The sequence below is a fragment of the Qipengyuania vulgaris genome, from assembly GCF_009827325.1.
In the GTDB taxonomy this organism is placed as follows: Bacteria; Pseudomonadota; Alphaproteobacteria; order Sphingomonadales; family Sphingomonadaceae; genus Qipengyuania; species Qipengyuania vulgaris.
In genome coordinates, this window is the sequence record NZ_WTYC01000001.1 from 280464 (window position 1) to 504142 (window position 223679).

225 protein-coding genes, 1 other RNA gene and 1 pseudogene (1 of these 227 only partly in view) are annotated in these 223679 nt (G+C 61.5%); 98 read left to right on the forward strand and 129 right to left on the reverse strand.

Going from position 1 to position 223679, the window contains the following annotated elements:
• Nucleotides 1-221: 221 nt before the first annotated feature.
• The 3 genes from GRI69_RS01435 to GRI69_RS01445 are packed head-to-tail and all read left to right on the forward strand — an operon-like array spanning nt 222 to nt 2146.
• Entirely contained in the window at nt 222-1175 is a 954-nt protein-coding gene (locus GRI69_RS01435; protein ID WP_160726539.1) for a threonine ammonia-lyase, read from the forward strand.
• Between the two features lie 53 nt (nt 1176-1228).
• Nucleotides 1229-1687: an MAPEG family protein gene (locus GRI69_RS01440; RefSeq protein ID WP_160726540.1), complete on the forward strand. Its 459-nt coding sequence runs from the start codon at nt 1229-1231 to the stop codon at nt 1685-1687.
• A gap of 15 nt (nt 1688-1702) precedes the next feature.
• Nucleotides 1703-2146, forward strand: a complete 444-nt coding sequence (locus GRI69_RS01445) for an MAPEG family protein (RefSeq protein ID WP_160726541.1) — start codon at nt 1703-1705, stop codon at nt 2144-2146.
• A gap of 40 nt (nt 2147-2186) precedes the next feature.
• Here GRI69_RS01445 and trxB read toward each other — a convergent pair whose 3' ends face one another.
• The 10 genes from trxB to GRI69_RS01495 form a co-directional block, all read right to left on the reverse strand.
• A complete protein-coding gene (gene trxB / locus GRI69_RS01450; protein WP_160726542.1) occupies nt 2187-3170 on the reverse strand; it encodes a thioredoxin-disulfide reductase in 984 nt (327 codons plus the stop codon).
• 66 nt (nt 3171-3236) lie between these two features.
• Nucleotides 3237-4016, reverse strand: a complete 780-nt coding sequence (locus GRI69_RS01455) for a tyrosine-protein phosphatase (protein ID WP_160726543.1) — start codon at nt 4014-4016, stop codon at nt 3237-3239.
• Nucleotides 4017-4079: 63 nt separating this feature from the next.
• Complete coding sequence (locus tag GRI69_RS01460; protein ID WP_160726544.1) at nt 4080-5477, reverse strand: alpha,alpha-trehalose-phosphate synthase (UDP-forming); 1398 nt, start codon at nt 5475-5477, stop codon at nt 4080-4082.
• Complete coding sequence (locus tag GRI69_RS01465; RefSeq protein ID WP_160726545.1) at nt 5474-7261, reverse strand: glycoside hydrolase family 15 protein; 1788 nt, start codon at nt 7259-7261, stop codon at nt 5474-5476. The genes GRI69_RS01460 and GRI69_RS01465 overlap by 4 nt, the downstream gene beginning before the upstream one ends.
• Nucleotides 7258-8001: a trehalose-phosphatase gene (gene otsB / locus GRI69_RS01470; RefSeq protein WP_160726546.1), complete on the reverse strand. Its 744-nt coding sequence runs from the start codon at nt 7999-8001 to the stop codon at nt 7258-7260. Before otsB ends, GRI69_RS01465 begins: the two co-directional genes overlap by 4 nt.
• 40 nt (nt 8002-8041) lie before the next feature.
• Entirely contained in the window at nt 8042-8698 is a 657-nt protein-coding gene (locus GRI69_RS01475) for a retropepsin-like aspartic protease family protein (protein WP_160726547.1), read from the reverse strand.
• A 52-nt stretch (nt 8699-8750) separates the two neighbouring features.
• Nucleotides 8751-9749 carry an L-histidine N(alpha)-methyltransferase gene (gene egtD / locus GRI69_RS01480; protein WP_160726548.1) on the reverse strand — a complete coding sequence of 333 codons (999 nt, stop codon included), beginning with the start codon at nt 9747-9749 and terminating at the stop codon, nt 8751-8753.
• Nucleotides 9746-10993: an ergothioneine biosynthesis protein EgtB gene (gene egtB, locus GRI69_RS01485; RefSeq protein WP_160726549.1), complete on the reverse strand. Its 1248-nt coding sequence runs from the start codon at nt 10991-10993 to the stop codon at nt 9746-9748. The genes egtD and egtB overlap by 4 nt, the downstream gene beginning before the upstream one ends.
• Nucleotides 10994-11213: 220 nt before the next feature.
• On the reverse strand, nt 11214-12587 hold the full coding sequence (locus GRI69_RS01490) for a class II 3-deoxy-7-phosphoheptulonate synthase (RefSeq protein WP_160727000.1): 1374 nt from the start codon (nt 12585-12587) through the stop codon (nt 11214-11216).
• Nucleotides 12588-12694: 107 nt separating this feature from the next.
• Nucleotides 12695-15634 (reverse strand): M16 family metallopeptidase, encoded by a 2940-nt coding sequence (locus GRI69_RS01495; RefSeq protein ID WP_160726550.1) that lies wholly within the window; start codon nt 15632-15634, stop codon nt 12695-12697.
• 113 nt (nt 15635-15747) lie between these two features.
• Here GRI69_RS01495 and GRI69_RS01500 point away from each other — a divergent pair, with 113 nt between their 5' ends.
• From GRI69_RS01500 to GRI69_RS01530, 7 genes are all read left to right on the forward strand, one after another.
• Entirely contained in the window at nt 15748-16329 is a 582-nt protein-coding gene (locus GRI69_RS01500; protein WP_160726551.1) for a NifU family protein, read from the forward strand.
• A 32-nt stretch (nt 16330-16361) separates the two neighbouring features.
• Entirely contained in the window at nt 16362-16970 is a 609-nt protein-coding gene (locus GRI69_RS01505) for a malonic semialdehyde reductase (protein ID WP_160726552.1), read from the forward strand.
• A 36-nt stretch (nt 16971-17006) separates the two neighbouring features.
• A complete protein-coding gene (tsaB, locus tag GRI69_RS01510; RefSeq protein WP_160726553.1) occupies nt 17007-17621 on the forward strand; it encodes a tRNA (adenosine(37)-N6)-threonylcarbamoyltransferase complex dimerization subunit type 1 TsaB in 615 nt (204 codons plus the stop codon).
• The gene (locus GRI69_RS01515; RefSeq protein WP_237452882.1) at nt 17618-18070 is read left to right on the forward strand and encodes a GNAT family N-acetyltransferase; all 453 of its coding nucleotides are present in this window, start codon (nt 17618-17620) and stop codon (nt 18068-18070) included. The genes tsaB and GRI69_RS01515 overlap by 4 nt, the downstream gene beginning before the upstream one ends.
• A gap of 118 nt (nt 18071-18188) precedes the next feature.
• Entirely contained in the window at nt 18189-18626 is a 438-nt protein-coding gene (locus tag GRI69_RS01520) for a Ros/MucR family transcriptional regulator (RefSeq protein WP_160726554.1), read from the forward strand.
• A gap of 76 nt (nt 18627-18702) precedes the next feature.
• Nucleotides 18703-19125, forward strand: coding sequence for a Fur family transcriptional regulator (locus GRI69_RS01525; protein ID WP_160726555.1), 423 nt, complete (start codon nt 18703-18705; stop codon nt 19123-19125).
• Nucleotides 19097-19999 carry a lysophospholipid acyltransferase family protein gene (locus GRI69_RS01530; RefSeq protein WP_160726556.1) on the forward strand — a complete coding sequence of 301 codons (903 nt, stop codon included), beginning with the start codon at nt 19097-19099 and terminating at the stop codon, nt 19997-19999. The genes GRI69_RS01525 and GRI69_RS01530 overlap by 29 nt, the downstream gene beginning before the upstream one ends.
• Here the strand turns inward: GRI69_RS01530 and GRI69_RS01535 are convergent.
• From GRI69_RS01535 to GRI69_RS01560, 6 genes are all read right to left on the reverse strand, one after another.
• On the reverse strand, nt 19996-20880 hold the full coding sequence (locus GRI69_RS01535) for a LysR substrate-binding domain-containing protein (protein ID WP_160726557.1): 885 nt from the start codon (nt 20878-20880) through the stop codon (nt 19996-19998). The genes GRI69_RS01530 and GRI69_RS01535 overlap by 4 nt on opposite strands.
• Before the next feature lie 69 nt (nt 20881-20949).
• Entirely contained in the window at nt 20950-21867 is a 918-nt protein-coding gene (locus GRI69_RS01540) for a hemolysin family protein (RefSeq protein ID WP_160726558.1), read from the reverse strand.
• Nucleotides 21868-21905: 38 nt separating this feature from the next.
• The gene (ybeY, locus tag GRI69_RS01545; protein ID WP_160726559.1) at nt 21906-22394 is read right to left on the reverse strand and encodes an rRNA maturation RNase YbeY; all 489 of its coding nucleotides are present in this window, start codon (nt 22392-22394) and stop codon (nt 21906-21908) included.
• Nucleotides 22395-23438 carry a PhoH family protein gene (locus GRI69_RS01550; RefSeq protein ID WP_160726560.1) on the reverse strand — a complete coding sequence of 348 codons (1044 nt, stop codon included), beginning with the start codon at nt 23436-23438 and terminating at the stop codon, nt 22395-22397.
• Nucleotides 23439-23536: 98 nt separating this feature from the next.
• Nucleotides 23537-24880, reverse strand: a complete 1344-nt coding sequence (miaB, locus tag GRI69_RS01555; protein ID WP_160726561.1) for a tRNA (N6-isopentenyl adenosine(37)-C2)-methylthiotransferase MiaB — start codon at nt 24878-24880, stop codon at nt 23537-23539.
• Between the two features lie 92 nt (nt 24881-24972).
• The gene (locus tag GRI69_RS01560; RefSeq protein ID WP_160726562.1) at nt 24973-25434 is read right to left on the reverse strand and encodes a peptidylprolyl isomerase; all 462 of its coding nucleotides are present in this window, start codon (nt 25432-25434) and stop codon (nt 24973-24975) included.
• 103 nt (nt 25435-25537) lie between these two features.
• Here GRI69_RS01560 and mgtE point away from each other — a divergent pair, with 103 nt between their 5' ends.
• Nucleotides 25538-27004 (forward strand): magnesium transporter, encoded by a 1467-nt coding sequence (mgtE, locus tag GRI69_RS01565; protein ID WP_160726563.1) that lies wholly within the window; start codon nt 25538-25540, stop codon nt 27002-27004.
• Between the two features lie 6 nt (nt 27005-27010).
• On the opposite strand, the gene GRI69_RS01570 is transcribed toward mgtE, so the two are convergent.
• Nucleotides 27011-28702 (reverse strand): serine hydrolase, encoded by a 1692-nt coding sequence (locus GRI69_RS01570; protein WP_160726564.1) that lies wholly within the window; start codon nt 28700-28702, stop codon nt 27011-27013.
• A gap of 138 nt (nt 28703-28840) precedes the next feature.
• Here GRI69_RS01570 and GRI69_RS01575 point away from each other — a divergent pair, with 138 nt between their 5' ends.
• Together GRI69_RS01575 and GRI69_RS01580 are read left to right on the forward strand one after the other, a co-directional pair.
• Nucleotides 28841-29233 carry a DUF1489 family protein gene (locus GRI69_RS01575; protein WP_160726565.1) on the forward strand — a complete coding sequence of 131 codons (393 nt, stop codon included), beginning with the start codon at nt 28841-28843 and terminating at the stop codon, nt 29231-29233.
• Nucleotides 29234-29291: 58 nt separating this feature from the next.
• Nucleotides 29292-29537: a hypothetical protein gene (locus GRI69_RS01580; protein WP_160726566.1), complete on the forward strand. Its 246-nt coding sequence runs from the start codon at nt 29292-29294 to the stop codon at nt 29535-29537.
• 16 nt (nt 29538-29553) lie between these two features.
• Here GRI69_RS01580 and GRI69_RS01585 read toward each other — a convergent pair whose 3' ends face one another.
• Genes GRI69_RS01585 through GRI69_RS01595 form a run of 3 tightly spaced genes read right to left on the reverse strand, consistent with a single transcriptional unit; the run spans nt 29554 to nt 32441 of the window.
• Nucleotides 29554-30273, reverse strand: coding sequence for a DsbA family oxidoreductase (locus GRI69_RS01585; protein ID WP_160726567.1), 720 nt, complete (start codon nt 30271-30273; stop codon nt 29554-29556).
• On the reverse strand, nt 30270-31103 hold the full coding sequence (gene nudC, locus GRI69_RS01590; RefSeq protein ID WP_202391822.1) for an NAD(+) diphosphatase: 834 nt from the start codon (nt 31101-31103) through the stop codon (nt 30270-30272). Before nudC ends, GRI69_RS01585 begins: the two co-directional genes overlap by 4 nt.
• A gap of 30 nt (nt 31104-31133) precedes the next feature.
• Nucleotides 31134-32441, reverse strand: coding sequence for a serine hydrolase domain-containing protein (locus GRI69_RS01595; RefSeq protein ID WP_160726568.1), 1308 nt, complete (start codon nt 32439-32441; stop codon nt 31134-31136).
• Nucleotides 32442-32552: 111 nt separating this feature from the next.
• Here GRI69_RS01595 and GRI69_RS01600 point away from each other — a divergent pair, with 111 nt between their 5' ends.
• Complete coding sequence (locus GRI69_RS01600) at nt 32553-32774, forward strand: hypothetical protein (RefSeq protein WP_160726569.1); 222 nt, start codon at nt 32553-32555, stop codon at nt 32772-32774.
• Here the strand turns inward: GRI69_RS01600 and GRI69_RS01605 are convergent.
• Nucleotides 32771-33790 (reverse strand): NUDIX domain-containing protein, encoded by a 1020-nt coding sequence (locus GRI69_RS01605; protein WP_160726570.1) that lies wholly within the window; start codon nt 33788-33790, stop codon nt 32771-32773. The two genes, GRI69_RS01600 and GRI69_RS01605, sit on opposite strands and share 4 nt — an antisense overlap.
• Nucleotides 33791-33819: 29 nt before the next feature.
• Here GRI69_RS01605 and GRI69_RS01610 point away from each other — a divergent pair, with 29 nt between their 5' ends.
• The 4 genes from GRI69_RS01610 to smc all read left to right on the forward strand — a co-directional run bounded on the left by GRI69_RS01610 (nt 33820) and on the right by smc (nt 39397).
• Nucleotides 33820-34368 (forward strand): DUF721 domain-containing protein, encoded by a 549-nt coding sequence (locus GRI69_RS01610; RefSeq protein ID WP_160726571.1) that lies wholly within the window; start codon nt 33820-33822, stop codon nt 34366-34368.
• Between the two features lies 1 nt (nt 34369).
• On the forward strand, nt 34370-35086 hold the full coding sequence (locus GRI69_RS01615; protein ID WP_160726572.1) for a thioredoxin domain-containing protein: 717 nt from the start codon (nt 34370-34372) through the stop codon (nt 35084-35086).
• A gap of 117 nt (nt 35087-35203) precedes the next feature.
• Nucleotides 35204-35950: a thioredoxin domain-containing protein gene (locus GRI69_RS01620; RefSeq protein ID WP_160726573.1), complete on the forward strand. Its 747-nt coding sequence runs from the start codon at nt 35204-35206 to the stop codon at nt 35948-35950.
• Nucleotides 35951-35974: 24 nt separating this feature from the next.
• The gene (gene smc, locus GRI69_RS01625) at nt 35975-39397 is read left to right on the forward strand and encodes a chromosome segregation protein SMC (RefSeq protein WP_160726574.1); all 3423 of its coding nucleotides are present in this window, start codon (nt 35975-35977) and stop codon (nt 39395-39397) included.
• 535 nt (nt 39398-39932) lie between these two features.
• Here smc and GRI69_RS01630 read toward each other — a convergent pair.
• From GRI69_RS01630 to rpmF, 6 genes are all read right to left on the reverse strand, one after another.
• Nucleotides 39933-40688, reverse strand: a complete 756-nt coding sequence (locus GRI69_RS01630; RefSeq protein WP_160726575.1) for a tetratricopeptide repeat protein — start codon at nt 40686-40688, stop codon at nt 39933-39935.
• 45 nt (nt 40689-40733) lie between these two features.
• Nucleotides 40734-41102, reverse strand: a complete 369-nt coding sequence (locus tag GRI69_RS01635) for a MerR family transcriptional regulator (protein ID WP_160726576.1) — start codon at nt 41100-41102, stop codon at nt 40734-40736.
• 19 nt (nt 41103-41121) lie between these two features.
• A complete protein-coding gene (locus GRI69_RS01640) occupies nt 41122-41424 on the reverse strand; it encodes an integration host factor subunit alpha (protein ID WP_202391777.1) in 303 nt (100 codons plus the stop codon).
• Between the two features lie 123 nt (nt 41425-41547).
• Complete coding sequence (locus GRI69_RS01645) at nt 41548-42513, reverse strand: beta-ketoacyl-ACP synthase III (protein ID WP_160726577.1); 966 nt, start codon at nt 42511-42513, stop codon at nt 41548-41550.
• Nucleotides 42510-43547 carry a phosphate acyltransferase PlsX gene (plsX, locus tag GRI69_RS01650; protein ID WP_160726578.1) on the reverse strand — a complete coding sequence of 346 codons (1038 nt, stop codon included), beginning with the start codon at nt 43545-43547 and terminating at the stop codon, nt 42510-42512. The genes GRI69_RS01645 and plsX overlap by 4 nt, the downstream gene beginning before the upstream one ends.
• 26 nt (nt 43548-43573) lie before the next feature.
• Nucleotides 43574-43756, reverse strand: coding sequence for a 50S ribosomal protein L32 (gene rpmF, locus GRI69_RS01655; RefSeq protein ID WP_160726579.1), 183 nt, complete (start codon nt 43754-43756; stop codon nt 43574-43576).
• A 239-nt stretch (nt 43757-43995) separates the two neighbouring features.
• On the opposite strand from rpmF, the gene GRI69_RS01660 reads away from it, so the two are divergent.
• The gene (locus GRI69_RS01660) at nt 43996-44394 is read left to right on the forward strand and encodes an MAPEG family protein (protein ID WP_202391778.1); all 399 of its coding nucleotides are present in this window, start codon (nt 43996-43998) and stop codon (nt 44392-44394) included.
• Nucleotides 44395-44400: 6 nt separating this feature from the next.
• On the opposite strand, the gene GRI69_RS01665 is transcribed toward GRI69_RS01660, so the two are convergent.
• The 3 genes from GRI69_RS01665 to GRI69_RS01675 all read right to left on the reverse strand — a co-directional run bounded on the left by GRI69_RS01665 (nt 44401) and on the right by GRI69_RS01675 (nt 46226).
• Nucleotides 44401-45042: an MBL fold metallo-hydrolase gene (locus tag GRI69_RS01665; RefSeq protein WP_160727005.1), complete on the reverse strand. Its 642-nt coding sequence runs from the start codon at nt 45040-45042 to the stop codon at nt 44401-44403.
• 101 nt (nt 45043-45143) lie between these two features.
• The gene (locus GRI69_RS01670) at nt 45144-45473 is read right to left on the reverse strand and encodes a hypothetical protein (protein WP_160726580.1); all 330 of its coding nucleotides are present in this window, start codon (nt 45471-45473) and stop codon (nt 45144-45146) included.
• 114 nt (nt 45474-45587) lie between these two features.
• The gene (locus GRI69_RS01675; protein WP_160726581.1) at nt 45588-46226 is read right to left on the reverse strand and encodes a S24 family peptidase; all 639 of its coding nucleotides are present in this window, start codon (nt 46224-46226) and stop codon (nt 45588-45590) included.
• A gap of 167 nt (nt 46227-46393) precedes the next feature.
• On the opposite strand from GRI69_RS01675, the gene GRI69_RS01680 reads away from it, so the two are divergent.
• Together GRI69_RS01680 and GRI69_RS01685 are read left to right on the forward strand one after the other, a co-directional pair.
• On the forward strand, nt 46394-46606 hold the full coding sequence (locus tag GRI69_RS01680; RefSeq protein WP_160726582.1) for a hypothetical protein: 213 nt from the start codon (nt 46394-46396) through the stop codon (nt 46604-46606).
• Nucleotides 46596-46949 (forward strand): hypothetical protein, encoded by a 354-nt coding sequence (locus tag GRI69_RS01685; protein ID WP_237452884.1) that lies wholly within the window; start codon nt 46596-46598, stop codon nt 46947-46949. The genes GRI69_RS01680 and GRI69_RS01685 overlap by 11 nt, the downstream gene beginning before the upstream one ends.
• Here the strand turns inward: GRI69_RS01685 and GRI69_RS01690 are convergent, their stop codons facing one another.
• The 9 genes from GRI69_RS01690 to GRI69_RS01730 are packed head-to-tail and all read right to left on the reverse strand — an operon-like array spanning nt 46950 to nt 54805.
• Complete coding sequence (locus GRI69_RS01690; protein ID WP_160726583.1) at nt 46950-47888, reverse strand: D-2-hydroxyacid dehydrogenase; 939 nt, start codon at nt 47886-47888, stop codon at nt 46950-46952.
• A gap of 37 nt (nt 47889-47925) precedes the next feature.
• A complete protein-coding gene (locus tag GRI69_RS01695) occupies nt 47926-48246 on the reverse strand; it encodes a DUF559 domain-containing protein (RefSeq protein ID WP_160726584.1) in 321 nt (106 codons plus the stop codon).
• Entirely contained in the window at nt 48234-49679 is a 1446-nt protein-coding gene (cysS, locus tag GRI69_RS01700) for a cysteine--tRNA ligase (protein ID WP_160726585.1), read from the reverse strand. The genes GRI69_RS01695 and cysS overlap by 13 nt, the downstream gene beginning before the upstream one ends.
• A 26-nt stretch (nt 49680-49705) precedes the next feature.
• Nucleotides 49706-50386: a nitroreductase gene (locus tag GRI69_RS01705; protein WP_337191007.1), complete on the reverse strand. Its 681-nt coding sequence runs from the start codon at nt 50384-50386 to the stop codon at nt 49706-49708.
• Nucleotides 50377-50715, reverse strand: coding sequence for a hypothetical protein (locus GRI69_RS01710; protein WP_160726586.1), 339 nt, complete (start codon nt 50713-50715; stop codon nt 50377-50379). Before GRI69_RS01710 ends, GRI69_RS01705 begins: the two co-directional genes overlap by 10 nt.
• Nucleotides 50715-52541 carry a cobaltochelatase subunit CobT gene (cobT, locus tag GRI69_RS01715; RefSeq protein ID WP_160726587.1) on the reverse strand — a complete coding sequence of 609 codons (1827 nt, stop codon included), beginning with the start codon at nt 52539-52541 and terminating at the stop codon, nt 50715-50717. The genes GRI69_RS01710 and cobT overlap by 1 nt, the downstream gene beginning before the upstream one ends.
• 9 nt (nt 52542-52550) lie before the next feature.
• Entirely contained in the window at nt 52551-53210 is a 660-nt protein-coding gene (gene fsa / locus GRI69_RS01720) for a fructose-6-phosphate aldolase (protein ID WP_160726588.1), read from the reverse strand.
• Entirely contained in the window at nt 53207-54055 is an 849-nt protein-coding gene (locus tag GRI69_RS01725) for a sugar phosphate isomerase/epimerase family protein (RefSeq protein ID WP_160726589.1), read from the reverse strand. The genes fsa and GRI69_RS01725 overlap by 4 nt, the downstream gene beginning before the upstream one ends.
• A 36-nt stretch (nt 54056-54091) precedes the next feature.
• Entirely contained in the window at nt 54092-54805 is a 714-nt protein-coding gene (locus tag GRI69_RS01730; protein ID WP_160726590.1) for a DUF4197 domain-containing protein, read from the reverse strand.
• Nucleotides 54806-54859: 54 nt separating this feature from the next.
• Here GRI69_RS01730 and GRI69_RS01735 point away from each other — a divergent pair, with 54 nt between their 5' ends.
• Both GRI69_RS01735 and GRI69_RS01740 read left to right on the forward strand, forming a co-directional pair.
• Nucleotides 54860-57037: a primosomal protein N' gene (locus GRI69_RS01735; RefSeq protein WP_272916452.1), complete on the forward strand. Its 2178-nt coding sequence runs from the start codon at nt 54860-54862 to the stop codon at nt 57035-57037.
• Between the two features lie 34 nt (nt 57038-57071).
• Nucleotides 57072-58628: a cryptochrome/photolyase family protein gene (locus GRI69_RS01740; protein WP_160726591.1), complete on the forward strand. Its 1557-nt coding sequence runs from the start codon at nt 57072-57074 to the stop codon at nt 58626-58628.
• A gap of 16 nt (nt 58629-58644) precedes the next feature.
• On the opposite strand, the gene ada is transcribed toward GRI69_RS01740, so the two are convergent.
• The gene (ada, locus tag GRI69_RS01745) at nt 58645-59685 is read right to left on the reverse strand and encodes a bifunctional DNA-binding transcriptional regulator/O6-methylguanine-DNA methyltransferase Ada (RefSeq protein WP_160726592.1); all 1041 of its coding nucleotides are present in this window, start codon (nt 59683-59685) and stop codon (nt 58645-58647) included.
• Between the two features lie 38 nt (nt 59686-59723).
• On the opposite strand from ada, the gene GRI69_RS01750 reads away from it, so the two are divergent.
• The 9 genes from GRI69_RS01750 (at nt 59724) to GRI69_RS01790 (ending at nt 70103) form a co-directional block, all read left to right on the forward strand.
• Nucleotides 59724-61373 (forward strand): S1 family peptidase, encoded by a 1650-nt coding sequence (locus GRI69_RS01750; RefSeq protein WP_237452885.1) that lies wholly within the window; start codon nt 59724-59726, stop codon nt 61371-61373.
• Nucleotides 61374-61633: 260 nt separating this feature from the next.
• Entirely contained in the window at nt 61634-62188 is a 555-nt protein-coding gene (locus GRI69_RS01755; RefSeq protein ID WP_160726593.1) for a F0F1 ATP synthase subunit delta, read from the forward strand.
• Nucleotides 62189-62200: 12 nt separating this feature from the next.
• The gene (gene atpA, locus GRI69_RS01760; RefSeq protein WP_160726594.1) at nt 62201-63730 is read left to right on the forward strand and encodes a F0F1 ATP synthase subunit alpha; all 1530 of its coding nucleotides are present in this window, start codon (nt 62201-62203) and stop codon (nt 63728-63730) included.
• 27 nt (nt 63731-63757) lie between these two features.
• Complete coding sequence (locus tag GRI69_RS01765) at nt 63758-64630, forward strand: F0F1 ATP synthase subunit gamma (RefSeq protein WP_160726595.1); 873 nt, start codon at nt 63758-63760, stop codon at nt 64628-64630.
• A 12-nt stretch (nt 64631-64642) separates the two neighbouring features.
• A complete protein-coding gene (locus GRI69_RS01770) occupies nt 64643-65005 on the forward strand; it encodes a hypothetical protein (RefSeq protein ID WP_337191008.1) in 363 nt (120 codons plus the stop codon).
• A gap of 20 nt (nt 65006-65025) precedes the next feature.
• Nucleotides 65026-66483, forward strand: coding sequence for a F0F1 ATP synthase subunit beta (atpD, locus tag GRI69_RS01775; RefSeq protein WP_160726596.1), 1458 nt, complete (start codon nt 65026-65028; stop codon nt 66481-66483).
• Between the two features lie 4 nt (nt 66484-66487).
• Nucleotides 66488-66745 (forward strand): ATP synthase F1 subunit epsilon, encoded by a 258-nt coding sequence (locus tag GRI69_RS01780; protein WP_160726597.1) that lies wholly within the window; start codon nt 66488-66490, stop codon nt 66743-66745.
• 125 nt (nt 66746-66870) lie between these two features.
• The gene (locus GRI69_RS01785) at nt 66871-67869 is read left to right on the forward strand and encodes a phosphatase PAP2 family protein (RefSeq protein WP_160726598.1); all 999 of its coding nucleotides are present in this window, start codon (nt 66871-66873) and stop codon (nt 67867-67869) included.
• 98 nt (nt 67870-67967) lie between these two features.
• Nucleotides 67968-70103: a prolyl oligopeptidase family serine peptidase gene (locus tag GRI69_RS01790; protein WP_160726599.1), complete on the forward strand. Its 2136-nt coding sequence runs from the start codon at nt 67968-67970 to the stop codon at nt 70101-70103.
• Between the two features lie 52 nt (nt 70104-70155).
• Here the strand turns inward: GRI69_RS01790 and GRI69_RS15975 are convergent, their stop codons facing one another.
• Nucleotides 70156-70434 carry an HNH endonuclease gene (locus tag GRI69_RS15975; RefSeq protein ID WP_237452922.1) on the reverse strand — a complete coding sequence of 93 codons (279 nt, stop codon included), beginning with the start codon at nt 70432-70434 and terminating at the stop codon, nt 70156-70158.
• Nucleotides 70431-71798 carry a bifunctional UDP-N-acetylglucosamine diphosphorylase/glucosamine-1-phosphate N-acetyltransferase GlmU gene (gene glmU / locus GRI69_RS01795; RefSeq protein ID WP_160726600.1) on the reverse strand — a complete coding sequence of 456 codons (1368 nt, stop codon included), beginning with the start codon at nt 71796-71798 and terminating at the stop codon, nt 70431-70433. The genes GRI69_RS15975 and glmU overlap by 4 nt, the downstream gene beginning before the upstream one ends.
• Here glmU and GRI69_RS01800 point away from each other — a divergent pair.
• From GRI69_RS01800 to GRI69_RS01815, 4 genes are all read left to right on the forward strand, one after another.
• Nucleotides 71797-72543, forward strand: coding sequence for an HAD-IA family hydrolase (locus GRI69_RS01800; RefSeq protein ID WP_337191009.1), 747 nt, complete (start codon nt 71797-71799; stop codon nt 72541-72543). The genes glmU and GRI69_RS01800 overlap by 2 nt on opposite strands.
• A 121-nt stretch (nt 72544-72664) precedes the next feature.
• On the forward strand, nt 72665-73594 hold the full coding sequence (locus GRI69_RS01805; protein WP_160726602.1) for an SDR family NAD(P)-dependent oxidoreductase: 930 nt from the start codon (nt 72665-72667) through the stop codon (nt 73592-73594).
• 72 nt (nt 73595-73666) lie between these two features.
• Nucleotides 73667-74497: a DUF4328 domain-containing protein gene (locus GRI69_RS01810; protein WP_160726603.1), complete on the forward strand. Its 831-nt coding sequence runs from the start codon at nt 73667-73669 to the stop codon at nt 74495-74497.
• A 74-nt stretch (nt 74498-74571) separates the two neighbouring features.
• The gene (locus GRI69_RS01815; RefSeq protein ID WP_160727011.1) at nt 74572-75636 is read left to right on the forward strand and encodes a hypothetical protein; all 1065 of its coding nucleotides are present in this window, start codon (nt 74572-74574) and stop codon (nt 75634-75636) included.
• 54 nt (nt 75637-75690) lie between these two features.
• Here GRI69_RS01815 and GRI69_RS01820 read toward each other — a convergent pair whose 3' ends face one another.
• The 4 genes from GRI69_RS01820 to GRI69_RS01835 are packed head-to-tail and all read right to left on the reverse strand — an operon-like array spanning nt 75691 to nt 78667.
• Nucleotides 75691-76041 (reverse strand): DUF2794 domain-containing protein, encoded by a 351-nt coding sequence (locus GRI69_RS01820; RefSeq protein WP_160726604.1) that lies wholly within the window; start codon nt 76039-76041, stop codon nt 75691-75693.
• Complete coding sequence (gene epsC / locus GRI69_RS01825) at nt 76041-76736, reverse strand: serine O-acetyltransferase EpsC (protein WP_160726605.1); 696 nt, start codon at nt 76734-76736, stop codon at nt 76041-76043. Before epsC ends, GRI69_RS01820 begins: the two co-directional genes overlap by 1 nt.
• Before the next feature lie 27 nt (nt 76737-76763).
• Entirely contained in the window at nt 76764-77375 is a 612-nt protein-coding gene (locus GRI69_RS01830; protein ID WP_160726606.1) for an HdaA/DnaA family protein, read from the reverse strand.
• A gap of 20 nt (nt 77376-77395) precedes the next feature.
• Nucleotides 77396-78667 (reverse strand): heavy-metal-associated domain-containing protein, encoded by a 1272-nt coding sequence (locus GRI69_RS01835; protein WP_202391779.1) that lies wholly within the window; start codon nt 78665-78667, stop codon nt 77396-77398.
• Between the two features lie 90 nt (nt 78668-78757).
• On the opposite strand from GRI69_RS01835, the gene purM reads away from it, so the two are divergent.
• Genes purM through GRI69_RS01855 form a run of 4 tightly spaced genes read left to right on the forward strand, consistent with a single transcriptional unit; the run spans nt 78758 to nt 82206 of the window.
• Nucleotides 78758-79855 (forward strand): phosphoribosylformylglycinamidine cyclo-ligase, encoded by a 1098-nt coding sequence (gene purM, locus GRI69_RS01840; RefSeq protein WP_160726607.1) that lies wholly within the window; start codon nt 78758-78760, stop codon nt 79853-79855.
• Nucleotides 79848-80813 carry a phosphoribosylglycinamide formyltransferase gene (gene purN, locus GRI69_RS01845; RefSeq protein WP_237452886.1) on the forward strand — a complete coding sequence of 322 codons (966 nt, stop codon included), beginning with the start codon at nt 79848-79850 and terminating at the stop codon, nt 80811-80813. Before purM ends, purN begins: the two co-directional genes overlap by 8 nt.
• Nucleotides 80813-81019: a hypothetical protein gene (locus GRI69_RS01850; RefSeq protein WP_160726609.1), complete on the forward strand. Its 207-nt coding sequence runs from the start codon at nt 80813-80815 to the stop codon at nt 81017-81019. The genes purN and GRI69_RS01850 overlap by 1 nt, the downstream gene beginning before the upstream one ends.
• Nucleotides 81016-82206: a sulfotransferase family protein gene (locus tag GRI69_RS01855; protein WP_237452887.1), complete on the forward strand. Its 1191-nt coding sequence runs from the start codon at nt 81016-81018 to the stop codon at nt 82204-82206. Before GRI69_RS01850 ends, GRI69_RS01855 begins: the two co-directional genes overlap by 4 nt.
• Here the strand turns inward: GRI69_RS01855 and GRI69_RS01860 are convergent.
• The 6 genes from GRI69_RS01860 to GRI69_RS01885 form a co-directional block, all read right to left on the reverse strand.
• Nucleotides 82203-82595, reverse strand: a complete 393-nt coding sequence (locus GRI69_RS01860) for a nuclear transport factor 2 family protein (RefSeq protein WP_160726611.1) — start codon at nt 82593-82595, stop codon at nt 82203-82205. The two genes, GRI69_RS01855 and GRI69_RS01860, sit on opposite strands and share 4 nt — an antisense overlap.
• 93 nt (nt 82596-82688) lie before the next feature.
• Nucleotides 82689-83111 carry a nucleoside-diphosphate kinase gene (gene ndk, locus GRI69_RS01865; protein ID WP_160726612.1) on the reverse strand — a complete coding sequence of 141 codons (423 nt, stop codon included), beginning with the start codon at nt 83109-83111 and terminating at the stop codon, nt 82689-82691.
• A gap of 83 nt (nt 83112-83194) precedes the next feature.
• A complete protein-coding gene (locus GRI69_RS01870) occupies nt 83195-83713 on the reverse strand; it encodes a hypothetical protein (protein WP_160726613.1) in 519 nt (172 codons plus the stop codon).
• Between the two features lie 39 nt (nt 83714-83752).
• Entirely contained in the window at nt 83753-84193 is a 441-nt protein-coding gene (locus GRI69_RS01875; protein WP_160727013.1) for a DNA polymerase III subunit chi, read from the reverse strand.
• A gap of 21 nt (nt 84194-84214) precedes the next feature.
• Nucleotides 84215-84367 carry a DUF2256 domain-containing protein gene (locus GRI69_RS01880; protein ID WP_160726614.1) on the reverse strand — a complete coding sequence of 51 codons (153 nt, stop codon included), beginning with the start codon at nt 84365-84367 and terminating at the stop codon, nt 84215-84217.
• 14 nt (nt 84368-84381) lie between these two features.
• Nucleotides 84382-85839, reverse strand: a complete 1458-nt coding sequence (locus GRI69_RS01885) for a leucyl aminopeptidase (protein WP_160726615.1) — start codon at nt 85837-85839, stop codon at nt 84382-84384.
• Nucleotides 85840-85939: 100 nt separating this feature from the next.
• Between GRI69_RS01885 and GRI69_RS01890 the strand changes: the two genes are divergently transcribed.
• From GRI69_RS01890 to rsmA, 4 genes are all read left to right on the forward strand, one after another.
• Nucleotides 85940-88300, forward strand: coding sequence for an LPS-assembly protein LptD (locus tag GRI69_RS01890; protein WP_160726616.1), 2361 nt, complete (start codon nt 85940-85942; stop codon nt 88298-88300).
• A 126-nt stretch (nt 88301-88426) separates the two neighbouring features.
• The gene (locus GRI69_RS01895; protein WP_160726617.1) at nt 88427-89770 is read left to right on the forward strand and encodes a peptidylprolyl isomerase; all 1344 of its coding nucleotides are present in this window, start codon (nt 88427-88429) and stop codon (nt 89768-89770) included.
• Nucleotides 89767-90780, forward strand: coding sequence for a 4-hydroxythreonine-4-phosphate dehydrogenase PdxA (pdxA, locus tag GRI69_RS01900; protein WP_160726618.1), 1014 nt, complete (start codon nt 89767-89769; stop codon nt 90778-90780). Before GRI69_RS01895 ends, pdxA begins: the two co-directional genes overlap by 4 nt.
• Complete coding sequence (rsmA, locus tag GRI69_RS01905) at nt 90773-91594, forward strand: 16S rRNA (adenine(1518)-N(6)/adenine(1519)-N(6))-dimethyltransferase RsmA (RefSeq protein WP_160726619.1); 822 nt, start codon at nt 90773-90775, stop codon at nt 91592-91594. Before pdxA ends, rsmA begins: the two co-directional genes overlap by 8 nt.
• On the opposite strand, the gene GRI69_RS01910 is transcribed toward rsmA, so the two are convergent.
• Complete coding sequence (locus tag GRI69_RS01910; RefSeq protein WP_160726620.1) at nt 91591-92145, reverse strand: PilZ domain-containing protein; 555 nt, start codon at nt 92143-92145, stop codon at nt 91591-91593. The two genes, rsmA and GRI69_RS01910, sit on opposite strands and share 4 nt — an antisense overlap.
• 73 nt (nt 92146-92218) lie before the next feature.
• Nucleotides 92219-94315 (reverse strand): malate synthase G, encoded by a 2097-nt coding sequence (locus tag GRI69_RS01915; protein ID WP_160726621.1) that lies wholly within the window; start codon nt 94313-94315, stop codon nt 92219-92221.
• A gap of 133 nt (nt 94316-94448) precedes the next feature.
• Between GRI69_RS01915 and GRI69_RS01920 the strand changes: the two genes are divergently transcribed.
• The 6 genes from GRI69_RS01920 (at nt 94449) to GRI69_RS01945 (ending at nt 99854) form a co-directional block, all read left to right on the forward strand.
• On the forward strand, nt 94449-95657 hold the full coding sequence (locus GRI69_RS01920) for a hydrolase (RefSeq protein WP_160726622.1): 1209 nt from the start codon (nt 94449-94451) through the stop codon (nt 95655-95657).
• On the forward strand, nt 95654-96670 hold the full coding sequence (locus tag GRI69_RS01925; RefSeq protein WP_160726623.1) for an arginine N-succinyltransferase: 1017 nt from the start codon (nt 95654-95656) through the stop codon (nt 96668-96670). The genes GRI69_RS01920 and GRI69_RS01925 overlap by 4 nt, the downstream gene beginning before the upstream one ends.
• Nucleotides 96667-97917 carry an N-succinylarginine dihydrolase gene (locus tag GRI69_RS01930; protein ID WP_160726624.1) on the forward strand — a complete coding sequence of 417 codons (1251 nt, stop codon included), beginning with the start codon at nt 96667-96669 and terminating at the stop codon, nt 97915-97917. Before GRI69_RS01925 ends, GRI69_RS01930 begins: the two co-directional genes overlap by 4 nt.
• Before the next feature lie 144 nt (nt 97918-98061).
• Nucleotides 98062-98316, forward strand: coding sequence for a hypothetical protein (locus GRI69_RS01935; RefSeq protein ID WP_160726625.1), 255 nt, complete (start codon nt 98062-98064; stop codon nt 98314-98316).
• 120 nt (nt 98317-98436) lie between these two features.
• The gene (locus GRI69_RS01940; RefSeq protein WP_237452888.1) at nt 98437-99486 is read left to right on the forward strand and encodes a PAS domain-containing protein; all 1050 of its coding nucleotides are present in this window, start codon (nt 98437-98439) and stop codon (nt 99484-99486) included.
• An 8-nt stretch (nt 99487-99494) separates the two neighbouring features.
• Complete coding sequence (locus GRI69_RS01945; RefSeq protein ID WP_160726627.1) at nt 99495-99854, forward strand: response regulator; 360 nt, start codon at nt 99495-99497, stop codon at nt 99852-99854.
• A 42-nt stretch (nt 99855-99896) separates the two neighbouring features.
• On the opposite strand, the gene ssrA is transcribed toward GRI69_RS01945, so the two are convergent.
• Together ssrA and mscL are read right to left on the reverse strand one after the other, a co-directional pair.
• Nucleotides 99897-100241, reverse strand: a transfer-messenger RNA (tmRNA) gene (gene ssrA / locus GRI69_RS01950).
• A gap of 33 nt (nt 100242-100274) precedes the next feature.
• On the reverse strand, nt 100275-100748 hold the full coding sequence (gene mscL, locus GRI69_RS01955) for a large conductance mechanosensitive channel protein MscL (RefSeq protein ID WP_160726628.1): 474 nt from the start codon (nt 100746-100748) through the stop codon (nt 100275-100277).
• Between the two features lie 151 nt (nt 100749-100899).
• Here mscL and GRI69_RS01960 point away from each other — a divergent pair, with 151 nt between their 5' ends.
• The 5 genes from GRI69_RS01960 to GRI69_RS01980 are packed head-to-tail and all read left to right on the forward strand — an operon-like array spanning nt 100900 to nt 104376.
• Complete coding sequence (locus tag GRI69_RS01960; RefSeq protein WP_160726629.1) at nt 100900-101520, forward strand: LemA family protein; 621 nt, start codon at nt 100900-100902, stop codon at nt 101518-101520.
• Nucleotides 101521-101540: 20 nt separating this feature from the next.
• A complete protein-coding gene (locus GRI69_RS01965; RefSeq protein WP_160726630.1) occupies nt 101541-102368 on the forward strand; it encodes a TPM domain-containing protein in 828 nt (275 codons plus the stop codon).
• Nucleotides 102369-103043 carry a TPM domain-containing protein gene (locus GRI69_RS01970; protein ID WP_160726631.1) on the forward strand — a complete coding sequence of 225 codons (675 nt, stop codon included), beginning with the start codon at nt 102369-102371 and terminating at the stop codon, nt 103041-103043.
• A 2-nt stretch (nt 103044-103045) separates the two neighbouring features.
• The gene (locus GRI69_RS01975; protein WP_160726632.1) at nt 103046-103591 is read left to right on the forward strand and encodes an NUDIX domain-containing protein; all 546 of its coding nucleotides are present in this window, start codon (nt 103046-103048) and stop codon (nt 103589-103591) included.
• A gap of 2 nt (nt 103592-103593) precedes the next feature.
• The gene (locus tag GRI69_RS01980; protein ID WP_160726633.1) at nt 103594-104376 is read left to right on the forward strand and encodes an SDR family oxidoreductase; all 783 of its coding nucleotides are present in this window, start codon (nt 103594-103596) and stop codon (nt 104374-104376) included.
• A 34-nt stretch (nt 104377-104410) separates the two neighbouring features.
• On the opposite strand, the gene GRI69_RS01985 is transcribed toward GRI69_RS01980, so the two are convergent.
• The 3 genes from GRI69_RS01985 to GRI69_RS01995 are packed head-to-tail and all read right to left on the reverse strand — an operon-like array spanning nt 104411 to nt 104908.
• On the reverse strand, nt 104411-104632 hold the full coding sequence (locus GRI69_RS01985) for a PspC domain-containing protein (RefSeq protein WP_160726634.1): 222 nt from the start codon (nt 104630-104632) through the stop codon (nt 104411-104413).
• Nucleotides 104629-104748, reverse strand: coding sequence for a recombination protein F (locus tag GRI69_RS01990; protein ID WP_160726635.1), 120 nt, complete (start codon nt 104746-104748; stop codon nt 104629-104631). The genes GRI69_RS01985 and GRI69_RS01990 overlap by 4 nt, the downstream gene beginning before the upstream one ends.
• 40 nt (nt 104749-104788) lie before the next feature.
• Nucleotides 104789-104908 (reverse strand): recombination protein F, encoded by a 120-nt coding sequence (locus GRI69_RS01995; protein WP_160726636.1) that lies wholly within the window; start codon nt 104906-104908, stop codon nt 104789-104791.
• 229 nt (nt 104909-105137) lie between these two features.
• Here GRI69_RS01995 and recF point away from each other — a divergent pair, with 229 nt between their 5' ends.
• The gene (gene recF, locus GRI69_RS02000; RefSeq protein WP_160726637.1) at nt 105138-106223 is read left to right on the forward strand and encodes a DNA replication/repair protein RecF; all 1086 of its coding nucleotides are present in this window, start codon (nt 105138-105140) and stop codon (nt 106221-106223) included.
• Here the strand turns inward: recF and GRI69_RS02005 are convergent.
• Complete coding sequence (locus GRI69_RS02005) at nt 106220-106921, reverse strand: arylesterase (RefSeq protein WP_202391780.1); 702 nt, start codon at nt 106919-106921, stop codon at nt 106220-106222. The genes recF and GRI69_RS02005 overlap by 4 nt on opposite strands.
• 47 nt (nt 106922-106968) lie before the next feature.
• On the opposite strand from GRI69_RS02005, the gene GRI69_RS02010 reads away from it, so the two are divergent.
• Together GRI69_RS02010 and GRI69_RS02015 are read left to right on the forward strand one after the other, a co-directional pair.
• Nucleotides 106969-107658: an ATP-binding cassette domain-containing protein gene (locus GRI69_RS02010; protein ID WP_160726638.1), complete on the forward strand. Its 690-nt coding sequence runs from the start codon at nt 106969-106971 to the stop codon at nt 107656-107658.
• Nucleotides 107655-110162, forward strand: a complete 2508-nt coding sequence (locus GRI69_RS02015) for an ABC transporter permease (protein ID WP_160726639.1) — start codon at nt 107655-107657, stop codon at nt 110160-110162. The genes GRI69_RS02010 and GRI69_RS02015 overlap by 4 nt, the downstream gene beginning before the upstream one ends.
• A 61-nt stretch (nt 110163-110223) precedes the next feature.
• On the opposite strand, the gene GRI69_RS02020 is transcribed toward GRI69_RS02015, so the two are convergent.
• Entirely contained in the window at nt 110224-112926 is a 2703-nt protein-coding gene (locus GRI69_RS02020) for a TonB-dependent receptor (RefSeq protein WP_160726640.1), read from the reverse strand.
• Nucleotides 112927-113183: 257 nt separating this feature from the next.
• Between GRI69_RS02020 and typA the strand changes: the two genes are divergently transcribed.
• Nucleotides 113184-115004: a translational GTPase TypA gene (typA, locus tag GRI69_RS02025; protein WP_160726641.1), complete on the forward strand. Its 1821-nt coding sequence runs from the start codon at nt 113184-113186 to the stop codon at nt 115002-115004.
• A gap of 33 nt (nt 115005-115037) precedes the next feature.
• Here the strand turns inward: typA and GRI69_RS02030 are convergent, their stop codons facing one another.
• The 7 genes from GRI69_RS02030 to GRI69_RS02060 all read right to left on the reverse strand — a co-directional run bounded on the left by GRI69_RS02030 (nt 115038) and on the right by GRI69_RS02060 (nt 122683).
• Complete coding sequence (locus GRI69_RS02030) at nt 115038-115667, reverse strand: TadE/TadG family type IV pilus assembly protein (RefSeq protein ID WP_237452889.1); 630 nt, start codon at nt 115665-115667, stop codon at nt 115038-115040.
• A gap of 2 nt (nt 115668-115669) precedes the next feature.
• On the reverse strand, nt 115670-116293 hold the full coding sequence (locus GRI69_RS02035) for a TadE/TadG family type IV pilus assembly protein (protein ID WP_160726643.1): 624 nt from the start codon (nt 116291-116293) through the stop codon (nt 115670-115672).
• Nucleotides 116290-117267, reverse strand: coding sequence for a vWA domain-containing protein (locus GRI69_RS02040; RefSeq protein WP_160726644.1), 978 nt, complete (start codon nt 117265-117267; stop codon nt 116290-116292). The genes GRI69_RS02035 and GRI69_RS02040 overlap by 4 nt, the downstream gene beginning before the upstream one ends.
• A gap of 29 nt (nt 117268-117296) precedes the next feature.
• Nucleotides 117297-117815: a TadE/TadG family type IV pilus assembly protein gene (locus GRI69_RS02045; RefSeq protein ID WP_160726645.1), complete on the reverse strand. Its 519-nt coding sequence runs from the start codon at nt 117813-117815 to the stop codon at nt 117297-117299.
• A 196-nt stretch (nt 117816-118011) separates the two neighbouring features.
• Nucleotides 118012-118764: a hypothetical protein gene (locus GRI69_RS02050; RefSeq protein WP_160726646.1), complete on the reverse strand. Its 753-nt coding sequence runs from the start codon at nt 118762-118764 to the stop codon at nt 118012-118014.
• A 41-nt stretch (nt 118765-118805) separates the two neighbouring features.
• The gene (locus GRI69_RS02055; protein ID WP_160726647.1) at nt 118806-119849 is read right to left on the reverse strand and encodes a phytase; all 1044 of its coding nucleotides are present in this window, start codon (nt 119847-119849) and stop codon (nt 118806-118808) included.
• Complete coding sequence (locus GRI69_RS02060) at nt 119849-122683, reverse strand: TonB-dependent receptor (RefSeq protein WP_160726648.1); 2835 nt, start codon at nt 122681-122683, stop codon at nt 119849-119851. Before GRI69_RS02060 ends, GRI69_RS02055 begins: the two co-directional genes overlap by 1 nt.
• A 435-nt stretch (nt 122684-123118) precedes the next feature.
• Between GRI69_RS02060 and putP the strand changes: the two are divergent.
• The 3 genes and pseudogenes from putP (at nt 123119) to GRI69_RS02075 (ending at nt 125756) form a co-directional block, all read left to right on the forward strand.
• Nucleotides 123119-124597: pseudogene (putP, locus tag GRI69_RS02065) on the forward strand (sodium/proline symporter PutP).
• A gap of 68 nt (nt 124598-124665) precedes the next feature.
• A complete protein-coding gene (locus tag GRI69_RS02070; protein WP_160726649.1) occupies nt 124666-125037 on the forward strand; it encodes a VOC family protein in 372 nt (123 codons plus the stop codon).
• A 50-nt stretch (nt 125038-125087) separates the two neighbouring features.
• On the forward strand, nt 125088-125756 hold the full coding sequence (locus GRI69_RS02075) for an extensin family protein (RefSeq protein ID WP_160726650.1): 669 nt from the start codon (nt 125088-125090) through the stop codon (nt 125754-125756).
• Nucleotides 125757-125778: 22 nt separating this feature from the next.
• On the opposite strand, the gene GRI69_RS02080 is transcribed toward GRI69_RS02075, so the two are convergent.
• From GRI69_RS02080 to GRI69_RS02110, 7 genes are all read right to left on the reverse strand, one after another.
• A complete protein-coding gene (locus tag GRI69_RS02080) occupies nt 125779-126405 on the reverse strand; it encodes a response regulator transcription factor (RefSeq protein ID WP_160726651.1) in 627 nt (208 codons plus the stop codon).
• Between the two features lie 162 nt (nt 126406-126567).
• On the reverse strand, nt 126568-127317 hold the full coding sequence (locus GRI69_RS02085) for a proteasome-type protease (RefSeq protein ID WP_160726652.1): 750 nt from the start codon (nt 127315-127317) through the stop codon (nt 126568-126570).
• A 12-nt stretch (nt 127318-127329) separates the two neighbouring features.
• A complete protein-coding gene (locus GRI69_RS02090; RefSeq protein WP_160726653.1) occupies nt 127330-128148 on the reverse strand; it encodes a transglutaminase family protein in 819 nt (272 codons plus the stop codon).
• A complete protein-coding gene (locus GRI69_RS02095; protein WP_160726654.1) occupies nt 128148-129092 on the reverse strand; it encodes an alpha-E domain-containing protein in 945 nt (314 codons plus the stop codon). Before GRI69_RS02095 ends, GRI69_RS02090 begins: the two co-directional genes overlap by 1 nt.
• A gap of 1 nt (nt 129093) precedes the next feature.
• Complete coding sequence (locus GRI69_RS02100) at nt 129094-130521, reverse strand: circularly permuted type 2 ATP-grasp protein (RefSeq protein WP_160726655.1); 1428 nt, start codon at nt 130519-130521, stop codon at nt 129094-129096.
• Nucleotides 130522-130585: 64 nt separating this feature from the next.
• Nucleotides 130586-131365: an esterase/lipase family protein gene (locus tag GRI69_RS02105; protein ID WP_237452892.1), complete on the reverse strand. Its 780-nt coding sequence runs from the start codon at nt 131363-131365 to the stop codon at nt 130586-130588.
• 32 nt (nt 131366-131397) lie between these two features.
• Complete coding sequence (locus GRI69_RS02110) at nt 131398-131940, reverse strand: DUF3617 domain-containing protein (RefSeq protein WP_160726657.1); 543 nt, start codon at nt 131938-131940, stop codon at nt 131398-131400.
• Between the two features lie 96 nt (nt 131941-132036).
• Between GRI69_RS02110 and uvrB the strand changes: the two genes are divergently transcribed.
• From uvrB to GRI69_RS02125, 3 genes are all read left to right on the forward strand, one after another.
• Nucleotides 132037-134232, forward strand: coding sequence for an excinuclease ABC subunit UvrB (uvrB, locus tag GRI69_RS02115; protein ID WP_160726658.1), 2196 nt, complete (start codon nt 132037-132039; stop codon nt 134230-134232).
• A 66-nt stretch (nt 134233-134298) separates the two neighbouring features.
• Entirely contained in the window at nt 134299-135807 is a 1509-nt protein-coding gene (locus GRI69_RS02120; protein WP_202391781.1) for a S10 family peptidase, read from the forward strand.
• A 31-nt stretch (nt 135808-135838) separates the two neighbouring features.
• On the forward strand, nt 135839-136381 hold the full coding sequence (locus tag GRI69_RS02125; RefSeq protein WP_160726660.1) for a hypothetical protein: 543 nt from the start codon (nt 135839-135841) through the stop codon (nt 136379-136381).
• Here GRI69_RS02125 and GRI69_RS02130 read toward each other — a convergent pair.
• On the reverse strand, nt 136344-138440 hold the full coding sequence (locus GRI69_RS02130) for a protein-disulfide reductase DsbD family protein (RefSeq protein ID WP_237452893.1): 2097 nt from the start codon (nt 138438-138440) through the stop codon (nt 136344-136346). The genes GRI69_RS02125 and GRI69_RS02130 overlap by 38 nt on opposite strands.
• Here GRI69_RS02130 and GRI69_RS02135 point away from each other — a divergent pair.
• Entirely contained in the window at nt 138439-139653 is a 1215-nt protein-coding gene (locus GRI69_RS02135) for an FAD-dependent monooxygenase (RefSeq protein ID WP_160726661.1), read from the forward strand. The genes GRI69_RS02130 and GRI69_RS02135 overlap by 2 nt on opposite strands.
• An 18-nt stretch (nt 139654-139671) precedes the next feature.
• Here the strand turns inward: GRI69_RS02135 and GRI69_RS02140 are convergent, their stop codons facing one another.
• The 3 genes from GRI69_RS02140 to hemC are packed head-to-tail and all read right to left on the reverse strand — an operon-like array spanning nt 139672 to nt 142226.
• Entirely contained in the window at nt 139672-140556 is an 885-nt protein-coding gene (locus tag GRI69_RS02140; protein ID WP_160727016.1) for an MICOS complex subunit MIC60, read from the reverse strand.
• Between the two features lie 57 nt (nt 140557-140613).
• Complete coding sequence (locus tag GRI69_RS02145) at nt 140614-141297, reverse strand: uroporphyrinogen-III synthase (protein ID WP_160726662.1); 684 nt, start codon at nt 141295-141297, stop codon at nt 140614-140616.
• Complete coding sequence (hemC, locus tag GRI69_RS02150) at nt 141297-142226, reverse strand: hydroxymethylbilane synthase (RefSeq protein ID WP_160726663.1); 930 nt, start codon at nt 142224-142226, stop codon at nt 141297-141299. Before hemC ends, GRI69_RS02145 begins: the two co-directional genes overlap by 1 nt.
• A 47-nt stretch (nt 142227-142273) precedes the next feature.
• Between hemC and tsaD the strand changes: the two genes are divergently transcribed.
• The 12 genes from tsaD to GRI69_RS02205 all read left to right on the forward strand — a co-directional run bounded on the left by tsaD (nt 142274) and on the right by GRI69_RS02205 (nt 151519).
• On the forward strand, nt 142274-143314 hold the full coding sequence (gene tsaD / locus GRI69_RS02155) for a tRNA (adenosine(37)-N6)-threonylcarbamoyltransferase complex transferase subunit TsaD (RefSeq protein WP_160726664.1): 1041 nt from the start codon (nt 142274-142276) through the stop codon (nt 143312-143314).
• Nucleotides 143311-144300 (forward strand): NAD(P)H-dependent glycerol-3-phosphate dehydrogenase, encoded by a 990-nt coding sequence (locus tag GRI69_RS02160; RefSeq protein WP_160726665.1) that lies wholly within the window; start codon nt 143311-143313, stop codon nt 144298-144300. Before tsaD ends, GRI69_RS02160 begins: the two co-directional genes overlap by 4 nt.
• Entirely contained in the window at nt 144297-145814 is a 1518-nt protein-coding gene (locus GRI69_RS02165) for a lipopolysaccharide biosynthesis protein (protein ID WP_160726666.1), read from the forward strand. Before GRI69_RS02160 ends, GRI69_RS02165 begins: the two co-directional genes overlap by 4 nt.
• A gap of 61 nt (nt 145815-145875) precedes the next feature.
• Nucleotides 145876-146613 (forward strand): OmpA family protein, encoded by a 738-nt coding sequence (locus tag GRI69_RS02170; RefSeq protein ID WP_160726667.1) that lies wholly within the window; start codon nt 145876-145878, stop codon nt 146611-146613.
• Nucleotides 146613-146738, forward strand: coding sequence for a hypothetical protein (locus GRI69_RS16230; RefSeq protein WP_272916453.1), 126 nt, complete (start codon nt 146613-146615; stop codon nt 146736-146738). The genes GRI69_RS02170 and GRI69_RS16230 overlap by 1 nt, the downstream gene beginning before the upstream one ends.
• A complete protein-coding gene (locus tag GRI69_RS02175) occupies nt 146735-147220 on the forward strand; it encodes a helix-hairpin-helix domain-containing protein (protein WP_160726668.1) in 486 nt (161 codons plus the stop codon). The genes GRI69_RS16230 and GRI69_RS02175 overlap by 4 nt, the downstream gene beginning before the upstream one ends.
• 66 nt (nt 147221-147286) lie before the next feature.
• Nucleotides 147287-147655 (forward strand): response regulator, encoded by a 369-nt coding sequence (locus tag GRI69_RS02180; protein WP_160726669.1) that lies wholly within the window; start codon nt 147287-147289, stop codon nt 147653-147655.
• Between the two features lie 80 nt (nt 147656-147735).
• The gene (locus GRI69_RS02185; RefSeq protein WP_160726670.1) at nt 147736-148122 is read left to right on the forward strand and encodes a four-helix bundle copper-binding protein; all 387 of its coding nucleotides are present in this window, start codon (nt 147736-147738) and stop codon (nt 148120-148122) included.
• 50 nt (nt 148123-148172) lie between these two features.
• Nucleotides 148173-148610: a lasso peptide biosynthesis B2 protein gene (locus tag GRI69_RS02190; protein WP_160726671.1), complete on the forward strand. Its 438-nt coding sequence runs from the start codon at nt 148173-148175 to the stop codon at nt 148608-148610.
• A 69-nt stretch (nt 148611-148679) separates the two neighbouring features.
• Nucleotides 148680-149855, forward strand: coding sequence for an acyl-CoA dehydrogenase (locus GRI69_RS02195; RefSeq protein WP_160727017.1), 1176 nt, complete (start codon nt 148680-148682; stop codon nt 149853-149855).
• Nucleotides 149855-150496, forward strand: a complete 642-nt coding sequence (gene maiA, locus GRI69_RS02200; RefSeq protein WP_160726672.1) for a maleylacetoacetate isomerase — start codon at nt 149855-149857, stop codon at nt 150494-150496. Before GRI69_RS02195 ends, maiA begins: the two co-directional genes overlap by 1 nt.
• Nucleotides 150497-150508: 12 nt before the next feature.
• Nucleotides 150509-151519 (forward strand): fumarylacetoacetate hydrolase family protein, encoded by a 1011-nt coding sequence (locus tag GRI69_RS02205; protein WP_160726673.1) that lies wholly within the window; start codon nt 150509-150511, stop codon nt 151517-151519.
• A gap of 668 nt (nt 151520-152187) precedes the next feature.
• On the opposite strand, the gene GRI69_RS02210 is transcribed toward GRI69_RS02205, so the two are convergent.
• Nucleotides 152188-152952 carry a hypothetical protein gene (locus tag GRI69_RS02210; protein WP_160726674.1) on the reverse strand — a complete coding sequence of 255 codons (765 nt, stop codon included), beginning with the start codon at nt 152950-152952 and terminating at the stop codon, nt 152188-152190.
• A 287-nt stretch (nt 152953-153239) separates the two neighbouring features.
• On the opposite strand from GRI69_RS02210, the gene GRI69_RS15685 reads away from it, so the two are divergent.
• Nucleotides 153240-153413, forward strand: a complete 174-nt coding sequence (locus GRI69_RS15685) for a hypothetical protein (RefSeq protein WP_202391782.1) — start codon at nt 153240-153242, stop codon at nt 153411-153413.
• Nucleotides 153414-153555: 142 nt separating this feature from the next.
• Here GRI69_RS15685 and GRI69_RS02215 read toward each other — a convergent pair whose 3' ends face one another.
• On the reverse strand, nt 153556-154719 hold the full coding sequence (locus GRI69_RS02215) for an acyl-CoA dehydrogenase family protein (protein WP_160726675.1): 1164 nt from the start codon (nt 154717-154719) through the stop codon (nt 153556-153558).
• Nucleotide 154720: 1 nt separating this feature from the next.
• Complete coding sequence (locus GRI69_RS02220; RefSeq protein ID WP_160726676.1) at nt 154721-155494, reverse strand: crotonase/enoyl-CoA hydratase family protein; 774 nt, start codon at nt 155492-155494, stop codon at nt 154721-154723.
• A gap of 115 nt (nt 155495-155609) precedes the next feature.
• Between GRI69_RS02220 and GRI69_RS02225 the strand changes: the two genes are divergently transcribed.
• Nucleotides 155610-156878: an acetyl-CoA C-acetyltransferase gene (locus GRI69_RS02225; RefSeq protein WP_160726677.1), complete on the forward strand. Its 1269-nt coding sequence runs from the start codon at nt 155610-155612 to the stop codon at nt 156876-156878.
• Between the two features lie 9 nt (nt 156879-156887).
• Here the strand turns inward: GRI69_RS02225 and GRI69_RS02230 are convergent, their stop codons facing one another.
• Nucleotides 156888-157145 carry a DUF2061 domain-containing protein gene (locus tag GRI69_RS02230; protein WP_160726678.1) on the reverse strand — a complete coding sequence of 86 codons (258 nt, stop codon included), beginning with the start codon at nt 157143-157145 and terminating at the stop codon, nt 156888-156890.
• A 236-nt stretch (nt 157146-157381) separates the two neighbouring features.
• Here GRI69_RS02230 and GRI69_RS02235 point away from each other — a divergent pair, with 236 nt between their 5' ends.
• On the forward strand, nt 157382-158119 hold the full coding sequence (locus tag GRI69_RS02235; RefSeq protein ID WP_160726679.1) for a WecB/TagA/CpsF family glycosyltransferase: 738 nt from the start codon (nt 157382-157384) through the stop codon (nt 158117-158119).
• On the opposite strand, the gene GRI69_RS02240 is transcribed toward GRI69_RS02235, so the two are convergent.
• From GRI69_RS02240 to GRI69_RS02370, 28 genes are all read right to left on the reverse strand, one after another.
• Complete coding sequence (locus GRI69_RS02240; RefSeq protein ID WP_160726680.1) at nt 158116-159033, reverse strand: sulfotransferase family protein; 918 nt, start codon at nt 159031-159033, stop codon at nt 158116-158118. The genes GRI69_RS02235 and GRI69_RS02240 overlap by 4 nt on opposite strands.
• Before the next feature lie 33 nt (nt 159034-159066).
• Nucleotides 159067-160986, reverse strand: coding sequence for a sulfate adenylyltransferase subunit CysN (gene cysN / locus GRI69_RS02245; protein ID WP_160726681.1), 1920 nt, complete (start codon nt 160984-160986; stop codon nt 159067-159069).
• The gene (locus GRI69_RS02250; RefSeq protein ID WP_160726682.1) at nt 160983-161687 is read right to left on the reverse strand and encodes a sulfotransferase family protein; all 705 of its coding nucleotides are present in this window, start codon (nt 161685-161687) and stop codon (nt 160983-160985) included. The genes cysN and GRI69_RS02250 overlap by 4 nt, the downstream gene beginning before the upstream one ends.
• Nucleotides 161688-161736: 49 nt before the next feature.
• Nucleotides 161737-162645 carry a sulfate adenylyltransferase subunit CysD gene (gene cysD, locus GRI69_RS02255; protein ID WP_160726683.1) on the reverse strand — a complete coding sequence of 303 codons (909 nt, stop codon included), beginning with the start codon at nt 162643-162645 and terminating at the stop codon, nt 161737-161739.
• A gap of 390 nt (nt 162646-163035) precedes the next feature.
• On the reverse strand, nt 163036-164007 hold the full coding sequence (locus GRI69_RS15690) for a hypothetical protein (RefSeq protein ID WP_202391783.1): 972 nt from the start codon (nt 164005-164007) through the stop codon (nt 163036-163038).
• 170 nt (nt 164008-164177) lie between these two features.
• The gene (locus GRI69_RS02260; RefSeq protein WP_160726684.1) at nt 164178-164960 is read right to left on the reverse strand and encodes a Bax inhibitor-1/YccA family protein; all 783 of its coding nucleotides are present in this window, start codon (nt 164958-164960) and stop codon (nt 164178-164180) included.
• A 124-nt stretch (nt 164961-165084) separates the two neighbouring features.
• Nucleotides 165085-165588, reverse strand: coding sequence for a type III secretion system chaperone family protein (locus GRI69_RS02265; protein WP_160727018.1), 504 nt, complete (start codon nt 165586-165588; stop codon nt 165085-165087).
• A 146-nt stretch (nt 165589-165734) separates the two neighbouring features.
• On the reverse strand, nt 165735-167522 hold the full coding sequence (locus tag GRI69_RS02270; protein ID WP_160726685.1) for an SPOR domain-containing protein: 1788 nt from the start codon (nt 167520-167522) through the stop codon (nt 165735-165737).
• A gap of 43 nt (nt 167523-167565) precedes the next feature.
• Nucleotides 167566-169371, reverse strand: coding sequence for a cell division protein FtsZ (gene ftsZ, locus GRI69_RS02275; RefSeq protein ID WP_160726686.1), 1806 nt, complete (start codon nt 169369-169371; stop codon nt 167566-167568).
• A 138-nt stretch (nt 169372-169509) separates the two neighbouring features.
• Nucleotides 169510-170808, reverse strand: a complete 1299-nt coding sequence (gene ftsA / locus GRI69_RS02280) for a cell division protein FtsA (protein WP_237452894.1) — start codon at nt 170806-170808, stop codon at nt 169510-169512.
• On the reverse strand, nt 170808-171716 hold the full coding sequence (locus GRI69_RS02285) for a cell division protein FtsQ/DivIB (RefSeq protein ID WP_160726687.1): 909 nt from the start codon (nt 171714-171716) through the stop codon (nt 170808-170810). Before GRI69_RS02285 ends, ftsA begins: the two co-directional genes overlap by 1 nt.
• Nucleotides 171709-172677: a D-alanine--D-alanine ligase gene (locus GRI69_RS02290; protein ID WP_160726688.1), complete on the reverse strand. Its 969-nt coding sequence runs from the start codon at nt 172675-172677 to the stop codon at nt 171709-171711. The genes GRI69_RS02285 and GRI69_RS02290 overlap by 8 nt, the downstream gene beginning before the upstream one ends.
• Before the next feature lie 9 nt (nt 172678-172686).
• A complete protein-coding gene (gene murB, locus GRI69_RS02295) occupies nt 172687-173616 on the reverse strand; it encodes a UDP-N-acetylmuramate dehydrogenase (RefSeq protein WP_160727020.1) in 930 nt (309 codons plus the stop codon).
• Nucleotides 173617-173654: 38 nt separating this feature from the next.
• Nucleotides 173655-175064: a UDP-N-acetylmuramate--L-alanine ligase gene (gene murC, locus GRI69_RS02300; RefSeq protein WP_160726689.1), complete on the reverse strand. Its 1410-nt coding sequence runs from the start codon at nt 175062-175064 to the stop codon at nt 173655-173657.
• Nucleotides 175061-176272, reverse strand: coding sequence for an undecaprenyldiphospho-muramoylpentapeptide beta-N-acetylglucosaminyltransferase (murG, locus tag GRI69_RS02305; RefSeq protein WP_160726690.1), 1212 nt, complete (start codon nt 176270-176272; stop codon nt 175061-175063). Before murG ends, murC begins: the two co-directional genes overlap by 4 nt.
• The gene (locus GRI69_RS02310) at nt 176269-177537 is read right to left on the reverse strand and encodes an FtsW/RodA/SpoVE family cell cycle protein (protein WP_160726691.1); all 1269 of its coding nucleotides are present in this window, start codon (nt 177535-177537) and stop codon (nt 176269-176271) included. The genes murG and GRI69_RS02310 overlap by 4 nt, the downstream gene beginning before the upstream one ends.
• Complete coding sequence (gene murD / locus GRI69_RS02315; RefSeq protein WP_160726692.1) at nt 177534-178829, reverse strand: UDP-N-acetylmuramoyl-L-alanine--D-glutamate ligase; 1296 nt, start codon at nt 178827-178829, stop codon at nt 177534-177536. The genes GRI69_RS02310 and murD overlap by 4 nt, the downstream gene beginning before the upstream one ends.
• The gene (gene mraY / locus GRI69_RS02320) at nt 178826-179896 is read right to left on the reverse strand and encodes a phospho-N-acetylmuramoyl-pentapeptide-transferase (RefSeq protein ID WP_160726693.1); all 1071 of its coding nucleotides are present in this window, start codon (nt 179894-179896) and stop codon (nt 178826-178828) included. Before mraY ends, murD begins: the two co-directional genes overlap by 4 nt.
• Nucleotides 179897-179911: 15 nt before the next feature.
• Entirely contained in the window at nt 179912-181384 is a 1473-nt protein-coding gene (locus GRI69_RS02325; protein ID WP_160726694.1) for a UDP-N-acetylmuramoyl-tripeptide--D-alanyl-D-alanine ligase, read from the reverse strand.
• Complete coding sequence (locus GRI69_RS02330) at nt 181381-182871, reverse strand: UDP-N-acetylmuramoyl-L-alanyl-D-glutamate--2,6-diaminopimelate ligase (RefSeq protein WP_160726695.1); 1491 nt, start codon at nt 182869-182871, stop codon at nt 181381-181383. Before GRI69_RS02330 ends, GRI69_RS02325 begins: the two co-directional genes overlap by 4 nt.
• On the reverse strand, nt 182858-184570 hold the full coding sequence (locus GRI69_RS02335) for a peptidoglycan D,D-transpeptidase FtsI family protein (protein WP_160726696.1): 1713 nt from the start codon (nt 184568-184570) through the stop codon (nt 182858-182860). The genes GRI69_RS02330 and GRI69_RS02335 overlap by 14 nt, the downstream gene beginning before the upstream one ends.
• A 41-nt stretch (nt 184571-184611) precedes the next feature.
• The gene (locus GRI69_RS02340; protein WP_237452895.1) at nt 184612-185133 is read right to left on the reverse strand and encodes a hypothetical protein; all 522 of its coding nucleotides are present in this window, start codon (nt 185131-185133) and stop codon (nt 184612-184614) included.
• A complete protein-coding gene (rsmH, locus tag GRI69_RS02345) occupies nt 185130-186068 on the reverse strand; it encodes a 16S rRNA (cytosine(1402)-N(4))-methyltransferase RsmH (RefSeq protein WP_160726698.1) in 939 nt (312 codons plus the stop codon). Before rsmH ends, GRI69_RS02340 begins: the two co-directional genes overlap by 4 nt.
• Nucleotides 186065-186550 (reverse strand): division/cell wall cluster transcriptional repressor MraZ, encoded by a 486-nt coding sequence (locus GRI69_RS02350; protein WP_160726699.1) that lies wholly within the window; start codon nt 186548-186550, stop codon nt 186065-186067. Before GRI69_RS02350 ends, rsmH begins: the two co-directional genes overlap by 4 nt.
• A 363-nt stretch (nt 186551-186913) precedes the next feature.
• A complete protein-coding gene (locus tag GRI69_RS02355) occupies nt 186914-187675 on the reverse strand; it encodes a motility-associated ABC transporter substrate-binding family protein (RefSeq protein WP_160726700.1) in 762 nt (253 codons plus the stop codon).
• Nucleotides 187653-188036: a hypothetical protein gene (locus GRI69_RS02360; protein ID WP_160726701.1), complete on the reverse strand. Its 384-nt coding sequence runs from the start codon at nt 188034-188036 to the stop codon at nt 187653-187655. The genes GRI69_RS02355 and GRI69_RS02360 overlap by 23 nt, the downstream gene beginning before the upstream one ends.
• Nucleotides 188037-188050: 14 nt before the next feature.
• The gene (locus GRI69_RS02365) at nt 188051-189067 is read right to left on the reverse strand and encodes a cysteine synthase A (RefSeq protein ID WP_160726702.1); all 1017 of its coding nucleotides are present in this window, start codon (nt 189065-189067) and stop codon (nt 188051-188053) included.
• A 42-nt stretch (nt 189068-189109) separates the two neighbouring features.
• Entirely contained in the window at nt 189110-189427 is a 318-nt protein-coding gene (locus GRI69_RS02370; protein ID WP_160726703.1) for a 2Fe-2S iron-sulfur cluster-binding protein, read from the reverse strand.
• 90 nt (nt 189428-189517) lie between these two features.
• Here GRI69_RS02370 and GRI69_RS02375 point away from each other — a divergent pair, with 90 nt between their 5' ends.
• Complete coding sequence (locus tag GRI69_RS02375) at nt 189518-190135, forward strand: DNA-3-methyladenine glycosylase family protein (RefSeq protein WP_160726704.1); 618 nt, start codon at nt 189518-189520, stop codon at nt 190133-190135.
• Nucleotides 190136-190150: 15 nt separating this feature from the next.
• Nucleotides 190151-190957: an SDR family oxidoreductase gene (locus tag GRI69_RS02380; RefSeq protein WP_160726705.1), complete on the forward strand. Its 807-nt coding sequence runs from the start codon at nt 190151-190153 to the stop codon at nt 190955-190957.
• A 3-nt stretch (nt 190958-190960) separates the two neighbouring features.
• Here the strand turns inward: GRI69_RS02380 and GRI69_RS02385 are convergent, their stop codons facing one another.
• On the reverse strand, nt 190961-191251 hold the full coding sequence (locus GRI69_RS02385) for a 4a-hydroxytetrahydrobiopterin dehydratase (RefSeq protein WP_160726706.1): 291 nt from the start codon (nt 191249-191251) through the stop codon (nt 190961-190963).
• 57 nt (nt 191252-191308) lie between these two features.
• On the opposite strand from GRI69_RS02385, the gene ccmA reads away from it, so the two are divergent.
• The 3 genes from ccmA to GRI69_RS02400 all read left to right on the forward strand — a co-directional run bounded on the left by ccmA (nt 191309) and on the right by GRI69_RS02400 (nt 193212).
• Nucleotides 191309-191890: a heme ABC exporter ATP-binding protein CcmA gene (gene ccmA / locus GRI69_RS02390; protein WP_160726707.1), complete on the forward strand. Its 582-nt coding sequence runs from the start codon at nt 191309-191311 to the stop codon at nt 191888-191890.
• Nucleotides 191887-192543, forward strand: coding sequence for a heme exporter protein CcmB (locus GRI69_RS02395; protein WP_160726708.1), 657 nt, complete (start codon nt 191887-191889; stop codon nt 192541-192543). The genes ccmA and GRI69_RS02395 overlap by 4 nt, the downstream gene beginning before the upstream one ends.
• 99 nt (nt 192544-192642) lie before the next feature.
• Nucleotides 192643-193212 carry a DnaJ domain-containing protein gene (locus GRI69_RS02400; RefSeq protein WP_160726709.1) on the forward strand — a complete coding sequence of 190 codons (570 nt, stop codon included), beginning with the start codon at nt 192643-192645 and terminating at the stop codon, nt 193210-193212.
• 8 nt (nt 193213-193220) lie between these two features.
• Here the strand turns inward: GRI69_RS02400 and map are convergent, their stop codons facing one another.
• Nucleotides 193221-194048 (reverse strand): type I methionyl aminopeptidase, encoded by an 828-nt coding sequence (gene map / locus GRI69_RS02405; protein ID WP_160726710.1) that lies wholly within the window; start codon nt 194046-194048, stop codon nt 193221-193223.
• Between the two features lie 41 nt (nt 194049-194089).
• Nucleotides 194090-194920 carry a DUF3298 and DUF4163 domain-containing protein gene (locus GRI69_RS02410; protein WP_160726711.1) on the reverse strand — a complete coding sequence of 277 codons (831 nt, stop codon included), beginning with the start codon at nt 194918-194920 and terminating at the stop codon, nt 194090-194092.
• A gap of 43 nt (nt 194921-194963) precedes the next feature.
• Here GRI69_RS02410 and GRI69_RS02415 point away from each other — a divergent pair, with 43 nt between their 5' ends.
• The 6 genes from GRI69_RS02415 to GRI69_RS02440 all read left to right on the forward strand — a co-directional run bounded on the left by GRI69_RS02415 (nt 194964) and on the right by GRI69_RS02440 (nt 200801).
• Nucleotides 194964-196352, forward strand: a complete 1389-nt coding sequence (locus GRI69_RS02415) for a leucyl aminopeptidase family protein (RefSeq protein ID WP_160726712.1) — start codon at nt 194964-194966, stop codon at nt 196350-196352.
• A gap of 59 nt (nt 196353-196411) precedes the next feature.
• Nucleotides 196412-196783 (forward strand): SH3 domain-containing protein, encoded by a 372-nt coding sequence (locus GRI69_RS02420; protein ID WP_202391784.1) that lies wholly within the window; start codon nt 196412-196414, stop codon nt 196781-196783.
• Nucleotides 196773-197714, forward strand: a complete 942-nt coding sequence (gene argC, locus GRI69_RS02425) for an N-acetyl-gamma-glutamyl-phosphate reductase (RefSeq protein WP_160726713.1) — start codon at nt 196773-196775, stop codon at nt 197712-197714. Before GRI69_RS02420 ends, argC begins: the two co-directional genes overlap by 11 nt.
• A 174-nt stretch (nt 197715-197888) precedes the next feature.
• Nucleotides 197889-198227: a P-II family nitrogen regulator gene (locus GRI69_RS02430; protein WP_160726714.1), complete on the forward strand. Its 339-nt coding sequence runs from the start codon at nt 197889-197891 to the stop codon at nt 198225-198227.
• A gap of 58 nt (nt 198228-198285) precedes the next feature.
• Nucleotides 198286-199695 carry a type I glutamate--ammonia ligase gene (gene glnA, locus GRI69_RS02435; protein ID WP_160726715.1) on the forward strand — a complete coding sequence of 470 codons (1410 nt, stop codon included), beginning with the start codon at nt 198286-198288 and terminating at the stop codon, nt 199693-199695.
• Nucleotides 199696-199844: 149 nt separating this feature from the next.
• Complete coding sequence (locus tag GRI69_RS02440) at nt 199845-200801, forward strand: PilZ domain-containing protein (RefSeq protein ID WP_160726716.1); 957 nt, start codon at nt 199845-199847, stop codon at nt 200799-200801.
• Nucleotides 200802-200849: 48 nt separating this feature from the next.
• On the opposite strand, the gene GRI69_RS02445 is transcribed toward GRI69_RS02440, so the two are convergent.
• Complete coding sequence (locus GRI69_RS02445; RefSeq protein WP_160726717.1) at nt 200850-201503, reverse strand: hypothetical protein; 654 nt, start codon at nt 201501-201503, stop codon at nt 200850-200852.
• Nucleotides 201500-201721: a helix-turn-helix transcriptional regulator gene (locus tag GRI69_RS02450; RefSeq protein WP_202391786.1), complete on the reverse strand. Its 222-nt coding sequence runs from the start codon at nt 201719-201721 to the stop codon at nt 201500-201502. Before GRI69_RS02450 ends, GRI69_RS02445 begins: the two co-directional genes overlap by 4 nt.
• A 138-nt stretch (nt 201722-201859) precedes the next feature.
• Between GRI69_RS02450 and GRI69_RS02455 the strand changes: the two genes are divergently transcribed.
• The 3 genes from GRI69_RS02455 to GRI69_RS02460 all read left to right on the forward strand — a co-directional run bounded on the left by GRI69_RS02455 (nt 201860) and on the right by GRI69_RS02460 (nt 204144).
• The gene (locus GRI69_RS02455; protein ID WP_160726719.1) at nt 201860-202459 is read left to right on the forward strand and encodes a lysozyme; all 600 of its coding nucleotides are present in this window, start codon (nt 201860-201862) and stop codon (nt 202457-202459) included.
• A 72-nt stretch (nt 202460-202531) separates the two neighbouring features.
• Nucleotides 202532-203545, forward strand: coding sequence for a hypothetical protein (locus GRI69_RS15695; RefSeq protein WP_202391787.1), 1014 nt, complete (start codon nt 202532-202534; stop codon nt 203543-203545).
• A gap of 14 nt (nt 203546-203559) precedes the next feature.
• Nucleotides 203560-204144 carry a fasciclin domain-containing protein gene (locus tag GRI69_RS02460; protein WP_160726720.1) on the forward strand — a complete coding sequence of 195 codons (585 nt, stop codon included), beginning with the start codon at nt 203560-203562 and terminating at the stop codon, nt 204142-204144.
• An 11-nt stretch (nt 204145-204155) separates the two neighbouring features.
• Here the strand turns inward: GRI69_RS02460 and GRI69_RS02465 are convergent, their stop codons facing one another.
• The 4 genes from GRI69_RS02465 to GRI69_RS02480 form a co-directional block, all read right to left on the reverse strand.
• Nucleotides 204156-208355, reverse strand: a complete 4200-nt coding sequence (locus GRI69_RS02465; protein ID WP_160726721.1) for a translocation/assembly module TamB domain-containing protein — start codon at nt 208353-208355, stop codon at nt 204156-204158.
• On the reverse strand, nt 208355-210544 hold the full coding sequence (locus tag GRI69_RS02470; RefSeq protein WP_237452896.1) for an autotransporter assembly complex protein TamA: 2190 nt from the start codon (nt 210542-210544) through the stop codon (nt 208355-208357). Before GRI69_RS02470 ends, GRI69_RS02465 begins: the two co-directional genes overlap by 1 nt.
• Nucleotides 210486-211328: an arginyltransferase gene (locus GRI69_RS02475; protein ID WP_160726722.1), complete on the reverse strand. Its 843-nt coding sequence runs from the start codon at nt 211326-211328 to the stop codon at nt 210486-210488. Before GRI69_RS02475 ends, GRI69_RS02470 begins: the two co-directional genes overlap by 59 nt.
• Nucleotides 211329-211506: 178 nt before the next feature.
• The gene (locus GRI69_RS02480; RefSeq protein ID WP_160726723.1) at nt 211507-212760 is read right to left on the reverse strand and encodes a threonine ammonia-lyase; all 1254 of its coding nucleotides are present in this window, start codon (nt 212758-212760) and stop codon (nt 211507-211509) included.
• A gap of 108 nt (nt 212761-212868) precedes the next feature.
• Here GRI69_RS02480 and GRI69_RS02485 point away from each other — a divergent pair, with 108 nt between their 5' ends.
• A complete protein-coding gene (locus GRI69_RS02485; protein ID WP_160726724.1) occupies nt 212869-214518 on the forward strand; it encodes an amidohydrolase in 1650 nt (549 codons plus the stop codon).
• Here the strand turns inward: GRI69_RS02485 and tatC are convergent.
• The 9 genes from tatC to GRI69_RS02530 all read right to left on the reverse strand — a co-directional run bounded on the left by tatC (nt 214503) and on the right by GRI69_RS02530 (nt 221721).
• Nucleotides 214503-215312 carry a twin-arginine translocase subunit TatC gene (gene tatC / locus GRI69_RS02490; protein WP_160726725.1) on the reverse strand — a complete coding sequence of 270 codons (810 nt, stop codon included), beginning with the start codon at nt 215310-215312 and terminating at the stop codon, nt 214503-214505. The genes GRI69_RS02485 and tatC overlap by 16 nt on opposite strands.
• 1 nt (nt 215313) lies before the next feature.
• Entirely contained in the window at nt 215314-215763 is a 450-nt protein-coding gene (tatB, locus tag GRI69_RS02495) for a Sec-independent protein translocase protein TatB (RefSeq protein ID WP_160726726.1), read from the reverse strand.
• A 26-nt stretch (nt 215764-215789) separates the two neighbouring features.
• Complete coding sequence (gene tatA / locus GRI69_RS02500) at nt 215790-216020, reverse strand: twin-arginine translocase TatA/TatE family subunit (RefSeq protein WP_160726727.1); 231 nt, start codon at nt 216018-216020, stop codon at nt 215790-215792.
• A gap of 64 nt (nt 216021-216084) precedes the next feature.
• Nucleotides 216085-216687 carry an SMC-Scp complex subunit ScpB gene (scpB, locus tag GRI69_RS02505; RefSeq protein ID WP_160726728.1) on the reverse strand — a complete coding sequence of 201 codons (603 nt, stop codon included), beginning with the start codon at nt 216685-216687 and terminating at the stop codon, nt 216085-216087.
• A complete protein-coding gene (locus GRI69_RS02510) occupies nt 216684-217481 on the reverse strand; it encodes a segregation/condensation protein A (protein ID WP_160726729.1) in 798 nt (265 codons plus the stop codon). The genes scpB and GRI69_RS02510 overlap by 4 nt, the downstream gene beginning before the upstream one ends.
• Nucleotides 217478-218497 carry a beta-N-acetylhexosaminidase gene (gene nagZ / locus GRI69_RS02515; protein ID WP_160727023.1) on the reverse strand — a complete coding sequence of 340 codons (1020 nt, stop codon included), beginning with the start codon at nt 218495-218497 and terminating at the stop codon, nt 217478-217480. The genes GRI69_RS02510 and nagZ overlap by 4 nt, the downstream gene beginning before the upstream one ends.
• A gap of 90 nt (nt 218498-218587) precedes the next feature.
• Nucleotides 218588-219277 (reverse strand): SPOR domain-containing protein, encoded by a 690-nt coding sequence (locus tag GRI69_RS02520; RefSeq protein ID WP_160726730.1) that lies wholly within the window; start codon nt 219275-219277, stop codon nt 218588-218590.
• Between the two features lie 3 nt (nt 219278-219280).
• Nucleotides 219281-221020: an arginine--tRNA ligase gene (gene argS, locus GRI69_RS02525; RefSeq protein ID WP_160726731.1), complete on the reverse strand. Its 1740-nt coding sequence runs from the start codon at nt 221018-221020 to the stop codon at nt 219281-219283.
• Between the two features lie 47 nt (nt 221021-221067).
• Nucleotides 221068-221721 (reverse strand): hypothetical protein, encoded by a 654-nt coding sequence (locus tag GRI69_RS02530; RefSeq protein ID WP_160726732.1) that lies wholly within the window; start codon nt 221719-221721, stop codon nt 221068-221070.
• A 93-nt stretch (nt 221722-221814) separates the two neighbouring features.
• Here GRI69_RS02530 and ispH point away from each other — a divergent pair, with 93 nt between their 5' ends.
• Together ispH and GRI69_RS02540 are read left to right on the forward strand one after the other, a co-directional pair.
• Nucleotides 221815-222801, forward strand: coding sequence for a 4-hydroxy-3-methylbut-2-enyl diphosphate reductase (gene ispH / locus GRI69_RS02535; RefSeq protein WP_160726733.1), 987 nt, complete (start codon nt 221815-221817; stop codon nt 222799-222801).
• A protein-coding gene (locus GRI69_RS02540; RefSeq protein WP_160726734.1) for a homoserine kinase crosses the window boundary here: on the forward strand, nt 222802-223679 show its 5' portion. The gene runs 79 nt beyond the window's last position; the window shows 878 of its 957 coding nt (coding positions 1-878); it begins with the start codon at nt 222802-222804; the stop codon falls past the right edge of the window.

Genomic DNA, 223679 nt, shown 5'->3' on the forward strand with positions numbered 1-223679 from the left:
TGAAAATGCGAATCTAGCGCCCCCTAGCGAAATGCGCAGGCCACGCCAAACGATCCGCTCGCTCCATTTCCTAATGGGCACCGATCAGGCATAGCGCCCGCCATGACCATTGCCCTTCCCACCTCTGCCCTGCATTCGAAACAGGGCTTTGAACCCGCGAATTTTTTTCACCTTGGACTGTGTAACAGGCGGTCCATGTGTTGCCTGAGAGCGATGAACCGATGAGCGGTCTCCGTGTGCCGACTCGCGATGGTGTGCTCGCCGCGGCTCGATCCGTCGCTGAGATTCTTCCTGCCAGCCCCCTGCTTCCGGTCGAGATTGGAGGGGTGCGCTGTCACGTGAAGGCAGAAAGCCTCCAGCCCGTCGGTGCATTCAAGATCCGCGGGGGCTGGTGGCGACTCTCCAACCTTTCCGACAAAGAGAAAGCTCGCGGTGTCGTCGCCGTGTCCTCGGGTAATCATGCCCAAGGCGTCGCCTGGGCAGCGCGGCGACTGGGGATCGACGCTGTCATCGTGATGCCGCGCAATGCGCCGAAGGTGAAGCTGGAAGCGACCCGAGCGCTGGGGGCGGAAATCGTTCTCTACGACCGCCCGGGCGAGGACCGTGACGAGGTCGCCGCGCGCGAAGTGGAAGCGCGCGGCGCTACGCTGGTCCATGCCTTCGGCGATCCATGGGTGATCGAGGGACAAGGTAGTGCCGGTATAGAAATCGAGACGCAACTCGGCCGGGCGCCCTCACGTCTGGTGGTCTGCTGCGGCGGCGGCGGCCTTGCGGCAGGGCTCGCTCTGGCGTGCCCGAAAAGCGCGATCCACATCGTCGAACCTGAAGGATGGGACATGGTCGGACAGGCCCTTGCAGCGGGAGACATCGTGTGGGTAGCCGATAATCCGCCCTCTACCATCTGTGATGCGCTCCAGCCCGATGCGACCAAGCCGATCAATCTGCAAGTCCTGCAGGGCCGCGCCGAACCGGGTATGACCGTCACCGACGAGGAAGTGCGCGAAGCCCAGCGCTTCGCTTTCTCGCGGCTCAACCTCGTCGTCGAACCGGGCGGCGCAGCAGCCCTTGCCGCGGTGCTGGCCGGGCAGGTTCGGGCGGACGAGGATACGGTGATCATGCTGACCGGCGGGAACACCGATGCGGAAAGCTTTGCGGCAATGCTGAACGGGGTTTGACATTGCCAGCCACGCAAAGCACTCCTGCCGCGTAACAGGGAGAGATTTTCAATATGCAGGCTCAAATGCTCGCACCTGCGGCAGTACTGGTGCTGTGGTCGATCGTCATGCTTTTCTGGATGGCCTTCACGCGCTTGCCCGCGATGAAGAAGCTCGGCGGTGGCGCCGGTCTGCGCGAGGCCAAGCCCGGCGGCCGGGGCCAGGATCTGGAAGGCGTCATCGATGCCAAGGTCCAGTGGAAGGCCCATAATTATGCACATCTGATGGAACAGCCGACGATCTTTTACCCGACGGTCGTCATCCTTGCGATCATGGGGGCAGGATCATGGGACGTACTGCTGGCGTGGATTTACGTAGTCGTTCGCATCCTGCATTCGGTCTACCAGGCCACCGTCAACGTCGTGAAAGTGCGGTTCCTGCTTTTCGCCCTGTCGAGCCTGGCGCTTGCCATTCTCGCCGTTCGCGCGGTGATGGCGACCCTGTTCTTCGATCCTTCCCTCGCCCCGGTATGATGAAAGCCTGACGAAATGAATGTGATTACCCAATCCGCGATCCTGCAACCGGTCGTGATCCTCATGGCATGGACCATGGTTATGTGGCTGTGGATGTACGCCACGCGCATTCCGGCGATGAGCAAGGCGAATATCAAGCCCGACGACGTCCGCAAGACCAAGGGGCTGGACGATACCCTGCCCGATCAGGTCCAGTGGAAAGCGCATAATTACAACCACTTGCACGAGCAGCCGACCCTGTTCTACGCGGTCTGCCTGCTGCTGGCGATGGTCGGTTGGGGCGAAGGAATGAACGCGCTGCTGGCGTGGATCTACGTCGGCCTGCGCATCACTCACTCCGTTGTGCAGGTGACCGCAAACAAGGTAATGGTGCGCTTCGTACTGTTCGCCCTGTCGAGCCTCGTGCTGATCGCGCTGATCTTCCACGCCGCGATCTGGGCGTTCGATATTCACGTTTGAGCTGGCAAGGGCTCGCCGCGCGCGAGCCCTTCAGCCGGAGTTACTCGGCAGCCTCTGCGGCATGGGCATGCCCGTCCGCATCGATCTCGAGATTGGCGAGGAAGCGCTCCGCATCGAGCGCGGCCATGCAGCCCATTCCGGCGGCGGTGACCGCCTGACGGTACACATGGTCGGTCACGTCGCCCGCAGCGAAGACTCCCGGGACGTCGGTCTTGGGCGAACCAGCCTCGGTAAGGAGATAGCCGCCATCGTCCATCGGCAGCTTGCCCTTGAACAGTTCGGTCGCGGGCGCATGGCCGATGGCGACGAAGGCTCCGTCGGCTTCGAAGGTGCTGTCTTCTCCGGTCACGGTGTCCCGCAGATTGAGCTGATGCAGCGCCCCGTTCGGGCCTGCTTCGAAGCTCTCCACCGTCTTGTTCCAGATGACCGAAATCTTGGGATGGATGAGCAGGCGCTCCTGCAGGATCTTCTCCGCGCGCAATTCGTCGCGGCGGTGGATCAGCGTCACATCGTCCGAATGGTTGGTGAGGTAAAGCGCCTCCTCAACTGCAGTGTTGCCGCCGCCGATCACCGCGACCTTCTTGCCGCGATAGAAGAAACCGTCACAGGTTGCGCAGGCCGATACGCCCTTGCCGCCCAGTTCCATTTCACCCGGCACGCCCAGCCACTTGGCCTGCGCGCCGGTAGCGATCACCAGCACATCGGCAATGTATTCGTCCCCGCTATCGCCCACTGCCCGGAAAGGCGAGCCGCCCGCGATATCGACATCGACGATGGTGTCCCACATCATCCGGGTTCCGACATGCTCCGCCTGCTTCTGCATCTGCTCCATCAGCCAGGGACCCTGGATGACGTCGGCGAAGCCCGGATAGTTCTCGACATCGGTAGTGATGGTCAGCTGGCCGCCAGGCTGGAGGCCCTGCACCACGATCGGCTCCATCATCGCACGCGCGGCATAAATGGCAGCGGAATAGCCCGCCGGGCCGGAGCCGATGATCAGCATCTTGGTGCGATGGGTAGCCATGTGTCTTGTCTCGTGATCGTGTGGGAAATGTGCGAGGCGGCTATATGGGGATTGCCTTCGCCGGAGTCACGCCACGAAGCGTTCGCGAAGCCGGTCCTTCAACAAGTCGTCCACACCTATGGCATCTTGGACAAAAGCATCGAGCGAGCCATGCTCCTCCTCGACCTCTCGCCAGAAGGTGTGGAGATAGTCCTCATGCACCTCCAGCAGCGCTCTGATCGCGCCCTCGTCCAGCTTTCGGCCAAGCCTTTGTTCGATGCCCGGCACCGATTGAGAAGCGAGCACTTCCATCGTTGGCGCGTCATTGGTGCGCAGGAATTCCGCCATCTGATCGTCCCGGCCGATACCCAGCACGTGGAGCATGAGCATGGCCGCGACACCGGTGCGGTCCTTGCCCGCGAAGCAATGGACGAGGCTGGCCCCGTCCCGCTCTGCCAGCAGCCGGAAATAGCGCGAAAACATGGATATCATCGCCGGGTTGCGCGGCATGCGGGTGTACACCGCGATCATGCGCTGGCGGGCGAACTCTTCGGTCGTGGTGCTTTTGTCCACGTCCATGTGAGGGGGACCGGAACTGGTTTCGCCATCATGGAAAAAGACCTCCCCATCGAAGCCATCCGGTCGGCGGCACGGGTTGCGTTCACGCTCCGAAATGCCGCGCAGGTCGATAACGGTCCTGATGTCGAGCGCCTTCACGGCAAGAAGATCTGCCTCGCTAGCCCCGATATGCTGTCCTGAACGCCACAACAGACCGGTCTTCACCTTGCTCCCGCCCTGTGTCGTCCAGCCGCCGTAATCGCGGAAGTTGTGAATGCCTTCGGTGTCGAGAAATGGATTGCGAATCATGAAGTGAACCGTGGCAGCCACACCTGCGGGGGGCCAGCTACAAAATCGTCGCCAGGACCGAGATTAATGCGGAACGTTGTCGAGGTCGCGCAGGAACGTCTCGGTCCAGTTCTGGACATTGTCGTCCCGCACTGTTCCTATCAGCTTCTCGTAACGCTCTTTGCGCTCTTCAAGCGGCATATCGAGAGCAACCCGGATTGCATGCGCGAGATCGTCAGGGCTGTGCGGATTGACCAATACCGCGTCCTGCAGCTGCGCCGCCGCTCCGGCGAATTGCGATAGGATCAGCACACCTGGATCTTCCGGGTCCTGTGCGGCGATGTACTCCTTGGCGACGAGGTTCATCCCGTCACGCAGGGGTGTGACGAGCCCGATTTTCGCTGCCCGAAAGAACCCGAACAATTCCTCGTGGCTATAGCCGCGATTGACGTAGCGCACGGGCACGACATCGACTTCGCTGCGCGCACCGTTGATCTGGCCGGTCTTCTGCTCAAGCGTGGCCCGAATTACCTGATAGCTTTCGACATCTTCCCTGCTCGGCGGGGCGATCTGGACGAACACGAGATCCCGGACACGCTCCGGATACTTGTCGAAAAATCGCGAAATCCCGTCGAGGCGCTCGGGCAGACCCTTGGAGTAGTCCAGCCGGTCGACACCGATCATAGCGGTGCGCCTTCGGGTCGAGCTCATCAGGCGCTGCTGGGCCTGACGAGCCGTACCGGTTTCGCCCAGCCTGCTGAAATGCTCCCAGTCGATGCCGATAGAATAGGCCCGGGCAATCGTGGTCCGCCCCTCGAGCGTAACGGACCCGCTCTCTTCATCCACCTCGGCGCCAAGCTCCCCGCGGCAATAGTGCAGAAAGCTTTCGAGCCATTCCTGCGTCTGGAAACCTACGAGGTCATAATGCAGCATCGTGCGCACCAACCGCTCGTGATAGGGCAGCGATACGAACAGGCGGGTGGCGGGCCACGGGATGTGCAGAAAAAAACCGATGCGGTTCTTGCACCCGCGGGAACGCAGACGTTCGCCGAGCGGGACAAGGTGATAGTCGTGCACCCACACGATATCGTCTGGCTCGATCAGAGAGGCGACAAGCTCCGCGAAACGTTCATTGACGCGTTCGTAGCCCTTTGCCGTCTCGCGCTCGAACTTGGCCAGATCGAGACGATAATGGAACAGCGGCCAAAGCGTAGAATTTGCATAGCCGTTGTAATATTCCTGGATATCCCGTTCGGAGAGATCGATGGTGGCGGTGGTGACGTCATCGGATGTCTGGGTCGAAATATTGCCGGTCCGGCCGCTTTCGCTTTGCTCGCCCGACCAGCCGAACCAGAGACCCTGGCGGTCCTTGAGTGCCGAATGAAGCGCACCTGCCAGCCCGCCCTGTGCGCCAGCCGCTCCGCGTGCCTTGGGTACGGCGACGCGGTTGGAGATGACAACAAGACGAGCGTCGGTGCTCATCGCACTTCGCTCCAACTCTTCGAAAGGTGACCGGCTGAGTTTATAATACCTACCAGCGAGTAGGTCTGAGGGAAGTTCCCCCAAAGCTCGCCCGTATCGTAATCGAGGTCTTCGCTGAGCAGGCCCGATTGCGTCGTATGCTCGAGCATGGCCTCGAACATCTTTCGCGCTTCTTCGCTTCTGCCGGTGAGATGCAAGGCTTCTATGAGCCAGAAAGTGCAGACATTGAATGCAGTTTCGGGTGCGCCGAAGTCGTCCTCCGCGGCATAGCGCAACATGTGATCGCCGCGTCGCAATTCGCGCTCTACTGCCTCAAATGTCGCCAGAAAGCGCTCGTCATCTGGTTTCAGATAGCGCAGTTCGACCATCTGCAGCAGGCTGGCGTCGAGATAGTTGCTTTCGAAGCTGGCGACGTAGTGTCCGTCTTCCTCGCTCCAGGCCTCGGCATCGATCTTGGCGCGGATTGTTTCTGCACGCTCTTTCCAGAACGCGACGCGGTCCGCCTTGCCGAGCTGTCCGGCCACCTTGGAAAGGCGGTCGCAGGCGGCCCAGCACATGACCGCGGAGTAGGTGTGAACCTCCTGCCGCGTGCGGAATTCCCACAGGCCGGCGTCAGGCTTGTCGTGCTTTGCCCACGCCGCTTCGCCCACTTCTTCCAGATGGGTGAAATCGCGCTCGTCCGCCATGCGCAGGAGACGCGTATCGAAAAACGCCTGCGCTGTCGGCATCACGATCTGGCCGTAACAATCGTACTGGACCTGTGTGTAGGCCGCGTTGCCTATGCGAACCGGGCCATTACCGCGATATCCCGCAAGGTTCTCGGCTTCGAACTCGTGCAGTTCGGCAAGGCCCATCACCGAATAGAGCGGCTGAATCTGTCCGCCTCGTGCCTGGTCGATGATGTTGCGAAGGTACGCGAGGTACTTTTCCAGTACGTCCAGAGCGCCCAGCCGGTTCAGCGCCTGAACGGTGTAGTAACTGTCGCGGATCCAGCAGAACCTGTAATCCCAGTTTCTCTGGCTGCCGGGCGCTTCCGGGATAGAGGTAGTCAACGCAGCCACGATCGCGCCGGTTTCTTCGTGTTGGCACAGCTTCAGCGCAATGGCGGCGCGAATGACCTCTTCCTGCCATTCCAGCGGAATGTGGAGGCCGCGCACCCAGTGCTGCCAATATTTCTTCGTGTTCGCTTCCATCCTGCGGACTTCGCTGCGGATGTTGCCCACGAAAGGCTCGTCCGGACCAAGGAAGAAGTGCTGGTCGCTTTCGACGCGGTAGCTGCAATCTTCGAGGATATAGCCGACAGGCGCATCGGTGGTGAGGCGCATCGTCTGATCGCCGAGCTGATAACGGATGTGGTTGGTTCCACTGGTGGTCTTACTCAACTCCTCCCCGTAATTCCGCATCGGGGCGAGGCGAACACGCAGGCGGGGGGCGCCCGACACCGGCCGTGCGATCCTGATGAATGCCACGGGGCGATACATCCGGCCCGATCGTTCGAAACGCGGCGCGAAATCGTAAATGTCCAGCGCGCTGCCATCTTCCGCTTCGAGACGCGTCACGAGAATTGGTGTGTTTCGGACATAATGCTGGGTGGCGGAAACCTGTCCTTCCAGTTCGAACCGCCAGACACCCTCGTCCTGCCTGTCGCCGTTGAGTAGCGAACAGAACACTGGATCGCCGTCCACGCGGGGGACGCAACCCCACACGAAACCGGCGGCCTCGTCGATCAGGGCGCTGACCTGGCAATTGCCGATGGGGGAAAGTTCGAGGTTCGGTTCGGTCATAGATCCAGCCATTTGTGCACTGCAGCGATATCTTCGAGGTGATAGCGCGCAGCGTCACTATCCCGTTCCCCGACGGCAATACCGAAACCCGAGAATTCGATTGCTGCAGCCATGCCGTCTTCGTCGGTCGTGTCATCGCCGATGAAGATGGGCATGGAGCCGGTGAAAGGCTGCTCTGCCATAAAGGCCCGCACGGCTCCCCCCTTGTCTGCGCCCGGACGAACAAGTTCGGCCACACCTTTGCCGCTGGTCACGCAAAGATCGTGGCGCTCTGCGACTTCGTGCGCAAAATCGAGGGTTGCCCGCGCCTTTTCGGGCCTTGCGCGGAAGTGCAGCGCGCCGCCATGCGATTTCGTTTCGTAAAAGAGATCGTGCATTTCCGCATAGGCGCGAAGCTCGCTCACACAGTCGGCCGACAATGCTTCCGGCTCGTCGCCCAGCCTCGATCCGTCGGGCAACAGCCGCGACGCCCCATGAGAGCCCGCACGGCAAAGCGTTACTTCGCCCAGATGCGAGGCGAGATCGTCGAGCGCCCTTCCTGTTACCAGGGCAAACCGGCCATTCAACCGTTCGTGCAGGCGGTGAAGTGCATCGGCCAAGCTGTCGGGTACGTGGATATCGCCGGGTTCGGGCGCGATCTCGACCAAGGTTCCGTCGAAGTCCAGAAACAGCGCCACGGGACCTGCTGCGAGCAGGTCAGCGAGAGGCGGCGGAGATGGGAGCGAAGAGGGGCTGGCCATCGGCAGTGGCCTTAACGACCTCGTCGTGAAGGTCAAACGATCAGCTTTCCGCTGCGGTCCCCGGATCGAGGATCAAATCGCCATTTTCGACCCGCCAGCCCTCAAGCCGGGAGAGAAAATTCATGCCCAGCACATTGGTATTGCCCAGATTGGGCGCGATCACGGCGTCCAGTCCTTCGGCGGCAATGTTGCCGAAGCTCAGGTTGCCGAGGGTAGTCAGTTCGGCAGTGACCGTTCCATTCGCAGTGCTCAGCATGACCGGCAACCCGCCCGTACGGGGCTCTAGGCCGGCACGCGCGGCGGCTTCTCCGGACAAGGCCGTCAGCGTGGCCCCGGTATCGATCAGGAATCGCGTCGGGACACCGTTTACCTCGGCTACCACCCAGTAATGACCGTCTGCCGCCATGGGAACGAGCGTTTCTTCGCCCACGATGCGCTGTTCGGCCATGCCGATCTGGGTCACGGCGTCCAGCCGCGGATCGAAGCGGGCAAGCTGAAGGAATACGGTGGTGAGGATACCCACCAGTGCCAGCGTACTGACGGTGCGGACTAGCCGCCCCCCGGCAATCTTGTTCCGGAGCATCAATGCGCCGATCCAGCCGAGCAGGAGCGCAGCTATCGTGCCTGCCAACAAGCCGGAACGCGGTATGGCGCGGATCACTTCTGCGATGGCGTCGAAGGCGCTTTGCGGGTCCATCACGCGGATATAGGGAACGGAACTGATCGCGTCGATGAATGGGCCGGAAAAATCAGGGGGCGTCCCGCTTTTCCGTTGCTTCGGCGAGGATCAGCGAAAAGCGGCCCTGCTCGTCGGTCCAGCGCTTTTTTGGTGCCCAGCCACCCGCCAGCAACAGCGTGTTCGCGCTGCGACGCGTGAACTTGTGGCTGTTTTCCGTGTGGATGGTCTCGCCTTCGCTCATGGCGAAGTTCTCGCCTGCGACCGTGAAGGCGATATCGCGCACTGCCTGCAGATGCATCTCGATCCGAGCATAATCGTCGTTCCAGCGCGCAAGGTGGCGTAGCGCATCGACCGGAATGCCCCCGCTGAGCTCGCGATTGATGCGACGCGCGAGATTGAGATTGAACTCGCCGGTTACTCCGCGCGCGTCATCGTAGGCGGCTTCTAGGACCTTCCGGTCCTTCACGAGATCCATGCCGATGAGCAGCAGCGGCATCTCGCCCTCTTCGGCCCCGAGCGTAGCGCGCATCGAGCGCAGCAGGTCCACCGCCGTTCGGGCCACCATGTTCCCGATCGTCGAGCCGGGAAAGAAACCCAGCTTCTTCGTGCCGAGAACTTCGCCCGGTAATTCTACCTGGCGCATGAAATCCGCTTCGACCGGATACACGTTCAAAGCGGGAAACTTCTCCGCCAGTGCAGCTGCCGACATGCGCAGGAAATCGCCCGATATGTCGAGCGGGACATAAGCTGCAGGGTCAATGGCGCGCAGCAGCAGGGGAGTCTTCACCGAACTGCCGGAACCGAATTCGACCACTGCCCTGCCCGTGCCGATCAACTCGGCGAATTCCGTACTGCGAGCTTCGAGAATCTCGGTTTCTGCGCGGGTCGGGTAATATTCCTCCAGCTCCGTGATATCTTCGAAGAGCTGCGAGCCGGCATCATCATACAGCCAGCGCGCGGGGATAGCCTTCTGGCGCTGGCGCAAGCCTGCAAGAACATCTTCACGGAAGGCACGATCCACGCCATCCTCGTCACGGTCGACGAGCGCTATTCCCTGTTCGGTCTTCATAAATCCTTTGCCAATCTCAGCCCGGTGAATTGCCAGCGCTGGTGGGGGTAGAAAAAGTTCCGGTAGCTGGCGCGCGAATGCCCCCGCGACGTGGCACAGCTGGCGCCTTTCAAGACGAACTGGCCGCTCATGAACTTACCGTTATATTCGCCCACCGCGCCTTCTGCCGGCCGGAAGCGAGGATAGGGGAGATAGCCCGAGCGTGTGAACTGCCAGCAATCGCCAAACAGTCCATCGGAACCAATCGGGAGTGGCGGGGATGCATCGTCCAGCTGGTTGCCGCCCGACGGATCATGGGCCGCTAGCTCGCCCTCCTGCCCGCGAGCGATAGCTTCCCACTCGAACTCCGTCGGCAGTCGCCGGCCTGCCCAGGTCGCGAACGCATCTGCTTCGTAATAGGAGATATGGGTGACCGGCGCATCGGGATTGCGGTCCTGCCAGCCGCCATGCGTGAAATGCTGCTGGCCACGCCAATAGGATGGCGCGCCGATCTTTTTTTCCTGCACCCAACCCCAGCCGTCCGACAGCCATAAGGCCGCCGTTTCATAGCCGCCATCGGCGATGAATTCAGCCCATTCGCCGTTGGTGACGAGCCGCGATGAAAGAGCGAAGGGTTCCAGCAAAGCACGATGCGCCGGGCCTTCGTTGTCGAAGGCGAACCCATCCGCCTGATGCCCGATCCGGGCGATACCGCCAGGATGTTCGTACCAATCGTCCGCCTGCTTCCGCGCCGCCGGGGTCGTATCCCACATGGCGGGACCGAGCGGGTTCTGGAAAAGGGCATGCTTGATGTCGGTCAGCAGCAGTTCCTGATGCTGCTGCTCATGCGCAAAGCCCAGTTCGATCAGCGGGCGCAGTTCTTCACGGTCCAGAAGCTGCTGCATGGCCTCGTCCACATGGGCGCGCCAGGAAAGAAGGTCCTGCAGTGTCGGACGCGACAACATCCCGCGGGAAAAGCGCGCGATCCGCTCACCTTCCGCCTCGTAATAGGAATTGAATACGAAGGGCCAGTCATCGTCATAGAGTTGGTAGCCATTACCATGGTCGCGCAGGAGAAAGGTTTCCCAGAACCATGTTACGTGAGCCAGATGCCATTTGGCCGGAGAGGCATCCTCCATCGACTGAAGTGTGGCGTCGGCTTCGGACAAAGGTTCGACCAATGCCTCGCTCAGAGCACGTACCCTGGCGTATTCTTCCTGAAGATCCCCTGCTTCTGCGGGACGGTTGGCCTGAACGCCAGGCATAGTCCTGCCCTCCTTTGCAATTGCCGGAAGCGACAACCGGCAAGCACCATGGCGCATTTAAAACCCGGTTTAAAGGCCGCTATTCAATTCGAAGCGCAGATCGTCCGGATTGACCCAAGCCAACTCAGAAGTTGCTGCAAGCTTTCGAACCAGACGGCCCAAAGACCAAGATGTTCCAAGGGCTTGACACTTTTCAAATGCTGATGCCGCACAGACTAAACTAGGCAGCGTTCGCCTGTTGATGTGCATGCTCTGCGTTGAGCGTCTCCGCTATGAGGAAAGCGAGTTCCAGCGATTGCGCGGCGTTGAGACGGGGATCGCAATGGGTGTGATAGCGATCCTTGAGCGCTTCGTCCGTGATGGCGACAGCACCGCCCACACACTCCGTGACGTCCTGCCCGGTCATCTCGACATGGATACCGCCAGGATGGGTCCCTTCGGCACGGTGAACGGCGAAGAAGCCCTTCACTTCGGTCAGGATCCGGTCGAATGGACGGGTCTTGTAGCCGCTTTCCGATTTGACAACATTTCCATGCATCGGATCACAGCTCCACACGACCGGATGACCTTCCGCCTTCACCGCACGGACAAGGCGCGGGAGGCCGTCTTCGACCTTGTCGTGTCCGAAGCGGCTGATCAGCGTGATGCGTCCCGGCTCGCGCGCCGGATTAAGCGTATCGAGAAGACGCAACAGGGCGTCAGTTTCGAGGCTCGGACCGCATTTCATGCCAATCGGATTGCCGATGCCGCGCGCGAATTCAACGTGAGCACTGCCATCGAACCTGGTGCGATCGCCAATCCAGACCATGTGCGCGCTGGTATCGTACCAATCTCCGGTCAGGCTGTCCTGGCGGGTCATGGCCTGTTCGTATGGCAGTAGCAGCGCCTCGTGGCTGGTGTAGAAGCTGGTGCCCTGCAGCTGCGGCACCGTTGCTGGATCGATCCCGCAGGCTTCCATGAAATCGAGCGATTCCCCAATCCGGTCGGCCACGTCAGAGAACTTGTCTGCCCAGGGGCTGCGCCCCATGAAATCCAGCGTCCACTGATGGACCTGCCGCAGGTTCGCATAGCCTCCGCCCGCAAAGGCGCGCAGCAGGTTCAGCGTGGCCGAGGCCTGGAAATAGGCACGGACCATACGCTGCGGATCGTTAGTGCGGGTTGCCGCGTCGAATTCGATACCGTTGACGTTGTCGCCGAAATAACTCGGCAACGTCACTTCGCCCTGAGTTTCGAAATCCGAACTGCGGGGCTTGGCGAACTGGCCCGCCATGCGCCCGACCTTCACTACCGGCTTCTTGCTGGCGAACGTCATCACAACCGCCATCTGCAGAAGCACGCGAAAGGTATCGCGAATGTTGTTCGGATGAAATTCCGCAAAGCTTTCCGCGCAATCGCCGCCCTGTAACAGGAACGCGTTTCCTTGCGCCACTTCTGCCAGATCGGCCTTAAGCGCACGCGCTTCGCCCGCGAAGACAAGCGGAGGATGGCTGGCGAGCGCCTGGGTAGCCTCGTCGAGCGCTGCGGCGTCTTCATAGCGCGGCAGGTGCTTCGCTTCGAAGCTCTGCCAGCTATCGGGTGCCCATTCGCGTGCCATCATTCATCCAGTACCTGCCTAATCGGCCTGAAACCCAAGCCGACGGGCCCTATTCGCGCAAGCAGCATAAACTTGGCCAGCGCAAAAGAGCGATTGCCCTGATCGGCTCAGCGGCCGCTTTGCGCCGTGACGCTTGCTCCCCCAGCGGCGGTCGCAAGCTGTTCGCCTTCGGGAATCACGGCCATACGCCAGCCGTCGGCACCGCCGAAATATTCGCGGGCCAGTGCCAGCATCGCTTCGGGCGTGGTCTGCGAATAATCGTTGATCAAGCCCCGCAGCGCCTGCATCCGGCGCGGGTCTTGCGTCGAACCTTCGAGCTCGAGCAAGTAGAAGTAGTTCCCGCTCGAAATCCGCTCGTAGTAATTGCGCAGCGGTTCGGTTGCTCGTGCAAGTTCATCCGGCGTGGGCGGTGTCTGGGTCAGTTCGCTCGCAATCCGGTCGGCCTCGGCAAAGAATACCGGAACATCTTTCGGTTGGAGCTGGGCGAAGCCGGTGATCGAACCGCCGCTATCGACATCGGTCGGCCAGTCCAACTGGACCGAGGGGGAGTAACTTGCCCCCGCCTTCTCACGCATCGCGTCGAGCAGGCGATTGCTGAACACCTCGGTAAGGATTGCCAGCTGCCGCGACTTGCGGATTTCGTCCATGCCCCCTCCGGTAGGCCAGGAAATGACCGCCGCAGCCTGGTTCGCCTCGCCCTTGTGGTAACGCACGACTGTTTCGCCCGCCGGTGCTATCTCGATCGCACGATCGAGCACGGCAGGCGCGATCGGCTGTCGATCGGGCAGAGCGCCGAAGGTCCGGGAAAGCGTCTGCACCGCCTCTTCGCTATCGAAGTCTCCGAAAATCAGCACCTCGACCGGTCCCTGCGCCAAGATCGGCTCCCACACTTCGCGGAAACCCTCGACCGAAGTATTCTCCAGCTCTTGCGGGGACGCCGTGCGGAAAATCGGGTTCTCGTCGTAGATGTAATATTCGAGATCGCGGTTCAACACGCCGCCGGGGCTCGATGCATAGCTCTCGTAGGCGAGCCGTGCCGCCGCCTTGGCGCGGGCGACGGGATTGGGGTCCCAGCGCGGCATGCCAAGCTTGGCTGCAAAGAGATACAACTGGTCAGCCAGGTCCTGACGCCGCGTCTGTGCACCGAAGGTAAAGGTGCCTTCTTCGATTCCGAACTCGAAGCCCATCTTGCGGCCGGTTGAAATACGGTCGAGCTCTTCCTGACCGAGTTCACCCAGCCCGGATTGGATAAGGGCCGACTGACCAAGATCGATATAGGGTGCATCTTCGGGATCGAAGGCGCGCAGCCCTGCACCGAAACGAACCTTCACCGCGACGCGGCCCGGCTCGTGCGTGTTTGCCATCAACAGCGCCGTTACGCCGTTGGCGAATTCGATCCGTTCGACATTGCCAATCCCGTGGGGCTCACGCGCAACCACCTCACCGGGCGTGCCGATCTGCGGCAGGTCGTCGAAGCTGATGTCCTGCGCAGCAAGACGCGCATTGTCGGCAGCGTCGACGGGCTCGAGAAGCGCAGTCTTGAGAGCTGCCTCGCTCACATCGGAAGCCTCGGGCGTGACGTAGGTTGCCCGAATGACCTCGCCTTCGAAGAGTTCGCGCGTTTCTTCGAGCACGGTCTGCGGCGTTGCCTTTGCCTTCATCGAATTGAAAACCATGAGGAAAGTCTCTGGTGCAGCAATGGCTTCGCGAATATCGACCGCGTTGACCAGATCGTCGGCATAGTTCGACCCTGCCAGAACCGAACGCTGCTCGACCATATTGGCGTATCCGACTTCCATTTCGGCCAGTTCCCGATCCATCTCCTCCTGCGTCGGGGGATTGGCTAGCGCATCGGCGATAACACCGCGGACATCCTCAAGCGCAGCTTCCCAGTCTTCCGTAAGCGGGGCGAACTGCACGAGCGTCGCATGGGTCGAGCGGCTGATCTTGGACTCGCTGGCCTGCGCGTAGAGATAACTGCCACCAGCCCGCGCACGCGCTTCCAAACGGCGATTGATCAGCGAAAGCGCCAGCTGTTCCTGCAGGCGACCCTCGTTATAGACGACGGTATCGTCTACCTGACGCCAAGGGCGGAAATAACCATAGGTGAAGCCTCTCGGAAGCGTCGGTTCGACAATTACCGCAACCTCGCCCACCGGGTTGGCAGGATCTGCATTGGCCGGAGGGACCGGGTCCCCGAAATCGGGCGCTTCGGCAGGAGTGCCGGCCACCTCCCAATCGGAGAAATATTTCTCCACCATCGAAGCAAAGAGCAGCGGATCGAGATCGCCTACCACAGAGATGACGGTGTTCTCGGGACGATACCAACGGTTGTAGAATTCGCCGACCGACTGCCCGCTGGCGGAATTCAGGCTGTCTTCGGTGCCGATGGTGATGCGTTCTGCAAGCCGCTGGCCTGCGAACAGGGTCTGGAGGGTCCGTTCGCTCACTCGCTCGCCAACACCGCCACGCTCCCGCTTCTCTGCGAGAACGATCGGAACCTCGGCCCGGACGTTAGCATCTGAAAGAACAGGCTCGCGGATCATGCCGGAGATGAGCCTCATGCTCTCATCCAGCTTCTGCGCGTTCACATCCGGCAGGTCGAGCTTGTAGACCGTATGCGTCGGACTGGTTTCGGCATTGGTATCGCTGCCGAATGTCGCTCCCAAGCGCTGCCATGTCGGAATGGCTTCGGCACGCCCGAGATACTTGCTCTCACGGAACAACAGGTGCTCTAATAAGTGCGCATAGCCGAGTTCGTTGTCCTCTTCGTACAGCGAGCCTGCATCGATCCGTACCCGGATCGAGACCTGGCCGGGCGGAACCCCGTTCTCGCGCACGCCATAGCGAATGCCGTTCTCCAACTCGCCGAACAGCCATTCCTCGTCCTGCGGAACGTCGCTGTTCTCGTAAATCCAGGGAACTTCCGTCTCGGCCTGCAGCGATTCCGGCCGCTCGAGTTCCTGAGCGGGAAGGGTCTGCGGGACAAGCAGCAGAAGAGGAAAGACAAACGCGAAACGCCGAGCGGCGCGCAGGGGATCAGTCATGACGCGGCATATAGGCGCCGGGGTTCTGAAGCGCCAGTGAATGAAAGGAAAAGCATCGGCTGGCAGACCAAGTATGGCTTGTCCGACCCTGCCCTCGCTCCTACATCTCGGTCATGTTCATCGAAACCGAAACCACGCCCAATCCGGCCAGTCTCAAGTTCCTGCCCGGCCGTCCCGTCATGAGCCAGGGTACGCGCGAATTCGCCACGCCTGAAGCGGCCGAGGCCAGCCCGCTGGCGCAGGCCGTTTTCGATACCGGCGAGGTCGTCAACGTCTTCTTCGGCGGTGATTTCATTTCCGTCACGGCAGCGCCGGGCGTCAACTGGTCGGATCTCAAGCCTCAGGTCCTGTCGATCCTGCTCGATCATTTCGTTTCAGAAGCACCGCTTTTCGCACCCGGAACGGCTGGAGACATTTCCGTGCCAGCTGAAGACGATGCGCTGCTGGTCGAGGAAAACGAGGCCGATGCCGACATCGTCTCCCAAATCAACGAACTTCTCGAAACGCGCGTTCGTCCGGCGGTCGCGGGAGATGGCGGAGATATCCAGTATCGCGGCTTCAAGGACGGGGTCGTTTACCTGCAGATGCAGGGTGCATGCTCTGGATGTCCCTCTTCGACTGCAACGCTGAAGCATGGTATTGAAGGCTTGCTGAAACATTACGTCCCCGAGGTCGTTGAAGTCCGCGCAGCCTGACTGTTTTGCGAACCTAGACTCCAAGGATCTACATGACCCAGCAATTCCACGACAACCACCTGTCGGCCAACGCACTCGACCAGATCTTCCGTGAAGCGCGCAGCTATAACGGATGGCACGACAAGGCCGTGACCGAAGAACAGATCCATCAGATTTATGAGTTGATGAAGATGGGACCGACGTCGGCCAATATGCAGCCGGCACGTCTCGTATGGTGCAAGTCGCAGGAATCGCGCGACCAGCTCGCCGAATTCGCGTCGGACGCGAACAAGAAGAAGATCAAGACGGCACCGGTCGTGGTAATCATCGGTTACGACATCGATTTTCACGAGGAACTGCCTTGGCTGTTCCCCCATACGGACGCCAAGAGCTGGTTCGAAGGGGACGAGGAAGGGCGCAAGCAAGGTGCAGCGCGCAATTCTGCCCTTCAGGGTGCCTATCTGATGATCGCCGCCCGCGCGCTGGGCCTCGATTGCGGCCCGATGTCCGGCGTCGATCTCGACAAGATTACCGATCAATTCTTTGCCGACCAGCCGCGTCACAGGGCCGACTGGGTTTGCGCGATCGGTTATGGCGACAAGGAAACGATCTTCGATCGCAGCCCTCGTCCCGATTTCGGCAAGTTCAATCGCATAGACTGACTTGAAGCGGGTAGCCGCCTGATGCAAGGCAGTGGGATGCGCACGCTTGCTATAGAAACTGCCGGCGAGGCATGCTCGGTCGCCTTGTTCGGGGACGGCGAATTGCTCGGCCATGGTCACGAAACGATCGGCCGAGGCCATGCCGAACGATTGGTCCCGATGATCGCTGGGCTGCCGGACAAGGGGCGAGCGCAGGAAATCCTAGTTTCGCTCGGCCCGGGCAGCTTCACCGGCGTGAGGATAGGACTTGCTGCGGCACGCGCGCTTGGCCTGGCCTGGGGGGCGATGGTTCGCGGCTATCCCACTCTGGCGCTGGTTGCCGCGATGGCGCGCGGCGATGGCTCAGATGACGTCGGTGTATGCATGAACGGGGGCCATGGTGAATGGTTCGTCCAATCCTTCGATGCGGATGGCCGACCCGCGGGAGCGTTATCCTCTCGGCCCCCAGCCGAAGCGATCGCCACTCTTTCCGAGAATGTGATCGCGGGCAATCGCGCGGCCCAATTCGCCGAAATGGCCGATGGGGACGCCAACGCTCTCGACCTTCTGGCTGACGCGCGCCATGCACTTTCAATACCGCGCGACTTGCTGACCGATACTCTGTCACCGATCTATGGCCGCGCGCCAGACGCAAAGCTGCCCTCCCAATGACCGATCTTGATCGTCTCATGGAAGTGATGGAAACCAGCTTCGATCCTCACTACCGCGAAGCGTGGACGCGGCGGCAGGTGGAAGATTCACTGTCGCTTCCTTCAACCTACATGATCCTCGTCGATCCCGCTGGCGAGGAACCCGCCGACGGGCAAACCGCAGCCGGCTTCGTTCTGGCCCGGCAAGCGGCAGACGAGATCGAGTTGCTCTTGATCGCCGTTGTTCCTGATTTCAGGGGCAACGGTTTGGGCCGGAAGCTCCTGCATCAATTCTTCCAGACTGCCCGCGACCGCTCTGCGGCCCGCGTCTTCCTCGAAATGCGCGCGAACAACCCGGCGGAATCCCTCTACCGCTCGGAAGGTTTCGTCCAGATCGGTCAGCGGTGCAAATACTATCGCACCATTACTGGTGAAAGGATCGACGCGCTGACTTTTGCAAAAACTGTCTGAGCTTCAACAATTGCGGTAGGAAGTTGTAGAGGTGCGACAAATTTGGCGGAAAATTACAATTTCCAGTAGACACTTAGAAATGGTATGAATAGGCGAACAAAAAACTGGAGTTTGCCTAATGGATCAGTTCGAAACCGATATATCCGAAACCTTGATTACCTTGACTTCGGATATTGTTGCCGCCCACGTTTCCAATAATAGCGTTTCCGTGGAAGATGTTCCGACTTTGATTTCAAACGTTTATTCGGCGCTCAGCAATCTCGGCGGCGCCGGTTCGGCCGAAGAAACCCGTCCCGACCCTGCCGTTTCCGTACGGGCCTCGGTCAAGAAAGACCACATCATCTGCCTCGACTGCGGCAAGAAGATGAAGATGCTCAAACGTCACCTTTCGACAGAACACGATATGACGCCGGAAGAATATCGCCAGCGCTGGGACCTCTCTTCAGATTATCCGATGGTCGCGCCCGAATATGCCGATACCCGCCGTGATCTTGCCAAGAAGATCGGACTTGGTCGCAAGCCCGGTCAGAAGCGCGGTCGGAAAAAGGCTTCGTAAAAGCTCTTCGCTTTACCTTGAGATGGACGCCTCTGCCCGATAAGGGTACGGCGCGTCATTCATTCAGGAAACCGAATTGCACCAGCGTATCGATCTCGAACAGCTCTGCGCCGACAAGGGCCTGAGGATTACCGAACAGCGGCGCGTGATCGCGCGGGTTCTGTCCGAAGCCGATGACCATCCCGATGTGGAAATGGTTCATGACCGCGCGAACAAGATCGATCCAGGCATTTCGATTGCCACGGTCTACCGCACGGTCCGCCTGTTCGAAGAAGCCGGCATTCTTGACCGGCATGATTTCGGAGACGGCCGCGCGCGTTATGAAGCCGCTCCCGAGGCACATCACGATCATCTCATCGACGTTGAGACCGGCAAGGTCGTCGAATTCGTCGATCCAGAGCTTGAGGCTCTGCAGAAGCAGATAGCGGAAAAGCTAGGCTACCGCCTCGTCGATCACCGGATGGAACTCTATGGCGTCCGGCTCGACCGCGAGAGTTGAACGCAAGCTCGCGCGCTACTCCGATAAACGGCTGGCGGCTGCGCGGGGTCAGAAAGTCCCGCTTACAATCGCAGGATGGGCGCGGTTCATTCTGCGAACAATCGGCATACTTGTCCTGCTGCTCGTATTCGTGCCGCTGCACTACGCCTATCGCATCTTTGCCTATGGCTCGCCCTTCCCCATGCTGTTCCTTCGCTACACGGCCAGAGTGGTTGGCGCGAAGGTAAGGGTTTCCGGTACACCGCTACGCCGCGATGTCTTCTTCATCGCCAATCATATCTCCTGGATCGACATTCTGGCCATGGCCGGTGCCAGTGGCACCGCCTTCGTCGCTAAATGGGAATTGAGCCAGGTCCCGGTGATCGGATGGCTTTGCAGCCTCAACCGCACGGTCTTCGTGAAGCGCGAACATCGCATGGGCGTGGCCGAACAGATCAATGCGTTGAAAGAAGCCCTCCACGACAACTGGTCGGTAACCGTGTTTCCCGAAGGCACCGTGACCGACGGCCATTCTCTCTTGCCCTTCAAATCCTCGATGATCTCGGTTCTGGAGCCACCGCCAGCGGGCGTGATGGTGCAGCCCGTCGTGCTCGATTACGGGCTGAACTCGGAAGAAATCGCTTGGATCGGTGAAGAGAGCGGTCTGCACAATGCCATGCGCATAATGGCCCGTCGCGGGTCCTTCGATCTGCGGATTACCTATCTCGAGCCCTTCAGCCCGGAACACCATCGCGGTCGCAAGGCTATTGCCGCCAAGGCGCGCGCAGAGATCGAAGAACAGCTTGTTGCCAATCTCGGCAAACCGCTGCGCGATTACCAGCACGTGGTCGAAGCGGTCCGCTATCGTCCGCGCGAAGCAACTGACGCCAACTAGAGGCCGGCTTTGACCAGCCAGTCGTGGAACAGCCGGACCGGTCTTTCTTCCAGCGCGGTCGGCTTGCAGACGAACCAGTAGCTATAGGGGCTCTCGACCTCGACCCCGAATAGTTCGGTCAGGCGGTTATCCCGCGCGCGCCGAAGGTGATCGTCGTGCATGATGGCAATCCCGAGGCCTTGGGCCGCAGCCTCCAGCATCAGCTGGCCTGAGTCGAAGTGGTCGATCGCGGTGGGTTCCAGATCGTGCAGCGACAGCGCATCTTTCCACGCTCGGAAGCTTTCGGGCAGCTCGTTGTGGATCAGGAAAGTCTGCTTTTCCAACAGGGCCTGATCGGGTTCGCTCCCGATCTTGTCTGCAATTTCCTTGCTGGCAATTGCATGCACCATGTTGAAATCGAGCCGAACCGCATGGAGCCCGCTTGCCGGTCCGCGCGACAGGATGATCGCCGCATCGAGCGTGTCACCGACCCGGCCCTCGAGATGCGGGCCGGTGTCGATATCGATATGCAGCAGCGGGTGCCGCACGCGTAGTTCACCGAGGCGCGGAAAGAGCCGCTGGCTGCCGAAGAGAGGCAGGACGCCGAGATGGAGGCGCAGGACCGAGAGGTTCTCCGACTGGCTTTCCACGGCCCTCGCCAGCGCTTCGAGCTGGGGGTTCACTGCCTCGTAGAATGCATGGCCATCATCGGTAAGCTGCATCGCCTGCCGCGCGCGGGTGAACAGCTTCTTCCCGACGAACTCCTCGAGATTGCCAATCCGCCGTGACAGCGCTGATGGACTCAGGCCCAATTCGTCGGCCGCAGCTCGGGCAGAGCCCAGCCGCACCGTGCGAACAAAAGCCTCAAGGGCACGAAGGGGCGGAAGACGGCGTGTGGCCATGTCCTCCGACTATTCACCTAACTGCGCGGTGTCGAGGAAGAATGTTCGGTTTCTTGCAACTGGTGGCGATCAATCCGCGGATACGGATTCTTCCGGAGCATGTAGTCTCAGCCGGGTAACGTGGGTCTCGTCGCCGTCGGTCACTTCGATCTTCCAGCCGCTCGGATGCTCGAGCACCTTACCCACCGGCGGCACCTGTTCGGCCAGCACGAAGGCGAGCCCGCCCAGCGTGTCGACCGATTCCTCGACTTCGGCCAGTCGCGGATCGATCTTCTCGGCCACGTCGTCCAGTTCGGCCCGCGCGTCGCAGTCCCACATCCCCTCGCCGATCGAGGCAATCCAGATTTCCGGAGCGTCATCGTGTTCGTCCTCGATCTCGCCGACGATCTCTTCGACCAGATCCTCGATCGTAATGATCCCGTCGGTGCCGGAGAACTCGTCCAGCACGATGGCAAGGTGCATCCGCTGCGCCCGCATATCGGCCAAGACGTCCAGCGCATTGCGCGTTTGCGGCACGTAGAGCGGCTGGCGCATCAGCACGGTCCAATCGGCCGGAGGCGCCTTCCGTTCGGCAAGGTAGGGAAAGATGTCCTTGATATGGATCATTCCGATCACATCGTCGAGCTGTCCGCGATACACGGGCATGCGGGAGTGACCGTGCTCCGAAAATGCTGCCACGACCTCATCCCAGCTGGCATCGGCGCCCACCGCGATGATCTCTCCGCGAGGCACGGCGACATCGTCGGCATCATGCTCGCTGAAATGCAGCAGGTTCCGCAGCATCTGGCGCTCGACTCCCGAAAGGTCGCCCTTGCCGATTTCATCGGTGTCTTCGGAACCGTTCTCATCCTCGTGCTCGTCGATAGCCTCTTCGAGCTGGGCGCGAAGCGACCGGTCGCCGGCTTCGGCGTCGAACAATTTGCGGATCGCGGGCCACAGCCCGCTGCTACTCTCCGCGTCTCCGGCGGGGGGGGAAGAATTGGCCATGGGCCGGGTGCGTACTCCTTGTTCGCTTCGCCTCGAAGCTAGTCGCGGTCCCCATATGGGTCAGCAATACCCAGTTTTGCAAGCGCTTCGATTTCCAGTTTTTCCATTGCCTCCGCCTGTTCGTCGGAATCGACGTGGTCGTACCCCGCCAGATGGAGCAGTCCGTGGATCAGCAGGTGCGCGGTGTGTACCTCGAGCCCGAGGCCTTTTTCACCCGCCTCCCGCTGGCAGGTTTCGAGAGCAAGCGCGATGTCCCCGAGCATTTCCGGCGGGCCGCCCTCGGCCAGCGCCACGAGATCGTCGCGGTCGAGCATGGGGAAGGACAGCACATTGGTTGGCTTATCCTTCCCGCGCCACTCCCTGTTCAATTCGTGGACCTGCCCGTCCAGCGTGAAAAGCACGCTCGCGATCAGCCGCGGATTCGCCAGTGCCGGCTCGAGCGCGGCCACCGCTCCGTGCACACGTTCGGTCAATCCGGCCCAGTCCTCGTCTTGCGGCCAGCCATCGATCTCGACGTCGAATTGCACTTAGGCGTTCGGTCCTTCGTAAGCCTCGACGATGCGGCCCACGATAGGGTGGCGGACCACGTCGGCAGCCGTAAACCGGATGGTGCCGAAACCGTCGACCCCTTCCAGCTTGCCCACGGCGTCAGCAAGGCCGCTCATCCCGCCGCCGCCGGGAATGTCCACTTGGCGCGGATCGCCGCAGACGACCATGCGGCTGTTCTGCCCGAACCGGGTAAGGAACATCTTCATCTGCTCGCGGGTGGTGTTCTGCGCCTCGTCGAGGATAACGAAGGCATCGGCCAGCGTGCGCCCGCGCATGAAGGCAATGGGCGCGATCTCTATCTCACCCGACGCCAGCCGCCGCTCGACCTGTTCGGGCGGCATGCAGTCGTAAAGGGCGTCGTAAAGCGGGCGCAGATAGGGATCGACCTTTTCCTTCATGTCTCCGGGGAGGAAGCCGAGCTTTTCGCCAGCCTCCACCGCGGGACGCGAAAGGATCAGGCGCTGCACGCTGCCGTTGATCAGCTGCGCGACCGCTTGGGCCACGGCGAGATATGTCTTCCCCGTGCCCGCAGGTCCGAGCGCAAAGATGATGTCGTCTCGCACCAGGCTGCGCATGTAGGTCGCCTGCATGGCGCTGCGCGGCACGATGGTCTTGCGCCGCGTGCGGATCATGATGGGCGGGCCGCCCTTTGCATCGCTTAGCTTGCCATCGATGATCCCGTCGAAAGTTGGTTCATTGGACATGGCGATCAGCGATTCGATCGCGCCTGCGTCGAGATCCTGTCCCATGGCAAGGCGATCGTACATTTCATTGAGCACGTCGCGCGCGCGGGCGACGCTGTCTTCAGGTCCTTCGATATGGATTGCATTGCCGCGGGCGGAAATGAATACGCCCAGCCGGTTTTCGACCTGCACCAAATTGGCGTCGAATTGGCCGAACAGGGCACCGAGCAGGCTCTGGTTATCGAAGTTCACATCCACTTGTGCGCGGCGAACCTCGCGCTGGGGTGCGGGCGGTTTGGTCAGGGCCGGTTCGGCCTGCCGAGCTGGTTTGCGAGCCATCTGCTCCTTTCGCATGGGTTGCGAGTCGGAATCTAGGCGCTCACCGGCACTTGGCAAGTCGGCTTGCGACAGGCCGGTGGAAAGTCACCCGTTTGTAATCAGGCGGTAACGGTTTCGCGCAGTTTCCCTGCCAGCGAATTGGGGCCCGCTTCAACCAGTTCGGCCCGTACGAGATCGCCGATCACCGCATCGCCTTCGAACCAGACGCTTTGCAACCAGGGGGATTTGCCAAGCCATTGGCCCGCAAGCTTGCCATTGCGCTCTACCAGGACTTCGCAGGTCCGCCCGAGGCTCGCCTCGTTGAAGGCCAGTTGGTCTCGGTTGAGCGCGGTCTGTAAGCGCTGGAGGCGTTCGTCCATGACCTCTTTCGCCACCTGTCCGTCCATCGTGGCGGCGGGCGTGCCCGGGCGCGGACTGTATTTGAAACTGAAAGCCTGCGCGTATTTCACCTCGCCGACCAGCGCGAGGGTTTCCTCGAACTCGGCATCGGTCTCCCCGGGAAAGCCGACGATGAAATCGCCCGACAGCGCAAGGTCTGGCCTCGCGGTACGGAAGCGTTCGAGCAGCCGCAGGTAGCTCTCGGCAGTGTGGCTGCGGTTCATGGCCCTCAGCACGCGGTCGCTGCCCGCCTGCACCGGCAGGTGTAGGAACGGCATAAGCTTTTCGATCTCGCCATGCGCAGCAATAAGATCGTCGTCCATGTCGGCTGGATGGCTGGTGGTGTAGCGGATGCGCGCAAGGCCATCGATCCTGGCGAGGTCGCGGATTAGCCCCGCAAGGCCGACCTTGTGCCCTCTCTCGTCCTCGCCACTCCATGCCGAAACATTCTGGCCGAGTAGGGTGATTTCCTTGGCGCCCGCATCGACCAGTTTTTTCGCTTCGGTCACCAGGTCGCTGTAAGGGCGCGAGATTTCCGCGCCACGGGTATAGGGCACCACGCAATAGGTGCAGAACTTATCGCAGCCTTCCTGCACGGTGAGGAAGCTTGCCGGATTGGTGCGGCGGCGCTCGGGTAATGCGGCGAACTTGGCGATTGCCGGCATGTCGGTATCGGTCGACCGCTCGCCCTTTACGGCACGCCCAAGCATTTCAGGCAGACGGTGATAGGCCTGCGGGCCAACGACCATGCTGACCGCAGGAGAGCGCTTCATGATCTCCTCGCCTTCCGCCTGCGCCACGCAGCCAGCCACCGCGATCAGCGGTTCCTTGCCGACCTTGCGCCCGGCCTTGGTCAGGCGGCCGATGTCCGAATAGACCTTCTCCGCCGCCTTCTCGCGAATGTGGCAGGTGTTGAGCACGACGAGGTCGGCTTCCTCACCTTCGGGCGCAGGCAGAATGCCTTGCTCGCCCAGCATCTCGGCCATGCGCTCGCCGTCATAAACGTTCATCTGACAGCCGAAGCTCTTGACCCTGTAGGTCTTGGGGGAACTGGTAGGTTTCATGAGTGGGGCGGCCCTTACCGTATGCAGCAGGGCCTTTCAACGAAAAGGGCGGCACGCGGCCACCCTTCCCATTACGTCGGTGAGGATCGTCCTTACGAAACCGTCGCCTTAACGATCTTGCCCGGCTCTTTCGGAGGCTCGCCCTTCGGGAGCGCGTCGACGTGTTCCATGCCGCTCTCGACCTGGCCCCAGACGGTGTACTGGCCATCGAGGAATTCAGCATCGTCGAAGCAGATGAAGAACTGGCTGTTGGCGCTGTCGGGCACCTGGGTGCGGGCCATCGAGCATGTGCCGCGGGTGTGCGGTTCGCTGTTGAATTCAGCCTTGAGGTCGGGCTTGTCGCTGCCGCTCATGCCGGTGCCGGTCGGATCGCCGCCCTGCGCCATGAAGCCGGGGATTACGCGGTGGAATACCACGCCGTCGTAAAAGCCTTCATTCGCCAGCGTGGTGATACGCTCCACATGGTTGGGCGCTAGGTCGGGGCGCAATTTGATCACCACGTCCTTGTTCTCGCCATCGCCGGTATCGAGAGTGAATGTCAGCTTGTCGGCCATCGTATTGGTCTCCTGTAATTTGGTTGGCGCCTACATAAGGATTGTGGGACGCCTGTCACCCTCTGCTTGCTTTATATCCCGGTGTGCCTAGAGGTTTCGCGCCATGGCGGAGGACGAACGCCCCCTCGATGACGACGAAGTGATGCTGGCTCCGGAAACGGAGAGCGCGGCAGAGGATGGCGCGCGTCCGGACGACCGCATCGACGACGAGCGCATGGACGAGGAAAACACGCTGAAGCCGGCCTTCGTCCGCTCGGTCGAAGCTGCGCTCGACGCCGGTGAAACCGGCGCGGTCTACGACCTCGTCGAACCGCTACACCCGGCCGACGTCGCCGACCTTCTCGAACTGTTCGAAAGAGAAGAACGCCACCAGCTGGCCGCGGCGATCACCGACCTGATGACATCCGAAGTCGTTGCCGAGCTCAACGACTATGTCCGCGAAGAAATGATGGAGGCGCTGCCCGCAGGACGGGTGGCGCAAATTGCCGAACAGCTGGAAACCGATGATGCGGTCCAGCTGATCGAGGATCTCGACGAAGACGACCAGCGAGCCATTCTCGCCGAACTCGATCCGGAAGACCGGATCGCGATCCAGACGGCGCTGTCCTATCCGGAAGAAACCGCCGGACGCCTGATGAGCCGCGATTTCGTGGCGGTGCCGGAACACGTCACGGTCGGCGACATCATCGATTTCCTGCGCGAAGGCCGTAACCTGCCCGAGGATTTCCTCGAGGTCTTCGTGGTCGACCAGCGGATGCACCCGGTGGGCACCTGCCAGCTTTCGTGGATCCTGCGCACTCCCCGCGACGTGGCGTTGGGCGACGTGATGAAACGCGACCAGACGCTGATCCCGGCCGATCTCGACCAGGAAGAGGTCGCGCTGATGTTCCAGAAATACGGCCTGATCAGCGCCGCCGTGATCGATGGCGACGGGCGGCTGGTCGGCCAGATGACGGTCGACGATATCGTCCACATCATCTCCGAAGAAGCGGGCGAAGACGCCCTGCTGATGTCGGGTGCCGGTGAGGGCGACATCAACGAGCCGATCCGCGAAGCCTATTCCAGCCGCGTGCGCTGGTTGGTCGCCAACCTTGGCACGGCGCTGGTTGCCAGCCTCATCATTGCGATGTTCGGCGCCGCGATCGAGCAATTGGTCGCCCTTGCCGTGCTGATGCCGATCGTCGCCAGCATCGGCGGCAATGCGGGTACGCAGACCATGGCAGTCACCGTACGCGCCATCGCCATGAACCAGCTGACGCGCAGCAATACGGGCCGCATCCTGCTCCGCGAATTTCGCGTCGCCATGCTCAACGGAGCAACCATCGCGATCCTGGTCGGGCTGGCTACTGCGGCCGTCTTTACCCCAACGCTCGGCGCAGTGATTGCGCTCGCCATGATCATCAATGTGGCGACCGCGGGCCTCGCGGGTGTCCTCGTGCCGGTCGCATTCGAACGCCTCGATCAGGACCCTGCCGTAGCCAGCAGCGTATTCGTGACCATGATCACGGATTCGATGGGCTTTTTTGCCTTCCTTGGCCTCGCGGTCGCCAGCGGGATTGTGAGCGCCTGAAGCGCGCTATTTTTCCTTCACCAACGCCGAACTCGCGCCATCTTGCGTAAAGGTCGCCCCCGTGATCGTGCCATCTGTTTCTGAGAAAACTATCTCCGCATTTACGGCCCGCCAGAAGAATTCCAGCGGTGCGCGCGGAAAGATCGGCAAAGCGCCTTGTCCTGTTATCGTGGCGAAAAGTTGGTCACCCTCCCGATTGATCATTAGAGCGACGTTGGGCGCAAAGCGGTAAACACCCGTTACCCGTGCAAGTTCGTCCTGCGTCAGCTGCGCTTCGGTTCTGTCCACGCTCGCAGGCGCTTCAGGAACGGGACCAGCCTTCGCGACCGGCGCTCCGATGAGGGCGTGCAGCGCGATATCCTGAGCGGCGGGTTCGACAGCGGAACTGGTCAGCGCGACCACGGCTCGATCGGCTGCGGGTTGTATGGCCATGTAGGATCGGAAGCCACCGGTCCCACCGCCATGACCCACCACTTCACCCTGAGGTGCAGGAACGATCATCCATCCAAGGCCCGCGTCAAAGCCCGGACCCTCCCTGCGTTCGGCCAACGAAAGTTTCATTGCAGGTGCGATCGGGGATGCAGGATCAAGCGCCGCCTTGAGGAAAATCAACATATCTGCCGTCGTCGAGCGCATACCTCCCGCACCGGCTAGGACCGAAAGATCCCATGCGCTGGTTGGCCGCATATATTCATCATGACCTGTAGCGAAACGGGCCTGCTGGTCGGTTGAAAGCGCAATCGCCGTGTCGTCCATCGCAAGCGGTTCTAAGATGCGATTCCGGAGCAGTGTTTCGAAATCAGTGCCCGCAGCGCGGGATAGCGCATAACCAAGCAGGCCAACCCCGAGATTGGAATATTCGTACTGGCTGCCAATGTCTCTGGGTAGCTCGTATGGAGCGAGGAAGGCGAGCAAGTCCTGCTCGGTGTAGTCAGCGTAGGGGTTGGCGACGTCTGAAGGGCTCAGGTTGTCGGGTAATCTGGGCAAGCCAGAATCCTGCTGCGAAAGATTGCGCAGGGTTATCTGCTTCCCATTGCGCTGGGGCAAAGACGCCCCTTCTGGAAGATATTTCGCGACGGGATCGTCGAGGGAAACCGTCTCATCGAGCACCATGTCGGCCAGCAGCAGCGAAGTGAATACCTTCGTCATGGAACCGATCTCGAACAAAGTGTCGGCGTCGACCTCTGCTCCTTCCCCCGCGACCGTTCGGGTAGCCGCCCCCTGCAGTATCCCTACGATCATGTCGGCTCCGGGCCGTTCAGCCAGTCGGTCTGCGATCATGTTAGAGATCGAGGTGTCCGAAGGAATCGTCCAGTTTTCCGGCAGAGTGGGACGTTCGGTGGCGGCTGGCCGTTCCGGAGGTTGGCCAGCAACGAGATTTAGCGGCAATTGCATCCCGGCCTGACTGAACACACCGGTCCAGTGACCGGCCGCCGGATCCCAATTGCCCGTGTAGCTGGCTCCGATGGCGGGGACGGCGAAGGTCAGAGTGCTATCGACAGCATCAACGTCGGACAGCGGAATGTCGAACGTGTTCTGGTCTGGGCTGTCGAGCGTACCCGACAGCGTTTCATCCGCCCCCCGCTCGATTGCGACTCCGATGGAAAGCTCGGTGCTGCCGATAGTCAGCGCGCCTTTCCAATAGCCTTCAACCTGCTGCGCCGCTGCCGGAGTGGATATGACCATGGCTCCGATCATGCACGTGTTCCGCAAGTATCCTGTCATCCCCGTTCCTCTCATTTCATAGCTTGCCCGACGGCTTCTCGTCGGTCTTGCCGTGTGCCCCAATATAAAAGTTGCTTGAGCCTTGAAGCGTAAATCCCCATCTTCATAACCATGCCGCTCCATATGACCAAGATTGCGTTCGGAGCGAAAAGCCACGCCGATCTCAGGTCTTGGTTCGAGAACCGGAGCGAAATGCGCCTGACCACTCGCTATCTCCCCAAACGGCATGAGGAGATGCAGGGCGGCTCCCTTTACTGGATACACAATCATTCTCTGGTGGGCCGCACCCCTATCAAGGGTTTCGAACAGCGTCCCGACGGGCGCTGGTGGATCGAGTTGGAGCCGGTGCTGATCCCCGTATATCCCCGTCCCAAACGCGCGCATCAGGGATGGCGCTACCTCCCGGACGACAAGGCCCCGCGCGATCTGAACGAAGGCGAAGACATCGGCGACGTACTACCGGGAAAGTTGGCCGGAAAGCTCGAACGGCTGGGTCTGATCTAGAAGAATTACGGAACATCGACATCGGCCTAGTCGTTGACCGGGTAAAGGAGAAATCGATATGCCCGAACGACAATCCAGACATTCCGATAACGACCTGATCGACAGGATGAAGGAATACGATACGCCCTCACAGCAGAGTTCTGCGGGCGGCGAAGTCAACCGTAATGTCGGGTCACGCGCAGAGCTCAATCGCGCGCTGGACCCGGATAATCGCGAGCCCGAAATTGGCTCGGATAATCCCGGTCAGAATGCAAAGAAGGGCGAAAAGACCCGTCAGGCCATCCAGGAAAACCGATCCAGCTAAGCCCACTTCAATGAGTTCAGACGCCCCGCCCAGATAGCGGGGCGTTTGTGTTTTGGACGGCGGTTCTTTCGGCTACGCGCCGCAGCGCGTTGACATAGGCTTCGGGCGGCTGTGCACCGGGGATCATCAAGCGTCCCTCTACGATCATAGCTGGGACCCCCGTGATATTCATTTCCATCGCGGCCCGTTCTTCGACACGGGTCTTTCGGGCCAGTTCTTCATCGACAAGCGCGGCCTCACCTGCTTCGCGGTCGAGGCCAATCTCTTCGATCACGTCGAGCAAGACTGAGCGTTCGCCGATGCGTCGCCGATAATTGAAATGGGCCTCAAACAGCGCGAGCTTCAATTGCGTCTGTCGATCCGACCCATGTTCTTCAAGAGCCCAAGTTAGTAGCTTGTGCGCGTCGAAAGTGTTCCACATCATAGCGTCCGGAGCCCGTTCATCGCCTTTGTAATCGAGTGATACACTAGCGGCCTTGGCAGCCTCACTCATCTGTTCCTGCACTCCCCGCGATTGCTCCAGGGTACGCCCGTATTTCCGGGCGATATGCGCTGTGCGTTCTTCGCCATCATCAGGCATATCGGGGTTGAGCTCGAAGGCGTGCCAGCGGATGTCTGCCGCGATTTCACCTTCAAGCTGGTCTAGCGCCTGCGAGAGGTTTCCCCAGCCCACGAGGCACCAGGGGCACATCACATCGGACCAGATATCGATCGAGAGCCTGCGGGGTTCGCTCATCCTGAAATCCACCATTCCATCAGGTGGTGTGCGATAGCATGCGGTGGCGGCGCGACGAAGGGGCCGTCACAATTCAGTGCAGCAATGACCTCTTCGCGAGAATACCAGCCTATCTCGGCCATTTCGGTCTCGTCGATCGTCAGCGAATCGTCATCGGCGTAGGAATGGCAGCCGATCATCAGCTGGCTTGGAAAGGGCCAGGGTTGGCTCGCGACGTAGGTCACATCGCGTACGCGAACGCCGCTCTCTTCGAGGACCTCGCGTGCAACCGCCTCTTCGATGCTTTCGCCGGGCTCCACGAAACCTGCCAGCGCCGAAAAGCGCCCTTCCGGCCAGCCGAGGCCGCGGCCCAGCATCAGGCGCCCCTCGTTCTCGACCAGCATGATCGTGACCGGATCGGTGCGCGGAAAATGGCTCGCGCCGCAGGAGGCGCAATCGCGCTGCCATCCGCCCTTTGCCAGTTTCGTATCACCGCCGCACTGTGCGCAGAAGCGATGTCGTGCGTGCCAGTCGACAATGCTGCGCGCGCCGCCGTAGAGTGCCAGATCGTCGGGCGAGAGCGTCGCCATGAGCGACCAGAGTTGCGGGTTGGCGATCCGCGGCGAAGCATCACCATGCGGAGGGACGGCCGCAAAACAGGCCTTTCCATCGTCCAGCCCCAGGAACACGAGTTCGCCATCTTCCGGTGCATCCGCCAATGTGCCCCACGACAGCCGGCCATCCTCTCCGACCGCAGGCATCAGCCCGTCGAGCGCGAGCAACCGGGCCTTCCAGTTCGTGTACCCTGCCAGCCGCTCCGGATCGGCGCGGACATGGTCGGCGCGGTCCAGTCTCGATCCCGTGAAGGAAAGAATAATGGCTCAGGCCCCCTGCATCGCGGCAAGATCGGACAGCACCGCCTTGGGGAACCCTTCATGGATCGGATAGGCTTCGGATGGCATGTACTGCGTCATCATGGTGGCGCGCAGGTTGGTCTTGTGACTGACGAATCCTACCGTTCCGGCAGCACCGCCCCAGCCATACGCATCGTTGTTGACCCGGCCGCCCGCACCAAAGCCCTGACCTTCGATCCACGTTCCCTTCGTCGTGGCGGTTTCGGGTAGAAGATTGGAGGTGCCGACGCGTACCGCCGTTTCCCCCATTACGCGGCGCCCGTCGATCACACCGTAACCGAGCAGCATCTGCAGGAAGCGATCATAGTCACGCGTGCTGGAGACCAGGCCAGCGCCGCCGAACGGAAATGCCGGTTCATCGAGATAGACCGACGAGGCTGCCGGATCCATCGGCAAGGGCACTCCCCCCATGATGCCGTAGTTGGTGGTGAACCGATCCACTTCGCTTTCAGGGACACGGAACCATGTGCTGGTCATCCCGGTCGGCTCGAAGATGGCGGTCCGCAGGAATTCGTCGAACTTCATTCCGCTGGCCACCTCGATTACGCGGCCCATAAGATCGAGACTGACCGAGTAGCTCCACTTCGTGCCCGGTTGCAGCACGAGCGGCAGGCGAGCCAGATTGTTGGCGAACTTGTCGAGGCCCTGGATAGCCTCTTCGCGGCCCAGTCCCGGGATCGGCAGGCGGCTGACCTGCCCCGGTACTACTCCGTATCTGACGTACTGGTCGCGGATCGGTCCCTTTTGCACAATGCTGTAACCCAGGCCTGCCGTGTGGGTGAGCAGATGGCGTACCGTGATCGGTCGCTCCGCCGGGACGAGGTCGGTAACGGAACCATCATAGGTTTTCTGAACCATCATGTTCGAAAACGCCGGCAGGATCTCGGCGATCGGCTGGTCGAGGCCCAGCTTGCCATCGTCGATCAGCATCATCGCGGCCATGCCGGTGATCGGCTTGGTCATCGAGTAGATGCGATAAAGGCTATCCGCATCGGCGCGCGTGCTTCCGCCGAGCGCCAGATTTCCGCGTGCGATGTAGGTCGGATCCTCTCGTCCCCAACCAAGAGCCGCGACCATGTTGGCTACCTTGCGTTCGCCGACATATTTATCGACCATCGCGGCGACATTGCGCCAGGCAACATCCGAATTTCCTTGCGCCAGCGCCATCCTGCCCATCGGTGCGCCCGCCAGCGCTGCCCCGGCAGTGAGCCATGCGCCCCCGCGCAAAAGCGAACGGCGCGAAAATTCAGCTGCGGCGAAGTCACGGTAAGCCATTTACGATCCTCATCCTCAAATATCCTTCGATGTGATGCGGATTAGAATCTGAACGGTCAATTGCGAAACGAAACTCTTGCTAAGCCAAGGTGATTTACCCATATAGGACACATGCTTAACCTGCTTTCCATCCTATTCGGGATCGTCTCGCTCGTCATCGTCATCCCTGCGACCATTCCTTTCCTAGGCTGGGCCAACTGGTTCGCCTTGCCATTGATCGTTATCGGCGTAGTGCTCGGACAGATTTCTTCGAGCAATTCCGGGCGGAATTTCAACCTGATCGTTTTGCTTATCGCGGCCGTCCGTCTGACGCTGGGTGGCGGTATTTTCTAGGCCAGCGCCAACCGTGCGGCTTTTGCGAACAGGGTCGGGAGCCCCGCCTCATCCAGCCGTTCGATCGGCCACCATTCGCCCTCTTGCCGTGGTGTCGCCGCGCCAAGGTAGCGCCTTACAGACAATTCCAGTGTGAAGTGGGTAAAGCTGTGCCGAACCAGGCCTGCCCCCTCCCACTCTCCTTCGAGTAGCGGCACCCCGGCTCCATCCGTGCGGGCCGACCACCCATCGTCGGGCAGAGCTCGCATCCCTCCGAGCATACCCTTGCCTTCACGCCTGGCCAGCCAAACCATCCCCTCGCGCTCGATCCAGTAGGCCTCTCCCGTTCTCGTCGGCTTTGGCTTTTTGGCCGCTTTTACCGGCAAGGCTTCAGGGTCATGCTCCGCCCTGCCGCGGCAGTCAGTCGCCAACGGACACAAGAGGCACTTCGGACTGCGCGCGGTGCAGACGGCGGAACCGAGGTCCATCATGGCCTGCGCGAAATCGCCGGATCGCTGCGCGGGAGTTATGCTTTCCGTACAGACGCGAATCGCTTTGCGCACCACGGGCAAGGGTTCGGTCAGCGCGAAAAGGCGCGCCACCACCCGCTCGACATTGGCATCCACCACCACCGCGCGGCGTCCGAATGCGATCGCTGCAACCGCCGCAGCAGTATACTGCCCGAGGCCCGGCAACTGCCGCAGTCCTTCTTCGGTATCGGGAAAGCCGCCTCGCTCGGCAACTGCTCGTGCCGCTTTCACGAGATTGCGGGCCCGCGAATAATAGCCAAGCCCTGCCCACGCCGCCATGACGTCTTCTTCGGGGGCGGTGGCAAGCGCTTCGACGTTTGGCCAGCGGCGTGTGAAAGCTTCGAAATATGGCTTGACCGCCGCAACGGTCGTTTGTTGCAGCATGATTTCCGATAACCAGACGCGGTAGGGATCAGGAGCCGCTTCGCCGGGCCTGGCTCGCCACGGAAGGTCGCGAGCATTGGCATCATACCATTCGAGCAATTTTTCGGAGACTATGGCGGCCACGCTCCGCCTATGGCATGAGCCCGGGAGTAATGAAAAGCGACAAACCGAAAAGCGGGACCAAGGCGCCGAAGAAGTCGCCCAGGCCGTATGAACGGCCCCGCGGCGGTCAGGCGAAGGCAATCTCGGACCTCATGCCGCAGATCGGCCGCCCGGCATTTCGCCGGTTCGGTTTCGTACAGAGTTCGATTGTGAGTCGCTGGCCGGAGATCGTCGGCGACACGCATTCTCGGGTATGCACACCCGAGATGATCCGGTTCCCGCCCGGCGAGAAATCCGAAGGCATTCTGGAACTGGTCGTGCTCCCTGCCCACGCTCCGCTTATCCAGCAGGTATTGCCGGAGATTACGGAACGTGTGAATCGCTTCTTCGGTTATAAAGCCGTGGCCCGGATCAAGCTCCGGCAAGGCGCGGTTAAGCCTCCGGAGGACAGGAGGAGGACCAAATCGCCGCCTTCCCTCAAGCCGATACCGATGGAATTGGGAGATAGCCTGCGCGATATCGGTGATCCTGAATTGCGGACGGTTTTAGAATCCCTCGCACGCGGTCTCGGATCTCAGAGTGAAAATGGGAACAACTGACTTGAAGAAATTTGCATATCTCAGGAAGCCGCTCATGTTGGCCGCCGCGACTGTGCTGGCTGCAACCGCTGCGGCACAGAGCGCTCCTCAGCCCGGACCTCAGAAGAAGGGCAATTGGGGTGCCATGGTGACACAGACCGAAGGCGGTCACCTGATCGGCAATCCTGAAGCCAAGGGAAAGCTCGTGGAATACATGAGCTATACTTGCTCCCATTGCGCCGCATTCGCCCGGACCGGCGATGGTGCGATCAAGCTCCTTTACGTCCCGACGGGCAAGGTTTCTTACGAAATCCGCCATCTGATCCGCGATCCCGTCGACCTGACGGCTGCCCTCGCGGCTCAGTGCGGCGATCCAATCAAATTTCCCGGAAACCACGAGGCCTTGATCCTGAAGCACGACGAATGGATGGCCAAGGCGAAGAAGGTTACGCAGGCACAGAAAGCTCGGTGGAGTTTTGGAAGTTTCGGCAGCCGCGCTCAAGCAATCGCAAGTGACCTTGATTTTTACCAGATCATGGAGAGGCGCGGCTATTCCCGTACCTCCCTCGACCAGTGCCTGACCGATGAGGCCAAGGCACAATCGATCGCAGAGCAAAGCCAGGCTGATATCGAAGCGCACTCCCTCATTGGGACCCCCACATTCATCATGGGCGGCAAAAGGCTCGATGCTCACGACTGGGCCGGGCTCCAACCACATCTGGACAAGTTTTTCCGTTAGGGCGAGTTAACCCACCAGTTGATTTTGCCGGTGATAGCCCTGTGGACACGCCCAAGGACGCGCTTCACCTTATAGACCCCATGACCTAGCCTTATCGACCGACGAAGAGGATTTGCGATGAACCGCCGCTTGAGTTTCGTATTTGCCGCCCCCCTTGCGCTCACACTTGTATCTTGCGGGAGCAATGCCGAGGAGGCGGATGCAACAACCCTGGAAGGCGAGGCCGTTGCAGACATTGCAGCCCCCGAGGGCCAGAGCTGGCTTGAAACTGCAAGTGTAACCGAAGAGGGTGGCTTTGTGATCGGCAATCCCGAAGCTCCTTTGAAGCTGGTGGAGTATGCCAGTCATACGTGCGGTGCCTGCGCCTACTTTGCAGAAAGTGGCGCTGAACCGCTCAAGGAAGATTACGTCCAGTCCGGCGTGGTGAGTTTCGAAATCCGTCCTCTTCTTCGCGACCCGCTGGATGTAACTATCTCCACCCTGGCGCGGTGTGGTTCGCCGGCAGGCTTCCATGCCCTCGCCGATCAGGCCTGGGCCGCGCTTCCCGAGTTTAGCAACAATCTCCAGTCGAACGGTGCAGCATACGAGGCAGCCATGTCCGCTCCGCCGGAACAGCGGTTCGTGCAGCTTGCGCAGGCCGGAGGGTTGATCGATTTCTTCGCTGCGCGCGGCATCTCTGCCGATCAGGCACGCACCTGCCTTTCCGATGGCGACGCGATCAATGCGATGGCGGAGAAATCGAGTGAGGTCGCCGCCGCCAACAACGTGACCGGCACACCGACCTTTTTCCTCAACGGCCAGCGTCTCGACGTGAACCAGTGGCAGGCACTCGAACCTATCCTTCAGCGCGCCGGCGCGAGGTAAAGCCGGCGCGGGGGGCAGACAGCGATGCTCATCAAACAGCTCAGGCTGAGCGGTTTCAAGAGCTTCGTCGAGCCCTCCACCTTGCGGATCGAACCGGGGCTGACCGGGGTGGTCGGCCCCAACGGTTGCGGCAAATCCAATCTGCTGGAGGCTATCCGATGGGTGATGGGCGAGAATTCGCCCAAGTCGATGCGCTCGGGCGGGATGGAAGATGTCATCTTCGCGGGCACGGCCAGCCGCCCTCCCCGCGATTTTGCCGAAGTTGTTCTCTCTGCCGAAGACGACGATGGCGAAGAGCTTGAGGTCGTCCGCCGGATCGAGCGCGGTGCGGGCAGCGCCTATCGCGTTAACGGCAGGGATGTCCGCGCGAAGGATGTCGCGCTCACCTTCGCCGATGCCGCTACCGGGGCCCATAGTCCCGCGCTCGTCAGCCAGGGGAAGATCGCCCAGGTAATCGCGGCCAAGCCAACCGAGCGCCGGATGATGCTGGAAGAGGCAGCGGGAATCGCAGGTCTCCATGTCCGCCGCCGCGATGCCGAGAGCAAGCTGCGCCAGACCGAGACCAACCTTGCGCGGCTCGAAGACCTGATGGCCGGTCTCGACAGCCAGATCGCGTCCTTGCGGCGGCAGGCCAAGCAGGCCGAACGCTATCGAAAGCTCTCCGACGAGATCAAGACTGCCGAAGCGCGGCTAGTCTTCGCCCGCTGGCGCGATGCTGCCGCAGCGGCGGACGAGGCCAAGAAAGCCGCAGCGCAGGCCGATACCCGTGTGGGCGAAGCCCAGAAGGCCGCCGACGAAGCTCAGAAGGCCCAGCGCGAGGCCGCCGAGAAGCTGTCCGAAGCGCGCGAAGAACAGGCCGACCGGAGGGACGATGCGAGCGCGCATGGTCACCGCATGGCCTCGCTGACGAGCCAGCTCGAGGCGGCCGAGCAACGCCTGGCCGATCTCGTCCGCCAGAAGGCCCGGCTGGAAGAAGACCGGGGCGACGCGGACCGGCTTACCCAGGATGCCGCCGAGGCGCTGGCGCGGCTCGAAAAGGATCTCGCCGCGAGCGAGAAGTCCCTTGCTGCCGACGAGGAACGGCGCCCCGAACTGGTAGCACAGAGCGAGGATGCAGAGCGCGCCAGCCGCACCGCCGAACTTGCCCTCGCCAAGGCGACTGCCGATAATGCCGGGGTCGAGGCCGAATGGCGTGTCGTCGAGGCGGAAGTTAGCCAGGCCAAGGCACGCCTTGAACGGATCGAGGCAGAGGCCCGGCGCATGGCCGATCAGCGTGCGGCCCTTGCCAGTGAAGACCTCGAAGCCGCGGTCTCGCAAGCACGGGACACGGCGGAGAATGCCGCCGCCCAAGTCGAGGCGAAGCGGGCCGCGATCGAGGATATGCAGGCGCGCAAGGCAGGCCTGCAGGCGCAGCGGGACGAGGCCGCCAGTGCCTATTCCGCGTCCAAGGCCAAGCTTTCCGGCGTCCAGCGTGAATACGATGCCTTGAAACGTGACCGCGAGGCGCGCGAGCGGGCAGCGGCGAAGCGCTCGGGCCGGCAGCAGGCAATCGACGGAGTGCGCGCCGAGAATGGCTATGAACGCGCAGCCGCTTCGGCCCTGGGCCGGGACGGAAAGGCACTGCTGGGATTGCCCGACGACGGGAGCGAGGGACGCTACTGGACCGGAGCCGACACGGGCAAGGAGGTGGCGGACAGTCTCGTCCATCACCTGGTCGAATGTCCCAGAGAGCTTCGCGCACCGCTCAGCCTCGTCCACGTGACCGAGAGCGATGACGGCCGGAAACTGGCGCCCGGCGAAAGCCTCGTGACGCTGGACGGACAATTGCGACGCTGGGATGGGCTGGTGGTCCGCGGTGAAGGCGCTGCCGAAGCCGCGCGGCTGGAGGCGGAGAACCGCTTCGCCGAACTCGACACGCTCGTGCCCGACCTGCAGGCGGCGGTTGACCTCGCCGAAGCCAGGCAATCCGAGGCGAGCGAGACGCTTTCCAATCTCCAGCGCGAACTGATCGCTGCCGATCGCGAGCTGTCTGCCGCCAGCGAGGCGGAGCGGCAAGCCCTGCGAGCGCTCGACCAGGCAGAAGCGGCGCGCGAACGGGTGGCCGCGCGGCTAGCCGAACTGGAACGAGCCGAGAGCGAGCATGCAGACCTCGTTGAGGCCGCCCGGTCCGACCTCGCCGCTGCAGAAACGAAGCGTGACGCCCTGCCCGATCCGGCTGCGGGCCGCGCCTCGCTGGAAGCTGCGCGCGCCAGAAACGAGGCGGCCCGTATAGCGCTGCAGGCACGAGCCGCAGAGCTCGCCGCGCATGACCAGTCGCTCGCGGTCGCGCGCGAACGCACCGCCGCACAGCGTAGCGACATGGCGAACTGGCAGGATCGTTCCGGCGAGGCTGCCCGGCGCCTTTCGGACATGGCCCGCCGGTTCGAAGAGATCGAGGAACAGCGCGCCATATTCGCCGCCAAGCCCGAAGGCCTGATGCGGGAAATCGAGCAGGGCGACACGGTCCGCGAGAGGCTGGGCGCCGAACTCGCCGAAGCCGAGAAGGCCCTGCACGCCGCCAGCCAGGCCGCGCAAGAGGCGGACCGCGCATTCGCCGCAGCAAACGAGGCGCTTGCGGAAGCGCGTGAGAATCGTGCCGGCCTGTCGGCGCGGGCCGAGAACCAAGACGGGCGACGCATCGAGATGGCGCGTATTTCAGGGGAGCGGTTCCAGTCCCCTCCCCCGCTGCTGCCGAAAAAGTTCGAATTCGAGGAAGACAGCGTCAAATCCGCCGATGCGGAGGGCGAGGAAATGGATCGCCTCACGGCCAGCCGCGAGCGGATCGGCCCGGTGAATCTGGTCGCCGCCGAAGAGCTGGAGAAGATCGAGAGCGAGCACGGCACCAACGCCGCCGAGCAGGAGGAACTGCGCGAAGCGGTCAGCCGGCTGCGCGGTTCGATCGGCAATCTCAACCGCGAAGGCCGCGAACGGCTGCGCGAAGCGTTCGAGAAGGTCAACGGCCACTTCAAGCACCTGTTCGCGCGCCTGTTCGAAGGGGGCGAGGCGCATCTTGCCCTGATCGACAGCGACGATCCTCTCGAAGCGGGGCTCGAGATTTTCGCCCAGCCGCCGGGCAAGCGGCTCCAGTCGCTCACCCTGCTTTCGGGCGGCGAACAGGCGCTGACCGCAACGGCGTTGATTTTCGCTCTCTTCCTCACCAATCCCGCCCCGATCTGCGTGCTCGACGAAGTCGACGCACCGCTGGACGATGCCAATATCGACCGGTTCTGCGACCTGCTGGAGGCGATGGTGAAGGAAACCGACACTCGCTATCTCATCGTCACCCACAACGCGGTCACCATGAGCCGGATGCACAGACTGTTCGGCGTAACGATGATCGAGAAAGGCATCAGCCGGTTGGTAAGCGTGGACCTGGGCGGGGCCGAGGAACTTCTGGCCGCGGAATAGGCAGCGGTTGGCGCTGGCGGGGCGTTTCAAAGCGGCAAATCCAGCCGCCGCATGGTACGGGTAACGCAGTTTCCAGACCCGTGACTTTTCGCAGGCCTCTCGGTTTTTCAGGATGTTATGGGGATTTCCGGCGCAGGCACTGTGACTTTTGAGAACGGGGTTCACTCCATGTCCCGACTATTGCGCGTGCCAAGGTTCGCGGCAGCGCGGCACATTGGCCGCGCGCAACTTCGGCCCATATTGCCAAGCCTCGAAATCCTGAAACAGGCCCCGCATTACCGCGGCACGCGCGTGTAGGACAGAGGTGTTAGACGGCACAGGCTGACGGACGGCGACCCGCGCTCTGCGGGCTTGCCAGATCTGCTTTGTCGGTCGTGAAGCCACCCACCTCCGATCCCCGTCGCCCCGGGCTTGACCCGGGGCCGGTGCTTCACTTCAATCCTGCCTACCAAGATAAGCACCACCCCGGATCAAGTCCGGGGTGACGAATGGTTTGTTGAGGGGGTGGAAAGCGTACATAGCCTAAAGCGCGCTTTCAATTTTTACGTTCAACCAACTCTATCGCCGCACTCTGCCCAGAAAGTGCAGTCAGCGTGATTTGGGTCGGAGACGGCTGATAATCATTTATGATTCTATCGGCACTTTGCTTCTCGCTCTCCGACATGCCTTCTGCAAACTCGCGAAGCCATTTCACTTGTTCTGGAGTTGCATCTTGTGTCTCAAGAAATAGTTGAAAGTAGGCGAAAGTCTTGACGGGATCAGGCGTAATGCCCTCAGCGCCATTGTGGATCGAGGCGTATGTTGCGAGCGCTTGCGGCCACCCTTGTTTGACGGCCCGCTCAAGCCAAGCGACCGCTTCATCCATATCTCCCCTTCGCGCATAGAGCGCTGCAACGTCCTGCTGAGCAAGCGCATACCCCGCCTTAGCAGCCACCAATTTGTGCTTGAGTGCCAAGGCGGCATTATCCTTGACCAGCCCACCGCCTTGGCCATCGTAGTAACAACCCAACTTGTAGGACCCGAGTGGGCTGCCTGCCTCAGCCGCTCGGCGAAACATCGCTAGCGCGGTTGATCTATCTTCATTCACCCCGCTGCCTGTATGATAGGCCATACCGAGGTGATAGGCGGCTTCTGAATTGCCTTCGGCCAATAGACGCTCAAGCGTTGCAATCAGCTCGTCTTGCGGTTGGGCGTTACCGCAAGCGGGAAGCGCGAGAAGTAGGGCCGCCAGAATGGATAAATGTTTGGGCATCAAATAAGCCCCCGCGACTAGATTGGATGAATTTTCCATTGTCCGCTATGGCGTCGCAAGCGGAAAAAGGCTCCGCCATTCCCCTCAGCCCGCCAGAGCGGCGTGCAAGTCCATCCGGATAGCTTTCAGCTTTGCCAGCACGTCGCCGCTAACAGACGCTTCCGCCGCAGCCGATACTTCCGCGGCGGCCTGCTGGTCGGGCGCACCGCGCAGGGCGGCTTTTGCGCCCTTGAGGGTATAGCCTTCGCGGTTCACCAGCCGGTCGATACGTTCGACCAGCACCACGTCTTCCGCACGGTAATAGCGCCGCCCACCGCTGCGCTTCAGCGGTTTGAGCTGGGGGAACTGCTGTTCCCAGTACCGCAGGACATGCGCCTTGATACCGGTCGCCTTGGCGACCTCGCCAATGGTGCGGAGGGCACCGCTTTCCTTGTGATCGTCGAACTCGGCCATGGAGGCGACGCTAACAGTTTCAGAAACTGTTGGCGATACGCTCTTTCAAAAGCTGGCTGGCGCGGAAAGTCATGACGCGGCGCGGCGTGATCGGCACTTCGATCCCGGTCTTGGGGTTGCGCCCGATGCGTTCCTTCTTGTCGCGAAGGACGAAGCTTCCGAAACCGGAAATCTTGACGTTTTCACCCCGGGCAAGCGCATCGCACATCCTGGCGAGAATCTCTTCCACCAGATCGAGCGATTCCGCGCGGCTAAGCCCCATTTTGCGGTTGATCGTCTCGGCCAAATCTGCGCGGGTCAATGTACCCACGGAACGCATCATATCCATTTATCCTTCCCCTCAGTGGCGACCCTGAGTGGAGTGCGACTTTATCGAAGTAACCTTGGATATTTAACAGCTTGCCGCGATTCGCACAATGGAGCGACCCTATAAATCTATCAAAAGTTATAATCGGGCCAGCGTGGCGCCCCAGGTGAACCCGCCGCCCATCGCTTCGAACATCACCATATCACCCGATTTGATGCGTCCATCCTTGCGGGCCACGTCGAATGCCAGCGGCACCGAAGCGGCCGAGGTATTGGCATGCTGGTCCACCGTCACCACGATCTTGTCCGTCGAAAGGCCGAGCTTGCGGGCGGTTGCATCGAGGATGCGCGCATTGGCCTGGTGCGGTACGACCCAGTCGATTTCCTGCGCGGTTATCCCGGCATCGCCGAGCACTTCATTGAGCACGTCGGCGAGGTTCACCACGGCATGGCGAAAGACCTCGCGGCCTTTCATGCGCAGTTTGCCGACCTCGCCCGTGGTTGACGGACCCCCGTCGACATAGAGCAGGTCCTTGTGCTCGCCATCGGCATGCAGGCGAGTGGCGAGAATGCCGGGGCCGTCCTCGGCCACATCCTGCGCTTCGAGAACTACCGCGCCCGCCCCGTCACCGAAGAGCACGCAAGTGGTGCGGTCTTCCCAGTCGAGGATCCGGCTGAAGGTTTCCGCGCCGATCACCAGGGCCTTGGTCGCCATGCCGGTGCGCAGCAGCGAATCGGCGGTGGCGAGCGCATAGAGGAAGCCGGAGCACACGGCCTGCACGTCGAACGCCACTCCGCCGCGGCAACCCAAGGCTTGCTGGACCTGCGTGGCGGAGGCCGGGAATGTATGGTCGGGTGTTGCGGTGGCGAGGATGATCAATCCAATTTCGCTGGCATCCACGCCGGCATCGGCGAGCGCCTTGCGGGCCGCATCGGTAGCGAGCGTGGACGTCGTTTCGCCCTCGCCAGCGATATAGCGCTGCCGGATTCCCGTGCGCTCGACGATCCATTCGTCCGTGGTATCGACGCGGGCTTCGAGGTCGGCATTGGTCACGCAATCCCGGGGGAGCGAGCTGCCGCTGCCGGTGATGACCGAACGGATCATTTCGCGCCCAGGCTCATCGTGTCGATGGCGCTGAGGTCCTTGGCGATACGGTTGGTGATATCGTCTTCCAGCAGGCGTGCCGCCACTTCGACGGCATTGGCCACGCCCTTCGCATTGGCGCTGCCGTGGCTTTTCACCACCACGCCATTGAGGCCGAGGAAGACCGCGCCATTGTGGTTGTTGGGGTCGAGATGATGCTTCAGCAGCTCGGTTGCCGGGCGCGAAACCAGGAAGCCGATCTTGGACCGCAGGGAGGAAGAAAATGCACTGCGGAGCAGGTCGGTCACGAACCGCGCCGCGCCCTCGATCGCCTTCAGGGCGATGTTGCCCGAAAAGCCGTCGCAAACCACCACGTCGCATTCGCCGCGGTTGATTTTGTCCGCTTCGACATAGCCTTCGAAGTCCATCGCAAGGCCTTCGGCAGCGCGCAGCCGGTCTGCCGCGGCCTGGATGTCTTCGGTGCCCTTGGTTTCTTCGGTGCCGATATTGAGCAGACGCACTCGCGGCCGTTCGCGACCGGTTACGATGCGGGAATAGGCTGCACCCATGATCGCAAACTGGACGAGGTTGTGCGGATCGCATTCGCGGTTCGCGCCGAGATCGAGCATGATGACATCGTCATCCGTGAGTGTCGGCAAAAGGGCGGCAAGAGCAGGCCGGTCGAGCCCCGGCATGGTGCGCAGTGCAAGCTTGCTCATCGCCATCAGCGCGCCGGTATTACCGGCCGATACGGCGGCACCAGCCTCGCCCCGCTTCACCGCATCGACCGTGAGCCCCATGCTGGTGGTCTTGGCGCGGCGAAGTGCCCTGGAAGGCTTTTCGTCACCCCCGACCACATCCTCGCAATGCAGAATCTCGCTCGCTCCGGACATGCCGGGGTGATCTGCAAGCGCAGCCCTGATCTGCGTTTCATCGCCGACCAGCAGGAACTTGAATCGATCGTGACGCCTGCGCGCAAGCGCGGCGCCTTCGATCATCACGCGAACGCCTTCATCACCGCCCATCGCGTCAATGGCGATACGCGGCAAACTCATGACGTTCTCCGAATCAAGCTAGAGGCTTAAAGACCCTCGGGTGCGATAACTTCGCGCCCGTTGTAGTAGCCGCAATGCGGGCAGAGGTTGTGCGGACGCTTCAGCTCGCCGCAGTTCGAACACTCGTGATGAGCTTCGACCTTGAGCGAATCATGCGAACGACGGTTGCCGCGGCGGTGTGGCGATACTTTTCTCTTGGGGACGGCCATCTCGGCACCTGTTCCTCAAACAATTTCAGTCAATTTCGGTGGCCGCCCTAGGGGAAGGTCCGGCAACGCACAAGAGCGCGGTGGCGACGAACTTCCCGACCGTGACGGTGAAGGCGCGCGCTATAGCGATTTCTGCGGAGTATGCAAGCGGAGCGGAGGATAATCGTGGCAGGTCGATTGCTGGCCCGAACCGGAGGCTCTAGCCATTGCAGCATGGGCTCGCAAAGGGGAGAATTTCAATGGGTATCGTCCTTCCGGTCACGCTGACCGCCGCCGCGGCTGCCGCGATCATCAACCTGTGGCTTTCGATACGCGTCGGGCAGATGCGCATAAAGCACAAGGTTTCCATCGGAGACGATGCGGGCGGCCCGCTTACCGCGCGAATGCGGGCGCAGCTCAACTTTGTCGAGAATACCGCCTTCGTTCTGGTGCTGATCGCGGCCATCGAGCTTTCGGGCCATGGTGATCGCTGGCTCGCATGGGTCGCAGCCATCTACATGCTGGGACGCGTGGCGCACGGATTCGGAATGGACGGCGGGACGCTCGGCAAGGGACGTTCCGCGGGCGTCATCATAACCATGGTGACCCAGCTCGGCCTCGCCCTAGTGGCGGTGCTGATAACGCTCGGATTGATGTAACCGGAGCTAGGCCAGCGCCGCGTCGCTGACGAAGGCGTTGGTCTTGCGCTCCTGCCCGAAGGTGCTGGTGGGGCCGTGGCCGGGAATGAAGGTCACATCGTCGCCCAGCGGCCAGAGTTTCTTGGTGATTGCATCGATCAGGTCCTGATGGTTTCCCATCGGGAAATCGGTGCGCCCAATGCTGCCCTGGAAGAGGACGTCGCCCACCACGGCGAACTTGCTCGGTCGGTGAAAAAAGACCACGTGGCCAGGCGTGTGGCCTGGGCAGTGGATCACCTCGAGAGTCAGGTCGCCCACCGTCACCGTGTCGCCATCCTCGAGCCAGCGATCGGGTTCGAAAACCTGCGAATTCATGCCGTAGCGCGCGCCGTCTTCATCGAGGCGGCTGATCCAGAACCGGTCCGCCTCATGCGGGCCTTCGATCGGCAGGCCCAGTTCCTTGGCCAGCACGCCCGCTTCACCGCAATGGTCCATATGACCATGGGTGATCAGGATTTTCTCAAGCTCGACCCCGCTTTTCGCGACGGCCGCCTTCAGCTTGTCGAGATCGCCCCCGGGATCGATCAATGCTCCCCGGTTGGTCGAGGTGCACCAGATCAGCGAACAGTTCTGCTGGAGAGGCGTTACCGGCACGATACCGGCTTTCATCGGAGGGGTTGAAGGCGTTTGGGTCATGCGGGCCTATGTGAGATACGCGCCGACTTGTCGCAAGTGCGCATTCCGGGGATCTTCGATAGGCCCGCGATCGCTTACCTCAGATTGAAATCGACAACCCGTCCGTCCGCGCGGAAAACGCAGGTGAATTCGTCGCGATTACGATCGCGGCTGTCGATCCGGCCGTAGACATAGACGTAGTCCCGGTCTCGCTGGTCAACCCGTTCGATGCGGACTCGTCCGTAGCGCGAACCTTCTCGCCCGCAGGCGTTGGCTGCAGCACGTTCGAATTCGCTACCGGCATTGTAACCGTAATCATCGCCGCCGAGGATATCGCCCAGAAGGCCGCCATTGCTGCCGTAAGTGGCGCAGCCGCCGAGAAGGACAGTGCCGGCCAGGGCGACGGGAATGAGGGTCTTGCGCATCGTTGTTCTCCATGTCTGACCCCGCCGCGCCGTCCTCACGCGGGGTTTCAGGGGACATACGGACCCGGCAAGCGATTGTTCCTTTTGGGAGAAGTTCTTGCGGATGAGCCCGAACTATATGCGGCCACCTTTCCAGACCACCCTGCCGATCACCTCGACATCCTCGCGGGCAAGCTCGATCGGGGCATAGGCGTCATTGGCGCTGATCAGGGCGATGCGCCCGGGCGCGCTGGCCTGCACCTGCTTGACGTGAAGCGCATCGCCGATGCGCACCACATGGACGCCTTCGCCAGCGCGCTTGTTGCGATCGACGAATATCTCGTCGCCGCTGCGCAAGGTCGGCTCCATACTGTCGCCCTCGACCCGGATGGCGGTGAGATCGGCACCTTCGAGGCCCATCTCGCGCAGCCAGCGGCGACTGAAACGGAAGCTGTCGAAGGAAATTTCCTCCGCTGAAAAGGCCCCAGGCCCTGCCGAAGCCCCAAGTGCCAGACGCGGAACAGCGATGAAATCCTCCGACTCGCGTCGAGGCGAATGCCCGGGATCCGCGCCCAGTTCGACTTCGGCCACACCGAAGAATTCGGCCAGGCGGCGGCGATCGGCTTCTTCCAGTTTGCGCGGGCTCCCCTTGCGGACGAACTGCTGCAGGTAACTGGGATTGCGGCCCAACATGGCGGAGAGGGACGCGAGACTGGTGCGACTCTTCTCGGTCAGTTCGACCAGCCGGGAACGGTCCGGGCTCATGCCATCCATAGATTGCTCCTTCCGCCGCCCAAGCCCCCAACCTCATTGATCGGCGGCCCATACGAGAAAATTCCTATAGCATAGGATTTTTCCTAGACAAGTAGGATTTGGACTGGAACGAATCAGGAACAGGGCGAGCGATTCGCCAACCGGATACAGCCATGGGGAGCACAAACATGTTGATCCGCAGCATCGAGCAATTTCTTCGCGTCCACGATATGCCGCCGACCAAGTTCGGCCGCCTTGCCGCACATGATCCGCGCTTCGTCCTCGATCTCAGGATGGGCCGCGAACCGCGCGGCCAGACCGAAGCGCGCATCCGCGGTTTTATGTCCGGTTTCGAGGCGGCCTGCGGCGAATCCTCGCGGGAGTCGCTCCATGTCCAGTGAAGGCAAGCCCCCGCGCCCACCCCGTGCCCGCCGGACGGACGGAGACCGCCTCCGCAGCGCCCTGCTGGTCCTTGCCGAGCACCGCGCACAGGTCATCACCCACGGCGAGAAGGCCTGGGCCAGCATCACCTTTGGCGGTACCCGCCACAGCCTCTCGCTCCTGTTCGCGGGCGAGGAGGCAATAGAGGCAGGGGAACGCTTCATCGCCGCACTGCCCGAGCACGAATTCACGCTGCCGGGTCAACTGGTCGCCGATGCCGGTATCAGCGAGGTGGAGCACCGCCTTGTGCCCAGCCCGCGGCTGGTGGTGCAATGCGAATTGCTGCTGCTGTCCGATGCGTGATCAGTAGCCCGCGGCGAGGTCCATCTGCGGCTCCACCGGCTCGCCCTTGTGCCAGCGGTGGAGGTTCTCGATGAACCGATCCGCGCTGCGCTGGAACATCTTCGTCTGCGCGCGGCCCGACAGGTGCATGGTGACCTGTGCATTGTCGAGACCCCACAAGGGATGATCTTCGGGAAGCGGCTCGGGATCGGTGACGTCCAGCAGGGCGGCTTCGATCGTCTTTTCCTGCAGGGCAGCGACCAGATCGTCCTGCTTCACCACATCGCCGCGCGCAATGTTCACCAGCACGGCGTTGGGGCGCATGGCGGCAAGCTCGATCTCGCCGATCATGTGGCGGGTCTCTTCGGTGGAGGGCACGGCGAGGATCACCCAGTCGAATTCGCCCAGCTTCTCGCGCCATTCGCCCGGCCGTAAGCTCCCTTCCCCGCCCGACCGGCGCACCGGCACCACTTTCATGTCGAAGGCTTCGAGCCGGGTCTTGATGAGCTTGCCGATCGCGCCGAGCCCGAGGAGCAATACCCGCTCACCGGCCAGCTCGCGCTTGCCGGGGCTGTCCATCAGCCATTCGTGCCGGTCCTGCGCACGCACGACTTGCGCGTATCCCTTGGCGTGCGCGAGCATCAGCATGACGACATATTCGGCGATGGTGATCGCATTGATGCCGACGCCATTGGTCACGGTGACGCCGCGTTCCTGCAGCAGGTCGAGCGGCATGAAATCGAGCCCGGCATAGATCGAATTGAGCCATTTGAGGTTCGTTGCGGCGCGTGCAATCTCGACCATGGGCTCTTTCTCGTTGAGGTCGAACCAGCCGATTTCCGCGTCGGGCGCCATCTCCAGCGCCTGCTCCCGATCCATGAACCACAGCGGCTCGACCCATTCGGGCAAGCGCGGTTCGACCAGCGGACGGATCAGGGCGGACAGAACGGCTTTGGTCATCGATTTCTCCTCGATGCTTTCCATTGCCGCTCGGGCGCTATTTCGCAAACCGTTCCTTGCGGCGTGTGGCGATGTCGAGCACGGCATCCGCCACTTCGCTGGCGTTACGCAGGATGTGGCTGGGCGGGATCTGCATGATGTCGACCCGGTGCTGTTCCTGCCAGCTTTCGCGCGCGCTATCGTCCTTGGGCCTGAAGGGATCGTCATCGACCTCGATCGCCAGATGCGCGTCCTCGCAATAGAAAGGCAGGACGAAGCCCGTGGCCTGGTGATCACGGACGAAGAGCAATCCCTTCGGTGCATCCTTGAGATGCTGCCACAACAGGGTCAGCGGATCGGCCTTGCTCAAATCTTCCATTCCCATCCCAGCGGATCGCCATCCATAACCTCTACGCCCTTGGCTGCAAGGCTGGCGCGGATCGCATCGCTGGCGGCGTAGTCCTTTTCGACCTTCGCTTCCTTGCGCTGGATGATTTCGGCTTCGATTTCCGCGTCGGAGATTTCGGCCGACTTGGGGCGAATGCGCAGATCCTCACGGGTCAGGTCGAACAGGTCCAGGCCGAGAACGCGGTCCATTTCCTCGATCACCGCGCGTTTCACGCCGCCATCGACCTTTTTTACCGCAATCACCTCCTCCAGTGCGACCAGCGCCACCGAAGTATTGAGATCATCCGATATCGCGGCGGCGAACTTTTCGCGCATGGGGGCGAACTTGGGGTGAGAAGGGTCACCGGCCAGTTCTTCCTCGAGCGGCTCGGTCGCCATCACGATCCGCTTCAGACGCGTGAGCGCCGCCTGCAGACCTTCCCAGCTGAATTCCAGCTCGCTGCGGTAGTGCGCCTGCAGGCACATCATGCGGTAGGCGAGCGGGTGGTAGCCCTTGTCGATGAGCAGCTGGAGGCGCAGGAACTCGCCCGCGCTCTTCGACATCTTGCCGCTGCGTTCGACGAGGAAGTTGTTGTGCATCCAGATGCGCGCGCCGCTGTTCTCGGCCTTGTCGAGACCATTCGTGCAACAATGCGCCTGGTTCTGGGCGATCTCGTTGGGGTGGTGGATTTCGCGGTGATCGATCCCGCCGGTATGGATATCGAAGGGAAAGCCGAGCAGCTTGCCGCCCATGGCCGAGCATTCGAGATGCCAGCCGGGCGCGCCTTTGCCCCAGGGGCTATCCCATTCCATCTGGCGTGTCTCGCCTTCCGGGGTCTTGCGCCAGATGGCGAAATCCTGCGAGTTGCGCTTGCCGTCCACGGTCTCGATCCGACCCTCCCCCTCTTCGGTCACGGCGCGTGCGAGACGCCCGTAATCGTCGACAGTCGAAACGTCGAAATAGAGCCCGCTTTCGAGTTCATAGCAGTGCTTGTCGGCGATACCTTTCGCGAATTCGATCATCTCGTCGATGTAATCGGTGGCGACCGACCATTTGGCCGGCTGGCGAATATTGAGTGCCTTCACGTCGGCCCAATAGGCCTCGGTGTAGTGCTTCGCGATGTCCCAGATCGACTGCGCCTTTTCCGCAGCCATCTTCTCCATCTTGTCCTCGCCCGCATCCCCGTCGTCGGTCAGATGGCCGACATCCGTGATGTTGATGATGTGGGTGAGGTCGTAGCCCTTCCAGCTCAGCGTCCGCCCCAGCACGTCGGCAAAGACATAGGCGCGCATGTTGCCGATGTGGGGATAGTTGTAGACCGTCGGCCCGCAGGTATAGACGCGCGCCTCTCCCGGGTGGACCGGGGTGAAGGTCTCGATCTCGCGGGTGAGCGAGTTGAACAGCTTGAGCGGCGTGTCGGTCATGGCGAGCGCATTAGGTCGCGGCGCGCTTACTGCCAACCCTCCCAGCGCACGGCCTCATCCAGCGGGGCGCGTTTCACATCGAAATTGTTCACTGGGGCATCAGGATCTCGGTAGCCGATGGCCATGCCGCAGAAAAAGATGTGGTCCTCGGGAATGTCGACCATCTCGCGGATTTGCGGGGAATAGACCGCCCAGGCTTCTTGGAAACAGCAGTCGATCCCTTCCTCGCGCAGCAACAGCGCGATGGTCTGGAGCCACATGCCGATATCGCTCCACTGCGGCGGGCCCATGTATCTGGGCGTGTGGACCAGCATCATCACGGGCGCGCCGAACGCCCGGAAGTTCTCGGCGAACCACATCAGGCGCTTGCCCTTTTCCTCGCGCGAAATCTCCAGCGCGCCGTAGAGGTCCTCGCCAACACCGAAGCGGCGTTTTTCATAGGCCCCGTCGAGTTCGGGCGGATAGATATGATATTCGGGCGCATGCGCGTCGCGGCCCTTGGGAAATTCCTGCGCGATGCGTTCGAACAGCGCCTGCATCGGCTCGCCGGTCAGCACGATGCCATGCCACGGCTGCGTGTTGCCGCCCGAGGGCGAGCGCTGCGCCTTTTCAAGGACGCGGGTAAGCGTCTCGCGCTCGACCGGCTGGTCGGTGAAAGCACGGATAGAGCGGCGAGTTTGGACGGCTTCGGAGGGGGTCATTCGCATCGGAGAATTTCCATTTCTGAGCCATTTATCTGGAGACGACCTTTAGGACCGTAGCCGTATCCAAACCCAGCAGCGTAATAACAAGCATCGTCTGCGTGAATTTGATCGCGCCATCTCCAAGACACTTTTGGCCCTCCATCACCCGAAACGCGTGCCGTGAACATCGTTGTTTGCCGTGCTTCAAGGTCATCTAAATACCAAACGTCACCACCGGCAGCGACCTGAATGGAAGAAATTCTCTCATCGGTTCCATTGATAATTGTGAGGTCGCTTCTTGAGGAGCCGCAAGCGGCTGTCGTCAGCGCCATCGCTAGGAGCAGAAAACGCATCACCCCTCCACCTCGAACAACCCGGCAAGCTGCTCGATGATCGTCCCGCCGAGTTGTTCCACGTCCATGATCGTCACCGAGCGCTTGTAATACCGGGTCACGTCATGACCGATCCCGATGGCGGCGAGTTGGACCGGCGACTGCTTCTCTATCCACTCGATCACCTTGCGCAGGTGGCTTTCGAGATAGCCCGCCTGATTGACCGAAAGCGTGCTGTCGTCGACCGGCGCGCCGTCGCTGATGACCATCAGGATGCGGCGATCCTCCGGGCGGGCGAGCAGGCGGGAGTGCGCCCAGAGCAGCGCCTCGCCGTCGATGTTTTCCTTGAGCAGGCCTTCGCGCATCATCAGGCCGAGATTACGGCGTGCGCGGCGCCACGGTTCGTCTGCCTTCTTGTAGACGATGTGGCGCAGATCGTTGAGGCGGCCCGGATTGGCGGGACGTCCGTCGGCAAGCCATTTCTCGCGGCTCTGCCCGCCCTTCCAAGCGCGGGTGGTGAAGCCGAGGATTTCGGTCTTCACGCCGCAACGTTCGAGCGTGCGCGCCATGATATCCGCGCTGATCGCAGCGATCGATATGGGCCGCCCGCGCATCGAACCCGAATTGTCGATCAGCAGGGTGACCACCGTGTCCTTGAACTCGGTATCGCGCTCGATCTTGTAGGACAGCGCGTGTCCGGGGCTGACCACCACGCGGGTAAGGCGCGCGGCGTCCAGAAGCCCTTCCTCCTGGTCGAAATCCCAGCTGCGGTTCTGCTGCGCCATCAGTCGGCGCTGGAGGCGGTTGGCGAGCCGGGTCACGATGCCCTGCAGGCCAGCCAGCTGGCTGTCGAGATAAGCGCGGAGCCGGTCGAGTTCCTCGTGATCGCACAGTTCGGGTGCTTCGGTCACCTCGTCGAACTGGTCGGTATAATGCTTGTAGTCGAAATCTTCGGGGAGATCGGTCCACGGGCGGTTCGGCCGGACGGGTTGCATACCCTCGCCATCTTCGTCCGACGGGTCGCCATCGGACATTTCCTGTTCGCCTTCGGCGTCCTGTTCGGCATCGCCGTCAGCCTCGCCATCCACGGTTTCGCCGCGGGCGTCGCTTTCCTGAGGCTGTGCCTCGCCCTCGTCTTCCTCGTCCGAATCCTGATCGTCCTCGGGCTTTTCGCCTTCCTCGTCGTCGCCATCATCCCGCCCCTCGTCCTCGGGCGAGTCTGGCAAAGTGAGTTCGAGATGCCGCAACATGTCGAGCGTCAGATCCTGGAAGGCGCGCTGGTCATCCAATGCGCCCGCAAGTTCTTCCATGTCGGTCCCGATACGCGAGAGAATTTCTTCGCGGACCATCTCGACCCCGTGCTTGGCCCGGTCGGGAATTTCCTCGCCGGTCAGGGCCTCGCGCAGCATGAGCGAGAGCGCCGTGGGTAGCGGCACCTCCTTCGCTTCATTCGCACGCGCAATCGGATCGCTCGCAGTGCGCAGTTCCACCGCCGCGTCGAGATTGCCCTTCATCCCCGAATAGCGGGTCGAACCCACCGCTTCGTAACGCACCCGCTCGATTGCATCGTAACAGGCCCGCGCGATCGGTTCGGGCGGTGCGCCTTTGGCGTGAACCTTCTCGTTGTGGTGGCGCAGCTTCAGCGCGAAACTGTCGGCAAACCCCCGCGCTTCCCGCGCCTGTTCGGGCGGAAGAGTGCGGCCCGGCAAGGGCACGCGGAAGTTCTTGCCCGATTGCGTCGGGCTATCCGCGCTCCAGGCGACCTCGACCTCCGGCTCGTGCGCAATGGCCCGCGCCGTGCCGGTCAGCGCCTGCTTGAACAGGTCGAGGGGTGTCTGGTCTGCCACGGGTGCTAGTTAGGAAGTCGGAATGCTCTGACCAGTCTTTTCCCAGTCCGCGAGAAAGCCTTCGATGCCTTTCTCGGTCAGGACATGCTTGAACAAACCCTTGATCACGCTGGGCGGCATGGTGGCGACATCCGCACCGATCAGTGCGCTCTGCAGCACGTGGACCGGATTGCGGATCGAAGCGACGAGGATTTCGGTGTCGAAGCCGTAATTGGAATAGATCTGCGCGATATCGGCAATCAGTTCCATGCCGTCGAAGCCATTGTCGTCATGACGGCCGACGAAAGGCGAAACGAAGGTTGCTCCCGCTTTTGCAGCCAGCAAAGCCTGATTGGCGGAGAAGCACAAGGTGACATTCACCATCGTGCCTTCACTGGTCAGCTTCTTGCAGGTCTTGAGCCCGTCGATCGTCAGCGGGACCTTGATGCAGACATTGTCTGCGATCTTCCGTAGCGTTTCGGCTTCCTTCATCATCGTGTCGTGATCGAGAGCGACCACCTCGGCGCTCACCGGACCATCGACGAGACCGCAGATTTCCTTGGTCACCTCCATGAAATCGCGGCCCGACTTGGCGATCAGCGAAGGGTTGGTAGTGACGCCATCCAGCAGGCCGGTGTCGGCCATTTCCTTGATGTCGGCGATGTCGGCGGTGTCGACGAAGAATTTCATGGTTTCGTGGCTCCCGAGGGGATTGAAGGTGCCCGACGCTGCAAGGCCATCGGGCGCAGCGAGTCAAGGCTTGTTGCAAGGCTCGCCCACGGATCGGGCGCATCATCACGTTCGACCAGGAAGTGCTTCACTCCCTGTGCCCGCGCCTGCGCAACGATGGCCTCGATGTCGAGCACGCCATTGCCAACATCGGCCATCGATCCGTCGGCCGCCATGTCCTTCAGGTGGAGGTGCGTGACGCGGTCGGCATGGTCCTTGAGGAATTGCAGCGGATCAAGCCCCGCTTTCGCGATCCAGTAGGTGTCGAGTTCGAAGCCGATTTGCGGATCGAGACCTTCCATCAGCAAGTCGATAGGACGTATGCCGCCCACCTGCTCGAACTCGAAATCATGCGCGTGGTATGCCAGCGCCAGCCCTTCGGCCCGCGCCAATTCGTTGGCGCGGTTGAGCTGGTTTATCCAGTTTTCCCATTGTTCGCGCGTCCGGCGTTCTTCCGGCGGCAACCACGCAAGCATGACGGTATCGGCACACAGTGCCTTCGCCTCGGCAATAGCCGCCGAGGGATCGCGCCGCAGCTTCTGCCAGTCGGCATGAGCCGCAGCCACGCCCAGCCCCAGCTTGCGAGTTTCGGCGCACAGTGCCTCAGGCGGGTTGCCGTAGGCTCCGGCAAATTCGACTTCCCCGAAACCCAGCGCAGCAACATGTCGCAGCGTGGCGAAGGCATCGCGTTCCATTTCGCCGCGCACGGTATAGAGCTGCACGCCGATGTCGGTGCGCGGCGGAGTGGTCACGCCGGTGCAGGAAAGCAGATAGAGCAGCGGAAAGGCGGAAAGGGCGATTCTCATCACCCGATCATGCCAGCTTCTCCGGTCTTCGCGAAGTCAGAGGCGCGAACCCGCCCCGAACACTCCGATGATCAGCGGATCACGTGTCGATTGCGGATCGCGGCGAATGGCTGTTTCCTCCACCCCGATTTCGCGCCAGATCGTGTTGTCGATGCTTGATGCCACGCGGCTGGACACCTGCGGTATATCGACACCGGTCAGGGCGGCAAGCGCCTGGCCGACCAGCGGGTCCTGCGCAACGCGCATCGCATTGCCAAGCTCGGGGACCATTGCCTCGACCAGCGAAGTGCTCATGGAATTGCGCAGGAAGGAGGTCGCCGCAGTCGGCCCGCCCCGCACGAGGTCGATCGCATTCTGGATGCCGACGACCCGCACCGCGTCGGTAACCAGCGGCGCTGCACGATAGGCTCCTTCATAAGCGATATCGCCGAACGCATCGTAGAGACGGTCCTTGAACAGGGCCGAAGTAAGGATGCTCGACAGCACCCCGCCGCGCGTACCGAGAAGATTTTCCAATCCGATGGTTGCAACCTGCTGGTCCCAATACCCATCCGGCTGGAGCATGCGGGCGAAGGCCCGCTCGCTGGACAGGAAGAGGATGCGCTGCACCGCGTCGACCATGCTGAAACCGGGCAGGCTCGCGCAGCCGGACAAGGCCAAGCCGGCGCTGCCGATCGATAGTCCACCCAAGAAAGCGCGCCGTCCGCTTTTTCGTTCGAGGATAGGGGGTCTCACGAGAATATCGGTCATTTCTTGTCTCCTCACAAAGTCCCACCCTTGTTTCATATCGCTTACGCGGCCCATATGAGCCGCCAGATGAACCGCGTCCGCTGCCTCGTCCTTAATGCCGCCCTCGGCCCGCTCGACTACAAGGTGCCGGACGGCATGAGGGTCGAACTCGGCCAAGTGGTGGAGTGCCCGTTGGGGCCGCGCACCGTGGTCGGGATCGTCTGGGAGGCTGAACGGCTTCCCGGCACGGACGTTCCGGCGGAGAAACTTCGCAACCTGAGGGGCCTGTACCCGATCCCTCCCCTGCCCGCGCCGCTACGCCGCCTGATCGAATGGACTGCGGACTATTACGTCGCGTCGCTGGCCAGCGTGGCGCGAATGGCCCTGTCATCGGGCGGCGCGCTGAAAGGCCCGGCGAGCATCACCGAATATCGCCTGTCCGGAGGGATGCCCGAACGCCTGACCCCCCAGCGGCAGGCCGCGATGGAGGCATTGGAGGGCGAACAGGCGACCATTCGTGAACTGGCAGGAATCGCGGGCGTATCGGAAGGGGTGCTGCGCGGACTGGTCAACCAGGGCGTGCTCGAACCGGTCGAAGTCGATTGCGACCGGCCATATGATGAAGCACGTCCGGATTTCGCGCAGATTGAACTTAGCGATCAGCAGCGGGAGGCGGCGGGCATCTTTTCCGAGGCGGTGCGCGCGGAGAAATTCGCACCCTTCCTGCTCGACGGGGTGACCGGATCGGGCAAGACCGAAACCTATTTCGAACCTGTCGCGGAGGCGCTGCGGATGGGCCGGCAAGTCCTCGTCCTGCTTCCTGAAATCGCGCTGACCGAGAATTTCCTCCACCGCTTCGAGGAACGGTTCGGCACTGCGCCGGTGCTGTGGCACAGCTCGCTCAAATCGACCGAGCGTCGCCGCGCCTGGCGGAGCGTCTCCAGCGGTGAAGCGCAGGTGGTGGTTGGCGCACGTTCGGCGCTGTTCCTGCCCTTCGCCAACCTCGGCCTGATCGTCGTCGACGAAGCACATGAAACCAGCTTCAAGCAGGAAGACGGAGTGCGCTACAACGCGCGCGATGTCGCCGTGATGCGCGCGCATTTCGAGCAGTTCCCGATCATCCTCGCCAGCGCGACGCCCGCGCTCGAAAGCCTGCAGATGGCCGAAAGCGGTATTTACGCGAAGGTCGAACTGCCCAGCCGCTTCGGCGGCGCGCAATTGCCGGGCATCGACATCGTGGACCTGACCGAGGAGAAACCGCCGCAGGGCATGTGGCTCGCCCAGCGGGTGGTCGACGGGATCGCGGAACGGCTCGAACGCGGCGAACAGTCGCTGCTTTTTCTCAACCGGCGCGGCTACGCCCCGCTGACCTTGTGCCGCCATTGCGGCTTCCGCTTCCAGTGCCCCAATTGCACCGCCTGGCTCGTCGAACACCGCTTCACCCGCCGCCTCGCCTGCCATCATTGCGGTCATGCAACGCCCAGCCCGGCAGCCTGTCCGGAATGCGGCGAACCCGATTGCCTCGTCGCCTGCGGCCCGGGGGTGGAGCGCATTGCCGACGAGGTGGCCGAACGCCTGCCCGAAGCACGAGTTTTCGTGGCCACATCGGATACGCTCAATTCGCCCGGACGCGCGGCGGAGTTCATCGCTGCGGTAGAGGCGAAGGAGATCGACGTGATCGTCGGTACCCAGCTCGTCACCAAAGGCTTCCACTTTCCCGAGCTGACGCTGGTTGGAGTGGTCGATGCCGATCTCGGCCTCGAAGGCGGGGATCTGCGCGCAGGCGAGCGGACCTATCAGCAGGTCGCGCAGGTCGCAGGGCGCGCAGGTCGCGGCTCCAAACCCGGTGAGGTCCTGATCCAGACCCGCCATCCGGAGGCCAACGTCATCGCCGCGCTGGCGGCCGGAGACCGCGACGCCTTCTATTCCGCCGAGACCGAAATGCGCCGCGATGCCGGTGCCCCGCCCTTCGGCCGCTGGGCTTCGATCATCGTCTCATCCGAGGACGAGACCGAAGCGCGCGAAGCCGCCCGCCGTATCGGCGATACGAGGCCCGATGTGCCTGACTGCATGATCCTTGGCCCCGCCCCCGCCCCGATGTCCCTGCTACGCGGCCGCTATCGCTACCGCCTGCTGATGAACGCTAGGCGCAGCGTGCAATTGCAGGATGTGATCCGCCAATGGCTCGGAAGGCTCGACCACCCGCCCGGCGTGCGTGTGGCGGTGGATGTGGATCCCTATAGCTTTGTCTGATGCACAGCTGCGGCACTTGTGTATTGAGCCAGAAATGCCCGGTCCCGTCCTCGTTCCCATTCTCGGCGATCAGCTGACCCGCACTCTGGCCAGCCTGCGTGGGCGGGCCAAGGACGATACCATCGTCCTGATGATGGAGGTCTCGGACGAAGCAACCTACGTCAGGCATCACAAGCAGAAGATCGTGCTGGTCTTCTCCGCCATGCGCCATTTCGCCGAAGAACTCCGCGATGCTGGCTGGACGGTCGACTACGTGAAGCTGGACGATCCGGATAATGCCGGAAGCTTCACCGGCGAGGTCGCTCGCGCCATTGAGAGACACGCTCCACGCCTCGTCAGCGTAGTCGAAGCAGGCGAATGGCGCATCCGTCATGACATGGAGGAGTGGGCGGACAAGTTCGCCAGCGAAATCGAGATCTTGCGCGACGGCCGCTTCATCTGTGCCCAGGCAGAATTCGACGAGTGGGCGGAGAGCCGCGACACTCTCCGCATGGAGTATTTCTATCGCGAGATGCGCCGCAAGACCGGACTGCTCATGGACGGAGACAGACCAGAAGGCGGCGAATGGAACTACGATAGCGAGAATCGCAAACCGCCCAAGGACGGGTTGTCCGCGCCTGAGCGCCCAAAGTTCGAACCCGATGAGACAACGCGTGGAGTGATCGAACTGGTTGCGGACCGGTTCGGCGATCACTTCGGCTCGCTCGAGAGTTTCCAGTGGCCGGTGACCAGAGATGAAGCCGAAGAGGCAGCCGATGCCTTCTTCGCCGAGCGGATCGAATGCTTCGGCCCGTATCAGGACGCGATGGTCGCGGGGGAGGACGACCTGTTCCACTCGATGCTCTCGACCAGCATAAACCTCGGCCTGCTCGATCCGCTGGAATTGTGCCAGCGGGCCGAAAACGCTTATCGGGACGGCAAGGCTCCGCTCAATTCGGTCGAGGGTTTCATTCGTCAGATCATCGGCTGGCGCGAGTATGTGCGCGGGTTCTACTGGCACCAGATGCCGCAGCTGCAAAAAGCCAATGCACTCAATGCGCAGCGCAGCCTGCCCGAATTCTACTGGACCGGCGAGACCGACATGGCCTGCCTCGCCGATTGCATCCGCTCTACGCGGGACAACGCCCATGCGCATCACATCCAGCGGTTGATGGTGCTCGGCAATTTCTGCCTGCTTGCCGGGATCAGCCCGCGCGAAGTGCAGGATTGGTATCTCGTCGTCTATGCCGACGCCTATGAATGGGTCGAACTGCCGAACGTCGCCGCGATGATCCTCTATGCCGACGGCGGGACAATGGCGAGCAAGCCCTATGCGGCGAGCGGCAATCACATCAACAAGATGAGCAACTACTGTTCGGGCTGCAAATACTCACCGCACAAGAAAACCGGCGAAGGGGCCTGCCCTTTCAACCCGCTCTACTGGCATTTCATGCATCGCCACCGCGAGCGGCTTGAGAAGAACCACCGCATCGGGAGGATTTACGCCACCTGGGACCGGATGGGCGAACGGAAGCAGGTGGAATACCTAGAGAGCGCGGAGGTATTTCTCGAGTCCCTGCAGCCTGCCGGAGAGGGATGGGCCCGAAGCTAGACTGCGGCGACCGTCCTCATTCGATTTTTTCGCGACGCAGCAGTTCCGCCTTGATCTTCGTACCGTAGGCATAGCCGCCAAGACCACCGTCGGCGGCTATGACGCGGTGGCACGGGATGAGGACGGCAATGTTGTTCGCGCCGTTTGCTCCGCCCACCGCGCGGCTGGCCTTGGGATTGCCCAGCGCGGCGGCGAGTTCGCCGTAGCTGCGCGTCTCGCCGGAAGGAATTTCGCGGAGCGCCTGCCAGACGCGCTGCTGGAATGCGGTGCCTTTTACATCGAGCGGAATGTCTGCGGTGGCAGCGGTCGCTGGCTGTTCAACTGCGGCAGTGACCGATTCGAACAGGGCGCGAAAATCCTCGCCAGCTTGGATTAGTTCGGCCTTGGGAAAGCGGGCACGCAATTCCGCCTCGCCCTCGCCAAAAGAAAGACAGCAAATGCCCTTATCCGTTGCTGCGACGAGCATACTACCCAGTGACGTATCCACCAAGGTCCAGTGGATTGTGCGGCCCGCGCCGCCGTCCTTCCAGTCGCTGGCACTCATTCCGCTGTCTTTCCTGTTCTCGTAAAAGCGAGAGGGTGCGCCGTAGCCGGCCTCGTAGATCGCCTGTGTGACGCTGCCGCTTTGGCGGAGTGCCTCTTCGGCCCGTTCGCGGCGCAAGGCGCGCTGGTATGCAGCAGGTGACAGGCCGACCGCACGGGTAAAGATGCGTTGGAAGTGCGTGGGAGAATAATCGGTGAGCCGCCCCAGCCGATCGAGCGAAACCGTTTCTTCAGCCTCCCGCAACACCTTTAACCCGGCAAGAACGGCCGCCTCCTCCCGGCTTTGCTGGTCCGGTGCGCAACGCTTGCAGGCGCGCAGGCCCGCCGCTTCGGCTCCCTCGCAGTTCGCGTAAAAGCGGACGTTCTCCCGCTTGGGTGCCCGCGCCGGACAGGATGGGCGGCAATAGATACCTGTCGAGTGGACGCCAGTGACGAATACACCGTCGAACTGCCGGTCCTTAGCCAGCGCAATGCGCCAGCGATCATCATCTGTCAGGACTTCGGTTCCGATCATGTCTATTATCCTTCATCGCCAATGGCATTCTTGCAAGCATGACCATTGCAAAAGCTGCGGACCGGCGCATCCCGAAGCTTGCGGTCAATGTCTCGGGCCAGCTAAGAGGGCCGCGGATGGGACGAACTCTCTCTCTTATTGCCGCCCTGCTCGCGCTTCTGGCGCCCGCGCTGGCCCATGCCGATCCTGCCGACATCGATGCCGCCGCACGCGGTGTGGTGCGCGTGGTGATCATCAGCAATGACGGCGAGGAAATCTACCCTGTCAGCCACGGAACGGGATTTGCGGTCGGACAAAATCTGATCGTCACCAACGCTCATGTCGTACGCGATGCGATGAATGACGAAGATTTGCGGATCGGTATCGTGCCGAGCGGCGGCGGCGAGGCGGTGTATGGCCAGCTGGCTGCGGTGAACGCTCGCAACGACTTGGCGCTAGTGAAACTGACGGGTAGCCTGCGTCTTCCTCCCTTGGCGCTGGCGGGACGGCCGGTCGAAGGTGCCGGGCAGGTGACGAGCGTGGGTTACCCCATGAATGTCGATCGGGCGCAGGGGCTGGCCATGGCCGATATCTTCCGGTCAACGTCTCCGGTGAAGAGCCTCGGCTATGTTTCCGGCGAACGTCCGAGCCGCCAGTTCGATACGATCCTTCACACCGCGCCGATCGCGCGCGGCAGTTCGGGCGGCCCGCTGCTCGACCCCTGCGGCCGCGTGGTCGGGGTGAACAGCTTCGGCGCGGACAATGAAGGCGGCGATGCGGAATTCTTCTTCGCCGTATCGAACCGCGAGCTGGTTCCTTTCCTGCGGGCTAACGACGTCGAACCCAAGTTGAACGACAGTGTCTGCCGCAGTCTCGAAGATCTCGACGCTGCAGAGCAGGAACGCCTCGAACGCGAACAGATGGAAGCGATGCAAAGCCTCGCCCAGCGCGCCGAGGAAACACGCGAACTGCGCGAGCGCGCCCTGCTGAAAGCGCAGTTGAGCGTGGCACAGGACCGCGAGGATCGCATGGCGCTTGCCTTCGTCCTGCTGCTCGCCGCATTCGGCATCGGCCTATGGGGCTGGAGCAGGCACGAGCGTTTCGATGCCGAGGCAGAGGATGCAGAGCTGCATCGCCGGAAGATCAACATCGCCTTCGGGATCGCCGCTTTCCTGGTTGTGGTCGCACTCATCGCTTTTCTGACCCGGCCCGGTCTGGACGAGATCGACCGCCGCGTGGCGGCCGAGATGCAGGAAGGCGCCACGGAATCGGGCGGCGAGGATCCGCTCGCCGTGAATTCCGGTGGTGATGCGGAGCTTGTGTGCCGCCTGCTGCCCGAACGCAGCCGCATCACCAGCGCCGAAGCGCCCGACATCGAGTTCGACTGGACTGCCGAGGGCTGCGTAAACGAACGGACCCAGTATGGTTATGCCTCGGGCAGCTGGTCGCGCGTCTTCGTTCCCAATGAAGAAGACGCGGTCTCGGTCAACAGCTTCGATCCGGACCGGCGGGTCTTCCGCTCCGAACGCTACCTGCTTCCGCGCAGCGCCATGAGCGAGGCGCGCGAAGCGCGCAGCAGATATTCCGCTCCCAAATGCGGAGAGGAAGGCGCCGCCAGTCAGTTGGGCGATCTGCAGGGCGAAGTCCTGGGCCAACTGCCGCATCAGCCCAATGAACGACTCGTCTATCAGTGCGAGGCGCGCCATTAGATATAAGAGAGTGCGATGGCTACCAGCGCCTGTGGCAGAGCAAGGTGGAGCCCGCTGTCGTGATCGCACCATGCCCTTCGCGACCGGCCAATCGGCGGACTGCCGCACCGAAATCCGAACATTAAGCCGCGTGACTCGGGTTGCCTTGCCCAACCCCCTTTGCTAGGCGCGCGCCAACCTTGCCGGGGCGATTCATAATCGTCCGATAACGGCCGGGACCGACAGACCCTTTTTTCCGACCCTTAGAGGACGAGAGACGCGTGGATATTTCCGCCGGTATTCAGGCTAGCCTGGCAGGGCGTTATGCCTCGGCCCTATTCGATCTGGCCAGCGAGGCCGGGACCGTCACTGCGGTCGAATCGGACCTCGAAAAGCTCGAGGCAGGCCTTAGCGAATCGCCCGAGCTCAAGCTGCTCACCACCAATCCCCGCGTGACGCGCGGGCAGGCCGAAAAGGCGCTTTGGGGTGTGTCGGCGATCATGGGCCTTTCCGATTTGACCCAGAAATTCCTGGGCACGCTGGCGCAGAACCGCCGGCTGGGCCAGCTTCCGGGCATCATTCGCGCGTTCCGCGCCATCGCCGCCGCCCAGCGGGGCGAGGTTTCCGCCGAAGTCACCAGCGCTCACGCGCTGACTGACGCGCAGCTTGCCGATCTGAAGAGCAAGCTCACGGCCCGCGAAGGCCGCACCGTCAAACTTTCCACGAAGGTCGACCCCGACTTGCTCGGCGGCCTCGTCGTCACCATCGGATCGAAGCGTATCGACGGCTCGATTCGTACCCGTCTCAATTCGCTCGCCCAGGCCATGAAGGCTTAAAGGACAAAACACATGGATATCCGCGCCGCAGAAATCTCCAAGGTCATCAAGGACCAGATCGCCAACTTCGGTAGCGAAGCCGAAGTCAGCGAAGTCGGTTCCGTTCTCTCGGTCGGTGACGGCATCGCCCGTATCCACGGCCTCGACAACGTGCAGGCCGGCGAGATGATCGAATTCGCCAACGGCATCCAGGGCATGGCCCTAAACCTCGAAGCCGACAACGTGGGTGCGGTTATCTTCGGCGCCGACACCGAAATCGGCGAAGGCGATACCGTCAAGCGTACCGGTACCATCGTGGACGTTCCCGTCGGCAAGGGCCTGCTCGGCCGCGTGGTCGACGCTCTCGGCAACCCGATCGACGGCAAGGGCCCGATCGAATCGACCGAGCGTCGCCGCGTCGAAGTGAAGGCGCCGGGAATCATCCCGCGTGAATCGGTTTCCGAACCAGTGCAGTCGGGCCTCAAGGCCATCGACGCGCTCGTTCCCGTAGGCCGCGGCCAGCGCGAACTGATCATCGGCGACCGTCAGACGGGTAAATCCGCCGTCGCGATCGACACCTTCATCAATCAGAAGGAAGCGCATCAGGGCGACGACGAGAAGAAGAAGCTTTACTGCATCTACGTCGCCGTCGGCCAGAAGCGCTCGACCGTCGCCCAGATCGTCAAGAGCCTCGAAGAAAACGGCGCGATGGAATATTCGATCGTCGTCGCCGCGACCGCTTCGGAGCCTGCTCCGCTGCAGTATCTCGCACCCTACACCGGCTGCGCGATGGGCGAATTCTTTCGCGACAACGGCATGCACGCCGTGATCGTGTATGACGACCTTTCCAAGCAGGCAGTTGCCTATCGCCAGATGTCGCTGCTGCTACGTCGTCCTCCGGGCCGCGAAGCCTATCCGGGTGACGTGTTCTACCTGCACAGCCGCCTGCTCGAGCGCGCGGCGAAGATGAACAAGTCGGAAGGCGGCGGATCGCTTACGGCACTGCCGATCATCGAAACGCAGGCTGGCGACGTGTCGGCTTACATCCCGACCAACGTGATCTCGATCACCGACGGCCAGATCTTCCTCGAAACCGACTTGTTCTATCAGGGCATCCGTCCGGCCATCAACGTCGGCCTGTCGGTCAGCCGTGTGGGCGGTGCCGCCCAGACCAAGGCGATGAAGAAGGTTTCCGGCTCGATGAAGCTGGACCTTGCCCAGTACCGTGAAATGGCCGCCTTCGCTCAGTTCGGCTCGGACCTCGACGCCGCGACGCAGAAGCTGCTCAACCGCGGTGCGCGCCTGACCGAACTGCTCAAGCAGCCGCAGTTCTCGCCCATGCCTTTCGAAGAGCAGACCGTTTCGATCTTCGCCGGCACCAACGGCTACCTCGACGATGTCGCGGTGGACCGCGTGACCAATTACGAAGAGCAGATGCTCAGCTACATGCGCTCAGAACATGGCGATGTGCTTGCGGAAATCCGCACCAGCGGCAAGTTCGAAGACGACACCAAGAACAAGGTCGTCGACGCACTCAAGACCTTCGCCAAGCAGTTCGCCTGAGACCCACGAGACTAACAGGGAGCCGTCATGGCCTCGCTTAAAGAACTCAAGGGCCGTATCAACTCGGTCAAGTCGACCCAGAAGATCACCAAGGCCAAGCAGATGGTCGCTGCGGCCAAGCTGCGCCGTGCGCAGGCCGCTGCCGAAGCAGCACGCCCCTATGCCGAGCGGCTGTCGGGCGTGATGGCCTCGCTCGCCGGCAAGGTCAGCGGCGACAGCGCGCCGATGCTGCTGCGCGGCACTGGTTCGGACCAACGCCACCTCTTGGTGGTCGTGAACACCGACAAGGGCCTGTGCGGCGGTCTCAACGCCAACATCGTCAAGGCCGCGAAGGTCAAGGCCCGCGCGCTTATCGCCGAAGGCAAGGACGTACAGTTCTACCTCGTCGGCAAGAAGGGCCGTGCACCGATCAAGCGCGACTATGCCGACCGGATCAAGAAGCATTACGATACCTCCAACGTCCGCCAGCCGGGCTTCGAGGAAGCCGAGGAAATCGCCGACGATCTGATCGCCCGCTTCGAGAGCGGCGAATTCGATGTCGCACACCTCGTCTATCCGATCTTCAAATCCGCGCTTGCGCAGGACCCCACGGTCGACCAGCTCATTCCCGTTCCGGCGCCGGAAGGCGAAGGCACCGGCGGTGATGCCGTGGTCGAATACGAACCGGGCGAAGAGGAAATTCTCGAAGAACTGCTGCCGCGCTATGTGAAGACACAGCTGTTCGGCGCGCTGCTTGAACGTGAGGCGTCGGAACAGGGCGCTTCGATGACGGCAATGGACAACGCCACACGCAATGCGGGCGACCTGATCCAGAAGCTGACTATCCAGTACAACCGCAGCCGCCAGGCCGCCATCACCACTGAGCTGATCGAAATCATTGCCGGTGCGGAAGCCCTTTAAAGGAAGCTACAAGTGAAGAAACTCGCCCTCCTCCTTCCGATGTTCGCGCTCGCCGCCTGCGGTGAAGAGCCTGCGCCCGAACCGGCTGCCACCGAAGTGGCTGCGCCGGAACCGGAAAGCACGCTACCCCCGCCCGACCAAGATTTCTTCAAGACGACCTTTGCCGAAACCTGCGAAGGCGCGGAGCCGGTAAACGAAGCCGTTTGCCGCCGCGCCATGGGTGCAGACACCGTACTCTGCGAGTTCAGCCTCGGCGAAGACGAGTATCTGCGTCACGAAGCCACTCTGGCCGCCAATGAAGACAAGACCGGCTGGATGCTCGAAGACTCCGAAGCCCTTTGCGCCGAGCATGGCGCTCACCACCAAGACTCTTGAGCCAGTAGGATACCGATATCATGGCCACCGCACCCAAGCTTAACCAGAGCCCCAACGGCACCATCGCCCAGGTCATCGGCGCCGTCGTCGACGTTGCTTTCCCTGGCGAACTGCCGCCGATCCTGACCGCGCTCGAGACCCGGAACGGCGACAACACGCTCGTTCTCGAAGTCGCGCAGCACCTCGGTGAGAACACTGTTCGTACCATCGCGATGGATGGCACCGACGGCCTTACCCGCGGGCAGGAAGTCATCAACACCGGCGCCCAGATCTCGGTCCCGGTCGGTCCGAAGACGCTCGGTCGCATCATGAACGTCATCGGCGAGCCGATCGACGAGCGCGGTCCGGTCGGTGCAGAACGCACCATGCCGATCCACGCGGAAGCCCCGCTTTTCGTTGACCAGTCGACCGAAGCGGCCATCCTCGTCACCGGCATCAAGGTCATCGACCTGCTCGCGCCCTATGCGCGTGGCGGTAAGATCGGTCTGTTCGGCGGTGCCGGCGTCGGCAAGACCGTGCTGATCCAGGAACTGATCAACAACATCGCCAAGGGTCACGGCGGCGTGTCCGTCTTCGCCGGCGTGGGTGAACGTACCCGCGAAGGTAACGACCTCTATCACGAATTCCTCGACGCCGGCGTCATCGCCAAGAACGAAGCAGGCGAGGCCATTTCGGAAGGTTCGAAGGTTGCGCTGGTCTTTGGCCAGATGAACGAACCTCCGGGCGCTCGTGCCCGCGTAGCCCTGTCGGGTCTGACGATGGCGGAATATTTCCGTGACGAGGAAGGCCAGGACGTCCTGTTCTTCGTCGACAACATCTTCCGCTTTACGCAGGCTGGTTCGGAAGTGTCTGCACTGCTCGGCCGTATTCCCTCGGCCGTGGGTTATCAGCCGACCCTCTCGACCGACATGGGTAACCTGCAGGAACGCATCACCTCGACCAACAAGGGGTCGATCACCTCGGTCCAGGCCATCTACGTTCCCGCCGATGACCTTACCGACCCCGCTCCCGCAACCTCGTTCGCCCACTTGGACGCAACGACCACGCTGAACCGCGCGATTTCGGAGCTGGGCATCTACCCGGCGGTCGACCCGCTGGACAGCACCAGCCGCGTTCTTGAACCGCGCGTTGTCGGTGAAGAGCATTACCAGACGGCTCGGCGCGTCCAGGAAACCCTGCAGAAGTACAAGAGCCTGCAGGACATCATCGCCATTCTGGGCATGGACGAGCTATCGGAAGAAGATAAGCTGACGGTCGCTCGCGCCCGCAAGATCCAGAAGTTCCTCAGCCAGCCGTTCCACGTTGCCGAAGTCTTCACCAATATTCCGGGACAGTTCGTCCAGTTGGAAGACACGGTGAAGTCGTTCAAAGCTGTCGTTGACGGCGAATACGACCACCTTCCGGAAAGTGCCTTCTACATGGTCGGCGGCATCGATCAGGCGGTCGAGAAGGCCAAGAAGCTCGCCGAGGAATCCTGAGAACATGGCCCTGCACTTCGAACTCGTCACGCCGGAAAAACTGGTCCGCTCGGAAGATGTCCACATGGTCGTCGTCCCCGGTGCGGAAGGCGATTTCGGCGTGCTGGAGGGCCATGCACCCTTCATGTCCACCATCCACGATGGCGACGTACAGGTGTACAAGACCGAAGGCTCTGCCCCCGAGACGATACAAGTCCGCGGCGGCTTCGCCGAAGTCAGCGAGAAGGGTCTCACCGTTCTGGCGGAACACGTCGAAGGCTGAGCCTGCCTTGGAACTAAACATTTATGGGGGCGGCCTGTTCGGGCCGCCCTTTTTCTTTGCCCCAAGCTGGGGGTAAGGCGAAGTCGGAGCTTTCGCGGCCCGCTTGTGCGGGATAACTCCGCACAATGGTCCTTCGCGGAATTTCGTTCGGCTATCTGACCGTCATAGCGATCGCACTTGCCGCTGCTTCCCTGCCCCTGCCCGACAACAGCCGGGGCAACTCGTTCGTCACGATAGCCGTTCTGGTCATTCCCCTTTTCATCTGCGCGCAGCCGCTTCGCCTGATGCTGAAACGTCATCCATCACCCACGCGCCAGCTCGTCAGCGACCTGCGAGGATACTGGCCCAAGCTCGTATGGGCAGTTGCCCTCTACCTTTCGCTTGCCGTCACGCTCGAAGCGTTCAGCGGGATCAAGAAATCGATCCCCTTCGTGATACCGTTCTACCTTGATGCTTTCCTGGTCGAACTTGACCGGTTCCTGTTCTTCGGAACCGACCCGTGGAGGATCACTCACGCCCTGTTCGGTTGGGCGACACAGCCGATCGTCTGGCTCTATAATGCATGGCACTTCGTGCACATCGGTCTGGCCGTCTGGGTGGCTTTCTCCTTCGACGAGGTCCAGAAGATCCGCTTCACCTTGCTATTGCAGTTTATCTGGCTGGCGCTTGGCGGCGGAGCAGCCTTGCTGATGTCCTCAGTCGGGCCGGTGATGGTCGGAGACTTTTTTGCAGATCGCAGTTTCGATCCCATGCTCGCGGTCCTGCGGGAGCGTGCTCCGTCCGTTATCGGGATCAAGGACGCCTTGATCGCGACCATGGATGATCCACTTTTGATCAGCGGCATTTCTGCCATGCCGTCGATCCATGTGGCGATTGCCGTCGCAGCGGCCCTCTGGTTGCAACGATATCGGGTGAGAATACTCACGATCGCCGGCTGGGCCTATGCAGCAGCCATCTACGTCGGATCGATTCACTTGGGCTGGCACTATGCAACCGACGGTCTCGTTTCCGCTCCCCTGGTGCTGCTCGTCTGGTGGCTGGCAGGCAGATATCTCGGCTGGCTAGAGGGACGTCATCTGGCGCTTGGTCGACGCCCGATGCTCGATTCCAATACCGACCGCTAGAGCACGTTTCGACCAACTGCATTCGGGAGCCGACAAGTGATTTTACAGTTTGGGGACCTGCGGGCATACCGACAGGCCTGCAAGGAGGGACGCACATCATGAAATGCGTATCGACACTCGCCATTGGCGTAGCCATGGCATTCGGAATGAATAGTGTGACAATGGCACAAGACGGCGGTGTACCCGGCCCCGAAGAAGATCCTTTCATCTGGCTGGAGGAAGCGCGGAGCGAAAAGGCTCTCGATTGGGTCGAGACCGAAAATGCCCGAACCACCTCGCACATGACGGCAGATCCGCGTTTCCAGCAGCTCAAGGCCGAAGCGCTGGCGATCTACGACAGCGAAGACAAAATTCCCTATGTGTCGTTCCGCCCGGATGGCCTCTATAATTTCTGGCAGGACAAGCAGAATCCGAAGGGTGTGCTTCGGCGTACCACTCTGGAAAGCTATCGCAGCGATGAACCCCGGTGGGAAACCGTGCTGGATATCGACGCACTTGCCGCTGCCGAAGGCAAGGAATGGGTTTACAAGGGTTCGACCTGCCTGCCGCCGGAAATGCGCTATTGCATGACTGCCCTGTCAGACGGAGGCAAGGACGCCACCATCCTGCGCGAATTCGACATGCAGACCCGGACCTTCATGGAAGATGGCTTCGTCATCGACAGCGAAAGCCAGGGCGGCATCGAATGGCTCGATCGCGATACGTTGCTGGTTAGCCGGGACTTCGGTGAAGGAACTCTCACGGAAAGCGAATATCCCTTTACTACCCGCCTCTGGAAGCGCGGAACCGATCTGGCCAGCGCTCCGGAAATCTACCGCGGCGAAGCTGCCGACGTGTGGGCCGGAGCAAGCCTGCTACGCGATTCCGCCGGCACGGTGCACGGCTACACCGCCATGCGCGGAACTTCGTTCCATGACCGCGCGTGGTATCTGCAGCAGGACGGCGAATGGGTCAGGCTGGAAATGCCGGAAAAGTCATCTCTCGGCGGAATTATCGATGGCCAGATGCTGTTTTCTACCGACGTCGACTGGACCGTGGGCGACCAGACATTCCCGGCAGATGCCTTGGTTTCAGCCAATCTCGAAGAGTGGCTTGCCGATCCCAACGGCGCGAAAAAGACCCTCGTCTGGGCACCGGGCGAGCGTCAGACGAAGCAGGGCGGAGGATCGACTGCCAGCAGCGCCTATGTCGACATCCTCGACAATGTAATCGGCAAGGTCCTGAAGTTTGATTACGAAGGCGGACAGTGGGTCAGCAGCGAAATTGCCTTGCCCGACAATGCCACGGTTGGCGTTGCGGCCACGTCGAACGAATCCGAAGACATCATGTATTCGGTGACCAATTTCCTGGAACCGAGTGCGCTCTATTACTCAGATGGCTCGTCTGCTCCGGAAATCATCAAGACTTCACCCGCCTATTTCGATCCCGCAGGGATGGATGTCGAACAGTTCGAAGCCACCAGCAAGGACGGGACGAAAATTCCCTACTTCCTAGTCAAGCCCGAAGGCATGGTCATGGATGGCAGCACTGCCACGCTCCTGACCGGCTACGGAGGCTTTCAAGTTCCCCGCCTTCCGGGTTATCTTGGAACCACGGGCAAACTATGGCTCGAAAAGGGCGGCGCCTATGTCCTCGCCAATATGCGCGGTGGCGGCGAGTTCGGCCCGATGTGGCACCAGAGCGCCATTCGGGAAAACAAGCAGCGCACGTGGGACGATTTCATTGCGGTTGCCGAAGACCTGGTTGAGCGCGGCATCACGTCGCCCGATCACCTGGGTATCCAAGGTGGTTCGCAGGGCGGTCTGCTGGTGGGCACGGCCTTCACCCAGAGGCCCGACCTGTTCGATGCGGCAATCGTGCAGATTCCGCTCTTCGACATGCTCCGCTATCATCTGATCGGCCGCGGCGCTTCATGGATCGGCGAGTATGGCGACCCACGTATCCCCGAACAGCGTGCATGGATCGAAGGCTATTCACCGTATCAGAAGCTGGTCGAGGGTGTTGAGTATCCCGAACCCTTCCTCTGGGCCTCGACTGCCGACGACCGGACGCACCCTGCCCATGCGCGGAAGGGTGCCGCCAAGCTGAAGGCACTGGGCCAACCTTACTGGTACTATGAAGAAACTACCGGCGGACATTCGGGCGGCGTCGACAATGAACAGCGAGCCCAGCTTCAGGCATTGCAGATGGTTTATCTGATGCAGCGACTGATGGACGACAACGAAGGCGAGTAGGCGTTTCTTTAGATTTGGAGAGGGAGGGCGGTCTGCGAGGGCCGCCCTTTTTCTATCGGCTTCGCCTCACTGGCGCATGGAATTCGGCTGGTTTGTCTGCGATCCACCGAAGAAACTTGGCGATATCCGCGTTCCGCGAAATCGCCCGGTGGTCTTCCCCGAAACGAGCCAGCTCGGCATTGCTGAAAGTATGGTGGATCGTCTTGTGACAGATCGGATGCACCGGGACCGTTTCTCTGCCCTTTTTCGACTTCGGTACGAGATGGTGCCACTGGACGCGGGGACCGAGGGGACGCCCGCATAGCCAGCAGGTGAGCGTCGGTTCGCTCAGCCCTTCTTCTCCGCAGCCTTCTTCTTCTTCATCGCGTCGTGAAAGCGGTCGGCCCAGCCCGGCTTTACCAGCTGTTCGGCCCGCACCATCCGTAATTCCCCCGCTGCCACGTCACGGCTCACAGCGCTGCCGGCAGCGACAATCGCATCCGCGCCGATAGTGACCGGCGCGATCAGGGCGCTGTTACTGCCGATAAAGGCCCGTTCGCCGATCTTGGTCTGATGCTTGAAATAGCCGTCGTAATTGCATGTAATCGTGCCCGCACCGATGTTGGCGCCAGCACCAATGGTCGCATCACCCAGATAGCTCAGGTGATTGGCTTTCGCGCCTTCGCCCAACGTCGCCTTTTTCATTTCGACGAAATTTCCGACCTTGGAGGCCTTCTCCATGACTGCGCCGGGACGCAGGCGCGCATAAGGCCCCACTTCGCAGTCTTCACCGACATGCGCGCCTTCGAGATGGCTGAAAGCGCGGATACGTGCACCGCGCTCAATTTTCACCCCCGGGCCGAAAACGACATTGGGCTCGATCGTAACATCGGCCGCGAGCTCGGTGTCGTAGCTGAAAAAGACTGTGTCGGGCGCTTTCAAGGTTACACCGTTCTCCAGCGCTTCCTCTCGCCGGAGTTCCTGCCACTGGCGCTCGGCCGCGGCGAGTTCCTTGCGCGAATTGATGCCGAGCACCTCTTCGGGATTGTCGGCGACCACTGCCGCACAGGTCCTCCCTTCGCGCACCGCAACATTGACGATGTCGGGAAGGTAATATTCTCCCTGCGCGTTGTCGTTGTCGACGCGGCCCAAGAGATCGAACAGATCCTTGCTGCGGGCAGCCATATGACCCGAATTGCACAGGCGCGTGGCTCGCTCTGCCTCGTTCGCATCCTTAAACTCGACCATTTTTTCGATCGTCATGTCGGAATGCGTGATGACGCGGCCGTATTGCAATGCGTCCTCCGGCTCAAAGCCGAGAACGACCACCGCGGGTTCATCTTGGGCACGGAGACGTTCGAGCATTTCGATCATCGTCACCGCGGTGATGAACGGCGCATCGCCTAGCAACATGATGACGTCCCCATCGAACCCTGCCAGCGCGTCCTTGGCCTGTGCCACGGCATGACCTGTACCGAGCTGTGGTTCCTGCACCACGCAGGTTGCTCGGTCCGAAACCTGGCCGATGACCTGCTCGCGCTCGTCGCCAACGATCACGATGGTCTTCGTCGGTTGGAGTATCTGCACCTGTGCCATCAGGTGTTCGATAATCGGTCTTCCGGCGATGTTGTGCAGGACCTTGTGCAGCCCGCTCTTGAGGCGCGAGCCCTTGCCGGCTGCGAGGATAACGACTGCGAATTCACGGCTTTTGTTCATGGGATGGGGCCATGCCACCAATCGCTTGCAGTTTGAAGAACCATCCTTCACTTCCGCCCGGATGGCTGATTTCCCTTTTGATATCGTCGCTTTCGACCTCGATGGCACGCTCCTCGAAACGCATCGCGATCTTGGCACAGCGGTAAACCATGCACTGGCGATAGCTGGCTTTGTTGCCGTCCCGATCGACAGCGCGAGCGACCTGATAGGCGGCGGTGCCAAGATCATGCTGAAGCAGGCCGTGGATGCGCAAGGCGGCCTGCCACAGGATGAGTTTCACAAGCTCTACAAGGCGATGCTGGGCTATTACGGTGAAAATTACGCCGTTCACACGCGTCCCTACCCCCACGCTATTGAAACGTTGGACAAATTGTCCGCACGAGGTGTGCGCCTCGGGGTCGTCACCAACAAGTTCGAAGGCTTCGCCCGCGGCATTCTCGAGACGCTCGGCCTGATCGACCGCTTCGATTGCGTGATCGGCGGAGACAGTATCGGCAAGGGACCCGACGGGAAGCATATCGCCAAACCCTCGCCCGAGCCGCTGCTGAAGGCGCGGGAAAGCTGTGGCGGCGGGCGCATGGTCTTCATTGGCGACAGCAGCTACGATATGAGAGCTGCGCGAGCGGCGAATGTGCCGGTCGTCGCTGCATGCTATGGTTATTGCGACAAGTCCCGCGAGGAACTCGGCGCCGATGCCGAGATTGATTCGTTGGGCCAATTGGTGGACTTGCTCGAGCAGCTTTGATTGCACGCCCTGCCCCTACGGCACGGCGGATGGGCGCGCATACGGTTGCAACAGCCATCCGAAAGTGCCACTTCGTCACGGCAATTGACCTTTACGTAAACGACAAAGCAGGAGCAGCCCCATGAGCATCGATTTCAAGGACAAGGTAGCCATCGTAACCGGTGCAGGCGGGGGCCTGGGCCGCGAGTACGCACTCGAACTCGCCCGCCGCGGCGCGAAGGTCGTGGTGAACGATCTTGGTGGGTCGCGCGACGGTACTGGCCATTCGGACATGGCATTGCAGGTCGTCGAGGAAATCGAGAAGGCCGGCGGTGAAGCTGTGTCGAACGGCGGCAGCGTGACCGAATTCGACCAGATGGAAAAGATGGTTGCGGACGCCAAGCAGAAGTGGGGCGGCGTACACATCGTCATCAACAACGCCGGTGTGCTACGCGACAAGACATTCGCGAAAATGACGATGGACGACTTCGAATTCGTGGTCGACGTCCATCTCAACGGTTCGGCCAATGTCACCAAGGCAGTGTGGGAAACCATGCGCGAGCAGGCTTACGGCCGCGTACTCATGACTGCCTCGTCGACCGGACTGTTCGGCAATTTCGGCCAGGCGAACTATGGCGCCGCCAAACTGGGCCTTGCCGGCCTGACCAAGACGCTCCAGCTCGAAGGTGCGAAGTACAACATCAAGGTCAACACGATCTCGCCGGTCGCTGGCACGCGCATGACCGAAGACCTCTTCCCCGAAGAAGCCTTCAAGCTGTTTGATCCGGTCAACGTGGTCCCGGCCGCGCTCTTCCTCGTCAGCGAAGACGCACCCACCAATGCCATCGTTGGCGCCGGTGCGGGCGGTTTCCATTCATCCTGGGTTGTCATGAACGACGCCGTCTGGCTCAAAGACGAAGAGCGCACGGTCGAAGGTTTCGCCGCCAACTGGGACAAGATCAGCGAATTCTCGAACCTCAAGTCTCCCCAGTCGGGCAGCGAGCAGTCGGGCAACATCCTGACAGCCATGCAGAAAGTGACGGGCACCGGTCCTTCCTCCGCTCGCGGATAATCGGCCCAAAAGCATTGCAGGAAACCCCGCGCCATTGCAGGATGGCGCGGGGTTTTTTGTTGGGGGTCTCGCATGAGTATCGAAAGCAAGCTGCGTTCGCTGCGCAGCAGTTCGATCGTGGTTACCGTATTTGCTCTGCTGCTTGTTTGCGCCGGGCTAGTCCAGATCGGACTGGGCGGCCTTGCAGTAAGCAAGGAATACGAGCGTATAGAGAAAGTCGAGCAGATGGCCCGACAATCGGCGACGTTCTATGGATACCAGAGCCAACGTTCGGCGCTCGAGTCAGAATACAATCGATCGAGCACCGCTTTTTTCCTCGAAGGTCGCTTCATGCCCGCAACGGATGGGCTCACGCTGGGCGACCCCGCTGTCATTGCCGCGATTGCGCTCCTGTTATTTGGCCTCGGCTTTCTTGTCGCAGCAATGATCTGGGTCTGGCGGGCCCATGGCAATCTCTCCGAAGCCGGGGTCCGGACCCGCTACGGACCCGGCAAGGCAATCGCGGCATACCTTGTCCCCGCAGTTAACTTGATCCTGCCGTTCGAAGCGATGCGCGAACTTTACAATCGCAGCCACGGCGAGCCCGAGGATTTCGCACATTCCACGGTCGAAGACGTCACCGCTTGGTGGACGTCGGTTGTCGTAGGCTTGCTGATCTTCAGCGCGATGATCGTCAAATTCATGCTCGATGCGGGAACCAGTCTCATCATCATGACCCCAATCTGGATGGAGTTCACGATTATCGCCTTCGCGCTGATATTGCTTCTGCTCGCAGCCTATCTCTTTTCCGGTCTCGCGCGGAAGATAACGGCAGCGCAGCACGAACATTTGCACGAGATAGCGGCTAGTGCTCCCGAAATGGAAGAACCGTCACGGATGTCGGTAAACGTCATCACCTCATGACATCTCTGGTCCGTATTGACGTATTAATACACTAAGTCTATGTCCCTATCGTTACTCAACGGGGAGATATGGCTATGTACAGCCAGGAAGATCTGAATTCGGCAGTGGCGGCAGGTGCGATCAGCGCCGACGCCGCAACTGCCCTGCGCGCGCATGTTGCCGCGTCGCGTGATGCCTTGCCCGCAGACGCGGAGCATTTCCGCCTCATAACCGGCTTCAACGACATCTTCGTCAGCATCGGCGTGGTAATCATGCTAATGGCGATGGGGGCGATAGGTGATGCAATCTGGAGCAATCAGGATGGCCCCTCCCCCGTCAGCGGCGTGCTTGTCGCAGGTACCGCTTGGATGCTGGCCGAATTCTTCACCGCGAAAAGGCGCATGGCGCTGCCGAGTATCCTTTTGTTGCTCGGATTCGTGGGCGGTGTGTTCTTCGGACTCCTCGGGCTCGCTGTCACGATTGCTGGAATCGATAACGGCCAAGGTAATGAAACGCTGGCAACGCTGCTCATTGCGGCATCGGGGTTGGTGACGGCAGGTGCCGCATGGCTTCACTGGAAGCGGTTTATGGTGCCAATCACGATTGCAGCAGGCACGGCAGCCATTGCGGGCACGGTGATCGCACTGATTATCGCTGCGATAGGTCCGAACAATCCGAACATCGAGACGATCATCCTCGCGCTTGTCTTCGTGGCCGGCTTGGTGATTTTCGCCTTCGCAATGCGCTGGGACATGAGCGACCCGCGCCGCGAAACGCGCCGCAGCGACGTGGCCTTCTGGCTTCACCTGCTCGCCGCTCCTGCCATCGCCCATCCGGTCTTCGCGTTAATCGGCGTGACCGAGGGCGACAATATAGGGGCGGGCGCAGCGGTTGCAGTACTCGGGGTCTACATTGCCTTCGGCCTCGTAGCGCTGGCAGTCGATCGCCGTGCGCTGCTGGTTTCGGCACTGGCCTATGTTCTGATAGCCCTGACTTTCCTGTTCCGGGAATTCGGCGCTGTCGAACTCAACTTCGCGTTGACCGCGCTGGTCATCGGATCGGCTCTGCTAACGCTGAGCGCCCTCTGGACCTCGATCCGCCGCAACGTGGTAAAGGGACTTCCGGGAGACATGCAGGCCCGACTTCCCGCCACAGCCTGACAATCAGACCACTGAGCAGAGGGCTCGTCCGCAAGGACGGGCCCTCTTTTCGTTTCAGTCGATCGCCTTCAGCAAGCGGCGCTCAACCGGAGCCATGACGCCGGCCAGTTCATGCCCGCGCTTGAGCACCTGCCCATGTTCGCCGAACAGTGTCCACATGCCCTGCTTGCCCCGCAGGGATGGCCGCTTTTCAACCCGCGCCTGTGGCCGCTCGGCATGCCGGACGAAGGCCGCGAACGTCGCGGCATCCTTCGTGAAATCCATGGCGTAATCGCGCCACTGCCCGGCCGCGACCATTCGCCCGTAAACATCGAGTATCTTGGTGAGCTCTTCGCGCGTAAAGCCGACCTGTTCGGGCTTGCGGCCGGGAAAAGGTACGACAGTCGCGCCGGCAAGCTGCGCCATCAATCGTCGGTTCCGCTACGCTTCGCCGAGACGGGTTGTCGTTCAGACCGCAGGGCATCGAGTTCGCTGCGCAGCGCCTTGAGTTCGGTTTCAAGCTTCTCAACACAGTCGCGGCTCGGCGCACACGGATCGTCGCAAGGCGTACCGTAGGGCAAAAATTCTTTTACCCAGTCTTCGGCAGGGACCAGCGTACTGCGAGCCTTCAGACCGATCATGGTGGCACCTTCAGGCACCTCGTCGGTCACCACCGCATTGGCGCCGATGCGGGCGCGGCGGCCGACCGTTATGGGGCCGATAACCTGCGCGCCCGAACCGATGATGACATCGTCACCGATTGTGGGATGCCGCTTGCCGCCCTGGCCGTTGGTCGGATTGGTTCCGCCAAGCGTTACGCATTGGTAGATGGTTACGTTGTCGCCAATCTCGGCAGTTTCGCCGATGACGGTAAAGCCGTGGTCGATGAAAAAGTTGCGCCCGATGATGGCGCCAGGGTGAATGTCGATCCCCGTGACCATGCGGCTCCAGTGGTTGACGAGCCGGGCAAGGAAGAAGAGATCTGCTTCGAACAGCCAATGCGCCACGCGGTGGTATGCCAGCGCCCAGACGCCGGGATAAAGCAGCACCTCCCAACGGGTTCGGGGCGCAGGATCGCGCGCCTTGATCGAGTCCAGATAGGCAATCAGCCGTTCGAACATGGCCTCAATCCTCTCACTTGTCGCAATTCAAAGCAAGCGCGCCTGTTCGGGACCCTGAACGGCCTCGAGCGCATCGCGCCAGATCGACATGGTGGCGGGCTGCTTGCGTTCAAGGCTGAGCCGGTCGATTTCGCCGACGATCCGCTCGATAGCTCCGTAGCTCCGCTCCATCCGGGGTATGAGATAGGCAGGCGCGCCGTCGCCCAGCGCCAGCCCCCGTTGCATCGCATGGCTCAGCATCAATGCAGCACCCATTTCGTCATCGGGCGGACCGATCTCGAGCTGTAGCGCGGCGCCCATGCGGCTTTTCAGGTCCGGCAGCGCAATCTCCCACCCGTCACCGCTGATCGTGAGAAGTAGGGGATATCCGTCCTCCCGTGCACGGTTCCACGCATGAAAAATCTCGGTTTCGTCCCTTATGTCCGCATCGTCCAATGCCCCACCACCCGTATGGGAAGCAAACCAGCTGGCAAAGAGTGACTTGCCCGAGCGTGCCGGGCCCGCGAGCAGCGCAGTGCCGAAAGGCCAGTCATGGGAGGCCGCGAGAGCCTCGACTACCCGACGATTGCCGTCTCCCACCACGATACTGGCGGGCTCCTGAGGCCCGGGATGGGAAAGGGGAAGCGCGATTTGCGTCATGCGGACAGCTTGCGCGGCGCTTAGCGGCTGATCAAGAGCGCGGTAGCTCCCTGCTGCACCGTAAAGCCCTGCGCGCGGAGTGCCTCGGCAAGCCCGCCAATCGATCCAGAATAACTGACCGTCATGATTGATGTACCGCCGATGGCTGTCGAGCGCACTCCGGTCGAGCGTACCCCCGGCGTTTCGCGAACGTCGGCCAGTATCGCCCCGAAAGCCGCGGCATCGGGCGACTGGAACTGGACCGTATAGAGAGCAACCGAGCCCTCTGGCGGTGGCCGGTTGATCGGCGCTGCGCTGATGGCGCCATCGCTTGCCTCGGTCGGCTCGAGCGCAACTTCTTCTTGTCTCTCGTCCTGCACCCGCAGGCTACGGCCAAGGTCCACAAGCCGCTGGATGGCAGGATTGAGGTCACCGGTCTGCACATTGAGTGTCGGATCGGGCCTGATGGTGCCTTCCGCCAGTGCAGTTTGGAAAACCGCATCGAAGCGCCGGACCGCACGTTCGAGCATCGCCGGTAATTGATCCGGACTTTCCGCACGCATGGTGAAACTGCCAAGAAATTCGCTGTCGGGTCCATGCCGGGCCGTGAAGGTGCCTTCGACCGGACCGCCAGGATAGGTGTAACGCAATTTCGCAATCGGTATCAGGACATCGGCCGCGCCGAATTCGTCAAGGATGTTGCTCCACCACACCCGGCTGCGGCGGGTGGTCTGGCCGAAGGTAAGTAGAAGCGATTCGCCGCCCGAACCTTGGGGGCGGACATAGTTCACCCGGCTCTGTCCGGACTGGAATTCAGCCCAGGCCCGCTGCCAATCCTTCCGCTGCTCGTACATCAGTTGCGTTCCGGCGGAAAAGGTCACTGGCAGCAGCAGCATCGGTGCGCTGCGGGCGGCGCTGCCCCCGTCGCCGAGAAAAGCCGAAGCACGCTGGCGGTCGAACACCACGCCCAGAGTAGCAACGTAACGCTTGGGCCCGAGCCGCTCTCGCTCGATCACGATAGCTGAAACGAGCCCGGCAATTCGCGATTCGGGCAAATCTGGCCCGTCGAGCCTTTCCCAGGCCTTCACCTGCGCCTCGAGCCAGGCTTCTTCCCGTGCTTCGAGACCTGTATCCGCCTGGACGTCGACTTCAATGCCGGAGACTTGAATATCACGCGAAGCCGCGACTGGCGCGATGCCACGTTCGCCCCCGACCTGTGCGTGCGCCAGCCAGCCAGCCGTACCCGCCAGCGCAAGGCCGGAAGCAGCGAGGGCGACACGAGTGCGCCGAGTCAGGGGGAAAAACGTCCGCATGGGGTACTTGCGGGGCCTTTTGCCCAAAGCATTCGGGAAATCCAAGCGGGAATGCTGGAAATTGTTGGCAAATTGCGCAAAGGCGCTCGGATGAACAGCGATACGCCCTCCTATACCTACGAACAGGCCGGGGTTTCGATCGATGCGGGCAACAGGCTCGTCAAGGCGATCGGACCGCTGGTAAAAGCCACCATGCGTCCCGGAGCGGACGGCGAAATCGGCGGCTTCGGTGGATTTTTCGATCCGAAGGCTGCTGGATACAAGGACCCGCTACTGGTCGCTGGCAACGATGGCGTCGGCACAAAGCTGAAGCTCGCCATCGATACCGACCGGCATGACGCGGTGGGGATCGACCTCGTCGCAATGTGTGTGAACGACCTTATCGTCCAGGGCGCGGAGCCTTTGTTCTTTCTCGACTATTTCGCCACCGGCAAGCTCGAGAACGGTGTTGCAGAACGCGTGATCGCGGGCATCGCAGAGGGCTGCAAGCAGGCCGGATGCGCGCTGATCGGCGGCGAGACCGCAGAAATGCCGGGCATGTACGCCGGCGGGGATTACGATCTCGCCGGTTTCTGTGTCGGAGCGGTCGAACGCGGCGAACAACTGACCGGCGAACGCGTCGCTGCTGGCCACATCCTGCTCGGTATTGCCAGTTCCGGCGTGCATTCCAACGGCTTCTCGCTCGTGCGCCGTCTTGCAGAGGACAAGGGATGGAAGCTCGATCGTCCGGCCCTCTTCGATCAGGAACGGCTGCTGATCGAGATCCTTCTGGAACCGACGCGGATCTATGTGAAGACACTGCTTCCGCTGGTGCGTGACGGGCTGATCGATGCCATGGCCCATATCACCGGGGGAGGATTGCTGGAGAACATTCCCCGCGTACTTCCGCAGGGTGCACACGCCCAGGTCGATGCCGACGGGTGGGAGCAGTCCGGACTGATGGCGTTCCTCCAGGCCCAGGGAAACATCGAGCCCGGTGAAATGGCCCGCACTTTCAATTGCGGTGTCGGTATGGTTCTCGCGGTCGCCCCGTCGAAGGTCGAACTCGTCCGCAGCCGCCTCGAAGAGGCAGGGGAGGATGTCCTGCCAATCGGCCGGATCGTCGACGGCGACAAGGGCTGTACTGTTCGCGGCTCGCAAGGCACATGGTCGGCCCGCGCGGACTGGGAGGCCGTGCACCTTGGCTGACAAGGCGAAGGTTGCGATCTTTATTTCTGGTCGTGGCAGCAACATGGCCGCCCTTCTGTATGCTTCGCAACTGCCGGAAGCAGCTTATGAGGTGGTACTCGTGGCTGCAAACGATCCGAGCGCGGACGGACTGCAATTGGCTGCGGCAGAAGGTGTGCACACCTTCGCCTTGTCGCACCAAGGGATGCCGCGTGCCGACCACGAGGCGGCAATGGAAAAGGCAGCGCGACAAGCCGGGGCCGACTACATAATTCTCGCCGGCTATATGCGAATTCTCACCGACCGGTTCGTGAAGCGCTGGCAGGAGAGAATGCTCAACATCCACCCTTCGCTTTTGCCGAAATATCCGGGTCTAGATACTCACCAGCGTGCGATCGATGCAGGCGATAGCCATGGCGGAGTTTCCGTGCATCTCGTTACGCCTGATCTCGATGCCGGCGAAGTGCTTGGCCAGATGAAAGTCGCGATCCGCGAGGGAGAAACTGCAGAAAGTCTGGCCGAGCGGGTCCGCTATGCCGAACACCAGCTCTATCCGCGCATCCTTGGCGATTACGTCAGCCGCGAGAGCGATCCTTCGTTCTTGCTCGAACGGGTCCGCAAGCTCGCCCTTGCCTTGCCGCAGACACATGAACGCGAAAGTCATGGCGCGCCCGGCTGGCGTGCAGGGAGCGAGAAATCCGGCAAGTATTTCGCCTACTTCAATGACCAGCATCACGGCAGCGATCATGTCGCCCTGCTGGTCAAGACAAGCGGAATGGACGAACTTTTGAATCTCGTCGAAGCGCAGCCGCACGCCTATTTCAAGCCAGCGTATTATGGAGCGAGCGGATGGATTGGGCTCATCCTCAACCGCCCGAACCTGGACTGGGAGCATGTCGGCGAATGGCTTGAACGAAGCTGGCGCAGCATCGCTCCGAAGTCCGTAACGAGGCTCATGAACGTGGCGGAAGAATTCTGATGGGGCGCCTTACACCTTACATCTTTTTCCTCCTCGCAGTTCTTGCGTTCGCGATGATCGCGCTCCAGCCGGATGACAGTTGGCAGACCGAAGAAATCGACATGGTCGACGCTGTCCTGATCACTGCGGGCGTGCTGATCGGTGCGCATCTGCTGCGCAAACTGGGCCAAGCCTTTTACGCGCACTGGAAAGACCGGCGGCGTTGATCCCTCCGCGCCCACATCCCTTTACCCGTTCGACGATGGCCGAGCGTGCCAACCGGCTGATCTCCGAAGTGTGGGCGCGCGGCTGGGACGAAAAACCCAGCCTCGAGCCGGAATATATCTGGAGAGCCGGCAGCAAGGGTTATGCGCCTGAAGACGAAAATTCGATCCGCAGCGAAGAGGATGTTGCCGATTTCCGCCTGAGGCTCGAGCGCATATGTGCCTCTCTCAACCGGGAAGCGCAGCTTAACGCGCTCGGCCATACCATGGCTTATGGTCAGTTGAAAAACGCGGTTCGCAAGCGGCACGCGTTGGGCCGGCTGTGGCTGGAGAAGCCGGCGCTTGCCCAAACGCCGATCGCTGCGCCGATTGTCATTCTGGGGCAAATGCGAAGCGGTACGACGCGTTTGCAACGCCTGATTGCTGCCGACCCGCGCCATGCGGGAACACGCTTCTGTGACAGTCATGACCCGGTACCCGCCACGCCCGACCTGAGGCCGATCAAGGCTTGGGGGGCGCTTTTTATGGCGCGTCGGATCAATCCTTGGTTGGACGCGCTCCATCCTTTCGGCCCCACCCGCACCGACGAGGAAATCGGCTGGCTCAGCGCCGCCCTTTCTCCGCCCGCCTTCGAGGCCCAGTGGCATATCCCGTCCTTTGTCGCATTCAACGAGGAACGAGACGCTGGCCCCGTCTATCGAGAGTTCGCACGGATACTGCGAACCGATGCTGCCATCAGAGGGAATGCGGATTTACCCCGCGTCCTCAAATGCCCCCAATTTACGGAGGATGCCGCTGCCTTCTTTGCGCAGTTCCCGGATGCACGGGTCGTGCAGAGTCACCGCGACTTCCAGGAAGTGCTGGCGAGCAGCGTATCGATGGTCGCCAGCCAGATGGCCTTTCAGAGCGACCGTCGCGACCTGACCGCGCTGGAGAGCGAATGGGTCCGCAAGTTAGGGCTCCGCGAGCAGCGAATGCACAAGGCATTGCGCGGCTTCGGCGGTGCTACAGCTTACGTCCAATTCGCCGATCTTGGGCGAGACTGGCGCGGGACCATAGCAGCGGCCTATAAAACACTCGGTCTGGAGTTCACCTCGGCAGCAGAGCAATCGGTGGCGGGCGAACAAGGACGTTTACGGCGAGATTCCCACGTGCAACACGGCAAAATGATGAAGGAATTTTTCGCCTAGGCTGCGGCGGGACCGAGGTTCTCTAATCGCGTGATTTCAATGCTGGAGATCAGCGAACCCTGGAATTCGATGCGCCACATGCTGGGGCCCCCGACCTCGGGTAGGTCACTTTCAAGGCTACCCCGGACGAGGAGTTCGTCATCGTGGTGGATCACCTCGTCGATCCTGATCTTGGGCCGACCGACACCTGCACGAAACGCACGGTCCTTTTCGACGAAGGCATCGATGCCTCGCGTACGCCATCCCATTACTTTGGACACTACAACATCTTCGGTCAGCAGCTTGGTGACACGCCGGTAGTCGAGCGCGTTGAGCGCATCGGCCAGCTCGCGCACTTTCTCTTCGCGCACAGCGCGTGGACGTTTGAGAAGGAGCGACCCGAAAACCATAACGGGCGCATGCTTAGCAAAACATGCGCCCGTTCAATAACACATTTGTTTTCCTGCGGAGAATTTCGAAAAAGTCCGCTCTCCGCCAGAGAATCAGCCGACGATTTCGTCTTCGGCGAAGAAGAACTCGATTTCGGTCTTGGCGTTCTCGTCACTGTCGGAACCGTGGACCGAGTTCGCTTCAATCGATTCCGCATAGGACTTGCGAATGGTGCCCTCGTCGGCATCCGCCGGATTGGTGGCGCCCATCACATCGCGGTTGCGCTTCACGGCGTCTTCACCTTCGAGGACTTGCAAGACGACCGGGCCCGAGATCATGAAGTCGACGAGTTCACCGAAGAAGGGACGTTCCTTGTGCACTGCGTAGAAGCCTTCGGCCTGTTCCTTGGTCATCTGGATGCGCTTCGAAGCGACGACGCGCAGGCCGGCATCCTCGAGCATCTTGGTGACTGCGCCGGTCAGGTTGCGACGGGTGGCGTCGGGCTTGATGATCGAAAAGGTGCGGGTAACCGCCATGATTGATTTCCTTGCGTATTGATGTCTTGGGGGAGAGAGTTCTCGCGCGCGCCCCTAGCGCTGCGCGCGTCAGTGGGCAAGAATTACTCGAAACCGCTGGCAACACTCAGTTGCCCCTCCGTTCGGCTGCCGTCGCTCCTGACGCTGAGAGTAAAGCTGATCCCGCCATCGGGGCTTTCACCTCCCAACGTAGTCGCATTTTCGCCGCTGATGTCGATTTCAGGGTCAATGCCCGCGTCTAACGCCAGTTCGCGATAAAAGGCGACGACTTGGTTACGCCTATCCGGCGTCGTGAAATCCAGCGTAACAAAGGACCCGTCGCCCTGATCAACGCGGGTGGTGCTGACCAGTTCAGCGCCGGGATAGGGTAAGAACGGATCGGCTAACTCGGTCGGTACATCCTTTCCGGCCCACATAGTGGTGGTAACTCCCGCCGCATCGGTATGCGTTGCGCGCACTTCGCCGCTCTCAGGATTGATGTCGTAAGAGCCAAGTGCTTCGGTACTTTCGGTTTCGCCGCCTGCGCTTTCACCCTCGTCCGGCTTATTACAGGCGGAAAGGAGAAGTACGGCCAACGCAAGGCAGGAAGAGGTATGTTTCATCCCTAATCGACGGGCGAAAGGGCCCCAAGTTCCTGCGAATCAGCGACCTTCGCGCCAATTGCCTTCGGGAGTTTGCTTGAAGATGCGATTATCGATGTCGGCGCGCTCAGCAAGCTCGCGCCATAGTCCGCGCGCTGCGTCGGCACTTTCCGCATCGAAGAGCAGCATTGCACGATCGAAAGTGATTGCTTCCTCACGCCACTGCCCATCGGCAAGAATTATCATGCGCGCTTCATTCGGCGCGCTGCATGTCGCCGAAATAAGGATCGGCTGGCGTGCGGCATGGGGACCATCGGCCAGGCCATTGGCGAGAAACCCGCCATTGCCCTGCTGCCACAAGGCTTCGGAAAGCCTATGGCGAAGCACCTCATCCGCAGCGACCACCACCAGCCGCTCGCCCGCCTGCAACACCTTCCGGGCGAGCTTCGCCACAGTGACGTCGACCGGGTCGCGACTAAGCTGGTAGAAATCTACGAGAATGGGTCGCTCCCTTCGCTTCGGTCAGTCGCCTGCCTGCTTATTCCGGCGGCAGCGTTCCGAGCAATAGCGCACGTTGTCCCAGTCGCGCGCCCATTTCTTGCGCCAAGTGAAGCTGAGGCCGCAAGTGGCGCAGACCTTCGTTGGAAGGTCTGCCTTGCGTCTCATCTTCACCATGACGCCATGCCCGATTACTTCTCGGCCGTGTCGGCAACGAGGCGGTCGATCAGGCGCACGCCGTAACCTGTGGCGCCTTTGCCCCAAGTACGGCCTGGTTTATCCGACCAGGCCATGCCAGCGATGTCGATATGCGCCCAGGGTGTATCGTTGGTGATGAAGCGCTGGAGGAATTGTGCGGCCGTGATCGACCCCGCCGCCTTGCCGCCGATATTCTTCATGTCGGCAATCGGGCTGTCGATCAGCTTGTCGTAAGCCTTGCCGATCGGCATGCGCCAGACCTTGTCGCCCACCGCTTCGCCAGCGTCCGCGAGATCCTTCGACAACTGGTCGTTGTTCGAGAACAGCCCCGCATATTCATGGCCCAGCGAAACGATGATTGCGCCGGTGAGAGTCGCGAAGTCCACTATGCGCGAAGGCTGAAACTCCTTCTGCGTCCAGTGAAGGGCATCGGCGAGTACAAGACGCCCCTCGGCATCGGTATTGAGGATTTCGATCGTCTGTCCGCTCATGGAAGTGACCACGTCGCCCGGACGCTGGGCATTCCCGTCGGGCATGTTTTCGACCAGCCCCATGACACCCACAATATTGGCCTTCGCCTTGCGCTTGACGAGCGCCAGCATTCCGCCGGCGACCGCGCCTGCGCCGCCCATGTCCCACTTCATGTCTTCCATGCCGGGTCCGGGCTTGATCGAGATTCCCCCGGTGTCGAAGGTCACACCCTTGCCGACGAAGGCGACGGGTGCTTCGCTGCCACCTCCATTCCACCTGATCGCGAGGATACGTGAATCTCGCGACGAACCCTGCCCAACGCCGAGCAGCGAGCCCATGCCAAGCTCTTCCATCTGGGCATCGTCAAGGACGATCAGCTCTGCACCCGTGCCTTCAAAACGTTCCTGACAGCGCGCCACGAAACTTTCGGGATAGATGATGTTGGCAGGTTCGGTCACCAGCTCACGGGTAAACTCGACGCCCTCTGCAAGAGCCGCTGTGTCGGACCAAGAGGCCTCGATACCATCGGGAGCGCCTACTACCGTGACGCTTTCGAGCGTGATCTTCTGCTCGTCCTTCATCTTCGTGCGATAGACATCGTAGCGCCAGTTGCGCAGGCGCAGACCCAGCAGGACATGCGCCGCTTCGTCTGCCGACAGCCCGCTTTCGGACAGGTCGAGGACCATCTCCTTGTCACCACTGGACTGATATTTACCTGCGAGCGCGGCACCTGCTTTTTCCAAATTTGCGAGACGCGCCTCATCGTTCCTGTCACCGGCACCTGCAATGGCGAGCCGGGCAACCGTTTCGCCAAGTTCGATGAAACCGTCGAAGGTCTGGCCCGCACTCCCTTTGAACCGCGCGGCATCGGCTCCGGCTCGCATGGCGGCATTCGTGACGGAAGGAAGCTTGCCCTTGTCTACCACATGCGCAATGAGGCGCGCGCTTTGCGGACGGGACTGGCTAAACTGGATGTGCATGGATTCTCCCGAATTCTCTGATGACCGAAAAGCGCCCAAATCGTGGGCATCCCGGATGAACGCGATTGCGATTAGGCGTGGCCGGTGCGATAGGCAAGCCATGCACCGGGCGCGCGCGAAAACCTCCATCGATGCCATGCACTTGTGGGGGACCGCAGGGGCCGCCATTGCCTTGTTGTCCGGCACTCCGGTTCTGGCTCAGGATGGCGCAGCGACTGGCACCGTTACGATCGAACAACCGGAAGGCGAAAGCCCCGGCGATTTTCCCGACGCTCCCGCGGATGCTCAGGATCCGGTCATCATTGCATCCGACGAGAACCTCCCGCCAGAAGGTGCTGAATACAACGCTGCGGGCGAACGCCAGATTTCCTTCGCTGCCGACATTCTGAGCTACGATTCAGAAGCACAGGTCACTATTGCCCAAGGCAACGTCCTGATGCGATCGGGTGACCGTTCTTTGCGCGCCGATACCGTCAGCTGGAGCCAGCGCACAGGTGTAATCACCGCCAGCGGCAATGTCCGCTTCGTCGACGAGAACGGTAACCAGCTATATACCGAAAGCGTCGAATTAACCGACGAGTTCGAAGCTGGCGCGATGGAAGACCTACTTCTCGCACTCAGACAGGGCGGTCGCCTCGCCGCAAATCGTGGCGTTCGCGAGAGCGACGGCACGATCTCGCTGGAACAGGCTGCGTACAGCGCCTGTGATATCGTGACGCCCGAAGGCTGCCAAAAGGAACCGAGTTGGCGCATTACTGCCGACCGGGTGACCTATGATCCATCGGATTCTCAGGTTCGCTTCCGCGGAGCATATCTTGAGCTTTTCGGAGCGCGCATTCTCCCACTCCCGGGCCTATCGGTGCGAACCGATGGGGGGCCGGTGTCGGGCTTTCTCGTCCCCGATTTGCGCATCTCCGAAAACAACGGTGTCGAGGTTTCGGGAAGCTATTACATACGCATGGCCGATAACAAGGACCTCACCTTGTCGGCCTATCTGTTCACCGAAACAACGCCGATGGTCTCGGCACAATGGCGCCACCTGACGGACAAGAGCGCCTACCAGATTACCGGCTATGCCACCCACAGTCGGCGCATTTCCGATTTTACCGGTCTGACCGATAATTCGGAGTCGGATCCGCGAGGATATCTTTTCTCAAACGGTCGCTTCCAGTTTACCCCCGAATGGAGCCTGACCAGCTCGATCAGACTTGCCAGCGACAAGACTTTCCTGCGGCGCTACGATATCAGCCGCGATGACCGTCTGCGGTCGATGGTCGATCTGGAACGTATCGACAACGATTCCTATCTGTCGATTGCCGGATGGGCGACCCAGACCCTGCGCCTCAACCAGGATCAGGATCAGGTTCCGGTAGCTTTGCCCGTCATCGACTGGCGCCAGCGTATCGATGATCCGATCGCCGGTGGACTGATCGAACTGCAATTCAACAGTCTCGCGATCATGCGCAAGGCAGGGCAGGACACCGAACGCGCATTTGCGAAGGCCGAATGGAGCCGGAAAGCGATTACCGGTCTCGGCCAGGTGGTGACAGCTACCGCGCTATTGCGCGGAGACGTCTACCACTCGGACGACAATTTCCTGAACGAGACGGCCTCTTACCGTGGGAACCCCGGATGGGAGACACGCGGTGTGGCCTTGGGCGCCATCGACGTTGAATGGCCGTTCGTTGGCGAATTTCTCGGGGGTCAGCAGGTCTTCACCCCGCGCGTCCAACTGGTGGCGACGCCGGATATCAAGAACATGGCTATCCCGAACGAGGATGCGCGCGCCATCGATCTGGAAGACTCCAATCTCTTCGCGCTCAACCGTTTCCCGGGCTACGACCGGATTGAGGATGGCGCCCGTGTCACTTACGGGTTCGACTGGAATCTGCGCCGACCAGGCTGGGAGCTTTTCACCACGCTCGGACAGTCATACCGGCTCGACAACGATCGCGAAATCCTGCCTGACGGAACCGGCCTATCCGAAAAGGTCAGCGATTTCGTGGGCCGTACCGAGATACGATATCGCGATTTCGTCAAGCTGACTCACCGTTACCGGCTGGACAAGGACAACCTCGCAGTAAGGCGGAATGAATTCGACGCGACGGTGGGTTCCAGCCGAACCTACGCCGAAGTCGGCTACCTTCGACTGGACCGTAACATCACCAGCGTCGAAGACCTGCAGGACCGGGAAGAACTGCGCGCCGCGGTTCGTGTGGCCTTCGCCAATTACTGGTCGGTTTTCGGCTCGGGCGTGTTCAACCTTACGGATCGGGAGGAAGACCCCACTTTGTCGAGCGACGGCTTTCAGCCGATCCGCACACGGCTGGGGCTCGCCTATCAGGACGATTGCCTTGAGATGGGCGTGACCTGGCGGCGGGACTATATCTCGGCGGGCGATGCACGGCGGGGCGATACATTCCAGCTGTATTTCAGCCTGAAGAATCTCGGTTTTCGCTGAAGCGGTGATGTTGGCAGCGCGTGGCAAACACGCTATCCGGCACCGCGCAATCAGCTACCGTTAAGCCGGCCTCGTGCAGGCCTTGACTACTCGGGCGCAAATCAGGCGCCGCAAGGGAATACACGCGTGAACGCAAATATCGTAACGAAACTGCTGGGTTTTACTGCCGCATTGGGTCTTGCCGCCTCCGCACCGAACGTGTTGGCGCAAGGAGCCGCGCAGGAGGCAAATCCGTTGGGTTTACCAGACCAGCCCACATTGCTGGCCGATCCCAATCCGAATGTCCGCAAAGCGACAGCTGTTGTGAACGGACACGTCATCACCGGCACCGATCTTGATCGCCGTGTCGCCCTGCTGCTCAATGCCAATCAGGCGGAAATCAGCGATGAGGAGCTTCAGCGTGTGCGTGCGCAGGTGCTGCGCAACCTGATCGACGAAACATTGCAGATCCAGGCCGCAGAAGCCGAAGAAATCGTGATTTCGGATGCCGAGGTGGATCAGACTTTCGCCCGTGTCGCGGCGCAGAACAACCAGCGCGTCGAAGACATGGAAGCCTATCTGGCGCAAGTCGGATCTTCTTCCGCCTCGCTCAAGCGCCAGATTCGCGGCGAACTGGCGTGGCAGCGCCTTCTCCGCCAGAAGGTTGCGTTCTTCGTCAACGTCTCGGCGGAAGAGGTCAACGAGATGATGGAGCGGCTCGAAGCGTCGAAGGGAACGGACGAATACTGGCTCTGGGAAATCTTCCTTTCCTCCACACCTGAGAACGAGGCGGCTGTCGAAGCCAACGCAGCGAAGATCGTTGAACAACTCCGCCAGGGTGCAAGTTTTGCCGCATATGCCCGTCAGTTCTCGGAAGCGTCTACTGCCGCCGTCGGTGGTGACCTCGACTGGATCAGCCTCGCACAACTGGGCGACCCGCAGCTTGAATCCGTTGTGAGCCAGATGCAGGCAGGACAACTGGTCGGACCCATCACGATACCGGGCGGCTACTGGATCGTCTATCTGCGCGACAAGCGGCAGATACTTATGGCTGATCCGCGTGATGCATTGCTCAGCTTGAAGCAGATTCAGATCGCTTTCGATCCCGCTGCTCCCATCGAGCAGAACCAGGCGAAACTACAGGGCTTCACCGCTGGCTTAGAGAGTTTGAAGGGCTGCGGCAGTGTCGATGAAATGGCTGCCGCGTTGGGTGCGAACGTCGTAACGAACGACCAGATCCGTGCCCGCGCTCTGCCGGAGCAGTTGCAACAGATAATCCTCGACCTTCAGGTTGGCGAGACCACTCCTCCCTTCGGTTCGGTCGAAGAAGGCGTACGGGTCTTGATGCTGTGCGGTCGCGACGATCCGGAAACTACATCAGGACCGGATTTCGAAGAGTTGATGGCGCAGATCGAGGATGAGCGGATTAACAAGGCTGCGCAGCGCTACCTGCGCGATCTCCGCAACGACGCCTATATCGAATACAATTGACCGCCTTGCTGCTTCCCCTCGCCGTCTCGCTAGGCGATCCGGCGGGGATAGGGCCGGAAATTATCGCGGCAAGCTGGGCGCGACGCCAGGAAGAGAGGCTTTCGCCGTTTTTCGTAGTCGGCGGCGCAAGGGTTCTTGATGCGGCTTCGTGCACTCGTGGCCTCCAGGACATCATATGTCTGGTCGGAAGCGCAGAAGAAGCACTCGAAGTGTTCAACGATCGCCTGCCGGTCCTGGACACTTCGGATGCCGAATATACACCCGGCGAGCCGACCGAAGAGGGTGCGGCCCTGGCACTGCACTCGCTGGCCGAAGCCACTCGCCTTGCCCTTCTGGGCAAGGCTTCAGCGGTAGTCACCGCGCCGGTGGCGAAAGCTCAATTGGCCGCCGTTGGATTCGAGTTTCCGGGTCAGACAGAATTCCTGGCCGAATTTTGCGGTCTGAACCAAGATGATGCCGTCATGATGCTGGCAGGTCCCAGCCTTCGCGCTGTCCCGCTCACAGTTCATTGCGCTCTTGCCGACGTACCCAAGCGCCTCTCACAGGAATTGATTATCAGACGGGCGCGTATTGTGGCCACCGCCCTCCGGCGCAATTTCGGCATAGAGAACGCGAGAATCGCCGTTTGCGGCCTGAATCCCCATGCTGGCGAAGACGGGCGTTTCGGGAACGAGGAATCGCATATCATCGCGCCTGCCATCGCGGAACTGCTGGCCGACGGCCTCTCCATTACCGGTCCCCATTCCGCGGATTCCGTCTTCACGCCTCGCGCGCGCGAAACTTATGACGCTGCGCTCGCCATGTATCACGACCAGGCGCTCATTCCTCTCAAAGCGCTCGATTTCGACGAGGGTGTGAACGTCACTCTCGGCCTTCCGATCGTTCGAACCAGCCCGGATCACGGGACGGCTTTCGATATTGCCGGGAAAGGTATCGCCGATCCCGGAGCCATGATTGCCGCCCTCAGGATGGCAGGCGAAATGGCAGTGCGACGCGCCTCCCATGGTTGACCTCCCTCCCCTGCGCGAAGTCATTGCGCGGCATGGACTTTCGGCCAGCAAGGCCTTGGGCCAGAATTTCCTCTTTGACGAACAGTTGCTGGACCGCATCGCAGCAGTGCCGGGCAGCCTCGAGGGAAAACGCGTGCTCGAGATCGGGCCCGGACCGGGCGGGCTGACACGTGCGTTGCTGCGAGCGGGAGCCGATGTCACGGCGATCGAGATGGACAGGCGATGCCTTCCTGCCTTGTCCGAATTGACGATGGCTTTCCCTGATCGATTGCGTGTGATCGAAGGAGATGCACTCAAACTGGACCACAACGAACTGATGGGCGGCGAACCCTTCGCGATCCTCTCCAACCTGCCGTACAATGTCGGTACCGCGCTATTCACACGCTGGATGGGCGGGGAACTCTGGCCGCCGCAATGGACCTCGCTGACCTTGATGTTCCAGCAGGAGGTCGCTCAGCGCATTGTCGCGAAACCGGGCATGTCCGCCTATGGACGCCTTGCGGTTCTTGCCCAATGGCGTGCGCAGGCCAGGCTGGCGATGAAAGTCCACCGCAGCGCCTTCACGCCGCCGCCCAAGGTGATGAGTGCTATCATCCACGTGGAACCGGGCATTATGCCGAAGGGCGTTTCCGCCAGAGTTCTGGAACGTGTGACCGAGGCAGCATTCGGTCAACGGCGCAAGATGCTTCGGCAAAGTCTCAAGGGGGTTCCCGGTGCTTTAGGCGCGCTGGAGGCCTTGGGACTAGATACTCAACGGCGTGCTGAAACGCTCGAGGTGTCAGACTTCGTGGCGATCGCCCGAAAGCTAAGCTAGGAGGTCTGGCTCTCCTGTGCTGACAGCTTGCGCAGCAGCTGCGCGGCAATATCCAGCGTCTGCAGTTTCTCGGCAAACTGCACCACAACTTGCGGATTGTCGGCCAGCGCATCGCCCAGTTCGTCGAGCGAGGCCGCCACGCGATCCATATCGTCGATCGTGATCAAGGACCTGTGAAGCGGCGCGGGCACCGCGCGTCTGGCAGGTTCGTCCCGCTCGCGAAATTCCTCCATGATGCGCTGGAATGCGCGGTCCACGGACGCCTGTGGCGGAGCGTCCGGAAACCAGTCTGCCACTTCTGCCTGTTCGAAGAAGGATATTCCGGCCTGATCGACGCCTCGCCAGACAATCCGGCCGGGCGCGGACAATGCCCCGCGTCTCAGCTCGACCTCATGGCCGATGCTCGGCAAACTCTGTCCTTCGATCAGAGCGCCCACTGGGGACAGATTGCATAACCGCACCACGGAGTTGCCCGGTAGGGCATGCATATTCGCCTGCACCAGCAGGTCGACCCGCTCTTCGCGGCGATTGTGTAAACCATCGGCAGGCAAGGTTCGCGACCCCTTTCTTATAGTGCCGGGATCCGCCTATCCTCAAACGCTTACCATATGCTTGACCGAAGTTTCAGAAAGCCGCTTTCCGGCGCTGTCGCCACTGATGAAGCAGGGGCTCCGTATAGCCACTGGGCTGCTCGACACCCTTGAAAATAAGATCCTTGGCGGCACTGAACGCCGGACCATTTTCGTTTTCGAGCAGCGGTTCGTAAAAAGGGTCGCCAGCGTTCTGCTGATCCACTTTGGCGGCCATCCGCCGCAGCGAATCCATCACCTGCTCTTGGGATATCACCCCGTGCAGAAGCCAATTGGCGATATGCTGGCTGGAAATGCGCAAAGTCGCACGGTCTTCCATCAACCCTACATCATTGATGTCGGGGACCTTTGAACAGCCCACTCCGTGGTCGATCCAGCGCACGACGTAGCCAAGCAAACCCTGGCAATTATTGTCGAGTTCCTCCCGTATTTCGTCAGCCGACCAATTGGCCCCGTCGGCCAGTGGTATGGTCAGGAGTTCGTCGAGCTTCGCCGCATCACCCAGCCCCTTCTGGATTTCGAATACATCCTCGCGGAGATAGTGGATGGCGTGCAGGGTTGCAGCGGTCGGACTTGGCACCCACGCCGTGTTTGCTCCGGCGCGCAGGTGACCGATTTTCTCGATCATCATCTGCCCCATAAGGTCCGGGGCGGCCCACATGCCCTTGCCGATTTGTGCGCGGCCCGAAAGACCGTGCTCAAGGCCGATCCCGACATTGCGGGCCTCGTAAGCCCTGAGCCAGGCAGAGTTTTTCATCTCGCCCTTGCGCTTCATCGGGCCCGCTTTCATCGAAGTGTGGATTTCATCGCCGGTACGGTCGAGGAAGCCGGTATTGATGAAGACGATCCGGTCTTTCACCGCGTGGATGCAGGCAGCAAGATTGGCGCTGGTGCGGCGTTCCTCGTCCATCACGCCGACCTTGATAGTATGGCGCGGCAGGTCGAGCAGATCCTCTACCGCATCGAACAGGTCGTTGGTGAAGGCGCATTCCTCCGGCCCATGCATCTTGGGCTTCACGATATAGATGCTACCCTTGCGGCTATTGCCGTATTTCCCCAGTCCCGCGATGTCCTGCGCGCTAATCGCGCTGGTCACGACCGCGTCGAGAATACCCTCGGGAATTTCCTCTCCGTCCCAGCGTATGGCAGGGTTGGTCATCAGGTGGCCGACATTGCGCACGAACATCAGGCTGCGGCCCGGAAGGGAGCGGCGCGTGTCGTTCGCATCGGTGAAATGCTTGTCGCCTGCCAGCTCGCGCGTGACGGTCTTTCCCCCTTTGTCGAAACTTTCCGATAGATCGCCGCGGATGATGCCAAGCCAGTTCCGATAGGCCAGTAACTTGTCCTCGGCGTCGACTGCCGCGACCGAATCCTCGCAATCGGCGATGGTGGTGAGCGCGGCTTCAAGGACGATGTCCGAAATACCCGCTTTGTCTGTGCGACCTACCGGATGTTCCCGATCAAACTGCACCTCGATGTGCAAACCATTATTCCGGAACAGGAGACCCTTGTCGGTACGTCCGACATACTGCTCCTGATCTATCAGATTCCCGTAATCTTCACTTTCAAGATTGGCCCAGCTCCGCTCCGCCAGTGGCAGCGTTTCGTCGAGAAACTTTCGCCCTTGCGCGATAACGGCCGCGCCGCGATCCTCGTCATAGCCGCCCGGCTTTGCCGGCGGAGCGTCGAGTGCATCGGTGCCGTAAAGCGCATCGTATAGGCTGCCCCAGCGCGCGTTGGCTGCGTTGAGCAGGAAGCGGGCGTTGAGGATGGGCACGACGAGTTGCGGGCCAGCCATGGTTGCGATCTCGGGATCGACGTTTCTTGTCTCGATGGTGAACTCGCCCGGCTCGCTTACGAGGTAGCCGATCTCTTCCAGAAAGCGGCGATAGGCACCTGCATCGTGCGGCTGTCCCTTGCGTTCGATATGCCAGGCATCGATCTTCGCCTGCAGTTCCTCGCGCTTGTTTAGCAAGGCGCGGTTACGGGGAGCGAATTCGCCGAGAAGACCGGCAAACCCTTCCCAGAACTGGTTCACATCGAGATCCAGCGGAGCCAGAACCTCCCGCTCGAAAAACTCGGCAAGAGCCGGATCGGTTTGAATACCGGCGCGGGTCACGTAATTGGTCATGGAACTCCTCTGGGTAGATCGTGCGACTGGCGATGTAGACCCGGGGAGGAGTGGTACGACCTATGCCGCCAGTGGTTGACGAATGCAAGGTGCGGGGTGGACTTGACCCGCGCGAGCCTTAAGGAAGTTGCCGATGAAACCGGATACTGCGCCCCAAGCCTTTCTAGACGCAATCGATGCGGACACGATGCTGCGCGAAGTGCAGGATTGGTCCGCGATCAACACCGGCACGGCGAATATCGAGGGACTGGAGAAAATGGCAGGCGTATTGGCCGATGCCTTCTCTGCCCTTCCCGGCGATGTCGAACTGGTGCAGCCTGCAACGGTTACCGCGATTTCCGCCGAGGGCCGCGAATACGAAAAGCCGCATGGCAAGCACCTTGTCCTGCGTGTGCGGCCCGAGGCTGAACGCCGCTTCGTGCTGACCGGGCACATGGACACCGTGTTTCCGGCGGATCACCCCTTCCAGACAGTGAAGTGGCTCGACGATGACACCATCAACGGCCCCGGCACGGCGGATATGAAGGGCGGCCTCAATATCATTCTCCATTCGCTCAGGACATTCGAGACGATCGAAGGCTCTTCGCGAGTGGGCTACGAGGTGATGATCAACTCGGATGAGGAAACGGGCAGCCTCGCCAGCCGCGGATTGATCGAGGAACTCGCGCGCGGGAAATACGCCGCTCTGACCTATGAACCCAGCGCCCTGCCCGACGGCACGCTCGCCCACGCGCGCGGCGGAACCGGCAATTACTCGATCACCATTACCGGGCGCAGCGCCCACGCAGGTCGCAACCCGCAGGACGGGCGCAATGCCATCGTCGCGGCGTCCGATCTCGTCCTGAAGATCAAAGGGCTCGAGGCGGAGGACATTACCGTCAATCCTGCCAAGATCGAAGGCGGCGCAGCGAACAATGTCGTGCCCGATCTCGCCATCCTGCGCTTCAATATCCGGCCCAAGTCGACCGACGCCATGAACCGTTTTGACGGTGAGCTTGGCGCGATCCTCAGGGGTATCGAAGCCGAGCACGAAGTCGGCATCCACCGCCATGGCGGGGTCACACGGCCACCCAAACCGGTGGACGACAGGGCCCAACGCCTGTTCGACCTCGTGAAGGCATGCGGCGCCGAACTCGGCCAGCAGATCGGCTGGAAGTCCACCGGCGGGGTGTGCGACGGCAACAATATCGCCGCCACCGGCGTTCCTGTGGTCGACACCATGGGCGTGCGCGGCGGGGCGATCCACAGCCCCGACGAATTCATGATCGTATCTTCGCTGCGGGAGCGTGCGGCACTCTCCGCGCTGGTCCTCACGAAGCTATCCACCGGAGACCATTTGTGACCTTTCGCCTGCGCGCCACGCATATCGACGATCTTGAACACCTCTATGAAATGGCCAAGCTGACCGGTGGCGGCTTTACCAACCTGCCTGCCGACCGGAATGCGCTGACCAAGAAGCTCAATCGCGCCGATGAAGCGTTCTCACGAACCGACGGCGATCTGGGCGACGACCAGTTCACACTCGTGCTGGAGAACACCGAGACTGGCCAGGTTCGCGGCACTTGCCAACTGTTCAGCCAGGTCGGACAGCAGTGGCCGTTCTACTCGTATCGCCTGACCACGCTGACCCAGCACAGCCAAGAACTCGACCGTACGGTACGCGCCGAATTGCTCAGCCTGGTAACCGATCTCGAAGGGTCGTCCGAAGTCGGTGGATTATTTCTCCATCCGGGTGAACGCGCCGGGGGGCTGGGCCTGCTTCTTGCACGTAGCCGCTATCTCTTCGTCGCGATGCATCGCAGCCGGTTCGCCGATCGCATAATCGCGGAATTGCGCGGAGTGATCGACGACCGCGGTGGTTCACCCTTCTGGGACGGCGTTGCCGGGCGCTTCTTCGGCATGACCTTCCAAGAGGCCGATTATTTCAATGCGATCAACGGAAACCAGTTCATTGCCGATTTGATGCCCAAGCATCCGGTCTATGTAGCCATGCTGGATGACGAGGCGAGGAAAGTGATCGGCGTACCCCACCCTTCCGGGCGCGCGGCGATGCGGATGCTTGAGAACGAAGGTTTTTCGGCCGAAGGCTATGTCGACATCTTCGATGGCGGCCCCACTATGACCGCGCGTACCGATCAGGTGAAAAGCGTCCGCGAGGCAAAGCCAGCACGCGTGGCTGCAACCGATCTCGACATCGGGGAACGCGCATTGATTGCCACGGGTGAACTCTCCGGCTTCAAGTCAGCCTACGGTATGCGGGATTTCAGCGAGGATGGCAGTGTGTCGATCGACGAAATCAGCGCCACTGCACTTGAGGTCGGCGTGGGAGACACCGTTTGGAGCGTGGCGCGATGAGCCTCGTCGAGATCAATTTCGACGGTATCGTCGGTCCAAGCCACAATTATGCCGGTCTCAGCCTCGGCAATATCGCCAGTGCAAGTCACAAGGGCGACGCTTCCTTTCCTCGCGCCGCAGCGCTGCAGGGCATCGCCAAGATGCGCTCCAATATGGCCTTGGGTCTGGCTCAGGGATTTCTCTTGCCGCTGCCCCGACCCAATCTCCAGCTGATGCGAGACCTGGCAATCGACGACAGCACGCCTCGCCAGCTTCTCGCGGCCGCCTGGTCTGCATCGAGCATGTGGACCGCCAATGCGGCCACGGTCAGCCCCGCGCCGGACACCAGGGATGGCCGCTGCCACCTGACGCCTGCCAACCTCGTGACCATGCCGCACCGGGCACAGGAATGGCGCCATACGCAGGCGCAGCTCAAACTGGCCTTCGGCGACGAACGGCATTTCACCATTCATGACGCCGTCCTTCCTGCGTTCGGCGATGAAGGCGCCGCCAACCACATGCGGTTCTGCGAAGGCCACGGTACGCCCGGGGTCGAGGTGTTCGTCTGGGGCAGGCAGGGTGGCAAGTTCCCTGCCCGTCAGCATGAACAGGCCAGCCGCGCCATTGCGCGCCTACACGGCCTCGATCCAGACAAATGCGTCTTCATTGAACAGAACCCGGATGCCATCGAAGCGGGCGCATTCCACAACGACGTCGTTTCCGTGGCGAACGAACGCGTATTGTTCACGCACGAGCGCGCGTTTGCAGACCAGCAAGGCGCCTACGGAGCAATCCGAGCGGCATTTCCCTCGCTGGAAGTGGTCGAGGTGCCGGACAGTGCGGTCAGCCTCGAAGAAGCCATTCGCACGTACCTGTTCAATGCTCAGTTGATCACCCTCCCGAGCGGCGAAATGGCGCTCGTCGTGCCGAGCGAATGTCAGGAAAGTGCGAGCGTGTGGAGCTGGTGCGAACACATGCTCTCCGGCAACGGGCCGATCCGCAAGGTCATTCCTGTCGACGTGCGTCAGTCCATGGCCAACGGCGGCGGCCCCGCCTGCCTGCGCCTTCGCGTGGTGGCGGACCCGGCGACGGTGGATCAGCGCTTCATGCTCGACGAGGCCAAGGCCGAGCGGATCGAGGCCGTGATCGCAGAAATGTGGCCCGAGACGATAGAGCCCGCCGAGATCGGCGATGATGCCTTGGCCAAGCGCGTAATCGAAGCACGCGAAGCTTTGCTCAGTGTCCTATCCTTGGACACTCTCGTATAATCCCGGCTCACAAAGGTTAATCGCCTCGACAGCGCGTCGGGCGATCTTACATTCGTTCCCTGGTTAACCACGCAAATGGGCAGGAACGTGTCTCTGGCACGGGCATTGCACAGAGGAAGGTTAAGGAAGGAGCGTAACGCGTCCATGTGGACCAAAGTCAAAAGGCTGTTCGTGATCAAGACGCGCTTCGAAGCGTATCTGATCATCTACGCCCTTGCCTTGGGCGCGATGACGCGCGGCGCTCAATATACCGTCGAATACCCCGGTGTCGGCGGATACCTCCTGATGGCAGCCACTGCCGGTGCGGTATTCCTTGGCGGTGCGAAAATTCTCGACGCGATCCGGTACGAGCGCGAATCGAAGAAAGCCGAACCCCAAAAAGCGGCTCCAAGAAACTAGCCAACGGCGGGCTTTCCGCCCGGGAGCGGAACCTTATCTCTAATTTATCAGTATTACCGATTGGATTAACCGGTAGGATCGAGGACACCCATGTCTCGGGGAAATAACGATAGAGGCCAATTGCGGCCTTCGCGTCAGGCCCATGAACCGGTCAAGGATCTCGGGCATCCGTCAGGTCCATTCGCCGGTTCAACTGGACTGCTGTTCGAACAGGCCATGGCGCAGACCCGCATGGCCGTCTGCCTGAGCGATCCCCATATCGCCGATGATCCTATCGTCTTTTGCAACCAGGCATTCCAGCAGCTTACCGGTTACGATGCAGAAGATATCATCGGGCGGAACTGCCGCTTCCTTCAGGGCCCGGATACGGACCAGAGGCAAGTCGACAAGATTCGCGAGGCGATCCGCACCGAAGACGTGGTGGTGGTGGAACTTCTCAACTACCGCAAGGATGGAACGACCTTCTGGAATACGCTCCATCTTGGGCCGATTTACGACGAGGAAGGCAAGCTCAAATACTTCTTCGGAAGCCAGTGGGATGTAACCGACGTCCATCAATCGAGGGACGAGGAACGCCATGCAAAGGCCATGGCAAGAGAAGTATCTCACCGACTGAAAAACGTCTTCGCAGTGATCGGCCGGATCGTGAACATCACCGGGCGGTCGATGGATGCAAAGCCAGTGGCCGTCAAAATCAACGAACGCGTCCAGGCCCTTGGCCGCTCCTACGAACCCACTTTAGACGAAGCGGCGCTCGGGACCATCCACGTCGGGCAAGCCATTCGTTCGGTTCTATCTCCCTATGACCCGGAAGGAAACCGGGTACATTTCAACGGCAACGGCGTGCGAACCGAACCCAATGCTATTTCTGCTATCGGCCTGACACTGCACGAGCTGGCGACCAATGCCACGAAATATGGTGCGCTGTCGAAAGACGGCGGCACCGTCGAAATTTCCTGGGAACACACCAAGGATAAACACGGCCGGGCCGCCCTGCAGGTCGACTGGGTAGAAAGCGGAGGGCCGAAGATCGATGGGCCGCCTGACTCCAACGGTACCGGCTTCAACATTGCCGATTCACTCCTTGCTCACTCGCGCGGAGTGCTCGAGCGGGATTGGGAGCCCGACGGGCTGAAAGCTCGACTCATCATTCCGATCTCGAACGGATAAGCCTCTACATGAACACCTTTCTTGTGCTCGAAGACGAGCCTTTCATCTCGATGGATCTCCAGTTCGCATTCGAAGATGCCGGATATTCGGCCGTATCCGCAGTCGATAATGAAGAGGCTTTCGCCCACATTGCGGACCGCATCATCAAGGGTGCGATACTCGACGTGAATCTAGGCTGCGGCCAGACCTGCGAGCCCACGGCAATGAAGCTCAAGGAGCTTTCGATCCCCTTCGTGCTGCATACGGGCGATCTCGACCGTGCGGGAGAGCATCTGAGGGGGCTCAAGGCACCCGTCATTGCCAAGCCCAGGCCGGCCGACGACGTGGTCTCGCAAATTGTGAAACTCGCGGATGAAACGCAGGACTGAATGAAGGTGGGGGTTTCTGTTGCTAGCTACCCCCGGAGCCCCGGAATCCGCTTCTGTTGCCCGGTGGGTCCAACCGCGCTTTAGCTTTGTAAATTCAGGCCGTTAGGCCGTCAAATTACGCTGCGAGAGCGAGTGCTTCGTTATCGTTGGCACTTGTGTGTTGCGAACAGTTTTACGGGGTACTCAGCCCGGGCAAAAACACTGTCTTTCAGCACACGTCGATCCTAGTTCGGCCCCGTCAGAAACCGCGATCTTTCCGCGGGTTATGGTGGAGCCGCCGGGTACTGCCCCCGGGTCCGTTGTACCTATTACACAGCGCCATTTATCGCCATATCCGGTCGAAACCGGCGACTCCCATATAGCGATCGATCGCTTAATGTGAAGTGTATCGCTCTGCCGCAAAGGCAAATGGGAGCATTCCTATCCCATAGGGCCTTTCTCTGGCGCATAGTCGGGTCGCGCGGCGCGCAATTCGTCGCGAATTTCCTTGAGGAGATCGACTTCGCTCGGACCGGGAGGCGTCACGACCTCTTCGGGCTTGTCCTCGAATTCCGCCATCACGCGCTTGGCATAACGCACCAGCAGGAAGACGATGAACGCCAGGATCAGGAAGTTGATCACCGCAGTAATGAAGCTGCCATAGCCGATCATCGCCGCGCCGGCTTCCTGGAGCGCGGCATAATCGTCCATCGGGCCCTGGTACCCTTCGGGCACGTCGAGCAGGATGAAATAGCGCGAGAAATCCGCCCCGCCGAAGATCGCGCCGATAAGCGGCATGATGATCTCGTCGGTCAGCGACTTGACGATTGCGCCGAAAGCCGCGCCGATGATCACCGCAACGGCCAAATCCATGACATTGCCCTTCGCGATGAAGGCCTTGAAATCCTTGAGCACGTGCTATCCCTCCAGCAATCCGGTTGACCCTGGTTTCCTTACTGGCATGACAAATGTGCGCTCTCAAGTCCGCTTCGCTTGAAAGCCCGCGCAGCCGTGCTATCTGGATAAGACAGTTTCGCATTCAGGTTGTTCAAGGGGAATTGCCGACATGAACCGTATCTTCGCCATTCGCACCTTCCTGCTGGGCGCAATTGCGCTTGCCCTTTCAGCCTGCGGGATCAACTCCGTCCCTGCCGCAGAAGAAAACGCCAAGGCCAAGTGGGCCGATGTGGAAGCGCAGTTCCAGCGCCGCGCCAACCTGATTCCCAACCTCGAACAGATCGTGATGTCCTCCGCCGAGCAGGAGCGCCAGACGCTCAACGAGGTGATCGAGGCGCGCGCTTCGGCGACACGGCCCGAAATCCAGCTTGGCGAAGGCGATCTCAACGATCCCGCCAGGATGCAGCAATACCAGCAGGCGCAGAACCAGTTGGGCGGTGCACTCAGCCGACTACTCGTTTCGGTCGAACGCTATCCAGAACTGCGCAGCCAGGACAATTTCGGTCGCTTCATGACGCAGCTGGAAGGCAGTGAAAACCGCATCGCGGTCGCCATTCGCGACTATAACGAAGCGGTTCGCCAATATAACACCACAATCCGCACCTTCCCCGACACGATCGGCGCGAACATCATCCATGGTGCGGAACCGCTGGTGCCTTACGAAGCCGTCAGCGAAGGCGCGGAAACTGCGCCGCAGCTCGACATGCGCAGCAACGCCGAAGCCAACTGAAGCGCGCGGGAGGCGCGATCATGAACCGCATCCCCGGCCTTCTGCTGCTTCTGGCGGCCGCGTTCGGCCTCGGGTCGCCTGCGTTGGCGCAACCGGCATTCCCAGAACGCGGCACTGCGCCGGTCGTTGATGAAGCCAATATCATCGACGAGGCGACCGAAGCCGAATTGACGCGCAAGCTCACCGAGTTCGAAGCGCGCAACCAGCGCCAGTTCGTCGTTGCGACCGTGCCCGACCTGCAGGGATACGATATCGCCGAATACGGTTATCAGCTCGGCCGCAACTGGCAGCTGGGCGATGCCGAGAACGATGACGGGATCATCCTGCTTGTCGCCCCGAATGAACGGCAGATGCGCGTCGAGGTCGGTTATGGGCTCGAAGGCATCATCCCCGACGGGCTCGCCTTTGAATATGTCGAAGGCATGAAGCCCTTTTTCCGTGAAGGCGATTATTCGGGCGGTATCAGCTGGGGCGCCGACCAGATCATCCGCCAGCTCGAGCTCCCGCCCGAAGAAGCGGCGCAGGTCGCCCAGGCATCCGAGCAGCAGCGCGAGAGCAAGGACAGCGGATTTCCCATCGGCGGGCTGATCTGGCTCGCCTTCATCGTCTTCTTCTTCATCCTGCCGATGTTCAGCGGACGTGGTCGCCGCAGGCGCTATCGCCGCGGCCCTTGGGGCAATGCGGCAAGGGACATCATCCTGTGGGAAGCGGGCAAGGCGATCGCGCGCGGCATCGATTCCGATGGCTGGGGCGGCGGTGGCGGCGGCGGCTTTGGTGGCGGCGGCTTCGGCGGGTTCTCCGGTGGCGGCGGCAGTTTCGGTGGCGGCGGCGCTTCGGGGGGCTGGTAAATGGGTTATCTGGACGAAGCACAGCACAAGATCGTCAGCGATGCGGTCGCGGCGGCCGAAGGTACGACCAGCGGCGAAATCGTCACCGTTCTGGCCGACCGGTCCGACGGCTATACCGATATCGCGCTGTGGTGGGCCATCGGTGCCAGCTTCACCGCAATGAGCATATTCGCTGCCTTTCCCGAATTCTTCCTCGGCTGGTTCGACTGGCTGGCAGGCGGTTGGACCGTCGAATGGACGCAGGGGCAGGTACTGACCCTCGTGCTTGCGCTGGGCCTGGTAAAATTCTTCGGGGTGCTTGCCATCCAGCTTTGGCAGCCGCTCAAATTCGCCCTCATTCCCGGCCCCATCAAACAGCAACGTGTGCGCGAGGCGGCGGTCCGCAACTTCAAGATCGGTGCGGAACGGCGAACGCATGGCCGTACGGGTGTGATGCTTTACCTCTCGATGCGCGAACACCGCGCAGAGATCGTGGCCGACGAACCCATCGCAGAGCGGGTCCACGCCGAAATCTGGGGTGAAGCCATGGCCGACATGCTGGCCGAAGTCAGCCGCGACCGTATCGCGGACGGACTGGCAGCCGGCGTGCGCGACGTGGGTCTGGTCCTGACGGAGCATTTCCCGCGCGACAAATATGACGAGAACGAGCTGCCCGACCGGCTTATCGAAGTCTGACCGTGGCTGTTCCCGATCACGATGCACCTGAAGAGGTGATGTGGCAGGGCCGTTTCGTCACGGCGAAAAAGCGTGGGCGCTGGGAATATGTGTCGCGCAGCCGGGGAATCCGGGCGGCGGTAATCCTCGCGATTGACGAGGAGGATCACGTCCTTCTGGTCGAACAATATCGCGTTCCGCTGGGGCGTAGCTGTATTGAACTGCCCGCAGGCTTGATCGGGGATGACGATAGCGCCGCCGACGAGGATCCGCTGGCCGCCGCAGGGCGCGAACTGGAGGAAGAAACCGGCTACCGCGCCGATCGGCTCGAGGACATGGGCTGTTTCTATTCCTCCCCCGGAATGGTCAGCGAAAGTTTCACGCTTGTACGCGCACGCGGCCTGACGAAGGTCGGCGATGGCGGCGGGGTCGAAGGTGAGAATATCACTGTCCACCGCGTTCCCCGCACCGTATTACCGCGCTTTCTCGACGAAAAGCGAAAGGCAGGTTGCGGCGTGGACGTGCGTATGCTCCTGCTGCTCGGGCAAGGCATTATCGAGGGAGAGTGAGTATGGCAGGCCGCTGCGAAGGAAAGCTGGCGCTGGTGACCGGCGCCGCCCAGGGGCTTGGCGCCGCGCATGCCCGCAGGCTCGCCGAAGAAGGCGCACGAGTGCTGTGCACCGATATCAACGGAGACGGCGCCGCAGACACCGCGAGGCTTGTCAATGAAGCGCTTGATCGGGAGGTTGCATTCGCTGTTTCGCACAATGTTACCGATCCTTCTGACTGGGAAGCGGCAGTCGATGCCGCACGGGAACATCTCGGCGGGCTCAACGTGCTTGTAAACAATGCCGGGATCGGCGTGGCAGGGAATATCGAGACCTGCGACTTCGAAGACTGGAAACGCTGTTTTTCGGTCAACGTCGATTCCATCTTCCACGGCTGCCAGAAAGCCCTGCCCCTGATGCGCGAACATGCGCCGGGATCGATCATCAACATTTCCAGCATCGCCGGACTGATCGCCAGCGACACTATGCCCGCCTACAATTCGAGCAAGGCGGCCGTGTGGATGCTGTCAAAGTCGATTGCGCTGCACTGCGCGAAGAACAATATGGATATCCGCTGCAACTCGGTCCATCCGACCTTCGTCGACACGCCGATCCTCGACGGGACGGCGAAGGCGCATAGCCTCGACAAGGGGATATTGCTGGAAAAGCTCGCCCGTCAGATACCCTTGCGGAAAGTGGGGGAGCCAGACGACATCGCGAATGCGGTGGTCTATCTCGCCAGCGACGAGAGCAAATTCATGACCGGTGCGGAGCTCAAGCTCGACGGCGGTATCTCGGCCATGTAGAAATTGGGACGCGGCATTGCCCCCGCGTCCCGGTTCAATCGGCGATCAGCGCGATGCCGAGGTAGATCAGGATGAAGCTGCCGAAGCCGAGCAGTGTTCCGAGCACGAAGCCGACGCGGACCAGCGTGGTATCAATCCCGAAGTGGCGGCCGATCCCGGCGCAGACGCCCATCAGCTTGCCGTTCTGGCGATCGAGGCGGAACCCGCCACTCGGCTTTACGGCATTGTCATCGTCGCGAAATTTGAGCTGGCTCATACCAGAACTCCACCGGGGGTTGCGGGGATGATGGCCGTGGCGAAGAACACCGCCGAGACGGCCAGCGAGAATACGGCTGCGAGAATCTTGCCGCCGGACTTTTCGATATCGAACATGAGAACCTTCCTTTCAGAGACTTGAGTGGCTGCGGATGCCTTAGGCCAGCAGGCCGGCGGGCGAAGCGGGGACGATTGCGTAAGCCATCATGATCGCCGATGCGCCGATGGCGAAAACGGCGGCGAGAGCTTTGTTGCTGGCAAATTCGAAAGCAGACATTGTGATAATTCCCTTGAACCTTGACTGGTTCGTCGGACCATCCGGCGAACACAAACAGCCTTGCAACGGGCGTGCCAAACTTGAAAAACGGCCGAATTCAGCCATTCCAAACTTAACCGAGAGCTTCGGCTTCGTTCACCTATCCGAAAGGTTGGTGATTTTTCCCAACATTTGGATTTGGCGTTTCGGCTGGTGAGCTTCACTCGCTATCGCTAGGGGTTGCGCCTCCATGCTTGACCGCATTTCCCTCAGCCGTTTTCGCAACCACGAAGCCACCGATCTGGTCGGCACTTCGCGCTTCAACCTGCTCGTCGGCGACAATGGTGCGGGCAAGACCAACGTGCTCGAAGCGATTTCCCTGCTCGCTCCGGGCCGCGGGCTGAGACGGGCCAATCTGGCGGAGATCGTCATGCATGGTGCTGGTGCCGGTTTCGGCGTCGGCGCAAGCCTGACTGCAGGCGATATGGGTGACGAACCCCTTCGCCTCGCCACCTATTGCGAGAGTCCCCATCCCGGGCGACGCCGCATCCGCATCAACGGGGCCGACAACACGGCCACCGCGCTGGGCGAATGGATTGCGCTCACATGGCTCACCCCGGCAATGGACGGGCTCTTCACCGGCCCATCTGCCGACCGCCGCCGCTTCCTCGACCGTATGGCCCTCGCCCTCGATCCCGCCCATGCGCAGCACGCGGCTCGCTATGAAAGCGCGCTTCGTGAACGCAATCGCCTGCTTTCGGACGAGCGCATCCCCGAAGGTGCGTGGCTCGATGCCATCGAAGCGCAGATGGTGGAACATGGCGGCCGCCTGATCGCGGGCCGCGCAGCGCTGGTCGATACGCTGATGGCGCGGATCGCGCATATGCCGAGCGAACCCTTCGCCCGCCCCGCCATCACCTATGCGCCGGGCGGTGCCGATAGTGCAGAGGCGCTTTCACAGGCGCTGTTCGAGGGCCGCAGGGGCGACCGCGCCGCCCAGCGCACGCTTGCCGGCCCGCATCGCGACGAGCTGGAAGTTATCCATGCGGCCAAGCGCGTAGCTGCAGCGCAGAGTTCGACCGGCGAACAGAAGGCCATGCTGGTGGCGATCACCCTCGCTCATGCCGCGCTGGCGGCACAGGGACGCGCGGGCGTGCTTCTGCTCGACGAAGTTGCCGCGCATCTCGATCCGGTGCGCCGCACGGCGCTGTTCGAACAGCTATCCGCCAGCGGTGCGCAGGTATGGATGACCGGGACGGAAATCGCGCCATTCGACAGTATCGCCGGTGATGCGGCGATCTGGCGCGTGTCAGGCGGAACGGTCGATCCCGCCTAGCCCTCGTCGGGCAGAGCTGCCTGAACCTCGTCCAGCGTATCGGCCACCAGCGCATCGATCCCTTCCGCCGTCGGGTGGATGCGGTCCGACTGGAAAAGCGAGGGGTTCTGGTAGATGCTTTCCAGCCAGAAGGGCACCAGCTGCGCATCATATTCGCTGGCCAGTTCGCCATAGAGTCCGTCGAACTGCTGCTGGTATTCGGGGCCGTAATTCGGCGGCGCGCGCATTCCCATCAGCAGGACCGGTATCTCGCGGCTCTTCAATTCCTCAAGCATTTCTTCGAAGTTGGCCCGCGTATCGGCAGGCTGGATACCCCGCAGCATATCGTTGCCCCCCAGTTCGAGCAGGACGAGATCGGGCTTTTCCGCCTGCTGGTCGAGCACGAAACCCAACCGTTGGCGCCCGGCTGCGCTCGTGTCACCCGATACGCCCGCATCGACCACGCGGGCATTGATGCCCTGCTGCCGCAGTGCCCGTTCCAGCCGTTCCGGATACCCCTCGTGTTCGGCGAGATTGTATCCCGCGAACAGGCTGTCGCCGAACGCAAGGATGCGCCGCTCCTCTCCCTCCACCGCAATATCCTCGGGTGCCGCGGTTTCGCTGGAGGGAGCATCCGCGATCTCCGCATCCTCCGCCTCGCTTCCGCAAGCGGCGAGCGAAAGGGCGAGCAGGGGTATCGACAAACTACTGAGGCGCATCGGCGGACTTCCTTGTGTGGATATGGCGCTTCTGCCATCGCAGCCATGTGACAACTTCTCAAGATGCGATCATCGCGCGCGACCTGCGCCTCACCCTCGGCTCCTCCGAAGCACCGGTAGAAATCCTCAAGGGCCTCGACCTTACCATCAAGGCCGGGGAAACCGTGGCGTTGCTTGGCCCGTCCGGCTCCGGCAAGAGCTCGCTCATGGCGGTGCTGTCGGGACTGGAACGTGCCAGTTCGGGCACGTTGCAGATCGCGGGGCAGAACTTCGCCACGCTGGACGAAGACGAACTGGCCCGGGCCCGCCGCGGGCGGATCGGCATCGTGCTCCAGGCCTTCCACCTGCTGCCGACGATGACCGCACTCGAAAACGTCGCCACGCCGATGGAGCTTGCCGGTGAAAGCGATGCACAGGTCCGGGCGAAGGCCGAACTTGAGGCCGTCGGCCTCGGGCACCGGCTGGAACATTATCCGCAGCAGCTTTCCGGCGGCGAACAGCAGCGCGTCGCCATCGCCCGCGCCACCGCGCCCCGCCCCGACCTGATCTTTGCCGATGAACCAACCGGCAATCTCGACGCCGCGACCGGCCACGAAATCGTGGAACTGCTTTTCAAACGCCGCGCGGAAACGGGCGCGACCCTGCTGGTGATCACGCATGACCCGGAACTGGCAGATCACTGCGAGCGGGTGCTGACGCTGGGCGACGGCCGCATTGCCAGCGACACCTCCGCATGAGCTGGGGTACGGCCTGGCGGATTGCGCGCCGCGATCTCAATACACGCTTCAAGGGGCTGCGGCTTCTCCTGGTATGCATCTTCCTCGGCACCGCTGCCCTTGCGGCAATCGGCTCGCTGACCGCAGCCATCGAGCGCGAACTGTCGGCGAATGGTCAGGCCTTCCTTGGCGGGGATCTCCAGATCGAACTGTGGCAGCGCTCGCTCAACGATGAGGAGCGCAGCGCGCTGGAAGAACTCGGGACCGTCTCTGCCGGTACCCGCCTGCAGGCCATGGCGCGCAAGGACGATATCGCAGCGCCTATCGAACTGAAGGCCGTCGACAGCGCCTATCCGTTATACGGCACGCTGACGCTGGAGGGTGACCGTGAAGTGGGTGCGCCCAGTGGCAACCAGGCCTATCTCGCCCCGGGCGCAGCGGACAGGCTGGGCGTAGGCGAGGGCGACAGTATCGCCGTCGGGACCGAAACGCTGGTCGTCGAAGGGATTATCGATGATGAGCCCGACCGTCTGGGTGAAGGCTTCCAGCTCGGCCCGACGATCATCGTCGCCGAAGACGTGCCGCAGCGCGCGGGCCTGCTGGCACCGGGTGCGATGTATCAGAGCAAGACCCGCGTCGCGTTTTCCACCCCCACCGACCTCGAACAGGTGGAGGAAGACCTCGAAGCGCGCTTTCCCGACGCCGGGTTCGATATCGACACCGCCGAACGCGCCGCGCCGGGCACCGACCGCTTTGTCGAACGGATGAGCGAATTCCTGACGCTCGTCGGTCTCGCGGCGCTGGTGATTGCGGGGATCGGGATCGGCGGCGGTGTCTCGTCCTATCTCGACGCGAGGCGGCAATCGGTGGCGACCTTCAAGGTATTGGGCGCGGACAGCCGCGATATCGCGCGGATATATGCACTGCAGATATTCGCGGCTTCCGCAGTCGGATCGCTGGCCGGTCTGGCAGTGGGCGTGGCGACCGTCCCGCTGCTGGCCTCCGCGCTGGAAGGCTTGCTGCCGGTCGACGCAGGGTTCGTTTTCGATCCCGGCGCTCTCCTGCTCGCAGCCGCTTACGGACTGCTGGTCGCGCTCGTCTTCGCCGCGCCTCCGCTGATGCGCGCACGGAACTTTCCGGCCATGGCGCTCATGCGTGCGCGGGTCGCGCCGCTGGCTCGCGACAGATCGGCAATTCTGGTCGTGGTCGCAGGGTTGGCCGCCATCGTCGCGCTCGCTCTTCTGACATCGAGCCGTCCCATGCTCGCCGCTGGCTTCCTCGCCGGTGCAGCCGTCGTGCTGGGCCTGCTGGCGCTGCTCGGCTGGCTGATCCGCAAGGGCGCGGCCGCCCTGCCCCGCCCCGCCAGTCCGATCGCGCGCGCGGCCCTCGCCAATATCTACCGGCCCGGTTCGAGCACGGGTGCGCTGGTCACTGCATTGGGCTTCGGCCTTGCCGCCTTCGTCCTCCTCGCCGCGATCCAGAGTTCGATCGACGGCAATATCGAAAGCCGTGTACCCGAGCAGGCCCCGGATTACTTCGTGCTCGACGTGCCCCGCGATCGCGAGGCCGATTTCCGCGCGGTGGTGGAAGCTACCGACAACGAGGCGCAAATCCGCACCGTGGCCGCTTTGCGCGGTGCCGTGCTGGCTTTCGGGTCGGACGGGAACATGACCCGCACCTCCACCCTCGAAGACATTCCGGACGGCGCCTGGGCGCTGCGGGGCGAGCGCGGCCTGACCTATGCCGAAGAGGTACCGGCAGGCAACGAACTGACCGATGGCAGTTGGTGGGGCCCGATGTACCAAGGGGAACCACTGGTATCGGTGGACGAGGAATTCGCCGAAGCCGCGGGCCTCGAAATCGGCGACAAGCTGACCTTCGGCGTGCTGGGCGCAGAGATCGAAACCCGCATCGCCAACACCCGGCGCATCGACTGGGAAAGCATGGGCTTCAACTATGTGTTCGTGCTCAGCCCGAATGCCCTGCGCGACACCCCGCACAATCTGGCGGCGACCATCGAGCTATCAGAAGGTACGCCCACCGGTCCGCTGCTGCAGTCCCTCGTGCGCGAATTCCCCTCGACCTCGGTGATCGAGGTCGGCGGTGTCCTGCAACAGGCGCGCACGATCCTCGAACAGGTTGGCCTGGCAACGCTGGCCGCTGCGAGCGTTGCGGTGCTGGCAGGGCTTGCCGTACTGCTGGGCGCCATTGCCGCCGCACGCGCCTCGCGTACCTACGACACGGTGGTCCTGCGCGTGCTGGGCGCGGACCGGAGGCAGGTGCTGACGATGCAATTGGCCGAATATGCCTTGCTGGCAGGGGCACTTGCAATTGTAGCGCTCGGCCTTGGCAGCCTGACCGCGTGGCTGGTTGTGACGCAGCTGTTCGAGTTCGACTGGCTGCCCGATTGGGGCGAAGTCTTCGCAGTGCTGGGCATGGGGCTGGCGGTGGTGCTGATCTTCGCCGTTGGCGGATCGCTGCCGCTGCTACGTGCGAAGCCTGCACAGGCATTGCGAGCGCTTTAGTCGGGACACGAAAAAGGGGGCCCGAAAGCCCCCTTCCCCATTTCCGATCTGATCTTTCGGATCAGAACTTGAACTTCGCGGCGACGCCGTAGGTGCGCGGCTGGTTCGGGTAGCCCGAAATCGCCTGGCCCTGGGCAACCGCCGGGAAGATCGTGGTGATGTACCGGTCGTCGAGCAGGTTGCGGCCCCACAGCGTAAGCTCCAGACCCATATCCATCGCGTAGGTGATGGAGGCGTTGAGGCTGTTCACTTCGCGGGTGAACGGCAGCGCCGCATCGCGGGCCGGTTCGAAATCACGCTCGCCCGTGACCGGATCCGTGACGATGTAGTTCGTCAGGCCGTTCAGCACCTGCACCGGCGACTGGTAGGAGAAATCGCCGCGCAGGATGATACGGTCGCCCGCGTCGTTGATTTCCCGGTTGTAGGTCGCACCGAAGACTGCCGACAGTTCCGGCACACCCGCAACCTGGACGCCCGAGAGGTCGCCCACAGGCGAATTCTCGAAGCTGTCGTAGATCGGGTCGAGATAGGTCATCGCGACATTCAGCGTCAGCGAGTCGGTCGGGCGGACGTTGCCGTCGAACTCGATGCCGAAGGTTTCCTGCTTGCCGGCATTCGAAAGGATGAACGACGTACCGGTGAAGGTATTCGCCTGGAAATCCTTGATGTTCTGCTGGAAGACCGTGAGGTTCGCGGCCGCGTAGTCCCAATTGCCCTTGATGCCGATTTCGAAGACTTCGGAGTTCTCTGCTTCAGCGAAGCGCGTGCCGGGACGGAGGTTGGTTACCGCAAGGCCCTGCGCCTGCAACTGGGCGAAATCGCCCGGCAGCGGACGACTGTCACGCGAAAGGTTGAAACTCGGCGCCTTGTAGCCGGTCGCCCAGCTTGCATAGACATTGAGCGTCGGCGTGACTTCGTAGGCAAGTCGTACGCTGTAGCTCCAGTCATCGTCATCCGTCGCGCAATCTTCGACTGCGTTCGGGCAGTTCTGCAACGGCGGCAGGAACTGGAGCGGGGTGAGCGCCAATAGCGGGTTCACAGCCCGGTTGGTATCGTTGGCATCGGCAAAGGCCTGTACGCCAGCCGAAACCTGTCCAAACGCAGCGGGATTTCCCGCAGCGAAAGCACCGATTTCCGCCTGTGTCGCAGGACGTCCCAACATCAGCAAGCCGCCAATCTGGTCAGCGAGACCCTGCGCAAAGATTGCGCGGTTACCTGTGGCCACCAGATCGACGTTCGAGAACACGTCGGTGCTCGTCGAATTGGTCACGATCTGCTTCTTGTCCTTGGTGTAGTTCGCACCCAGCGTCAGCACGAGACGATCGGTAAAGGCGAAGTCCACGTTGCCGAAGATCGAATAGGCTTCGTTGTCCTGCACGATGTTGTTGAAGAAGCCCTGCCCCTCGGCGAAGAACTGGCCGGTGTAATCCGTGCCGTTCAGTGCGGAAAGCGTCGCTTCAAGCGAATCGACGGTCTGCGTGCCGCCGGTTGCGCCTTGCAGCAGCAGGTTGGCATAGTCGCGGAAGTCTTCGCCGAAAACGATCTGGTCCGACGTGTCGACGGTCTCGTCGAAATAATAGCCGCCGAGCAGGAAGTTGAGCGGGCCGTCGAAATCCGACGCAACGCGCAGTTCCTGCGTGAATGTGTCAATCGCGGCGTCACCGATGTTGGCGCCGGTCACCGCGTTGAGGCTGGTGAAGTCGACGTCCTGATCCGCCATCAGCGAGGTTTCGCGATAGGAGGTGATCGAGGTCAGCGTCACCGGGCCCAGTTCGTAGTCGAGATGACCCGAGATACCGTAGTTCTCGATCTCGTTGATCGGATCGACATCGGTGAAGATCACGTCGCCATCGGGATTATCGCGGAAGTCGTTGACCTGTCCGCCGAGCAGCTGGATCGCGCCGATTTCCGCCGAGGGACGGACGTTGACGACACCGCAGCAACGCTCTTCGATCTTGTCGTAGTCGCCGATGATGCGGGCGGTGAACGGGCCGCCATTGTCGAACAACAGCTGACCGCGGGTGAACCAGCGGTTGCGATCGTTGACGTCCTGGCCGTTGACCCCATTGGTCAGGTAACCATCGCGGTTGTTCCAGCCTGCGCCTGCGCTGAAGGCGACCGAGTCGGTGATCGGGCCGGTGATATAGCCCTTCACGACCTTGGCATCGTAATTGCCGTAGCTCGCTTCGACCATGCCTTCGAAGTCGAAGGACGGTTCCTTGGTCACGATCGAGATGACGCCCGCGCTGGCGTTCTTGCCGAACAGTGTCGACTGAGGACCGCGCAGGACTTCGACGCGCTGGATGTCCGGAAGGTCGGAAATCTGCGAAACCGCACGGCTGCGATAGACGCCGTCGACGAACATGGCGACCGACGGTTCGAGGCCGATGTTGTTGCCGTCCGTGCCGAAGCCGCGGATCGAATAGCTGGTCGCAAAAGCGCTCTGCAGCTGGCTGACGCGGAGCGAGGGAACGACCGTCGCCAGGTCGGCGATGTCGCGGATCTGCGCACGCTCGATCGTTTCGGCCGTGGTCACGCTGACGGCGACGGGGACTTCCTGCAGCGTCTGTTCGCGCTTGGTGGCGGTGACGACGATGATGTTCGGATCGGGGCTTTCCGCCTGTTCTTCGGCGGTATCGTATTCGGCGGCCTGTTCCTGACCTTCTTCCTGTGCCGATGCCACCGAAGGCACGACGAGGGCGGCGGTGCCGACCAGCAGGGCGGAACGAACGGTCGCGGCGCGACCGAAAGCAGAAAATTTCATATTAAGGCGTCCTCTCAAACGATGCGTATCTTGGCCTGACATGCAGTCCCCAAACCACGCAGACGTATGCGGATTATTTGGTCCGCCCCCTGCTCTCAAGGGTTTAGCCGCTGCTATCGACAGCGAAACCTCAACTGTGGTTTTCGAGTCACACACGGCTAAGCTTGCCGCAGTGCACCATATCGGCTAGGGGCGCGCACGAATTGGCAGGGCCGATTTGCGTCCGCCGCTACGGCATCCTTACGAAAGCAACTACTATGTCCCGCGACCTTCGCAACGTGGCGATCATCGCCCACGTCGACCACGGCAAAACCACTCTGGTCGATCAACTTTTTCGTCAGTCGGGCACGTTCCGCGAAAACCAGCGCGTCGAAGAGCGCGCGATGGATTCGAACGACCTCGAAAAGGAACGCGGGATCACGATCCTCGCCAAGTGCACCAGCGTGGAAAAGCACGGCGTGCGCATCAATATCGTCGACACCCCCGGACACGCCGACTTCGGCGCCGAGGTGGAGCGTATCCTCTCCATGGTCGACGGGGTGATCCTGCTGGTCGATTCCGCTGAAGGCCCGATGCCGCAGACCAAGTTCGTCACCGGCAAGGCGCTGGGCCTCGGCCTGCGCCCCATCGTGGTGGTCAACAAGATCGACCGCAGCGATGCGCGCCCGCAGGAAGTGCTCGACGAAGTGTTCGACCTCTTCGCCAGCCTCGATGCGACCGACGAACAGCTCGACTTCCCCAGCCTCTGGGCCTCGGGCCGCGACGGTTATGCCAGCGAAGACGAGAACGCCCGCGAAGGCGATCTCGAACCGCTGTTCAAGCTGATCATCGATCATGTTCCCGCGCCGGGCCTCGATACGGAAGCACCGTTCAGCTTCCTCGCCACCCTGCTCGACCGTGACAACTTCATGGGCCGCGTTCTCACCGGCCGCGTCCAGTCCGGCACGGTCAAGCTCAACGATCCGATCCACGCGCTCGATGGTGATGGCAAGATCATCGAAGTCGGCCGCGCGACCAAGCTTATGTCCTTCGACGGACTCGACCGGGTACCCGTGGAAAGCGCAGAGGCGGGCGACATCATCGCGCTTGCAGGGCTTGAAAAGGCAACCGTGTCGAACACGATCGCCGATCCTTCGGTAAAAACCCCGATCGAAGCACAGCCGATCGATCCGCCCACGCTGGCCATGCGCTTTGCCGTCAACGACAGCCCGCTTGCCGGCCGCGAAGGCAGCAAGGTCACCAGCCGCATGATCCGCGATCGCCTTTATCGCGAAGCGGAAACCAACGTCGCCATCCGGATCACCGAAAGCGAAGATAAGGACAGCTTCGAGGTTGCCGGTCGCGGCGAGCTCCAGCTCGGCGTGCTCATCGAAACGATGCGCCGCGAAGGGTTCGAACTCGGCATCAGCCGTCCGCGCGTGCTCTTCCGTGAAGAGAACGGCCAGCGCATGGAGCCCTTCGAAACCGTCGTCATCGACGTGGACGACGAACATTCGGGCACGGTCGTGGAAAAGATGCAGCGCCGCAAGGCAGAGCTCACCGAAATGCGCCCCTCCGGCCAGGGCAAGACCCGCATTACCTTCTCCGCCCCCAGCCGCGGCCTGATCGGCTATCACGGCGAATTCCTGTCCGACACGCGCGGCACGGGCATCATGAACCGCCTGTTCGAGAAGTACGATACCTATCGCGGCAAGATCGAGGGCCGCCAGAACGGCGTGCTCATCTCGATGGTGTCGGGTGAGGCTGTCCCTTACGCGCTCAACATGCTGGAAGAACGCGGCGAGCTGTTCATCAGCGGCGGTGCCAAGATCTACGAAGGCATCATCATCGGCGAAAACGCCAAGCCTGCCGACCTCGAAGTCAACCCGATGAAGTCGAAGCAGCTGACCAACTTCCGCTCCACCGGCAAGGACGATTCGATCCGCCTCACCCCGCCCCGCGTGATGACGCTGGAACAGGCCATCGCTTATATCGACGACGACGAGATGGTCGAAGTGACGCCTGAAAACATCCGCCTGCGCAAGGCGATCCTCGATCCGCACGAGCGCAAGCGCCACTCGCGCAAGATGGACGGCTAAACCCGGTCTCGGCAAACTCGGCTGCGATAATTCCTAGTCGCAGTCGAGTACGTCGAGCGCCTGTGCATTGCCGATGTCCTGATTCTGCCGGGCGCGGACGTTGAACGCGCTTTCGTGGCGGATCTGACGGGCGGCGATCCAGTTCGGACCGACCAGCGGCTGGTAGTCGTAAGTCACTTCGACGAACATCACTGCAGTGTTGTCGGCGGCGGTCATCTTCTTGGGGCCCTTGCCTACGCCTTTGGACAGACTGTTGTCGCTTCGGCCCTTCCCCTGTTCGCCATAGGCCGGTTCGATGTCGAGTTCCCCCCAGCACCGCTGCCAGTGAATCATCTGGCCCTTCTTGCCACCATTTCCTTTGTTGTCCTGCAGCGATGACAGCACGACACGGCCATTGTCCTCGAACTCCAGATTATCGCCTAGCACTTCCGCCCCTGCGAAGACCTCGTAGATATTGGCCTCGTCGACGGATGTGGGAATGCGTCCGGCGTTGTCTGCCACGGTCATGGCGATCTGGTTGACGCGCATGTGCGCCAGAGCGAAATTCGACAGTTCGAGCCCGCCGAGTATCAGCGCCAGCAGGACCGGCGCGACCATGGCGAATTCCACCATCGCCACCCCTTCGGTGTCGTGCGCCAGTTCGTCCTTGATCAATCTGCGCATCGTCATACTCCGCACAGGACCGGCGGCAGGGCCTGGTCGGCATAGGGCTGGTTACGCACCGCGCTGCTCGCCTCGAGGGCGATCGTGCCCGACCCTCCAAGGAGTTTGCTGACGGGGAACAGGCGCGGCATCGTCACGCGGGCGTGGTAGAATACCACATCATTCGCGCCGCCAACCCCACTGCGCCCGGTATCGAGATCATACTCGCCATTGGCATTCAGATCCTCGAAGCAGTCGTCTTCCGCCGCGTCGTAAATGCCGTCGCCATTGTTGTCCGTCAGCAGCTTTTCGGGATTTCCGATACCGCTGAAGTCATAGAAACTGCTGATGGTTATGGTGTATTCGGCGCCCGGCGCGATCGGATCGACCCGCTCCTTCACCGTGTTTTCAATCCGCTCTTCAAGCGTCGTTCCGGCAGCGGCAAAAGCCGGGTCCTCGACGCTGGCACGGCGCGCGCTGTCTGCCAGCGCACCCTGCAATTGCGATCGAACATAGGCGTGATGCGAAAGGTCGGAGCCTCCCAGCAGGATCACGAAAAACGGGATCGAGATAAGCGCGAATTCAACCGTACTTACCCCGCGCGTGTCGCGCTTCAGCACCCGGGCGAGAAAGCTCTTCATTCTCATCGCGTGAGCCTCAGATTACCGATCCCCTGGCCGATAGCCGCGAAGACCTCTTCGAGATCGCTGCCGTCACTAATAAAGAAGTGATCGCCGCTGGTGGCGCAGGGTTCGATATCGGAAGTGCTTCCGACATCCAGCGCGATGACCCAGATCGTGATGCCCATGGACTTGGCCACCGAGCAGGCATCGGAAAAACGCGCGAGATGCTTCGCATCCTGCGAACCCCAGCCCTGCGTGCGCCCTTGCAAGTCCTCGATGCCATGAGCCGAATAGAGAGTTCCGCCAGTATCGAGTTCGCCATCGGTCATGAAGACGATGTGCTGGTTGACGGGGATGATGCCAATCTCGGTCGGGTTGTCGCCCGCATAGAAACCGGTCCGCGAAATGAAGCGCGCACCCCAGAGCATGCCGATGTCATGGTAGGTCCCCCCGGTCACTCGGCTGGTCGCACTTGAAATCGCGGTGTTGAAGGCGAATTCGTCGCTGTAGGTTTGCAGGCGCGTGGACTCTGCTGGGCAGCCCATTTGCACCCAGTTGTTTCTGATATTATAGAATGTTACGCCGCCGCTCGTCGTAGCTGATCGTCTGGTGTGGCTACGCGGTGAATACCGGCCGAACTGCAGTTCGGTATCGGCGGCGTTGCCGGCCCGGGTGTCGATATCGGCACGGGTGATCGTATCAAGAATTTCGACAGGCGTGGCAGCTTCTCCAATGCTCGGGCGTTCTTCGATGCAAGCCTCTCCGCTGTTCCGGAAATGCTCACGGTTGCTGCCGCTATTTCCCGAATAGCTTCCCCAGTTCTCCTGATTGACATGGACGGTCTTGCTCGTGGTCCAGCACCCCCATCCGTTGCAATTCTCGCCGACGAATTCCTGCTCCAACAGGATATCCCGATTGACGAGGCTGCGCCCGACATTGACCGTGTGCGAATAGGGCACGATGCCGTAACGCGTCTGCGAATTGGGGGCGTCTGCCAATGCGCGGTAGAGCCCGGATGCGCCGTCCCTCAGGGAAACGATCTTCGCATCACCCCACCAGACGGCACATCCGCCATCGATCCGGTTACGTCCAGCACGAGCACGATATCGTTATGCGCCTGATCGCGCTTGGCATCACAGTTAACGCTAATCGGCAGTGTTTCGAAACCGAAGATCGCCATGATCGAGGTCGGGACATCGGCCGATGCGGTGGCTACGAGTTCCTGCCTGTCATCGGGGTTCTGCTCCAGATCGAAACGCACGTTGCGAGCATTCGCGCTGGCCGATGTGAAATTGAAGTCGAAGAATTTCTGCGCTTCGTCCCGGTTGCCCTTTTTCAGGTCCGTTCCCTGCATCGACTGCCGGCCCGCCAGCACCGCGGAATCGCATGCGTTCTGCAGCTTGGCTTGCGCCATATAGGCAACGCTGAGATCGACCGCGCTGCCCACCAGTATGGTCAGCGGAACCAGCGCGGCGGCCGTCAGCATGAGTGCGTTGCCAGCGGTGTCGTCCGCCAAACGGCGGAGAAAGGCCCCGGTCCTGATCATTGCTGCGTCCCCACCGGCTGCGACGCCGGGAGATCGTAAATCCCGGCATGAAATCACGGTCGGGGATAGGAAAATCCCCTTACCAAAGCGTAAATCCGGCGGGTAAACAGCCTGGTAGGGTTATGAATTGCTTAGCAAAAGCACAGAAAACCGGTGATGTCGCATCTTCCTTTCGCGGCTGTCTCCACCGAAAGCTTTACGCCACCGACCATTGTTCGCCCAGCACCAGCGCGGCATAGAGGACCACCCCGCCGAGGAACGGCAGGAAGTAGCTCTTGCGCTCTTCCGGCAGTTCTTCCTTGAGCACCAGCAGCACGATCCCGCCCGCGACGAAGGCGAACAGGCCCCCGATGGCGATCTGCGGCAGGCCCACCAGCACGCCCAGCAGCCAGCCGACCAGCGTCGCCCCCGCCAGCACCCAGCGCCCGCGTGCATCGTAGATTTCAGGATGATGCGTCCGCGTGCCGAAATCGGCGGTCACGAAATGCAGCATCATGGCGGCGAAGAACAGCACGAGGCCCGCCGGGGTCTGGTCCTCGCGGTGGTTGAGCAGATAGGCGATCATCACCATCAGCAGCGCGCTGGCCGCGATATGCAGCCAGAATACCGGGTGGTGCGGCCGGTCCCGCCCCTCCGCCTGCTTGCGTGTGTCGCGCGAAGCAGACAGCGCCCTCTCCAGCCCGTAAAACAGCGCGAGCCCCGCCAGCGAAAGCGTATAGACCAGCGCCTCGGCAAGTTGGGCGGGCAGGCCCGTCGCCCGCTCGAACGTCCCGGCATGCGCGCCGAGTTCGGGCATGATGTGAAGAAAGACGTATCCGACCGCCACCCCGCCCGCAAAGGACAGCCACTTGCTGCGCGGCGTCCGGTCGAGCCAGTGCAGCCGACCCACGAAAACGTGCACCGCGCAAAAGGCGAGCGCCATGAGGAAGGTGATGAGGGTGGCGGGCATCGCTCCTGCCTAGTCCACCCTCCGGGGTTGCAGCAAGCAGCCTAGTCGGTGGACAATGCTGCCATTACCTCTGCCCAGGACACGAGCTTGAAGTTCTGTGCCTCAGGTTCGTTCGCGCCATCCTGCGCCACGAACAGCCCGCCGGGATAGAGCGAACCGAAGCTGCCCGAAGCCAATTCGATACCGTCGGTTTCCTCGGTACTGCCGAATGTTCCGGCGGCGATGCGAAAGCGGCCCACGGGTGTCATCTCCGGCAATTCGTAGACGGCATAGGTGTTGTCGCCCTGACTCGACGCGACGAGCATTCCGCCGTCTTCGCCCTGCGGATAGATCGCCAGCCCCTCTACGTCAGCGACCAGCATCCGATTGTCGACCCGGGCAACCAGCCTCTTGCTGGCGTCCATGTCCGCGCTGTCCATGTCGAACGCCCAGATACCTGTAACCTCTTCGCCGATGTACAGAGTGCGGGTGCGATCATCGACCACACAGCCTTCGGGCTGGCTTGCTACGCGGGCGACAGCCTCGGTCCGCCCGGCGATCTGCCCGCCGCTTGTCTTCACCACGGTGCGATAGATCACGCCGTTCTTCGGCGCGCTGAAGATCGACACCGAGCCATCCAGTTCGTCCTTGCCGAAGCAGATGCCATAGCCTTCGCCTGGCCCAACCGAGAGGCGGGCAGCCTGGCTTAATGCCCCGGTAGCCGGATCGAGAAAGGCGAGCAGGATATGGGCCGTGGCGATATCACTCCGGTCGCTCGCCGCGACCAGTATGCGTCCATCCTCCAGTTCGGCGAGATCGACGTTGTTCAAGCCGGCACCGTCGAAGAAGGAAAGCTGCCGGCCCTGCAGGTCATACACATGCAGGCCAGCCTTCTTATCGGTCGCGACAATCAGGCTTTTTTCCGGTTTTTCCGGATTGCGCCAGATGGCCGGATCATCGGCGGCATCTTCTGCCGCGGTCCCTACCGGCACGGTTTCGGCCTTGGCGAAAACCGGGACGGCAGGCTCTCCCTGGATCGGTATCGAAGCGCAGCCGCCAGCGATACCGAGGGATGCTAGAACGAAGAGTTTGAATGTGCCGGGCATCAGAACGTCAACCTCACGCCGCCCTTCATAGTCCAGTTGTATTCCTCGTATTGATAGAGGTTACGCTGGCCGCCAAGGTTGTTGTAGGCAAAATACTTGGCGTCGTTGATGTTGATCCACTCGTAGAACAGCTGGATATTGTCGTTCAGACGATATTTCGCGCTCAGGTCCAGCTGGAAGTGGTCGTCGACATAGCGGTCCAGTTCCGGCTCGCGTGCCAGTTCATCCAGATACTTGTCGCGATATGTGCCCGAAAGCCGGATATCGGTCGGCCCTTTGTCATAACCGATCGAGATGTTGCCGGTGTGTTTCGAGGTCGTCGGCAGGGGAATGTCGCGCGGTCCATCGGCGGCTGTCAGCGTGACCGTGCCGTCTCCGTCGGTGAACGTATAGTTCGCCCGTACCACGAACCCGTCCAGGGCACCGGTGAAGGCCTTTGAGGCGCCGAGTTCGAAGCCGAGCACATCGGCCTTGTCACCGTTGAACCAGATCGTCGCCTCATCGAAAGGAACGCCGCGGAAAACGCCGTTGTAAGGGCCGTCGTCTGCCTCGAACACGGTCTCGACGAAGAAATCCTCGATGCTCTTGTAGAAGACCGAAGCGAAGATCGCGCCGTTCGTGTCGAAGTAGTATTCTGCCGCAGCATCGAGGTTCCATGCTTCGGCCGGACGCAGTTCGGGATTGCCGAATTCGCCTTCCCGTTCGCCATCGTCGGCCTCCTCCACGGCAAAGCGCGGAGCCTGCTGGAACGGACCTGGACGCACGATCGAACGATACCCCGCAGCGCGGAGAACCAGGTTGGGCGACGCCTCGTAACGCAGGTTGAGGCTCGGCAGCCAATGATCGTAATCCTTTTCGATCGATGTCGGGGTGACGATTACCGTATCGTCGGTAGCTGTGCTGCCATCGGGAAGCGTGCCATCTTCCTCAACCAGCAGCACATCGTTGCCGGACAGGATATTCGATGTATTCTCGTAGCGCACGCCGCCGATGATCGACAGGGTGGAGCTATCCCAGCGACCGAGCAGATAGCCAGCGAGGATATCTTCCTCGACCACGAAATCCTCGACCGCACTGTCGAAAGTACCGTCGATTTCCTGCAGTTCGAAGCTGTCGAAATTGCCGAAGAAGAAGTCGCTCGCTTGGGTGTATCCCGGCACAGGCTCGATATCGGTTATGCGATAGGTCTGCTCCAGCCCAAGCGCATCGGCCAGCGTGTAATCGTCTCGTTCGTAGAACTCGACCGTGCCGTTGAAGCTTTTTTCGCGCCAGCGACCCTTTGCGCCCGCCTGCACGGTAAATTCGCCGGCGCCCGAAACGAAGCGGCGACCGATATCGAACTTCGCTGCATATTCCTCGTCCTGGCTGTCCGACAAGGCGACGAACTCGACCTCGTTCAGTTCATAAGCCGAAGGGTCGAAGAAGTCGCCCGGGTCGGAAATAATCGAATATTGCGGTAACCGCGGGTCCGATACGTCGAACCCGACCTGCAACCCTTCCCCTTCGTATTCACGCTCGAAGCTGGTCGGATCAAGGCTGCCGTCCTCACGTTCGCTGGATTTCGCCCAGCTTGCCGAATAATCGGCGAACCAGTCGCCCCAATCGCTCTCACCGCCAAGAGCAATACTGCGGATACGCTGGCTTTCGAAGCGGTCCTTGATGTCACGTTCGATCGTGATAGCCTCATCGTCTTCGTAAACCAGGCTGTCGCTGCTGCCGGAAACGCTCGCATCACCGAGGTCGAAGATCAGGCGGCGGCGGAATTCCTGGTCGTCGAACTGGCTATATATGCCGCGCACGTAAAGGCTCGTGCTATCGCCGGCGCGGAAATCGAGGCCCAGGGTGGCGCTGATACGCTCGCGTTCGACATCGTAATCGCGGTATTCGAAATCTTCGAAATAGACCTGCCCGTCTTCCTCGTTCCAGCCGTCGGCTTCGATATTGTCGGTCTCGAAAGTGCGCTTGTAATAGGACAGGCCACCGCTCAGACCGAAGTTCTCGTTCACGCGGTAAGAGAAGTCGACGCTGCCCTTGGGACTGATTTCATCGGCCAGTTGGTTGTAGCTGCCCTCGAGCTTGACGGTGAGCAGGTCCTTGGTGCGGTCGAAGGCGCTGGTCGTCTCGATCTCTACCGAGGCACCGATGGTGTCGGCATCCATGTCGGGCGTCAGAGACTTCTTCACCTCGATGGATTCGATGATGTCGGAGCTGATGACATCGAGCGCCACTGCGCGGATGTCGTTTTCCGGCGAAGGCAAGCGCACGCCGTTGAGCGAGGTCGCGTTCAGGCTGGGAGACAGGCCGCGGATCGACACGAAACGGCCTTCGCCCTGATCGTTGAGCACATTGACGCCCGGCAGGCGGCGCAGGCTCTCCGCAACGTTCTGGTCCGGGAACTGGCCGATGGCATCGCGGGACAGGACGTCGGAGATCACGTCGTTCTCGCGCTTGCGCGAAAGTGAGCTGGCAAGGTTGGCGGCTTGGCCGATGACCAGGATTTCATCGTCGCTACCGATGCCAGACAGGCGCAATGTCGCGCCCACCGTTCCTGCTGCCGGGACCTCGATCTTCTGCGTGACCGGGTCGGCGCCCACGTAGCGTACTTCGAGCGTGTAGGTGCCCTCGGGCACATTTGCGAAACGGAAAGAGCCGTCGCGTTCGGTCGACACTGTGCGATCCAGTTCGACGATACGAACTTCGGCTGCCCGCAGTGCAATCGTGTTATTGGCATCGGTCACCGTGCCGGTGACATCGCCGGCAAACGCAGGTGCCGCGACGCAAAATGCGACCACGCTCGCAGCCAGCTTGAGAGAATTTCGGGTTGTTTTAGTCATAGGTGCCCTCCAGTTGGAGGCGCGTCTAGGACCGGCGTTTGACGCAATCGTGTCGCTTGCGGGACGAAATCAAGACATTGTGACGCTACCGTTACAGGTACCCGGCAATGGATTGATTTTCCTACACCGGATCCCTCGTGATAAAACGAGCAAAGACTCTTTCCTCTCGTCCATTCCCGTCAGGCCCGCTTCAGGTCGGGGTTCGCCCGCAAGCCGACATTCGCGGCCGGCAAGCCGACACGGCGCGCCTCCAATCCGACAGTCGGCACTTATAAGCCGACAAAATTCCACCCCAAGCCGACGCCGATTGCCGCAAGCTGACGCCCTTTTTCGCAAGACGACAAAGTTTAGCCCCTGGACCGTGTAACACCCGGTCCATGTCTCCCCACTTCGCCCCTGTAGTCAAAGACGGTATCATTTGTTACCTGCCCCCTCATGCAGACGGGAACACTCATATCGCTCGCCCTCTATTTCATCGCCATGATCGGCATCGGACTGTGGGCGTGGAAGCGCTCGACCGATACGTCCGAAGGCTATCTGCTCGCCGGACGTAACCTGCATCCAGCGGTCGCGGCGCTGTCTGCCGGGGCTTCGGACATGAGCGGCTGGCTGCTGCTCGGCCTGCCCGGCGCGCTCTTTGCCGCGGGGCTGGTCGAAGCCTGGATCGGCATCGGCCTCTTCCTCGGCGCACTGGTCAACTGGATCGTGGTGGCGCCCCGCCTGCGGCGCCAGACAGAGGATCTGGGTAATGCGCTGACGATCCCCGAATTCCTCGCCAACCGCTTCCCCGACAAGGCCGTGGCCCTGCGAGTGGTGTCGGCGCTGATCGTGGTGGTGTTCTTCGCGGTTTATACCGCGGCGGGCCTCGTCGGCGGCGGTCTGCTGTTCGAAACCAGCTTCGCAGGCATCCTCCCGGACTGGGGGATGAGCGACTACATGTCGGGCATCTGGATCACCGCGCTGGTGGTTCTGGCCTACACCATGGTCGGCGGGTTCCTCGCCGTCAGCCTGACCGACTTCGTGCAGGGCTGCATCATGGTGGTGGCGCTGGTGCTGATGCCGCTGGTGGTCATGTTCGGCGCGGGCGGCGAAGCCGGCGGATCGCTGAGCGACGTGCCGGTCGAAGGCTTCCTCAGCCTGACGCAGGGGCTGACGCTGCTCGGCTTCATCAGTGCGGTGACCTGGGGCCTCGGTTATTTCGGCCAGCCGCACATCATCGTGCGCTTCATGGCGATCAGCACGGTCGAAAAGGTCAAGGCCGCGCGCAATATCGGCATGACATGGATGGGGGTCGCCCTGATCGGCTCGATCGGGATCGGCATAGCGGGCCGCGCCTATGTGGAGCGTAACGGCATCGTGGTGGACAATCCGGAGACGATCTTCATCGTGCTGGCGAACCTCCTGTTCCACCCGCTCATCACCGGCTTCCTGCTGGCGGCACTGCTGGCAGCGATCATGTCGACGATAAGCTCGCAATTGCTGGTGGCGTCGAGTTCGCTGACCGAGGACTTCTACAAGCTCTTCCTGCGCAAGGATGCGGGCGAGCGGGAAAGCGTCAACGTCGGGCGCGTCTGCGTGGCGCTGGTGGCGCTGGCGGCTATCTGGGTCGCAAGCGATCCCGAAAGCCAGGTGCTCGGCCTCGTAGCCAACGCCTGGGCGGGCTTCGGCGCGGCCTTTGGCCCGCTGATCATCCTTTCGCTGGTGTGGGACAAGATGACTGGCTAGGGTGCGGTGGCAGGCCTCGTGGTCGGCGCGGGCACGGTCGCGGCATGGATCGCGCTCGGCTGGAACAGCCAGCTGCCGGGCCTCGACGGGGGGCTCTACGAGATCGTGCCGGGCTTCATCGCCGCATGGCTGGCCATCGTGCTGGTGAGCAAGGCGACCTACTCCGCGCCGGAAGCACGAGCGGCCTGAACTTACGCAAGGGGCTTGTCTCCGCGGCAATCCCGCGCCTAGTCTGCCCTGAATAGACGGAGGGTGAGATGGCGAAGATTACCGGGCTCGGCGGCGTGTTCTATGTGGTTAAGGATCCCGAAGCCACCCGGGCGTGGTACCGCGACGTATTGGGACTGGATGGCGAATACGGGCCGCAGCTCAACTGGTCCGAGGAAACCGGCGAGAAGCCCTATTCGCTGGTCAGCCATTTCAAGGACGATCAGTACATCCAGCCCGGCAAGGGCGGCTTCATGATCAACTTGCGGGTCGACGATCTCGACGGTTTCGTCGCGCAGCTCAAAGGCGCGGGCGTCGATGTGCTCGACAGCGTCGATGAAGGCTATGGCAAGTTCGCCTGGCTGCTCGATCCCGACGGGGTGAAGATCGAACTGTGGGAACAGGTGGAAGCGCCCGCATGACCAAAAGCGCATTCGTTTCCGGTTCACCAACATCGCCTTAGGCTCACTTCATGCGCCTTGCTCCATTTGCCGCCATAGTCCTGACCTCGGCACTCGCCGGTTGCGGCGTAGCGCCGGATACGCGTGAACCGGCAGCACGCGCGCCAACTTCGGGGAGTGGTTCGGCCAATTGGGAACGACCGCAGGCGCGGCAGTGCGTAACCGAACTGGGCCGGTCAGGCTCGCAGTTCGCCCCCCTTCCCGACCGGATGTATGGTGCCGGTTGTTCGACGCTCGACAGCGTCCAGCTCGACCGGGTCGGCGGAGATCTCGGCCCGCTCACTGTGACCAATCTCGGGCCGCTTGCCTGCCCGCTCGCGAACGACTTCGCGGCTTGGGCGCGCTACGGTGTCGATCGCGCAGCCCGGCAGATCCTCGGAAGCCCGCTGGTGCGGATCGAGACAATGGGCAGCTACTCCTGCCGCAATGTTGCCGGGACCGGGCGGCTCTCGGCCCATTCCCGGGCAGAAGCCGTCGACATCGGCGCTTTCCTGCTCGCTGATGGCAGGCGTATCAGCGTCAGGGACGGCTGGAATGCCAGTGCGAAAGAACGCGAATTCCTGCGTGTCGTTCATCGTAGCGCCTGCAAGCGTTTCGGCACCGTCCTCGGCCCTGATTACAATGCGGCGCACCATGATCATCTGCACCTCGAGCAGGGGGATGGGAGTTTTTGCCGGTAACCGATCCCCCAGCGCTTTCGCCCTAAGCGGCGCTAGCCTGTCTTGCGGCGTCCAGACCCGCTTCGATGCAAAGTCGGACCGCTTCGGCGGGATGGTGGGCACCGAGCTTGCTCATCATGTTGGCCCGGTGGATCTCCACCGTCCGCGGGCTGATGCTCAGCTCATGCGCGATCATCTTGTTGCTGCGTCCTTCCGTCAGCCAGTCGAGCACTTCCCGCTCGCGCGGGGAAAGACCGGCAATTCGATTTCGGGCGTCGGCCATCTTGCGACGGGCCTGGATATAGGCCTGTGCTTCCTGCAGAATTCGCACGACCGCCTTCTCTAGCCGATCCTCGCACAGAGGCAGACGAAGATAGTCGAGAGCACCGCCCCTGATCGCTTCGACGACCCGGCGCGGCCGTGGATCGTCGGAAGTCACAACGACCGGCAGCCAAATCCCGCGGTCGGAAAGGTCGCGCATCATATTGGCGGGCACTCCGCTGCCTTCGTCGCGGAGCACGACAATACCTTCTGTCGGCGAAGCTTCAACGAGCTCCGTAATGGTGGAATATATCTCGCAGTGATGGCCCATCGTGAAACCGAGGCGCGATTGCTGAGCGCGTGATTGCGAAGAGCTATCGACGATGTGAAGAGTGGTGTGCTTGTCCATTGGCAAAGGATGCACGAACAAGCAGAATTCGCATTCCGCAAGATTACCTAGCCATCAAAAATATCAATCAAAGATATTCGTTATCAGTGCTTTAGTAGACCTAACCATCAGGAATCCCGGTAGGTAAGAACACCTAAGTCCACACGGGTTCCGTAAAATTACCTAGTCGTCCTCGCGATAGAAACTGTAATCGGGGAGCGAATGGAAAGCGTTCTTGAGCGCATCGCCCCAACCGGTGGATATCACCTGGAAATAGCTGTCGTCATGGGCGACGCGGTGCTGGTGTCCGGCTTCATAGGTATCGCGCTCGATCACCTGGAGATCGAGCGGCAGCCCGACCGACAGGTTGGCCTTCAACGTGGAATCGAAGCTGACCATCAGCAGCTTCACCCCATCCTCGAGGCTCATCTGCCGGTCGTAGCCGCGAATGATGATCGGACGGCCGTACTTGGTTTCGCCGATCTGGAAGAAGGGCGTGTCGAGGCTGGCCTCGATGAAGTTCCCTTCCGGATAGACCATGAACAGACGCGGCTCCATGCCCTTGATCTGTCCGGCCACGATGATCGAGGCAGTAAATCGGCCCCTGCCTCTCGTGCCGTTCGCCTCCTGCCGTTCACCGATGATGTTCCGCATGAGCTTGCCGATCTCGGTCGCGACCTGGAACATGGTGGGCGATTTGAGCAGTATGTTGCCGCGCTCGTCGGGTTCCTTAGTACGTTCTTCGAGTTGGCTGATCACAGCCTGCGTGGTCGCCAGATTGCCCGCCGTCATCAAGGTGATGATGCGCTCGCCCGGGATTTGCCAGGTGAACATCTTGCGAAACACCGAAATGTTGTCGACGCCCGAATTGGTGCGCGTATCGCTCATGAGCACCAGGCCCTTGTCGAGCTTCATTCCCACGCAATAGGTCATAATAGTCTTTCGTTACTGCTGCTGCACGTGCTGCTGCTCAACCTCGACATCGACCTCCAGAACCTGCTGGGTATTGCCGAAGCTGATGCCGGTGACGGGAGAAGCGTCGCGATAGTCTCGTCCCGTGGCGACGCGGACATATCGCTCGTCAGGGCTGATTCCGTTGGAGATGTCGAAGCCTACCCAGCCCAGATCCTCGACATAGGCCTCGGCCCAGGCATGGGTTGCTTCCTGCTCGATACGATCGTTCATCATGAGGTAGCCGGACACGTATCGCGCTGGCACATCGAGAGCGCGGGCTGCGCCGATGAAGATATGCGCGTGATCTTGGCAGACACCGTTTCTCGCTGCGTAGCTTTGTTCGGCGGTGGTGTTCCAGTCGGTGGTCCCGATCTTGTATTCCACCCTGTCCAGCGTGTTGCGGGAAAGTTCATGCAACATGTCGAGCCGCTCGCCCTCGTACTTCCTCAATTCGCCCACCAGTTTTTCAATACCTGGCCCCGGCCGCGTTAGACGCGTCTGCGAAAGGAAGCTCCACAGCGGCAGGTGCCCTGCGTGTCTGCCGATCACCCCTGCATGGTCGTGCGTGTCGACCATTCCGCTACAGGTGATTTTAACCTCGCGCACATCCGGCTCCACCCCGACCAGCGTCGTGGTGTTGTGGTGCTGATCTTCGTAGGTCAGCTCCTCATGGGCATTCTCGTATTCCATTTCCCATTCGAGAATTTCCTGCCCTTGCGTCGCCTTCGGCGTCAACCGCAGGCGTTGAAGGGCATGAACGACCGGAGCATCGAACAGATATCGGGTGGTGTGGCGGATCGAAAGGCGCATCAGGCAAGGAACCTGTAATCAGTGGCGATAGCTTCGCCGATGGCAGAATTGGACTTGGTGAAATCGATAAGGAACTGATGGAGTCCCTGCTCGAAAATCTCATCGATACTGAGATCGTTGAGACGAGTATCCGCGTCCCGCATCAGAGCATTGCTCTCTCCTTCAGCACCATGAAGACGTGCCAGTGCGGCAAGGTTTTCCCGTAGAGCCGAATGGCAGAACGCCAAGCTTCGCGGGAACCGATCGTCGAGGATCAGGAATTCGCAAATCCCGCGCGCGTCGATCTGTCCCGCGTGCAGCCATCGATAGGCACGGTCGCCAGAAACCGACCGCAGCACCGTGTCCCATTGCCCCGTGTCGAGGCTCGAGCCGACGTACGAGAGCGAGGGCAGTAGCAGGTAGTATTTGATGTCGAGAATGCGCGCGATGGAATCGGCGCGCTCGATAAAGGTGCCGGCACGCGCGAAATGGAAACCTTCATCACGCAGCATCGACCCGGACATCGCGCCATGGGCGAGCGTACCCGCACGGCGGATCGTCGCCACTGTATCCAGCACCCGGTTCTCACCGACAGGCTTCGAGAGTTGCTCTTCCACCACGAGCCAGTTTTCGTTGATGGCTTCCCACAATTCCCCGCTGATGGCGTTTCGCGCAAGCCGCGCGTTCTGGCGAACGAGGCCGAACATGGACAGGATGCTGGCCGGATTGCCCTTTTCCCGCAGCATGAAGTTCCATGCCTGCATACCAGTGTAGCTGGCATGCTTCGCCTCATAGCTCGCTTTCTGTCCGGAAGTGGCAATGACCGAACGCCATTCTTCTTCCGCAGTGACGAGATCCCGGGTCAGGGCCATGCGCAGCCCCGCGTCCAGCAGGCGCGCCGTATTCTCCGCCCGCTCAAGATAGCGGAACATCCAGAAGAGGCCGTTGGCGGTGCGTCCAAGCATATCAGTCCTTCAGCACCCAGGTATCCTTGGTGCCGCCGCCCTGGCTGGAGTTCACGACCAGCGATCCATCCTTGAGCGCCACGCGCGTAAGACCGCCGGGCGTGATATCGACCTTGTCGGGCGAAACGAGCACGTACGGCCGGAGATCTACGTGTCTCGGAGCGAGGCCTTTCTTGGTGAAGATCGGACAGGTCGAGAGCGAAAGTGTAGGCTGCGCTATGTAATTTCCCGGTCTCTCGACGAGCTTGGCCCGGAATTCCTCGATTTCCTTCTTGGTCGACGCGGGTCCGACCAGCATCCCGTAGCCCCCCGATCCGTGCACTTCCTTCACGACCAGTTCTCCGAGGTTGTCGAGCACGTACTTCAGGCTGTCCGGATCAGCGCAGCGCCAAGTTTCGACATTGGGCAGAAGGGGCTTTTCGCCGGTGTAGAATTCGACGATTTCCGGCATGAAGGAGTAGATTGCCTTGTCGTCGCAGACGCCGGTTCCGGGTGCATTGGCAATGGTGACCTTGCCCGAACGATAGACATCCATGATGCCCGGCACACCCAGCACACTATCCGGGCTGAAGGTCAGGGGATCGAGATATTCGTCGTCTACCCGGCGATAGATCACGTCGACCGCCTTGTAGCCGCTGGTGGTACGCATCGCGACCCGGCCATCAACAACGCGAAGGTCGCTGCCTTCGACCAGTTCCGCACCCATTTGGTCGGCCAGAAAAGCGTGCTCGAAATACGCTGAATTATAAATCCCCGGCGTGAGTACCGCAACGACAGGGCGGTCGCCCGAACATTGTGGGGCACTGGCTGCGAGGCTCTTCGCCAGACGGCGGGGATAATCCGAGACGCTTTCCACCGGGCAACGCAGGAACAGCTCGGGGAACATGGCCATCATCGTTTCACGATTTTCCAGCATGTAACTGACACCCGACGGAGTCCGTGCATTATCCTCCAGCACATAGAACTCGTCTGGCCCGGTCCGCACGAGGTCGATCCCGACGATATGGGTATAAACGCCGCCCGGCGGTGTGAAACCGACCATGTTGGGCAGCCAGGCATCGTTATGTCGGAGCAGGCGCTCAGGCAGTCTACCCGCCCTCACAATCTCCTGCCGGTGATAGAGATCGTGCATGAAGGCGTTAAGCGCGCTGACACGCTGCTCGATTCCGCGTGTAAGTCGGCGCCATTCGCCCGCGCCAATGATGCGCGGGACCATGTCGAAAGGAATAAGACGTTCTTCCGCCTCATCCTCGCCATAAACATTGAAAGTGATCCCGGTCTTGCGAAAATTCGTTTCCGCTTCGGAATGCTTGCGACGCAGCAGTCTCTGGTCCTGCCCGTCATACCACTTGCAATAGTCGGCGTATGGGGGGCGCACCGTTCCGTCGGGCTGCCGCATTTCATCGAAGAATTCGGCTGCGCCGTTCATGGATCCCCTAAGTGTCCGGTAAACGCCAGGCAGGACGCCTAGCTGTCTTACCAAACTAAAGGGTTCAGGCGCGGTCCAGTTCCGAAAGAAGCGCGGACATGGCCTCGTTTGTCAGGACGAAACCCATGTGCGAACAGCGCAGCGCGACTGCGCGGTCGCGTTCACCGGGCCTTCCGCAGGCACACTTCGGTGCCACGATCCCGTCTCTGGGACTCCACATGGCAACGGTTTCCACCGGCGGCTTTTCGGATACCACGGTATCGATTTCCGGCTCGTCGACACGGTGACCGGCTATGGCCTGATAAGCACGCCAGCCATTGTTCGCGCGCGGACTACCCGAAAAGGGCGAACCCATCGTTACGACCTTTGCCACCTTGTCGGGATGCTTCTTGGCCAGTTCGCGCGCCATCACGCCGCCAAGACTCCAGCCCACCAGCACGAGCGGTTCGCCCTTGGCCTCGTGCAAGGCGAGCAGCCGGTTCTCGACTTTCTCAAACCGGTCAGCGGTCGCCCCCAGATTATAGCCGAGGCCCCACTTCTTCGCGGTGTGCCCGGCCTTCTCCAGCTGCTTCGCCATCCAGCGCATACGGATGGGATGCGCACCGAAGCCGGGCAGAAGCATGACGTTCTTCGGGTGTCTTGCTTCGGCAATTTCGAGCGGCGAAAGCCGCCGCCTTATCGTTTCGATCGGCCAGAGAAATTCGCGCAGCAGAAGAAGCGCCTTCGGACCGCGCACCTCGTCAGGGCACGGCTCGGCCGCCAAAGCTAGGCGCCGCCCCCACTCCTGACGCGCTTCATAAAAAGGTAACGTTGCCATCGTTTGGCAATAATGCACCGCCCTCATGGCGGGTTCCTGAACGCGGGATCGTATTCAGGTCAGGCGCAATCGCCCGTTCGCGTCATGCCGACTTTCATCGTTACGGCCTTTTCCTCTCCGTCCGCGGTAGGTTCGACGACATTCATGGTCATTTCCGATTCCGTGCCGGTCGAGGTCGTCTGCATCGTCACCTTGGCTTCGCCATTCTCAGCCTTGCAGGTCATCTCGCCGCGCATGCCATCTGCATCGGAAGTCATGCTGTCGATCGTGCAGTCGCCGTTCTGAATCGTCTCGGCGACGCCCATCATGCCTTCCTTCGCCTCTTCTTCGTTGAGACAGCGCGGCGGAGCCATGCCGCTCATCGAGGAGAAGAATTGCTTGGCCTGAGCGATCTCCTCTTCGCTCATGGTGGGATCGGTCAGTTCGATGAGTTCCATGCTCATGGAGTATTGGCCCGGCTCCAGCGGGCGCACCTTGGCAACCGCCTCGGCAGCTTCTTCGCTCGAAACCGTGCCATCCCCGTCGGCATCGACTTCATCGCTACCCGACGAGCAGGCGGCAAGGGCGATGGCAGCACAGGTGACGGTAGCGAAACGAAACATGAAAATATCCTTCGAAAGTTTACGCGAGGCTAGCAACATCGCGGGCCAGCGCAACAAGCGTTGCACCCGTGCGACACGTTCCCCATATGTGCACGCATGGCCGAACTCGTCATTCGCAGAGGACTGGAAGAGCCGGATACCACCGGTGAGTTCGTCCCCCACAAACCTGCGCGTCCCGAAAAGTCGATGCCGGGAAGGCCATTCAAGCTCGTCTCCGAATATACACCTGCGGGTGACCAGCCGACGGCGATCAGCGAGCTGGTGGGTTCGGCGCGGGAAGAAGAGCAGACCCAAGTCCTTCTCGGCGTGACGGGTTCCGGCAAGACCTTCACCATGGCCAAGGTCATCGAGGAGTTGCAGCGCCCGGCCCTGATCCTTGCGCCCAACAAGATTCTCGCCGCGCAGCTCTACGGCGAATTCAAGAGCTTCTTCCCCGAAAACGCGGTCGAGTATTTCGTCAGCTATTACGACTATTACCAGCCCGAAGCCTACGTTCCGCGCTCCGACACCTATATCGAGAAGGAAAGCTCGGTAAACGAGGCGATCGACCGGATGCGCCACTCGGCCACGCGCGCCCTCCTAGAGCGGGACGACGTGATCATCGTGGCCTCGGTGTCCTGCCTATACGGTATCGGTTCGGTCGAGACCTATTCGGCGATGATCTTCGACATCAAGAAGAACCAGACGGTCGACCAGCGCGAGCTGATCCGCAAGCTCGTCGCCCTCCAGTACAAGCGGAATGACACCGCCTTTGCGCGCGGCAATTTCCGGGTACGCGGCGACAGTCTCGAAATCTTCCCTTCGCACTATGAAGACATGGCCTGGCGGATCAGCTTCTTCGGTGACGAAATCGAGGAGATCAGTGAGTTCGACCCGCTGACGGGCAAGAAAGGCTCCAGCCTCGAAAAGGTGCGCGTCTACGCCAATTCGCACTACGTCACCCCCGGCCCAACGATGAAACAGGCCGCCGAGGCGATCAAGTTCGAGCTGACCGAGCGACTCAAGGAACTCCACGAGGAGGGCCGCCTGCTCGAAGCGCAAAGGCTCGAGCAGCGGACCAATTTCGACCTCGAGATGATTGCAGCCACCGGCAGTTGCGCCGGGATCGAAAACTACAGCCGCTTCCTTACCGGACGCCTTCCCGGCGAGCCGCCGCCGACCCTGTTCGAATACCTGCCCGAGAACGCGCTGCTGTTCGTCGACGAAAGCCACCAGACCGTGCCGCAGATCGGCGCAATGTCGAAGGGTGACCACCGGCGCAAGATCACGCTCGCCGAGCACGGATTTCGCCTGCCGTCCTGCATCGACAACCGCCCGCTACGCTTCAACGAGTGGGACGCGATGCGCCCGCAGACCTTTGCGGTATCGGCCACTCCCGGCACGTGGGAAATGGAACAGACCGGCGGTGTCTTCGCCGAACAGGTCATCCGCCCCACCGGGCTGATCGACCCGCCAGTCGAGATCAAGCCGGTCGAGGATCAGGTTCAGGACTGCATCGAGGAATGCAAGAAGACCGCCAAGATGGGCTTCCGCACACTTGTCACCACGCTGACCAAGCGCATGGCGGAAGATCTGACCGAATTCATGCACGAGGCTGGCGTCAAGGTGCGCTACATGCACTCCGATGTAGAGACGCTGGAGCGCATCGAGCTGATCCGCGACCTCCGCCTTGGCGTTTACGATGTGCTGGTGGGTATCAACCTGCTACGCGAAGGGCTCGACATTCCTGAATGCGGGCTCGTCTGCATCCTTGATGCCGACAAGGAAGGCTTCCTGCGCTCGGAAACCTCACTGATTCAAACCATCGGCCGCGCCGCGCGTAATGTCGAAGGGCGCGTGATCCTCTATGCCGACAGAGTGACCGGCTCGATGGAACGCGCCATCGCGGAAACCGACCGCCGCCGCGAAAAGCAACGCGCCTATAACGAAGAACACGGCATCACGCCGACTACGATCAAGCGCAACATCGCCGATATCGTCGCTCATACCGCGTCGCAGGATGGTGTCACCGTCGACACCGGCGACGACGAACGCAACAATCTCGTCGGGCATAATCTGCGCGCCTATATCGAGGACCTCGAGAAACGAATGCGCGCTGCCGCTGCTGATCTCGAATTCGAGGAAGCCGGGAGGCTGCGCGACGAAATTCGCCAGTTGGAAAACGACGAACTCGGCTTGGGCGACGGAGAGAAGAAGGCGCCGCGCGTAGGGCGCAGCGATGCGGGCCGCCCCGGCACGCGCAAGACCCGCTATGGCAAGACGCGTTACAAACGGATGGGCGGCAAACCCTGATCGACAAGCGCATTTGACGCGCTTCGCCCCGCTTGTGCATAGGTCCGGCACATGAGGGGACTGAACATGATATCGAACCGCCGCCTGATCGCCCACCTTGCCGCCGCCAGCGCCCTTGCGCTGACACCGCAGGCCGTTTCCGCTCAGGAAGGCGAAGGCTCCGAAGCAAGCGCTGCAGAAAACATCGATCCGCAGGTCAGGTCACGCGAACTGACAGGCACCTTCGGCGGACAGCGCATGTCCTATACCGCCACCATTCGCGAGAATGTGCTGGAATCGGATGATGGCAAACCCGAAGCGGTGATGGTCACCACCAGCTATGTAAAGGATCCGCGCGACAGCTCGCGCCCGGTATTCTTCATCTACAACGGCGGTCCCGGTTCGGGATCGGTGTGGTTGCAGATGGGGGCCTGGGGCCCGAAGCGCGTGGCCATACCCTCCGATGCGCGGGACGACGGCGCGCCGCCTTATCCCCTTGTCGATAATCCCGACAGCCTGCTCGACGTGGCCGATCTCGTTTTCATCGATCCCCCGGGCACAGGCTTCAGCTATCTCACCAAAGGGACCGATCCAGAGAAATATTACGGCCTGCGGCAGGACGCACGGGCCGTGGCCCAAATCATTCGCCGCTGGATCAACGATAACGGGCGCTGGAACAGCCCCAAATACCTTGGCGGCGAAAGCTACGGCACCAGCCGCACCGCCATGGTCGTGGATGAACTGGAAGGCAGCACCTATAACGACGTCGGTCTCAACGGGCTGATCCTCGTTTCGACCATCCTCGATTTTGCCGGCCGGGAGCCCACGCCGGGCAACGAGATGGCCTATATCGTCACGCTGCCCAACATGGCCGCCGCCGCCTATTACCACGGCAAGGTAGAAGCCCCTTCGGTGGAAGCGATCGCCGACGAAGCGCGCCAGTTCGCCATCGGTCCCTATGCGACCGCCCTGCTCAAGGGACAGGACCTGCCGGATGCAGAACGCGCCGCAGTTCGCGCCGAACTTGCCCGGCTGACGGGCCTTTCGGAAACCTATCTCGACAATGCCGACCTGCGCGTGACCTCGCAGCGTTTCTACAAGGAACTGCTGCGCGACCGCGGACTTACCATCGGCCGTCTGGACGCGCGTTATACCGGCCGCGATTTCGACAATGCGGGTGAAACGCCGGACAACGATCCCAGCTTCTACGGAATCGACGCGGGCTATACCGCCGCCATCAACCAGTGGGCGCGCGAGACGCTCGGCTTCGAAACCGACCGCGAATACCAGTCTATCGGGCGCGAACCGGGCCAGCACTGGGACTGGTCTCTCAGTGGCCGCAACGCCTATCTCAACGTCGCACCTTTTATTGGCAAGGCTATGCGCGAGAATTCGCAGCTGCGCCTGTTCAACGCGCAGGGATGGTACGATTTCGCCACCCCTTTCTTCGGGGCGGAATATTCGCTCAATCGCTTCGGCATCCCGCAGGACCGGTTGACCTTCGAATATTACGATGCCGGCCACATGATGTATATTCGCGACGAAGACCGGGCAAAACTATCCGCGGATCTCCGCGAATTCATCCGGGCGCGTTGACGATGCTGAGGCGATGCGCATAGCAGCGCCAATGGTTCGCTACGGCTGCTTCCCATTCGTATTGTGTCTGGCGGCGTGCAATCCTCCTGCTTCGGAGGATTACGCGAGCCGGCCCAGCGTAGTCGAAGAGCGTACCTCGCCGACGGAACCGATAGATTCGCCCGATACTGAAGGTGCAGCCTGGGCGATGAGCGAAACCAGCGGGCGATTGCTTTATGGCAAGCCCGGTCATGCGCCGCTGCTGTCGCTGGCCTGCGAAGATGGCACGCTGGTCTACACCCGGTACGTCGCTGCGGACCCGAATGCGAAAGCGGTGCTTGCCCTGATCGGCAATGGCCATGTCGAGCGGCTCTGGATCGATGCCGAAGAGGACGAGGAGCGCTGGCTCTGGCGCGGCAGGCTGGCCGCCGACGATCCGCGCCTCGAAGTCCTGACCGGTCCCCGGCGCGTGGAGGCAACCGTGCCGGGAGCGGGATCGGTAGCACTCAACGCAAGCCGCGCGCCGGGCGAATTCGTCACCGCCTGCGCAGCCGAGCTTACTCCGCCGCCAGCCCCGCAAGAAGATCCGGCGTAAGCACCTGCGGCAATTGCCGCGCTTCGCCGCCGGGTGGGTACCAGAGATAGAGCGGAACGCCCGCGGCCCCTTGCTCGGACAGGAAGGCTGCGATTTCTTCGTCGCGCCGTGTCCAGTCTCCGCGCATGGTAACGACACCTGCCTTCTCGAAAACCTCGCGGGTTTCCTCGCGTTCGATCGCCACGCTTTCGTTGACCTTGCAGGTCACGCACCAGTCGGCAGTGAACCACACGAACACGGGCTGGCCGCTGGCTCGTGCTTCGGTCAGTGCGCGCTCGGAGAACGGCAGGGGCTTCAGCAGGCCTTCGCTTTCGGTGCGCGCAGTAGCGGATGGCTCGGGCAGCAACACAAGTCCCGCAATGGAAAGGACCAGCGTTCCAGCCAGCACCGCGCGCCAGTGCGAAGCTGCACCGCGCTGCATTCGGCCTGCGAGATAAAGCAGGACCAGCAGGAAAGCCACGAACGCCCCGGCGATGAGCAGGTATTGAGCACCCCCGATACGCCATACCAGCCACGCCAGTGCCAGCGCCGTCAGCCCCATCGGAAGCGCCATCCAGCGCCGGAACCGTTCCATCCATGCACCGGGCTTCGGCAGACGGCGGCGGAACGCAGGAATGAACCCGACAAGCAGGAACGGCAGCGCAAGGCCGACACCGAGCATGGTGAAGATCAGCATGCCCTCGGTGGGCGGCAGGACTATCGCCGCGCCCAGCGCGAGGGCCATGAACGGCCCCGTGCAGGGAGTGGCGACGAAGGCTGCCAGAAGGCCCGTTGCAAACGATCCCCCGGGCGAGGCTGCGCTTCCGGAAAGCGCCATACCCGGAACCTCGAAAAGGCTGAGGAAATTGGCCGTGATCGCGACTGCCAGTAGCAGGAGACCCACCACCACGCGGGGCTCCTGGAGCTGGAAGGCCCAGCCCACCTGCTCGCCTGCGGAACGCAGGATCAGCACCAGCGCGCCCAGCGCGGCACAAGCCAGCACGACACCCGCCGTATAGGCCAGCGCATCGCGCCGCGCCGACAGTTCGTTGCCGCCCGCCTTCGCGAGCGACAGCGCCTTGAGGCTGAGGATCGGGAATACGCAGGGCATGATGTTCAGCAGGACACCGCCTGCCAGCGAAGCCAGCAACAGCACCCACAGGTCGGGCATCTCGACCGGGCCGGTCAGCGGCTCAGCCCCTTCCAGAGGGACATCGCGGGGCTCGGCGGTAAAGCGGACCCCCTGCCCCTCGCCAAAGGACAGGATGCCGGAAATGCTTTCGGGCCGGGTCCCGGACTCCACCCCCGCAAGCTGCTTCAGGGGAATCTCCGCCACCAGAAGATCGCCTTCGCGGATAAAGCTTTGGATCGCAGCGTAGTCTGGTTTGAGCCCGCCGCCCAGTTCGGTGGTTTCCACGAACAGGTGAAGATCACCGAGTTCGAGATCGGCCGGCAGCGGGAGGCCGATGCGCAGGGTCTTCTGCGTGATCTCGAACCCGGCGGTGCTGTCGAGTTGCGGCGCGATGGCCGCCTGCCAGCTACCGAAATCGCCGCCTTCGCGCACTTCCAGCCGTGCATCCTGCGGAACGCAAATCCGGTCGGTGCAGGCGAGATAGGAAACGAAACCGGTAACCGGAGCGAAATTGCCAACCGCCGCACTTTCCGGAACCTCGACCGGTACCAGGACCGCATATTCACCCTCGTAAATATGGTTCATCAGCCCGGCGATCACCAGCGTCTGGGGAACGGGATAGAGCGGTTCGCCAGCGGTCCAGCCTTGCGGCAGCTCGAGATCGAGCGCCATGCCCTGCCCGGCATCGCCCGGATTGGACCAGTACCCGTGCCAATCCTCACTCCTGGGCGTGAATTGCAGCGCGAGCATCCAGGTCTCGCCCGGTACCGGTGGACCATCGCTGCGCAGTTCGACGGCGATATTCTCGTCGCCGAAACGCGCGTCCTGCGCTTGCAGCATTGCCGGAAGAAGGCAGAACAGCGCCGCCACTACAAGCGCCAGCGCGCCGCGCACCGCGTCCATTCTGCTTGCTTCGATCACGCCCTGCGCATTAGGGACTGCACCCATGACAGACAAGCGCGACCTGCTCATCCTCGGCGGCGGCCTCGTCGGCACCACGCTGGCACTTGCCGCGGCGAAGAAGGGGCTCTCCAGCCATCTCGTCGATCGAGCCGATCCTGCCGACCTGACCGCGGAGGGTTTCGATGGCCGCGCGTCGGCGATTTCCACCGCAAGCTGGCGGCTGTTTCGCAATATCGGCCTTACCGAGGCCCTTGAGCCGCATGGCTGCGAGATCGAGGCCATTGCGGTTGTCGACCAGATGAAACCGGGCAGGATCGATTTCCGTCCCGAGCCGCATGAAGGCACGCTGGGTCGTATGTTCGCCAACCGGCAATTGCGCATCGCGCTGCTCGAAGCAGCCAAGGCGGAGCCGTTGATTGCCATACATGCGCCAGTCGAAGTGGCGAGCCGCCACCGCGATGCCTTTTCGGTCAGTGCGACGCTGTCCGATGGCACGGTCCTCGACGCCGATCTCCTCGTCGGTGCGGAAGGGCGCGGGTCGCCCACCCGGGAAGAAGCCGAACTCAAGATGGCGAGCTGGGATTATTCGCACCGCGCCATCATCACCGGGCTGAACCATTCGAAGCCGCATGAAGGCGTCGCCTGGGAGATTTTCTACGAGGATGGGCCCTTTGCCCTCCTTCCGATGCTGGACGGGCCCGGCGGAGAGCACCGCAGCGCGCTGGTGTGGACGGTCGACGAGAAGGACGCTGCAGGCGTGCTCAAGATGGGGGACCGTGCCTTCCTCGCCGAGGTCGAGAAGCGCATGGGCACTATCCTCGGCACGCTCGAACTCAACAGCGGGCGGTCCTCCTATCCGCTCAGCTTCCAGCATACTGCACGGATCGTGGGCGAGCGCATGGCGCTGGTGGGCGACAGCGCGCATGGCATGCACCCCATCGCCGGCCAGGGCCTCAATCTCGGCCTGCGCGACGTCGGCGCATTGATAGAGGTTCTGGAAGAAGCGCGCAGGCTCGGCCTCGATCTGGGCGATGCGCAGGTGCTCGAGCGTTACGAAAAATGGCGGGCGCTGGATTCGATCATGGTCATGGGCGCTACGGACACACTCACCCGCCTGTTCGGCGTGCCCGGCAAGGCCGCCAGCGCCGTCCGCCGTCTCGGCATGGCTGGGGTCCAGCGTTCGGGCTGGCTCAAGCGCTTCTTCATGGACGAGGCGCGCGGCGTTTCGGGCGACGTGCCCGAACTCATGAAATCCTGAGCTGATTTACTACTGAATCTACTCGTTGCCGGGGCTGGGCTGCGAAATCCGGTTGCCCGCTCCGTCGCGCAGGCGGCGAGGTTCAAGCACGGCGGCCGTTTCGATCAGGTCGAGCGCACGCTGGGTCGCGGCAAAGCGTTCGGCATCTCGCAGCCAGCCCTGAGCATTCGCCGCCCCGGGCATGTTGCGTACTTCGGCTACGGCGCTGTCGACCCGGCCACTTAGCAGGAACAGCCGGGCCCGCTCGATACGCATTTCAGGCTGCGGCGAAGGAGCGCTCTCGCGGCGGACGGTGAACAGTGCGGCCAGTTCTTCGCGGAATCGTTCGAGGCCGCCCCGATCGTCGCCCGACTGGAGCTGGGGCGAAAGCCCGTCGAGCCGCGCGGTGAGCTGGTCCAGCGTGACGGGATCGCGTGAAAAGGTCAGGATGGTGTTGACCGCATTGGGCAGGGCATCCCCGAAGCGGAGCCTCAACTGGTCGGCAAGATAGCCAAGTTCCGCGCCCTTTTCGATGGCGCGGCGTATTGCGAAGGCGATCAGGAGCCCTTCGGCGCGCGCCGCATTGCCCGCTGCTGCCTGTGCCTGCAGGTCGAGGCGCGAGAGGCGCTGCTCCGCAGCCGCCAGGCGCTGGTCGATCCCGCCCTGCGTCTCGGCCATCTGTTCGACGTCCTGGGAGGAGGAGGTTTCCGTAGCGCGCGGTGTCGGTGACGGGCTGCGCTCCTCGGCAGCTTGCGTCGCAACCGCAGCTTGAGGTGTCTCGGCCACATTTTCTTCAGCAGCCGAATTGGCGCGCCAGGCTATATAGCCGACCAGCCCCGCGCCCAGCGCGAAAGACCCGACAACGGCCAGCAACATGGGCCGCATGCTGGTGCGCCTGACCCGATTGCTCGAATACTCGTCCATTTCACTCCAATCCGTGACCCGCGCGCCGCTACCCCGGCGCCGCGTCATTCCCGGCGTTCAGCCTTGGCACAAAGCCTTCGCCAAGACCAGTAGCTCGGCATCGACCGGTTGCCCGGCGGTATGAACGGCTTCCCAGCCATTTCCTGCGATGCCGGCGATACGCGGGCCGAGCGCGGCGATGGTGATGGTTTTGCGGTCGATACCCAGGCGCTCGCATTCCTCGCGCAATCGCCTCGCAGCCTCGCCCGAATGCAGCAATACCACGCCGCCTTCCTCGCGCAGGAGCTTGCTCACCGAAGGTGACATTTCCAGCGGCTTTGTCCGATAGACGACGCAAGTCTCGATGGAGATACCCGGAGGCGGCGTCAGCGAGACCCTCTTCTCCCCAGCGAGCCGCAGGAACGCAAGATCGCGTCCCGCAACATCGTCGAGCACGTTCTGCAACCCGCCCTTGCCCGTGAGCGTGACCATGAAGCCCTTTTCGCGCGCGCCCTCGGCAGTGGCTTCGCCTACCGCGTAGACCGGCAAGCCTTCCAGCTTCTCCAGCTCGAAGCCACCGTGGCGGAAGACATTGGAGCTCCCCACCAGCAGCGCGTCGAAATCATTGCGTGGCGGGGCGGACCATTCAACCGGTCTGACCTCGAAAAGCGAGCATCCTTTAACATCGAGACCAGAGGCCTCTGCCGTTTCCAGTGTTACCCGGAGACCGGGTTCGGGGCGGAAGACGAAAAGGTTGCGCATCACCCCGCAATACCGAAATGCGCGGCTACATGTTCCGGCGCTTCGGCAAGTAATTCCTGCGCCAGTTTGCGCGGGGCATCGACGTCTGCTGGTTCGAACAGGCTCTCGCCCGCGATCCGGATCGAACCGTCGGGGCTGAAAATAGCAGCGGTCAAATGCAGCCGCTGCCCTTCGCGGCGGGTCAGGGCGGCGATGGGACTGTGACAGGATCCGCCCAGCCCTTCGAGCAGGGCGCGCTCTGCCAGCACTTCCTCGCGGCTTGGCGCGTGGTCTATCGCCTGCAGGAATTCCCTCGTTTCCTGATCGCCGGCGCGGCATTCAAGGCCGATTGCCGCCTGCGCCGGGGCCGGCAGCCATTCTTCCGGATCGAGGCGGGTTCCCACTGTGCCTTCACCCAGCCGGGCAAGTCCTGCGGCGGCAAGGAACGTCGCATCCGCCTCGCCCGCCTGCAGTTTCGCCATGCGGGTCGCCACGTTGCCGCGAATGCCGACCACTTCGAGGTCGGGCCTTGCATTGAGCAACTGTGCAGCCCGTCGCGGCGCGCTGGTCCCCACACGCGAACCCTGCGGGATCGCACCGAGCGACCGTGCGCCCAGCAGCACGTCGGCCTTGTCCGCCCGCGGCAGGATAGCGCCAATGGCGATCGCTTCCGGCCTTAGGGTCTCCACGTCCTTCATCGAATGCACGGCAGCATCGATCCTGCCTTCGACCAGCCACTTATCGAGTTCACGGGTCCACAGCGCCTTGCCGCCGATATCGGCCAGCGGGCGGTCCTGAATCTTGTCCCCGCTCGCAATCACGAGGACGAGTTCGACCTGGTCTTCGTCCCAGCCGAGCGCCGCGCACAGCCGGGCGCGTGCTTCGTGTGCCTGCGCCAGCGCAAGCGGGGAGCGGCGAGTTCCAAGGCGGAGAGAAGGCTTTGAAGGCATGGTGCGCGCTTGCTCTAGCGCCCGATACCGTTAAGGGAAAGCGGACAATGGCATTGGTTCTTGGCATAGAAAGTTCGTGCGACGAAACGGCGGCCGCACTCGTCGACGGCAATCGTCAGATCGTGGCGCAGCGTATCGCATCGCAGGATGCAGAGCACGCGCCCTTCGGCGGCGTCGTGCCGGAAATCGCCGCCCGCGCGCATGCCGAACGGCTGGCCCCAATGATCGAGGGCGTGCTGCAGGATGCGAATGTTTCCCTGACCGATCTCGACGCGATTGCGGCCACCGCCGGTCCGGGCCTGATCGGCGGCGTGATGGTCGGTCTGGTGAGCGCCAAGGCTCTTGCCATGGCCAGCGACGTGCCCCTGATCGCAGTTAATCACCTCGAGGGACACGCGCTCAGCCCGCGGCTGGCCGACGAGACGCTCGAATTTCCCTATGCCCTGCTGCTGGTCTCCGGTGGGCACTGCCAGATACTGCGCGTCGATGGCGTCGGAGAATATCGCCGCCTCGCGACAACGATCGACGATGCGCTGGGCGAAGCCTTCGACAAGACCGCCAAGATCCTTGGCCTCGGCTTTCCCGGCGGCCCCGCAGTCGAACGCCTGGCGAGAGAAGGCGATGCGTCTGCCGTCCCGCTGCCGCGCCCGATGAAGGGCAGTGGCGAACCGCATTTAAGCTTCGCGGGCCTCAAGAGCGCCGTGCTGCGCGCCCACGAAAGCGAGAAGTACCAACCCGCAGACATTGCGGCGAGCTTCCAGCAGGCGGCGATCGATTGCGTGGTGGACCGGTTAAGCATCGCGCTCGCGAAGATGCAGGATTGCCGGACGCTGGTGGTCGCCGGCGGTGTCGCCGCGAATGCATCGGTGCGCGGCGCGCTGGAACGACTGGCGGCGTCTCATGACATGCGCTTCACCGCCCCTCCCCCGAAATTATGCACCGACAATGCGGCGATGATCGCCTGGGCGGGCATCGAGCGATTGGCGCTGAAGGATTTCGCCCCCGATCCGCTCGACATCTCGGCCCGCCCTCGCTGGCCGCTCGACCCCGATGCCGAACCCGTTCGCGGCGCGGGAGTGAAAGCATGAAGGTCGGCGTTTTAGGAGCCGGAGCCTGGGGCACGGCGCTGGCGCAGATGGTAGCGAGCGACGGGAGCGAGGTATTGCTCTGGGCGCGCGAGGCGCAGCTGGCGGAGGAAATCAACACGCAGCGGCGCAATTCCACCTATTTGCCCGATGCGAAGCTGGCCGCCTCTATCCGTGCCACGGACGATCTCGGCGAGATGGCGCGGCTCGATGCCATGCTGGTGGTCACGCCGGCGCAGCACATGGGCAGCGTCCTCGAAGCCATGCCCGCATTCCCTCAAGACCTCATCCTGTGTTCCAAGGGGATCGAGGCAGGCACCGGCCGCCTGATGAACCAGGTTGCGCGCGACAACGCCCCGGAAAGCGAAGTCTCGGTCCTCTCGGGCCCGACCTTCGCGCATGAGGTGGCCGCAGGACTGCCCGCTGCGGTGACCCTCGCCTGCAGCGGCGGCGAGGAGCAGTGGGACCGGATCGCTCAGCATATCGCCCGGCCGGCCTTCCGTCCGTATTATTCGGACGACGTGACTGGCGCGGAGATCGGCGGTGCGGTCAAGAACGTGCTCGCCATCGCCTGCGGGGTGGTGGACGGTTTGCAGCTTGGCCAGAATGCCCGCGCCGCCCTCATCGCCCGCGGTTATGCCGAGATGTTGCGCTTCGGCGAGGCGCTTGGCGCACGGGCTGAAACCCTTACCGGCCTGTGCGGATTGGGCGACCTCGTGCTCACTTGCTCCTCCACGTCCAGCCGCAATTTCTCGCTCGGCAAGGCATTGGGAGAAGGGCAGAGCGCACAAGCCCTCATGGCCGACCGCAAAACAGTCGCCGAAGGCGCGCACACTGCGCCGGTACTCGTCGAACTGGCGGCGCGGCACGGCATCGCCATGCCGATCGTCGCCGCGGTCTACGACCTGCTCAAGGGTGACGATCCGGGTCAGGTGGTCAAAGGTATTCTCGCCCGCCCGCTCAAGGCCGAGCAGGAAAGCGCGGGATGAATTCCGCCACCAGTGACGACGATCTCTCCGCCATCGCCAAGGGCGGCAAGCAGAACGTACTCGGCTTCCTGCTGAGGTTGCTGGCGCGCATCCCCTTCCTGTTCATCGCGGGGCGTCTCTACGGCGTGAGCGAGGTGGGCCGGTTTGCCTCTGCTTTGGTGCTGGTAGAACTGGTCGCGCTGCTTTGCTCGATGGGCGAAAAGCGCGGCCTCGCGCAGCGGCTGTCCGACGGTGAAGAGCAGCACCCGGCCAATCTGGTATATGACGGGATGCTGCTGGCGCTGATATTCTCGTCGATCGCAGCGCTCTTCTTCTGGCTGGTCCCCGCGCCGCTCTTCCCCGCCGGTCAATATAGCGAACTCGACCGTCTGATCGTGCTCGCAATCCCGGCCTATGCGCTGACGGAGATCGTGCTCGCCGCGCAGGCTTACAAATACGATATCGCCACCACCGTGCGCGCCCGCGCGGTCGTGGAACCGTGGACGATCTCGATCATGGCGGGCGCTTTCTTCTTCATTCCCGGCCTGACCGAATCCGGCCTTTCGATGGCCTATCTCGTATCGATCTATGCCGGTCTCGCTGTGGGCCTGTGGGCCTTTTTTCGCAGTTACGGTCGCCCTGTCGGATGGCGTCCGAGCCCGCGCTACATGGGCAGGATCACCCTACGCGCCCTGCCGCTCGCGACGGCCGATGCGATCGAATGGGGCACGCGCCGCGTCGATATCTTCATTCTCGGCTTTTTTGCCGCGCCGTCGGCCGTCGGTGTCTATTACATGGCGCAGCAACTCGCGAGTCTGCCGCAAAAGCTGAAGACCAGTTTCGAGCCGATCCTGGGTCCGGTCATTACCAAGAACCTCAAGACGAAGAATTATGCCGCCATCGCCAAACAGGTTTGCCAGGTAGGATTCTGGATCATCGCCGCGCAGGCGGGTATCGCGCTCGCGCTGGGTCTGCCAGGTGAAGCCATCATGGGTCTGTTCGGCCCTGAATATGTCGGCGGTACGGGTGCCCTCGCCTTCCTGCTGGCCGCGGAAGTGGTCGCTGCGACGGCGGTCGTCTCCGAAGCGGTGCTGATCTATGTCGCGCGTGTACGCAATCTGTGGATTTCCATCGGCACGATCGCGTTTCAGGCGATATTGACGATCGTCCTCATCCAGGCCGTAGTCGCCAATGACTATGGCGAGCCCTACAAGGCAGCAGCTGCCGCCATCTCGCTCCTGGTCGCGCTCGCGGTGGCAAGCCTGGTCAAGGCATTGCTGCTCACCAAGATCCTCGGCCATGGCATCAACAACTGGCGTTGGGCCCTGGTCTATGCGGTCGCCCCTGCAGTGCTGGTCGGCTGGCTCGCCACCCACCTGCCCGAATGGGCAGAGCTCGCCTTCGGAATTCCGCTCATTCTGACGACCTATGGTTTCGTGATCTGGAAACGCGGGTTCGGCCCTGAAGACCGGGTCCTGTTCGCCCGGAGCAAGGACAAGCCGGGCAAGGCGGAAGCGGCGGCAGTTTCGGAATAAGCGGAGCGCGCGGGCACAAGCACCTTGGCAGCCGGAGCAAGCGGCGGCTAAGGACCCCAGCATGTTCCAGCGTGTAATTATCCTGATTGGTGCTCTCGTGGTCGTCGCGATTGGCTCTATCGCGAGCATGTCCGGGCGGGCCGACCGCATGGCGGAGCGTCTGTCGGAGGATGCGCGCGAAGCACTGGTTGCGGAGGATCTGGGCATGGTTCAGGCAAGTTTCGCCAACAGCTACGGCTCGCCCTCTCGCCACCCGCTGCTTTCGGGCGGCAAAAGCCTCGAAGATGAAGACCGCACGCGCGCAGCCCAGCTTGTCCGTTCCCTGCCCGGCGTTGGCGGGGTGAACTGGGAAGACGGGATCGTGAATGCGAACGCCGGGGAGCCTTCCTTCGAGCCGCTCCATTGCCAGGAAGACGTCGATGGCCTGCTGCGCACCCGCACCATCCGCTTCCAGGAAGGAAGCGCTGCACTGCTGCCCGCCAGCCGCATGCTGCTGGATGAGGTCGCCAGAGCGCTCGAACCCTGCGTCGGCGCGATCATCGCGATCACCGGACATACCGATAAATCCGGCAGCGAGGCAGCGAACGTCGCCCTCAGCATGGACCGGGCCCGCGTCGTCCGCGAAGCGCTCGTGCGCCGCGGCATCCCGCGCTCCGGGCTCCGCGCCCGCGGAATGGGGTCGAGCGAACCGGCGGAACGTCTGACGGCGGAAGACCCCGCCAACCGCCGCATCGAATTTTCGGTCATCCGCATGGAGCCGCTCACCCCCACCCCTGTCGACACGCCGGGACCACGCTGATGCCTATCTGGTTCGAAGTCATCGCCTTGATGCTCGTCGCCTACATTCTCGGCCTCACCCTGGGGTGGGTCGTCTGGGGACGGGCTTCACTGAGCGACAATGAGACAACGGAGGAAGAAAGATGAGCCAATTGCTCGCCGATAACTGGATCCTGCTGGTAATCGCCCTGATCGTTGGGCTGGTGGTCGCCTGGTACCTGTTCCGCAGCAATCGCCGCACGCATGTGACGGGCGCGAGCCGGGACGTTCTGGATGATGGCGCAGAACGGGCGCAGCGCAATTCCGCGCTGGTCGACGCACCGCCGGCAGCCTCGAAGGATCCCTCGCCCGTGCCGCGCCAGCCTGCAGCCGTGGCTCCCGCCGGCGCCGATGACGATCTGACCCGCATCAAGGGTGTGGGCCCCAAGCTCGCCGCGACGCTGCACGAACTGGGTGTCACGAGCTTCACCCAGATCGCCGCCTGGGACGACGCCGAGATCGAGCGTGTCGATGCCCAGCTCGGCCGCTTCCAGGGCCGCATACGCCGCGATGACTGGACCGGGCAGGCCCGCTTTCTGGCGGAAGGCGACAGCGCCGGTTTCAAGCACAAATACGGGGCTGGCGGCTAGAGCAGGAACCTTCTCACATCCGATCCATTGAAAACAACTGGGTCGGATTGAACGAGGAGAGCCTGAATGGGACAGCCCCAGCAGATACGCGTACTCGTCGCCGAAGATGAGATGATCGTTGGCCACGATCTGTGCGACACTGTTTCCGAGGCCGGATATATGGTCGAAGGTCCGTTCGACGATCTGTCCAGCGCCATGCTCGCCTTCCAGAAATCCAAACCGGATATCGCGATCCTCGATGTTCAGTTGGGCGACGGCATAGTCTACCCGCTCGCCGAACAGATGATGGCCGAGAACGTGAAGGTGATTTTCCATTCCGGCCAATTGACGCCGAAGGAAGTCGCAAGCCGCTTTCCTGACGTAGAAATGCTGACAAAACCCTGCCCTCCGGCGGAAGTGATTCACTCGGTCCGGCGTGCTGCCCGACACCACTAGTCGCATTGCCCCTTCCGAGGCGGAACGCAGGGCTCCGCATAACCTTTCCTTGAGAAACCCTCTCATTGGAAAGGAAGACCATGTCCCTGGAAAAAATGATCGCCGCACACCCGAAGGTGCAGGATGAAACCGAAGAGCTTGTCCTTGCCGCCCGTCACGCCATGCTCTGTTCGCTGTTCTGCACTAGCTGTGCGGACGCCTGCACGGCAGAAGAGATGGACATGGCGCAGTGCATTCGTAACTGCCTCGACTGCGCCGATGTCTGCGCCGCCACTGCGCGCCTTGCCGTACGGCGGACCGCGCAAAATATCGAACTCCTGCGCGCCCAGCTGGAAGCCTGCATAAAGGCCTGTGAAACCTGTGCCGCCGAATGCGAGCAGCACGACAATCCGCATTGCGCGCTCTGCGCCAAGATGTGCCGCGAATGTGCTGAGGATTGTCGCAAGGCCCTGCCGTTCGTGAAATAGCTTTAATGGCGCGAGGCAATTTGCTGGGGGCGTGATATGATGCACCCGCAATGCCCAGGATAGGCAACTTCATCGCGCTCGACGGCGCAGACAAGCTCGCCTCCCTCGAGGCGATCGGCCTGTTGCTTTACGCCAAGTTCCTCATCGCCCGTGTTCCTCCCGGTCGCTGGCGTTCCCGCTTCACCGCCGCACCCGCGGCAGAAGGCATATCGCATGATATCGCCACCATCCGCAGGGTGAGGCTCGCAATCCTCAGGGCCTTGTCGCTTATTGCGGGTGCACCCAATTGCCTACCGCAGGCGATCGCTGCCAGATGGATGCTCAAACGTCGCGGAATTCCAGCTAGCCTATTCATCGGCACCCAAAGCGACGGCCAAAGGAAACCGCGCATCCATGCCTGGTTGAAGGTCGGCGATGAATGGGTAACGGGACTGTGCGACGAGGAGCAGTACACGCTCATCGCGCCGGGTGAGGCCGAGCCGGTCTGACAACCCCTTGCGCGCCGATGCGCTAACTGCCATCGGCAGGTGAAATTCAAAGGAGACCCCATGGCCGGAATGGTGCCGTTCGACTGGCAGGACCCGTTCAATCTCGACGACCAGCTGACCGAGGAAGAGCGGATGATCCGCGACGCTGCCCATGGTTTTGCGCAGGCGCAACTACAGCCGCGCGTGATAGAGGGTTTTTCCAAGGAACTCGACGCCCCCGAACTCTTCCCGATGATGGGAGAGGCGGGCCTGCTCGGCGCGACCATAGCGGAAGAATATGGCGGCGCGGGCGCTGGCTATGTCGCCTACGGCCTGATCGCGCGCGAGATCGAGCGGGTGGACAGCGGCTATCGCTCGATGGCCAGCGTCCAGTCCAGCCTCGTTATGTATCCGATCCATGCCTATGGTTCAGAAGATCAACGCAGGAAATATCTCCCCGGCCTAGCCAGCGGCCAGCTGATCGGCTGCTTCGGACTGACCGAACCCGATGCGGGCAGCGACCCGGCGGGCATGAAGACGACCGCCAAGAAGGTCGACGGGGGCTATGTCATCAACGGCTCCAAGACATGGATTTCCAATTCGCCCTTCGCCGATGTCTTCGTCGTCTGGGCGAAGAGCGAGGAGCATGGCGGCGGCATTCGCGGCTTCGTGCTGGAAAAGGGCATGAAGGGCCTCTCCGCCCCCAAGATCGAAGGCAAGATTTCACTCCGCGCCTCCACCACCGGCATGATCGTAATGGACGAGGTCGAGGTTGGCGAAGACGCGCTGCTACCCGAGGTACAGGGTCTCAAGGGCCCCTTCGGCTGTCTCAACCGCGCGCGTTACGGCATCAGCTGGGGCGCGATGGGCGCGGCCGAATTCTGCATGCACGCCGCGCGCCAATATGGGCTTGATCGCCAGCAATTCGGCGTACCGCTCGCCAGCAAGCAGCTCTACCAACTCAAGCTCGCCGACATGATGACCGAAATTTCGCTCGGCCTGCAGGCCTCCCTGCGCGTCGGCCGACTGATGGACGAAGGCAAGTTCGCGCCCGACATGATCTCCATCGTCAAGCGCAACAATGTCGGCAAGGCGCTGGATATCGCGCGCAAGTCCCGCGACATGCACGGCGGTAACGGCATTTCGGAAGAATACCAGGTCATCCGCCACATGGTGAACCTGGAGACGGTGAACACCTACGAAGGCACGCATGATGTCCACGCGCTGATCCTGGGGCGCGCCATCACGGGGATTGCAGCATTTTGATGAAGCTTCACGGATATTATCGCAGCTCCACTTCCTATCGCCTGCGCATCGCGCTGGAACTGAAGGGGATCGGTTACGAATATGTCCCCGTGAACCTGCTCACCTCCGAACAGAAGGGCGAGGCCTTTACCAGCCGCAACCCGTTCGGCTCGGTCCCGCTGCTCGAAGCAGACGGCAAGGACCGCGTCCAGTCGATGGCGCAGATCGAATGGCTGGACGAAGCCTATCCGGACAAGCCCCTGCTGCCGCAAGTCATCGACGATCGCTATGTCGCGCGCGAACTGGCCTATGCCATCGCCACCGAATTGCACGCCCCGCTCAACCTGCCGGTGCTCAAATACCTCAAGGATCCGCTGGGCCATTCGCAGGACGAGATCGACAACTGGTATCGCCACTGGCTGGCGCGCACGCTCGATCCGGTCGAGGCGCGCCTCGCGCAGCTCGGCACGGGAGATTTCCTGTTCAGCCGACCCGGATTTTTCGAGGTCGTGCTGCTGCCGCAGGTCTACAACGCCCGCCGCTTCGCCTTCGATTTTGCCGACAAGCCGCATATCGAACGGATCGAAAAGGCCTGCCTTGCATTGCCAGAGTTCCAGCGCGCCCATCCGGACGCGCAGCCAGACAATCCCGAAAACCAGTAAGAGAGGACACCCATGAAACTCGCCACGCTCAAGGACGGAACCCGCGACGGCAAGCTGGTCGTCGTCTCCAGGGACCTCACCCGCTACTGCGCCGCCGACAATATCGCGCCCACGCTGCAGCATGCGCTGGACAATTGGGACGAGCTCGCCCCGAAGCTCGACGCGCTCTACCGCGATGTCGAACACCAGGCCTGCCCGACCGAGCGGTTTCACGAGCGCGAGGCACATTCGCCGCTGCCCCGTGCCTATCAGTGGGCGGACGGTTCGGCCTACATCAATCACGTCGAACTGGTGCGCAAGGCGCGCGGTGCCGAGGTGCCGGAGAGCTTCTATCACGACCCGCTGATGTACCAGGGCGGCAGCGACAAGTTCCTCGCCCCGCGTGACGATATCCCACTGAAGGACACCAAGTGGGGCTGCGACATGGAAGGCGAAATCGCGGTCATCACCGACGATGTGCCGATGGGCGTCTCATCCGAACAGGCGGCGGACCACATCAAGCTGGTCATGCTGGTGAACGACGTGTCCTTGCGCGGTCTGATCCCTGGTGAACTCGGCAAGGGCTTCGGCTTCTTCCAATCCAAGCCCGCCAGCGCCTTCAGCCCCGTCGCGGTTACGCCAGACGAACTGGGCGATGCATGGAAGGGTAGCGTCATTCACCTGCCGCTGATGGTCGATTACAATGGCGAACCATTCGGCCGCGCCAATGCAGGCGTCGATGCGACCTTCAGCCTGGCCGATCTCGTCGCCCATGCTGCCAAGACGCGCGATCTGGGCCCCGGCACGATCATCGGTTCGGGCACCGTCTCCAACCAGGGACCGGGCGGCGATCCGGGCAAGCCGGTGGCCGAAGGCGGGCTCGGCTACAGCTGCATCGCCGAAATCCGCATGATCGAAACCATCGCCAGCGGCGAAGCCAGGACGCGCTTCATGCAGCCGGGCGATACCGTGCGGGTGGAGATGAAGGATGCAGAGGGCCACTCGATTTTCGGCGCGATAGAGCAGAAGGTTGTGGAGGCCTGACCGCCACGCGGACGCGCAGCCAGCAGGCACACAAAAACATCCGGCGGCGAGCCCGGACCTAACGCCGTGGGAAGCACCTGCGCTCAAGGAGCCCGAAGGGCGGTAGTGCACAAAAATTGCGCGAGGAGCAGCCATGAGGATGCCCGCACACAAACACCGAACCTGAACCCAGCTTAGACTCATGTGCGACTTGGGCAGCGGGTGCGACGGGGAGGGTTCGCCTTAACAAGCATGAGCCCCTGCCGCTATCCCGCGCGGGCGAAGAAGGTCCCGCGACCTGTATCGTGCTGCCAGCCGCATCCGGGCGAAGGAGAGAAGGTGTCCTGGGCCTGGAAGAGGTCATTCGCTCCCGACCTGGACGCCCGCGCCTTTCGCACCGGCCGCGCCGCCCATGCAGGCACCGCCGTCGCGGGCCCTCCGGGCAAGGAAGGGAGGTACCAGCTTCGCGCCCTCCCGATCCGCCGCCACACCTAACCAAATAGGTGACAAAGTCAAGAATCTAGCGGAGAAATAGGTTTTGCGGAGGGCGGTGCCTACAGAAGCGTGCGGCAGTCATTTGCTGTCCGCTATTGGGGGAATGGTTGGTGCGGGTCTACGTCCGATTTGGAGTGGGTTTTTGACAGTCTGCTTTTAGAATAAAGCTTAGGAAAGACGCCATAGCTAAACTGTCAGAATGGCGCAGGCCATGCATAAGTAATCTTTGCCGCGGATATCGTATCCGGCTCAGATAGATAGGCGTGAATAAGCGGACCGTCGGACTGGGAGAAAGTGATGCGCGTTGCAGAAACACCGTGCGGCCAATCAATAGCTCTGACGGAGAGCATTCCGGCCCAATCAATCTTTGCGAGCGCTTCGTCAGCATCGCAGGGCTTCTCTTCCGCTCCTTTTGACCAATCCCCGCACGCTATATTCACGGAGCGCTGGCGCCCTTCATCGAAGGCATCGGTCAATTCAAGAAATTGCCGTAAGCGTCGCTCGTGTTCTGGTGAAGGACTAAGACTGGCATAACGTTCGATGGGTAGTGACGCGCACGCAGCGTCTGTTGCAACTTCGTCCAAGACTGCAGTTTGCGGCAGACCGTATACTCTGAATAGACGCATGGGATCATCAGCACTGCGTCCACTGAGCGGTTTGCCCGTTTCACCATCAGGCACGTCGAATGTCGTAACTATCCTTCGCGCCTTACACAGGCGGCCATTGCCCGCGCTGCCCCGTTCTTGAAAGGAAATATGGCTAAGAGATGGATCGCCGATTTCTCCGTGGGGTCCAGGGCCGGTGTCTGGCAGTTCGACCCCGATGATATCGTCATGAGGAAACTCTGCCAAAAGCAAATCCTCTAGCTGATCGGACGACATCGCCTCGGCTTCATTTCGGGAAAGCATGACGTCAGAGCTTTGAGGCGGGGCCAATGCCACCACAAGAAGACTGAGCATGGAATATCTCCTATTCTCAAAAGCTCACACTTCTTCAGACTACTGATTATGCCGACATTCGCAAGATTGGGGATCCGAAAGACTGGTTTCGAGCATATATGGCGGTACCTATGATGGCCACAATCGGGTCGCAAGCGGACTCGCGTGTTAAAGGGGAGAGTTCCGGCACTGGGCCTGCCTCCCCAGGGCCTGGTCTCGACAACGACAAACCCGGACGAAAATCGACAGGGCGTTAACGTGACGCAGAGGTCGAGCGCCTAAATGGGGCATTCCAAGGAGGCAATGCCATGAAATTCATATCGCTCAAGTCACGAGGTGGCGATTATATGGTCATCGCCGAAAACGTTGCATGGCTGCGCGCGCACGAACATGGCCAGACGAAAGTCGGGATGGTGGGAAGCGATGCGATCCTCGTGGCCGGCAGCATCGAAGAGACGGCTGCGGCCATCCTGGCAGGATAGCTCCGGTTTCAGCGGCGCCGGGAGGCCGTGCCTTCCAGCGACAGCATCGCGGCGGCCCTGCCGAGCGTTGAGGTGCAGGCATCAGAAACGGCCGCCGAATCTCCATGCGGCGGCCGCTCGTGTGCAAGTGCTGCTGCGGAAGTTACATCGACCGCGCGATCACCATCTTCATGATCTCGTTCGATCCGCCGAATATCCGGCTAATGCGGCTGTCGCGGTACATGCGGGCGATGGGATAATCGTTGATATACCCTGCCCCGCCATGGAGCTGGAGGCACTTGTCGACGACCTCGCCCTGCAGTTCGGTGACCCAGTATTTCGCCATGCAGGCGGTCGGCACGTCGAGCTTGCCTTCCAGATGCTTGGCGATGCAGTCGTTGACGAAAATGCGTGCCGCCGTGCCGCGCGCTTTGAGGTCGGCCAGCGTAAACTGCGTGTTCTGGAAATCCCAGATGGTCTTGCCGAACGCCTTGCGTTCCTTGACGTATTTCACCGTTTCTTCCAGCGCACGTTCGATCACGGTCATGCCGCCCATGGCGATGATCAGCCGTTCCTGCGGCAGTTCGCCCATCAACTGGTAGAAGCCCTTGCCTTCTTCCCCGCCCAGCACATTTTCGGCAGGCACGAAGACATCGTCGAAGAACAATTCGGAGGTGTCCTGCGCATCGAGGCCGATCTTGTCGAGCTTCTTGCCACGCTGGAAGCCTTCCGCCCCCTCAGTCTCCAGCAGCATGAGCGAAATGCCCTTGGCGCGTTCACTGGGATCGGTCTTGGCGACGACGATGATGAAATCCGCCGTCTGCCCATTGGAGATATAGGTCTTGGCTCCGTTGATGCGGTAGCCATTGCCATCCTTCAGCGCGGTGGTGGTGATGGATTGGAGATCGCTGCCCACGCCCGGTTCGGTCATGGCAATTGCGCTCACCAAATCGCCGCTGACCAGCCGGGGCAGGTATTTCTTCTTCTGCTCTTCTGTCCCGTGGCGCACGAGATAGGGCAGGATCACGGTGTTGTGGAGGCTGGCGGAGAAGCCTTCCACCGCATGCTTGCCCTGCTGGTCAATGACGACCATTTCGTGCCGGAAATCGCCACCGTGGCCGCCATATTCCTCGGGCACGGAGGAGCCGAGCAGTCCGGCCTCGCCCGCCTCGCGCCAGAATTCGCGTTCGACCTGGCCATTCTCGCGCCATTTGAGCACCCGCTTTTCCGGCGCGTGCTTCTGGTAGAACTTGCCCACGGCATCGGCGAAGATCGAAATCTCCTCGTCATCCATGAAGGCGGGCTGGGGTACGTCGATGACGGCCATCTTACTTTCCCTTCCAGTTCGGCTTGCGTTTCTCGGCAAAGGCAGCCGCACCTTCGCGCGCGTCTTCCGACATGAATACCGGACCGATCAGCTGCGCCTGCTTGTCGTAGCGCTCGTCCATCGACCAGCCGCGCGATTCCTTCATGATCTGCTTGGAAACGCGCACGGCAAGGGGGCCGTTTGCCGCGATGCTGGCCGCCAGTTCCTTTGCCCCGTCCAGCGCCGAGCCGTCGGTGACACGGTTGACGAGGCCCAGCTCGTACGCGCGCTGGGCGGTGATGAAATCGCCGGTCAGCGCCAGTTCCATCGCCACCCGCTCAGGGATCTGGTCGGGCAGCATCATGACCCCGCCCGCCGCGGCAACGAGACCACGCTTGGCTTCGGGAATGCCGAATTTCGCATCCTTGTGCGCAACCACCAGATCGCAGGCGATCATCAGCTCGAGCCCGCCGGCCAGCGCATAGCCCTCCACCGCGGCGATCAGGGGCTTGGCCGGGGGGGCCTGCACCACGCCGCCGAACCCGCGGCCCTCGACGCTGGGCGATTCCCCCCGCAGGAAACCCTTGAGATCCATTCCCGAACAGAATGTCCCGCCCGCGCCGGTGAGAATGCCGACACGCAGATCGTCCTCTGCGTCCAGCCGGTCCATCGCCGCGGCGATCCCTTCCGCCGCCGCCTTGTTCATGGCATTCTTGGCTTCGGGCCGGTTGATGGTGACGATCAGGACGCCGTCATCGACTTCGGTCAGGACGTCGGCGGACGATTGCTCGGACATGGCTCTCTCTCCATTGCGATTTGAAACTGTTCTTGCGCCCTTGCTGCTTGAGGTTTACGCAAACGTCAACCGGCAATCGCCGCAACTATCGTTCTGCCGAGAGAGGAACCCGCCCATGTCCGAAGCCTATATCATCGACGCCGTCCGCACTCCCCGGGGGATCGGGAAGCAGGGCAAGGGTGCGCTGGCGGCGATGCATCCGCAGCATCTCGCGGCGACGGTGCTCAAGGCCATCAAGGACCGCAACGATCTAGACACCGCGACGGTGGACGACGTGATCTGGTCCGTCAGTTCGCAGGACGGGATGCAGGCGGGCGATCTGGGCCGGATGGCCGCGCTCGACGCCGGCTACGACGTCACCTCCAGCGGTACCACACTCGACCGTTTCTGCGGGGGCGGCATTACCTCGGTCGCGCTGGCCGCGGCACAGGTGATGAGCGGCATGGAAGATTGCGTGGTCGCGGGCGGGACCGAGATGATGAGCCTGACCGCGCAAATGGCGAAGGACAAAATGGCCGCAGGTCTCAAGCCCCCGATGATGGGGAGCTATAATGCGCGCCTCCAGGCAAGACATCCGCAGAGCCATCAGGGCGTGTGCGGCGATGCCATAGCGACGATGGAAGGCTTTACCCGCGAAGAGCTGGACGAGGTCGGCTATCGCAGCCAGCAGCGCGCTGCCGCAGCGATCGAGGAAGGCCGCTTCGACAAGTCGCTCGTCCCCGTGACCGACGATGAGGGCAATGTCGTGCTCGCCAAAGAGGAATTCCCTCGTCCGCAGACGACCCGTGAAGGCCTTGCCGAGCTGCAGCCGGCCTTCGCCAAGATTGCCAACGTCCCGCTGGACAAGAGCGGCACGACCTTCGCGGGTCTGGTGAACGCGAAATATCCCGACCTGGAAATCCGGCATTTCCATCATGCCGGCAACAGTTCGGGCGTTGTCGATGGCGCGGCGGCGGTGCTGGTGACGAGCAAGGACTATGCGAAGAAACACGGTCTCAAACCGCGCGCCCGGATCGTGGCTACGGCGAACATGGGAGACGACCCCACGCTGATGCTCAATGCGCCCGTCCCGGCGGCGAAGAAAGTGCTGGAAAAGGCCGGGCTTACCAAGGACGATATCGACCTTTACGAGATCAACGAGGCCTTTGCCGTAGTCGCGGCCAAGTTCGTGCGCGATCTCGATCTCGATTGGGACAAGGTCAACGTCAACGGCGGCTCGATTGCGCTGGGCCATCCCATAGGCGCCACCGGTTCCATCCTGATCGGCACGATGGTGGACGAACTGGAGCGGCAGAACAAGCGATACGGACTGGTCACTATGTGTGCGGCGGGCGGCATGGCACCTGCCATCGTCATTGAGCGTGTCGACGACTTCGCCGACTGACGCCTTGTCTCAGGCCGGCCGGTCGCCGGGCAGCGCCTCTTCCTTGTCTTCGGCGAACCCCCAGGAGACGTTCGCCCAAGCGCGTTCGTGGAAATAGTACAGCACCATCTTGGTCAGCACCTCGGTGACCGCAATGGCACCTGCAGCCTTGTAGCTCCCGGTGAAAAACCAGCTCAGCAGGAAGGTGTCGATGCTGCCCAGGATGCGCCAGCTCACGGCCTTGGCGAAACTGCGCGAATGCGCCTCGCGCCCGCGAAAGAGTAACATCTGTATCCCCTGATTGAAATTTGCGCTGGGCCTTGCGGCAGATATCTGCTTGGCGCCTTTGCGCGGTTCCGGGCTGGGGCCGCTTAGAGTGAATAGGCGTAAAGTCAATCGCACGCGTCTACCGGCCTTGCCATTACTGCGCGTCCGTGTTTGAGAGCATCCCCGCGATAACACTCGCAAATTTATAGGGGCAAGTCATTTTGTCGCGCTCGTCTAGTGCGGATAGAGCCGCTTCTGTGCTGAGCAACCTGACCATCGTCCCCGAGGGCGAGGTAGACGCGCGCCTGCTTCCAGCACTGGCTGCTATCGACAAGCCCACCACACTCGGTTTCCTGAATGCCCATGGCGTAAACCTGTGCTGGGACCGATCATCGGTGGCCCGCAATTTCACCGATCTGGACTATCTCTTGCGTGACGGGATCGGGGTCGACCTGTGTTGCCGCAGGCTGGGTTGGAAAGGAGGCGAGAACCTCAACGGAACGGATTTCATCCCGCGTCTTCTCCAGCATCGCGGTGGGAGCATTTCCGTTCTTGGCACGCAGTCGCCATGGCTGGAAGTGGCAGCGCAACGGTTACGTGATCGTGGTGCGAAGATCGTATCGGCGCATCATGGGTTCGAGCGTCCGGAATTCTATGTGAACCAAGTACTCGCGGATCGGCCGGACGTTGTTCTGCTGGCGATGGGCATGCCAAAGCAGGAAGAAGTCGCTGCCCTCATCAAGGAAGCGGCCGACTGGCCCGTCCTGATCATTTGCGGTGGTGCAATTCTGGACTGGATATCAGAAAGGTTCGAACGTGCGCCCGAATTCTACCGTCGCAACAACCTCGAATGGGTCTATCGCCTCCGCAAGGAGCCGGCACGTCTGTTTCGGCGGTACGTGATCGGAAATCCGCTCATGATTTTACGGCTCCCGGCAATGGCGCGTGCTGTAAATAGGGATGGGCTCCAGCCTAAAGGCCCGCCGACCCTCTAAAGACGCGAAGCGCTTACCCAATCGGGGTAGTCTGTGACGGCCAGCTTTTCCAAAACTGCGGGCAAGCGTTCAATCTCCGGCGCGTAAAATCCTTCGACGCGCTTGCGTGATGCCTTGTCGGGCATCTCCCGAGTGTCCTCGTTGAAGAAATAATAGGTATCGCGCAGCAGGTCGCGTGCGGGCTTGATGCGGTTGAAGGCAGGTTCCAGCACGGCGTTCAGACGCACCGCGAGATCATGCAGCCGGCCCAGCTTCACATCGCGCGACTTGTTCTCGTGGAACAGGGGTTCGGCGGGCAGCGCGGACACTTTGACGCCCATCGCCGTGGCAAGAACTTTGCGTAGCTGCGCTTGCCCGGCGGCGTCGCCCATCCAGTCCTGGAACACGATATGGATCTGTTCTTTCGGGAAGACTTCGAGCCATTCGCGCAGGATCGACGCATAGGCGCCTTCACGTAGCGTCAACCGGTCGATCTCGTTCCAGTGCGCAATGTTCGCATCGCGCTGGCCGATGCCCAAATCCACCAATTGGGACGCGCTATAGCGCTCGAAGTCCTTGCGCGTGACCCAACGCTTGTTGTTGATCATCGTCCATGCGGAGAAGAAGCGTTCAACCGGCTCGCGCAGGGTAAAGACGATATGCGCGTCAGGCACCTCGCCATGGATCGCCTCCGCCGCACGTTTGCCGAAGGCGAAATAGAGAGGTGAAGCCTCGAGCCGCGCCGAGGCACCGGCAACCTCCCGAAAACATGAATCATAACTGTCGTACGGGCAATCGACCCCGTCGATCAGCCGCGAAAGGAAGAAGTCCGTTTCCTTGTGGATCGACGGAGCCACACCCCTCGTCCTCGCAAAATAGCGGAAGAGCGAGGTCGTTGCGGTCCGTGTCGGGCCGGCAAGGATGCATGTCCGCATGGGTCTCGATCCGTCGGGGCTCGATCCCGCCGCTTACTTGAGCGGCAGGATCTGCTTGATGATGTAGTCCGCGGCTTCCTCTGGGCTCATCGCCACCGTGTTGACGCGAATTTCCGGTTCTTCGGGCTCTTCATACGGGCTGTCGATGCCGGTGAAGTTCTTGAGTTCCCCTGCCCTGGCCTTCTTGTAGAGCCCCTTCACGTCGCGCTGTTCCGCTACCTCGAGAGGCGTATCGACGTGAACTTCGATGAACTCGCCCTCGCCCATCATGTCGCGGACCAGTTTGCGGTCCGCGCGGAAGGGAGAAATGAAAGCGGTCAACACGATCAGGCCGGCATCGGTCATCAGCTTGGCGACTTCGCCGATGCGGCGAATGTTCTCGATCCGGTCGCTTTCGGTGAAACCGAGATCCTTGTTGAGACCGTGGCGCACATTGTCCCCGTCGAGCAGGAAGGTGTGGCGGTTCATGATCGCCAGCTTCTTTTCCACTTCGTTGGCGATTGTGGATTTGCCCGATCCGGAAAGGCCGGTAAACCACAGAACTCGCGGCTTCTGGTTCTTCATGGCGGCGTGATCGTCACGTGTGATGTCGACCGCCTGCCAGTGCACGTTCTGCGCGCGGCGCAGGCTGAAGTGCAGCATGCCAGCGCCAACGGTCCGGTTGCTGATCTTGTCGATCAGGATGAAACCGCCCAAGGCGCGGTTTTCCGAATAGGGATCGAAGACGATCGCCCGGTCGGTCGTGATCTCGCTCACGCCGATCGAATTGAGTTCGAGCGTCTTGGCCGCCAGATGATCCATCGTGTTGACGTTGATCTCGAACTTGGGCTCGGCGACAGTCACGCTGACCATCTGCGAACCCAGTTTCATCCAGTAGGCACGGCCGACGACAAGCGGCTCCTCGTCCATCCAGACGATCGTACTTTCGAACTGGTCGGCGACTTCGGGCGGACTGTCGGCCGCTGAGAGCACATCGCCGCGCGAACAATCGATCTCGTCCTCGAGTGTAATGGTCACCGACTGGCCGGAGATCGCCTCTTCGAGATCGCCGTCCATCGTGACAACCGATTTCACCGTGCTGGTCTTGCCGGAAGGCAGCGAACGGACCTTGTCGCCCGGCTTGACGGAGCCGGTCGAGATAAGACCCGAGAAACCACGGAAGTCGAGGTTCGGGCGATTGACCCATTGCACTGGCATGCGGAACGGCTTGGCCAGGTTTGCATCGGAGCGGACTTCGACCGCCTCGAGGTGCTGCATCAGCGTGGGGCCATCGTACCAGCCCGTGTTCTCCGACTGGGTGGTGATGTTGTCGCCTGCGAGGCCCGAGATCGGGATCGCAGTGAAGTTCTCGATACCGATGCTTTCCGCGAACTTGCGGTAGTCCTCGATGATCGCGTCGTACTTGGCCTGATCGTAATCGATCAGGTCCATCTTGTTGACCGCGAGTACGAGGTTCTTGATACCAAGCTGGTGACACAGGAAGCTGTGACGCTTGGTCTGGACGAGAACACCCTTGCGCGCATCGATCAGGATGCAGGCGAGGTCGGCGGTCGACGCGCCAGTGACCATGTTGCGGGTGTATTGTTCATGACCCGGGCAATCGGCGACGATGAACTTGCGGCTTTCGGTCGCGAAGAAGCGGTAGGCGACATCGATCGTGATGCCCTGCTCGCGTTCGGCGGCAAGCCCGTCGACCAGCAGCGCAAAATCGATCTCCTGCCCCTGCGTGCCGACCCTCTTGGAATCGTTCTCGAGCGCGGCAAGCTGATCCTCGAAGATCATTTTGGAATCGTAAAGCAGGCGACCGATCAGGGTCGACTTGCCGTCGTCCACGCTACCGCACGTGATGAAGCGCAGCATGGTTTTGTGCTGATGCTTCTCGAGATAGGCGTCGATGTCCTCTGCGATCAGCGCATCGGTCTTGTAGATCGGTTCCAAATCCGTCCTCGTCATTTCTGAAGGCTTCCGACAATTGGCTCATCACGGAAAGATCCGTCGAAGCTGTAGCCGAAATGCTCGATGTCCCGCCGATAGAATTCGCCCACGCGGTCCCGCAGGCGCGCATCGTAATATTCCTGAAACGGCTTCTTTTCTTTTGGTTTGCTACGGAACAGCTTCTGCAAGCGGCCCATCCCGGAAACGTTTTTCCGGGGCAAGGTCTCCACTCCGAGCTTCAGCCGGTCCGCCACTTTCCGGAAATCACGGCTCAGCGTCTCGAAGCGACCCACGTAGTCTAACATGGGTTCGCCATTGCTGTCGTAGATATAATCCGACTGGGGGATGATGTGTCGCGAATGATCCGAATAGTCGTCGATACTCGCAAATTCTGCCTCAACGAACTCTGCGAAAGGGCGCTTTTCGCGGCGGCGATACTCGTATTCGGAAACAAGCCGCGCCCAAGGGTTTCTTACGAAAGCGAATTTGAAATAGGCGTCAAAATCGACCTGATCAATATAGCCTAACTCGACATATTCCCGAGCCAGAAGATGAGCGAGCCGTTCCGGTCCACGCGCAGGATCCGGGTTGTGGCGCAAGACGAGCGGGGCTCGCTGTTCCCAGCTCAGGCCGAGAAGATCGAGGAAGACCAGTTCCACGCTCTGACCCGCCACTTTCGGTACATGGACGAAGACCGCCTTGTGCTCATGCGAAATCATTTCGCACATCCATCCCGGGTCGATATGTAGAGCAACACGGCCGGAAGCATCAGAAGTAGCCTTCCTGCTTCTTCTTCTCCATCGACGCGTCGCCCGAATCCTTGTCGATCACGCGGCCTTGCCGTTCCGAAGTGGTGGTCAGCAGCATTTCCTGGATGATTTCGGGAAGTGTCGCGGCTTCGCTTTCCACGGCGCCAGTCAGCGGAAAACAGCCCAGCGTGCGGAAACGGATCGAACGTTCGGTGATCTCCGGACGCTTGCCCATGACCTTCTCGAGCCGCTCGATATCGTCGGCCATAAACAGCCCGCCTTCGTATTCGAAGGTCGGACGCTTGGCGGAATAATAGAGCGGTACGATCTCGATATTCTCGAGATGAATATACTGCCAGATGTCCAGTTCGGTCCAGTTCGACAGCGGGAATATCCGGATGCTCTCGCCCTTCTTCTTGCGGGCGTTGTAGAGGTTCCAGAGTTCCGGGCGCTGGCTTTTCGGATCCCAGCCATGGCTGGCGGTGCGGAAGGAAAAGATACGCTCTTTCGCACGGCTCTTTTCCTCGTCGCGTCGTGCGCCGCCGAAGGCCGCGTCGAACCCGTATTTGTCGAGTGCCTGCTTCAACCCCTGCGTCTTCCACATGTCGGTGTGGAGCGGGCCGTGGTCGAACGGGTTGATCCCCATCTCTTCCGCTTCCGGGTTGTGGTAAACCAGCAGTTCCATGCCAGCATCTTCCGCGCTCTTTTCACGCAGATCATACATCGCCTTGAACTTCCACGTCGTATCGACATGGAGCAGCGGGAACGGCGGCGGCGACGGGTAGAAAGCCTTCTTGGCGAGGTGCAGCATGACTGCACTGTCCTTGCCGATCGAATAGAGCATCACGGGCTTTTCAGCCTCGGTCACCACTTCGCGCATGATGTGGATGCTTTCGGCCTCGAGCCGCTGCAGATGGGTGAGTGTCATTGGGTCTCGTTTGTAATATTCGATCAGGTGTGCCGGAAAGCGACCATGTGAATGGTACACCGCTCAGCTACAAGCAGCGAATGGTCGCGGGCCCGATAGGAGAATTTGCCTTTCCGCACAATGGGGGTGGCAGAGATTATATCCGCTAGCCGAAGCCTCGCACAACGATCGAAAAGCTACTGCGATCCGTGACTTAGTAGGCGGAAGCCCCACGCCGGTAATACGACTTTATGGCCCTAGTCTACGGTAACCCGTTCTCCGCTGGCGAAATCGCGGTAGGTGTCATGCGGCAGTGGGTCCGAAATGGCGGCAATCTCGAATCCGCACGATTGACGCAGAAAGGGCGGCCGGATCAATCCAGCCGCCCTTCATCGCGGTCAATGCCCACAATCAGTTTTGCGGGTCGGGCGTATCGTCGATCGTTATCGTGGGCTCGGACTGCTCGCCCTGAACCACCTCGCCCGACTGGAAGATCGGACCTTCGGTCGGCAACGTCACGACCGGCTCACCATCGGGGGCGGTGTCGCCCGTGGCGATCACGACCGGCGTCTGGCTCGTTGTCGGTTCCATATCGATCGCGGTCTGAGCGTCGCTTGGCGCTGAATTCACTGTGATTGGTGCAGAAGAACCAACCGTAGTCCCCAGGCCCACAGTAGTGTCCGTGCCGTTCGTATAACCTTGGACCGGGGTCGTGACGGCCGGAGGGCCATATTGCGAAATCCAGGCCTGCAAATTCACGCGATACTGTTCGTAGGACCGGAAGAAATCTTCGAATACCCCTTCAATCCGCGGCAAGGCCGTTGCGGCAAATGTCTCGAGATCGGCAGGCACGACTTGCAGTGCCTCGTTGCTGATCGCGAACGACACGTCGCAGAACTCGTTCTTCGCGGGCGGTAGCGCGAAGTAGTTGTAGACCTGCGTCATGTAGATGTCCTGCTGGTCGCGATAGGTCACACCATAACGCTCCCGGAACTCGCTGGTCAGGGCCCGATTGGTGGTCGAAAGCTGCTTTTCGTTCCGCTTCAGGAAAGCAGCATAGTTGTCGACCAGACCCGTGTATTCCGGATCTTGGCAGTTCAGCGCCGCGACGTTCAGCGCCGAGCGCAAGTTCCAGATCGTCTGCGCAGAGCTGATATTCGCGTTCACGGTCTGGCGAACACCCGTCGTCGCAACCATCGGGATGGTCATGCCCGTCGTCGCATTCATCGGCGGGGTTGGCTTGGGCGGAATGACGACCGGCGGCGGAGGCGGCGGGGGTGGAGGCGGTGGAGGTGGAGGCGGCGGCGTGGTGCAAGCGGCGATTGCGCTAAGGCCCGCGACCAGCGCGGCGAGACGAATGGATTGTACTGATATGCGGCTCACGATGCGCCGACCCTCCTCAAGATTCTGGCTGTCATTTTCGTCCGTCCTTTATTGACGGAAGCTGAAGCACTGACGTCCTAGCGCCTTGAGCAGGCAAAGAAAATGCCCGGAGCGAGAGTTTCGCCCCGGGCACGATCACTTGCTCCGCTGCTGCGGTCGGCAGTGCGCAATTACTCGCGGCTACCGAGGAACTGCAGCAGGAACATGAAGAGGTTGATGAAGTCGAGATAGAGGCTGAGAGCGCCCATCACGATTGCCTTGCCGGCATATTCGGTACCGCGAACATGGGCGTATTCAGTTTTCAAACGCTGCGTATCGTAAGCGGTGAAGCCCGCGAAGATCAGCACACCGAGGATGTTGATCACGAGGCCCATTGCGCCCGACTGGAAGAAGAAGGCATTGAGCAGCATCGCAACGATGATGCCGATCAGGCCCATCAGCAGGAAGCTTCCCCAGCCGGAAAGGTTCTTTTTCGTGGTATAGCCGAACAGGCTGAGACCAGCGAATGCAGCGGCTGCAGCGAAGAAGGCCGAAGCGATCGATTCACCGGTGTAGGTGGCAAAGATCGTCGACATCGACATACCGAACAGCACCGCAAAACCCCAGAAAAAGGCCTGCAGAGTGGTTTTCGAGAAACGCTGAACTCCGCCGAAGCTCAATACCAGGATGAAGGCCAGCGGCGACAGTGAGATGATCCATCCCAATATGGTCGGCTGCACGGAACGGCCGTAAGGGGTCTGAGTGACCTGATAGGCAGCTTCGAACAGCGCGGTGTTGACGAACAGCAAGGCGACGATACCGGTAAGCAATACCCCCGATGCCATCATGTTGTAGATCGACAGCATGTGCTGACGCAGGCCCGCGTCGAACGTGGTTCCGCGGGCAACCGCATCGCCAGTGCGCGGAACGGACGCCGGGTCCGTTCTGCGGTCGGTTTCGTTCCAGTTGGCCATTTGTAATAAACTCCCTTGTGCAGGGCGAACCCAAGCCCCGCTTCTACCGGTAATATCGGGTCATTCGCCCCGGATTTCAAGCGAAACCGGAAGCCATATGATTAACGGAAAAGCAGGACTTTTCTCAAGCTTCACCAGCCGCGTCGACCATCGCCGACTTGAGGGCATCCTGCGGGCTTTTGTCGCCCCACAAAACAAACTGGAATGCGGGATAGAACCGGTCGCACTCCTCGACCGCTATCTCCACCAGAGACTGTGCCTGATCGAGGCTCAACATTCCGTCGTTACCGAGCAGTGTTCCGTTGCGATAGAGCAATACGCCGCCATTGGACCACACATCGAAATGGCCCAGCCACATCTGTTCGTTTGCCAGCGCGACCAATTCGTGGGCGGCAGCCAGCTTTTCCGGCGCAATGCGAACATCGGGCAGGCACAGTATCTGGAGGACGCGGTCTTCCCCGCGCCAAACTCCGCGCAATTGATATTTCGCCCAGCTGCCCTGAATTTCGCCGCAAATTTCCTCTGCATTGGCTTCACACGGCCAACCGCGTGCTCCGAACAATGCCATCAGCATGTCGAGCGGTGCCGCGTCATCCTCGACCTCGAATCGTGGTTCAACGGCGTGCATCAGTAGGGTCCGGTCCAATTCATGCTGTCCATTTGCAGAATGGCGTGGGTGCTTGGCAATCTGCCTGATGATCGGTGTTGGGGAGAACGCAATCGGCCTGTGCAAAGGCTGTGAACAAGACGCTAAATACGGATAAACCCGTTTCGTCAGTCGAGCGTCTCGACGACCTCGCCTTCGTCACTTGTAAAGGGAAAACTGTCGAGACCGAGCTCCCTCAGGCGGTTTACCGTGTCACGCGCAGCGCTCGCCGAAGGATAAGGTCCGGCCAGCAGGCGATTGGCTTCGCCCCACTCGGCGACAAATGGTCCCTTGGCATCCAGCGCCCCCTCGGCCCCGCGTGAAATACGCCGCCAGTCGAAACCCAGGGCGTCCCGGTTCCTTCCCGTGGCGACCTGCACCCAGTGGCGTGAAGGGTGGTCGGGCTTTTCCGCAGCCGGAGCCGGACTTGCTCCGTCAAGCGGGAAGACTTCCTCACCGCTCGCGCTGCTGAAGGGGAAACTGTCGAGCCCGATCGCTTTGAGTCTGCCGACGATATCGCGCGCTTCGCGAACAGTGTCGTATGGTCCGGCAAGGAGACGGTTCGCCTCACCCCAAGGAACGGTGAATGCAGATTTGCCAGCCAGTTCGCCCTCGGCACTGCGGCTGATCCGGCGCCAGTCGAAGCCCAGCGCCGAAATGTCCCGCCCTGTTGCCACCTGAACCCAATGACGCGGTGGATGGACAGGGGCAGCGGGCTCGTCCGTTTCGCGAGGAGCATCGATGGTCCGGATGTCCACCGCTCCATTGCGCGGGGCCGTCGAAATGGCCTCGTTCAGGTCGAAAGCGGCGAAGGCTTGTTCGACATTTCGGCGCGGTGGCTGCGGCGGCGGTGACTGCCTAACGGGCTGTTGCCCCATATCGACGGGTTGTGTTGCGGGCTCCCTGGTTACCGCGGGTAACTCATCCGTACGCTCCGCCGAAGACATTGCCTCAGGACGCGATGCAGGCACAATCGCCGGTACTGCTGCGGATTGTCTTGGACTACTCGATTGTTGCTCGGCCGCGCGAGTTGCCGAAGGTGATGAACGCTGCGGTCCAAGTGGCCGGCCTGCGGGTTCGAGGCGGCTATCGGTACTGCTCGCCGGGCGATCCCGAATGGGGGTGTACGCGGCGATCTGGGCGTCATCCTCACCGATCGATGCTGAGCCCGGGAAAACACCCAGTGCGCCAGCAGCAGCTTGCTGAGCCGGTGTAAGACGAGCCATGTAACGCAGGTACGGTTCGACACGGGAAGCCATCTGCGCAGGCATCATGTCTCGCGCGATCTTGATGGCGGCATCGGTTTCGCCGAGGATGGCCAAGCCAAAGGATCGGGTCCTGAAAGCTGCGAAGTCCCCCTGTTCTAGGAGGGGTAGCAGCGTCGCCTCAAACCCGGCCTTGTCGCCCGAGATCGCCTGGCTCAGGGCAAGGTTGCGCCGCACTTCGTCGCCCGCGCCTGCTGCCAAAGCGATACGGTAGAATTCCTGCGCGGTCCGCGCATCACCCACCAGATCGAAAGCAAGGCCCCGTTCGGCAGCCATGACCTGCTGGGAAATTCCGCCCTTTTCCGCCTCTGCGAACAGGCGCAGCGCCTCAACCGGACGGCGCGTCATCGTATAGGCACGCGCGAGCCCCAGCGAAATGCGGGGGTTGGAAGGCGTAAGCGCCTGGGCCCGTCCGAAAAACCCGATTGCCGCGGTCACATCGCCGAGCTTGATGGCCGCATCGCCCGCATCGAGCAGCGCTGACACGTCGTTGCCATCGTCGGCCAGCCGCTGAAGGGCAGCACTCAATTCCTGCGAACCGGGCGGCGGCAGCGGTTGAACGATTTCCTGCGCGCGCAGCACCTGACTGCTCGCAGCAAGCGCTACGACCGCGGCCCCGGTGGCCCAAAATTTGGCTTTGCATCTAGCCATCTCAATTCACCAACGCGCAGGGTGGCGCATCGGTTCTGCAAGATTACTGGTTGTTCTGACGACCGAGGAAGCGCGGGATGTTGAGGCCGCTTCCGCCCTCATCTTCATCGTCTTCTTCATCTTCGTCCTGGCTGGAACTCGATCCGCGTGAAAGATTAGCCATCCGCTCGAACAGCGTGCTGCCTTGGGTTGAGCCTCCGCTTGGAGCCGCACCGCCACTGCCGGTACCGCCCCCGGCCGCTCCGCTTGCGCCGCCCGCACCTTCGCCGCCGGTTTCGCCCTGGCCGGAAAACAGGGGCCTGCGTGCCGGCTTCTGTGAGAGCGGGCTCCCCCGGTCGGCATATTGATCGCTACCCAGTTCCAGCGCGTCGTCATCGGCTTCATCCGACAGGTCCAGCGGAGGCGAAGCATGGCGCCCCTCCTCGTCGGTCCATCCTTCGTCTTCGCCGACACCGTGGGCATAGCCCTTGTCGTCTGCCGGCGGAGGTACGCCAGCATCGCCCTCGTCGTCGAAGCTATCGGTGTCGTCGTTGCGCATGCCGGCCAAGGGATCGACGATGCCATCCACATCGTCATAGTCGTCCTCATCCGACTCATAGCCATAATCGCCGCCCCCGGCGGGAGAAAGACCGGCCGGTTTCACCAGCGGCCCTTCATCGTCCTGGCTATCATCATATTTCGCTTCGACCGGCTCGGCGGCTGGCTGCTGATAGGTAGGAGCCGGTTCGGGTTCTTGGTTCGATTCCGGTTCGGCCGATAGTCCCTCGTTCAGTTCGAAAGGCTCTTCTTCGGGAGTGCTTTCCTGCAGGTCGAGCACCGGTCGCTGAGGAGCGCGCTGCGGCGACAGGCTGAAGTTACGCTGCTGCGTGGGAGCTACCGACCCATCGTTCTCGATACCCGTCGCGACAACGGATACACGGATCTTGCCGTCGAGATCCGGATTGAAGGCGCTGCCCCAGATGATGTTTGCATCATCGTCGACCAGCTCGCGGATGTGATTTGCCGCTTCGTCGACTTCGAGGAGCTTCATGTCCTCGCCGCCGATGATTGAAATGATCACACCCTTCGCGCCTGCCATGGACACGCCGTCAAGTAGCGGGTTGGCGATGGCGCGCTCGGCCGCTTCGAGAGCGCGGTTGTCACCCTCGCCCGTGCCGGTGCCCATCATTGCCTTGCCCATTTCGCTCATCACGCTGCGCACGTCGGCGAAGTCGAGATTGATGAGGCCCGGCATGACCATGAGATCGGTGATCGAGCGGACACCCTGCTGCAGAACCTCATCAGCCAGCGCGAAGGCTTCCTTGAATGTGGTGTCCGCCTTGGCGACCAGGAACAGGTTCTGGTTGGGAATGACAATCAACGTATCGACATGCTTCTGCAGCTCGTCGATGCCGGCTTCTGCTGCGCGCATGCGGCGCGTCCCTTCGAAGAGGAAGGGCTTGGTGACGACGCCGACCGTCAGCACGCCCTTGCGGCGGGCAGCTTCAGCGATGACCGGAGCAGCACCCGTGCCCGTGCCGCCGCCCATGCCAGCCGCGATGAAGCACATGTTCACGCCTTCGAGCGCGTCTTCGATGTCCTCGACCGTCTCTTCTGCGGCCGCCTTGCCCACTTCGGGACGGGCGCCAGCGCCGAGCCCGCCGGTAATGTCGGGGCCAAGCTGGATGCGCTTTTCAGCGGGAGAACTGGTGAGGGCCTGCGCATCGGTATTGGCGACGATGAAATCGACGCCTTCGATTTCGGAATCGATCATGTTCGCAATGGCGTTGCCGCCCGCCCCACCGACACCAACCACCATGATTTTGGGGCGCATGTCGTCGCTGGAGGCGGGTCCGATATTGATGCTCATCAGGTGTTCCCTCGGGACAAAAATTGGGCCGAAGCCGTATCACTCTCGCTTTTGGCACAAAGCGAATCACGCATGCAAAGGTTAAATGGCGTTATCCACCGCAACTCGCGCCGAATTTCGGCTGGTTTTGCAAGCATATCAGAAATATTCCCGGACAGCCTGGACGACACGGTTCACGAGTCCCAGTCCGGAGTATCGCCGGGTCGGCTGATAGCTCGGCCCGATCGAGCGAATGTCCACGGGATCTTCGGATGCGTAGAGGCATAGCCCGGCCAGTGTCGCGAAGCCCGGCGTGGCATGCGCTTCGGGCAAACCACGCAACGCAGGCGGCTTGCCGCGGCGGACGGGGAGGCCCAGCGCGCCCTGCATGAATTCCGCAATGCCGTGCAGTTCGGCACCCCCGCCGGTCAGCACGACTTGGCCGGAATTGGCACCCGAAAACCCGAGCACCTTCAAACCCTTGCCGATCTCCGCAGTCATGGTACCAAGCCGGTCGGTGACGATCGAGACGAGTTCCGCGCGTGCAATCCTGTTCTGCTCGTCCGCTCCGCGCGCGGGCCGACCGCCCGTATCTTCTCCGGGACCGTTGACGGGGATCATCTCGCGGTGATCGCTCGGCGTGGCGATGGCAGAACCGGACACGCACTTCAGTCGCTCCGCCTGGCCACGACGAATCCCAAGCGAGCTTGCAATAGCGTCGGTAATGTCGTTCGAACCCACAGGGATGGAGCGGAGACCCAGCAGCATCCCGCCCGCATGGACGGAAACATTGGTGACCTGCGCCCCGATCTCGACCAGCGCCACGCCAAGATCGCGCTCCTCGTTGGATAGACAGGCATAGGCCGCGGCAAGCGGGCTCGCGACGACACCCTCTACGTCGAGATGGGCGCTCTGCACCGCCTCAATCAGGTTTCGCACCGGCGCGCCTTCCGCCAGCGTCACGTGAATGTCGACACCCAGCGATTCCGCATGCAGGCCGATGGGGTTGGCGACACCATGCGCGCCGTCGAGCGTATAATGCGCAGGCTGCGCGTGCAGCACCATTCGCCCATCGGGCTGGATGTGATCGCGCGCGGCGAAAAGGAGGTGCTCGACGTCATCCTCATCAATGCGCCGGCCGCCGATAGCGATTTCGACGCTGGCGATCTTGCTGGAAAGCCCTGCCCCCGCACAGCCAATCCATACGCCGGAAACGCTGGTATTGGCATTGGCCTCCGCCGTTTCCACAGCCGCCCGGATAGCATGGGTCGCGGCCTCCATGTCGGTTACGTAGCCGCGCTTGATGCCCTCACTCTTGCGATGCGAGGAGCCCAGCACGATCATTTCGCCGTCCTCGCCCTGACCCATAACCATGGCCGAAATACGAAACGAGCCGATATTCACTGCAGCAAGGACGCGGGTAATACGTGGCAGCGGCAAATGCGGAGACGTCGCCATTATTCCGCACTCACCGCGGCGGACATTCCGCGCGGGCAAGGACCGTCCGCACAGCGCAGATAAGCCCGGTCGGGCACGCGCATGTCGATGGCTATGGCTTTGCCGCCTATCAATCTGTTCCGACCATCCATCTCTGCGAATTTGACCAGCGCCGCCGGGCCCTTGTCGCCTTCCGGGAGGGCCAGCATCTGGTCGGTCTTGAACGTCAGGTTCCAGCGGCGGTTGCCGATCCATTCAGCCGCCGCGATCTGCGGCTTGAGCGCAGGCGCTGCATCCAGCAGGCGGCCCAGCTCGGCAACCTGCTTTTGCGCACCCGGGCCGGAAATCAGGAGCATGTCCTTGGCTTCTTCGCCGGAAACCGGCTCTAATTCGTGGCCGGTTTCATCGACAAGTATCAGCCGGTCGGGCTTTTGGACGACAGCGTGTGGCTCCCGCTCAACGATGTCGATCCGCAAAAGATCTGGAAGCTGACGCGACACGCGTGCATCCTCCACCCATGACAGGTCGAGCAACCGCTCGCGAATTTCCTCGACCTCCACCAGCGGCATGGGCCGGTCCTGCTCACCCAGCACGCGTTCGTAAACCACCTGCTTGTTGAGCCTTTCGACACCCGTAACGCGCACCCGGTCCACTTCGAAACCCGCTCTGCCAGCAGATTTGGCAAGTTCCATGCGCACCATTTCGGGCACGCCAGCGTAGCTCGCCACGCTCCCGGCGATGATCATCCCGATCGCAAGAAGAATGACGAGAAAGAACTTGTGCCACTGGTCCTCGGTGAACGGCAGCGCAGTCATTACGCGGTCGAGCAGGCCTGAGGTATGACGTTTGGCTGCCCGCGCTTTCTGGCTGCGGCTGCGTGCAGCAGCAGATCGGCGAACTCCGGTGGGCTTGCGGCTGACCTTAGCCATCGCTTCCCCTGCCTTCATGATGGCGCAGAGCCGCCGCGATTATCGTTTCTACAAGCTCGCCATATTCGATCCCGGCGTGCCGCGCCTGTTCGGGCACGAGGCTGAGCGGCGTCATGCCGGGCTGGGTGTTGGTTTCCAGCACGAAGAGCCCGTCCTCACCCTGCTCCTCGTCCCAGCGGAAATCGGTTCGGCTGGTACCGCGGCATCCCAGCTCCTTGTGCGCCTTGAGCGCGATTTCGAGACACAGATCGCGAATGTGATCGGGGATGTCCGCCGGGCAGACATGATCCGTCATGCCGTCGGTATATTTGGCATCGAAATCGTAGAAGCCGCTCTTGGGCTTGAGTTCGGTGACTGCGAGCGCGCGTGAACCGTCGGGGAAATCGAGTACTGCAGCAGTCATTTCGCGGCCCTTGATGTAGGGCTCGGCCAGCAGCTCGGCAAAATCCTGCCAGGGGCCCTTGGCATCACGCGCGATCGGATTGCCGTAATTCCCCTCGTCAGTGACAATGGCGACACCGACTGAGCTGCCCTCGTTGACCGGCTTCAGCACGTAGGGCCGCGCGATCGGATCGCGTTCGAAAAGGTCCGCGCTCTTCACGATCCGTCCACCGGGCATGGGAATGCCATGCGGGACCAGCGCCTGCTTGGTCAGTTGCTTGTCTATGGCGATCACCGACGTCGCGAGACCCGAATGGGTATAAGGCACGCCCATCAGGTCCATCATGCCCTGCACGCTGCCATCTTCACCCGGCACACCATGAAGCGCGTTGAACACGACATCGGGCCCGGCCTCGGCAATGCGTGCCGCCACCTGACGGTCCATGTCGATCCGCGTCACCTTGTGCCCGCGTTCTTCGAGGGCCTTGGCCACACCTTCGCCAGACATCAGGCTAACGGGCCGCTCATTGGCCCAGCCCCCCATCAGGATGGCGACGTGAAGTTTGGGGAGATCGGTCATTCTTGTTCCTTACGGTCGCCCCACACGCTGGATTTCCCATTCGAGTTCGACGCCTGAATTGGCATAGACGCGGCGCTTCACTTCCTCGCCCAGACCTTCGATGTCGGCGCTGGTCGCATCACCCATGTTAATCAAGAAGTTGGTGTGCTTTTCGCTCACCTGCGCACCGCCCATCGTCAAACCCCGGCATCCGGCCGCGTCGACCATCTCCCAAGCTTTCCTGCCGGGAGGGTTCTTGAAGGTCGAACCGCCGGTCTTCGTGCGCAGTGGCTGGGAATTTTCGCGTGCGTCGGCAATCTCGTCCATCTTGGCTCCGATCGCTTCAGGGTCGCCCTTGACGCCCTGAAACCTCGCCGACACGACGACCGCACCCTTGGGTAGGGCGGAATGGCGATAGGAGTATTGCAGGTCGGCCGCCGGCAACGTGTGGCATTGCCCGCCGGGCATGACCACTGTGCAATCGATCAGTACGTCGCTCACCTCGCGGCCATAGGCGCCGCCGTTCATCCGGACGAAGCCGCCAACCGTGCCGGGAATGCCGCGCATGAACTCGAGGCCCGCCACACCGCAATCGCGCGCGGCGCTGGCGACGAGGATGCCATGTGCGCCGCCGCCGCATTCGACAATGCAGCTTGCATCATCGATGCTGACATCCGCGAATTGCTTGCCAAGCTTGATCACCACGCCGGGTACACCGCCATCGCGCACGATCATGTTCGAGCCGAGGCCCAGCGCCATGATCGGCAGATCACCGTCCAGACGGCGGAGGAATTCCTTGAGGTCGTCCATGTCGGCCGGTTCGAACAGCCAGTCGGCCTTGCCGCCGCTCTTGAACCAGACCAGTTTGGCCAGCGGCGCATCAGGTGTCAGCTTGCCGCGCAGACCATCGGTATCGATAGGCGCTTCGATCCCGCCGTCAACGGCGCAATCCGGAGCCATACCGTCATCCCAGTTCCAGACGTCGTTCTCCTGGTCCATCAGGCGCTGCGCTCCGCAGCAACCGCATCGGCAAGACCGGCAGCCCATTTGGTAATGTCGCCCGCGCCGAGGCAGACGACGAGGTCGCCGTCCTCGAGATCGGCGGCGAGCTTCTTCGCAAGGTCTTCGCGGTCATCCACTGTCATGGCAGAGCGGTGGCCGCGCGACTTGAGTCCCGCAACGAGAGCTTCGGCATCGGCCCCCTCGATCGGGTCTTCTCCCGCGGCGTAGACCGGGGTGACGTAGACCTGGTCGGCTTCGTTGAAAGCACTTTGGAAGTCATCCATCAGATCGTGAAGCCGCGTATAGCGGTGCGGCTGCATGACCGCGATCACGCGATTGCGTGCCGCTTCGCGCGCTGCGGAAAGGACCGCACGAATCTCGACTGGATGGTGGCCGTAATCGTCGATGATCGTCGCGCCGGCCACAGTTCCGACGTTGGTAAAACGACGCCGCACTCCGCCGAAGTTGGAAAAGCCGTTGCAGATCACTTCGTCCGGACAACCCATCTCGATGGAGACAGCGATCGCGGCGAGCGCGTTCTGGACGTTGTGACGGCCCGGCATGGGCAGGCAGACGTTCTCTATCCGGCGGTCTTCCTCACCGCGCTGGCGCACGATCACGTCGAAGCGATTGCCGCCCTCATGGGGCTGGACATTGACGCCGCAGATATCCGCCTGGAGATTGAAACCATAAGTGACCACCCGGCGGTCGCGGACTTTCCCGATCACTGCCTGAACCTCGGGATGGTCGATGCACAGCACCGCCGCACCATAGAATGGCACGTTGTGGATGAACTCGACGAAAGCGTCCTTCACGCCGTCGAAATCGCCGTAATGGTCGAGATGCTCGGGATCGATATTGGTGACCACAGCTATAGTGCCGTCGAGCCGCAGGAAGCTGCCGTCGCTCTCGTCGGCCTCCACCACCATCCAGTCGCTGTCACCGAGGCGGGCGTTCGAACCGTATTGTTCGATGATGCCGCCATTGATGACGGTGGGATCGATGCTGCCGCAGTCGAGCAGGCTCGCGATCATGCTGGTCGTGGTTGTCTTGCCGTGCGTCCCGGCTACCGCGATGGTAGACTTGAGCCGCATCAGCTCGGCGAGCATTTCGGCGCGGCGCACCACAGGAATGCGGTTTTCCAGTGCATGTGCAACTTCAGGATTGGTGCGTTTGACCGCCGTAGAGGTGACGACGACCGCAGCGCCTTCGACGTTTTCCTTTTCGTGGCCGATCTTTACCGCGATGCCCTGACCGCGCAGACGCTCCACGGTCGGGCTTTCACTGATGTCGGAGCCTTGAACGGTGTAGCCGAGGTTATTCATCACCTCGGCGATGCCCGACATGCCGATGCCGCCGATCCCTACGAAGTGGATCGTGCCGATATCGGTTGGTACGCCCTTCATTCCGCGCTCTCCCGCTTCGCGCTCAGTTTCTTCGCTCCCTGGCCTGCAACCTGCCCCTGGGTAGCGCCGCGGGCATTGTTTCCGCCCACGCGGATCACATCCATCATGTCCGCCCCGCCGAAGCTTTCGACGAGGTCGGCAAGGTCTTCTACGGCCTTCGGGCGGCCACAGTTCCATGCAGCGTGGGCGGCGTTGGAAAGACCCTGCGGATCGTCCGCCAGCACGCGGATCTGCTTGGCGAGTTCCTTGGCCTCGAAATTTTCCTGACGGATCATCCGTGCGCCGCCGGCCTTGGCCATCTCGCGCGCGTTGAAGGCCTGGTGGTCGTCGGTCGCGATGGGTAGCGGAATCAGAATCGCGGGGCGCCCTACCGCCGTCAGTTCGGCAATCGTCGAAGCCCCCGCCCGGCCGATGAACAGATGCGCATCGGCAAGCCGTGCCGCCATGTCCTCGAAATAGGTGGCGAGCTCCGCAGGAATTCCATGGTTGCGATAGCGTTCGCGTACCGCGTCCAGATCTTCGGGGCGGCACTGCTGCGTGACCTGCAGCCGTTGGCGGATGGCTGGCGGAAGCATGGCGAGCCCGTCAGGCACCACTTCGGAGAGGACCCGCGCGCCTTGGCTGCCGCCGGTAACCAGCACGCGCAGAAGGCCGTCCTCGCCATAGGGCGGGAAAGGCTCTTCGCGCAGGTTGAGTACCTGAGCGCGCACGGGATTGCCGACAAGATGGACCTTGCCCCGGTGTGCGGGCTTCAGCCGCTGCACGTCGGGATAGGCGGTGGCGATGGCCTGCACGCGGCCCGACAGCAGGCGGTTGACCCGGCCAAGCACGGCGTTCTGTTCGTGGACCACTGTCGGGATGTCGGCCGAGGTCGAGGCGAGAATTGCAGGGAGCGAGGGATAGCCGCCGAAGCCGACTACCGCGCTCGGCTGAAAACTTTCGAACAGGCGCAGCGCCATCTTGCGCCCTTCGAGCACCGCCATCAGGCCCTTTATCCATTGCAGGGGGTTCTTGCCGAAACGGCCCGCTGGCAAGACATGGGCAGGCATGAAATCGGGCTTGCCGGGGATCTGCGCGCCTCGCTCGTCCGTGATCAGCGCCACGTGGTGACCACGCCTTTCCAGTTCGTCAGCCAAGGCGAAGGCAGGCAGCAGGTGGCCGCCGGTCCCTCCGGCAGCCAGAACGTAATGGCGATTGGAGGTGGTCACTGGTGGATTTCGCGCGTGATGCGCGCCTCTTGCGTGTTCATCGTGCTTCCCTGCCCGATGTCCAACAGGTCGCCAAGTCCCCTCGTCGTGGTTTTGAGATAGGGATTGCGGCGCGTTACAGCGATCAGCAGGCCGACGCCAAGGCAGACCGCGATGGTGGACGAACCGCCATAGCTGACCAGCGGCAGGGTCATGCCCTTGGACGGGAAAAGCTGCAGATTGACCAATATGTTGATGAAGGCCTGCCCGCCCAGCAGCGCGACAAGGCCCGTCCCCGCAAGTAAGGCGAAGAGGTCTTCCTCGTCGAACAGCCGCATCAGCACGCGCACGACGATCGCCAGATAGACCAAAACGATGAAGGCGCAGACGATGAGCCCGAACTCCTCGCCGATGACGCTGAAGATATAATCGGTATGCGCTTCGGGCAGGCTCATCTTGCGCAGGCCAAGGCCATATCCCGCACCGGTCCAGCCGCCTGCCAGCAAGGTGCGGCTGGCAAGGTCGACCTGGTCGTAAGCCGTGCCCCCGCCGAAGAAGGCATCAATACGGTGGCGAGCATTGTCGTAGAGGAAATAGGTCGCCGTGAGCAGAAACAGCCCGCCACCAATGACGATGCCCAGCCGCTTCATCGGCATGCCAGCGAGCAGGATCATCACCAGCCATACCCCGGCAAACAGCATGAATTCGCCGAAATTGGGCTGCATCATCAGCAGCGCGCCGATCAGACCGGTTAAACCCGTCACGATCCACAGAACCGGCAGGTTCGGATCGCGCATTCGCCAAGACAGGACCCAGGCGAGGACAATGGCGAAGGCGGGCTTCAGAAATTCCGACGGCTGGAACTGCATGCCGATTGATATCCAGCGCCGCGCACCGTTGATCTCCACCCCGATGAACGGGACGAGGAACAAGAGGCAGAGCATGCCTGCACCCAGCATGACACCGAAACGCCTGGCGTTCTGGCGGCTGAGCAGGGATGCACCGAACATCACGCATAGCGCGATCGCCTGCCAGGCGAGGTGGCGATAGAAGAAATACAGCGGATCAAGCGTCTGGCTGGAGGTCGAAAGCCGGTCAGCGCTCGCCGGGCTGGCGGCGGCAACGGCGATTGTGCCCAGTGTCATCAGCAACAGGACCAAACCGACAAGCACGCGGTCGATCTCTCGCCACCAAATCTTCAGCTGGCTCCAGCGGGAAAGCTTACCACCGGGGATGTGTGCAGGCTTGCGCTTCGCACCGGGAACATAGGGCTGAACGGTGCTCACTTGAGGCCCTCCACCAGCTCGCGGAAATGCTCGCCGCGGGCTTCGAAATCGCGGTACTGGTCGAAGCTGGCACACGCTGGGGAAAGGAGGACAGTGTCGCCCGCCTCGGCCTTGGCGGCGGCGGCGTTCACGGCGCGATCGAGTGTGCCGCATTGCTCCACCGGCACGCGACCTTCGAGAAGGTCTGCAAAGTCCGGCCCCGCCAAGCCGATGGTGTAAGCGGCTTTGACGCGGGGCAGTTCCGCCTCGCACTCGCCCAACCCGGGCTCCTTCGCTAGTCCGCCGAGAATCCAGTGGATGTTGTCGAACGCCGCCAGCGCAGGCGCGGAGGCGGCGGTGTTGGTGCCCTTGCTGTCGTTGACGTAGTCGACACCGGAGATTTCAGCGACACGTTCCATGCGGTGAGGGAGGCCACGGTAGCTTTCTAGTCCAGCGCGAATCTGCTTCCCGGAAAGTCCTAGTATGTCGCAAGCTTCGATAGCTGCAGCCGCGTTCTCCAGATTGTGGGGACCTTGGAGCGACGGCCAATGCGCCTGTTCGCTTCGCACATAGCCCCTGTTGCTCAGAACATCTTCAAGGATGCTAGCAATTGTGCCTTCGGCAAATTTGCCCAACACTCGGGCATCGGTGAAGCGGGCAATGGAATTTTGCCCGCGATTCTGCATCGCCAGCAGGCGCGACTTGCTTGCCGCATACTTTCCGAAATCCCCATCGTACCGATCCAGATGATCCGGCGTGATGTTCAGCAGCACTGCCACATCGCAATCGAGCGAATAGGTCAGGTCGATCTGGTAGCTCGACAACTCCAGAACGTAGACGCCGCCGTAGGGAAGCGGCTCCTGCTCAAGGATCGGCAGTCCGATATTGCCGCCCATCGTCGTCGGAACACCGGCGGCCTTGAGGATGTGGTGAACCAGCGCGGTAGTCGTCGACTTGCCGTTGGTGCCGGTGATCCCGACGACCTTGTGCGGCGGCAGGTCACCCCTCGCCTGCGCAAAGAGTTCTATGTCGCCGATCACTGGCACGTCAAAGCTGTCGGCATGCAGCTTTATGGGGTGGGTGTTGAGCGGCACCCCAGGGCTGACCACGACGCCTGCATAGCCGGTGAGGTCCGCATCAAGCGGATCGCCGATGGCGCAGCGCCCGGCATAGGGTTCGCGAGCCTCGGCGCGGTCGTCCCACACCAGCACGTCGGCTCCGGCAGCCAGCAGCGCCTCAACCGCCGCCCGGCCGGACCGCGCGAGGCCGAGCACCGCGTATTTCTTGTCCTTCCAGGCGGGCGAGGTGATCATCTTAGCTTGAGCGTTGCCAGCCCCAGAAGTGCGAGCACGATGGCGACGATCCAGAACCGGATCACGACCTTGCTCTCGGACCAGCCAAGCTGCTCGAAATGGTGGTGGATGGGGGCCATGCGAAAGACCCGCCGCCCCGTTCGCTTGAACCAGAAGACCTGGATAATCACCGACAGCGCCTCGAACACGAACAGTCCGCCAACGATAGCAAGCACAATCTCGTGATGCGTCGCCACGGCAATCGCTCCCAGCGCGCCGCCGAGCGCGAGGCTGCCGGTATCACCCATGAAGACTGCGGCGGGCGGCGCATTGAACCACAGGAAGGCGAGCCCCGCCCCCATGATCGCCGCGCAGAAGATCGCCAGTTCGCCCGCACCCTCGACATAAGGGATGCCAAGATATCCGGAATAGTCCACCCGGCCGACCAGATAGGCGATCACCGCAAAGGTGCCCGCTGCAATAATCACCGGCATGGTCGCAAGCCCGTCCAGCCCGTCGGTCAGGTTCACCGCATTGCCCGCACCCACGATCACCGTGGCGGCGAACACATAATAGAGCGGCCCCAGTTCGATCCCGAAGTCATTGACGAAGGGCACATATACGAACGTGTTGATCTGGCTGACGATGATATAGCTGGCGATCCCCGCTACCCCGAATTCGAACAGCAGCCGGACCTTCCCCGAAACGCCGCGATGACTGGCCTTCGAAACCTTGTCGTAATCGTCCAGGAATCCGATCAGGCCGAAGCCACCGGTCACCGCGAGGCAGGCCCAGATGAAGGGGTTGCTGAGATCCATCCACAGCATCAGCGAAATGAACAGGCTGACCAGGATCATGAGCCCGCCCATGGTAGGCGTGCCGACCTTGGCGAGATGGGTCTGCGGACCGTCTTCCCGGATCGGCTGGCCCTTGCCCTGCCGCACGCGCAGCATCGCAATAAAGCGCGGGCCGATAACCAGCCCGATCAGCAATGCCGTCAGCAACGTCGCACCCGCGCGCGCCGTCTGGTAGCGCACGAGGTTGAATAGCCCTTCGAAATTGAAATACTCGGCGAGGAGATACAGCATCGGCCTCGTCGGCTCCTAGGTAAAGTGGTCCACGAGCTTGCCCAGCCCGACCGAATTGGAGCCTTTGACCAGCACGGCGTCTCCGGCAATCAATCCGAAATCCTCCAGCCGCGCGATAGCCTCCTCGGCTGAATTGCAATGCTCCCACTCGAGCGGCTTGCCAAGCGAGTTGAAGGCGGGTTTCCCCAGTTCGCGGGCCAATGCGCGCATCTCGTCGCCTACCAGCACCGCATAGTCGACATCGGCCGCGATCAGCGGCTCAGAGAGCGCCCCGTGAAACCTGTCGGCGAAATCGCCCAGTTCCTTCATCGATCCCAGCACGGCGATCCGGCGCGCCGACGGTGTCTGGCCAAGCTGCGCAAGCGTGGCACGCATGCTGGCGGGATTGGCATTGTAGCTTTCATCGATCAGCAGCGCCTTGCCGCCGGGCACGTCGATGCCGTGGCGCGCGCCGCGTCCCTTGAGCCCGCCCATTTCGGCAAGTGCCAGTCCGGCAGCGGCCATATCGCCGCCTGCCGCGCGAACTGCCGCCATGACGGCGAGTGAGTTGATCACCCAGTGATCGCCCGGCTCGGCAACGGTATAGCACAGCCGGCCCCAGCCGCCTTCGGAAAATCCAAATTCGCAGGTGACGAGACTGCCGCCATTCGCGCTCGGTATCGCGTCCAGCAGGCGCATGTCCGCCTCGGGCGAACGCCCGAAGCTTACGACCTTGGCTTCCATCCTCAATGCGGCGAGGCGGAGGCGCTCGAAATGTTCGCTGTCGGCAGGGATCACCGCGATCCCCCCCGGTTCAAGACCGGCGAAGATTTCGGCCTTGGCCTCGGCGATGGCCTCCATCGACCCCAAGTTTTCGATATGCGCTGGCGCGATGGTGGTGATGACCGCGACATGCGGGCGGACCTGTGTGGTGAGCCCCTCGATCTCGCCGGCGTGGTTCATGCCCATTTCGAAGATGCCGAAGCGGCTGCGCGCAGGCATGCGCGCAAGGCTCAGCGGCACGCCGACATGGTTGTTGTAGCTCCGTGTCGAACGGTGCGCCGCGCCGCGGCTGGCCCGCTCGAGCGAGGCGAAAATGGCTTCCTTGACGCCGGTCTTGCCGACAGACCCCGTCACACCAATGATCTTCGCTTCCGTCCGTTCACGCGCGGCATGGGCAAGCGCCTTCAACGCGTCGGTCGTGTCTTCAACAAGGATATGCGGATAGTCGACCGGGCGATCGACCAATGCAGCGGCTGCTCCATTCGTGAACGCCTTGTCGAGGAAGCGGTGGCCGTCCATCGCTTCGCCCTTGAGCGCAACGAAGAGATCACCGCTGACTACATCGCGGCTGTCCATCTCGACCCCCGCAACCTGGAAATCGCAGCTGGCGGTGCCATTCACCGCCTCGGCGATGGACTTTGCATCCCACAAAGTCAGCGGCAGGCGATCGCGCGGATCGGCTGGCCATTCCATATAGGCCGGGTGACGCAGGATGGCGGCGCTCATGCGTCACCGCCAGTGCTGTCTTTGGCAATCAGCGCCGCGCATTCGCGTGCGACTTCCACGTCGTCGAAGGGATGGACCCGCATGTTTTCTCCCGATCCGATGATCTGACCCGTTTCATGGCCCTTGCCCGCGACGAGGACGATGTCGTCCCTGCCCGCTTCGGCAATGGCTGCATGGATGGCTTCGCGACGCCCGGCCACTTCGCGCGCTTGCGGCGCACCTTCAAGCACCTGGCGGCGGATTTCCGCAGGTTCTTCGCCGCGCGGATTGTCGTCCGTTACGATGACGACATCGCTGGACTTGGCTGCAGCCTCGCCCATCGGCGCGCGCTTGCCGCGATCGCGGTCCCCGCCGGCACCGAAAACGGTGATAAGTCGCCCCCGCAGGTGCGGATGAAGCGCTTCAATTGCAGCCGCAAGTGCCTCGGCAGTGTGCGCATAGTCTACATAGACCGGCGCGCCGCTCGGCGCGATCACTGCACGTTCCAGCCGTCCACGCACGGGCTGAACCCGCGCGACGACATCCCAGACGCGGCTCGCGTCGATACCCGTGGCAAGGGCAAGACCCGCGGAGACGAGGGCATTGGACACCTGGTAAGCCCCGATCAGCGGCAGGTTGATGGTCCGCTCCGTCCCGTCGTGTTCGACGGTGAGCGACTGGCCCAGCTGGGTCGGCTCGCGGCGGATCAGGCGGATGTCCTCCCCCTGCTCGCCGACGGTCATGATCTTCAGCCCGCGCTTCTGCGCATGTTCGACGACGCGCGCGTTCCAGCCGCTGTCGCCTGCGCCCATCCACACGACCGCCGTTGCATCATCCGAGACCACCTCATCGAACAGGCGCATCTTGGCCGCGAAATAGTCTTCCATGTCGGCATGGTAATCGAGGTGGTCGCGGCTGAAATTCGTGAAACCGGCGGCTTCGACCGGAATGCCTTCATTGCGATATTGCGAAAGACCGTGGCTAGACGCCTCATAGGCGACATGGGTCACGCCTTCGCGGGCCAGCCCGCTCATATTCGACAGGAAGGTGACGATATCAGGCGTCGTCAGCCCGGTCGATACGCTTTCGTCGGGGGTGGTGACGCCAAGCGTGCCGATGCTGGCCGCACGTTCGCCGGACATGCGCCAGATCTGACGGGTCATCTCGACGCAGGATGTCTTGCCGTTGGTTCCGGTAACCGCAACGATGTGCTCGGGCACCGGTGTGAAATATTGCGCCGCCAACTCGGCAAAGGACTTGCGCGGCGTCTCGCTCGCGATGTGGATGGCGCCTTCGACAGTTGCTTCCCGCCTGGCAACGATCGCCACGGCCCCTGCCTCGATAGCTGAGGGAATGAAATCCTCGCCATTGACCTGCGTGCCCTGAAAGGCGCCGAATACGGTACCGGGAGCGACCTTGCGGTTGTCGATCGCGAAGCCGGTCACAGGCGCATCACCGGCTTGGGGGCAGTCGATCCCGGCCTGCGCGCAGATCTTACTCAGCTTCATTGCGCGCCTCCGGGATCAACGGTGTGATGGCGGAGATATCGATATCACGCGTGTCGTCGGGACGCACGCCGATCAAGGGGCCGATACGCGGCACGAGACGGCCGACGATAGGGGCGGCATTCCAGGCTGCCGTTCGCTGGTAGGAGCTGGCGAGCGTTCCCTTGGGCTCATCGAGCATGGCAACGATGACATAACGTGGGCGGTCCATCGGGAAGGCGGCGGCAAAGGTGGAAACCAGCGCGGTGCGGCGGTATCCGCCCTTTCCGCCCGGCTTTTCGGCCGAACCGGTCTTACCACCGACGCGGTAACCCGGTGCATCGGCATTGCGGCCCGTGCCGTAGACCGCGATGGCGCGCATCATCTGGCGCATCCGGCTGGAGGTCGAAGCCTTGAACACGCGGCGGCCCTTGGGAGCTTCGCCCGGGCCGAGTTTCTTGAGGGTTGCGGGGCGATAGATACCGCCGTTGACCATCGTGGCATAGGCGCTGGCAAGGTGCAGCGGGGTGACCGCGATGCCGTGACCGAAGCCGACCGTCATGTTGGTAAGTCGCGCCCATTTGTCACCCGGCCAGAGCGGAAAGCCCTTGGCGGGCAATTCGATTTCCGGACGTGCGTTCATGCCCAGATCGATCATGTATTGCCGCATCCGTTCTGGACCGACATCGTCCGCGATCCGGGCGGTTGTCGTATTTGAAGAGTGGATCAGCGTTTCCACCGCGTTGAGAGTCGGTCCCATGGCGTGGCCGTCACGGATCGTGAAACGACCGACCTTGACCGGCGAGGCATCGAAGCGCCGGCCGAGGTCGCGAATGGTGCCGGAATCGATTGCCGCCGCCACGGTCAGCGGCTTGAAGGTGGATCCCAGTTCGTAAACCTGATTGGTCACCCGGTTGAACATCAGCTTCTCGCCCTCGGCATCGATCTTGTTGGGATCGAATTCCGGCAAAGAGGCAAGCGCAAGCACTTCGCCCGTATCCACATCGAGGACGATGCCCGCACCGCCCTGCGCCTGCGTCAGCTTCATGCCGCGCCGCAATTCGTCTTCGAGCGCACCCTGCACCCGCACGTCGACCGAAAGCGCGACAGGCGTGCCGCGCGTAAGCGGATTGGACAGGTGCTCGTCGAAGACCTGCTCCATCCCCACTCGGCCTTTGCCGTCCGCGGCGACATAGCCAAGCACATGCGCCGCCATCTGCCCTTGCGGGTAATGGCGGTCTTCCTCCATCGGCATTTCAAGGGCGAGTTCGCCGATGTCCTGCACCTGATTTGCCTCTTCAGGCAGCAGGCGGCGGCGGATGTAACCCGCTTCACCGCTGGCAAGCTGCGCGGTGACGGCCTTCTCGTCGAGATCGGGGAAGATGGTCTTCAGCTGCGCGGCGACTGCCGCCGGTTTTTCCACGAGCGGCGACTGGTCCTCGCCCAGCGCTTCCGGGTTGAACCACAGCGCATAGGCCGGGAACGCGCGCGCCATCGGCACACCGTTACGATCGACGATCTCGCCGCGGTCGGGCAGCAGTGCCGCTTCGAGCGAAGTCGCACGCGCACCTTCGCCGCCCGCGCCGAGATAGACGATGCGGGTCAGCGCCATCGCTGCGAGAAGAGCAAATGCCAGCGCGATCCACAGCACCCGCCAGCGGGCCAGATCGAGCGATCTCTGGCGAATGCTGACGAGCTGCACGCGCCCACTCGCCATTGCCATGCTTACCGCCCCCGGTCCTCCATGGAGAGCCGAGAATGCGTTCACCGGGTGACCTCTGCTGCAGCGACCGTCACGACTGCCGGGCTGGCAAGACGCTGCGCGAGACTGGTAGCAAACCGCCGCGAAGGCTGATCGGCACCTGCCACTGCGAGGGCGACGCCCTCGCCGTCATCTTCGTCGAGCCAGTCGCCGAACAGGCTCTCCTCTTCGACCGGCCCGGTGTCTGCCTTGGCGAAGCGGATCGGCTGCGGCGCGCCCAGCCCGCGCGGGGTACCCAGCGCGGCCAGCTGACGCTCGTGCTCGACATACTGATCTGCGCGAGGCGCGCTATAGCCGAATTCGACCTGGTTCCACGCCGCCAACTGGTGCTGGCTTGCGCGGGTCTGGAATTCGGTTTCCAGCATCAGCTTCGAGCGTTCCGCCGCGATGATCTGGCGTTCGACCAGACGCACGTCGCTCTTCACTGCGTTGACCTTGAAGGTAAGCGCGAGGAAAGCGGCAACACAGGCGCCGAGGACCAGCAGCCAGCCGATCTGCCTGATGCGTGAAGTCTGGGCCATCATGCGGCCTCCCGTGCTGGTGTGGAGGTACGCACCGCGTGGCGCAGCACCGAAGAACGCGCACGCGGATTGCGGGCGATCTCAGCCTCGGTGGGCTTGATCGCCTTGGAAACGGGGGAGAAGACCGGATCGACCTGCGCCGCCATGGGGACGTGACGCGAGGCGCTCGGGGTTGAGGATGCCTCGCGCAGGAAGCGCTTGACGATCCGGTCTTCGAGGCTGTGGAAGCTGACCACCGCAAGGCAGCCTCCTTCACACAGCAGGTGTTCGGCGGCCGACAGCCCTTGGGACAGTTCGTCGAGCTCGCCGTTTACATGTATCCGGATGGCCTGGAAGGTCCGCGTGGCCGGGTCCTTCTTGTCGTGCGGCTTGTAGCCCAGTGCCTTACGCACCACGCTGGCCAGCTCACCGGTCGTCTTGAGCGGCCGCGCTGCCACGATGGCGCGTGCGACGCGGCGCGACTGGCGTTCCTCGCCATACTGGTAGATCACATCGGCAATCTGGCTTTCCTCGGCACTATTGAGGAAATCGGCCGCGCTCTCGCCATCCTGGCTCATCCGCATGTCGAGCGGGCCATCGGCGGAAAAGGCGAAACCTCTCTCTGCCTGGTCGAGCTGCATGGACGATACGCCGATATCCATCACGACACCGTCCACACGCTCCACACCGGCAGCGTGCATGACATCGAGCATCTCGGAAAAGCGGTGCGAGTGAAGAATGAGGCGGGGCGGAGTTTGCTCAGTCTCCCGCCAGGTGCGACCCGAAGCAACAGCGTCGGGGTCCCTGTCGAATGCATGGACCGTTGCGCCGCGTTCGAGCAGCGCGCGCGTGTAGCCACCCGCCCCGAAGGTCGCATCGATCAGCACATCGCCCGGTTGCGGGTCGAGCGCTTCGATCACTTCGTCGAGCAGGACCGGAATGTGGGGTGCGCCGCTCATTTGCCCTTGGCCTTCGCATCGGCGAGCAGGCTTTCGCAGGCGGCCTTGGCACTGGCCCAATCGTCGCCCATTTCGGCGAGCTGCGCCGGGTTCCAGAGAGTGAAGAAACGGCCGCCGCCTTGGAAGTAGAGCCCGTCTTCGATCCGGCCGAGTGTGCGCAGGTGATCGGGCATGACAAAGCGGCCGCTGTCGTCGAAGGGCAGTTCGATGAAGCCGAACAGCTGGCTGGCACGGGTGTCGCGGTCGAAATCCTTACCAACGCGAACGGCTATTTCCTCTTCGCGGTCCAACTGGGCGTCGAGCTCTTCCTTGCGCGACAGACCGAAGCCGACGAGGCAATTCCAGATTGGGTGCTTCATGAGGCAGAGGACGCGGCCGTCGGAGCTTTCCTTTACGGCCTTGCGGAAGAGCGGCGGAAGCACGAAGCGGCCCTTATCGCCCGCAGGCGAATAGGCTTGTCCGCTGTACCCTCCGAATTGCACTGCCCTGTCCCCAGCTGGCGTTCGACATCCTCCTCACCGGCCACACCTACCCCCTCCGCAAAAGCAGACGCTTTCGCGGCCCGAGACGCCGAGGCGGCTCGCGCAAGACAATGGCATGTCCGATGTCTGGATGATTTATCGCGGGTGACGCGGGGATGGAAGGGAAAATTGCGGGATTTTACGGGATAAGCAGGCAACATGTTGTTTTATATAAGTAAAAGACTTCCAGAAATTGTTGGTATCCTTAACGAATCGTCACCATAGGCCACAGAAAAGACTGGAGAATCACCGGCATGGCTTGAATTGATGCGGGCTTTTCCCGCGAAATCCCCGCCCGAGTCCCGCGAATTCCCGCAGGTGTGTTCAGTCCGCGAAAGCGCGATCCAAAAATGCGCCTAGGGCCGTGTGTCTCGCAGGTTCTTCGACATGGTCATCCAGCACAGCCGCATCGGCTACGAGCAGGACGCGCCCCTCGCCCACCCGGCAATCTGCAACCAGTCCGCCGGAAGATACCGAGCACTTTACGTCGGCAGCCCCTCCACGCGCCTCGAACCTGCCGGCGAGATCTACGGGAAATTCAATCGTGCCTTCGGTTATCGTGCGGACCCCGGCAGCCTGTTCCTCGTCGAACAGCAAGTCGAGCCCCCAATGGTTCAGGATCGGCGAGATCACTACCATGTCGTGTGGGCGGCGCGGATCACCCAGGGGAAAATCGCTGTGCTGGGTCAACATCGGATCGGCAAAGATCAACGCCTGTCCTCCTTCGCGCAGCCAAGTGTCGAAGGCGACATTCTCCGAAGGCGCGAGCGGGCGAGGCTGGGCGAGCACGACGCGCTTCAGCCCGTCAAGCGAATCTTCTTCCAGGGTATCTAGCGGGACGAGCTCGCCTTCTTCTTCCAGCGCCCCACGAACCCACCCGTGTTCTTCATTGCCCTGCAGGACTGAACTAATATCTCCGCCCTCACCCCAATAGATGGGAAGGGTCGAGAACAGGCCGATCCTCGCGCTCGGACCTGCCTCCCCGTCTGTCGGCGGCGATTGTTCCTGCGCAGAACCGCCATTGCAGGCCGCCAGAAGCGCAAGCGAAGCCGCTATCAGCGCCTTACTGCGGATTGGCCGGCTCATTCTGCGCGCCCTGTTCTGGAACAGTTGCGGGGGATTGGGTCGCCACGGGTGCCGGGCCTTCGGGCAAGTCGGGAACCACGCCCGCCTCGACCAGCGGGTCGCTCTGCTGGACCGCTTCGCTGGGTTCGGTGGTTGGCGCGGCAGCCGGCACTGCCGCTGCGTCCACTTCGCGGGTGCGATCCTGGATCAGGCTGGCAAGACCCACGAGGAGTACCATGAGAACCACGCCGCCAATTCCGATCTGCAGACGATGCAAGGACTGCGAACGCGTTCCGCCGAGCGGCACATCGGAGGGCTCGCCGACGCGAGACGCACTCCGGGTCAGGTCGAAACTACGCGGCATTCCGGGAATTCTGGGCATCTCCTATGTTCCCGTCAATCGCTCTGGGCCAGCCAGTCGAAAACCGGCAGGCCCTTCGAACCCAGCCATTCCGCATTGTAGAGCGTCGAAAGATAGCGAAAACCGCTGTCGCACAAGATGGTGACGACGCGGGCATTTTCGCGACCTTCAGCCTTCAAATGCTTGCCCAGCGCAACGGCGCCGGCCACATTGATACCGCTAGACAGGCCGAGACACAGCCCTTCCTCGCGTAGCAGGCGTGCGACCCATTCGAGGCCTTCTTCGTCCGAAATGCGAAACTGCGTATCGATCGGTGCGCCTTCGAGATTGCCGGTGATGCGCCCCTGCCCGATGCCTTCGGCGACGGAGGAGCCTTCGGCCTTCAGCTCACCTTTGGCATAATAGTTGAAAAGCGCTGCACCGTGCGGGTCGGTCAAGGCGATGACGACATTCTCGTCGAATTCCTTGAGGCCCATGCCGACGCCGGCGATCGTGCCGCCCGTACCTGCCGAGCATGTGAACCCATCGATCCGGCCATCCATCTGCTCCCAGATTTCCTTTGCCGTACCCTCGATATGGGCCTTGCGGTTGGCCGTGTTATCGAACTGGCCCGCCCAGATCGCTCCCTCGGTCTCTTCCGCCAGGCGGCGCGAGACATGCTGGAAATGATTGGGATCGGCATATTTGGTCGGCGACACGGTAACCAGTTCCGCGCCGAGCGCGCGCAAGGTCTGCATCTTCTCGGCCGACTGATTATCGGGCATCACGATGATGGTGCGATAACCGAGCGCATTGGCGACCAAGGCGATGCCGATGCCGGTATTGCCGGCAGTTCCTTCGACCACGCAGCCACCGGGCTTCAATTCACCCCGCGCTTCTGCGTCACGGATAATGTAGAGCGCAGCCCGGTCCTTTACCGAGGCCCCGGGATTGGCGAACTCGCACTTGCCGTAGATATCGCATCCGGCTTCCTCGCTAGGTCCGGCAAGGCGGACGAGCGGGGTATTGCCGATCAGGTCGAGGGTCTGCTCACGAACGGGAACTTGTGTCATGATTACGGAGGTAGTGTCGCACCGCCATCCGCGCAATCAACATCAATCTTCAGGCGCAATAGTAACCTTCAGCCCGTCCAGATCGCCGGTGAAAGGAATCTGGCAGGAGAGGCGCGAGGTATCGACTCGGTGGTCGCTGCTTTCGAGCAGGTCGTCTTCGTCCTCGCTCATTTCAGGCAGCTTCCCGGTGAATTCCGGATCGACGTGGACGTGGCATGTCGCGCAGGAACAACATCCCCCGCACAGCGCCAGAAGCTCGTCGAACCCGTTGTCCCGGATCGCTTCCATGACTGTCAGGCCGTCCTCGACCTCGATCTCGGAAGTCTCGCCTTCGCGGGTAGTAACGATCAGCTTGGGCATCGAATGCGTGTCCTGTATTGCCTTGGCCGTTGCGCGGGCCGTATGCGAGGCGCTGCTATTCAAACCGGCGCGGGAAGGCAAGCCATAGCCATGGGGCTGACGACAGCAACGATACGCGATCATCTGGATGCCGTGGCGGCGAAGGACCGCGTTGTCGCAAGCGCGATCGAACGCGTCGGCTATCCGACCGAACGCATTCGCGAGACTGGCTATCGCACCTTGTTGCGCACAATCGTCGGGCAGCAGGTCAGCGTGGCGGCGGCTTCGTCGGTATGGCGCAAGCTCGAAGCCGAGCTCGGCGAAGAGATGCACGCGCACGAGCTTCTGGCGCGCGACTTCGACACGTTGCGCGCCTGCGGATTGTCGCGGCAGAAACAGGGCTATGTCCGGTCGCTGTGCGAACTCGTGGATGGCCGGGAACTCGACCTGGAGAATTTGCCCCAGGACGATGAGGACGCTATCGCCGAGCTTACCCGGATCAAGGGGATTGGCCGCTGGTCGGCGGAAATCTACCTGCTCTTCGCAGAAGGGCGACCGGACATCTGGCCTGCGGGCGATCTTGCCGTGCAGGCCGCCTGCGCCAAGATGCTCGAACTGCCCGAACGCCCCAGCGAAAAGGAAACGCGTGCGCTGGCGGAAAAGTGGAAACCACACCGCGGGGCGATGGCTATCTTCACATGGCATGCATACGCCGATCCGGCGCTTTAACTGGGGAGTGGTTTAATGAGCACGCGCAAGGCGATCTTCATCACCGGCGGCGCATCGGGCATCGGCCGGGCCATCGCGCTACATTTCGGCAAGCGCGACTGGTTCGTCGGCCTTGGAGATCTCGACGAGCACAACATGTGGGTCACGCGCGACCTGATCGGCCACGGATTCGTGTATCAGCACACATTCGACGTGCGTGACCGGGCTGCCTGGGACAAGGCGCTCGACAGCTTCGCCACCGCTGCAGGCGGCCGGATCGACGTGGTGGCGAACAACGCCGGTATCCCGCTTGGCGGCGCGCTGATCGAGAATAGCGAGGAGGAGATCACCCGCTGCCTCGACATCAATCTGAAAGGCGTGTTGTTCGGTGCGCAGGCGGCTTATCCGCACCTGCAGAAAACCGCGCCCGGATCATGCCTGCTCAACACGGCCAGCGCTGCCGGGATCTACGGCACACCTGGTGCGAGCGTTTATTCGGCAACCAAATTCGGCGTTCGGGCGATCACTGAAAGCCTCGACGGCGAATGGGCCGCAGACGGCATCAAGGTGCGCTCGATCATGCCGGGGTTCATCGAAACCCCGCTTCTCGATCACAGCCCCAATGCCAAGACCAACGAGGACATTCGGACCCGGGTCAAAGAGGCAGGCCTCGAAATCACACCGGTCGAAGACGTAGCCCAGGCTGCCTGGGACGCCGTCCATGGCGAGAAGCTGCACACCACCGTCGGCCAGACCGCCAAAAAGCTCGCCTTCGGTGCGCGCTGGATGCCCGGCCGGGTCCGCAAGCAGACCCGTGCCAGCATCAGACCGATGGGCAAGTAGCAATCAGACGATCTTGTCGATCTTCTTGGCCATGTTGACGTCGCGCAGCGAAAGCCCGCCTGCGTCATGCGTGGTCAGGGCAATCTCGACCTTGTTGTAGACATTCGACCATTCGGGATGGTGGTCGCGCTTTTCCGCGATGATCGCGATGCGGGTCATGAAGGCGAAAGCCTCGGCGAAATCGGCGAATTCGAAGCTGCGCTCGATCGCTCTACCGTCGCGGGCGAGCGACCATTTCGGCAACGCGCGCAGCCAGCTGTCACGTTCTTGGGGGGTAAGTTCCTCGATGGCCATATCGGCGAATCCTCTGTTGCTTGTCGCAGCCGCGCCTTTTGCCTATCGCATCCGGCCATGCAAGCGCAGCTCACCGCGACCGACATTGCCTGCCGACGCGGAGACAGGCTGCTCTTCAAGGGGCTCTCACTTACCTGCGGACCCGGGGATATCGTACAGATTACGGGCGCAAACGGGGTCGGAAAATCCAGCCTGATACGCATTCTTTCAGGTCTGCTGCGCCCGTTTGCGGGGCAAGTCAGGTCAAGTGGCGAAATTGGACTGATTGATGAGCGCCTCGCTCTCGACCCGAACCAGCCGCTCGGCAAGGCGCTGGCATTCTGGCAGAGGCTCGACATGACGCGGGATACCAAACGGACGCTGGATCTCTTGCAGCTGGAACCTCTGCTTGATGTGCCGGTGCGCTATCTCTCTACCGGACAGAAAAAGCGTGCGGCCTTCGCTCGCCTCGCCGGTAGCGATTGTCCGATCTGGTTCCTCGACGAACCGCTCAACGGGCTGGATATGGAGGCCCAGAAGAGCGTCGAGGCTTTGGTGGCGAGGCATTGCGAAAATGGCGGCATCGCAGTCGTGGCTTCTCATCAGGATATCGGCTTACGCGTCAAAGAGGCCATCGCCATTGAGGACTATGCAGCGTGAGCGCGCCGCTGACCATTCTGCGCCGGGACCTTGGGCTGTTGATGCCGGGCGGCAGCGGAGGCGGCATCCTGCCTCTCTTGTTCTTTTTGGCCGTCGCGATGCTCTATCCCTTCGCGGTCGGACCCGACGCGCAACTGCTGGCGCGGACCGGCGGCGGAGTAATCTGGGTCGCGGCGCTGCTCGCGGCGATTCTCCCCCTTGACAGGCTGGTGAGGGACGATCTGGAAGCGGGCGTCTTCGACCAGCTGGCCCTGCGCGGAATTTCGGAAGAACTGTCGATGGCAACGCGCCTCGTCGCTCATTGGTTGGCTTTCGCGCCGCTGCTGCTTTTGGCTACGTTTCCGGCGGCTGCGCTGATGGGACTGCAAGGCGAAACGACGCGCACATTGCTGCTGGGTTTGCTGGCAGGTACGCCCGGCCTCGCTGCAGTGGGTCTCACCGTTGCAGCTCTCTCCGCCACATTGCGCGGAGGGGCGGCGCTCGCTGGCATCATGGTAATTCCCCTGTCGGTGCCGATACTGATCTTCGGCGCAGGTGCACTTGCGCGGCCCGATCCGTCTGCCCTCTTGCTCACCGCAGCAATAAGCCTCGGTTTATGCGCCGTCGCCCCCTTCGCGGCTGGAGCGGCCCTTCGGGCGGCGCGCGAAGTTTAGGTTTTCAAACTACTTCGGGATGCAAAATCGAACGGATGACAACCAGCTACAAAATTCTTAAGCAAACGCAGATGGCATCTCACAGGGGGGGATTGGGCGTTGGAAAATGATGAGGAATTCGTAGACATCTACGCGCTGCTCCAGGTCGACCCGTCCTGCGAGCGATCAATAATTGACAAGGCGTACAGGCATTTTGCCCAGCTCTATCACCCTGATCACACCGAAACAGCCGACGTGGATCGCTTCCAGGAGCTGACTCAAGCCTACCGGATTCTCAAGGATCCGGCCAAGCGGTCAGAATATGACAAACGGTATATTTTGGAGCGGGGTGAAAAGCCTGCTGGGACGCCGCGAGAAGACATTATCATCGACGGTGCAACTGCTGTGCAGGACGCCGAAATGCACGAGCAAATCCTTTTGGCGCTCTACCGGCAGCGCCGCGAGAATGCCCGCGAACCGGGTGTGATGCCATATTACGTCCAGCGCGGACTCGACTGTTCGGACGAAAGCTTCGAGTTTCACACCTGGTATCTGAAATCGAAGGGCTACATCGAGATTACCCAGCAGAGCGAGCTGGCGATTACCATCGAAGGGGTCGATCACGTCATCTCCAACAGCCGCGCGGCTAAGGAGAAGCTCCTGCTCGAACAGGCGGCGCGAGAGATCTAGCGCACGCCTCAATAGGGAGGCTGATGCAGGCCCTTCGGACTTTTCGTAAAGATTTCGACCCCGTCCTCGGTTATGCCGATGGAGTGTTCGAACTGTGCGGATAGCGACTTGTCGCGCGTGACCGCGGTCCACCCGTCATTGAGCATCTTGGCGTGCGGACGGCCGAGATTGATCATCGGTTCGATGGTGAAGAACATGCCCGGCTTCAGGAGCGGTCCCGTGCCTTTCCTGCCGGTATGGATCACTTCGGGCGCATCATGGAACAAACGGCCCAGGCCATGTCCGCAAAATTCCTGCACGACGCCGTAACGATGCTGGCGCGCATGCGCCTCGATCACCGCGCCGATATCGCCCAGCCGTGCTCCGGGCTGGCTGGCGGCCTCGATTCCCAGCATGAGGCATTCGTAGGTCACATCCACCAGCTTGCGCGCCTTCAGTGACGGTTCGCCAGCAAAGTACATGCGGCTCGTATCGCCATGCCATCCATCGAGCAGCGGGGTGACATCGATATTGACGATGTCGCCGTCCTTCAAAGCCTTGTCGCTTGGAATTCCGTGACAGATCACGTGGTTGATCGAGGTACAGCAGCTATGCGAATAACCGCGATAGCCCATGGTTGCCGGAACTGCGCCGCCATCGAGCGTCATCTGGCGAACCTTGTCGTCGATCTCGCCGGTGGTAACTCCCGGCTTCACGAAATCCGTCAGTTCGTCGAGGATTTCGGCTGCAAGGCGTCCGGCTTTGCGCATGCCGTCGTACCCTTCGGGTCCGTGGAGTTTGATGGTCCCGTCACGATAGACGGTCTGCTCGCTGTCGATCACCTGATATTCGGTCATGCGCGATCATGTAGCGACTACCCGCGCAAATTGCGAGAGCGTCAGCGCCGGACGCTGAAAGCCTCCGCATATTCGGGTTTGACGGCATCGAGCACCGAGGCGGTTACGGGAAAATCAAGTTCATACGCGCCTTCGGCATAGGACCCGGCCACATAGGGCCCGTAGTAGATCCCGATGCGATCGAAGGTCTGGCCGTTGGAAGATCCGACGAATACGCTCGCCTCGTCAATGCCCGGACAGTCGTTGAAATAGCCTTCGCCGTCCCGATCCACCTCGGTGCCACGCCGTTCCGCGCGTGCTTCGTTAAGCGTATCGCAAAGTTTTGCGCCGAGCGCAGTTTCCAGTTCCACAGCGGAATTGAATAGGTCGATTCCTTCCAGCGCCAGCTGGCCGTTCCGGCTCCAGACAAAGGAAGTCCTGCCGTAGTTTCCGTGCGCCCCGCCTGTATAGACATACAGATCGGCCGACAGACTCAGCCAGTCAGGCAAATCCGACACGACCTTCCACTCCTTCTCGAACCCCCGGTTCCTGCAACTCACGCAGTCTTCAGGCGAAGAATCCAGCGATTCCTGCCACTCGGCCTTTTGCGCCGCCAGTTCGCGGTCGCGTTCTTCCTCGAAACGGCGCACCAATTGCGGAACGGCGCTTACTTCGGCAGGCCAGCTATAGGAAAATTCCCGCTTCGCTTCGCCCTTGCTCGAATTAGCTTCGAAGTTTGTTCCACTGGGCTCGTCTGGAGCGGTTGCCGAAGCGCTCGCAGTTACGCCAGCTCTGGATTCTGCGACGGCTCCGGGCGGAACGATCGCATCTTCGGATTGCGAACAGGCTGCGCTCGACAGAAGGAGGGAAATCAGGAACAGGGACTTTCGCATCGAATTACCTTGGCACGAAACAGATTAACCCGAGGGGAATATCATGGCCGACAAAGCCGAACTAATCCAGCCAGACCGTGGACAGGAAGCTATCCCCATCCATCTGGTGAACAAGGACGGTTTCCCCGATTGGGTCAAGACATTGTCTGGCGGGCAGCGCGCTGCCCTGAATGCCCAGAAGTTCGACGGCAGCGGGTATCAGGTGGGCATCGTCCCCGATGGCGATAGCTGGTTCGCCGTCAGTGGGGTCGCCAACCCCGAAGATCTGTCGAGCTGGTGCATGGCTAAGCTCGCCGAAGCATTGCCTGAAGGCGCCTATCGCCGTGCAAAGGGCGAGCCAGGACCCGCTCTGCATGGATGGCAGACCGCGCAGTACCAGTTCAGCCGGTACAAGAAGCCCGAAAAGCCGGTCGGCGCGCGAGTGCTGCTGACCAAGGACGTGAAGAGCATCGACGCCGCGATTGCCGAGGCAAAGGCGACCTGCCTCGTTCGTGATCTGGTCAATACACCGGCCGAAGACATGGGGCCCGCCGCGCTCGAAGAACAGTGCGAGAAGCTGGCCAGGACGCATGGCGGTCAGCTGTCAGTGACGCGCGGCGACCAGCTCGAGCAGGATTATCCGATGATCCATGCAGTCGGTCGCGCGGCGACGCGCCATCACGCCCCCCGCCTGATGCATCTGACCTGGGGCAAGGAAACGGATCCCGTCCTTTCCATCGTGGGGAAAGGCGTATGCTTCGACAGCGGCGGGTTGGATGTGAAAAGTTCTTCCGGCATGCTTCTCATGAAGAAGGATATGGGCGGCGCCGCGCATGCCATTGCGCTGGCCGGTCTCGTAATGAGTGCGAAACTGCCTGTCCGGCTGCATTTGCTTGTGCCCGCCGTGGAAAACGCCATTTCCGGCAACAGCTTCCGACCAGGCGACGTGCTCAAATCACGCAAGGGCCTAACCGTGGAGATCGGCAACACCGACGCCGAAGGCAGATTGATCCTGGGCGATGCACTCACCCGCGCGAGCGAGGAAAAGCCCGAGCTTATCATCGATTTCGCAACCCTGACCGGTGCGGCGCGCGTGGCACTGGGGCCCGAGTTTCCCGCGCTCATGACTCGGCGGGACGAGACCGCCGCTGCACTGATCGAAGCGGGCAAGGCGAACGATGACGAACCTTGGCGTTTACCCCTGCCCGATGTGTATGCCGAATGGCTCAATTCGGATATCGCCGACACCAACAACGCTCACCCCAATGCCTTTGCCGGGGCCAGCGTTGCAGGGCTGTTTCTCGACAAATTCGTGGGCGACGGCATTGACTGGGCGCATTTCGATACCTTCGCATGGCGGCCTGCCAGCAAGCCCGGTCGCCCCAAGGGCGGTGATGCGTACGGTCTGCGCGCAGCCTGGCACATGCTGCAGAAGCGTTTCAAACCGGCATAGGCGGTGCGCGGGCCTTGCCGCAGCGCCGTGCTGCGGTTAAGCGCCCGCAACCGTAATCATTGAAGTTCCCCACGACCGTGAGCGCCAAGGCCAGCTACTCTTTGCCCGAAGGAATTGTCGGACTGAAAGGTCCGATCCAGAAACCTGCGCCCGGCACGCTCCCCTTGCGCGGCGATTTGGCACATGTCGCTCTCGCCCACCGCTTCCTTGCCGCACACTACGTGATTCCGCTCTTGCGCGTGGTCGGCGATCAGGACGTCACCCTCAAGCTCAATTCGCGCGATGACGCGGAAAATGGTGCGGAGATCCCGGCGGGTTCCGAAGTGGAAGTGCTGGATCGCGAAGGTGACTGGCTGTGGATCACCTGCGGCCCGGAAGGACCCAGCGGATACGTCCGGACTTCAGCACTGAAACCCGACAGTGACGCATAAGGTCTTTATCGACGGGGCTGCCGGTACGACGGGCCTTGAGATTGCCGAGCGGCTTGCAGGTCGCAGCGAGTTCTCGCTTCTCACGCTGGATGACGCGCAGCGCAAGGACGCAGATGCACGCCGCGAAGCGCTGAACGAAGCCGATGTCGCCATTCTCTGCCTTCCGGACGACGCTGCACGCGAAGCAGTCGAGATGATCGATCCTGCAGGCGGCACCCGCGTTATCGACGCGTCTAGCGCGCACCGCACGGCCGAAGGCTGGTGCTATGGCTTTCCCGAACTGGTCGGCAGAGAACGAGTTGCCGATGCCCGCCGGGTAAGCAATCCCGGTTGCTATCCGACCGGTTTTCTCGCACTCGTCGCACCCTTGGTGCTTGAGGGCCTCATCCCGAAGGACTGGCCCTACACCGTCAATGCCGTGAGTGGTTATTCGGGCGGCGGCAAGGCGCTGATCGAGCGGTACGAAATATCCAATCCGACGCCTGCCTTCCGGGCTTACGGCTATGATTTGGCGCACAAGCACCTGCCTGAAATGAAGGCGCATGCTGGGCTGGACCATCCCGTCCTGTTCGCGCCCGCCGTTATCCCGGCTTATCGCGGTATGATCGTAGAGGTGCCGCTGCATCTCGGCGCGATGGAAGGCAATCCCCATGCCGATGCCCTGCGCGATGCCTTGTCGAGGTTCTACGAAGGTTCGCAGATCGTCTCGGTCGAGGGGAGCCATGCACCGAGCGAGCTTGTGCTCGAGCAGGAGGAAGCGCCAACCGACGCGATGCAGTTGTTCGTATTCGGGAACGAAGGGGGCTGGAATGCACGCCTCGTCGCCAAGCTCGACAATCTCGGCAAGGGTGCCAGCGGAGCAGCGGTACAGAACCTCAACCTGCTTTGCGGCCTGCCGGAAACCACCGGCCTTCATCTCCCCATTGCCTAATAAATAGGCAGTAGCCGTCTACCTATTGGGCACCCTGCCCGGCCGTCCAGATATCCAAGCCTGCAATCGCGCCATTCCTGAAGTTGGCACGTTTCTTGGAACGTCGCGCGCAAGGATGTATTGGGTTGCTGTGCGGGCCATTCTCCGCACGCAACAGACGGGACCGGTGGACACGTGAAAAAGATCGAAGCGATCATCAAACCCTTCAAGCTCGATGAGGTGAAGGAGGCGCTGCATGAGATCGGCGTGTCCGGTATCACGGTGACGGAAGCCAAGGGATTTGGTCGGCAGAAGGGCCATACCGAACTCTACCGCGGCGCGGAATATGTGGTCGACTTCCTGCCGAAGGTTAAGCTTGAGGTTGTCGTGTCCGACGGCATTGCCGAGCGAACCGTCGAGGCCATCGCCGCTGCCGCCCAGACGGGCCGTATCGGTGACGGCAAGATATTCGTCAGTCCGATTGAAGGTGCCCTGCGCATCCGCACGGGCGAAAAGGACGAAGACGCAATCTGATTTTCCTGCCCGTGCAACAGCCGGGCGCAATACGAACACTCTCACGGAGACAATAGACATGGCAAGTGCAAGCGACGTCCTCAAACGTATCAAGGACGAGGAGATCGAGTGGGTCGACCTGCGGTTCACCGATCCCAAAGGCAAGTGGCAGCACCTGACCATGGTGGCCAAGACGCTCGACGAAGACCAACTCGAAGACGGATTGATGTTCGATGGCTCATCGATCGCCGGTTGGAAAGTCATCAACGAAAGCGACATGATCCTGAAGCCGGATCTCGAACGCGTTTACGTGGATCCGTTTAGCGCAGAGCCGATGATGATCATGTTCTGCGACATTGTAGAGCCCTCGACCGGTGAATGGTACGCGCGCGACCCGCGCACCACCGCCAAGCGCGCCGAAGCCTATCTCAAGTCGACAGGCATCGGGGACACCATCTACGTCGGCCCTGAAGCAGAATTCTTCATGTTCGACGATGTCCGCTTCGAGGACGGATACGCGGGCTCAGGCTTTGCGCTCGACGACATCGAACTGCCAACCAACAGCGGCAGGGAATACGAGAGTGGCAACCTCGCGCACCGTCCGCGCGCCAAGGGCGGATATTTTCCCGTCGCCCCGGTGGATAGCGCTGTCGACATCCGCGGTGAGATGGTCTCGACCATGATCGAGATGGGTCTTCCCTGCGACAAGCACCACCACGAGGTGGCAGCCGCGCAGCACGAGCTGGGCCTCACCTTCGGCACGCTGGTCGAAACCGCCGACAACATGCAGATCTACAAGTATGTCGTGCATCAGGTCGCCCATATCTACGGCAAGACCGCGACCTTCATGCCCAAGCCGATCAAGGACGATAACGGTTCGGGCATGCATACCCATATGTCGATCTGGGACGGCGGCAAGCCGACCTTCTCTGGCAACCAGTACGGCGGTCTCAGCGAAAATTGCCTTTACTACATCGGCGGCGTGATCAAGCACGCCAAGGCGCTGAATGCGTTCACCAACCCGACCACCAACAGCTACAAGCGGCTGGTCCCGGGCTTCGAGGCGCCGGTTCTGCTTGCCTATTCGGCGCGCAATCGTTCGGCATCCTGCCGCATTCCCTATGGTGCGGGCGACAAGGCGAAGCGCGTGGAATTCCGCTTCCCCGATGCGATGGCGAACCCCTATCTCGCCTATGCCGCATTGCTCATGGCAGGCCTCGACGGGATTCAGAACAAGATCCACCCGGGCGAAGCGATGGACAAGAATCTCTACGATCTGCCGCCGGCCGAGCTCGCCGACGTGCCGACCGTATGCGGCAGCCTGCGTGAAGCGCTCGAGGCGCTGGAAGCCGATCACGAGTTCCTGCTGAAGGGCGAAGTCTTCACCAAGGACCAGATCGACGCCTATTGCGAGCTGAAATGGGACGAAGTCCTGCGGGTCGAAACCACGCCATGTCCGGCAGAATTCGACATGTACTACAGCGCCTAAGGTTTCACGCACCTACGAATTGGGGGCGTCCGGCGAAAGTCGGACGTCCCTTTTATTTGGGAGATGCGGACGAGTGGCGGCCCTATACCCTTTCTTAGTGTGTGACCGATACGCTGCCGCACCGTGGGCTTTTTGCGAGGCGAGGCAAGATGGATTTCTGGCGCAAAGAGATGACGGCCGAAGCCGAAGACAATCGCGCGGATGTGATCATTCAGAAAAAGCGGCGCAAACAGGATCCGCAGGCAAAAGGGCTGAGCGCTGTAGCCATAGACCGGCGCGGTCCGCGTTCCGTCCATCAACGCAATGAGGATAGACACGTTCTCGAAGGCACCACGGCGATTGCCCAAATCGGTGGCGCACAGCATGAGGTAACAGTGCTGAACCTGTCCTCGAACGGGGTGATGGTAGGGTTCGACGGCAAGGTGGAAATCGGTCAGGAAATCCGATTGATCCTCGCAGATTGTGCTCCGGTCACCACGGCCGTTCGCTGGATCAGGCGCGAGCGGATCGGGCTGGAGTTCCTGGCGGAAACAGTGCTCATCGCGGAAGCCGGCGTCCAGGAATTCATCCTCAAGACCATAGCGCGCGAGAATTCGATCTCGGGCAACCGCTCGGCGATGGTCGGAGCCGAGAAGCGCAATGCGGCAGAACGCCATCGCATGGTATGGGTGGCCAAACTCCAATCGGCCGGACGCGAAACGACAGCGCGATTACGCAACATCTCCCGCACAGGAGCGATGATCGAACTTTCCGAGAGGGTCGATATGCCCGAAGGGTCTATTGCTTCACTCGTCCTGGCAAAGGTCGGGGCGATCAGCGCAAAGGTGCGATGGGGTTTCGGCCACCAATTCGGACTGGAATTCCTCGGAGAATTCGATGTGACCAGGCTTGGCCACGAGAACTGCGCGGAACTCGCGCCATATGAAGATCGATCCAGCTTGATAGCCAACAACGGTCCCGAAAGCTTCGAATCCGAGATCGGCGGCGATCTGCAAATACGTCTGGGAAACGTCGAAAATCCTCATCAGCCACCGATGATGGAGTACGGTCGTCTTACGCTCGATGAAGTCTATTCGACACTATATCCCAAAGGTCGGCCGGCATAACCCCCGACAGCTGAGCTCACTCACTGAGACCTGCAAATTTCTGCCAATTCAATTACGGCCGCGCAGAAGCATGCCGCGTCTGCCCACCTGCCAGAACGCCCCGATCAGTATCGTGCAGGCAAACATGGTAAGCCAATCGAGCGGCAGGGGAGAACGAACGAGTTCGGCGTGAGCAAGCACAGCCCAGCACCCACCAATATAGAACATCAGATAGAATGCCGTGACGATAGCATCGCGCGAGAGCGAGGCTTGCAGTTCGTCCGTATGGCGTTTCATGGCAATAGTCGCGAGCGTGCCTGCAAGTACCAGCCCGATCGCGATAACGGCCCCAGAGGCCGGCTGGATAGGTAATTCAGGGCCCGTCAGAGCGAGTACCACGAGCGCGGCCCCCAGTGCCGCGCACCCGACACCGCTGAGTGTGAGCTGCTTTTTCTGTTCGCGAAGCTCATCGGCATCTTCCACGTTCAGGATGCGCGCACCGGCATTCGGTATGAGGACGCCAAAAAGCACCGAAGCGCTGATGAAGACATAGAGCAATCCGACGAGGCCCGCGATCTCCTGCGAAACCGAAAGCCCTGCTACGCCGTCGAAATCCGTCAGTCGCAAAAAGGCCGTGGCCCCCAGGAAGCCGCCCAGTCCTCCCACAGTGACGGGCAATATCAGTTTGCGAACCGTACTCTTGCTGGCAGGTGCGTTGCTCATTCGGTGGGCTCCCAATCATCGATAAACAGTTCGGGCACGCTCACGGCGAAAAGCTTCGCCATGCGCAGCGCCAACGGCAGTGACGGGTCGTACTTGTCGGTCTCAACCGCATTGATCGTCTGACGAGAGACGCCAAGTCTGCGGGCCAGTTCTCCCTGGCTCCAACCCCGCCCCTCGCGATATTCCTTCAATCGGTTCTTCAACGAACGATCCTGCATGCCTGTAAAGAGCTCTTTACTGACAAGAGGTCTTTACAGTCAAGCGTTCTTGTCATTCTGTGTGTGGAATCCCGTTTTCCTACTCCCACAAAATGTGCGTACTCGCTCCGCCTCCCCAATCTGGAAGAGGTGATATCGATGAAACGCAAAATCGTGTTCGATGCTGTTCGCCGCATGCTGGGACGTGGCTTCACTATCCTCGAGGTCCGTATCTTGGACCAAGTACTCGACGAAGCAATGCGGGCGGGGCCGGATATCCGCATCCCATCCCACGGAGTTTCTCTTGCGGGTATACGCCTTATCAAAGCACATGAGGGATGTGCACGGCTAAGGGCCGATGGGCGTTATGAGGCTTATCCAGACCCCGGTACTGGCGGGGCGCCATGGACTATTGGCTGGGGAGCGACGGGCGCTGATGTCCGGCCGGGCATCGTCTGGACGAAAGAGCAATGTGATCGACGTCTCGAAGCGGACATCGCCCGTCATGCAACCGACGTCGAACGCGTTCTGGACGGCTGCCAAACCTCGCAGGCACAATTCGACGCGCTCGTCAGCTTTCACTTCAACACCGGTGCCATCGGTAAGGCGAGTTTGACGAAATTCCACTGCCAGGGAGAATTCGACCTGGCAGCCGGAGAATTTGGCAAATGGAGATACGCTGGCGGGCGGGTGCTCAAAGGCCTCGTGCGGCGAAGGCGCGAGGAGGCCGAACTATACCGTTCGGGTGTCGCCCAGTGAAAGCCTTGCTCCGTGATTAACCGGAACCGAGTCCTGCGTGACCCCGTTGCGTTGTTCAAAGGAGTATAACAAATGCGTGTTTTAATGGCAGGAGTTGCAGCCCTCGCGCTAGCAGCAAGCGGTGCTTATGCTCAAGGTAAAGGCAACGGAAACGGGAATGGCAATGGTGGTGACAATAGGCCCACCGCCGCCCAAAACAAGGGTAACGGGAATGCCGGCAAGAAGGCCGAACGTGGTCCTCCTAGCAAGGTGCAGGCCCAACGCAATCAAGGCAATGGCAAGCCCGACAACGGAAATGATAGTCGCGCGGCGCAAAGGCAGCAGCCAAATCGCGGAAACGGGAATGATCGCGGTAATGACAATGATCGTCGGACCATCGAACGCCGCGTAGATCGCGATGATCGCCGCGAAGTGCGCGTTCGCTATGATGGCCGAGACGACCGCCGGATCATTCGCAGCCCGATAGACACGCGCTGGCTCGTTCAGGATCGCAGCCGCGGGCTAATTGCAGGCTGCCCGCCTGGCCTCGCAAAGAAACGTAACGGATGTAATCCTCCGGGACAGGTTCGCGACCGTTATCAGCGCAGTCTGTTCGGCTATGATTATCGGCCCAGCCTGTTTGGCCTCAGCAACTACGATCGCCGCGGCGATTACTATTACAACGACGGTTATCTGGTGCGCTACGGAGATGGTGGTGGCATAGCCAACTGGCTTCCGCTGCTCGGAGGTGCGCTCGGTATCGGTAACGTCTGGCCCAGCGGTTACCAGAGCTACGACGTCCCTGATTATTACGTCGATTACTATGATCTCGGTGGACCCAATAGATATCGCTATGCCGATAATGTAATCTACCGCGTTAACCCGGACGATGCCGCCATCACATCGATCGCGGCGCTGATCACGGGCGACGAATTCGCCGTCGGCCAGCAGATGCCGATGGGATACGACGTGTACAACGTGCCTTACGCCTATCGCGATCGCTATTACGATACGCCGGAGTATATGTATCGATATTCGGATGGCTACGTATACCAGGTCGATCCTGAAACGCGCTTGGTGGCCGCGGCCATCGACCTGCTGATCTGATCCGGAGAAACATCATGACTCGATTCACGAAACCCTTCGTGCTGGCTGGTGCTATCGCAGCACTCGCCACACTTCCGGCATGTTCAGAAGGTGCAGACACTGCCGACAGCGGAAATGCCGCGGAAACTCAAGAAGAGGCGACGCTTACGCTAGCGGCATCTTTGAGCGATATGCCCGACATGGCCAGCCTGAACGGAGCTATTGCAGCGGCGCAACTGGGCTCGATTTTCGATGGTCCTGGAAGTTATACGCTTCTCGCCCCCAACGATGCGGCATTCGATGCCCTGGGGGAAGAGGGTGACGTACTCATGACCGAGGAACAACGCCCGGTACTGGTTGGCCTTCTGCGCGAGCATATCCTTCCGGGTCATCTGACCCCAGAGAATATTGCTCAGGCTCTTGAAGGCCAGGAAGGCGAGGTGACCATGACAACGCTGGGCGGGGGCGAGGTCACTTTTTCTCGGGAGGGCGAGACGATAATGGTCACGAACAATGCCGGCTCGACTGCGCAGCTTGCGAGCAGTGCTACTGCAGCCACGAATGGCGTTATCATCCCGCTCGACACAGTGCTTGTCCCCACGGAGCCACCGGAAGCCTGACATTCGAAAACTCAGTAGTCGCGGCTGATCTCCGCGACTACACTTTCACGGCCGATGGTCGAGACGCTTGCGAGCAGCGAAAGCCAGCTCGTCACGCGGAACTCGACCTCGGTCGCACTGTATCCGCGGCCGTCTGTTATGATTTCCACATAGAACCGCCGTCCGAAGTTCTTGCCGAGCGCAACGCCGGTTTCCCGGCCAAGGGCAGGATCGGCTGAAACGATCCGCAGCCGATCGAGACCGATCGCGCTACGCAACTGATTGATCGGGTCGAGTCCGCCCCCACCACGAAGGCTCGCCACCGCCGCGCCCAATTGCAAAGCATCGGTCGCCGATAGCATGGTAATTGAACCGCCAAACAGCAGGCGAGCGAGAATTTCCTCTTCCGGCAAGGCAGGATCGGATGAAAAGGCGATCTCGGTCTGGCTGACCGTTCCAGTCACCGTCACGATGACATCCACTCCGTCACGCTCGGTCTCGGCGCGAATGTCCAGCGTCGGATCGATAGGAACGCTCTCGTCGAAGTCGATCTCGCCGCGGGTCAGCTCGAAACGCGTGCCAGCGAATGTGTAATCGCCGCGTACGACAGTTGCCGAGCCGCCGATACGGGGATCGTCCGTGGTGCCGCGCAAGATAATGTTCGCGCCCCATTCGCTGTCGAGCCCCATCCCGTCGACATCGATCCGGCTCGGTCCCCGCGCATCGATCAGGTAGCGCCATGGACGGCCCGGGGCCACACGAGGGGCGCGATCTGCAGGAGTATTGATTTCACGAGTAGAAATGCGCGGAAGCCGCAAGTCTTCTGCCGCCGTTCCAAGCGTCCAACTTGCTCGGTTGATCCGCACGCGGCCAGCGATAGTGCCGCCGAGGCCATTCGATACGATCCGCAGCGGCCCGCTTATCGTCGCGCTCAGGCCATTGGCATCCAGCAGGCGCGCGTTATTTGCCGCTGCACGCAGGTCCAGGGTCGGTCCGCGCACTTCGAGGAAACGGCCCTCGACCCGCTCACCCAGACCTTCCAGGTCGACAATACCGCTCCCGGTTACCGTTCCGCCGTTTCGGGTCGTGCCGGAAAAGCTGGAGAGATTGAGGCGCGAACCCGCAAAGCGGCCACGCACCGTGACATCGCGGATATCCGTTCCCGACAGCGAACTGCGCACACGCAAATCATCGCTGGACACCCGGCCCTGAACGCGGGGATTGGCCAGAGTACCGGTGGCATTGGCTGCGATGGCTACTGGTCCGGTAAGGTCGAAGGCATCGATTGCAGCGAGACGCCAAAGGCTTTCCGCCGCCCCGACATAACGCAGCTGGCCGTTGAGCCGCCCGGCCCTGAGCCGCTGCGTAAGGTCGCCGGAACCGGGAAGACCTGTGATCTGCGCCTGTATTCGGCCGCGCCGGATATCTTCATTGGCGAGAACCGCGCGCGCTTCGAGGCTGTTCGTGTCCAATCGCGCAACCAGTGATAGATCGACTGGCTTGGACGACAGGACCAATCCCGACCGGGTGAGGTCGTCGACCTTCACCCGCGCGGTTCCTGTCGGCAGACCGCCCTTCGGCGCGCGGTAATCGATGTTGCCGGATATGGTGCCGCCCAATCCGAGATCTTCGACCACGACATCGACCAGCGAGAGCGGCATGCGGGCGAGCTTGAACTCGAGCGCGGTCTCGTCCGAAGCGAACAGCCCGGAAGCAATCGCGCCGCCATCGCCATAGTTCACTTGTGTGGGAGCCAACCTCCAACCACCAGCATCGAGAGCCGTCAATACGCCTCGGCGCGGCATGGTGATCTCACGCCCAGCAAATTGCCCGTCGACTGCAACGGCAATACGGTCGGGCCGGAAGAGAGCGTTGAGGTCTAGAGCGAAACGGTTGCCACGCCGCCCCGCTATCGCGGCATCGACCCGGCCGATGCCATCCTCGACCTCGCCCTGCGCGGCCATGCGGCCAATGAACAGCGTGCCGTACTGCAGGCCCTGGGCGCTGGCATTTCCGTTGAAATTGTAGGTGCCATCGCCGATCACCCCCGAAGCATCGATTTCCGCCCGACCGATGCGCAGTGGAGTCGCGCCGCCGAAGCTTGCGTTGCGTGCCGACAGGTCCACATCCACCCCCTGCCCGCCCTGACGCGGTGCAAGGGCTATCGTTCCATTCAGACCGCCTCCTCCCAGCGTCAATGCACCCCGAGCGCCTCCTTCGAGCAGCGTCAGATCGCCCGAAACCTCGGTGTTCGAAACAGTTAGCTGTTCAACTACAATTCGGGTGGGGCCGCCTGCGGGAGAATAGAGCCCCAGACTGCCCGCAAATGGGCCGAGAACCGATCCGCCCTCAGTGTCGATGGCAAAACCTTCCTCAGTCGGCGCGATTGCTAGGCGGACATTTTCCAGTCCGGTAAAGGGCCGCGCAAAAACCAGTTGGGCGGTGGGTGCACCGTCCTCGACCTTACCCTCGACGGTAAAGGGACCATAATCGCTGTGTTCGCCTCGACCGGCCAGAGTGGTCGTACTACCGCTGATCGATCCGTCCATGGCTAGGGTGAGCTTTTCCGAATTCACCCGGAGGCGGTTGAAATCGATCTCTGCCCCGCTGCCTGTCGCAATGCCGCCACGCACGCGGATCGCAGGACCCGCCAGCCCGGCGAGCGTATCGTTGGTAACGGGAGAAATCCTGGCATCGAGGTTCGCGCCGAGACGCCAGCCCGAAGGAACGAGAGCGAAATCGATCATCGCCGTACCGCCTGCCGTTCCGACGTTGTCGAGCGCAAGCCGATCGGCCCTGACCGGTCCACGGAGCTGGTAGCGGCCTGCCTCGAGGTCGCCGCGCAGCGCGAGGTTGGCACCCAGCCCCCGAAACGCGATCCGAAGATCGTCGCCGACCAAGCTGCTATCCGACAGTCTAAGGGTTCCTCGACCCGTCCCGTTCACTAGCCTCGGATCGACGAGCGCGTTGCCCGTTTCGATCCGCCGGACACCAATCGAGAGTGGCAAGGTCCAGGTTTTGCCATCGTAGCGGGCCGTGCCCTCCTGGGTCAGGCCTGAAATCCTTGTGGTACCGGAGACAAAACGATCAACCGTCAGGTCGTGAACAATCGCCAGATCGGAAAATGCGCCATCCAGTGTGGCGTTCGCCCGAGCGCCTTCCAGCCGAAAGCTGGCGCCGAATAAAGCGGGATTGCGCAAAACGGCTGCCAGTTCGAAATCCTCGACGCGGTTCTCGGCCAGATCGACAAGACCTTCACCGTCGAGACGTATCCCACTTCCGAGCAGGACCGTCCTTCCGTCGAAGGCACGATCTTCGATATCCATGCGCGATTTGATCGCTACGTCTTCGCCCAATGCATCAGCCAGTGTCCCGCTAACGAAGTCGCTCGGATCGACCTTGCCCAGCAAGCCAAACGTACCGGCCTCATTCGTGATTCGGAGCGCAGCAATGCGGTCGCCTCGTGACCGTACCAACAATCCGCCCGTCCACCGGGACCAAGTCCCGTCGCCATGCAACTTCGCGCTATATCCGCTCGACAGACCAAGTATCTCGACCAAGGGGCCATCTTGGAAAGCCTGAATATCTGCCGACAGATCGAAATCGTCGCCATCGGGTTCTGCGCGTACCAGCAAAGCAAGCAGGTCGCGCTCTCCGAGGCGCGCATCGCCGTCGACTAACAACATGCGATTCTCCACCTGCACTTCCGCGGTGAGATCGACTCGTTGGCTCTCCTCCCCGGCAATCCCGGGTGCCAGCATCAAATTGTCGATCGTCAGCTCATCGATCGAAATATCGAACCCCGGTAAAATCGGGCTCTCTTCTTCACTGGGAAGGAATTCCGGCAGGCGCGCCAAGGTGGACCGCCGAGCAGCAAAACTGTCGATATCGAGCCGGTTGTTCAGCCATGCCCGCGGGTTCCAGTCCACTTCGGCGCGCGGTATCGTGAGGAAGACACCTTGCGGGTCGGAAAGGGTGACATCGTGCATCACCGCTTCGCCGTAAATGTTGCCCTCGATCCGCCCGATGCGGATCACGAGACCGTTCGGGAATGTCTGCTTGGCAATCTGGCTGGCGAGGAAGCGCTCTCCCAGCGGTGTGTTGAGAAGAATGAGTGCGGCTACGAGCAGCAGGATCGGAGCACCGATCAGGATGAGCGTCCATTTGCCCACCCGTCGAGTTCGGCTACGGCGGCGCGGCGCCGGTTCTTCAGTCACTGTGGTGTCGGCCATCAGAACGCCTGCCCCAGCGATACATAAACCGCTATTGGTGCATCGTCTTCGTCAGGGTTGATGGGCACGCCGACATCCACCCGGATCGGACCGAAGCCGGTGTGATACCTCAGCCCTACACCAGCACCGATCTTGATTTCATCGAAATTTGGAGTCGGATCAGGTCCCACCGAGCCGGCATCGACAAACGGAACGACCGAGACTGCACCGTCCAGAAAGCCTGTCCGGATACGCGCCTCCGCTCCGAGTTCGACCACGCTACGTCCACCTGTGGGCTCGCCCAGCTCGTTGCTCGGGCCGATCTTCCGAAAACCATAACCGCGAACCGAACCACCGCCTCCAGCATAGTACCGGCGCGAGGGTGCGATATCGAGCAGTTCCGCCCCAGGGATGGAACCGAAGCTCGCACGGCCTGCCAATACGAGATTGTACCCGACCGATTGATAGTAGCTCCCGTCGATCCTCGAGCGCACATAGAAGCTCTCGACGCCATTCGTGGTCGAGGCTTCGGGAGAAAGGCGGCCGCCCAGACGGAAACCACTGGTCGGATCGAGCAGGTCATCCGTTTCGTCGAACAGGATGGTGCCCGGTAGAGCCGCAACGAAATACGTTTGGCGCGGCTGCACGATGCCGCCGATTTCGGGCGGACGTTCCTGGGTGGCGATCAGTTCGATACCGCCCGACCAGCTGATTTCCTTCTGGAAAAGGAGCGTCGACTTGCGCTCATAAATTCCCGTCAGCGCGACAGTGCGCGCTTCGAATGCCGGACTGTCGATAGTATTGGCGTATGCATCGATCGTCAGAACACGGTCGCGACCGCCGAAATTATTCTTGCGGAACGTGATGCCCGAAAGCTGTTCCTGCGTCCCTACGATTCCGCGAACGCGAATGGAGCCTTCGGGCGGGAAGAAGTTCCGATGTTCCCAGCTCGCCTGGACCCGAATGCCTTCTTCCGACCCGTAGCCGATCGCGCCTGCAATAGTGCGCAGCTTGGCTCGCCTCAACTCTACATCCATCGCAACCACGCCCGGCTGGTCACCCTGCGGCGGTGTGACCTCCCGCGGGGTAACCACCACCGACGAAACCAGACCTGTTGCAGTCACTGCCCGGCGCAGATCCATCGAAAGACTGCGCTGAAATGTATCGCCCGGTTCGAAACGGGCGATGGTCGACAAATGTCGGCCAGACAGGAACTCGGGATCGTTGCTGACGACTTCGCCGAATACGTACTTGCCGTTAGGTTCGACATTGAGTGTCAGATCGCCTTCCACCCGTTCATGATCGATCAGCAGCTGAGGTTCGTCGATTGCAGCAAAAGGATAGCCGGTTTCCCCTAAGGCCCGATCCAGATCGAATTGCTCCTGGACGATCGTGTCGCTCTGCAGGTAATCGCCGGGATATATTTCGAAGGCTTCCCGCAGCGCCTCAAAGTCCTGCGCAGCCTGCAAATCACCCAGCTCAATGTTCCCATACCGGTACCGTTCTCCCGGAACGATATCGAAGCGGACCCTAGGCGACTGATCAGCCGTCTCCTCACCGGCCTGCACCCCTGCGATCGACTGGATGACCTGACCATCATAATATCCGTAAACCCTGAGCAGGTTATTCAGGAGTTCTTCGTCTTCCCGCGCGCGCGCCGCCAGTTGCGCCACATTTGCGTCGGAATCCTCAAGCTCTTCAATCGTCGAGAGCGCAGCATAGCGTTCGACGAAATCGCCTCGATCCGTGAATGGCGGTTCGGTCTGGGGAAAGCCAAGGAGAATGTTGTCCGCGACCCGTTCCTTATCGGCGCCCTCGAACGTCACTTCTGCCCGCCCGAGGTCCAGATCGGCGAATTCGATATCTTCTTCAGGAGCGAGAGGCTCGAAATCCTCGATCGCAATATCGTCCGGCCATGGCAGATCGAACCCCAGCGGTTCTCCGATAGGAGTTTCGGTGTCCGGCGCGGCAGCGTCGGGGCTTGCGGGTGTTTCGTCCGAGCTCTGCTGTGCCCACGCCTCTGGATTATCGACCGCCGAATCGGGGATGAGATCGTCAAGTTCTTGAGGAGGACTGGTCTCCTGCGCAGCAAGCGGTACCGACGCCAGCGCAAGCGCGCTGGCGCAGCATGTCAGTCGGAAACGAAATCCCTCAGTCGGCGAGCTTGTACTCCAGATGGCTGCCGTCCTTGGAGGGCATTGGTTCGCCATCTTGTCTGCGCCGCGGTGCAGTTGCCCTGGTGATGAGCCGTTTCTGTTCGGCTTCCGGCATGCGTTCCCACCCACCACGGGTAAGGCGTTCGAGCGGGCGATACCGGACCTTGTATTGCATCCGGTCCGATCCTTCGACCCAATAGCCGAGGTACACATACGGCAGGCCGCTTCCCGCAGCGCGCCTGATATGATCGAGAATAATGTAGTTACCAAGCCCGGCGCGATCCTCAATCTCAGGGTCGTAGAAGCTGTAAATCATCGACAGCCCGTCGCCCTGAACGTCCGTTAGACAAGCTCCGACCAGACGACCCGGCTCGGCACCTACTCCCGGCTCCCGATATTCAACGACATAGCTGGATACGGGCGTGTGTTCCACCATATCCGCAAAATCGCTTTCGTCCATCTCTGCCATGCCTCCGCCAGGGTGGCGGGCGGAAAGATATCTGCGCAGCAATTCATATTGCTCTTCTGTCGCCCAAGGGCGACATTCCGACGTAATCAGGTCGTCATTGGCCTTGATTGTGCGCTTCTGGCTCGAAGAGGGCCTGAATTCCGTGGCGACAACTCGAACTGAAACACAGGCCTGGCAATCGAGACAGGAAGGACGGTAAGCGACCGTCTGACTACGGCGGAACCCGATACGGCCCAGCGCTTCGTTCAATTCATCGGCCGATTCACCGCGCAGTTCGGTAAACACCTTCCGCTCGCTGCGCCCGGGCAGGTACGGACACGGCGCAGGGCTGGTCACGAAAAACCGGGGAAAGCGAATGGGTGCCGTCACGGCGATCGGGTCCTCATTGATGCGACGTTCTAATCGTTAACAACCCCTTTATGCATGACGAGTGCCCGCGTTAAAAGACTCTTAACCATGAAAAATCCGCTCGCAGCGCGAGTCGTTCGAACCTGATGGTTAAATCTCCGGGAAAAACCACCCAGCCACGGCCGATTCTCAAACGTAGCTAGGCCAGCTCGACAAGTTCGACCGTATAGGCTTTTTGCCTCAGGCCTTCCACAAGCCCGTCAATCTGTGCCGCGTCGCGCGCCTCGCATTCGATCTCGGTGATCAATCCCTTCGCAGGCAGCGTCGTGAAGATTCGCTGGTGGTAGATCTCGATGATGTTGACGTTGTGCTCGTTAAACTCGCGCATCACCTTGTAGAGAGCGCCAGGTCGATCCTGAAGCGTGATCCGCAGCCGCGCCAACCGGCCTGACCGGGCAAGATCGCGCACAAGCACATTGGCAAGCAGGCGCGTATCGATATTGCCGCCACAGAGGACGAGGCCCACAGTCTTGCCGGCGAACTTTTCAGGATTCGAAAGCACGGCTGCGAGGCCCGCAGCGCCGGCACCTTCGACAACTGTCTTCTCGATCTGCAACAACAATGAAACGGCGTGTTCAAGTTCGGGCTCATCCACGAGAAGCACCTCGTCGACGAGTTCGGAAATGATCCGGCGCGTGAATGCGCCCGGTTCCTTGACCGCAATTCCTTCTGCCAGCGTATCGCCGCCGCAGGGAAGCACGTCTCCGGTAACTGCGGAGTACATCGAAGGATAGAGCTTCGCCTGTACGCCGATCATATGGATGTCGGGATTGAGAGCCTTGGCCACCGTGGCCATTCCGCTCATCAATCCGCCGCCGCCAATCGGCACGACCAGACAATCGAAATCGAGCTTCTGTTCGAGCATTTCGAGGGCGACTGTGCCCTGCCCTGCAGCCACTTTCGGATCGTCGAAGGGGTGGACAAAGGTGAGACCTCGCTCGATCTCCAAGTCGCGTGCATGTGCGTATGCCTCGTCGAAAGTCTCGCCCTTCAGCACAACATTGCCACCGACGCTCTCGGTCTGCATCACCTTAACGCTCGGTGTGGTCGAAGGCATGACGATGGTGACCGGAACGCCAAGCCGCCGGCCATGATAGGAAAGGCCCTGCGAGTGATTCCCGGCCGAGGCAGCGATGACGCCCTTCGCTCTCTGTTCATCCGACAGCTGAAGCAGCGCGTTGAGCGCGCCGCGTTCCTTGTAGGCTGCGGTGAACTGGTGGTTCTCGAATTTCAGCCAGATGTCCGCGCCGGTAATTTCCGACAAGGTGATCGATCGCATCATTGGCGTCTTCACAACCGCGCCGTCGACGCGCTGCGCCGCGGCGCGCACATCGGCAAGGGTCAGAAGCTCGGTCGCGCTCTCATCGGCGCGCAAGGAAGAAGCCTGTGTCATCGAAAGTGCCCCTACGTCGCGGGACGTGTGCACGCAATCTTCGAAAGGGTTTGCCTCCGTCAAGCTATGCCTTATCCCGATGACCGACTGCAGACACGGGATCGCCTGATGAAATTCAAGATTGTTGCCGCCCTCCTCGCCACCGCATTTGCCATGCCGGCCAGTGCCGACGTGCTGATAGACAATGTGACCGGCATCACGATGGACGAAGAAGGCCAGGTAAAGCGTTTCGAAGCGCTGGTGATCGATGACGACGGGCGTATCGCGCAGATCCTCTCGCGCGGGCAGGAAAGGCCCCGTACCGATTACCGTGAAGAGGGCGAAGGCCGTGTGATGATCCCCGGCATGATCGATGCACATGCTCATGTTATGGGTCTGGGGTTCGGCGCACTGACACTCGACCTGTCTGACACCAATTCGCTCGAGGAAGCGCTTCAGAAAATTCGTGTTTTCGCTGCTGAGAACGAAGCCCGCCCGTGGATTCTCGGGCGCGGCTGGAATCAGGAAAAATGGGGACTCGGCCGCTTCCCCACGGCGGCCGAACTCGACAGCGCGGTGAGCGATCGGCCCGTCTACCTCCAGCGGGTCGACGGACACGCTGGCTGGGCCAACACGCTCGCCTTGCAGGCAGCTGGCATTACGGACAGCACCAAGGCCCCCAGTGGCGGACGCATCGAGAAGCTGTCCGACGGCAAGACGCCTTCGGGCATCTTCGTCGATGCAGCGGAAGAACTGATGAACGCCGCGATCCCCGCTCCGCGCCCCAACGAACGTGACCTTGCCTTTGTCGAAGCGCAAAAGGTGTTGCACCGCCACGGCATCACCGCGGTGGCTGATATGGGCACTACCATTGAAGACTGGCAGGCCTATCGCCGGGCTGGGGACAAGGGTTCGCTGACCCTGCGCATCATGTCCTACGCAGCAGGGATCGACGAGGCGACCTTGATAGCAGGCGCCAATCCCTCGCCTTGGCTTTACAATGACAAGCTGCGCCTGAACGGCGTGAAGCTCTATCTCGACGGCGCACTCGGCAGCCGCGGCGCATGGCTCAAGGCACCGTATGCGGACGATCCCGGCAACACCGGCCTGCCGCTCATGGCCCCGGCGCAACTGCGCAACATCCTCGTGCGCTCGGCGCAGGGCGGCTTTCAGCCCGCCGTGCATGCTATCGGCGATGCCGCGAATGCCGAGGCACTGAATGCGATCACCGAAATTGCCGATAGCTTCCCGCAGGATCTTCGCTGGCGCATCGAGCACGCTCAGATCGTCGACCCTACCGACCTCCAGAAATTTGCGCAGGATGGCATCATCGCCAGTATGCAGCCGGTTCACCAGACGAGTGACATGTTCATGGCCGAAGCCCGCATGGGCGAAAATCGCCTGCAGGGGGCCTATGCCTGGAATACAATTCTCGGCCTGGGCGGACGGCTGGTTTTCGGATCGGACGCGCCGGTAGAATCGCCCGATCCGTTCGCCGGTTTGGCGGTCGCGATCACGCGCAGCAATGCAGCGGGCGAGCCTTTCGGCGGCTGGCGGCCTACTGAGCGGGTTACACGCGAACAGGCGTTGGCGGGCTTCACTTCCGAAGCAGCCTATGCAGGGTTTGCGGAAGGGCGGTTCGGAAGGCTGCTACCGGGTGAACGCGCCGACTTCGTACTCATCAATACCGATCCGCTGCTCGCCGCTCCCGAGGAAATCCGGTCGACTAAAGTGCTGGAGACCTGGGTCGGCGGCCGAAAAGTCTACGACGCGGACTGATCGCCTTCGGCATTGGCGGCCGAAGCGGCTTCCGCCTTGGCATCTCGCCGATCGAAGAGACGCATCAATATCAGCGAGCCCTCGAACAGCAGCAGGAGCGGCACTGCCAGCAAAAGTTGCGACCCCGGATCGGGCGGCGTGATGATCGCCGCCACGACAACCACCAAGACGATCACATAGCGCCGTGCAGCAACCAGCTGGGCGCGGGTCACGATGCCTGCCCGATGCAGCAGCAGCAGCAGGACGGGAAGCAGGAAGCTCAGCCCGAATGCCAGGATGAACTGCATCACAAGGCCCAGATACTCGTTCGCCGTCGGCAGCGCCTGTATCTCCAGCCCGCCGGCCATGCCCTCGAAGCCGAGAAACCATTCGAACGCAGTCGGCATGACCACGTAATAGGCCAGCGAAGCTCCGGCGAGGAACAGGAAGGGCGTGGCGATCAGGAATGGCAGAAAGGCCTTCTTTTCCTTCGCGTAGAGACCCGGAGCGATGAATGCCCAAAGCTGGTTGGCGATATAGGGGAAGGAAATGCAGAAACCTGCAAAGAGAGCTACTTTCAATTCGACGAAGAAGACTTCGTAGAGCTTGGTGAAGATCAATTGCCCTTCGCCATCGGCAAACGCTTCCTTCAGGGGCTGGATCAGAAAGCCGAGGATCTGGTCGGCGAAATAGAGGCACACGCCGAACGCCACGACCAGGGCTGCTACGCAACGCACTAGGCGCGATCGAAGCTCGATCAGGTGATCGAGCAGGGGCGCCTGCGAATCGTCGATATCCTTGAGCTCGAATGCCATTTCAGCGGTCCTTGTCCCGCTCATCGAAGGGCAGGCCGGGTTCGTCGCTCGACACTTCACCGCCGTGCTCGGGCGCTTTCTTAGGCGCCGCCCGTTTTATGGCAGCTTCGGCTGCGGCATCAGGATCGACCACCTCGTCAGCAGAGGCAAGCGGCTCCATCCCTTCATCGGAAGGCAGGAGGTTCTCCGGCGCTCCGCCCTCCGGTTCGCTGCCGGTGGGGTATTTGGCCATGATTTCCTTGTTCCGTTGCGACCACTTTTCTTCCATCTCCTCGATCTCGGCCTGCCGGACCATCTCGTCGAGGCCGGAGCGGAAATGCGAGGACATGCGGCGCAGTTTGCCGATCCATCGCCCCGCGGTGCGCATGGCTTTCGGCATGTCCTTCGGGCCGATCACAAGGATCGCCACGACGACGATCACCAGCAATTCGGCAGCGCCGATATCGAACATGAAAGCGGTCTCCGCGGCTTAGCGGATTATTTGGGATCGGAGGTCGATTTGACCTGTTCGTCCTTCAACCCCTCTTCCGCTGGCTTGGCTTCGTGGGAAATCTGCTTCGCAGGTTTGGTATCTTCTTCGTTCATGCCCTGCTTGAAGCTTTTGATACCCTTGCCGAAATCGCCCATCATTTCGGAAATTCTGCCGCGTCCGAACAGGACGAGGATGAGGATGGCGATGATAACGAGCTGCCAGGGGCCGAGCGACATGGGGAATACCTTCTAAGCGTAGGGTCTTGGGTTCATTATAGGCGTTCGAGCATGCAATAGCGAGTCAGACCGCACCGCCACGCTCGTCGATCTCATCTGAAGGTTGCTCGTCCTCGCCCACCAGCTCGTCATATACGTCGTCCACAGGGTCGAGCAGGCCGGTGGCGCGCAATTCCGCGATACCGGGTAGGTCGCGGCGGCTGGCCAAACCGAAATGATCGAGAAATTCGGGTGTGGTGGCATAGATTGTCGGTCGACCCGGCACCTCCCGTCGTCCGGCGATTTTCACCCAGCCCGCCTCCATCAGAACGTCGAGCGTGCCCCCACTGGTCTGTACGCCGCGGATCGATTCGATTTCTGCCCGGCTGACCGGCTCGTGATAGGCGATGATCGCCAGGACCTCGGTCGCTGCGCGGCTGAGGCGGCGAACCTGTTCGCGTTCCTTGCGAAGCAGATGAGCGAGGTCGGGCGCGGTCTCGAAATGCCAGCGCTTGCCGCGCTCCACGAGGTGTACTCCGCGCTTCTCATATGTCTGCGCAAGCTCTTTCAACGTCTCGCGCACTTCCGATTTTTCCGCATCGCCCAGAAAACCGGCCAAAGCGTCCACGCTCATTGGCTCTTCCGCCGCGAACAGCGCCGCTTCGATGGCGCGTCCGAGCTGGTTCACGCCACCCGCCTGAGCCGCATGGGGCCGAACACTTCTTCCTGCGCGATTTCTGCCCTGCCAAGTCGCGCCAGCTCGAGCGCGGCGACAAAGCTGGAAGCCAGCGCCGAACGGCGCAATCGCGGTTCGGCATGCGGCGGCAGGAAATCCCGCAATTCCATCCACTCCAGCGTCACGCCAAGCATGTTCGACACGCGATCGAGTGCCGATTCCAGTGTCATCACCGGTCGGTCACGCACAATGTGGACTGCCGGCGCAGTGCGTGCCTTCACGCGGCCATAGGCTTCGATCAGCGAGAACTGGTCACATTGCCACTGGGTCTTGCGGACGATGTCGAGACCTTCCGGCCTTCCCCGCAGGAAAACGTCCCGCCCGATCCGGTCGCCGCCCATTAGGCGACCTGCCGCTTCGCGCATGGCGCCCAGTCGCTGGAGACGGAGCTGCAGCTTCAGCGCCAACTCTTCGGGGCTCGGATCTTCCTGCGCTTCCTTCGGCAGGAGCATCGCCGATTTGAGATAGGCCAGCCACGCGGCCATCACGAGATAATCGGCCGCCAGTTCGAGCTTCAGCGCTTCGGCCTGCTCGATATAGGTCAGGTATTGCTCGACGAGAGAGAGGATCGAGATTTCACGCAGATCCACTTTCTGGCGCCGTGCAAGATCGAGCAGCAGGTCGAGCGGGCCTTCCCACCCGTCAAGATCGAGGTAGAGCGCGTCCTTATCCACCGTGCCTTCGGCGGCGATGCCATCCCAGTCTTCAGCGTCCTCCTGTGAGGCGAACAGCAGGCCGTCGCTCACGCCGCCTGCTCCGAAATGGCGAGCAGCGCATCGCGCTTGGCGAGCAATTCTGCGGTTTCAATATCGTCTAGCGGGCCGCCCATCGCATAGTGGACCCGTTCGAGCCGAAGCATGGTCTTTTCGGCCATTTCCGGGCTGCGTTCGGCAATGGCCTTCTGGTCGTCCATCTTGGCCCAGCAGTTGAGGATGATGTCGCAACCTGCCGCCAAAGCCGCAGCACCGCGGTCGGGAATACTACCCTGGAGCGCCTGCATATCGATATCGTCCGATAGCAATAGTCCGTCGAACCCTATTTTGCCGCGTATAACATCGCCGATAACCGTCTCAGAAAGTGTCGCGGGATTCTTGGTGTCCCAAGCGCTGAAAACGATGTGGGCGCTCATTCCGAGGGGATGCGCGGACAGCGTGCGAAAAGGCTCGATATCGATCTCTAGCTCTTCATCGCTCGCGGTGACGACAGGAAGCTCTTTGTGCGTATCGCAGGTGGCCCGCCCGTGACCAGGCATATGCTTGAGACAGCCCACCACGCCGGCACGGGCCATGCCGTCCAGGACTGCCCTGCCCAGCGCGGCGACCTGCATGGGTTCGCTGCCCAAGGCACGGTCGCCGATGACATCGTCGGTTTCGGGGCGGCGCACATCGAACGGCGCATGGTAATCGACGCTGATACCGACCATCGCCAGTTCGCGGGCCATGGCTTCCGCGTTGACGCGCGCGGCCTCAATGGCCGAAGCCGGGGCGATTTCATACAGCTTTGCGAATGCCTCGCCCGCGGGGTATTTCGGCCATTCGGGCGGCTTCATCCGTGCAACGCGCCCGCCCTCTTGGTCGATCGACACGATCAGCCGATCACGTCCATGGATTGCGCGCAGATCATCGGTGAGACGGCGCACCTGATCGCGGGTTTCGCAATTCCGGGCGAACAGGATGTAGCCCGCCGGATCCGCATCCTTGAAGAATGCGCGTTCGTCGGCCGAGAGTTCGAGGCCGGAAATGCCGAAAATGGCAGGTATCATGGTGTGAAGGTGCTGCTTTTCGCCTGACTTGCCAAGCGCGGCGGAGTCGTGAGGTGTGGAAATCAAGCCCAGCCGAGCATTGCCGGCCGTCTATTTGACGAAACAGGCCAGCCCATCGGTCTTGAGGCGGTTGCATAATGCGTTAGCCGAGTTGCGGTCGCCGGTCATCGCTTGGAGCCGGTAGACCGTACCGATATCGACCTGCGCCTCCACCACGCGGTGGCGAACGCCATTCAGCGCTTCGGTCTGCCTGATCAGATTGCTCCATGCTTCTTCCGCATCGCTGCGTTTCGGGAAGGCCCCGACCTGCACCGCCGTTCCTGTCGGCTGCGGCGCGCGGGGACCTTCATTCAATGTGGTTGCCAGCGATGGTCCCACCGCATCTTCGTTCGATGGTGGCGCTGCAGGTTCGACAGCAAGTCGGCCTTCGCGCGTTTGCCCCTCGCCCACGGCAAAGCTCGTATCGCCGGTGCCCGCATAAGTTTTGCCGCCCGCATTCTCGGGCTTCGTCTTGTATGGTCCCTCGGGCGCTTCGACGAGACTGCCGTCAGCGGGCGGTTCGTCGTTCGCGGCACCCATGGCGAACCAGGCAATGCCAACCAGCGCACCTACGACCAGCAACGACAGAACCCCGAGCATGACCAGACGCGAAGTCGCAAAGCCCGCATCGCGATCGTCGGCCCCCTCGTCGGCATCGAGCCAAGGCAGATGCTCGTCATCCCGGATCAGTTCGAGAGCGTCTTCCCGATCTGCGTCATTTTCGTAAGGCGAACGCGCCATGGCTCACATCTCCTCGACCGCCTCGACACCCAATATGCCGAGACCGTTGCGGATCACCTGCCCGACCTGCGCCGCGACGAAGAGTCGCGCAGCAGTCAGTTCGGCATCGGTTTCCTGGATGATGCGCTTCGCCGGATCGTCGTTACCTGCATTCCAGAAACTGTGGAAGGCGGCTGCGAGGTCGCCGAGGAAGAAGGCGATCCGATGCGGTTCGCGCGCCTTGGCAGAGGCTTCTACCATGCGTGGGAATTGGGCAGCTTCGCGCACCAGCGCTAGCTCGTCGGCCCCGAGCCTATCGAGATGATCTGACGATGGGCCCACCCCCGCCTTGCGCAGCGTCGAATGAATTCGCGCATGGGCATATTGGAGATAGAATACGGGGTTGTCCTTGGATGTTTCGACCACCTTGGCGAAGTCGAACTCCATCTGTGCTTCGGGCTTGCGGGTCAGCATGGTGAAGCGGACCACGTCCTTTCCCACTTCCTCGACCACATCGGCCAGCGTGACGAAGGTTCCGGCGCGCTTCGACATCTTCACCGGCTCGCCATTGCGCATCAGATTGACCATCTGCACCAGCTTGACGTCGAAGGGCACATCGCGGCCCGCCCCTTTCGTCAACGCGGCGACGGCGGCCTTGATACGCTTGACGGTACCGGCATGGTCGGCACCCCAGATGTCGATCAGTGCGTCCGCGTTTTCGGCCTTCTGGAAGTGATAGGCGAGATCGGCCCCGAAATAGGTCCAGGCCCCGTTCGACTTCTTGATCGGACGGTCCTGGTCGTCGCCGAACTCGGTCGAACGGAACAGCGGCAGTTCGACTGGCTCCCAATCTTCGGGCGGCGCCTTGCCCTTTGGCGCTTCGAGCATGCCGTCATAGACGAAGCCGTGTTCGCGGAGCCATGCTTCTGCCTGTTCGGGCTTCTTTGCCGCCTGCAGCTTGGCTTCGGACGAAAACAGATCGTGATGGATGCCAAGTAGCGCGAGATCCTCGCGGATCATGTCCATCATGGCGGCAACAGCGCGCTCCCGGAACATTTCGAGCCATTCGCTTTCCGGAGCGTCTCGATAAGCCGGTCCGAATTCCTGCGCCAGCTTCTCACCGATCGGCTTCAGGTAATCACCCGGATAGAGGCCTTCGGGAATTGCGCCGACGTCCTCTCCCAGCGCCTCCCGGTAACGCAGATGCGCCGAACGCGCGAGCACATCGACCTGACCTCCCGCATCGTTGACGTAATATTCGCGGATGACCTTGTGGCCGGAATATTCGAGCAGTCCGGCAAGCGCATCGCCGACAACCGCGCCCCGGCAATGGCCCATGTGCATCGGGCCGGTCGGATTGGCAGAGACATATTCGATATTGACCGTCTGTCCATCACCGAGACGCGAACGGCCGTAATCCACGCCTAGGGAGGCGATTGCCTTGAGTTCGCGCAGCCATGCCTGCTCCGACAGGCGCAGGTTGATGAAGCCGGGACCGGCAATGCTCGCCTCGGTAATGTCCGGCTCACGCTGCAGGTGCTCGACGATCAATTCGGCAAGCGCGCGCGGATTGGTCTTAGCCTGCTTGGCCAGCACCATGGCGGCATTGGTCGCCAGATCGCCATGCGCGGGATCGCGCGGCGGCTCCACCGTTACGCCCGATCGGTTCGCGTCGGACGGAAGGTGGCCTTCCATCTCGAGAGCGTTGAGAACGGCGTCGATTTTCGCGGCAAAGCCGGCGTGCAGGGTCTGGATGTCCGACATGCCCGCGCGCCTAGACGAATGGCGCGAAATGGCAAGATGTCAGCGCATCAACGCGTGGCGTTATAGCGCAGCTGGTCCTCGGTCAGCTGGAAGCCGACGAGCAATTCGAAGGTCGCCCGCTGGACAGCGGCACGCACTTCGGGATCGGCCAGCGGATCGAGTGCCGCGTCAGGATCGCCCGCTTCACGCTTGCGCGTGATCCGCTCGCGTATATCGGCGGGCAATGTGGCTTCCGCACGATTTATGTAAGCCCCGGCCTTGGCGCTCGCCATGGCGCGCTCTTGCCCGTCCGCGAAGTTGACGGTGACGGTTCCGACACGCTTCGTCACGACTGCACTGCCACCTCGGAGCACCGTCGTGAAATAAGGAAGTTGCACGCTCCGCGCGCCGCTCGTATTGCTGCGGCGGGCCACTACGTTGAAGGTAGCTTCGGAAAAAACCCGTTCGCCTTCTTCGTTGCAAGTCGAGGTCAGGTCCGTCATCGCGGCCGTAACATCGAGGTCCGCCAGGGTTTTCGACGTCTCGCTGCTGAACAGGGTAACGTCCCCAGTATAATCGGGAATGCCGACCGCGGGACACGCGGTACGTACTGCCGTGATGCCTGCAGCGCCGCCGTCAACCACCAGTTCACCGGGAGAGTTGCATCCTGCCAGCGCAAGACCAAGTCCAAACACGGTAAGGAGACGATAGCGAGTGGTCATCTTGGCGGCATTCCTCGTGTGTTCGTATTCATGCCCCGGTGCGGGCGCTGCGTCCCCTAGCTTGACGCGACGCAAAGCGCTAGAGGGGCTCGCATGAACGCTCCCTTTCAATCCCCGGGCGAAAGCTCGCGCGGTAACGATCCTCGCCTGCCACTCAAACTCCTGATCGCGGCTCCGCGCGGGTTTTGCGCCGGCGTGGACCGGGCGATTGAGATCGTGGAGCGCGCGCTCGAGAAGTATGGTGCTCCGGTCTATGTGCGGCATGAAATCGTCCATAATCGCTATGTCGTCGACTCGTTGAAGGCGAAGGGCGCGATCTTCGTCGAGGAACTGGATGAGGTGCCCGACGACGCACCAGTAGTGTTCTCCGCCCATGGCGTGCCCAAGGCCGTCCCGGCCGAAGCCGATCGCCGCAAACTGCTTTATGTCGATGCAACCTGCCCTCTGGTCAGCAAGGTTCATCGTCAGGCCGAACGTCAGATCGAGAAGGGTCAGCACATCCTGTTCATCGGTCATGCCGGGCATCCCGAGGTGATCGGCACAATGGGGCAGGTTCCCGAGGGGCAGATCACCCTGGTGGAGACGCTCGAGGATGTCGCCTCGCTTCCCTTCGCGCAGGACGACAATCTTTCGTACCTCACCCAGACGACGCTTTCGGTAGACGATACAGCGGAGATCACTGCTGCGCTCGAAGAACGCCACCCCCGGATCGTCGCGCCCAAGGCAGAGGATATTTGCTACGCGACGAGCAATCGTCAGGCGGCCGTAAAGATCATTGCTCCTTCGAGTGATCTTGTCCTGGTGATCGGCGCCCCCAATTCCTCCAACTCGTTGCGACTCGTCGAAGTCTCTCAACGGCTCGGTACCGATGCGAAGCTGATCCAGCGCGCGGATGAAATCGAACCCGAATGGCTGGAGGGCGTGGGGACACTCGGCCTGACTGCAGGCGCGTCGGCACCGGAGAAGCTGGTCCGCGAGGTCGTGGATCGTCTGTCCGAATGGCGGCTGGTCGAAGAAGAGCCCGTCACCGCAGCGGAAGAGAACATGATTTTCAAACTGCCGCGCCAATTGACGGAATAAGTGGCGGTATACACCCATCTCGGTGCGGAAGATCTCGCGCGGCTGCTCGCGGAATACCACGTCGGCGAACTGGTATCGGCTAAGGGCATTGCCGAAGGCGTCTCCAACTCGAACTGGTTGATCGAGACAACGACCGGTCGCTTCATCCTCACCATGTACGAACGCCGGATCGATATCCGGCAACTGCCTTTCTTCCTTGGCCTGCTCGACCATCTGGCGGCCCACGGCTGCGCCGTCCCGGCGACGATCCATGATCGGTCGGGCGCAGCATTCCGGGAAATCGATGGCAAGTCTGTCGCCCTGATCGAATTTCTTCCGGGCGTTTCGCCAACCCGGCCTACACCTGCCCAGGCGCGCTCGGTTGGTGCGGCTCTGGCGCGCGTGCATGTCGCAGCACAAGACTTTGCGCCCGAGCGAGAAAACGATCTCGCGCCTCGGCATACGGCGGCGATACTGGAACGCTGGGGCGAGCAAGCTCTGGCAGATATCGATCCGCGCTTTCCATCCTTGATCGGCAGGGCCCGAGAACTGGTATCGAACTGGCCAACTGGCCTGCCGCGCTCGATCATCCACTCGGACCTCTTCCCCGACAATGTCCTGATGGTGGGCAGCAAGGTTTCGGGAATGATCGACTTCTACTTCGCTGCGCATGACATGATGGCATACGACCTTGCTGTAACACACGCGGCTTGGTGCTTTGACCAGTCCGGTGAGAAATACGACGCATCTGTCGGAAATGCGCTGATCGAAGGGTATGATTCGATCCGACCACTCGACCGCCAAGAACGCGATGCATTGCCCTTGCTGGCCCAAGGGGCATGCCTTCGGTTTGTCGCCAGCCGGGCAGAGGACTGGCTCGACACACCCGCAGGCGCGCA

What these genes read in the sequence shown, in the direction of transcription:
- epsC (WP_160726605.1), bottom strand. Translation starts at nt 76,736, where the DNA reads ATGTTCGAACGGCTGATTGCCTATCTGGACTCGATCAAGGCGCGCGAT.
- GRI69_RS02270 (WP_160726685.1), bottom strand. Translation starts at nt 167,522, where the DNA reads ATGGCTAGATGCAAAGCCAAATTTTGGGCCACCGGGGCCGCGGTCGTA.
- GRI69_RS02285 (WP_160726687.1), bottom strand. Translation starts at nt 171,716, where the DNA reads ATGGCTAAGGTCAGCCGCAAGCCCACCGGAGTTCGCCGATCTGCTGCT.
- GRI69_RS01595 (WP_160726568.1), bottom strand. Translation starts at nt 32,441, where the DNA reads ATGGCTTACCGTGACTTCGCCGCAGCTGAATTTTCGCGCCGTTCGCTT.
- GRI69_RS02180 (WP_160726669.1), top strand. Translation starts at nt 147,287, where the DNA reads ATGGGACAGCCCCAGCAGATACGCGTACTCGTCGCCGAAGATGAGATG.
- GRI69_RS01800 (WP_337191009.1), top strand. Translation starts at nt 71,797, where the DNA reads ATGGGATGGGGCCATGCCACCAATCGCTTGCAGTTTGAAGAACCATCC.
- GRI69_RS02060 (WP_160726648.1), bottom strand. Translation starts at nt 122,683, where the DNA reads ATGACTAAAACAACCCGAAATTCTCTCAAGCTGGCTGCGAGCGTGGTC.
- GRI69_RS01570 (WP_160726564.1), bottom strand. Translation starts at nt 28,702, where the DNA reads ATGATCGGAGCCATGGTCATATCCACTCCGGCAGCGGCGCAGCAGGTT.
- GRI69_RS02160 (WP_160726665.1), top strand. Translation starts at nt 143,311, where the DNA reads ATGAAGGTCGGCGTTTTAGGAGCCGGAGCCTGGGGCACGGCGCTGGCG.
- otsB (WP_160726546.1), bottom strand. Translation starts at nt 8,001, where the DNA reads ATGGCCAGCCCCTCTTCGCTCCCATCTCCGCCGCCTCTCGCTGACCTG.
- map (WP_160726710.1), bottom strand. Translation starts at nt 194,048, where the DNA reads ATGACCGAATATCAGGTGATCGACAGCGAGCAGACCGTCTATCGTGAC.
- GRI69_RS02440 (WP_160726716.1), top strand. Translation starts at nt 199,845, where the DNA reads ATGGATTTCTGGCGCAAAGAGATGACGGCCGAAGCCGAAGACAATCGC.
- GRI69_RS02085 (WP_160726652.1), bottom strand. Translation starts at nt 127,317, where the DNA reads ATGACCTATTGCGTGGGAATGAAGCTCGACAAGGGCCTGGTGCTCATG.
- GRI69_RS01490 (WP_160727000.1), bottom strand. Translation starts at nt 12,587, where the DNA reads ATGGCACGCGAATGGGCACCCGATAGCTGGCAGAGCTTCGAAGCGAAG.
- ftsA (WP_237452894.1), bottom strand. Translation starts at nt 170,808, where the DNA reads ATGGCGACGTCTCCGCATTTGCCGCTGCCACGTATTACCCGCGTCCTT.
- GRI69_RS01710 (WP_160726586.1), bottom strand. Translation starts at nt 50,715, where the DNA reads ATGCGTTTTCTGCTCCTAGCGATGGCGCTGACGACAGCCGCTTGCGGC.
- GRI69_RS01765 (WP_160726595.1), top strand. Translation starts at nt 63,758, where the DNA reads ATGGCCTCGCTTAAAGAACTCAAGGGCCGTATCAACTCGGTCAAGTCG.
- GRI69_RS02110 (WP_160726657.1), bottom strand. Translation starts at nt 131,940, where the DNA reads ATGTTTCGTTTCGCTACCGTCACCTGTGCTGCCATCGCCCTTGCCGCC.
- argS (WP_160726731.1), bottom strand. Translation starts at nt 221,020, where the DNA reads ATGTCGGACATCCAGACCCTGCACGCCGGCTTTGCCGCGAAAATCGAC.
- GRI69_RS01830 (WP_160726606.1), bottom strand. Translation starts at nt 77,375, where the DNA reads ATGACGCAAATCGCGCTTCCCCTTTCCCATCCCGGGCCTCAGGAGCCC.
- egtD (WP_160726548.1), bottom strand. Translation starts at nt 9,749, where the DNA reads ATGAAGACCGAACAGGGAATAGCGCTCGTCGACCGTGACGAGGATGGC.
- tatA (WP_160726727.1), bottom strand. Translation starts at nt 216,020, where the DNA reads ATGTCGCTCGGCCCCTGGCAGCTCGTTATCATCGCCATCCTCATCCTC.
- uvrB (WP_160726658.1), top strand. Translation starts at nt 132,037, where the DNA reads ATGGCCGAACTCGTCATTCGCAGAGGACTGGAAGAGCCGGATACCACC.
- miaB (WP_160726561.1), bottom strand. Translation starts at nt 24,880, where the DNA reads ATGAAACCTACCAGTTCCCCCAAGACCTACAGGGTCAAGAGCTTCGGC.
- atpD (WP_160726596.1), top strand. Translation starts at nt 65,026, where the DNA reads ATGGCCACCGCACCCAAGCTTAACCAGAGCCCCAACGGCACCATCGCC.
- GRI69_RS01575 (WP_160726565.1), top strand. Translation starts at nt 28,841, where the DNA reads ATGCCGCTCCATATGACCAAGATTGCGTTCGGAGCGAAAAGCCACGCC.
- tsaD (WP_160726664.1), top strand. Translation starts at nt 142,274, where the DNA reads ATGGCATTGGTTCTTGGCATAGAAAGTTCGTGCGACGAAACGGCGGCC.
- GRI69_RS01530 (WP_160726556.1), top strand. Translation starts at nt 19,097, where the DNA reads ATGGCGTCCGGCTCGACCGCGAGAGTTGAACGCAAGCTCGCGCGCTAC.
- GRI69_RS02120 (WP_202391781.1), top strand. Translation starts at nt 134,299, where the DNA reads ATGATATCGAACCGCCGCCTGATCGCCCACCTTGCCGCCGCCAGCGCC.
- ndk (WP_160726612.1), bottom strand. Translation starts at nt 83,111, where the DNA reads ATGGCGGTTACCCGCACCTTTTCGATCATCAAGCCCGACGCCACCCGT.
- GRI69_RS02370 (WP_160726703.1), bottom strand. Translation starts at nt 189,427, where the DNA reads ATGCCCAAGCTGATCGTTACTACCCGCGAAGGCGAGACTTCCGAGATC.
- GRI69_RS02140 (WP_160727016.1), bottom strand. Translation starts at nt 140,556, where the DNA reads ATGGACGAGTATTCGAGCAATCGGGTCAGGCGCACCAGCATGCGGCCC.
- murB (WP_160727020.1), bottom strand. Translation starts at nt 173,616, where the DNA reads ATGGCTCCGGATTGCGCCGTTGACGGCGGGATCGAAGCGCCTATCGAT.
- GRI69_RS02365 (WP_160726702.1), bottom strand. Translation starts at nt 189,067, where the DNA reads ATGACACAAGTTCCCGTTCGTGAGCAGACCCTCGACCTGATCGGCAAT.
- GRI69_RS01620 (WP_160726573.1), top strand. Translation starts at nt 35,204, where the DNA reads ATGAACCGCCGCTTGAGTTTCGTATTTGCCGCCCCCCTTGCGCTCACA.
- GRI69_RS01630 (WP_160726575.1), bottom strand. Translation starts at nt 40,688, where the DNA reads ATGGAAAATTCATCCAATCTAGTCGCGGGGGCTTATTTGATGCCCAAA.
- GRI69_RS02465 (WP_160726721.1), bottom strand. Translation starts at nt 208,355, where the DNA reads ATGGCCGACACCACAGTGACTGAAGAACCGGCGCCGCGCCGCCGTAGC.
- GRI69_RS01680 (WP_160726582.1), top strand. Translation starts at nt 46,394, where the DNA reads ATGTTGATCCGCAGCATCGAGCAATTTCTTCGCGTCCACGATATGCCG.
- GRI69_RS02265 (WP_160727018.1), bottom strand. Translation starts at nt 165,588, where the DNA reads ATGCACGCCGTTGAACCACGATTCGAGGTCGAGGATGACGCGGCACCG.
- GRI69_RS01970 (WP_160726631.1), top strand. Translation starts at nt 102,369, where the DNA reads ATGGGTTATCTGGACGAAGCACAGCACAAGATCGTCAGCGATGCGGTC.
- GRI69_RS02230 (WP_160726678.1), bottom strand. Translation starts at nt 157,145, where the DNA reads ATGTTACTCTTTCGCGGGCGCGAGGCGCATTCGCGCAGTTTCGCCAAG.
- GRI69_RS02340 (WP_237452895.1), bottom strand. Translation starts at nt 185,133, where the DNA reads ATGATGGCCCAGACTTCACGCATCAGGCAGATCGGCTGGCTGCTGGTC.
- glmU (WP_160726600.1), bottom strand. Translation starts at nt 71,798, where the DNA reads ATGAACAAAAGCCGTGAATTCGCAGTCGTTATCCTCGCAGCCGGCAAG.
- GRI69_RS01440 (WP_160726540.1), top strand. Translation starts at nt 1,229, where the DNA reads ATGCAGGCTCAAATGCTCGCACCTGCGGCAGTACTGGTGCTGTGGTCG.
- GRI69_RS01645 (WP_160726577.1), bottom strand. Translation starts at nt 42,513, where the DNA reads ATGATCCGTTCGGTCATCACCGGCAGCGGCAGCTCGCTCCCCCGGGAT.
- ftsZ (WP_160726686.1), bottom strand. Translation starts at nt 169,371, where the DNA reads ATGAGCATCAATATCGGACCCGCCTCCAGCGACGACATGCGCCCCAAA.
- GRI69_RS01930 (WP_160726624.1), top strand. Translation starts at nt 96,667, where the DNA reads ATGAGCCTCGTCGAGATCAATTTCGACGGTATCGTCGGTCCAAGCCAC.
- fsa (WP_160726588.1), bottom strand. Translation starts at nt 53,210, where the DNA reads ATGAAATTCTTCGTCGACACCGCCGACATCGCCGACATCAAGGAAATG.
- GRI69_RS01665 (WP_160727005.1), bottom strand. Translation starts at nt 45,042, where the DNA reads ATGAAAGCCGGTATCGTGCCGGTAACGCCTCTCCAGCAGAACTGTTCG.
- GRI69_RS02485 (WP_160726724.1), top strand. Translation starts at nt 212,869, where the DNA reads ATGAAATTCAAGATTGTTGCCGCCCTCCTCGCCACCGCATTTGCCATG.
- GRI69_RS02055 (WP_160726647.1), bottom strand. Translation starts at nt 119,849, where the DNA reads ATGCCCGGCACATTCAAACTCTTCGTTCTAGCATCCCTCGGTATCGCT.
- GRI69_RS01495 (WP_160726550.1), bottom strand. Translation starts at nt 15,634, where the DNA reads ATGACTGATCCCCTGCGCGCCGCTCGGCGTTTCGCGTTTGTCTTTCCT.
- hemC (WP_160726663.1), bottom strand. Translation starts at nt 142,226, where the DNA reads ATGCCTTCAAAGCCTTCTCTCCGCCTTGGAACTCGCCGCTCCCCGCTT.
- GRI69_RS01750 (WP_237452885.1), top strand. Translation starts at nt 59,724, where the DNA reads ATGACCATTGCAAAAGCTGCGGACCGGCGCATCCCGAAGCTTGCGGTC.
- cysS (WP_160726585.1), bottom strand. Translation starts at nt 49,679, where the DNA reads ATGACCGACACGCCGCTCAAGCTGTTCAACTCGCTCACCCGCGAGATC.
- GRI69_RS01805 (WP_160726602.1), top strand. Translation starts at nt 72,665, where the DNA reads ATGAGCATCGATTTCAAGGACAAGGTAGCCATCGTAACCGGTGCAGGC.
- GRI69_RS01920 (WP_160726622.1), top strand. Translation starts at nt 94,449, where the DNA reads ATGAAACCGGATACTGCGCCCCAAGCCTTTCTAGACGCAATCGATGCG.
- GRI69_RS02250 (WP_160726682.1), bottom strand. Translation starts at nt 161,687, where the DNA reads ATGATTTCGCATGAGCACAAGGCGGTCTTCGTCCATGTACCGAAAGTG.
- GRI69_RS01445 (WP_160726541.1), top strand. Translation starts at nt 1,703, where the DNA reads ATGAATGTGATTACCCAATCCGCGATCCTGCAACCGGTCGTGATCCTC.
- GRI69_RS01780 (WP_160726597.1), top strand. Translation starts at nt 66,488, where the DNA reads ATGGCCCTGCACTTCGAACTCGTCACGCCGGAAAAACTGGTCCGCTCG.
- GRI69_RS02170 (WP_160726667.1), top strand. Translation starts at nt 145,876, where the DNA reads ATGTTCCAGCGTGTAATTATCCTGATTGGTGCTCTCGTGGTCGTCGCG.
- GRI69_RS02330 (WP_160726695.1), bottom strand. Translation starts at nt 182,871, where the DNA reads ATGAAGCTGAGTAAGATCTGCGCGCAGGCCGGGATCGACTGCCCCCAA.
- GRI69_RS02375 (WP_160726704.1), top strand. Translation starts at nt 189,518, where the DNA reads ATGGGGCTGACGACAGCAACGATACGCGATCATCTGGATGCCGTGGCG.
- GRI69_RS01995 (WP_160726636.1), bottom strand. Translation starts at nt 104,908, where the DNA reads ATGTCTGCTTTCGAATTTGCCAGCAACAAAGCTCTCGCCGCCGTTTTC.
- GRI69_RS01515 (WP_237452882.1), top strand. Translation starts at nt 17,618, where the DNA reads ATGACCGATCTTGATCGTCTCATGGAAGTGATGGAAACCAGCTTCGAT.
- mraY (WP_160726693.1), bottom strand. Translation starts at nt 179,896, where the DNA reads ATGCTGTATCTCCTCGCCGAGTATTTCAATTTCGAAGGGCTATTCAAC.
- cysD (WP_160726683.1), bottom strand. Translation starts at nt 162,645, where the DNA reads ATGACACTCACCCATCTGCAGCGGCTCGAGGCCGAAAGCATCCACATC.
- GRI69_RS02220 (WP_160726676.1), bottom strand. Translation starts at nt 155,494, where the DNA reads ATGTCCGAGCAATCGTCCGCCGACGTCCTGACCGAAGTCGATGACGGC.
- GRI69_RS02125 (WP_160726660.1), top strand. Translation starts at nt 135,839, where the DNA reads ATGGTTCGCTACGGCTGCTTCCCATTCGTATTGTGTCTGGCGGCGTGC.
- glnA (WP_160726715.1), top strand. Translation starts at nt 198,286, where the DNA reads ATGGCAAGTGCAAGCGACGTCCTCAAACGTATCAAGGACGAGGAGATC.
- GRI69_RS01435 (WP_160726539.1), top strand. Translation starts at nt 222, where the DNA reads ATGAGCGGTCTCCGTGTGCCGACTCGCGATGGTGTGCTCGCCGCGGCT.
- GRI69_RS01550 (WP_160726560.1), bottom strand. Translation starts at nt 23,438, where the DNA reads ATGGCTCGCAAACCAGCTCGGCAGGCCGAACCGGCCCTGACCAAACCG.
- GRI69_RS01685 (WP_237452884.1), top strand. Translation starts at nt 46,596, where the DNA reads ATGTCCAGTGAAGGCAAGCCCCCGCGCCCACCCCGTGCCCGCCGGACG.
- GRI69_RS02195 (WP_160727017.1), top strand. Translation starts at nt 148,680, where the DNA reads ATGGTGCCGTTCGACTGGCAGGACCCGTTCAATCTCGACGACCAGCTG.
- GRI69_RS01815 (WP_160727011.1), top strand. Translation starts at nt 74,572, where the DNA reads ATGTACAGCCAGGAAGATCTGAATTCGGCAGTGGCGGCAGGTGCGATC.
- GRI69_RS02355 (WP_160726700.1), bottom strand. Translation starts at nt 187,675, where the DNA reads ATGAGCCGGCCAATCCGCAGTAAGGCGCTGATAGCGGCTTCGCTTGCG.
- GRI69_RS01880 (WP_160726614.1), bottom strand. Translation starts at nt 84,367, where the DNA reads ATGGTGAAGATGAGACGCAAGGCAGACCTTCCAACGAAGGTCTGCGCC.
- GRI69_RS01585 (WP_160726567.1), bottom strand. Translation starts at nt 30,273, where the DNA reads ATGAGCGAACCCCGCAGGCTCTCGATCGATATCTGGTCCGATGTGATG.
- rsmH (WP_160726698.1), bottom strand. Translation starts at nt 186,068, where the DNA reads ATGAGCGGCGCACCCCACATTCCGGTCCTGCTCGACGAAGTGATCGAA.
- GRI69_RS01730 (WP_160726590.1), bottom strand. Translation starts at nt 54,805, where the DNA reads ATGACCGATATTCTCGTGAGACCCCCTATCCTCGAACGAAAAAGCGGA.
- GRI69_RS01460 (WP_160726544.1), bottom strand. Translation starts at nt 5,477, where the DNA reads ATGAGCACCGACGCTCGTCTTGTTGTCATCTCCAACCGCGTCGCCGTA.
- GRI69_RS02380 (WP_160726705.1), top strand. Translation starts at nt 190,151, where the DNA reads ATGAGCACGCGCAAGGCGATCTTCATCACCGGCGGCGCATCGGGCATC.
- GRI69_RS01870 (WP_160726613.1), bottom strand. Translation starts at nt 83,713, where the DNA reads ATGAAACATACCTCTTCCTGCCTTGCGTTGGCCGTACTTCTCCTTTCC.
- GRI69_RS01725 (WP_160726589.1), bottom strand. Translation starts at nt 54,055, where the DNA reads ATGAGAATCGCCCTTTCCGCCTTTCCGCTGCTCTATCTGCTTTCCTGC.
- GRI69_RS01505 (WP_160726552.1), top strand. Translation starts at nt 16,362, where the DNA reads ATGACCCAGCAATTCCACGACAACCACCTGTCGGCCAACGCACTCGAC.
- tsaB (WP_160726553.1), top strand. Translation starts at nt 17,007, where the DNA reads ATGCGCACGCTTGCTATAGAAACTGCCGGCGAGGCATGCTCGGTCGCC.
- GRI69_RS01610 (WP_160726571.1), top strand. Translation starts at nt 33,820, where the DNA reads ATGAAAAGCGACAAACCGAAAAGCGGGACCAAGGCGCCGAAGAAGTCG.
- GRI69_RS01835 (WP_202391779.1), bottom strand. Translation starts at nt 78,667, where the DNA reads ATGCGGACGTTTTTCCCCCTGACTCGGCGCACTCGTGTCGCCCTCGCT.
- GRI69_RS02175 (WP_160726668.1), top strand. Translation starts at nt 146,735, where the DNA reads ATGAGCCAATTGCTCGCCGATAACTGGATCCTGCTGGTAATCGCCCTG.
- GRI69_RS02260 (WP_160726684.1), bottom strand. Translation starts at nt 164,960, where the DNA reads ATGGCCAACTGGAACGAAACCGACCGCAGAACGGACCCGGCGTCCGTT.
- purM (WP_160726607.1), top strand. Translation starts at nt 78,758, where the DNA reads ATGAACAGCGATACGCCCTCCTATACCTACGAACAGGCCGGGGTTTCG.
- GRI69_RS01945 (WP_160726627.1), top strand. Translation starts at nt 99,495, where the DNA reads ATGAACACCTTTCTTGTGCTCGAAGACGAGCCTTTCATCTCGATGGAT.
- GRI69_RS02185 (WP_160726670.1), top strand. Translation starts at nt 147,736, where the DNA reads ATGTCCCTGGAAAAAATGATCGCCGCACACCCGAAGGTGCAGGATGAA.
- GRI69_RS02130 (WP_237452893.1), bottom strand. Translation starts at nt 138,440, where the DNA reads ATGGGTGCAGTCCCTAATGCGCAGGGCGTGATCGAAGCAAGCAGAATG.
- GRI69_RS15685 (WP_202391782.1), top strand. Translation starts at nt 153,240, where the DNA reads ATGAAATTCATATCGCTCAAGTCACGAGGTGGCGATTATATGGTCATC.
- GRI69_RS02205 (WP_160726673.1), top strand. Translation starts at nt 150,509, where the DNA reads ATGAAACTCGCCACGCTCAAGGACGGAACCCGCGACGGCAAGCTGGTC.
- rpmF (WP_160726579.1), bottom strand. Translation starts at nt 43,756, where the DNA reads ATGGCCGTCCCCAAGAGAAAAGTATCGCCACACCGCCGCGGCAACCGT.
- GRI69_RS01675 (WP_160726581.1), bottom strand. Translation starts at nt 46,226, where the DNA reads ATGGATGGCATGAGCCCGGACCGTTCCCGGCTGGTCGAACTGACCGAG.
- GRI69_RS02240 (WP_160726680.1), bottom strand. Translation starts at nt 159,033, where the DNA reads ATGCGGACATGCATCCTTGCCGGCCCGACACGGACCGCAACGACCTCG.
- GRI69_RS01965 (WP_160726630.1), top strand. Translation starts at nt 101,541, where the DNA reads ATGAACCGCATCCCCGGCCTTCTGCTGCTTCTGGCGGCCGCGTTCGGC.
- GRI69_RS02050 (WP_160726646.1), bottom strand. Translation starts at nt 118,764, where the DNA reads ATGCCCGCCACCCTCATCACCTTCCTCATGGCGCTCGCCTTTTGCGCG.
- GRI69_RS01785 (WP_160726598.1), top strand. Translation starts at nt 66,871, where the DNA reads ATGGTCCTTCGCGGAATTTCGTTCGGCTATCTGACCGTCATAGCGATC.
- GRI69_RS02460 (WP_160726720.1), top strand. Translation starts at nt 203,560, where the DNA reads ATGACTCGATTCACGAAACCCTTCGTGCTGGCTGGTGCTATCGCAGCA.
- GRI69_RS02035 (WP_160726643.1), bottom strand. Translation starts at nt 116,293, where the DNA reads ATGAGAATGAAGAGCTTTCTCGCCCGGGTGCTGAAGCGCGACACGCGC.
- ada (WP_160726592.1), bottom strand. Translation starts at nt 59,685, where the DNA reads ATGATCGGAACCGAAGTCCTGACAGATGATGATCGCTGGCGCATTGCG.
- GRI69_RS02020 (WP_160726640.1), bottom strand. Translation starts at nt 112,926, where the DNA reads ATGAAATTTTCTGCTTTCGGTCGCGCCGCGACCGTTCGTTCCGCCCTG.
- GRI69_RS01465 (WP_160726545.1), bottom strand. Translation starts at nt 7,261, where the DNA reads ATGACCGAACCGAACCTCGAACTTTCCCCCATCGGCAATTGCCAGGTC.
- GRI69_RS02145 (WP_160726662.1), bottom strand. Translation starts at nt 141,297, where the DNA reads ATGCGCAACCTTTTCGTCTTCCGCCCCGAACCCGGTCTCCGGGTAACA.
- GRI69_RS01860 (WP_160726611.1), bottom strand. Translation starts at nt 82,595, where the DNA reads ATGGTTTTCGGGTCGCTCCTTCTCAAACGTCCACGCGCTGTGCGCGAA.
- GRI69_RS01635 (WP_160726576.1), bottom strand. Translation starts at nt 41,102, where the DNA reads ATGGCCGAGTTCGACGATCACAAGGAAAGCGGTGCCCTCCGCACCATT.
- GRI69_RS01820 (WP_160726604.1), bottom strand. Translation starts at nt 76,041, where the DNA reads ATGGCGCAGCTTGCCGGCGCGACTGTCGTACCTTTTCCCGGCCGCAAG.
- GRI69_RS01960 (WP_160726629.1), top strand. Translation starts at nt 100,900, where the DNA reads ATGAACCGTATCTTCGCCATTCGCACCTTCCTGCTGGGCGCAATTGCG.
- GRI69_RS02090 (WP_160726653.1), bottom strand. Translation starts at nt 128,148, where the DNA reads ATGCGCCTTTCGATCCGCCACACCACCCGATATCTGTTCGATGCTCCG.
- GRI69_RS01980 (WP_160726633.1), top strand. Translation starts at nt 103,594, where the DNA reads ATGGCAGGCCGCTGCGAAGGAAAGCTGGCGCTGGTGACCGGCGCCGCC.
- GRI69_RS02165 (WP_160726666.1), top strand. Translation starts at nt 144,297, where the DNA reads ATGAATTCCGCCACCAGTGACGACGATCTCTCCGCCATCGCCAAGGGC.
- GRI69_RS02135 (WP_160726661.1), top strand. Translation starts at nt 138,439, where the DNA reads ATGACAGACAAGCGCGACCTGCTCATCCTCGGCGGCGGCCTCGTCGGC.
- GRI69_RS01985 (WP_160726634.1), bottom strand. Translation starts at nt 104,632, where the DNA reads ATGAGCCAGCTCAAATTTCGCGACGATGACAATGCCGTAAAGCCGAGT.
- GRI69_RS02005 (WP_202391780.1), bottom strand. Translation starts at nt 106,921, where the DNA reads ATGCGCCTCAGTAGTTTGTCGATACCCCTGCTCGCCCTTTCGCTCGCC.
- GRI69_RS02385 (WP_160726706.1), bottom strand. Translation starts at nt 191,251, where the DNA reads ATGGCCATCGAGGAACTTACCCCCCAAGAACGTGACAGCTGGCTGCGC.
- GRI69_RS01500 (WP_160726551.1), top strand. Translation starts at nt 15,748, where the DNA reads ATGTTCATCGAAACCGAAACCACGCCCAATCCGGCCAGTCTCAAGTTC.
- GRI69_RS02360 (WP_160726701.1), bottom strand. Translation starts at nt 188,036, where the DNA reads ATGCCCAGAATTCCCGGAATGCCGCGTAGTTTCGACCTGACCCGGAGT.
- GRI69_RS02015 (WP_160726639.1), top strand. Translation starts at nt 107,655, where the DNA reads ATGAGCTGGGGTACGGCCTGGCGGATTGCGCGCCGCGATCTCAATACA.
- GRI69_RS01640 (WP_202391777.1), bottom strand. Translation starts at nt 41,424, where the DNA reads ATGATGCGTTCCGTGGGTACATTGACCCGCGCAGATTTGGCCGAGACG.
- GRI69_RS02290 (WP_160726688.1), bottom strand. Translation starts at nt 172,677, where the DNA reads ATGACCGATCTCCCCAAACTTCACGTCGCCATCCTGATGGGGGGCTGG.
- plsX (WP_160726578.1), bottom strand. Translation starts at nt 43,547, where the DNA reads ATGAGTTTGCCGCGTATCGCCATTGACGCGATGGGCGGTGATGAAGGC.
- GRI69_RS01535 (WP_160726557.1), bottom strand. Translation starts at nt 20,880, where the DNA reads ATGGCCACACGCCGTCTTCCGCCCCTTCGTGCCCTTGAGGCTTTTGTT.
- cysN (WP_160726681.1), bottom strand. Translation starts at nt 160,986, where the DNA reads ATGACGAGGACGGATTTGGAACCGATCTACAAGACCGATGCGCTGATC.
- GRI69_RS01890 (WP_160726616.1), top strand. Translation starts at nt 85,940, where the DNA reads ATGCACCGGGCGCGCGCGAAAACCTCCATCGATGCCATGCACTTGTGG.
- GRI69_RS02075 (WP_160726650.1), top strand. Translation starts at nt 125,088, where the DNA reads ATGCGCCTTGCTCCATTTGCCGCCATAGTCCTGACCTCGGCACTCGCC.
- GRI69_RS01885 (WP_160726615.1), bottom strand. Translation starts at nt 85,839, where the DNA reads ATGCACATCCAGTTTAGCCAGTCCCGTCCGCAAAGCGCGCGCCTCATT.
- GRI69_RS02095 (WP_160726654.1), bottom strand. Translation starts at nt 129,092, where the DNA reads ATGCTTGGACGCACCGCCAACGGCCTCTTCTGGATGTTCCGCTATCTT.
- GRI69_RS02105 (WP_237452892.1), bottom strand. Translation starts at nt 131,365, where the DNA reads ATGAGGGCGGTGCATTATTGCCAAACGATGGCAACGTTACCTTTTTAT.
- ispH (WP_160726733.1), top strand. Translation starts at nt 221,815, where the DNA reads ATGAACGCTCCCTTTCAATCCCCGGGCGAAAGCTCGCGCGGTAACGAT.
- GRI69_RS01670 (WP_160726580.1), bottom strand. Translation starts at nt 45,473, where the DNA reads ATGCGCAAGACCCTCATTCCCGTCGCCCTGGCCGGCACTGTCCTTCTC.
- GRI69_RS01740 (WP_160726591.1), top strand. Translation starts at nt 57,072, where the DNA reads ATGCCCGGTCCCGTCCTCGTTCCCATTCTCGGCGATCAGCTGACCCGC.
- GRI69_RS01850 (WP_160726609.1), top strand. Translation starts at nt 80,813, where the DNA reads ATGGGGCGCCTTACACCTTACATCTTTTTCCTCCTCGCAGTTCTTGCG.
- GRI69_RS01990 (WP_160726635.1), bottom strand. Translation starts at nt 104,748, where the DNA reads ATGTTCGATATCGAAAAGTCCGGCGGCAAGATTCTCGCAGCCGTATTC.
- GRI69_RS02450 (WP_202391786.1), bottom strand. Translation starts at nt 201,721, where the DNA reads ATGCAGGATCGTTCGTTGAAGAACCGATTGAAGGAATATCGCGAGGGG.
- GRI69_RS01520 (WP_160726554.1), top strand. Translation starts at nt 18,189, where the DNA reads ATGGATCAGTTCGAAACCGATATATCCGAAACCTTGATTACCTTGACT.
- GRI69_RS01660 (WP_202391778.1), top strand. Translation starts at nt 43,996, where the DNA reads ATGGGTATCGTCCTTCCGGTCACGCTGACCGCCGCCGCGGCTGCCGCG.
- GRI69_RS01735 (WP_272916452.1), top strand. Translation starts at nt 54,860, where the DNA reads ATGAGCCGCCAGATGAACCGCGTCCGCTGCCTCGTCCTTAATGCCGCC.
- nagZ (WP_160727023.1), bottom strand. Translation starts at nt 218,497, where the DNA reads ATGATACCTGCCATTTTCGGCATTTCCGGCCTCGAACTCTCGGCCGAC.
- GRI69_RS02470 (WP_237452896.1), bottom strand. Translation starts at nt 210,544, where the DNA reads ATGGCGAACCAATGCCCTCCAAGGACGGCAGCCATCTGGAGTACAAGC.
- mgtE (WP_160726563.1), top strand. Translation starts at nt 25,538, where the DNA reads ATGGCGGAGGACGAACGCCCCCTCGATGACGACGAAGTGATGCTGGCT.
- GRI69_RS01935 (WP_160726625.1), top strand. Translation starts at nt 98,062, where the DNA reads ATGTGGACCAAAGTCAAAAGGCTGTTCGTGATCAAGACGCGCTTCGAA.
- GRI69_RS02335 (WP_160726696.1), bottom strand. Translation starts at nt 184,570, where the DNA reads ATGGCAATGGCGAGTGGGCGCGTGCAGCTCGTCAGCATTCGCCAGAGA.
- GRI69_RS02530 (WP_160726732.1), bottom strand. Translation starts at nt 221,721, where the DNA reads ATGACCACTCGCTATCGTCTCCTTACCGTGTTTGGACTTGGTCTTGCG.
- GRI69_RS01915 (WP_160726621.1), bottom strand. Translation starts at nt 94,315, where the DNA reads ATGACCAATTACGTGACCCGCGCCGGTATTCAAACCGATCCGGCTCTT.
- GRI69_RS02455 (WP_160726719.1), top strand. Translation starts at nt 201,860, where the DNA reads ATGAAACGCAAAATCGTGTTCGATGCTGTTCGCCGCATGCTGGGACGT.
- rsmA (WP_160726619.1), top strand. Translation starts at nt 90,773, where the DNA reads ATGGTTGACCTCCCTCCCCTGCGCGAAGTCATTGCGCGGCATGGACTT.
- GRI69_RS02520 (WP_160726730.1), bottom strand. Translation starts at nt 219,277, where the DNA reads ATGGCGCGTTCGCCTTACGAAAATGACGCAGATCGGGAAGACGCTCTC.
- GRI69_RS02225 (WP_160726677.1), top strand. Translation starts at nt 155,610, where the DNA reads ATGTCCGAAGCCTATATCATCGACGCCGTCCGCACTCCCCGGGGGATC.
- GRI69_RS02100 (WP_160726655.1), bottom strand. Translation starts at nt 130,521, where the DNA reads ATGAACGGCGCAGCCGAATTCTTCGATGAAATGCGGCAGCCCGACGGA.
- GRI69_RS01790 (WP_160726599.1), top strand. Translation starts at nt 67,968, where the DNA reads ATGAAATGCGTATCGACACTCGCCATTGGCGTAGCCATGGCATTCGGA.
- GRI69_RS02190 (WP_160726671.1), top strand. Translation starts at nt 148,173, where the DNA reads ATGCCCAGGATAGGCAACTTCATCGCGCTCGACGGCGCAGACAAGCTC.
- GRI69_RS02080 (WP_160726651.1), bottom strand. Translation starts at nt 126,405, where the DNA reads ATGGACAAGCACACCACTCTTCACATCGTCGATAGCTCTTCGCAATCA.
- GRI69_RS01475 (WP_160726547.1), bottom strand. Translation starts at nt 8,698, where the DNA reads ATGGACCCGCAAAGCGCCTTCGACGCCATCGCAGAAGTGATCCGCGCC.
- GRI69_RS02030 (WP_237452889.1), bottom strand. Translation starts at nt 115,667, where the DNA reads ATGCGCAGATTGATCAAGGACGAACTGGCGCACGACACCGAAGGGGTG.
- GRI69_RS02445 (WP_160726717.1), bottom strand. Translation starts at nt 201,503, where the DNA reads ATGAGCAACGCACCTGCCAGCAAGAGTACGGTTCGCAAACTGATATTG.
- GRI69_RS02410 (WP_160726711.1), bottom strand. Translation starts at nt 194,920, where the DNA reads ATGCGAAAGTCCCTGTTCCTGATTTCCCTCCTTCTGTCGAGCGCAGCC.
- GRI69_RS01705 (WP_337191007.1), bottom strand. Translation starts at nt 50,386, where the DNA reads ATGCGAATGACCCCCTCCGAAGCCGTCCAAACTCGCCGCTCTATCCGT.
- GRI69_RS02210 (WP_160726674.1), bottom strand. Translation starts at nt 152,952, where the DNA reads ATGCTCAGTCTTCTTGTGGTGGCATTGGCCCCGCCTCAAAGCTCTGAC.
- GRI69_RS02480 (WP_160726723.1), bottom strand. Translation starts at nt 212,760, where the DNA reads ATGACACAGGCTTCTTCCTTGCGCGCCGATGAGAGCGCGACCGAGCTT.
- typA (WP_160726641.1), top strand. Translation starts at nt 113,184, where the DNA reads ATGTCCCGCGACCTTCGCAACGTGGCGATCATCGCCCACGTCGACCAC.
- GRI69_RS16230 (WP_272916453.1), top strand. Translation starts at nt 146,613, where the DNA reads ATGCCTATCTGGTTCGAAGTCATCGCCTTGATGCTCGTCGCCTACATT.
- GRI69_RS01455 (WP_160726543.1), bottom strand. Translation starts at nt 4,016, where the DNA reads ATGATTCGCAATCCATTTCTCGACACCGAAGGCATTCACAACTTCCGC.
- GRI69_RS01540 (WP_160726558.1), bottom strand. Translation starts at nt 21,867, where the DNA reads ATGGCCAATTCTTCCCCCCCCGCCGGAGACGCGGAGAGTAGCAGCGGG.
- trxB (WP_160726542.1), bottom strand. Translation starts at nt 3,170, where the DNA reads ATGGCTACCCATCGCACCAAGATGCTGATCATCGGCTCCGGCCCGGCG.
- murC (WP_160726689.1), bottom strand. Translation starts at nt 175,064, where the DNA reads ATGAAGGGCGTACCAACCGATATCGGCACGATCCACTTCGTAGGGATC.
- smc (WP_160726574.1), top strand. Translation starts at nt 35,975, where the DNA reads ATGCTCATCAAACAGCTCAGGCTGAGCGGTTTCAAGAGCTTCGTCGAG.
- ccmA (WP_160726707.1), top strand. Translation starts at nt 191,309, where the DNA reads ATGCAAGCGCAGCTCACCGCGACCGACATTGCCTGCCGACGCGGAGAC.
- GRI69_RS15695 (WP_202391787.1), top strand. Translation starts at nt 202,532, where the DNA reads ATGCGTGTTTTAATGGCAGGAGTTGCAGCCCTCGCGCTAGCAGCAAGC.
- GRI69_RS02325 (WP_160726694.1), bottom strand. Translation starts at nt 181,384, where the DNA reads ATGAGCGCCGCCATCCTGCGTCACCCGGCCTATATGGAATGGCCAGCC.
- GRI69_RS02045 (WP_160726645.1), bottom strand. Translation starts at nt 117,815, where the DNA reads ATGATCAGGACCGGGGCCTTTCTCCGCCGTTTGGCGGACGACACCGCT.
- tatC (WP_160726725.1), bottom strand. Translation starts at nt 215,312, where the DNA reads ATGGCATTCGAGCTCAAGGATATCGACGATTCGCAGGCGCCCCTGCTC.
- GRI69_RS01690 (WP_160726583.1), bottom strand. Translation starts at nt 47,888, where the DNA reads ATGACCAAAGCCGTTCTGTCCGCCCTGATCCGTCCGCTGGTCGAACCG.
- GRI69_RS02070 (WP_160726649.1), top strand. Translation starts at nt 124,666, where the DNA reads ATGGCGAAGATTACCGGGCTCGGCGGCGTGTTCTATGTGGTTAAGGAT.
- GRI69_RS01580 (WP_160726566.1), top strand. Translation starts at nt 29,292, where the DNA reads ATGCCCGAACGACAATCCAGACATTCCGATAACGACCTGATCGACAGG.
- GRI69_RS01695 (WP_160726584.1), bottom strand. Translation starts at nt 48,246, where the DNA reads ATGGAAGATTTGAGCAAGGCCGATCCGCTGACCCTGTTGTGGCAGCAT.
- tatB (WP_160726726.1), bottom strand. Translation starts at nt 215,763, where the DNA reads ATGTTCGATATCGGCGCTGCCGAATTGCTGGTGATCGTCGTCGTGGCG.
- egtB (WP_160726549.1), bottom strand. Translation starts at nt 10,993, where the DNA reads ATGCCTGGCGTTCAGGCCAACCGTCCCGCAGAAGCAGGGGATCTTCAG.
- recF (WP_160726637.1), top strand. Translation starts at nt 105,138, where the DNA reads ATGCTTGACCGCATTTCCCTCAGCCGTTTTCGCAACCACGAAGCCACC.
- murD (WP_160726692.1), bottom strand. Translation starts at nt 178,829, where the DNA reads ATGATCACCTCGCCCGCCTGGAAGGACAAGAAATACGCGGTGCTCGGC.
- maiA (WP_160726672.1), top strand. Translation starts at nt 149,855, where the DNA reads ATGAAGCTTCACGGATATTATCGCAGCTCCACTTCCTATCGCCTGCGC.
- GRI69_RS02215 (WP_160726675.1), bottom strand. Translation starts at nt 154,719, where the DNA reads ATGGCCGTCATCGACGTACCCCAGCCCGCCTTCATGGATGACGAGGAG.
- atpA (WP_160726594.1), top strand. Translation starts at nt 62,201, where the DNA reads ATGGATATCCGCGCCGCAGAAATCTCCAAGGTCATCAAGGACCAGATC.
- GRI69_RS01810 (WP_160726603.1), top strand. Translation starts at nt 73,667, where the DNA reads ATGAGTATCGAAAGCAAGCTGCGTTCGCTGCGCAGCAGTTCGATCGTG.
- GRI69_RS01600 (WP_160726569.1), top strand. Translation starts at nt 32,553, where the DNA reads ATGCTTAACCTGCTTTCCATCCTATTCGGGATCGTCTCGCTCGTCATC.
- GRI69_RS02415 (WP_160726712.1), top strand. Translation starts at nt 194,964, where the DNA reads ATGGCCGACAAAGCCGAACTAATCCAGCCAGACCGTGGACAGGAAGCT.
- GRI69_RS01560 (WP_160726562.1), bottom strand. Translation starts at nt 25,434, where the DNA reads ATGGCCGACAAGCTGACATTCACTCTCGATACCGGCGATGGCGAGAAC.